The organism is Virgibacillus sp. M23, assembly GCF_034190895.1.
Classification (GTDB): domain Bacteria; phylum Bacillota; class Bacilli; order Bacillales; family Amphibacillaceae; genus Virgibacillus; species Virgibacillus salarius.
On the sequence record NZ_JAWDHA010000001.1, the window covers coordinates 1 to 185907 of the forward strand.

The following is a 185907-nucleotide window of genomic DNA, read 5'->3' on the forward strand; positions in this document are numbered from 1 at the left end:
CACTTCAACTCCTGTGGGAAATGTTTGACCTGAAGATCCACTTTTTTGAGCGGGTTTTGCTAAAAAAGTTAGCTGAAGGACAAACCCCACGGAAAGGGAAGTGGGTAGCCGGAGTGGTGGTCAAGCAGTTGATATTATTCCATAATAGCTACTAGAGGAAGCGTAAATCTGAGCATTTAGTGATAAGGACTGAGCGAATTTTGCTCCGTTTTATTTATTTAGCATTATCATATGTTCTTTTCGGACAGGGAATGGATCTTCTCCGTTTTATCTGGAAGAAGTAAGCTCACAGCTATTCCAAAAAATAATGCAATAAAAAATGTCGTGAATTTTGAAGTGATGATACTTTCTAAAGGTGTGCTTATCCATAATATAGTGGATACTAATCCAGCAAGAACTGTCGCTACCACACCAGCACTAGAATATCGCTCCCAAAAAAATGTAAGGAGGATGGCGGGGGAGAGTGTACAGCCTACTCCTGCCCAGGCCCAGCTGACAACTAGATACAATAGAGATTCTGATACAAGCGCGATCACCATGCCGATTAAACCGAAGAATACAATAGAAATACGAGAAATCCAGATAAGTTGTTTTTCTGTAAAATTCATTCCCAATGTTTTATGGATAATATCTTCACTAACTGAACTTGTCACAACCATTAATTGCGAATCGGCAGTTGTAATAATGGCAGCCAATACCCCAGCTAAAAGCAAGCCAGCTATCCAAGGCGGAAATAATTCAAGAATCATCGTTGGTAAAATAATTTCTGCATCATGAAATGAGCCTTGATCATAGATGGCTATAGCTGTTATTCCAATCATAAATGCTCCACCATACGCTAATAATGTCCAAATAATTGCAACAATACTTCCTTGTCTTGCTTCTTTATTATTTTTTAATGCCATAAATCGTGCACTTAATTGAGGCTGACCACCTAAGAAGCCAAAGAACCATGAAAAATTGTTAAAAAATAACACACCAATCGCAAAGCCAGTCAGACCACCAAACCAAGAGTTATACGAATCTCCAGCTTGTATCAGGGAAGCGTTTATCGATAAATCGTTTGCTTGTATATAAATTAATGATGCAATAGGAAGCGCAACTAATGTAATAACCATCATTATACTTTGGATCATATCTGTCCAAACTACAGATATAAACCCGCCAGCAAATGCAATAATGATGATAACAATTGTAGCTAATAGAATACCTGCTGTTGGAGGTAAGCCAAATGTTGTAAATAACATTTTTCCAGCTCCAGCCATCTGTGCTCCAACATAAAACATAAGAAACCCAGCAATTAAGATACTCGTTAACCAGCGAATTATTTTCGCCTTTTCCCCAAACCTTACCGCTAAATAATCTGGTAAAGTTAACACATTATACTTATCTGTTTCTGACATAAATGTTTTGGCTAAAAATAGCCAAGCAAATATTATTCCGATTGCTATACCAACTGCTACCCAAATTCCGGATAGGCCAGTCATAAAAACAAACCCTGTATAACCTAATAACAACCAAGCAGATTCACCTGTTGCCCTTTCAGAAAAGGCAAGTGTCCAACCAGGTAATTTTTTTCCTCCTAATAGAAAATCAGAGTGAGACTTACTTCGTTTGCTGAAATAATAGCCAATTGCTAAGATCAACAAACAATAAACGACAAATTCAACAATGATGATATTCATAATTCCTCCTATAGAGAGTTTTTTACTCTAGGTTAGCTGCTGACCAACTCCTTTCTTGAGAGCCTGCCGATAGACCAATTGCGATACAACTACGTCAAATAAAGCCATACCTGTAGATTTAAAAAGGATGCTTTTATCAGGGGAACGAGACACTTCTTCATTTGACATAACCAGCTTCGACATGGATATGATGGAGTCTTTTGGTAGGTAGCCTTTTTCTAGTGGATATTGTACATCCCCCGACTCGATAATAGCGTCTTCCGTATCAATATAAAGGCGGTCCGCTAATTGATACAATACTTCTGGAAATTCTCGCATGGTTGGTTGAAAGGAACCAATACCGATAATAAGCTTGTTTGTTAATAAGTCGGGGTCATTAGGAAGAACAGGTGAATTCGAAGTAGTTGAGCAAATAATGATATGAGCAAATGTAATTGCTTCTTCAATTGTAGAAGTCATATGGATATGGATGTTTGCAGGGATCCATGCTTTGAGCTTTTCACTAAAGGCTGGTAATTTATCCGTCGTTCGATTGTACAAATAAATATCCTTAATCGGCCGCTCCGTGCATGCTGCAATAGCTTGATACAGCCCTTGTACACCTGTTCCAATTATTGCCAGTTTGTTATCATCCACATTTGCCAGATGTCTAATGGCTGAGCCACCAATTGCACCTGTTCGAATTCCTGTTATAAACGACCCATCTAAAAGCGCTTGACATTCGCCAGTTTCACGACTAGTTAAAATTACAAGTCCTTGTAAGGTAGGATGGCTCGTGTTATTTGGAAAAGATGTAATCAACTTTGTACCTATTGATTCATTAGTTAGGCAAGGCATTAGCAATAAAGTATTTGTTTCATCCTGTAGTTGCATTCGAGTGGGCATGTGAAATGCTCCAGAGCCGTAGAGCTTGTATGCGTTATCAATTGCATGAATAACTTGCTTCATGGATACAGCTTCTTTTATAGCCGATTCATTTAAAAATAACATGTAATGACCTCCATTCGTTTACGTTGTTAAACTATAGCACCCTCAATAAGCAATTCCTTTTCTTGAAATCGTTCAAATCTTAATGGATGAAGGTTCAAGGACTCATATTTACCTAATCGGATCAACTCGGATAACCCTTTACCTACAGCAGGAGCCTGCTGCATTCCATGACCACTGAAGCCACATGCGGTATAATATCCATTTAATTTAGGGTGCTCACCGATAATCGCATTTTGGTCGATCGTATTAAAGCTGTACATCCCTGCCCATCCACTACGAATCTTTGCACATTCAAAATTAGAAATTCGATGACCTAGCACGGGCCATAATTGTTCTAAAAAGAAGGAGCGTCTCCACGAAAAATCAATACCTGGCTTTACTTGCTCTGAATAACCTGAAATCAATTGTTTTCCTTCGTGACGGAAATAAACGCCTGTTGGATCTACAGTTAGAGGAAGGTTATTATGTAAGGGTTCTTCGATATCGAACTGAATAATTTGACGTTTTAAAGGTACGATTGGTAAAGGTAGCGCTATTTTCTCACTTAGCGCAGCAGCCCATGGGCCAGCGCAATTAATAACAATTGGAGCATAGTAGCTTTCTCCATTCGCTAATTGTATTCCGGTGACACAATCATTGTCTTTTAGAATAGTGTCAACCTCTTCATATATATACGTAGCACCTAGATGCTTGGCCTTTTTAGCATAGCCTTGCATAACAGAGTATGGGTCAAGGTAGCCATCTTCCTCACAGTACAGCCCACCCTGTAAATCGGATATAGTTAATTCTGGAATGATAGTTAGCAGCTCTTGTGGTGTTAAAAAGTCGGAAGGAACACCAAATTGTCGCTGTCGTTCACATTGCTTTTTTAACTGGTTTACATTTTCGTCTTTGGCGAGAAACAAGTATCCTCGCTGTTTAAAATCGATCTCAGCAGTTTCTCCATGAATTGCCATGTCGGTTGGAAACGTTTTATATTTTTGTAAGCTATATCTGCTTATTTGAATATTAATAGACGTAGTAAATAATTGTCTGATACCACCAGCACTTCTAGGGGTAGAAGAAAATTCATACATCGGGTCTTTTTCTAATACAATAATTGCTCCATCGTAACCGTCATTTAATAAATTGTAGGCAACGCTTGAGCCAATTACACCGCCACCAATAATGATAATATCTGCTTTCTTACGCACGAAAATCACCTCAAGTTATATGTGGAATGATTATAACTAGTTATAACCTAAGCTAGACTGGAAAATCTATGTCAAAACTATACAAAATTTCTTAGAGAAATAATTATTTTAAATAATCAAAATTATGATAAAATATTAGAAAATACCCATATAAAAGGAAGAAAAGTAGATGGAACGTTTTGTACAATTTGCACAACGAACAGTGAAAGCGGTTTCAAAAATTTCGCCTTTTCCCATTAGCTTAAGTGATAAGAGAGGATATATTATTGGGGATACAAATGCTGAACGAATTGGAACATTACATACTCCCTCAATAGAAGTTATTAAAGAGAATCGAACCATCTTATTTGATAATGACAAAATTTCTAGTATGACGAATGTTTTACCTGGTGTAGCAGTTCCATTACATTTAGATTCTCAAACCATTGGAGTGCTAGGTATCATCGGAAATCCGTTGGAGGTTAAACCATATGCAGAGCTTATTAAGAAGTATGTGGAGATGATATGGCAAGAAACAATTCATACGCATATAGAGGACTTAGAAGCAAAAACGTTAGAGTCATTTGTGCAATATATCTTGTTAGATGGAAACCGACATAAAGAAAGAGTCGCCCACTATTGCAAGGTATTGCAGATAGAGGAAGGAATACAGCGCCTTTGTATTGTAATCAATATCGGAGATTCGTTACTTAAAAGTATACAGATGGATAAGCGACAGGCCTATTCCTTAGACTATTTGAAGAAAGAAATATTAGCGTGTATTCGAAAAACATATAATAACGACTTACATCATATTTGTACGTTTTTAAATCCAGAAAAAATTATTTTATTAAAACCGATTACGGATGACACCGTTTTTCATCAGTTTATGGCAGAATTTAAAAACAAAAGCGTACTGCTCATTAAAAGGTTGCATGATTATAATATTCATACTGTTTCCATTGCTGCTGGATATAAATATGATGCTCTTCACCTCTTGTATCAATCCTATCACGAGGCAGAGGTGCTTGTGGAATTTGCAAGTAGGCTATCTATAGAACCGGCCATCTATTCTTATTATGATTGGAATGTACTTATGCAACTTATTCCGTATCAGCTTAATTCTCAAATACAGTCGAAGTTAAACGGGCGAGTAGAACCGTTTTTTGCACATGACGATTTTATGGAGCTTAGTTATAACTTTATTGTATACTGTGATAGCAATTTAAATATAAGTAGGGCAGCAAAGTCTCTTTTTATACATCGTAATACCTTAATTTATCGTCTGAAAAAAATAGAATCAATAACCATGCTTGATTTAGGTTGTTTTGAACAGTGTATGTTACTTTATATAATTATAAAAATGAAGGAATAGCATGAGAATAAATCTGAATAATGCATTCATTTTTCAGGTTGACAATTTAATGCTATAATAAGTAGAAAGAAATGGCATAAAAATAAATAGAATTAATAAAATGTTAAATGAAATGGAAATGGATACGAACAAATTAACATGTAGACATGATGAGGTGATACTGTGAGTACGAATCGAGTACAATTAAGTAGTAAAGATATTTTAGAAAAAGATTTTAAGACAGCAATGCGGGGCTATAATCAAGAGGAAGTTGATGAATTTTTAGATTTAATTATTCAGGATTATGATGCTTTTAAGCAAGAGTTAGAAAGGCTTCAACAAGAGAATGATAGGTTGAAAAAATCATCAACCGTGGAACAGCCGCCCAAAACACGCTCTGCACAACCTAATCCTAATCCGCAAGTAAATTATGATGTTTTAAAACGATTGTCAAACTTGGAGAAGGCTGTTTTCGGAAAGAAATTCGCTGAGACAGAGAGTTAATAAGTTAAGGCAGTTGAAAAGCAAAAGCTAAATGAAAGTCATAGGGAAACTTGATTAAATCTAGTACTTATGGTATAGTAATTTGAGGAAATAAATTAAATACTCATGTGATCGCTGTATAATATATACAGAGGAAAGTCCATGCTCACACAAACTGCGATGTTTGTAGTGTTCGTGCTTGACGAATTCATAAGTCAAGGTAACCATTTGGTTAACGGCAGGATAGCTACCTACGTCTATTAGATATGGAAGCTAGCCTTGAAAGTGCCACAGTGACGTAGCTGATTTGGAAACATTTCAGGTGGAACGAGGTAAACCCCACGAGTGAGCAACCCAAATAATGGTAGGGGCACTCTTTAGTAGGGAAATGAACCGAAAAAGGGACAAGTATAAACTTGTAGATAGATGATTACAACCGGCGTACGAGGTTGACCACCGATGGCAGTACAATGGAACAGAACATGGCTTATCGAGTATTTAATTGGTCTATGACGAGGAAATAAACCTTTCTGATTCCCTTTTGGGTTATTGGAAAGGTTTTTTATTTTCATTAGCGTTCATAAACCGTATGTAGATATGATAAACTATGGAAAACATGATACTGATAGGAAAGGAATTAATTATATATGCAAACTGTAACATTAATTGCAACAGCAGCTATGGGATTAGAAGCAGTTGTGGCTAAAGAGGTAAATGCATTAGGCTATGAAACACACGTAGAGAACGGAAAGGTTATTTTTGAAGCGCCTATCTCTGCTATTCCTCGTTGTAATTTATGGCTACGCTCCGCTGATCGGGTTAAATTACAGGTAGGTACTTTTAAAGCTAGCTCCTTTGAGGAGTTATTTGAAGGTACCAAGTCATTGCCTTGGGAGAAATATATTGCAGAGGACGGACAAGTTCCAGTAATCGGAAAATCGGTTAAGTCTAAGCTGTATAGTGTTCCCGATTGTCAGGCCATAACAAAAAAAGCAATCGTTGAACGGTTAAAATTAAAGTATGGAATTGTTTCTAAATTACCTGAGTCTGGTGCTATGTTTAAAGTTGAGATTGCTCTTTTGAAGGATGAAGCTACTCTGACGATTGATACTTCTGGCACAGGATTACATAAAAGAGGATATCGAGTAGGGCAGGGGGATGCCCCTTTAAAGGAAACCCTTGCTGCATCTTTAATTATGCTAACTAACTGGCATGCAGATGAAACATTAATAGATCCCTTTTGTGGGTCAGGAACGATTGCTATTGAAGCTGCGTTAATTGGTCAGAATATTGCACCTGGCTTTAACCGTGAGTTTGCTTCAGAAGAATGGAGCTTCATAAAAAGAAAGCATTGGGAGGATGCTTTTCAAGAAGCAGAAGATAAAGCAAACTATGATCAAAAGTTAGAAATTATCGGCTCTGACATTGATCATAAAATGATAGACATTGCAAAGCAAAATGCGATGGAATCAGGATTAGGGGACTTGATAACATGGAAGCAGATGCAAGTAAAGGATTTAACGATTCGCAAGCATAATGGTTATCTTATTGGCAATCCTCCATATGGACAAAGGCTTGGTGATTATAAGCATGCTGCAAAAATTGCTAATGATTTAGGCTCTGTTATGAAACATCATGAAAGCTGGAGCATTTATATACTAACCGCTTACGAAAACTTTGAAAAAGCATTTGGTCAAAGAGCGACGAAGAAACGAAAGTTATTTAATGGATATATCCGAACAGATTATTATCAATATTTTGGTAAAAAGGTGAGGGAGGATTTGGAATGACAACTATAAATACCGTAGAGAAAGACTTTAGACATTACTTACGTGAAATAAGTGCTTATAATGAGTCATTGATGCTAATTCATTGGGATATGCGTACCAAAATACCTAATCATGGTGTCGAACAACGTTCTGAAGTTGCTGGTTTTCTGGGAGAAAAGATTCATAAGCTGGAAACTTCTGATAAAATGAAACATTTTATTGATGCTTTAAAAAATGATACGACTGATCCAATATTAAAAAGGACAGTTGAGGTTTGTGAGGAAAATTATGAAAGAAATCGTAAAATACCTCATGAACTGTATAGAGAATTTATTATGACGCAATCCAAATCTGAAGCCGTCTGGCAAGAAGCTAGGCAAAACGATGATTTCCAATTGTTTCAACCATATTTAGAGAAACTAGTCGATTATAATAAACAATTTGCTACTTATTGGGGATATGAGCATAATATCTATGATGCATTACTACATAACTTCGAGCCTGGGGTAACAACAACGATGTTAGATGAGGTTTTTCCTGCATTGCGCACATCGTTAGTATCTCTATTGGATCAAATCAAAGCAAGTCCTGTAAAGCCTGACACCGATGTTTTGCAAGCACATTTTCCTAAAAATGATCAGGAAGCCTTTACCAAAATAATTTTAAAGCAAATGGGCTATGATTTTCAATCTGGTCGATTAGACGAAACCATTCATCCCTTTGCAATTGCGCTCAATCGAAATGATGTACGAATTACTACAAGATACGATGAAAACGATTTTAGAATGGCGATCTTTGGGACTATTCATGAAGGCGGACATGCATTATACGAACAAAATATTGCAGAAAGCTTAATGAATACACCGCTTGCAACAGGAACGTCAATGGGAATTCATGAATCACAATCATTATTTTGGGAAAACTTTATAGCAAGGAGTCATACATTTTGGGAAGCTAATTATCAAGAGTTTCAATCATATGCCCCCCAGCACTTTAGGGATGTAGAGTTGGACCAATTCTTTCGTGCAGTAAATGAAGTGAAGCCCTCATTCATACGCATTGAAGCAGATGAATTAACCTATTCACTTCATATCATGGTACGTTACGAGCTTGAAAAAGCTTTGATTAATGGAGAGATTAACGTGCAAGATTTACCTAAGCTATGGAATGAGAAAATGGTGGCTTATTTAGGAATAAACCCTCCAACTAATAGAGAAGGAGTCCTTCAGGATATCCATTGGGCAGGAGGCGATTTTGGTTATTTTCCTTCGTATGCATTAGGGTATATGTATGCTGCACAGTTGAATCACACCTTAAGAAGTGAAGTAAACGTTGATGAAATTATTATGACCGGAGACTGTCGTAGAATTAAACAATGGTTATCCGAAGCTGTACATCAACATGGCAAGATGAAGAAACCACTTGAAATTATCAAGGATGTTACAAACGAAGGATTAAATCCTGATTACTTAGTAAGATACTTAAAGCAAAAGTATGCAGCTATTTATCAGTTTTAACTAAGTTGAGCTGTTTGCTTTCTAAAAGAAGGAGTATTCCATGACATATATTTGTTCAACAGGACTCGGTATTCCTAATCATCGTATGCCGCAAGAGGATGTAAAGCAAATTGTGCAAAAAGTATTTACGTATTCCCTTCGACAACGATCACGGCTGCTTCCGGTATTTGACAATGCGCAGGTCAATGAGCGCCAATTTGTTGTTGACTCAGAATGGTTTTTACGAGATCACTCCTTTAAGGAAAGAAACGAGCTTTATACGACCTATGCAAAAGAGTATGCCCTGCGCGCAATAGACGATTGTTTAACGAATCAACAATTTTTAGAAGAACCTGTTTTGTATGAGGAAATAGATATGATCATATTTGTGTCTAGTACAGGTATAGCAACGCCGTCTATGGATATTCATCTATTTAATGAACGACCTTTTCGATCAGATATAAAGCGAATGCCTTTATGGGGGTTAGGCTGTGCTGGTGGGGCAATTGGATTATCAAGAGCTCATGATTGGTTAACAGCTAATCCAGATAAATCTGCATTGATTGTTTGCTGTGAACTATGTAGTTTGACGTTTCAAAAAGGGGATATGAAAAAGAGTAATATCATTGGAACAGCGTTATTTGGTGATGGAATAAGTGCGGCATTAGCGGTTGGTGAGAAGTCTTTAATATTACGCAAGAAAAAAGGTTCTATTCCCAAGCTTCTGCAATCTCATTCATACACAAAAAAAGACAGTATATCCGTAATGGGGTGGGATATAACTGATGGTGGCTTTGAGGTTGTCTTTTCGAAAAGTATACCCGCTCTAGTAGAAACGTTTTGGCGAGAGCATTTACAAATCTTGCTGCAAGCAACACGAATAAATGAACAGGATATACATTCGTTTATTGCTCATCCAGGGGGTAAAAAAGTAATCGATTCCATGGAAAAAGTTCTACAAGCCAAGCCTGAAAAATTTAAGCATTCTATTAATGTGTTACGTGATCATGGTAATATGTCATCTGCCACCGTTCTCTATGTCCTAAGTGCCTGGATGAAGGAAGCAATTTCTAAGGAAGAAAAAAGTGTAATATCAGCACTTGGCCCAGGCTTTAGCTCTGAATTAATACTTATGGAGTGGGTAGACTAATGCCATTATTTATGTGGGTTATACTGTGCTTTATTATCATACAACGATTAGTTGAGCTGAACATTGCCAAACGAAATGAAGTCTGGATAAAAGAAAGAGGTGGGGTAGAAAGAGGGGAAGAGCATTATAAGTGGTTTATCCTTGTACACAGCTTATTCTTTCTCTCGCTAATTGTCGAGGTATTACTAAGGCATCCAGCTACGTTCCAATTTAACATTTATTTGTTTGTACTGTTTCTATTGCTCCAGTTCGTACGTTTTTGGTGTATTTCATCGTTAGGTAAGTTTTGGAACACGAAAATCATAATATCTCCACAGTTCCCTTTAGTGAGGAAAGGTCCATATAAATATGTAAAACATCCCAATTATATCGTAGTGGGAATTGAATTATTGGTCATCCCCTTGTTGTTTGAGGCATATATAACGGCAGTATTGTTTCCGTTGTTGCACATCCTGTTATTAACTGTTCGAATTCCAGCAGAGGAAAATGCGTTAAAAGATACAAAGTTAACAGAATAGGAAAGAGCTGTCCATAAAGACAGCTCTTTACCTATACAGCTGAAGTATACTATTGCCATGGGGCAACGACGGTTCATCCTTCTCATGAATAAAATACTTCAGGTTAGTGACACGATTGCTCCTTCTACAGGAGTTCTATATTCCCTTGTACCTTATGGGATACTCACTCCTAGTATATTATGAATTCCCGATTGGCCAAGCAAATGGTTCGCTACCCGTTGGAGCGTGCAGAATAATATCGATAAATGGAATGGTATATGCAAATAAGATTAACCCAATTGTAATGCCAATCCAGAGCTTCCAATTTTCTAAAAATAGCGGTGTCGGTTGAGCATTCACTTCTTCTTCAGCAATTGGGAATTCTTCCTGTCCCTTCGGTGCAAAGAAAGCTAATTGCAGAAAGATATATACCATTAGTAGAATACCGATAAATAAAATAGTGCCTCCAACCGCTTGAGCAATTTGATATCCTATCCAATCTGATGCTTGGGCAGTTCCACCATATTCAGAGAAGGCAGATCTTCGCGGTGCACCTAGCAGACCAGATATATGCATGGATCCAGACATGATAGTCATCCCTACTGCCCAAATAACGGTTTGTATTAACCCTAAATTATTGATCTTCTTTGTTAGCTTTCTACCTGTTAGGTGTGGGATCAACCAATAGCTAATTCCGAAAAAGGTAAGTAAAACAGTAGTTGCTACAGTTAAGTGGAAATGACCAGTAACCCACATCGTGTTGTGAATAACGTTGTTTAATTGATGGGATGCATTGATTATTCCTCCAGTTCCTGCTGGTATGAATGCAAGCATACCTACCATAGGAGCAAAGAAACGAACGTCCTTCCAAGGTAAATGTTTAAACCAACCAAATAATCCACGAAACCCCTTCCGTCTGCCAGTTATCTCAAACATGGCAAACATAGAAAATGCTGTCATAAGTGAAGGAATGATAACCATAAATGTAAGTACAACTTGTATAAACTTCCACGTTGGGTCAATTCCAGGTTCCGTCAGCTGATGATGAAAGCCGACTGGTATAGAGAATAATAAAAATAATACAAAAGACAATCGTGCTAATGAATCACTAAAAATTTTGCCGCCAATAATCTTCGGGATTATGGCATACCAAGCCATATATGCAGGTAGTAGCCAAAAATATACAAGTGGATGACCAAAATACCAAAACAAGGTCCTACTTACTAAAACATTAATCGTTTCCGCATATCCAAGGGACCACGGAATAAATTGAACAATGACTGCGGCTGCTACACCAAGCGTTGCAATAAACCATAATACCATATTGATAACTACCATAAAGGCAAGAAGCGGTGATTTTTCATCTTTATGAGTCTTTTTCCAAACATAGAGTTGTCGGAAGTTAACAAAACAGGCAATCCAACTACCGATAATAACCAATGCCAATCCAAAATAAAATATAGGATGTGCTTGCAATGGAGCGTAAAATGTATATAGTACACTTGCTTTACCTAATAACACCATAACGGCGGCCATGACCGTACCAATTAACATGACTATAAAACTTAACCAGGCATATAATCGCTGTTTTTTTGAAATACCAACTGTTTTGGCCATCAAAGCATATTGAAAACCGATAATAAAAAAAGTAGTTAAGACGAGTCCGAGTATTACTCCATGTACCGTTAATACTTGATAATAGGTGATTCCCCATGGAAGTGAAAGGGAACCTGATCTTACAAGTGTTTGTAACAGCCCCATTAGCCCACCAATAAATAGTGAAATAAACGCAACATAGATAAAGGCCATAGTAAGTTTGGAATCAGATTTTGAAATACCAAGTTTAGTCGCAATCATTATTCATACACCTCCACAGAAGCAAACATTTGGTGATGACCCAATCCACAGTATTCATTACATACAATTGTAAATTCACCTGTCTCATCCATAACCGTTTCGTAGCGGCTAATGTAACCAGGCTCCAGCATCATATTTACATTCGTCCCAGCAACTTGATATCCATGAATTACATCTTTTGTTGTTGCTTGAAATAAAACAGTTGATCCTTTAGGAATTCTAATCTTTTTTAGCGGTTTACCATTATCATCAACACCAAAATCATAGTTAAAGGCAGAGGCAACAAAATTAACGATATACTGATCCTCTTTTACCTGTGTTACGCCTAAATTATCTGGTTGAAAGGCCTCATGACTTTCAATATTCTTTAAGTCAATTGTTTCTAAATGACTGGAAGGATGGGTGCCTTTATAAAATGCACCAACCCCAATCACAAGCAAAAATAATAGAAGTGATCCAGTTCCAAATATTAACCATACCTTCTCAAACTTATGCAAATGCATGCTAACACTCCCCCCTAAATTCATTCCAATTACCTAGATAAAAATAAGGCAAATACACCAAACCAACTAACGATAATGAAGACTCCTAGTAATAACACAGATAGTAGTGTACCTTTCAGGTTTGGCGTTTCTACACGCTCTTCAGATTTCTGCTTTTCAGCATTTTCCATTCTACTCCCCCCTCATGACTAAAGTAGTGCTTCTATTTTCATCATACACAAAACACTGCCCGAATTAGCATTGTTCGTTAGTGTTTTCACAATTTGTTCAATTATGTTCGAACCGCTCTGTGTCAGTACTTTACTAACATTTAGGTTAGAAAAGTAATTGAAGGATTTGTGAAGAAAAAGTGGCAATTAAGTGAAAAACTACCTTGTAGGAAAGAAGTAGTAGCTGTTTGAAAACAAATGTTTAAAAAGTAAGGCACATAAACAAGCTTATCCTGCTGACTTAAGCATGGCTTAGAATACGATAATTAGGTAATTAGTAAGCCTAACAGAGCAGGGAGCATATTGATAAAAGGTAAACGGAACGAAGTCAGCATGTTTTAACTTAGCAAATTTGATTAGTGTTGAAGCATCATGCAAAAATGTCGTTTGAACTAAGTATGCAAACTGCCGCGAAACCGAAATTTAGATAGAGAGGAGGGAGAGGCATGTATGAATGAATAGTATCTTATCCTATTCCTCTAAGATGTTACAGAATAAATGTAAGTTATTTTTTAGTTGTCGAAATAAAAGAACCAGTGTGAAGGAAGCCAACGAATAAGAATTTCGTCAGGTTGGGGGTCTTTGAGTATATAGATTGAAAATCGTTTAATGAGTCTATTTATTCAGGAGATACTAATGGAAGATAAAATGACTCCAAGTTAATATACATATGTATGCATATAACAAGAGGTAACTATAATACAAGAATAAATGGGGACTTGATAAGAAAAAAAGGAAGCACAATAGTTAAATAGGTTATTGTGCTTCCTTTTGCATTAATTTGTGCTATTACTTTTTTCAACATGCATGTTCTTAGCAATATACATAAATGGTGTATCGATAATTGCCACCGCGAATTTGATAACATAGGTTGTTATAAATATTTCCAACCAAATATCGAATGGATATGTTCCATAGAATGCAATAGTACAGAAAACAATCGTATCTACAAATTGACTTATCACCGTACTCCCATTATTTCTAATCCATAACTGCCGATCACTTGGAAATAGATTACGTAATTTATCATAAATCCAAACATCAAAGTATTGACTAATCATATACGCTGCTAAGCTTCCGGCCACTATTCGTGGAATTAAACTAAATATAGTCGCCAGCGCATCATGAGCAATGTCTTCAGCACCTGGTTCAAATGCTAAGGCAATTTGCATGATGATTGTCATGGTAACTAATGTTGCAAATCCCAACCATACTGCTTTTTTCGCCTCTTTTTTACCATGTTTTTCATTAATTATATCGGTAGCTAAATAAGCAGTTCCATATAGGATATTCCCAAGAGTAGCTGTTAAGCCAATTAAATCCACTGTTTTTAACACCTGAATATTGGCTATCACTGTTGCCATTCCGATCCAAACATATAAGCCTGTTCTACCAAATAGTCGATAGAACAATAGCAATAACGAAAAATTGACCAACGCAAATAAAATCCATATAAGCTCGTTAGGCATTATTATTCCTCCTTAGTTTTGGTAACGCGGGAGTTCTCGAACCGCGAAAAACACAAAAGCTATTATACGAAGAACTAACTCGAAAAGCAAGGATATTCCTATTATAACCACCAAAAAAAGCGGTAACCATTAAGATTACCGCTTTATATATTTTGATCACTATTTATTTTTTAACAACATTAGCTGCTTGTGGACCACGCTCACCTTCAACGATTTCAAAAGAAACTTCTTGTCCTTCTTCAAGTGTTTTAAAGCCTTCTTCTTGAATTGCCGAATAATGTACAAATACGTCATTTCCTTCTTCTTGCTGAATGAAGCCATATCCTTTTTCAGCATTGAACCATTTAACTACACCATTTTCCATGAATAATCCTCCTAAAAACTTTCACGTTTCTTTAAGTACAAACGTGGTAATACAAAGCAGATAGACAGAACATAAAAATAGGCAGTTTCTATAGAAGTGTAGGATCACTATTACATCCACTTCTATAGAAGCTGCCTGCGTCATTAATGAATCCGTACATCTTCTTTGCTTGTGTCTAATATAGCTTATTTACATAAGTGAGTCAAGAAAATAAGCAAGGTTATGTCGACATTTTTTCGTTACTCGTCTATAATTTGATTAGGTGAAGCGGTATCAAGAGACATGCAAGGAGAGCATGAAGGCAAGCGGCAGAATTTGCTGTAATTACTGTATGAACGATCATGATTTACATCGAAATGTAGTAGATAGGATGAAGTTATTTCCCACCATATTTATCTAAATTTTAGGAAGGGGTACTATTACATGAAAACGGATATAGAAATAGCACAGGAAGCAAAGCTAGAACCGATACATAAAATTGCTGAGAACTTGAATTTAAGTAAAGATGAATGGGAGCCGTATGGACATACAAAAGCAAAGATATCCAATCATCTTTTACATACGTTAAAGGATAAGCCAGATGGCAAAGTTATTCTTGTTACCTCTATTAACCCAACCCCTGCAGGAGAAGGGAAATCCACAGTCACAGTAGGCTTAGGACAAGCCTTGAACCAAATAGGTAAGAGAGCAGTAATTGCATTGCGTGAACCATCATTAGGTCCAGTAATGGGAATAAAGGGTGGTGCAGCAGGAGGGGGTTATTCTCAAGTATTACCAATGGAAGATATAAACCTTCATTTTACCGGAGATTTACATGCTATTACGAGTGCAAATAATGCGCTATCGGCAATGATTGACAATCATATTCATCGAGGAAATGAACTCGATCTTGATCCGAGAAGAATAGAATGGAAACGTGTCATGGATATGAATGATCGAGCATTACGTCAAATCATCGTAGGGCTAGGAGGACCATCAAAGGGTGTTCCGAGAGAAGATGGCTTTACAATTACAGTTGCATCTGAAATCATGGCCATTTTATGTTTAGCAACCGATATAGTAGATTTAAAATCACGATTTGCAAGAATTGTGATCGGCTATACCTATAATGAGCAACCCGTTACTGTGAGTGATCTTAAAGCGGAGGGAGCATTAACGTTACTCTTAAAAGATGCATTAAAGCCGAACCTTGTTCAAACGATCGAAAATACTCCTGCGATTATACATGGCGGGCCATTTGCGAATATAGCGCATGGATGTAACAGTATTATCGCTACAAAAACTGCAGCTAAACTAGGTGATTATGTTGTAACAGAAGCGGGGTTTGGTGCAGATTTAGGTGCTGAGAAGTATTTTCATATAAAATCACGTGTTGGAAACATTGACACTGCCGCAGTTGTTATTGTTGCTACAGTTCGTGCATTAAAAATGCATGGTGGGTTGGCAAAGGATAAGCTTGCCGAAGAAAATCTAGAAGCACTTAAAGCAGGTATGAAAAATCTGAAAAAACATATGGAGACGATTGAAGCGTTTGATGTTCCATTTGTAGTTGCTATCAATAAGTTTCCAACCGATACAGAAAATGAGGTCCATTTTATTGAGAACTGGTGTGAGGAACAACATGTTGAAGTAGCATTGACTGACGTATGGGCAAGTGGTGGATCAGGCGGTATTCAATTAGCTAACAAAATTATCGCTAAGACCGAAAGCAGGAAGAAAAGCTTTAAACCACTATACGAATTAGAAGATTCTATTGAAGAAAAAATTAGAAAAATAGCTCAAACAGTTTATGGAGCGAAGGATATTGAGCTTTCAAAGCATGCATCGAAGCAAATAAAGCTATTTGAAAAGCAGGGATGGAATAACCTCCCAATTTGCATGGCTAAGACACAATATTCACTTTCAGATGACCCTGCACGTGTAGGGAGACCAGAAGGTTTTACGATCACTATTAGGGAACTACGAGCATCTATAGGTGCAGGCTTTATTGTTGTATTAACAGGTGATGTATTAACGATGCCTGGACTTCCTGAAAAACCGGCAGCGCTAAATATGGACGTAACAGCAGATGGAAAGGTGAAAGGGCTGTTTTAATGGAGGCAGCTTTACAGTTAGCAAAGATAAAAGCCTATGTTTTTACTTGTTTTACGGATGATCCTACTGGCCATGATTATTATCATATGGAGCGAGTAGCACGAATGGCTAGAATAATCGCCAATAAGGAGGGCGCAGAGCCATTTATTTGTGAAGCTGCTGCTTGGCTCCATGATATAGGTGATGAAAAATTATTTCATGATTCGATCAAATCATTGAACGAAATGGATGCTTTCCTTCATTCCATAGATTTTACAAAGAGCGATATCAAGGAAATTAGGCAAATTATGAGAAATGTTTCTTTCCGAAAAGGGAGGATTCCAACTACAATGGAAGGAAAAGTCGTGCAGGATGCTGATAGACTGGATGCGATTGGTGCGATTGGCATTGCTCGAACCTTTGCTTATGGAGGTGCAAAAGGGCAACCTATATTCCATGAAACATCGAAGCATACGTCCATCCAGCATTTCTATGATAAACTATTGAAACTGAAAGGGCTGCTTCACACAGAAACAGCCCAAGAAATTGCTAACGAACGTCATCAATTTATGGAAAGATATTTAGAACAATTTTATAACGAGTGGTAAAGGTATTGCTTTACTGTACATAAGCTAAAAAGATATCCATCGTTTGATGGGTATCTTTTTCAGTAAGACTCCCACTTTATGCTATTATTGATTAACTCGCTTTGCGCCAAGGTACCTAGCTTCCCAATAAGGATTAGTTAATTCGCTAATCTCCACGCCATTCGATTCACCTGCATGGATGAATTTTCCGTCACCGATATAAATTCCCATATGGGATGGTCCTGGTTTATATGTTTCAAAAAATACGAGGTCACCGACAGAGCGATTCGAGATGGGAGTGGAAAAATTCCAAATATCACTCACGGTTCTCGGAAGCTGCACGCCTTGTTGTTGATATACATATTGAATAAAACCACTACAATCAAATCCACTAGGTGAGGTTCCTCCCCAAGTATATGGCGTACCAATTTGTGAACGAGCTTCTTGAACTATAGTCGCTCCATCATTGCCTTCTATGCGAACTTTTTTAACTTCCTTTGCTGCTTCCTGCTTTTCTTCAACAGACTCCTCATTTCTTTGCTGCACATTTTCTGACTTCTTCTTTTTTTCTACTGGTGCATTTGAGGTAAGGTAGGTATCATCAATTAAATCCATTTTATGTTCGTCTTCAGCAATTTGTAATGCTTGCTTCGTTAATGGGCCATATATTCCGTCTAATTCACCCTCATAGTATCCAAAGTATTGTAATGACTTTTGAACGATCTTTACTTTTGCGTTGTACATTCCAGGCCGGATCTCATCTGAAAAATTTTCTAACTGATCTATATATTCTTGTTCTTCATCTTTGATTATTGCTTTTAATGTATCCTCGTTAACTTTCCCATTAATCGTTAAGCTATGTTCAGCTTGAAAGTTTTTAAGTGCGTGCTCGGTTAAGATTCCAAATTTACCATCTATATTATTATCAAAATAGGATAATGTATGAAGCTTTTGTTGTAGGATGCGAATAGCTTCGCCATGTTTGCCAAACTCTAGTTGTTCTGATTCGAATAAAAGCTTATTTTGTAGTTCAGGATATGCATCAACATAGGCTACAAGTGGTTGACTTAACACGTAGCCATAAAGTAAAGAACGTTTTACTACGTGCTCTACAGTACCATTTAGCATGCAAATACCCCTTTCTAATTTATGACTGTCTCTAACAGATTTATGAGTATTTAGCATGTTTATGAGTTACGATTGTGTTACAAACGTAAACTCTAAATCTTATTAAGACTGACAATACCTCAAAAATTGGAGTGCGCCTGTTCAAATACAGTATGTTAACGTGATGTGTAAACTGCTTAAAATTGTAGTTTGTGTTACAATTAGTTGGATAGTAGATAGTAAATGGAGGAATAGATATGGTTACAGGAGAAAGGGCATATTTAGATTTATGTAATCACATTTTACATAATGGTACTAATAAACAAGATCGTACAAATACTGGTACCTATTCTGTTTTTGGTCACCAAATGCGCTTCGATTTAGCAAAAGGATTCCCATTGTTAACTACCAAAAAGGTGCCTTTTCGTTTAGTTGCAAGTGAGCTCCTATGGTTTATAAAAGGGGATACGAATATACGATACCTGCTACAAAACAACAATAATATATGGAATGAATGGGCGTTTGAAAAATGGGTTACAAGTGATAGTTATCATGGACCAGATATGACGGATTTTGGTAACCGTTCACAGCTTGATAGCCGTTTCCATGAGCAATATAAAGAGCAAATGTCCATTTTTAAAGAGCGAATTCTCGCTGATGATGCGTTTGCTAAAAAGTTTGGCGATTTAGGAGCTGTTTATGGAAAACAGTGGCGTCAATGGAAGACATCACAAAATGAGGTAATCGATCAGCTTAAAGAAGTAATCGAGAACATTAAGTACAAGCCGGATTCAAGGAGGCACATTGTATCAGCATGGAACCCTGAAGATATACCATCAATGGCTTTACCTCCATGCCATACATTATTTCAGTTTTATGTAGCAGAAGGTAAGCTTTCTTGTCAACTATATCAACGGAGTGCGGATGTATTCCTTGGCGTACCGTTTAATATTGCAAGTTATGCTTTACTTACACACCTAATTGCGCATGAATGTAATCTACAACCAGGTGAATTTGTCCATACCTTGGGGGATGCACATATATATACGAATCATATAAATCAAGTAAAGACACAGCTAAATCGTGAAATAAGAAGCTTTCCAACATTACAATTAAATGCAGAAAAAACGTCTATATTTGATTTCGAACTTTCTGATTTTGAAATATTGGATTACAACCCACATCCAGCCATCAAGGCACCGATAGCTGTGTAAGCAACTGTTAGATATTAGGAGGACAAAGAATGATATCATTATTATTGGCAATGGATCGCAATCATGTCATCGGTGTAGATAATGATTTACCATGGCGATTACCAAAGGATCTACGCTTTTTTAAGGAAAAGACAGTCAATCAAACTATCATTATGGGGAGAAAAACGTATGATTCATTAGGACGTAGTTTACCCAACCGTACAAATGTTGTGCTTACGAGAGGGGATAATGATTTCCCTGACGATGTCCAAGTAATTGATAGCTTAGATCATATTAAACAGTGGAGTGAGAACCACCCTGATCAGGAATATTTTATCATTGGTGGTGGAAAAATATTTGAGCAGGCGATGATGATAGCTGACAGAATGTATATTACGTGGATTAATCATTCTTTTGATGGGGATACATATTTTCCTACATTCTCAGAAAAAGAATGGAGGCTTACTTCTAAGGTTAAAGGGGAAAGAAATGATACAAATCCTTACGAATATTACTTTTTACAGTATGATCGAATTTAAGTAGTAGGGAGGAACGAATGGATACTTGTGGGGTAATACTTGCTGGTGGTAAATCTCGGCGAATGGGAACAAATAAGTCTTTATTGAAAATTGGCAATCAAACGGTGATAAATCGTATCTTTCTTGAATTGATGAAGGTGACGAATTGCTTATCCATTGTTACACATCAGCCCCAGCTTTATAACGATTTACCAGCTCGATTTGTAACAGATAGGTATCAAGAAAGTGGACCATTAGCAGGCATAGAAGCAGCGCTTTATTATAATAAAGCGGATGTTTTTATCATCACTGCCTGTGATATGCCGTTTATCCAATATCCGATTTTACAATATATGATAGACAACCTGGAAGACTATGATGGTGTTGTACCCGTTTATCAAACACATATGCATCCTTTAGCAGCTGTTTATAAAAAATCAGTGCTTGAAGAGGTACAAAAGCAACTGGATAAGGGTGAACGAAAAGTTACTGGTTTTTTTGAGGAGATGAATATTCGCTTTATCCATGATTTTCATGGATTCCCACGTGATCAAGTAGAACGTCATTTTTTCAATATGAATACGCCAGAACAATATGAACACGCTAAGACAATGAGACTTGTTTAAGAGAAGAAAAACATGTTACACTAAAAGCGCTTTATACTTAATCATTGAACACGCTATGAATTTTTTTACAAAGGATATTTGTTTTTTGAAATTTTGATTATAATAAGATTAATTATGAAAAGAAGGTGTGAAGATGTTTTCTAGTATAGGTTTTCCTGGACTAATCTTGATTTTAATCATCGCATTAGTAATATTCGGTCCGAAAAAGTTGCCGGAGATTGGTAAAGCGGCAGGACAAACGTTAAAGGAATTTAAAACTTCTGCAAATGAATTAACTAGTGATGTTACAGATGAAATAAAGGAAACAAAAGATATTATTACTGATCAAAAAAGCAGTAAATAACATAAGGGAGTGAAGGGAATGTTCTCAAGTATTGGTGTTCCTGGGTTAATCTTAATTTTAATCATAGCGCTCGTTGTATTTGGTCCTTCTAAACTTCCAGAGATCGGTAAAGCATTTGGAAGTTCGTTAAAAGAATTTAAAAATGCTACGAAGGATATCGTCACCGATGATGATGCTAGTAAAACGGAAAAGCAAACATCTAGTAAAAGCTGATATGCGAAGGTGTAAGGTATAACCCTTGCATCTTCTTTTATGTAGGTACTATGTACAAGGTTTATGTAAGTAGGAGAGTGAAAGGATGCCTAACAACGTATCAATGGATGAAAAGGAAATGAACCTTACAGATCATCTATCGGAGTTAAGAAATAGGATAATAATTATTGCTGTTTTTTTCATTTTATTCTTTATTGGTGGATTTGTGTTCTCCAAAGATATATATTCTTTTTTTCAAAGTGATTTGGACTTTAAATTAACTGTAATAAGTCCGGGTGAAATTATCTGGATTCATTTTACGCTCGCGGGGATAGTGGCAATTGCTTGCACCATTCCAATTTTTGCATTACAGGTTTGGTTGTTTGTTAGACCAGGTTTAACACAGTCGGAAAGGAAAGCAACATTAGCATATATACCTGCCGTCTTTCTTTTATTTATTGCGGGATTAGTATTTGGGTATTATATGTTCATTGAGTTAATTCTTCCATTTCTTTTGTCCTTAAATGATGGAATGTTTAATGAAATGTTCACCGTTGATCGTTATTTTAAGTTTCTTATACGTGTTACGTTGCCATTTGCTGTGTTGTTTGAAATACCAGTAATTGCTATGTTCCTTACTGCTTTAGGAGTACTAACACCGGATTTTATGCGTAAAACGCGTAAATATGCTTATTTAATCCTTGTTATTATCGGAACAATAGTTACGCCACCGGATTTTATATTGCAGCTTGTTGTAGCAGTACCATTAATTATTTTGTATGAGATTAGTATTTATTTAGCTGCTGTTGTGTACCGGCGTAAGCTGAAAAAACATAAAGAATTCATGGAAAGTGATCGTTTAGATGGATGAGGTGAATCGGATTGCGTTCTTTTTATCATTTTTTAATGACATATCGGGGAAAGAAAAATCCAGATGAAAAAAGTCGTTTAGCAGATTGGGCCTTTGCGGATCATTATTTTCCAAAGCACGCGATGGAATATGATGAAATAAGTAGCTACCTTGAATATAATAGCCCATTTCCTACAGCAGTAACCGTGTTTGATGAGCTTTGGGATATATATAGGATACATGAACATGAGAGTCGTTAGAATTGTTTCTAGCGTCTTTTTTTGTGCAATATAAGCTAATTAATTCCTTCATGTCTTTTTTACTCTGCCTCTATATTTTCCTGCACAGTTACGAAATCTCAGTTCACATTCTAATTGGTTGATCTAAGCCATGACAGTCATTAATAAAAACTCCATATATGGTTGTCTCCAGATAAAGCTAACCAGGTATCTTTCATAGACGAGCAATCTAAATCCCCTTAGAAAAGTAATATTAGGAATTGTAACTATAATTATATTGGTAAAATAATATATAATTTACTAATTTTTTGAAAAAATGATTGACTAAACCCATTAACATCATTAGTATGTAATTTATTAAGTACTCTAAATTTTATATTTGAAAGAAAGGAGGAATATGTTAATAAATTAATTTACATAGTATTCATTCTTCGTAGAGTTCTAATTAACATTGAGTTTACTAGAGATTAAGAAGGAGGACTTGTTATGTACGCTGAATTATTGAAAAACAAAATTCAATTACTAAAAGAAAGTGGACAATATCGTGAATTCGTTACTATTAATCGAATACGCGGTCAATATCCCCTGGCTACGTTAAGTGGTAAAAAGAATGATCAATCCGTTGTTGTCTGGTGTAGTAACGACTATTTGGGTATGTCTCAGCATCCCCTAGTAACCGCAGCTGCTCAGGAAGCTATCCAGTTGTTCGGGGTAGGCTCAGGTGGTTCGAGGAACATAGGAGGAACCCATAAACATTATAATAGGTTAGAATCGTCACTTGCGGATTGGCACAACAAAGAGGCAGCGTTAGTTTTTCCAACAGGCTATGGATCAAATGATGCCACATTACAGTGCTTACTTCGTCTGTTGCCGGACTGCACCATATTTTCTGACGAACTTAATCATGCTTCAATCATTAATGGAATTCGTAGTACTAAGGCTGCCTGTGCAGTTTTCCGACATAATGATGTGAGTCATTTAGAAGAACTACTTGTAGAACAGCCAATTGATCAACCAAAAATTATTGTTTTTGAATCCGTTTATTCCATGGACGGAGATGTCTCTCCAATTAAAGAAATTTGCGACCTTGCAGAACAGTATAATGCTTTAACATTTATCGATGAGGTCCATGCTATCGGTATGTATGGTCCAAGAGGAGCGGGGAAAGCTGCGGAATTAGGAATAGAACATCGTCTTGATATAATTCAAGGAACTATGGCGAAAGGAATTGGTGTTATAGGTGGGTATATTGCTGCATCAAATGAGATAATTGACGTCATTCGATCTTTTGCATCCGGGTTCATTTTTACTACATCTTTGCCCCCATCTATTGTGGCAGCTTGTAATGCCAGTCTTGAGCATTTAAAAGCATCAAATCATGAGAGAGATGTTTTACATAGAAAGACGAAAATATTGAGAGAGGAACTCAATCGTGCGGGCATCCCTATAATGAAATCTAGTGAAACTCATATCCTCCCTGTCTTAATCGGTGAAGCTCAAAAGTGCAAGGATGCGGCAAAGCGCTTACTAGAAAGGCATCGTGTCTACTTACAGCCTATTAACTCACCAACCGTTCCTGTCGGAACAGAGCGCTTTCGTGTTAACGTTACTCCTAATCATACTGAGGAGCAAATCTTACAATTAAAAGATGCTTTGATTGAGGTTTTTAATCATTTTGATATTGTGTTTGTGGAACAGTCAGATGTGACTATGCAATGACTATTTTTATGTACATTTTCTGTCTCCTTGTATGGGGGTTAAACTTTATAGCTGTTAAAATTCAAGGTACACCTATCAGTCTTGAAGTGTCATTAACCTACCGTATTGCAGGGGCTGCGTTGTTATTTGTTATCCTGGCTTGTTTGTATCGGCCATCTGGCCGACCTTCACGCAGGGATACTTTACCCATTATTATATTTGGGGCTTGTAACTTTGCTTTGAGTTATCTTTTATTATATTATGGCACAATCTGGAGTTCTGCAGCGCTGGTGACTCTTATGTTTTCTATGAAAGCTATATTGACTCCTATTGCATTGCGCGTATTTCTAGGGGAGAGGTTACACCTTAGAATACTTATAGGTGGAATAATTGGTATGATTGCAGTATGTATTGTTATTTATCCTCTTTTATCCGAGCAATTTAATCTTGCTCAATTAAAAGGGGTAGGTGTCGCATTACTCGGTACCTTATTAACATCGGTAGGTGATGCAAGTTCAGCACGAAATGCCAACCGAGGAATTAATCCTGTCTACTCAAATAGTTTCGGTGGAGTAGTAGCAGCACTCCTATTATTTATTATTTGTACTTTCCAAGGTCAGGATTTCTACCTCCCAACATCAATTTCTTATCTTGGTGCATTGGTATGGTTAACAGTTTTTGCGTCCTTTGTTGCATGGATGTTCTACCTTAAACTTGTAGAACGAATCGGAGCGTCCTTAAGCAGCTACATGGTAGCTCTTTTTCCTGCTATCGGAGGGATTGCCTCCGTAATAATCGGGGACTCCCAACCAACTTTATACTTATTTTTTGGATGTCTATTCGGTTGTATTGGCGCTGCAATCGCAATGGGGCTTCGCTTTCCTTCTAATAGAAGTGATAAAAAAGTTAAACAGCATCAGTTATACTCTGATAAAAAAGTAAACTAATGAGCTGATTTTATAATTTCCTAAATTGTTAATAAACGAAAGATAATTATTTTAAAATAATTAGGTGGTTACCCCAAAAGTTAGAGTTTATACTGTGTAGCTGATTGGCTGGATTGAGTGCGATATTCATCTATATATAAGGAATAACTAAAGCTTTTTCGTTGTTAGATAATATAATGATAAGCGTATGTGGTTTTCTAGCTTCCTCCTATTTACGCTAATACTAGCATGGAACTGTATGGTTTTCCTCCAGTTCGGTATTTTAATCAAACGTTTGTTTAATATTTATTATTTCAGTAAATAAACCAGAATTCGGCAAAAATGGCACTGGATTTAGGGAAACATGTTAGTTTGTGCGGTTGCCCGGGAAATATTTCACTCATATGTATGATATACAGTTCTATAAGAACTACCGCCTACACCTTTTTTCTGGGTTTACGTACAATACTATAAATGATTTAGTTAGGTATAGGGGGTAATGATATGGTATTTCCATCTAATCAGCCAGGTAATTTTCCGTTTAATATGCAGCAAGTAAATCCAGGAAATATGATGTACGGTAATCAATTTCCGAGAGCTTTTCCAGGAAGGGGGTTTCCAGGGGCATCCATACCTGGAGCTCAACAAGCCGGAGGAGGCAATTTACGAAATCTGCTTAGCTTTTTACGACCGCAATCTGCTGCTGGAACAGGTGCTGGATTTTTAAGCAATGGGGTAGGTGGTCTGTCTGGAACATTAAATAATGTTCAACAAGTTTTAAAAACGGTGCAAAGTGCTGCACCGATCGTGCAAGAATATGGGCCTATGGTGAAAAATTTACCTGCTATGTATAGAATGATGAAAGCATTCAATTCAATGGAAAGTGGAGATGGTAATCAAAATGATTCTGATGAACAGTCTACCGAAGAGGATTCCCTTATCGAAAGTAGTGCAGAACTGTCAGAAGATGCATTACAACTGACATCAACGGATCGCGTTTCCGAGCGAAATTCACAGCCTGGTCAGTCTGTTCCGAAGCTGTTTATTTAATTTTTAAGGCTCCCAGCTTGATTTTTTCTTCTATAAAAGGAAAAATAGAAGAAAATGCTGAAAAGGGAATGATATATGTGCGTAATACAACGAAAGAGTTTGCGACTTTCGCTGGGGGTTGCTTTTGGTGCATGGTCGAGCCATTCGATGAACGTCCTGGTATTATCAGCGTAACATCGGGTTATACTGGTGGCACCGTAGAAAATCCTACTTATGAACAGGTTTGCTCCAATACAACTGGCCATGTGGAGGCTGTACAAATTGAGTTCGATTCATCTATAATGCCATATAAAAAGTTAGTTGAAACATTCTGGCAACAAATCGACCCTACAGATCCTTATGGTCAGTTTCATGATCGTGGAGAATCATATCAAACTGCTATATTCTATCATACTGATGAGCAAAAGCAGATAGCCGAAGCATCTAAACAAGAATTAGAAAATAGCGGAAGATTTTCAAAGCCAATCGTCACCAAAATACTTCCTGCAAAGCCATTTTATCCAGCTGAGGAAGAGCATCAAGATTATTATAAAAAGCAATCCTTTCATTATAGATTGTATAAAAAAGGATCGGGTAGGGAGGATTTCATAAAGAAAAACTGGCGAAATAAACTTGATAAAAGTAAGTTAAAAAAACAATTAACATCCATTCAATTCCATGTAACACAGGAAAATGGAACAGAGAGACCATTTCAAAATGAATACTGGAATAATGAAGAGGAAGGGATTTATGTAGATATTGTTTCTGGGGAACCCCTGTTTTCTTCTACGGATCAATATGATGCGGGATGTGGTTGGCCAAGCTTTACCAAGCCCATTGATTTGTATCAGTTGAAAAAGGAAATAGATTCGACGCATGGAATGGTAAGAACGGAAGTAAGAAGTAAAACCGCGGATTCCCATTTAGGTCATGTATTTGAGGATGGTCCAAAGGATAAAGGCGGACTTCGATATTGTATAAATTCCGCAGCCATGCGATTTATACCTAAGGACAGGCTAAGGGAAGAAGGGTATGAGGAATATCTACGTTTGTTCGAGTAAACGACAAGTTGACAATATAAATATTATGTAAACTTAAAAAGGGGAGTAACGATTATGATTCATCTAAATTGGGAAGAACGAGAGACAATCAAACGACTAAAATGCGTACATGCTGATGCAAAGAAATTTATTGTGGACAATAAGCTCACACCAGGAAAAGTATATGATGTAAAGAATGAGACGGATGAATTCTACTTTATCATTGACAACAGTGAACGAATTGCTGGATTTAGAAAAGAATACTTTGAAGAGGTAAAATAACAGGGGAATTTCCCTGTTATTTTTATACATGAATACTAATATTTCATAAAAAATGGTATACTAAAGATAATTGGTGTTATCATACTATTCTGTTTTAAATGGAGGGTAATGAATGGAACAAGCAAATTTAACAGAAAAAAAGATTTATTTGGTGCGACATTGTTCAGCTCATGGTCAACATAGAGACTCTCCATTAACAACGAATGGTTTACAACAAGCAAATCAGCTAGCTGAATTCTTTTCGAATTTAGATGAGGAAATTGATCATATTATTTCTAGCCCTTATCTACGAGCAGTCGATAGTATTAAGCCCTTTGCAAATAAAGCTCAACTTACAATACATGTTGACGAGCGGTTAAAAGAACGAATATTAAGTGAAGATCCAATAGACGATTGGCTAGATGTCCTGGAACATTCGTTTCAAGAGTTGGATTTTTCACTACCTGGTGGAGAGTCCTCCAATGATGCAATTGAGCGTGCGCATGAAGTGATTGATCAGATGAAATCGACAACTTTTCGTAATATTGTTATTGTTAGTCATGGAAATCTACTTTCTCTATTACTTCACCGATATGATCAAGCTTTTGGTTTTGATACATGGAAAGCAATGCAAAATCCTGATGTTTACACATTGCAATTAGGAAGACAAATAGTCCGACCAGTACAAGTGGATTGGAAATCAGATTTATAGGTAAAGATTTGCTAATAAAATTCCTAATGTCTCCTCGTATATCTCAGGGAATTGTTCAAACGGCAATGGATTAACACCCGTACCTAATTCAATTGTGAAACCAGGCTTTCTGAATTCTTGGATAAACCAATCCCTATAGCCTGCATAACTGTCAATATATTGCACAGGAAGGTATCCACTGACACGTGCATACTCATTAACAATTTGTTCAGATTCAGGAGGTTCAAGTCCTTCAAACCCCCAATAAATTTCTTCACCTTGTGTATGTAAAGCATTGACAATGGAGAAATTCCTTTCATTGGCCAAATCTGCCATTGTTATTGCTTCCGGCTCAGTCATGGGTGCATAACCTGGGAAATCTCGTGGTTGAGGTGAAGTTGGTTTTCTCTCTACTTCTGTTTCCCAACGTGCAGGATATTGTTTGTTTAAATCCACTCCTTTAATATTTGCTTTCCAATTTGAAAAATTAGTGTTTTGATGATTCATTTCTAATACTTTTGTTTCATAATCTCCTGCAGCTTTTGCTCCATTAATAACGAGATTAACTCCATCAGGATTTACCATTGGCACTACGGATAGTTGAGTCGTTTGGTATAAAGGTAGAGTGAATCTGCCACGAATGGGATTGTGATTGGTTAGCGATAGTGCATACTCATTAATGAATTTCATAATAACAGAAGTAGTTATCCATTCATTTCCATGGAAGGAGCCGTTTAAATGAACGTCGTTTGAACCTCTTCCAATTTGCAACTCTACAATTTCCTTTCCCATTACAGACTTCCCAATGGATTGTTGAAACATAAACGGATAAATAGCTTGTAAGTTATGTAAATCCTGTTGAAACTTTTCATACGTATACTTGTTTAAATCTGTAATAATCGCGGATCTAACTTTCTCTGGAAGTAGAATGGTTTTTCCGATTTGTAAATTCATCGGTTGGATCGTTGGGTTCAATAAAGCAATACTATCTACAGGTATATTATTGGTTATTGCTATTGTCCACAATGAATCATTTGGCTGAATAGAGTAAGTGATCGTACGGTATCCTGGTAGCAATACTTGCATGCCGGGTTGGAGCTGGTTTACATTTACCCCAGGATTTGAATCTTCGACTAGTGGTAGCGGAATACCAAACAGCTGGCTATAGTACCATAAAGTATCCCCTTGGCGAACAGTAATTTCCATCGTATTCTCTCCCTAATAGAACGAATACTAAATCATATGTTTATATTAGTGAAAAATGTGTAGAATGATGGAATAATCCATAGGAAATTCAACAATATTACTTTTATTTTTCAACTTATATGCGTTATAATAACAATTACATCATAAGCTATTTTGTAATGAGTTTACTGATCGGAAGAAGGAGGAGAGAAACTTGGCATTTATTATTACATCACCTTGTAAAGATGAAAAAGCAGGAGAATGCGTAGAAGTTTGTCCTGTTGATTGTATAGAAGAGGGAAAAGACATGTTCTTTATCGATCCAGATATTTGCATTGATTGTGGAGCTTGTGAAGCTGTTTGTCCTGTTGAGGCCATTTACATGGAAGATGAAGTACCAGAAGAAGAAAATGAATATATTGCATTAAATCGTAAGTTTTTTGAAGAACAATAATGAACAAGCCGTATCCTATGTATTTGTAGGACGGCTTGTTTTCAATTGACATATCATGAATCCTTGAAATACAAGCCTGCTTCCTCTAATGCACGTTTAAGTATAGGTATACTGCTTGGACCTATGCCATGTAGCTTTAGAATTTCGCGCTCCGTATAATCAGAAAGTGTTTCTAGTGTAGTAATGTGTTCATTTTCAAGTGCTCTCCTTGCTGGTGCTACAAGACGTGATAGAAATCCTGTACGTGGTGCTCGTTCTGCCTCGCAAATAGGACAGCTAGCACAATCTGAACTTTTATAGTATGTATGGCCATTGCTACATGTCCTAAGCGTTTCTTTAGAACGGGTCGTCATCTGTTAATCCCCCTTTTAACGGTAATTGCTTGTCAGGTAAATGTTATCGTATTCATTATTTGCTAAATGGATTATCTATATTAGTTTTTAATAGAAAAGTTTCTATAACCATAATTTTTATGAGTTGACGTCTGATCAATCTGCTCAACGCGAATAACAGGTGTTAATCCGTTTTTCAATGCTTGAATAAACTGATCTACTTGATCCATGTTACCTTCAGCATCTAATTCGACTGTACCATCCTCATTATTCCTTATCCAACCAGTTACTCCTAATTCATCAGCTTTTTGTTTAGCGGTATATCGAAAACCCACTCCTTGTACTCGTCCACTTATGATAGCATGTGTCCTCAATATCATCACCTCACGTAACATTTATCCTTACATGAAAATTATACACTTAATTATATCATCATTAACTGAATAGAGTTAAATAAAAAGGAGTAGGTAGGTTAATACTATAGATAACTAAGCAATAGGAGTGGGAATATTGACGAAAACACAGATGCCTCCTGAATCACATTCGTTTTGGAGAGAAACATCATTACCGAGCTTTCCAACGTTAGAATCATCTGTACATACAGATGTTGGAATTGTTGGTGGCGGCATTACCGGAATTACTGCTGCATATATTTTAGCAAAGCAAAACATCAACGTAACACTAATTGATGCAGATGTAATCGTAAATGGCACAACTGGTCATACTACTGCTAAAATTACTGCTCAACACGGATTAATTTATGATGAATTAATCAAGCATTTTGGTTTTGATAAGGCTAAATTGTATTATAAAGCTATGATGGAGGCTAAACAATTTATTGAAGATACGATAAAACAGCTGGATATTGATTGTGATTACAAAAAAGAAGATGCTTATATATATACAAATTCTGATCAATGGAAGTTGGATTTAGAGAAAGAAAAGCAGGCGTATGACCAGTTAAATATCGAACATGAATGGTCAAAGGAAATGCCACTAGACATTCCAATTAAGTTTGTTCTGCAAATGAAAAATCAGGCGCAATTTCATCCATTAAAATATTTAAATAAGATGGTTCATGCGTGTAAGGAGCTTGGCGTACAATTTTATGAACATACGACAGCTATCGATGTTGAATATAATAAATATCCATCTATCGTGACTAAAAGAGGACATCGGATCAAGTGTAAACAGGTTATTTGTGCATCTCATTTCCCTTTTTATGACCGAAATAGCTTTTATTTTGCTAGAATGTATACGGAACGAGCTTATATACTAGCTATACAATCAAATAAACCGTTTCCAGGTGGGATGTATATTAATGCGGAGTCACCAACAAGATCGGTACGATCAACCAAGTGGAATGGGGAAGACCTATGGCTAATTAGTGGCGAAAATCATAAAACTGGACAAGGGAAATCAACACGTAGTCATTTTAAAGCATTACAAACGTTTGCAGAAGAATATTTTCATGTGGATCAGATAAAATATCGATGGTCGGCACAGGATATAACTACCTTAGACAAAGTTCCTTATATAGGGCCTATTAAAAAATCAGAAGACGCGGTTTTTGTTGCAACCGGATTTCGTAAGTGGGGGATGACTAATGGTACGGTTGCTGCAAAAATAATTAGCGATTACATCTTGAAGCAGTCAAGTCCATATCACGAATTATTTACACCGTTAAGGTTTAAAGCAGATCCATCCATTCGAAAATTCGCACAAATGAATGCAGATGTAGCAAAGCATATGATTCAGGGAAAGCTTGATAATACTAGAAATAATTCGATTGAATTGGCTAGAGACCAAGCAACTGTAACACGAATTAATGGAAATCGTACGGGTGTATATAAAGATACTGAAAATAATTTGCACGCTGTTGATACAACATGCACGCATTTAGGCTGTGAGGTTGAATGGAATTCTGCTGAGCGCACGTGGGATTGTCCTTGCCATGGTTCCAGATTTTCCTATTCAGGAGAAGTGATCGATGGGCCAGCAAAACAGCCTTTAAAACAAATTGATCCATCTAAATTAAATTGAGTTAGAAACTGAATAAAATCGCTATTGGATCTCATAGCGATTTTATTTAATATCTCACTATCTTAACAATACTTAGTTTATGAGATGGAAAATAAATTTTATCACTAACTTCCTATAATATATATTATGTAAACTAGAATTTTCAAATGAACTAAATATAAAAAAGAAACTTCTCTTTCATTACAATTGGAGTTTGCTCATGCAAGTCGTTCATGTATAATTCCGTACTTCAAATTGTCACACATAATCTATTTGAACATCTTTTTTCTTTAATATATTTCCTATTGCACATCCTTTATTTACGGCCGTAGATCTTCGATTTACTAATTGTATTTGCTCCTCTGCATGAGGAGTTGATTGCTTTTGAATCCATCGTAAACTGTACAATTGGCATCTTTCTTGTATCAAAAATTACGTGTCTAACAAAATATTAAATTTATTTTTAAGTATTTGATGATATTGTTGCTATGTTATTTCTTTTTAGATTTCTTTCCATGCAAGATTTCTGTAAAACTTAGTGCAATATGACCGTGATCAATTAATTTGCAAATAATACTCCCCTTATTTACTGGCGATTCAGGATGCTCTATTACCATATTTTGTATATAATTCACTTTTTTGTCATTAATCGCGTTTAAATAAAAAGCATAACCAATAGACCAGGTGTCAGTAAGGTCTGAATCGAGAAAATGCGAGGTTTCCCCATTCTTCCCTTTTTTCATTTCTAATACATGCGTTCCTTTTTCTGTATTCACAAGGAAATAAATTCACTATTTGTAAAATAATGGTATGTAAATCTTCAAATTTCACATTTTCTTTTGGTGTAATTTGTAATTTTGAGAAAAACTTTTTTTGTAATTCAGTTAACACTATATCTCACCTTCCATTTACAGAAAAAATATGCGTTTAAATATATGACAAATAGTATGTACGGTATACAACTTGACATATGTCAGTGTCTGTGTCGCACTACTTATTAGAAGCCGATTTGAATAGAAATCGGCTTCCTACTTAATGAAGCTTAAAACAAAGATATCTTTACATCTTTATTAAGGGTACGTTTTAATCAGCAATTTTTTCAATAGTAGGCATAACAGCAATTGGTGGAATGGAGAAAGTCCAACCTGCTGAGAGTATATTTACCTTTTCACCTAATTGATAATGATCCTCAGCATAAATAGGAACTCTTAAAATTTTATTTTGAGAAGCCAATTCCCACCAATCATCTTGATACGAAAGTGCTTCTTCTTTTGTAGTTGTATTTGCAACAACTAGATAATTACCATCCACTGAAATAACATAACCTGTAAAGGGTATTTGTTCTTGTTTCTTGATCGTAGTATGTGTTGTATAATTCGCGGAAGCCTCATTAGAATCCGCAAAAGCGGGAGTAATGCCAACAGTTAATCCACAACCTAGTGCTACAGTAGTTGTTACGGTTACTAGTTTTTTTGTAAACATAATAAATAATGATCTCCTTTATAATATATTTTTTTCGTACGTTTATATATTTCTATTTAAATATGTTTAAACCTCTATATATTCAAAAATTTAACAGTTTTGTAACAAATATTATAATATGTGATATAATGCTAGATTATTTTTTCAGACTAGTAATTAAAAAAAGCCTCCGTGAGGAAGCTGAGTAGTTACTACTTTATAGAATATATCGACATTTATTATTTTATCGTATTTAATCTTTACTAAATTTATACGCAAATATACCAATAAACCTTTTCAAGAAATGAGAAAATAACACCAATGTCAATAAATTACGTTCATTATAAATAAATTTAGTAAATATTTGCCACATTTTTATCTGGTCTTAAAATGTACAACTTCTTTTTTTGGATATGGTAACCCCTATTTAAAGTTATATTCTGTTACGATTTTCTCTCTGCCTGTTACGAGATCATTAAAATATTCATATAAATTAATACCAAGATAGGAGCCGGATATATTAAATACGTTAGTAAAGCCTAAGTTTTGTAAGGCCATTACCATGTTATAACTACGTTGACCTGAGCGACAATGAACATAAACTGGTTTATCTTTTGGAATTTCATCAAGCCTATTTCTAAATTCACTTAATGGAATATTGATTGCATTTTTTAAATGGCCAGCATGATATTCATTTTTTTCACGAGCATCAATAATGAATGCACTATTCTCCACTAGTTCACGAACTTGAGAGACTTTTACTTCACGATATTTTCCGTTTAATTGATTTAGTGCCACTAGTGCCGCATGATTTACAACATCCTTAGCTGTGCCTAACATTGGAGAATAGGTCAATTCTAGATCTTTTAGATCATCTAATGTTCCATTTAAAGTAATCATCGTTGCAATAACATCGATTCGTTTATCAACGTTCCCTTTACCAATCGCTTGCGCCCCAAGAATTTTGCCTGTCGGTGTTTCATATACTAACTTAAAGTGCATAACATTGCTGTTGGGTATTAAACCTACTTTGTCGCCTGGCATGATATAAACAGAATCATAGCTAAACCCTGCATCTTCTGCTGTTCTTACGTTCAATCCCGTTGCTGCTGCATTTAGATCAAACAAATGAATGGAGGACGATCCTATCACACCTAAGTTTCGATTTATTATACCGCAAATATGATCTGCTACAGCTCTTGCTTGTTTTTGGGCAGGTCCTGCTAAAGCAAGACGTGTTGGTTTATGCAATAATCGATGATACACTTCAATAGCATCTCCAACTGCATAAATATTTGTATCACTTGTTAAATAATTATGGTCTACTTTTATAGCACCAGTTTCACCAATTGCAAGACCAGCATTTTCCGCTAGTTTTGTTTCAGGCCTCACGCCAATTGCTAATACCACTGCTTGTGCATCGATTTGTTTACCAGATTGCGTTTCGATAAAATTATTACCAATTTTAGCTAATCCATCATTGACTATTAAATTTATACCATGATCCACCATTTCCTTGTGAAGGATTTGTGCCATATCATAGTCATATGGTGTCATGATTTGATTAGCAAATTCTATTACGGAAACATGGATACCAGCTAAATGAAGATTTTCTGCTATTTCAACTCCAATAAAACCCCCACCTATTACGGCAACATCTTTTAGGTCATTTTCTTTCACATAAGCATTAAGCCGTTGGATATCTACTACATTTCGAACCGTAAATACGTTCAACTGGTTTCTTCCCTCTATTGTATTTGGCCGAATAGGTGCTGCACCTGGAGAAAGAACAAGCTTATCATAATGTTCTTCGTAGGTGTGATCAGTTGTTGTATCTTTGACTATAATCAATTTCTTATCGCGCTTAATCTCGACGACTTCATTATTAACTCTTGCTTCGATATTATAGCGGTCTTTAAAGGTTTTTGGACTTGATAATACCAATGATTCGCTATCTTCAATAATGCCACTTATATAATAAGGTAAAGAACAGTTAGAAAAGGATATATGTGGACCTTTCTCAAACATAATAATTTCTGCACGCTCGTCTAATCGTCTTAGTCTTGCAGCAACTGAGGCTCCTCCAGCTACTCCTCCTACTATTAAAATTTTCTTTGCCATAATACCACTCCTTATCTATTAAAGTACGGAACTGAGAAATTCTTGCAATACTATATGGGGTATTATTTTATCAAAAAAATTATAAGACGTCTTCTTCAATCATATCGATTACTTTAAGGTTTTTAACTAATTATGTAGCACGGGAACTACTCAATCCAGAAAGACTATTAAGAATGTAATACTATTCGCTCTTTTTTTATGTCTACCCAAGAGGGATAATACCAGTAGTTTATCTGTCTTTTAGAGATTTTTTTCTAAGGTTCCAGTGCTTTTACCAGTTTGTCAGCATCTTAAACACATTCAACTACATTGGAGATAATAATGAAACCATCTTAAGGGGAAATTTCTTGATGCAATAACTGCTTTGCAGCCTTTATTCCCTTAAAATTCTTCTTAACTTTCCTACAATACGTTTTATTCTAATTCTCCAATGATCGCTATCATTCAATCGTTCCCATGTTTCAATGAGTAATTATCATCTATTAAACTTATATTATACCCTTGTAGGTATGTTGTCAATTATAATATAACAAATAAACGGCCTTAACCCCCTTGGAATAAAGAGTAAAGGCCGCCTAAGCATAATTTTTATTTCCGCTGTCTATTTTGACAGAAGGAAGTTTATAATTCTGGATCGTGTTTAGATGAAAAGTGGGTTACCCAACGCTTTAAAGCTAGATAACTATTTAATAGAATTTATCGTTTTGAGATGCTTAATTTGGCTATGTCTCAGCTTCTTCCCTAACTTTTATTTAAAGGTTTTTTCCATAATCCAATCATTAATGCTGAGACAATAGATCCTATTGCAATTGCTACAAGATACAGTAGCCAGCTACCTTCTACTGTCGGAATAACGAATATACCACCATGAGGTGCTGGTAGACCGACTCCAAACAGTAAAGCTAAACCACCTGCGATCGAGGATCCTACCACAAGGGAAGGAATCACTCTTCCTGGATCTGCCGCAGCGAAAGGAATTGCACCTTCTGTAATAAAGAAAGCACCTAGGGCATAGTTTGTTTTCCCTGCATCTCGTTCTTCCTGTGTGAATTTATTGCGGAAGAAGGTTGTCGCAAGTGCTAACGCTAGAGGAGGAACCATACCTCCAGCCATTACTGCAGCATGTGGGCCGAAGTTTCCTGCTTCAATCATGGCGATTCCAAATGTAAAAGCTGTTTTGTTAATAGGGCCTCCCATATCAACGGCCATCATACCACCGAGAATAAGCCCTAATAGCATGGCGTTCACACCGGACATACTTCCTAGCCAGCCTTCTAACCCAGACATGATCCAAGCAATTGGCTCAATGATAACGAAATACATGAGTAAGCCTGTAACAAAAACACTGATAACAGGATAAAACAGAATCGTTTTTATACCATCAAAGGATTTCGGTAAACCCGCAAGCAGCTTCTTCACTAGAACAACCACATAACCACCTAAGAAACCGGCAATTAAGCCACCAAGAAAACCTGCACCACCCATGGAGGCCATGAAACCACCAATCATAGCTGGGGCAAAACCTGGTCTATCTGCAATACTCATTCCAATAAAACCTGCTAGTACTGCTACCATTAATCCAAAGGCATAATCGCCACCTATTGCTTTTAATGCAGCGGCAAACTCGTTATACGTAGCGTGGTCTGGTTCCGCAGAATGAATACCAAAAAAGAAGGAAATAGCGATTAATACCCCTCCACCAACAACGAATGGAAGCATGTTGGATACACCATTCATTAAATGTTTATAGAAGCCTTTTCCTGTTCCGCCAGAGCTAGTACTGGAGTTATTTCTATCACCTTGATAGACAGGTGCATCACCTTTCCGTGCCATGTTAATTAATTCTTCCGGTTTACGGATACCGTCCGTTACTCCTCGTTGTAACACTTGCTTACCGGCGAAACGCTCCAATTCTACCTTTGTATCTGCGGCAACGATAATTGCTTTCGCATTTGCAATATCTTCTTCTGTTAAACGATTTTGCACACCATCAGATCCATTCGTTTCCACCTTTATCGAAACGCCAAGCTCTTCCGCTTTATCCTTTAAAGCATCTGCTGCCATAAACGTATGAGCAATTCCTGTTGGACACCCCGTTACAGCAAGGATTTCAGGACCGCTTGTTGAAGTAGCCTCTTCTTCTTTCCCTAGCTTTTCTTTTTCCTTCGCATCAATAATGTTGATGATTTGTTCCTCCGTTTCCACTTCCATTAACCTTTTACGGAAATCTTCATCCATTAATAAAGTGGATAATCTGGATAATGTTTGCAGATGATCATTATTTGCTCCTTCACTTGCCGCAATCATAAAGAATAAGTGGGCAGGCTGAGCATCTAATGAATCAAATTCTACTCCTGCTCTCGAACGAGCAAAGGCAATAGCGGGTGTCCTCACGGCACTCGTTTTGGCATGAGGAATCGCAACACCCTCTCCAATCCCTGTACTACTTTGTTTTTCTCTATTCCATATTGCTTCGATATATGCTTCTTTGTCATTCAGTCTTCCTGCTTGACCTAAGCGATCAGCCATTGCTTGAATAACATCCTCTTTTGAGTTTGCTTTCACTTCCAAAATCATAATATCTTGCTTTAATAATTCTGTGATATTCATAGACCTCATCCCTTCTCGATGATGTTTCTTTCTATATTGCTGTTACATGAACCTCGGCTAATAGTTTCTCGACCTCATCCTTTGTACACAATGTCTTAGAAAATGCCGTGGCACTTCCTGAAGCAACAGCGTATCTAGCCGCTTCAACAGCATTAGTGGTTTGCTGCCATTTATAAAGGAAGCCTGCTACAGATGAGTCCCCTGCACCAACAGAGTGAATGGCTTGTCCTTTTGGAGCACTTAGCTTAAAGGTTCCAGCTTCCCCTACATAAATAGCCCCTTCTTTTGCCATCGATACGAATACATGATCAATTCGGTTTTCTTCATGTAATCTCTTCGCAAGTCTAACAATGTCCTGATCTGTTTCCGCTTTTTCTGAAAATAGCTCTGCAAGTTCATAGTTATTCGGCTTAATAAATGCTGGGCTTGCTTTGATAGCTTGCTCTAAAGCCAATCCACTTGTATCTAAAATGACCGAAACACCTTGTGCGTTCAGCATTGTTATGATGGAATGGTAGGTATCATCAGGAAGAAAGGTTGGCAAGCTACCTGCTAGCACAACAATATCTTCGGTTGTTAAGCCTCGTAGCTTGTTTACAAACGAGTTGTAGTTTTTTTCTGTGATGGTAGGTGATTTTCCGTTTATCTCTGTCTCTTCATTACCAGCTTTTAGCTTTATATTAATTCTTGTGTCTTCTTGTAAGGAGACAAAATCATGGACGATGTCAACTTCTTCCAAATAATCTGTAATGAATTTTCCAGTAAAACCGCCAACAAAGCCCAAAGCCGTGCTTGTTGTTCCTAAGCGATTTAATACACGGGATACGTTAATACCTTTTCCGCCTGCTTCTTTGTAATCATCCTGACTTCTATTAATTGTTCCTTGCTCCACTAATTCAAGTTTTACAACATAGTCAACGGCAGGGTTCAAGGTTATGGTATAAATCATTGTGACACCACCTCTAAAGTTGTTAATTTTGCAATCTTTTCATGTTGTTCTGTTGATATCCCATCTGTTGTGATGATGGTGGCGTTTTCAATATTTGCTACACTTGCAAAGGATACTTCTCCGAATTTTGTTGGATCTGCTAATATAAAGCTTGCTTGTGATTGCTTGATTGCGGCTTGTTTAACATTTGCTTCCTCAGGATCTGGTGTGGTGAATCCTTGACTTGCATGAATACCATTTATACCGAGAAAGCATTTGTCAAAACGAAATTCCTTGATGGCATCAACCGCTTTTGTTCCAATTAAGGCAGCCGTCCCTTTTTTTGCCTTTCCTGAAATGACATATGTTTCGATTCCATACTCAATAAGGAGCTGTACATGTGGGATTCCGTTTGTGACAACGACAACTGACTTACCTTGTAGCAAAGGAATCATTTGCATGGTGGAGGTGCCTGCATCTAGGTAAATAGAATCTCCATCCTCAATAAAAGTGGCAGCTTTACTCGCGATCGCCTCTTTTTCTATTTGAAATTGTGCTGTCTTTTCTAAAAGTGTTGGTTCTTCTAGCTTCTTCTTTAACAGAGAAGCACCGCCGTGCACCCTTTTGATCAATTGTTTATTTTCTAATTCAGTTAGATCACGACGTATGGTTGATTCAGATGCCCCTGTTGACTCGCAAATCTGACGAACAGACACGATCTCTTTCGCTTTCAACAGTCCAATGATTAGCTCTTGACGTTCGATCGTTAACATTATAAGTATCCCTCTATTCATGAATTAATCGCTTATATAAATAATACAATCATTTTCATTCATAGTCAATCATAAACGATCAAAACCAATCATAAAAATCCTCCTGCTTTTGTAATATAAGGTGAGACATTCGTCAGTAGAGGATTACAAACAGTGGCTATGATGACATTTAGCAATAAATTTTCTATTTTATTTTTAGTCCTAGTTATATAGCTTTATTCAAAAGCACAGATAAAACGGATATTTGAATTTCCTCTTTCTCTAACTGCACATCTAAATTTGGGTAATGATTCTCTGCATACCCAGCCCTTTACTTTGTTTGTATCTCCGTAAATGGATATGCGTATATAATGTTATAATTTCACTCTCCCTACTCCAAAATTTAGACACACCAAAAAAGCGACATTTTGGTAGAGTAACTCCTTCAAAAGTCGCTTAGGTGTTCTACATATTTTATTATTACAGCATTTTGCTTACCTATAGCTAATGTGCAAAAACGGAGACATCCGTAATCTAAAAACATTTGAGATAAATACGTATATATCACACGTGATCTATTGGGCCATCATATATTTTAACTCCGATGTTTCTGTTTTTCTCATAACCCGTTGCGTTGAGGCAAAACAAGCTACCTCTCTTATCAAGCCAAATCTATCGCTTCCTCTGTTAACTACTATTCATATACATAGATGAACTACATGGATTATAGATTTTTCTTTTTTGAAGGACAACAAGCATTCATTTCCAAAGAGTGTTCATATTCGTCATGACGACGAAGCCATGTCTTCCCATTGCCATCACTGCGTCCAGATGGATCTTCCCAATCCTCTTGCCTACCAAGAGCTGTTAAATCGAGGTAGTTGAAGGTTCCAATTAATATGTCAGTTCCACGGGCATAAGTGGTATACGTGTGAAAAATTCTATCACCATTGCGAAGAAAGGAACTGAAACCAGGAACTTCCATGGACTGTTCAGAATCGAGGGGTACGCCCTTTTCCATAAGCTCTTCTTTAGTCAAATAGTTGTATTCAATTGGAGTCACAGATTCGTCTAATGTAGCATCGAAATCATAATTAAAGTCACTATTAAAGGATGAGTACCAAGGAATGTCCCACCCCATACGCTTCTTATAATGTTGGATCTTTGAGAGTGGAGCACGGGATATCATAGCCAGTGACGTGTTTCGTGCATGTAGGTGAGACAGATGACCGACGTTGTCCGTAGCGAGAGAGCAAGCAGGACAACCTGCCTCCCAATCAGGGTCGAACATGAAGTGCTGCACAATCAGCTGCGGACGTCCTTCAAACAGATCAAGCAGACTTGTTTTACCATGCGGGCTATCAAAGACATAATCCTTGTTAATCTCTACCATTGGGAGTTGGCGACGCATAGCATTCAGTCTATCCCGCGCTATAGTGAACTCCTTCTCCTTTGCCAGCAATTCCTTACGAGCGATAAGCCATTCATCTCGTGAAACAATAGGTGGTAGTTGCAAATCCTTTTGCGTTTTTTTCATATAATCTGCTCCCTTTTTTGTTTTCTTCAGTTTAACGCAGATGATGACTACAGATTTCTTCTAATTTGCTAAAAATATAATCTTATTTCTTTTCCCTTTATTTAGCCAAATTACAGAACTTAAAAAGTCTAGCCTATACGAATATCATTTGATTTCGCTTCTTCCAAATCTATAGATGTACTTTTAAATATAGAAAAATATTGCCATTTACACAATATCATCAAGTCCTTATGAAAACGCTCATACTTGTTTGTTAGTTGCTTTGTTAAACATTGCGCACTTAATGCTATGCTTGCAAAAATAGTATTTTGCCCCCAGCATTAACTTATGACAATCTATTACCATGACTATTGAAAAAATAAATTGCAAAAATGTCTCATTATTCTTTTCAACATGAAATATGTTACCTCACAGATAATTGGCAATAATACCTCGTCTTCAAACTATTGGTAAGTGAGGGATCGACTGCAAGGAAATGTCTGATGGGTTCAAAGGCCTTTGAGTCATCCACTTTTGGTGCTACCAATCAGCGGGGGATAAATAAAACCCCCACTGATTGAATGTACACTTTATGAAATATATATTTTGTACATAACGATTAAATTTAATGATAGCCAAGCTGTTATAAATAAAGAGAATAACTGATATAGATTAACTTCCAAAAATAAGATTAGATGTATCTGTCTATACAATCATCCTCATTCTATAGGTTTTACTCAATAAAATGATAGATCTTCATAATCAATATCGTAGATAAGATGCTCAACAGCTTCGATCCGCTCACCATCCAACTGCTGCATAAATCCAATATAATGCATTTCCCACTCGCTCTCTGCTTCAACACCGTCAGCAACAACGAATCGAAAACCTCGAATATCCCCCCGTAATTTCTCGTAAAATACGATTTTGGCTAAAATAGCTAGTTCGACATCACCTAAGGTATCAAAAAGCGCATCATATTCATCAGCAAACAGACATCCTGAATTTAGTAAATCTAGGTAATCATGCAGTGAAACAAAATACCTTCGAATTAGTTGTACTTTTTTTTCTGTGTTGTCACTTCCAGTGATGCGATCTACTAAATTCCGCATTTGAATATCACTCATTCGATTATTCTCATTCAACATTAAGACCATTGGTTTTTTGTGCTCTTCGATTTCTCTAATAATCATTATCTCGAAACTACCGATTTTAGCTGCGTTATTTACCCTTTGAACCAATTCATTACGGTACAGATCAATATAATGGGTAAGTGCTTGATCCGTTTGTAGCTCTTTTTGTAACTGATTGATCGATTCATGAATCAACTTAGATCTTTGATCTGCACAACAGGCTATTAACATGCGGTTTAACTGTTTATATTGAGTTTCAGAGATTCTAACTTGACTGGCTTTCTTACCAGCTAGAAGTGAAAAAACAGCATTGTTTACCATTAATTCAAATATGTTAAATAGCTCTACGTGATAATTAAAGTGGTATATCTTCCCAAAATTCGTTAAGACATACATTAAATCCTGATGACTAAAAAATTGGCAGAACTTTGTCTCTATTCGTAGTCGTTCTAAATATTGTTTAATATAAATAACACCCTGAAGTCGCATATCATCAATGGCTAAAGGATAGTCGATACTAGCCATTGTATTTTGCGCCCCAAAAATAATATTATACTGTTTCATAAATACAGGTAATGATTCATCAATGGTCATATTATAGGCATCCACTGGCACAGCTAATCTTATCTTTTTCATTTCTTGATACAGTTGCTTTGCGTCCTCATAGTATTGGCGAAGTAATTCAACACCTTTAGCATGTATATCCTTTATGCTCTCAAAATTTAAATGAACAATAGCTTCTTCAGGGTTGTTAAAATGAAGGACATATACATCCATAGCGTATATCAGAGATACCATGATATCTTCCGCAGTTTCCGATGTCACCGACGTACTTTTCCCTTGAGTATACTTTCGTATCAATTGTTGCAGAACCTGCATAATCTCACCCTGTATCTGATAAGCCTTCTTACTGGTAATCGCTCCCACCCGCTGACCTTCCTGCAGAAGAGACAGTATATAGTTATTTCGTTTTAACCGAGATCGATCGATAATAATATTGGAAACTGAGCGAGAACAATCTTGTGTGTTATCTAATCCCACGCTGATTCATCACCTTCAAATAAAGAATCAAGACACATCATGTCCTTTTTGAAATTCTCTGCAAGTTCTTCCATTTTACTTCTTAATAGCTCTACAGATCCTGCGCAGGATCCATTAAAATAATCGTTCATCTTCATAATAAGTTTTATGTCCTCCACCTTATCTTCTGTTTCATTTCTAAGATAATAAAAAATCTCCTGGAGCTCATTAAGTGTATCAACATAATGATCCTTTTCCATATAAGGGGAAGAAGAAAATACCTTAATTAACTCCTGTAGCACTTCAATGCCCAGCTCAACTCTCGCATAGTCACGAAGTACTTTATTCCTGAACACAACTAATGTTTTTATATCATCTGGTGTGAGAACCAAGCCTTGTTCTTTAGTTTTTTCATTTAAACTGAGTAGTTCCATCACTGAGTTGGACTTGGGTAATAATTGGAAATTCAAAATATCAGATAAATTCATAGACGCTTCCCCCTATAGACCCGTTAAAAGGTTTGATTTTTTTACCTAAGTTGTTAAGAATTACCTTCAGGTTGTGTTTTAGTCATATAGTTTTTTTCTAGAGGCTAATATGGGATTTCGATAAAGAAGATATCCAGGTCTTAATAACGTCGTTGGTTTATAAGTACAGATGTGGCAGGAATAGCTTATATCTTATTATTTAATTCTTAACTCATTTTGTGTAATAAAAACAGGGTCAAAGCTTTACCTTTGCAACTATACCAAGGTGAAAATTCCTTTATTTAGGTAGCTCTCGAAAAAGCAAGGCAGGAAATATCCATTAACAGGAAATTTCCCAGGAAAAGCTTGCTTGAGAGGTATTTAGTCACTTTATAGGTACTTCCTTTTAACTGGTATTAAGTATCTTTTTATATGCTTTATTTTTTTATAGCATGCATGTAATGAATGGTTTCAAAGGCTGATAGATAGTCTTTTCGATCGTTAAAATAAAGTTCATTAATTGTATCGGGTGCTAAATGTTCATTAATAAGTAAACCGGATTTTTCTAACATCCCCACAATTTCATCATAAGAAAAACATGACTTCATTGGTTCACCACTTGCTGCAGCGATTTTCACCATATTTTCGACCCTATTAAAGATGCCTTTTTCTTCAAAGAGTTTTTCGTCAGCATAATCAAAAACTATGGAACTTCCTGACGGGACTTTGGCGAATAAATTATTTATTAAATTTGAAATTTGTTCTTTCGTTAAATAATAAGAAACACCTAAAAGACTAAAGAAAGTTTTTTTAGTATCAAATCCTTCCTTTCTTAGTTGTTGATCGGAGAATGCTTTGGTAAAATCCATAGAAACAAAATGTAGATTACTTGGAACTTTAAAACCAGCTTCATCCAGTCTTTTTTTCTTAAATTCCTGTGTAGTAGAAAAATCAACTTCAAATATCTCTAAGGTGTTTTCCAGTTCTGGATGTCGAAAACAAAACGTATCTAAACCTGCACCAAGTATCACGTATTGTTCTAACTCTAACATAGCTTCATTAAGTAATACCTTTTCACAATACCTGGCACGAGCCAGGGGTGTTGGAGATAGTTGAACCTGTGTAATCCATTTTAATATTTCTTCTGTATCCCCTTTAAACTTTTTTGCGATATCATGGCTGAAGAAGTCTATGCCTTGTACCATATTTTCTTTGATATTATTAAATTCTTCCTGCGAAATTAACTCTTTTGCTATATAATCGTTAAAGATTTTAGGGGTATCAAACTGACTATGATAGGATCTGCCAAACGCTGATATTAATGAAGTTAAACTTGACTCACCTTGCTTCACACAAATACACTCCTTTATTTTGAACAAAAAAATAGAGTTCCCTTGGCCAAGAGAACTCTATTATATAATTTTATTTCATAAAAGTAAATTATAGCACAATTAAATTTTTTTGTCAAGTTTTTTAACTCGATTGATACTTAAAGAACTAAGCTTTACATAAATAACAAGATGACCCAATAATTTATAGCGCTAGCATTTACACGTCTATCCATTCCATGGTCTTAAAAAATGTCTAAAATTAGTTGTTTTCACTACTTGATAGTTGCAGGCATACAATGAAAGGGAATATTTTAGATAAATGAGGAGGTATAACATTGAGCTTTCTAGCCCCTAGTAATACACAACAAATGCAAGTTCTGTATAGAGGTGACCCCAACATTGTCCCCCACCTACAATCGATTCGTGAGCAAATACACAATTTATGCAGGTTTCATGTTAATAAGATAGTTAGGGTGCAAACGATAGATGGAGAAGTTTATGAAGGGACTATTGTTAGCTGTGATAAGAGGCATTTATACCTTAGTATAGATAATTCAAATCGTCAATACGGATATGACCCTTACACCCCGATAATAATGTCACTAGTTCTTTATGAATTACTTTTAATTACATTATTGTCAATCTATTAAGTAGTTTAAATACATCTGATCTTTTCACCTCGTCTGACTGGAGTTAAGTCTTGATGTATAGGAGCTTGACTTTTTAGGTCAATATTATTGAAGTGTACCAAATTTCTAAGTAATATCGTTCGCATAATTTAGTATCCCGACATATATTACTATATTCGCTCTTCTTCTTTAAATAATGACTTTTATGACTAAAATCATGACTATAGTTATCTTCCACACCTCCTCCCTGTTCTTTAAACTAATAAACATCAGTAGGAACAACGGAGGAGGATAGTTGAAAAAATGAAACAGTTAAAGAAGCGAGAAAATCTTGATATAGAATGGCTTTGGCTGATTATCACTGCAAGGAATATCGGAATTACGAAAGATGAGATCAGACAGTTTCTACGCAAACATTCATTATCCAACAATATGAAGCACTAATTATAATTCTTTTAGTAATAAAATTGCTTCTGTCCGCGTACGTACATCTAACTTTTTATAAATTTGGCTAACATAATTTTTAACAGTACCTATGGATAAGTATAATTCTTGCGCAATCTCCTTATTCTTTTTGCCGGAGATTAGTAGTTTCAAAATGTGGTATTCTGTTTTAGTGAATTCTAAATTTTTGTCTGCTAATTGATAATATAGGTAGTCTGTTGATTGGTCATAATCATTATTATTTAAGTGATCGACTAAAACGGAATGTACAGATGAAGGAATAATCATTTGGCCAGATAAGCTATCACGAATGGATCTTATTATTTGATCAGTCTCTGAATCTTTAAGTAAATAACCATTCGCACCATTTTTAATTGCTTGTAAAATGTACGCATCATTAGAAAATGTTGTTAGCATTACGATAATTATATGTGGATAGGTTTGTTTGATTTCTTTTGTAGCAATAAGTCCGCCCTTATTTGGCATTCTAATATCCATTAGCACGATATCCGGCTGATATTCTTTTGCTTTTTCCACCGCTTCTTTTCCATTGTAAGCTTTTGCAATAACTCGGAAATTGTCATTAATTTCTAAAATAGCAGCAAGTCCATCACAAAAGATAGGTTGATCGTCAGCAATTAAAATATGAATAGGCTTCACTTTATCACCCCAATTTTTTGTTTTCATATTTTTGAGATTGAGATATGGATGGGAGACTAATCATTAATTCTGTACCACCATTATTAGGAAGTGATGTAATTAACCATTCACCTTTTAATTCTCGCACTCTTTCTTGCATAGAGATTAATCCAAAACCTAGGGTTGCTTGTTTTATATCAAAACCTCTTCCATTATCTATTAACTTAAAAATTGTGTTGGAATCTTCTTTATATAGCAAGAATTCAAAATGCGTACTTGGGCCATGACGAATACCATTCGTCAAACCTTCCTGGAGAGCACGATAAATTACTAGTTCTTGTTTAGGGCTGATGTGTAGGTTAGGGGCATCGATATGATAATCAATAGTAATACCAGTTTGATCAATAGTATCTTCTAGTAATGAAGTTATACTTGGTAGAAATTCAATGAAAGACTGCTGATTATTTAACAGTTTTACTGATTTTCGCACATCATTTAAACCATTTTGAAGTTGAATTTGAATGTCATTTAACAGTTGCTTTGCTTTTTTCTTGTCATGATCTATCAATTTGTTACTGGCCTTAACACCCATGATTGTTGTTGTTAATGTATGTCCAATTGTATCATGGATTTCTCTAGAAATTCTGGTCCTTTCTGCAAATAGCGTGTTTTCCTCTAATGACAAAGCAGCTTTTTTTATACTCTCGTACGCCTTTGCTAATTGCTGTTTTTGATTGACTATAATTTTTGCTAAGTAACTAAGTGCAAAAAATGAAACAAACTCTAAGCTTTTTGGGATAATAAAATGTAACGATTCAAACGATGGATAATTAATAAATCTACCTATAACAAAGAATGTGTACGCAAGAAAACTAAATGGTATGCTAAATTGCTTTGTTCGATGCATCGCTGCTTCACCAACTAGCACTAGTAAATATATTTCTGAAATGAAGGAATTGTCATAAATATTAATAGCTAAAGCGATGAATAATTGGATAAAAAGTATGATTCCTCCTTTAAGAGAATGTAAATCAACATGAAAAATAAAATTTCGGATAATGTATGTAATAATAAACAGAATGGTAAATAAATAAATTTGCAAGAAATGTTCTTGCTGATCCAATGAAAGCAATGGTAGAGTTATGATTAAACCAATGATAATAATAAGGTCTAGCTTTTTTTCAAATGATTGACTCATTATTCACTTCCCCTTTCTGACTTAGACTCTTACTAACATGTTATCAAACTTTCCACTCTCTTCATGACATTTGATTTTTTTTACTTCATAACTTTTATCCTTATTTGATATTGTAAAAAAGGAAGTTTCCCTTTATGATATCAGTTCGTTATTAAAATTAGATATCCAGACCTTTACTTCTTCTGACGAAAAAGAGGCTGTGACAAAACACAACTTCTTTACTCAAAATACGAATAATTATGTTATCAATAGGAGTATCATCGCCGCACCGTGAACATATACGCGCTTTCCGGGCACGGCCACAGCTAACTTGGTAAAGAAAAACACGTTACCAAGTGGATCTTCGGACTGGTGCTGTTCCCGCCGGAGTCTCGCTTATTTCAGGTGCTAATTTAATTTTTCTAAAAACGAGCGATAATTAATTTCAACTAATTATCGCTCGTTCTTCATTGTTTCTTCATTCTTTTGTCTCAGTCTCTTTTTAAATTTCTTGTTTTTTTGTTGGTGTTACATCGGCAACATCATCAAAGTAAAAAAGGCGCTTTCCCTTCTTTAAAACAACCATTAGAATATGGCAAAAGAGAACTAACCACAGTATTAACATGAAAAAGAAAGCAGCAAGGCTAATCCATACATGATAATAATAGAAAGCAGATTCCATATCTAAGTTAATCAGGGATACAGCCTTTAAACCCTGATAAATAACCCATGGTATATAGAGTGCTATAAATCGCTTGAGTAGTAGCGACCAAGCAGGATATCTCTTCTTCTTATCTATGAGTCGATATCGCATCACGGTTGTACCAATTGTTTTTCCTTTCCAAAAGACGGGTACAACAAAAAATACCACAAAAAAGACCAACGTTTTATAAATGACTTCTATGAGATGGTCTGTTAGAAAGAAACCAGTTAAAATTTCCCAACTAATATGGACTAATAGAAAATCAATAAATATAGCAAGTAACTGCGGAATAGGTAAGACGATGTCTTTACGAAGTATTTTATCTTTTTTGGCTAACACCTTTTTCTTTGACGGAAATAAAGCAAGAATTACAGGTCCGATAAGAAAACCAAAAAGCGCACCACTACTATTCAATAGAAGATCATCGACATCAAAAATGCGATAAGGGCATGTATACAGTCCGTAAATCCCCGTTAGTTGCGTAACTTCGAAAAATAATGATGTTGTAAAACCAATTAGGAGAGCACGTTTCCAATAGTACCTTTCTTGAAAATAATATCTTATATAGACACCAAGCGGAAGCAATAATAAAAAATTGAAAACAGCTTGTAAGAACGCACTTTCCTTGATAATTTGTATATAAGTTGCTGGCTGTGACCAAATTACCGCACTGCCATGTACGATATCCCAAACAAAATAAAAGGGAATAATGGAATAATAAACGGTATCCGGTGCTTGAAATGCACAGGTATCTCGAGTGCTTGGAAGTGGCAATAAAACTAGAAACAAGGCTGAGAGCATATAAAAAATAAAGGAATAAACGATAATAGATGTCCAAATGCTTAAATAGCCATATTTTCTATAGCAATAAATTAACCATGGAATGATAAGTAAAAAACCTAAAACTAAAAACATGATAAACGCTGTTTGTATTGGCATCGTATAAGAAAACAAGCTACCACCTCATTTTTGTTATGATTTAGTTTCTGAAGTTTTTTATTATCTAAACATGGTACAGAACAAAAGCGCAAGCGTCCGATTAGAAACGTAGCGACTGGAGCCAGTCAACGAATATTAAGAGCTCACGGTGAGCTTGCGAGCCGATCATGACTTATCGTAGGGCGATTTGTGAAGTCACCTAGTTTTCTGGGATTCAGGGCGCTAGAGCTGGACGCAGCTCAACACGCCTATATTTTATCCACTTGGGCAAATGTTATCATTTCCTTCATTTTCCTAGACTATAAAAAAGTGTGTACGCATCATACACACTTTTTAATGGTTATCTTATTACTTTGATCATTCAAGATATAGTAATAGCATGTTTTCCATTTAAAATCTCTATTTATTCTTAACCTGATAAAAAAGCTGTACATGTCCTGATTGAAGTGTTTGCGTGTGTATTTGCTTCATAGTGACTCTTTCTTGTACTTCTTTGAATAAAGGTTTACCTTTTCCAAGAACAACTGGTGCAACGGTAATGTGATATTCGTCAATTAATCCCGCATTTAACATATTAGATGAGAAGTCAGCACTTCCTAATATTGCTAAATCTTTAACAGCTTCTTGTTTTAACTTGCTGATTTCGTTTTCCGCATTTCGTTGTATAAGTCTCGTATTTTCCCAGGTCGCTTCCTGTAGTGTATTGGAAAATACAATCTTCGTATGAGCATTCATAAGGCGAGCGATATTTCCGGTAGCGCTAGGCCAGTAGCTTGCCATATGTTGATACGTTATTCTTCCAAATAAAAGCATATCTAACGATTCTAAAAAATTTTGAGCATACGCTTCGTATTCACTACCCACACGATGCCAATCCACTTCTCCATGTAAACCGGCAAAGAACCCATCAAGAGACATTAACTCTTGGGCGATTAATTTTCGCATCTGAACCACCCTTCTAGTATAGAATTTTAAGGAAAATTTTGGCTTCTATCCATTGATCAGCAACGTTGGCAGTGATACCTAGATGTTACCATCTTTCATTCACGCGATAGTAACGTCACCCAGCTTGGTTATGTGTACTTTGAATATACATGTACGTCCTGACCGTTCAATACGAGCTTTTTATCTAATGACATCCCTATTTTTTGTGCTACATGTTGAGAGGCAAAATTATCAGGTTGGATAAGAGCAATAAATCGTTCATGCTGTAGATGTTTAGTTCCATGTTCTAATAATGTATGTGCTGCCTCTGTTGCATATCCTTTCCCCCAGTGCTCACGAGATATCCAGTACCCTATTTCGATTTCCTCTTTACCATCAATCGTTTGTGGAACTAATCCCGCATGACCGATCAGCGTGTTATCTGCTTTATTCACTAATACCATTAAGCCCATGTTTTTATTAGACTCATACGTACGATAAATCCAACTTAAAAACTTCTTTCCCTCATTTTCATCTCTTGGCTTGCCATTCCCAATAAATTGGACAACCGCTGGATCGCTTAACAATGACATCAGAAATGGAAAATCATTATTATCATATCTTCGAAATAATAGTCTTTGAGATGATAGCAATTATATCACTCCCTTCCATTTATAATCTTATAATTGTATAATTATCTTCATTTATTTTAACATTTGGTATATAAAATCACTGAAAAATTTAGTTATTTCTATGTCGTGAAAACATGTTTCCTCTATTTCCTTCTCGGCCTCATAGATAGTCTTGGTGAATGAGATCTTAGCTTGGTCCTTTCCCCTTTACACAGGTTACGTGTTAAGTCTTTGCTTTTACTGGGATTTGTATTTCCGTTACATACTCTTCTTGGTTTCCGGTTACAGCTAAGTCAATGATCATTAACTCAATTCCATTACCTATGATTTCATAGCCGCGCTGTTGGATTTCTAATAGTAGGATCTCATAGCTCTCCGTAATATTGTCATATGGTCCAATATGATGTATGCATGCATAATTTTCAGCGCTTATTGTTGATAGATCCTCCATGTTATTAGGCACATGATGAAGTATAATGAACACATCATTGATTTGAGGTGTTTGTTGAATGCTTAATGAATCTTGTTTAATTGTTATACCTATGTCTCCTGAGAAAAGAGAAAAATCTTTCATTAATAGCTGGTTTTGCAATGAATTAATATAATAGTCGAACATTTCGTCTGATGCATCTGGAGCTACTGGCATTGAAATAATATGTCTTAAAGGAATGGTCGTAAACCAAACTGAGCGCGGAGAAGCTTGCAGTGATTGTTTAATCATCTCTGCTTTATCATTCATTTTTTCTAGCATAAATTCAATCTTATTTTTCTGTTCTTGTAAGCGTTGGGCCTGTTTTTCTAACATATGTAAAACCGTATTTGGCGTTCGATTGGCCATGAAATGCTTAATATCCTGTAGTGAAATATCTAAATTTCTTAAAAATTTTATTGTATCAAGCATGGAAAATTGGTCTAACGTATAATATCGATAATTTGTTTGCTGATCAACCATGTTAGGTTTAAAGATATCCTTTTCATCATAATAACGTAACGTAGATTCTGATATATGATGTAGTTTTGCCATCTCGCCAATCGTAAAATATTGTTTAGGCAACATGTATATACCCCCTTCTTCTCTTGTTGTTTTTTAAGTATTTTTCAGCCTAAATTCAAGTATGCCTGTATTAATAGGTATCCTTTTCATTTTTTTATTTCAAGTATGTATCGGTAATAAATAACTTTCCTTATTTCACGCTGCTGTAGTTGTATTCGGCTCTATAAAGAATAGCAAGCATTCTAAAAACTTCTTAATAATTCGATGTGATATTTTTTATATGGAATATAATCCCCTTGGAAAGTTAAGTATAGTAAATGAAAATGACAATTACATTGGGGCATCCTTATATATTCTAAAGAAGCTGTGAATAAGAAGAATACATCTAGTTGTTATTATAGTATACATTAGTCTATTCATCTTTTTCATTCATCAAATCGTAATCGTTTCTTATACTTCTATAGTACATAAAAAACGCGACCTATTACATTGTAAGCTCGCGTTTTTAACCGATATCGCAAATATATACGTTTTGTATCTTGGATCATGTTTATTATAGGGTTGAGTTCCTATCTATTTCATAACGAATAATCGATTCAAGTCGCTGTATTTCCAGCTATTTTTTTCCATCATTTAATCTTCTAGCTTCTTCGGGACTTGACATTTTTGTAGAGCCTTTATAACGTAGCCCTACATCACGATCTGATTCCACGCGTCCGCTCTCTCGTAGCTTCTTTTCTTGACGATCTTTTCCCATCGTTAACCACCTCCTAACATTTAACATGGTTGTTAGCTTCATTTTTATACATTTAGGGAAAAAGTAGTTAGAGATCGCTGTTAGCATATAGATTTCCTAAATAGCAGTGCGAAATGTACATAAACTAAAAGCATCTATTACTATTTTTGCTCGTTTAATCATAGCAATGATTAAAAGGAGGATGACACGGATGAAATCCAACTCTCTGTTGAAGGCGACTGGACTATGTTTGCTATTCGCATTGTTGCTGACCTCATATAATTGGAGCAAGGTTAAGGGCGTATCCCCTACTACTGTTTTCGAAAACAGTGGACATACCATTGATATAACCAAGAAGATAACCCCTCATTCACCCATTCAAGCAACTATTGACAAGATGTCTTTAAAAGAGAAGATCGGACAACTTGTAATGGTTGGCGTCGATAGTACCTCAATGGATAGGAGAATTAAGAAGTTAATTCAACAGCAACATGTTAGTGGCGCAATTTTATTTACGAAGAACCTTGAATCCGTTCAACAAGCTAAGCAACTAATTAATAACTTAAAAAAGAGTAATGCGAACAACCCTGCTTCTTTGTTTATCGGTATTGATGAAGAGGGCGGGCGTGTCTCGCGAATGCCAGAAGAGTTCCTATCAACACCTGCTAGTAGAGAGATTGGTGATTCTGCCGACTTGAATTGGGCTTATCATACTGGTCAAGTAATTGCTATGAAGGTTGCCTCACTTGGCTTTAATATCAACTTTGCTCCTGTACTGGACATCGATAGTAATTCAAATAATCCTGTGATTGGCGATCGTTCCTTTGGATCAAGTCCGGCTAAAGTAAGTGATTTTGGAATTACTCAAATGAAAGGTATGCAGTCGGAACAAGTCATTTCTGTTGTCAAGCACTTTCCCGGACATGGTGATACAACTAGCGATTCACATATTCAGTTGCCAACGATTGATCATCCTAAATCTCGATTAATGCAGGTAGAGTTACTGCCATTTCAACGAGCGATTACTAAAGGAGCAGATGCAGTTATGGTTGGTCATCTACTTGTAACAGCGTATGATAATGATTCCCCTGCTTCCATGTCAAAAACGATCATATCTGGTTTGTTACGAGAAGAGTTAGATTTTAATGGTGTAGTCGTTGCAGATGATATGACTATGGGAGCGATTCAAGATAATTACGATATAGGCGAAGCTGCAGTGCAATCGATTAAAGCAGGTAGTGATCTAATTCTTGTTTGCCACGACTATGATAATGCTGAGTCAGTGATTAATGGAATTAAGTACGCAGTACAAGCGGATGAGATCACTGAAATGCGTATTGATCAAAGCGTAGAGCGGATATTGAAGCTTAAACAAAAATATCAATTAACAGATGCGTCAATTGAACATGTAGCTATTGATGAAATAAATCAAGCTATAAAAACATGGTAACGTAACTATTTAAACGATCTTACAAGGCTTACGTTTCTTTCAATCACGTAAAATTATGTAATGAAACAAAATACATATTTTGTTTCATTATGAAAATCAATGAAAGCTTGTTACAATAGTTAATGAACCTTTTATATAATCTATGTATAAAAATGTAATTATACATATCGAGTGGAAACGTTCTTCAAATATATGGTAATTATTTGAGAGATCTATCTAAAAAAAGATATAAATAAAGGATTGCATGGAAGCGAATAAAGGGATTGGTCGCAAAGGTATATTTCGCTTCGTCTGAGAGTCCTTCAAATTACTTCTATTTAAGAGGAGGGGAATCACAATGGAGAAAATGAAGTTTGGAGATTATGTTTTTCTTACAAAAGGGGAACATATCTATCTTCTTGAAAAGTATGGCGAATATGAACTAAACCGAAAGATCGAGGATTTAAACAAATCAAAGCTCAGAGATCCAAGACGAATCTCTGAAATTAAATCAGATTTCCATGCTTTAATTAGTAAAGGCATGCAAACGGTTCAACCAATTCGAGATCGATTAAAAATTGAAGCGATGAAGCAAGAGTTAAAGAAGAAATCATATCGTAATTATTTTTTGTTCGTCATGGGTATCAACACAGGGTTACGTATTAGCGATATTTTACCATTACGTGTTTATGATGTTCGCGGAAAAACACACATTGTTTTGAAAGAAACTAAAACTAGGAATCGTAAAAGATTCCTATTACCAGCAGAACTACGGGGAATTATAGCAGATTATATAACAGGTAAGCACGACGAGGAATATCTATTCCCTTCTCATAAAACGGACTTACCTATTAAGCGGATACAAGCTTATAAGATCTTAAGTAGTGCAGCTAACAATGTTGGTATCAAGGATTTTGGCACGCACAGTTTAAGGAAGACTTTTGGTTATTGGCATTATACAGTAAATAAAGATGTAGCCTTATTGCAAGATATCTTTAATCATTCATCACCTGACATCACGCTACGGTACATTGGGATAAACCAAGATATTGTTGATAAAAGCTTAGAGCATTTTAGTTTATAAGAAGTATGAATAACCGACTTGTTATGAAAATCGATCGTTAATCGGAATATGTTACCTTAACGATCGATCTCATATTCCCAATGACTTGGTCGATGGAGAAAAGAAGGGATTTTTGTACTTGCATCGCCATTTGCTGCATTTAGCTGAGGTTGAGTGATAAATAAGCTTTCACTTAAATTAGTACCTTGTATATTTGCATCTCTTAAGTCCGCACCTATCAAATCAGATCCTCTTAAATCTGCTTCACGGAGGTCGGCAGCAATAAATAAAGCACCTCGCAAGTTTTCACCTCTTAGATCTGCTTTATAAAAATTAGCCCCTATGAAATCAGCCCTTTGCTTATCCTTTTTTTGTGCTATTCCAAAGTTACGTTGCGCATTGGAACGAATAATTGCACTTGTCTGTTGTAGTAAATCATTAACCTTATCACGATGAGCTTGTATATCTATTGTTAATATTTCATTCGCCTCATAAAATGTAAGTTGTTCCGTTTCTGTAAACATAGTTATTAGATCACTTTTAAATGGTAATGAAGGTTCTATATCGATTGCTTGTGACAAATACCATAGCATTTCCTGAAGCTGTTGCATAATGGGGAATACGGTGAACATTTGCGAAGCTAATACTTCAGAAGAATTCCAATCAATTCCTGAGAAAGTATGTTGTGAAACCTTTTGTCCCGCCCCAAAGCATTCAAAAACAGAACATCCGCGGAACCCTTCGTTTCGTAAGGTCTTATGTATAGCGCAATTAAAATTTGAATGCAAATTGGAACAAGGTGTCCCTGCATTTTTATTCCGTGCAAAGTCTGCTGACTTTGCAAACGGTAATGCTACACAACATAGTCCAAAACAATTTTCACAATCCGATTTTAAATTGTTCTTTATTTTATCTTGATAGGTATTAACATTTATTTTTGACAAATCTTATTCATCTCCTGTTTCTACTCATCTGTTTTCAATAGCGGGAAAGCTGTAGTTGTTAGCTATTTTTGGTTAATAACTGCTTCTTACATTTATTCCAGCTTGACTATGTATTGCAATCGATAGGTGCATAGTGATATACATTTTTTAATCATTGGCTCAAGATCAGAAGTTCACCACCTGGACGCAAACCAATTCCAGGAAGAATTTTTTCTGGAGTCATGTTTATATATGTATCCATTCCGATATTTGTCCATAATTCTGGTGATTTACGTTGCATAGCCTGAGCGATGCTTGTCTTCCCTGATCGAGGAGCACCGTTAAGGTTGACAATCTAACCTTTATGAAAGCTTGTCACATGTATACCGCCCTTCCTTTTAAAGGATTATATATCAACTCGTTTAGCCATATGGTGACCTGTCATATGATAGCCCATTTTCTTATAAAGAGAAATGGCGCGATGATTATGAGCAAAAACATGTAATCCGATTTGTTTAATGTTATACGAAATTGCATAAGCGTCTAGTGCCTCCATGGTAGCTTTACCTAGTCCTCTTCCTTGTTGATTATCATCCAAATGTATGTCATAAATAAAGGCTTGTTTCTCCTGCCCGTTTGTTCGAATATGAATCCATAAGATGCCGACATTTTGTTCATTATGCACGATAGAAAATAGTTTCTGATTATTTGTTTCTAAACCTGCTGGTAATAGATCTGTAAACTGATTTTCCGCTTTTTGTAAAGCATCTTCCTCTTTCCAATTTCCTGCTTGAACATGTTGATTGGCATATTCTTTCACTGAATTTTTATAGTAATGATCGAATGTTTCTTGATTCATTGGTGTTAACTGCACTTTCATGATGCTTGCCCCCTTTTCTTTATTTTGTTGTCCCGATGCGTTAATCCCCGGATAAACAGTACACCTGTGACTATACGTAGAGCTACATTTTTAGCTTGAATGAAAAACATATAAGCTAAAAGGGAACGCTCGAACCAAGCCAATAAATAGGTTGTATAAAGACGAGTAGAGTTAATAGAATACTTGAAGGTAAATGATATGTATTTCTTTTTTTAATAATTTTCCAAAGTTAGTAACAATAGCAATACTATCATTCCAAAAGTGATATAAAGCGATAATGCAGGTTGTTGAAAAACACATATCTCTCCTCCACATTATTATTTCGTTATACTCTCTCTGTTCTCCTGCTAGATTTAGTTATTTTCAATCAGAGTAAGATTCCGTTTTTTTCTGATATGGAGCACGTGAAATAAATTGCGTTTATTGAACCGATTATTTGCTTTTGGAAAGGGAAATAATTGCTTTTGCTTGGTGAATAATTTGATCACTGAGATCTACTGGCTCCACTACTTTTATTTTATCTGCAAAACTCAAAATATAGCCAACCGCTTCATCCTTTGTATCAAATGTAAGCTTTACTCGTATCCAGCCTCCTTTTTTATTGCTTTTCGTTTCGATTTTCTTCATAAACCGATTGGTGAATGCTAGTCTAGGTAGAATGGACGGATCTACATCAACACAAACCTCATATGTAGGAAGTGTGTCCATAAAAGCTTTTGTCGATGTTTCCCAATAGCTAGCGAGATGAAAGTCTTTTGGTCTACTAAATTGCACATCTAAGATTTCAGCAGAAGTTATTCGAGATACACGATAGTTACGAAACGCATCCTCATTTTTCAAGGCAACTAAGTACCATTTGCTCCCCTTTGCTACTAGTCCGAGCGGGTTGACTAGTTGATGACCAGAGGATCCATCCAGACGTTCATAACCTAATAATAATTGATTGCAATTCCATATCGCCTGTTTCAGCACATCAAAGTATGCATTTTTTTCTTGTCGGTTTCTCCACCCACTTGTATCAATGAATACAATTCCAGATTTCTTCTGCATTTTTATGATAAATAGACGGAATGGAGGCAATAAGTTTACTTCTTGCATTTTTAGAAGTCTTTGATAATCCTAAATCCTCTAGTAGATGTGGGGATGTTGAAATAAATAAAGCGCGCATTTCTTCTTCTGTTAAACCTGTCAATGTAGTACGATAATTTTCCAATAACGACCATCCGCCATTTTGTCCTCGTTCAGCTACTACTGGTATACCTGAACTGCTAAGTGCCTCCATATCTCGATAGATGGTTCGCTCAGATACTTCAAGTCTTTCCGCCAATTCCTTTGCAGTAATCTGCCCATATGCTTGTAGTTGTATAAGAATGGATAATAGTCGATCGCCTCGCATCATAATCCCCTTTTTACTTCAATGTATATCAGAAAAATAAAGTCATTCCTATGATAATGATCATAATATCAGCACAAATGTGAATAATCCATGAAAACCATATGGTTTTATTTTTTTCATTTACTTTATGAAAAATGATCGCAATCAACCAAAGACCAATGAAGCATGCTGCAATTAAGAACTTGTTGAACCATAAAGCAATCATGGGAATATGGTAGGATGCGAATAATAACGGGCTAATAATGTAACCGAGCTTTCGTGGAAGCTGAAAGAAAATAAACCCACGAAAAAAATATTCTTCTAATAATGAATTAATCAATGTAACGTAAATACCAACAAAAATAAACCCAGTTGCTGTGATACCTAATCGATTTGTTAAATCATGCTTTATTTCACGTATATCGAAGAATGGCTGTAGCATTAAATAAGCAAATAATACAATTCCTGCAGATAGTGTCCCTAATAAAAGTAAATGAAGCCAGTCCCGGCGACTTAGTTTCTTCATACTTAGAACGTCAGTAAAACGGAACCCTTGGAATAATTTACTATAGAGCCATATATTCAAGAAAAATAAGCTGATCTTACTAATTGTTTTTATAGTATAATTTATGGTTAAACCATGTTCGATAAAAGCGAGCGTTGCACATGTTACGAATGTACTGCTTATTAAAAAAATAATCTTCTTTGACACAAGTTTCCCCCATTAATGTATTTCGTGTTATTCTGGGATAAGTATTTATGTCAATAGATACGCAAGCAAAAATCCCAGTTCTCCTGATTTTATATTATCATATTAAAAACCAATCATCATAAACTGATGATTGGTTTTTATAAATATTTAATTAGTTAAAAAGGTTCATGCTCAAATATCGCTCACCTGAATCAGGTGCTATACAGACTACTTTCTTATTCTCTCCAAGCTTTTTAGCAACTTGGATTGCTGCATGTACGGCTGCAGCACCGGATAAACCAATAAATATTCCTTCTTGTTGAGCAATTTGCTTAAACATCGAAACGGCATCGTCATCGGCGATTTGTAAGATTTCATCATAGATATCTGTATTCAAGATATCTGGAATAAACCCAGGGCTTGTTCCGACTAATTTATGCTTACCTGGTTTCCCACCTGAAAGTACTGGTGAGCCTTTAGGTTCCACAACGGCAATGTGCAGATTAGAAATTTTTTCTTTTAATGCTTCCCCTGTTCCTGTTACCGTTCCCCCGGTTCCTGCTGTGCATACAAATGCATCTAATTCATCATTCATTTGTTCTAATACTTCGATTGCCGTAGTTGTTCGATGAATATCTGGATTAGCCTCGTTTTCAAATTGTTGAGGAATATAGCTCCCTGGATTTTCCTTTTGCAATTCTAATGCTTTTTTTATTGCACCAGGCATTTTTTCTTCACTTGGAGTCAAGACTATTTCTGCACCATAGGCACGTAAAATGTTTCTTCTTTCCTCGGTACTATTATCTGGCATTACAATGATCGCTTTATATCCTTTAGCGGCAGCATTCATAGCTAAACCAATTCCAGTGTTTCCGCTGGTTGGTTCAATTATTGTATCTCCTGGTTGAATCAATCCTTTTTCTTCGGCGATTTTTATCATATTATAGGCAGCACGATCCTTCACACTTCTACTTGGATTATATTGTTCCAATTTCACATACACATCTGCTGCACCTTTTGGTACGACCTTATTTAATTTCACCATAGGGGTATTACCTATAAGTTCACTAACGTTGTTAACGACTCGCATGTTATTAAAACCACCTTTGTATACATATACGTTTATTTGACGAAGTCTTTCTACTTCATTATGCGTAAGGCTAATAAAAGTTTTCTACAATAGGGTATTCCATTATATTATAATGGGATTGTAACCATTTTTCCAACTTTGCCTATCGGATAACATGAATAAAAGATAACCTTATATCTTTTATATTTATTATGCACGTCGTTTATATTATTTTGAGTTATGGATAAAAGATCATGCCAATACATAAAGGTATGATCTTTGTAGCTTGGATATTTATCCTTGTTTATCTGTTTCTTATAAGGTGGTTACTCTCTACTATCTATTTATTATAATTGCGGCTAACCTGTTAAATCGACTTCCCTTAAACGAAGCTGCATAATGAAAATAAGGTTCTAATTTCATTTCTTGTATTAATATAGCAAACGAAAAGAAATTAAAGCATCACTTTTATATTACAATGAAAGAATAAAAATAAAGGAGTTGCTTAATATGACAGTGAAACTTAGCCCTTATCTAAATATGGAAGGTAATGTAAAGGATGCAATACAGTTTTATGAGCAAGCAATCGATGCTGAGGTCTTGAGCATTATTACTTATGGAGATATGCCGGACATACCCAATACATTTACAGATGATCAAAAGGATCTGGTGGCACACGCAAATTTACAAGTAGGTGAGACGGAGCTTATGTTTTCAGATGTGCCTGATGGTTCCACTGTTGAAAAGGGCAAACAAGTAACAATTTGTATTACAACGAATGATGTGGCAAAATCAAAACGATTTTTTGAAAATCTACAGCAAGATGGTATAGTCAATATGCCTTTTGCAGCGCAACCTTTTAGCCCAGGCTTTGGTGATGTAACCGACAAATTTGGTGTGACCTTTCAAATTAATACTGAATTATAAACAAAAATAAAAGCTGGAGTTGTAAGCATAAATGCAGGCTCCGGCTTTTATTAATTTCTTTATTCAAAAATTGCTAAATGAAACTTGACTCATATAATGCTATATTATTTATTCATTAAATGGTTTTAGCTGTGCACGGTGATTAAAAAATGTCTTATAGGCTAAATGTAAAAAGATTACAACCGTAATAGAAACGGTACCCGCCACGCCCAGCATAATCGCAATCTGGTATTTTACTGCACTAACCGGAGATGCACCAGCAATAATTTGTCCAGTCATCATTCCAGGTAAAAAAACGATTCCCATACCTACCATCGAGTTAATGGTTGGAAGCATTGCTGAATCGAATGCTTGATTAATAATGGAAGCTGAAGCATCCTTTGGTGTAGCTCCTAACATTAAAGCACCTTCTACCTTCTCTCTTTGCTCTTTAATTCCAATAAGTAACTGATTGACACCTAATGTTATTCCTGTCATTGCGTTACCGATAATCATCCCACCAATTGGAATAAAGAATTGTGGATCATACCAAGGATCTAATTGTAATACGACAAATAAGAAGTAAATTAAGCTAATTACGATACCTAAAAACATCGCTAATCCTATTGTTTTCTTTATAGAAAGGCTAATGGTTACACTCGCACGTTTGTATACATTATAAATAGCAAATCCAAGCATGAATAAGACAATAATCAATGTTATGATCGGATGAGGCTGTTCAAAAACAACCATTAGTAAATATCCAACTAAAATTAATTGTACTGTCATGCGTAATGTTGAGATAATAATTATCTTCTCTCGAGGAATTCGTTTAACTCGCACAATAACCCATAATATAACAATAAATACATAGGCAAATAATAACTGCCACAGTGTTAAATCCATTGCACTGGACTCATTCATTTGGACACGCCTCCTGCAACGACAGACTTACTAAATCGATTCATATCAATCATTGTATCCGCTAGCTCTTGAGCAAGTGCTAAATCATGGGTTATCATGATTAAGGTTTTATTTGTGGCTTTAATGAAGTCAACAAAAGCGTGTATGACCTTGGAGGCTGTTGTGTGATCCAGCGCTGATGATGGCTCGTCCAATAAAAAAACTTCAGCATCTAATAGCATTGCTCGCGCTAAAGCAAGTCGCTGTTTTTCTCCCCCCGATAATTCACCTGCTTGTGCTGCCAATGTTTTATGTAAATCCAGCTGATGTAAGCACCTGTCTAATTCTTCATCAGTAGAAACACGTTGCCCGGATAACTTTTGACCGATTTGTAAATTATCTCGAACTGTTCCATCAAAGATAACAGGCGTTTGCGGTACCATTGTAATATATCGACGTAATTGTACGGGATCCATTTCTGAAAGGTTCTTCCCTTTAAAGTAAATATTACCTTCGTTTGGAGAAATTAAATGATTTACTAATCGAAGAAACGTTGATTTTCCACTACCACTTTTTCCTATAATACAGGTTACTTTATTTGCTTCAATGCTTAAATGATCTATTTCGATAATTCCATTTACTTTCACGTTTTCTATATGAAACAAGAGATGATTCCATCCTTTCCTTATATTACTCTTAGTATTTCAAATATAATCCGAATTATTTCTTTACATAAACGCTATTATAACTAAAATGGAATAAAAATAACCCACGTATTCGTGAGTTATCCTTAAGTAAACGTAACTGTAATAGTGCTTTCATGAAAAAGTTACTAGCCAGATTTCACATAAATACCGAAATGTCAATGATGCCAACGTGTCTTACATTAACTTTTCCAGATTTTTAAATTCTAATGACTGAAATTTAGTTGTAATTTTCTTTTTATCGTAATTCCATAAAGCGTCATCAAGTCCACAGCTAATCGGTACATCGCATTTGATTTCAGCAAGCTTCCTTGACAAATGGAGCATGTCCAGGTTTGCATTAATCTTCGTTTGTACCCCCTTTGGAAGCTTATCCATATTTGCTAATATATCATCGATTGAACCATGTTCTTGAATTAATTTTAATGCCGTTTTTTCACCAATCCCTTTAACTCCAGGGTAATTATCAGAAGCATCCCCCATCAATCCTTTTAGATCAATTATTTGCTTAGGTGAAATGCCTTTTTTAGCTATGAAATTACCATGATCAAAGATCTCGTAATTTCCTTGTCCTTTTTTCATGATAGCAACACGGATACCATGATCTACCAGCTGTAGAATATCTTGGTCTCCTGTCAAAATGGTTACCTCATCCTCTATGGCATATGCGCGTGCTAACGTACCAATACAATCATCAGCCTCAAAATTCTCCATTCCTATATTAGGCATATCGAAACTATCTACAACTTCCTTTACTAAATCAAATTGTGGAATCAGTTCTACGGGTGGTTCATCACGATTCGCTTTATAGCCTTCATACATTTCTGTGCGAAACGTTTTACTTCCCATATCCCAGCAGCAAATGACATGAGTTGGTTCAAAGGTATTAACTGCATCTAGGAAATAGCGTAAAAATTGATATACTCCATTTGTCGGAATTCCTTTACTCGTTTTCATATAGTTTCCTCTAAATGCTGTGGCAAAGAAGCCGCGAAATAATAGGGCCATACCATCAACAAGTAGAATCTTTTGTTTTACCATGTCATCCTTCCCTCGTTTCAAAAAGCTCTAGTATTGATGCTAGTTTTTGTTTCGTATTCTTAAGCTCCGCTAGTGATATGTTAGAAGTCATCATTTCTAGCGAACTATTCATATAATTATCCCACTGAAGGAAAAGCTCTTTTTTCATCAAATCAATAATCTCAGCCCATTGCTCAGAATAGGATGAAACCATAACCTGTTTACTTGCTTCAAGATATTGTTTTATAAACGGTTTAAAGACACGATAAATCTCATCTTTCATCAATTCTTTTTCATTCTTCTCGAAGAAGGACTTCGTATTTTTAAATGTCGCCAATGCACGCTCGAATTCTTGCACATCGATATCTGAAAACGCCTCTAAATAGGTTGGTGTAACTAGTTCCTTTATTTCTATATTCGGAAGAATAAAGCTGTCATCAATCTCTTTACCCGTTTTACGAATTGTTGCAAAAACTTCCTTCGCTAATTTTTCGACAAGTGATTCGATTCGTAATGAAACTGCTTGTAATTCACGAATAAGTTCCTGCCCACAATAGGTTATTAGATTTTGTAGGCTGTCCCATAATTGCATTTTAGCAAACTTGCCTGTTTCTGTAATCGTTGTCGGATTAAACATTTCTTTAAACATGTCGTGAAATCGAATTCCGATACGCTCGAGCACATAATAGAGCTGTTTTTCTATTTTTTGATTGATTTTATTGGTATCTGGGTTTATATTTATATGTTTCATTTCATGCTGTAATCGGTCTTTCTTTGCAAGCATAGACTGTTTCCATGCTGCCTTTTCACTTTGGTCCAGCTTCTGTGATTCTATATAGTGATTTAATTGCTGGTATGCTCGCTTCATATCCCATAGTGCTGATGCTACTGTTAAATGTGTCAAGTCATCATGAATAAAATGATAGAAAGCCGCTTCAAAATGATTCATTTTCTCATTTAGTTGGATATGCGCTTGCTTTTCTTGAAGTGATTGACGACTAGATGCTGGATATAGTCTAGGGAATCGTATTCCGAGCTTAAGTAATTGCTCTTTAACGTAAGAACAAACGACTTGGAGCTCTTGTTCATCCTTTGCTAGATCAGCTGCATTTACAATAAAAAACATTTTGTCAAGCTGAAATACCTCTTTTACTCTGCCGAGCTGCATCAGAAAATCCTTATCGGCACGGTTTAAAGCATGGTTATAATAGGTAACATAAAGAATCGCATCTGCATGCTTAATATAATCAAATGCTACATTAGTATGACGTGCATTGACAGAATCAGCACCAGGAGTATCCACTAGACTAATGCCCTGTCTCGTTAGTTCACAATCATAATAAAGATCAATGGATTCTAGATAACATGCCTTCGATTCATCGGTCACGTAAATCGGAAATTCGTCTATAGATAAAGTAAGCTTTTCTCCAATCGTTGATTGTATGTCGTTAAAGCCTGTTAGCATTGCCTTTAAATAGGATTGATACGTATTGCTTAAAAGTTCGTTATTAAACAGTTCTTCTGCTCTTATCCACTCAAGAAGTTCTTCCAGCTTGGTAGCTTTAGGTGAAAACTTTTTCGTGATAGAATGGATATCTTTAATTAATGACGCTTCATCCTTCACCTTCACTAATACTGTACCATGCTTATACGTATCCGTCACTGGATTAATTCGATTTACTGTTGCAGTTGTAGGATTTGGAGATACGGGTAGTACTTGTTCACCTATCAGGGCATTTGCAAAGGAAGATTTACCAGCACTAAATGCTCCAAATAAAGCAATTGTATAAGATCTATGTTGTAAACGCTGCTTTTTTTGCTGCAAGTCATTAACTAGGGAATCAAAGCCTGGTAATCCTTGAATTGCTGCCGATGATTGGGATAATGCCTGAATCATTGTATCCATAGAATCCATGGATTTATTCATTCCAGTATTTTCATTATCTGCCTTTTCTTCTTCTCTCTCAGGTTTTTGTTCACAAATTTCCAATAACGGCTTTTTCCCTCGCTTTATTCGTTGCTCTTTCATCAGAAGCCTATCTTCAATCTCTTTAACAGCACATTCCGATTTATGATCTGCTTTCAATAAATGATGTACTGCCATTTTTTTCTTTTCAAGATCTTCTTCGATTATTACATAGTTTGCCACTATGCTTTGGGTTTCTTTCAGTTCATTTAGTTGCTTATTACAAGCATTAATTGTCTCCGTATTATGCTGATGGAGATGTGTCTCCATTGTATTCCATAATTGATTTGCTTGTTGCTTGTATTTTCGCTTTATTTCTCCTGAAAGATCATTGGTATAATTAATGACATAATCTCCGTTTATTGTAGCTCCTTGTTTAATAAGATTAACGAGATCCTTATAAGTTAGAGAAATGGAGAAATGTTGCAATTGTTCCTGTAAATCCGTATCTTCGATCTGGTAACGCTGTAATAACTCGCTCCACTTGTCACGTAATTTCCACTGCAATGACGCACTTTCGACTTTTTCTAAATTGGACAGAAAATCTGTTGCTCGCTGTTGTCGTGCTTCTTCGGTTTTTTTCTTTGAGCCAATAAGGCCAATTTTAAAATGGCTTTGTTGTGATTCCAAAAATAATTTAGCAGAATCACGTAGATTCGCTGGCATGAGATATGCATTCTTCAGTGTTTGATGTAATTCATCAAAAAAATCACGTTTTACATGTTCAATATTTTGTTGGAGATTCGTAATTTTCTGCTCTATCTGTTTTATTTTTTTAACTTCTTGTTGATGCTCAGGTGGCACGCGGTACGGTGCTAGTTTTTCTTCATATTGCAATTCAAGAAACGTCTCATGTTCTTTGACGAGTACGTGAGCAGCATGATTATGCTGCAGTAATTCACCTTTCTTTATAGTCAATAAAGAATGGAGTGTATGCTTTATATCCTCAAACTGATTATTTTGTGCAGTTGATTCTACGAGAGAGGAATAGAATATAGCGATTGGTTGAATGTCCCATAAATCAAACGTTTGTTTAATGCTTGTTTCAAATGACTGAAATGATAATTCGTTTTCATCATGTTTATCTATCTGATTAATGATGACATAGAACGGTATAGATTTCTCATGTAATCCTGCTAAAAATTGAAGATTCACTTCAGATTGTACATGGTTATAATCCATCACATAAAATAGGACATCAATTAAATGAAGCGATGATTCTGTCATTAGTCTATCTGCATCATCTGCCGCGTCGATACCTGGCGTGTCAATTAAGGCGGTTCCGTTCGGCAAAAGCTGCTCAGATGTACTTATTTCAATTTTTTTAATCTTATCTTTATCCATGGAATATTGCTTGATTAATTCCATGTCAAAGGGCTCTTGATACTCCTCTGGTGCATCATGATGAAAATGTAGCCGTACTGTCCCATTACCGGATTCTATTTTTACAATATTTGCACTTGTTGGTATGGGGCTTTTGGGTAAAATATCCTGTTTTAATAACGCATTTATCATCGATGATTTTCCAGCAGAAAAGTGACCAGCAAAGCAGATCATTAATTCTTGTTTTTTGAATTTATCGTAGAGCTCTAAAATTTTCTCGGCATGGTGTACATCTTTATGTTCAATCATTTTTTGATATATAGCTGCTAGCTGATACAAACTACGTTGTGTCGCATCTATTGTCTTCAAACTACTCATTTCCTTTCACGCTTCCCTTATCCATATACTAGCGTCTATTATACGAGATAAGCATCTATATTTCTACTTCCTATAAGGAATTATCCTTTGTTTTCTCAACTAATCGTGACGCTATATATCGTATGACATCTCCCCGGCTAATGACTCCTATGACAATCTGTTCGTCTGTTACAACGGGAATTTTCTTAAATGCATGCGCAGAAAATATTTTAACAGCTTCTTCCAAGTCTGATTCAGGGTGTACCGTAATAATTTGTTTTTTACGCATAAGTTCGGTAACAGGTTTTGATAATGCAGCATCAATATTTTGCTGGAGATTTTGAATCTTGTCAATCATTACGTGGGCATATAAATCATATACTGTCCTCCCTCTTGGCTGCAGATATCGTATGACATCTCCGTCAGTAATCATACCTAAAAGCTTGCCAGCTGTATCTATTACAGGTGCACCACCTATTTTATTAACAGTCAATAGCTGTAATAATTCTTTCATAGTGGTATCTGGTGTAACATAGATCACATCTTTTATCATAAAGTCTTTTACCTGCATCGTAAGTACCTCCATTAAGTCGATAATCTCTTTACTGTTATTAACTTTTACAGAATAATTATACTTATTAAAAATAGCTACCCACTGTCGAGTCAGTAAGTAACTATTTTTAATAAGTATGTTAATATAGCTGGCGATAGTTACCACCATAAAAAATGACCGGTTCCCCCTCATTAGACTTTATTTCTGTTACCTCAGCTATAAAGATTAAGTGATCTCCAGTCTTAGCCGTTTCCTTTACATGACAAGCCATCGTTGCTAATGACCCTTCTATGACTGGAACATCTCCCTGCTGTATAAATGGTACTTCTCTGTCTTTTGCTTTTTGTCTGGCAAATATTTTTGATAAATCCTTTTGCTCATCAGTTAAAATACTAATTCCAAATTGCATCGTTTCCTGAAGCTTTTTATACATACTAGCTTTTTCATCAATCGAAACAGCTATTAATTTAGGATCTAAAGATACAGACATAAAAGCATTTACTGTCATGCCTACTATTTCTTCATGATAATTGGTGGATATAATTGTTATACCTGTTGCAAATTGCCCCATTACATCTCGAAAAAGTCGCTCATCCACTATACGTCCTCCCCCTTTTCTCGATTTCAGTTCCTTTTAGAATATCATCTAAACGGATAAAATTGAAAAAAGACGCTTTAAGTTTACATAATAATATTTTCATAAACTCATTTCCATGATTATGTTAGTATATGCTTGAGGTAAGTCATTTGACACAGATATTCGAAAACTAAGATTAGAAGTTTTGTTGGTTAACAAAAGCATGCTTGTTTCTCATGTTCCAAGAGATATAGCGAAAACATTCAAGCAATCTATAAAAATGACAGAGAGCATCAGTCTCTCTGTCTTGATAATCTATTATACTGGGTATACACCGTGTTTTCTCTCGGTAAACGTAACGTTCTTCGAATCATAGATAGAATAACGTTTAATCAATTCTTCTCTTAATTGCTCTGGTTCAATAACCGCATCAATTACCATCTCTGAAGCAAGTCGATATATATCAATATTTTCCTTATATTCTTCTTGTTTTTCTTTGATAAATTGAGGTCGTTCCGCTTCTGGTAGCTCTTGGATTTTATTTGCATAAACCGCATTAACTGCTGCTTCTGGACCCATAACAGCTATTTGCGCGGTAGGTAGTGCTAAACAACAGTCTGGTTCAAATCCAGGCCCAGCCATTGCATATAAACCCGCTCCATATGCTTTTCGAACAATAACGGATATTTTCGGGACGGTTGCTTCACTCATTGCTGCGAGCATCTTTGCTCCATGTCGTATAATTCCTGCTCGTTCTACTTTTGTTCCAATCATAAATCCAGGTACATCAACTAAGAATAATAATGGTATATTAAAAGCATCACAAAGCTGCATAAACTTAGCCGCCTTGTCCGCAGAATCAGGAAAGAGCACGCCACCTTTCATTCGTGGCTGATTCGCGATAATGCCAATCGATTTTCCTTGCATTCTAGCAAGACCAGTAATTATTTCTGGAGCAAACTTTTTCTTGATTTCACAGAAGCTATCCTCATCAATAATGTGCGTTATTAAATCATGCATATTGAAAGGAGCATTCTGATTTTCTGGAATCAAATCTGTAATACGCTTCTCTAACTTTTTGCTGTCTTTGGGAGTTTTGACATTTGGCTTTTTTCTAAAATTAGCAGGAAAATAATTCAAGTATTTTTGTGTGTATTCGATTGCCTCTTGCTCGCTTTTAACTAATACATCACCAACGCCAGAAACAGAGCAATGCATGTTTGCTCCACCCATTTCTTCAAGGGTTACCTTTTCTCCAATGACTTTTTCTGCCATTCGTGGCGACCCTAGGTACATGGAAGCATTCCCATCAACCATAATGACAATATCACAGAATGCGGGGATATACGCTCCTCCTGCAGCAGATGGTCCAAATAATAAACAGACCTGTGGTACACGGCCAGATAACTTTATTTGATTATGAAAAATCCTTCCAGCTCCTCTTCTGCCTGGAAACATTTCTACTTGATCTGTTATTCTCGCACCAGCAGAGTCAACTAGATAAATCATCGGAACCTCTAATTTTTCTGCCGTTTCTTGAATACGTAGTATTTTCTCAACCGTTCGCTTCCCCCATGAACCAGCTTTAACTGTAGAATCATTTGCCATCACACATACCGATTGACCATTAATCTTACCGATACCAGTAACAACGCCATCTGAAGGAAGTGATCCATCCATACAATTGGCGAAAAAAGCATCCTCGATGTCTATATCTTGATCAAATAATCGCTTTAGTCTTTCCCTAACAAACAATTTGCCATGTTGTTTATTTTTTTGATGATATTTTGCTTGACCACCTTTTTCAATTTTATTAACTCTTTCTTGAAACTCTTCCAAATACGACATTTTGTAGCCTCCTGGTTTTAGTTTCCTTTGTAATTTGGAGTTCGTTTTTCACGAAATGCTTGTAAACCTTCTAATCTATCATGCGTGGGTATGGTTTGCTGATAAGCAAGGTTTTCCAGCATTAATCCTGTTGTAATATCCGTTTGTACACCCTTATTGATCGCTGTTTTGGCTTGTTTTAGAGCAATTGGTCCGTTTTTAGAGATGGCCCTTGCCAGTTGAAGTGCAGAATTCATAAGTTCGCTTGATTTTACTACCTCTTCAACTAGTCCTATTGCTAATGCTTCGTTCGCGTTTATACGCTGAGCACTGTAGATTAATCGTTTTGCTTGTCCGATACCAATTAATCGAGGCAGTCGCTGTGTTCCGCCTGCCCCCGGGATAATCGCCAACGATGTTTCTGTGAGTCCCATATTTACATGGTTAGCGGCAATTCGAATATCCGATGCTAATGCCAGTTCTAAACCACCACCAAAGGCAACGCCATTAATCGCGGAAATAACAGGCATGGACATATTCTCAACCATTGTGACTGTTTTTCCTATATATTCCACAGCATGAATGACTTCCTGATTAGACATTCCTGATCTTTCCTTCAGATCTGCACCTGCACAGAAGGCTTTTTGACCAGCTCCGGTAATTACTGTACAAGTGACTGTTGGATCTTGTTCTATGGTATGGACGGTGGCTTGCAGTTCTTGCAATAACTTTTTCGACATTGCATTCGCTGCTTCTGGTCGATTTAGAGTCACCATAGCTACTCCGTTATTGATGTCTAAGTTGACTAGACTAGTACTCACTGAAATCCCCCCCTACGAATAATTTTTCAGATGCTATCACGGAATTATTATTCGATGATAGCAATAATATCCCCTTCATTAACAAAATCTCCTTCGGCTACTTTCATTTCCTTTATCGTGCCTGAAGACTCTGCAATAATAGGTATTTCCATTTTCATAGATTCTAGGATTACAACATCCTGTCCTTCTTCAACCGCTTCTCCGTGTGTCGCTGTAATTTTCCATACACTACCTGCCATTGATGCTTTTAATTCCATTATTTATTCCTCCTATTTTTTATTCAATTGAGTTAAATAGTTTGTTTCTACAAAATTTGTTGTTGTATTTCCTGATCTAAATGCTTGATGTTTCATTATTGAAAGAAGCATGGGGAGATTTGTTTTAATCCCTTCAATCTTATATTCTTGAAGAGCTGTTTGAAGTAATGAAATTGCTTCGTTTCTCGTTTGACCATGTACAATTAATTTTCCAATCATCGGGTCGTAAAATGGTGTGACATCATAATTGTTACAAACCGTGATTTCATTTCTTATTTTTTCTCCTTCTGGAGGTTCAAACCTATGAATATGCCCCGGTGAAGGGAAGAAAGTAATTGGATCTTCTGCATAGATGCGTGCCTCAATTGCATGCCCGTTTAAGTGGAGATCAGCTTGTTTTATATCTAACGCTTCTCCATTAGCAATTTGAATCTGTTTCTCTACAATATCAATACCGGTTATTTCTTCTGTTATTGGGTGTTCTACTTGAATACGTGTGTTCATTTCTAAAAAGTAGAAGTTTTCTTGTTCATCTACTAAAAATTCAATGGTCCCAGCATTTGTATAACCTAATGTCTTAACCGCTTGAATGGCTTTATCTCCCATGTTTTTTCTTGTCTTTTCGGAAATAAACGGGGAAGGGGCTTCTTCAATAACCTTTTGATTTCTTCGTTGAATCGAACATTCTCGCTCAAACAGATGAACAGCATTACCATAATGATCTGCCAGTACTTGAATTTCAATGTGTCTAGCATTTTCTACCTTTTTTTCTATAAACATAGAGCCATCCCCAAAAAAATTCAGAGCACGTTTAGAATTGTTTTCAATGGCCTTTGAAAGCTCTTCCTTCGAGTGAACCATCTGCATCCCGATACCACCACCACCAGCGGATGCTTTCAGCATGATTGGATAACCGATAGCTTCTGCAATGGATGTTGCTTCTTCCGCAGATGTTACCGCTCCTTCGGTGCCCGGTACTACAGGTACACCAGCTTGCTGCATCATGGTTCTTGCTGCTATTTTACTACCCATTTGACGAATAACCTTGCTCTTTGGGCCAATAAAGATGATATCCTCCGATTCGCATTTTTCAGCAAATATATCACTTTCACTCAAGAAACCGTAACCAGGGTGAATGGCATCTGCTTTGCATTCTTTTGCAACTGAAATAATTTTTTCGATATTTAAATAGCTCTCGTTAACTCTAGGTGGTCCTATTAAGTAGCTCTCATCAGCCATTTGTACATAAGGAGCATCTTTATCTGCTTCTGAATAGATACTAACAGCTTGTATATTTAGCTGTTTGCAAGTTCGGATTACTCTTGCCGCAATTTCCCCACGATTAGCAATAACTATTTTGTTTATCATACGGTTCCCCCTATCGTTGTAACTGTTGTAAAGCTAACTCTTTAAGCTTATATTTTTGAATCTTGCCACTTGCAGTCATCGGATACTCCTGGACAAACTCAATATATCTTGGGATTTTATGTTTCGATATTTTCCCATAACAAAATTTTTGTATGTCCTTTGCTGTGTGTACTTTACCTTCTTGCAAGATAATCCAAGCCATAATTTCTTCCCCATACTTTTGGTCTGGAACACCAACGACTTGTACATCAAGTACATCGGGATGCTGATATAAAAATTCTTCTATTTCTCTCGGATAAATGTTTTCACCACCACGAATAATCATATCCTTCATTCTTCCGGTGATTTCTAAATAACCGTTATGATGGATAACGGCTAAATCACCTGTATGTAACCATCCGTGTTCATCTATTACTTCATTTGTTGCAGCCGTATTATTATAATAGCCTTTCATGACATGATAGCCTCTTGTTAGTAACTCACCTGGTACGCCAATTTCTTGATCATCATCTGTTCCTGGTATAATTACCCTAACTTCTACATTTGGGTGTGGCTTTCCTACGGTACTTACGCGTAATTCAATAGGGTCGTCTGTTTTCGTTTGTGTAATTACTGGGGAGGACTCTGTCTGTCCATAAGCAATTGTTATTTCTTTTGCACCCATCTTTTCCATTACATTTGTCATCACTTCCATTGGACAGGTAGACCCTGCCATTATGCCAGTTCTTAGACTAGATAAATTATATTGCTTGAAGTTTGGGTGATTTAATTCAGAAATAAACATCGTTGGCACGCCATGAAGTGCCGTACATCTTTCGCTAGAAACAGCGGATAAGACTTTCTCAGGATGGAATTGTTCTAATAAAACCATTGTTGTTCCTTTTGATACAGCAGCTAATACTCCTAATACACAGCCAAAGCAGTGAAAAAAAGGAACAGGAATACAAAGTCTATCTTCAGACGTCAGTTCCATACAATCAGCAATCTGCTTTCCGTTATTGACAATATTATAATGTGTTAGCATGACACCTTTAGGGAATCCAGTTGTGCCAGATGTGTACTGCATATTAATAACATCATTAACTTGTAGACTTTCTTTCCGTTCAAGTAGCATTTGCTCACTAATGATGTTTCCATATTGCATTACTTCATTCCAGTTGTAGGCAAATGAATACGTGTTCTCACCAATAACGATTATATTTTTAAGATTTGGTAAGGTTTTTGATTGAAGCATACCTTTTTCAGCCATTTCTAGCTCTGGACAAATCTTTTTAAGTATATCGATATAAGATGTGCCTTTATAACTTTCCGCGAGAATTAGCGTTGTCGATTCTGACTGTTCTAGTAAATAGTGAAGCTCGGATGCTTGATAACTGGTATTTACAGTAACTAATACTGCACCCATCTTTCCGGTTGCAAATTGAGTTGTCAGCCACTCAGGCTTATTATCTGCCCAAATCGCTACATTTTCTCCTTTTTCAATACCTAATGCCATAAATCCCTTTGCTGCTTCATTCACCATTTCATTGAATGCTTTGTAGCTTTTTCTCAAGTGTAGTTCTGGATAAATAACGGCTTCATGATCAGGATATAATTCTACTTGCTTTTCTAAAAGCTCTCCAACAGTAAAATTTAAAAGTGTCATGGACGTTTTCCTCCCCCTACTAAACTAGCAACCTAATTGTCTAGCGATAACTAAACGTTGAATTTCTGAAGTACCTTCTCCAATTTCAAGTAGTTTTGCATCCCTTAGGTAGCGTTCTACTTCATACTCACGCATATATCCATACCCACCATGAATTTGAATGGCTTGATTCGCTGCACGAGATGCTGTTTCGGATGCAAAAAGCTTTGCATAGGCTGCTTCTTTACTAAATGGCTTATCATTATCCTTTAACCAAGCTGCTTTATGAACCATGTTTCGTGACAGCTCTACTTCCATTGCCATATCAGCTAATTTAAATTGGATAGATTGGAAATTAGAAATAGATTGGCCGAACTGTTTTCTTTCCTTTGCATAGTTTAATGCTTTTTCTAAAGAAGCTTGAGCAATACCTACTCCAAGTGCAGCTATTGAAATTCTTCCACCATCTAATGTATAGAGGAATTGCTTAAACCCTTTTTCCGGATCACCCAGTAGATTTTCCTTTGGAACACGTACTTGGTCAAGTACGATTTCCGCTGTATCGGATCCGCGTACACCCATCTTGTCATAATTGCTAGTAATTTTAACTCCTTTTGTATCTGTTGGAACGATAATCGCTGAGATAATATTTTTTCCTTTCTCATTTTTACCTGTGACAGCGGTTACAATTAATGTTTTAGCAAAACTAGCGTTAGTTATAAAGCACTTCTCTCCATTAATAATATATTCATCGCCCTCTAATTTAGCAGTTGTTTTTGTTCCACCTGCATCTGATCCGGCATTAGGCTCTGTTAATCCGAATGAACCAAGTGCTTTTCCTTGAGCTAAAGGAGTTAGGAACGCTTTCTTTTGTTTTTCTGTTCCGAAATAGTAAATGGGACTTGCTCCCAATGAAACTGCGGCAGCATAGCTTAATCCTGTACTACCACAAACACTGCCAATTTCTTCTACAGCTAAAGCGTACGATAATGTGTCACCACCGGAACCACCATACTCCTCAGGGAAAGGAATGCCGAGTATGCCAAGCTCTCCAAGCTGATCGAAGATATCAATAGGGAATTTTGCCTCCTTATCAATTTCGATTGCTCTAGGTTGAATCACATTTTCCGCAAAATCCTTTACCATTTTTTTAATCATTAATTGTTCCTTTGATAATTCAAAATTCATGTTTTCCTCCTATCCCATGCTGAAAGACCGACTGGTTGGTCTGTTCAAAGCATTATACATGTAATTATTACATATTATCGTCTATCAACGCTTCATATGCATCATCGTGTATATTTCCGTGATCTAAGACAGCATGTAAAATGAGATCTACGAAAATGTCACTGATTTCATTAATACTCTTCGCACCACCTTGCTTATACCATTTATATGTCCAGTTTACCATCCCTAATATTGCCATTCCTGTAATTTCAACCGGTAATGCCTGACGAAATTCACCAGTTTGCTTACCTTCATAAATGACTTGAAATATGAGCTGTTTAAACTGGTCACGCTTTGCTTTGATTAAAGACTCATACTCAGGTTTTAAATATACTGTTTCCTGATAAAACACGGAAATATGTGGCTTATAAATATCAAAAACCTTAACAAAATCCTTAATAATTACGCTTAGCTTCTCTGTCGGTGAATGATACATTTTATTGGCACGGATGGCTTTATCAAGTACATAAGATATAAACGTATCATGGATTAAGTATAGTAGCTCATCTTTAGAAGAGAAGTGATGATAAAACCCCCCCTTAGAAGTACCTACATCAGCGACAATTTGATTCACTGTTACTCCGTGATATCCATACTTTTCGAAATGTAGCAATGAAGATTGAATTATTTTTTCACGTAATTCCGTTCTAAATCCCTCCTCTTCATTAGATATTTTAACACTATCATATTTATCTGAAAATATAAAGTCTTGGCAAGAAATGCAAAGCGTTAGTTGAATAAAAAGGTATTTATAAATAAACCCAAACCACCAGTGGGAACTAGTAGCCTGCTCTGCGGCTAAAGGTTTTTATTACCGTTTTCAGCCTTCAATGTCCGCTGAAAGGGTTTCCTGTCTGCATCAAAGATCTCTTACTTTTCCTGTAAATGGATCAAAAGTCACTACATTATATACGCGTGTGCTATAAAAATACAATAGGAATTTAGAGAAAAGGTTCGTATCCGCTGCGGTTCAGAAACGATTATTTTAAAATTGCTTTATGAAGAATGGAATAGATGAGCGTATCTCCAGTAATACTTGCAGATTCCGTGTGTACTACGTACAATTCCATGCAAAATAGTGAGTCTAAGTACGGGTTGAATACTTAATTGTATGCTATTTTTGTTCTCAAAGTGAGGGATAATAATTTCGACCCTTTGTTTTAAAGTAGGCTAGCAGAGACAGGGAGACTTCTCAGCCATTAAAAAAATGACAGGCAACCTTCTTGGCTTACCTGTCATATGAATAGCTAGAAAATATTACTACATTATGCTTTATTTGTATCTTCAAATGGTTTCTGATAATGAGCCTGCTTCCATGCTTCTACTACCTCACCATGCGTGTCAGCATCAATAATAAATGAACCATTACTGTATCGATCACTATTGGAAAGTTCTAGTGGAAATATACTGTGTGTCGTACCGTCACTTGTTTGGAAGTCTAGTGTATCATCTTCATTAATAAGGAAAAATCCTCTAATTCGATGAGGTTTACTCTTCAGCTCACGAAGCATCAATAACCCACGCTTCGCACGTGTCGATTTTTCAAACTCTTGCAATCTCATACGTTTGCATGCCCCTCTTTGTGTTAGAACCACCAGAGATGGATCAGAGAGATCATCAAATACCTGTCCGTTAACAACGTATTCATCTTTTTTCAGTTGAATTGCTTTAACACCAGCGGCTCGTTGCCCCACTATCGATATATCTGCTTCATGATACCAGAGGCCGTAACCTTTATTAGATGCTATGAATACATCTGTATGACCATTTGTTTTGTGGACATTCACTACTTCATCATCAGCTTTTAGGTTTAGGGCAATTAAAGCCTTCGAGTATCGCTGAGCGTCATATAACTGTAATGGACTCCTTTTAACCATGCCGTTTTTTGTGAAAAACAATAGGAAGTTATCCTCTTTAAAATCACGGACAGGTATGCATTCAATAATACGTTCATCCTTATCGATGGAAACTATATTAGATATATGCTGTCCAATATCCTTCCAACGTATATCTGGAAGTTCGTGAACAGGTAAATATAAATACTTTCCTTTATTCGTAAAGACGAGAACTTTATCCGTCGTATTTAATTCGATTAAACCAACAATATGGTCATCTTCTTTCATTGCAAAATCTTCGCCATTTGATGCACTATACGAACGAAGGCTAGTTCGCTTTACATAACCATCTCTGGTAACAGATACAAGAACATCTTCACTAGCGACCATAACCTCGATATCAATCTTTAATTCCTCTATCTCATTTTCAACAATTGTTTTTCTAGGAGTTGCAAATGTTTTTTTGATTTTTCTCAAGTCTTTTTTGATCGTTTGAAGCAGCTTTTTCTCGCTCTGTAATATATGCTCTAGTTCCTTAATTTTTTCTCGAAGTGTTTCAGCTTCTTGCTGAAGTGTAGTGATGTCAGTGTTTGTTAAGCGATAGAGCTGAAGCATTACAATAGCTTCTGCTTGTGCTTCTGTAAATCCATAGTTTGCGATTAATCGTTGTTTAGCGTCTTGCTTATCCTTAGATGATCGAATAGTTGCGATAACTTGATCAAGGATGGATATAGCTTTCATTAGCCCCTCTACGATATGTGCACGGTCCTTGGCCTTCGTTAAATCAAATACTGTTTGTCTAGTTACAACTTCCTTTTGATGTCTAATGTAGGCATCAAGCATTTCATTTAATGAAAGGAGCTTAGGGGTTTTGTCTTGAATGGCAACCATATTAAAGTGATAAGTAACCTGTAAATCTGTATTTTTGAACAGATAATTAAGAACACCTTCACTATTTACATCCTTTTTTAGTTCGACGACTACCCTTAACCCGGTACGATCTGTCTCATCACGGACTTCGGCAATTCCCTCTACCTTCCGATCGATTCTCAATTCATCAATTTTTTTAACCATGTTGGCTTTATTTACTTCATACGGTATTTCATCAATGACTATTTGCTGACGATTGCCACGTACCTCTTCTACTTTTGTTTTACCACGAACTACTATTTTGCCGCGCCCTGTTTCATACGCCTTTTTTATGCCCTCCACACCTTGAATGATTCCTCCAGTAGGAAAATCGGGACCTTTAATAACTTCCATTAATTCTTCTGTAGTGACTGCAGGCTTATCAATTTTTAATATAACTGCATCAAGCACTTCTTCTAAATTATGTGGAGGTATATCCGTAGCGTAACCTGAGGATATTCCTGTTGAACCATTAACTAGTAAATTCGGGAACTTTGCAGGAAGGACCACAGGCTCCATAATGGTATCATCAAAGTTTGGAATAAAATCAACCGTATCCCTATCAATATCACGTAATAACTCAGAAGCGATACTTGATAATCTAGCTTCTGTATAACGCATTGCAGCAGGTGGATCGCCATCGATACTACCATTATTTCCGTGCATTTCTACTAAGACATTCCTTACCTTCCATTCTTGACTAAGACGAACCATCGCTTCGTATACAGAGGAATCACCATGTGGATGATAATTCCCAATTACGGTACCAACGGTTTTTGCTGATTTACGAAAATTTTTATCATGCGTGTTTTTCTCTTCATGCATAGCATAAAGAATTCTTCTTTGAACAGGTTTCAACCCATCTCTTGCATCAGGTAATGCTCTGTCTTGAATAATATATTTACTATACCTTCCAAATCTGTCTCCAATTACTTCTTCTAACGGAAGGTCTAAATACGTTTCTGGTTGTGACAAACCAACCCCCCCTTATGGTTATACTTTAATTATTGTTGTTGTTCTGTATGAATTTTATCATTTTCTAAAATATTTGATTCATCATCTAAGCCAAACTCTACATTGCCTTCAATCCATTTTCTCCGCGGCTCTACCTTGTCCCCCATTAATGTTGTTACACGTCGTTCTGCTCTAGCTAAGTCATCAATGGTTACACGGATAAGCGTTCTAGATTCAGGATTCATGGTTGTTTCCCATAGCTGATCTGCATTCATTTCACCAAGACCTTTATAGCGCTGCAGCGTATACCCATTCTTGAACGTAAGTGTCGCTTTTTTCATTTCTTCCTCATCCCATGCATATACAACCTTCTCTTTTTTTCCTTTTCCTTTAGAGATCTTATATAAAGGTGGGAGAGCGATATAAATCTTTCCTGCTTCCACTAGCTGGCGCATATAGCGGTAGAAAAACGTTAGTAATAATACTTGAATATGTGCCCCATCTGTATCAGCATCCGTCATAATAATGATTTTATCATATTGCACATCATCTAAATCAAAATCTCCGCCTACTCCCGCACCAATGGTGTGGATGATGGTTGAGATTTCTTCATTTTTAAATACATCTTGAAGCTTCGCTTTTTCGGTATTGATTACTTTACCACGTAGAGGTAATACAGCTTGGAATTTCCTATCTCTACCCTGCTTTGCAGACCCTCCAGCCGAATCACCCTCAACTAAATATAATTCGTTACGTTTTGGATTCTTTGATTGCGCAGGTGTTAATTTCCCGCTTAATATGGTATCTTTTCTTTTTCTTTTCTTACCAGTACGTGCCTCTTCTCTCGCTTTTCGGGCAGCTTCTCTTGCTTCTTTCGCTTTGATTGCTTTCTTTATTAACAGTCCCGAGACGTCCGGATTTTCTTCAAGGAAATAGGATAACTTCTCAGAAACAATGGCGTCAACAGCTGATCGTGCTTCAGGTGTACCTAATTTTCCTTTCGTTTGACCTTCAAATTGAAGTTTTTCCTCTGGCACACGAACAGAAACGATTGAAGTAAAGCCCTCTCGTATATCTGTTCCTTCCAGATTCTTATCTTTTTCTTTAAGTAATCCTGCCCGACGCGCATAATCATTAAACGTTCTAGTAATTGCTGTGCGAGCACCAGATTCATGTGTTCCACCGTCCTTTGTTCGGACGTGATTAACAAAAGACAGCATACTTTCGGCATAGCCATCGTTAAACTGAAATGCAAAATCAACTTCTATCCCTTGTTGCTCTCCTTCAAATGCAACTACAGGATGAAGCGTGTCCTTTTCCTCATTTAAATAATGTACAAAAGCCTTGAGACCATCTGGAAATTGATATTCTTCATGTTGATTATTACGAAGGTCAGATAGTTGAATTTTTAGCCCTTTTAACAAAAAGGCTGCCTCGCGTAACCGTTCCGACAAGGTTTCAAAATCATATACAATGGTTGTAAAAATACCAGGATCTGGTTTAAAGTGAATGGTCGATCCTTTCTTTTTCGTTGTCCCCTTTTTTTCAAGGGAACCAACCGGCTTACCACCGTTTTCGAATCGTTGAAAATAGGTGTGCCCCTCTCGATGAATAGTTACCTCTAACCATTCAGAGAGTGCATTGACAACAGAAGCGCCAACCCCATGTAGTCCACCACTTGTTTTATAGCCTCCCTGACCAAACTTTCCTCCTGCATGTAATACTGTAAAAATGACCTCAGGTGTGGACTTTCCAGTACGGTGCATTCCAGTTGGTATACCTCGACCCTTATCCACTACTGAAATACTATTATCTTTATGTATGGTTACTTTTATCGTTTCACCAAATCCTGCTAAAGCTTCATCTACAGCATTATCAACAATTTCAAATACGAGATGATGTAAACCACGGAGATCTGTACTTCCTATATACATTCCAGGTCTTTTTCTGACTGCTTCTAATCCTTCAAGTACCTGTATTGAGTCATCACTATATTGCATAGGTTGTTGAGCCAATTCAAAACTGCTCCCTTCTTACGTAGATTACTTTGTTCGAATCATTACCAGTGAGTAACGCTCTGCCCTTTGCTCATGCAAAACCTAACTTTCATTTATTTAAGTCGTAGTATCTTGCATCTGTTCTCAACTAAATTCATTATGTTGCGCACATTCATCTATTAATTCTTAGTATAATATAAAAAGTATATCCAGATTTTCTCTCACTATAATAGAACGAATGTTTGTTTCTGTAAAGACTAATTATATTTTGCGTATATACTATATCCTTAAGAAAGAAAAATGATAGGTATCCCTATCTGTCATGCCGCATCAATTTTAAATTTTTACCAACTTGTAAAGCCTAAGTCTCCTCTTTACGTAGCCAACATCGCTTACCGAGGTTTTGTGCTATCTATCATATGATGAGCTGATAATGCTTTGTACTTGCCAGTATTAACCATAAGCGGTGTACTTAAGTATACTACACTTCCTTTTATCTTGCATGGGTCAACTATAGTTAAGTAGCTTTGAGACACTATTTTAACTTACTACATCTCTTTAATGGCATTATAGCATTCCAAAAGGTGTATACCTTTTTGAAAAGGAAGAGGATGGCATGAATATGCCATCCTGTAAGCTTCGTTATTTTACTAATACGGCATGTACAACTTTAATGCATAAATCCATAATAACCGTGAAATCATGTTTCTTCAAATAATCATAGGCATCCTCATTACTTATCCCTTGCTGTGCCCAAAAAACACTACAATTGGTTTGTACAGCTTCTTTAGCGATATCAAGTAAATGCTCTGGCCTACGAAACACATTAATAATATCGATCTGCTCTTCAACATCTGTTAATGAAGGATACGATTTTTCTCCAAGCACCTCACTTATTGTAGGATTTACAGGAATAATTCGATACCCTTGCTTTTGCATAATTTGAGCAATTTGATATGAGGTTCTATCTGGGTTAGAAGATAAACCTACAACAGCAATTGTTTTTGCAGTAGTCAAAACTTGCTTTAGTCTGTCATTTGATGGATTTTCCCAACGCATAAATATCCCCTTTCTACTCCGTTACAATGAGGTCATGTTCTTCTAAGAACTGTTCAGCGACCTCTTCTGGAGATTTGTCTTCATAATCTACTTGATAATTCATTTTTCTCATTTGTTCATCTGTAATTTTCCCTGCGAGCTTGTTTAATATCGTTTCTAATTCTGGGTGTTTATCTAATGTTTCATTCTTCATTAGTGGTGCTCCTTGGTATGGGGGAAATAGATTCTTCGGATCTTCTAGAGTAACTAAATCTAATTCAATCATATAGCTATCTGTAGCATAGGCATCAATGATATCTACATCGCCTGTCGTTAATGCATCTTGTCTTAACCCAGGATCCATGGTGCGTACATCGTTTATATTTAAATTATATTTGTCCTGCATACCTACATACCCGTCATATCTGTCTTTAAACTCTAATGTAAATCCTGCAGTTATATTATCCTCTATTTGTTTAAGATCACTAATATTTTTTAGACTATATTGTTCAGCTAATTGCTTGGTAGTAGCTACAGCATACGTATTATTAAATTTCATCGGTTCTAAATATGCCATATCATATTGTTCGTTCATACCCTTTTTTGCCTGTTCATAGACTTGATTTGCTTCATTACTATTCGCTTGGTCGCCTAAATGGGTTACAATGGCTGTCCCTGTAAATTCAGGAAAAATATCGATGCTCCCTTCCTTTAGTGCATCAAATACCAATGAAGTTTTCCCCAAGCCTGCTTCTAATTCTACCGTAAGATCCGTGTCTTGCTCAATTAGTAATTTATACATATTGATTAAGATAGCAGGTTCTGCACCCAGTTTACCGCCAATTACTAAATCAGCTTGTCTGGAATTACTAAAAATAAATGGAGATACAACAATTAAAACAGCTATTAATAGCATGGAAAGAAAAGCTTTAAAGCCTGCCCTTCTGGAGATGCGCTCAAACCCACGTAGTATAAAATCCAATATGATTGCTAATAAAGCTGCGGGTATTGCACCAAGTAAAATGAGGTTAACATCTGCTCCGCGATCAAGACCGAGAAGAATTAACTCCCCTAATCCTCCTGCCCCTATAAGCGCTGCAAGTGTAGTAGTACCGACAATTAAAACCATTGAAGTACGAATTCCTGCCATGATAACGGGCATTGCTATCGGAAGCTCTACCTTTGTTAATCGCTTAAACGAATTCATCCCCATCCCAGTAGCAGCTTCTTTTAATGCAGGGTCTACTTCTTTAATCCCTGTATAACTATTTCGAAGTATCGGTAACAATCCATAAGCAGTCAATGCAATGATGGCTGGTAATGTTCCAATACCAAAAAAAGGAATTAAAAAAGCAAGCACAGCTAGGCTAGGGATCGTTTGCATGACTGCAGATATGCCAATAATTGGTTCAGCAATTTTAGGATACCTTGTTAAAGCTAAACCTAATGGTACAGCAATGACAATTGCAATTATTAATGATAGTAATGAGATTTGCAAATGTTCCCAAATGGTTTCCCAAAACATATCTTGTCTGTTTTGAAATACTGTAATGAAATCGTTCATGATTGAACCACTCCATTCGCTACTACGGCTTTACTTTTTAGATATGCCACGATATCGCGATAACTAATGACCCCTACCAGTTTATTTGCTTTGACTACTGGATAAATCGTTTGATTTGATGATTCAATAATTTCCACAGCTTTAATTAAGGGCAGGTCATTCTCTAACCGAATTCCATCTGTTAGAATGCCAGATTGTAACAAGCCCACATACATATTATTTTCATCACGCACAATATAAGTTTGTAACTTAGAGTAATTACAGTTATTATAGGATGATTGAGAAAGGACGTGTTTTTGTGATGGATCAGCTATAATATCTACCGCTGTTTGCCATGGAGATTTCCTTTCACCAATAAAGTCTTTAACAAATGGAGATTGTGGATGCAAAATAATATCTTGGGGCCTATCAAGTTGGACAACTTTTCCATCCTTCATCAAACAAACCCTATCCCCTAATGCCATCGCTTCATCAATATCATGGGTAACAAAAAGAATAGTTTTTTTTATTTCTTTTTGCAATGAACGAATATCTTTTTGCAATTGCTCTCTGCTAATAGGATCTAATGCACTAAAAGGCTCGTCCATTAGAATGATATCAGGATCTGCAGCTAATGCTCTAATGACACCTATCCGTTGCTGCTGACCACCAGATAGTTCTCGCGGCATTTTGTTTTGAAAAGTTGCAGGATCTAACCCAACCATATCTAACAATTCTCGATTTCGTTGTTTAATCGCTTTACGTTTCCATTTTTTCATTTCTGGAACAACTGCTATATTCTCATCGATCGTTAGGTGGGGAAATAATGCAATTTGTTGCAGTACATAGCCTATATTCCATCTTAGTTCATGGATATTATAGGAATCAATGGCTTTGTCATTTATGTATATTTCACCTGACGTAGGTTCAATTAAACGATTTACCATTTTCATTGTGGTTGTCTTGCCACAACCACTAGGTCCGATTAGAGTCATGATTTCCCCTTTTTCCACACGAAAGGAAATATCTTTTATCGCTTCCGTTCCATCTGGGTAGATTTTTTTAATATGTTTAAATTCAATCATGGCTTCCTCCTTAGCTATTCCTTCTCTAATTATTCCCTATGTTAAAGCAATATAGTTATTTCCCCTAATGAAACGATCTCAAACATAATAAACTTATCATGAAATATGGTTCTTAAAACGCTGTGTTCGTGCTAAAATAAGAAGCAGCTTATTTTTTATGATTGGAATCAATTTCATACGTGCTCACTTCCACCAATCCCCCTTACAATTCTATAAAATGAAAGGGAGGCATAAATTAGTGGAAAGTCTCTAATCTCTCCTTACCCTCTATGGTTTTACTCGTAAGGGCCTTGTAACCAGTTAATACTGGAGAAACTCTAATAATCCGTAAATGGAGGAGAGCGGTTTCATTTTATAATCAGAAAGTAACAACAGCTGCGGAGAAAAAGTGTGTCCAGATAATAGTCTGGGGTAACGAAGCTGCTCGGAACTTTCCGTTTATAGCGTGGAAAATCAACTGTATGTATTTTCCTTATATTCATGCAAATTGAATGATGAAATTGCAGCAACAGTTTTAAAAATAAGCCTCATCTATCGTATCTCCTGTTTGTTTGATACATACATAAATGAAGAAAGAAGGAATTTATATGGAGTACATTTTGTTTGCTATTATTGCTTATTTATTAGGTTCTATTCCTTCAGCATTAATTGTTGGCAAGCTGGGATATAATAAAGACATTCGCCAACATGGTAGTGGGAACTTAGGCGCGACAAATACGTTTCGTGTATTAGGAATTAAAGCAGGAATAATCGTAACACTTGCAGATATCTTAAAGGGAACAGCAGCAACATTAATTCCGCTTATATTCGATGCTGATGTTTATCGTCTCGTAGTTGGCTTATTTGCCGTAGCTGGGCATACGTATCCTATTTTTGCAAAGTTTAAAGGTGGGAAAGCAGTAGCAACATCAGGGGGAATTATTTTAGGAATTAATCCATTATTATTTATTATTATGATCACCACATTCTTGCTAAGTCTCTATCTGTCCAAATACGTCTCCTTGTCCTCGATGATAACAGGTATCGTTACAATTGTTTTGTCGATCCTTTTTAAGGATATTGGGCTTATCATTGTTACGACAATACTTACAATTTTCGTTTTTTATAGACATAGAGAGAATATTAAGCGGATAAAGAATAAAACAGAACCGAAAATTACTTGGATGTAATTCTTTCCTATCAAAACCTATACATTGAATCTTTATAACACCTACAGTATACTTTTATTAGCAAAGAGAAAGGGGACGATGTTATGGATAATACACAGACATTCCCAAAGAAGAAATTGCCTAACAAAGAACAACGTCATAAATTATTTGGTTCTGTAATGCCGGTCCCGAGAACAAAACCTGTCGATAAAGTGCATATGGCAGATTTGCAAAATACGAAAAAGGACTTCTTATTTGATTTGGATGCAGTTGGAATTACTAAGGTAAAACATCCAATAACCATATACAGTTCCTTAACTCCAGCCAAGCAAACTACAATTGGTGAATTTACCTTTACATCTAGCTTGAAGCAATCAAACAAAGGAACAAATATGAGTCGCTTTACGGAACAGTTAGCAAATTATCATGCTAATGGGTTTGCAATGGATCTTCATACATTAAAATCGTTTGCAAAAGAATTAGCGGAACGATTAGATCAACAGGATGCCTCCCTTAAGGTGAGCTTTCCTTGGTTTTATGAGAGACATGCCCCAGATACCAGACTTGCTGGAATGAATCATGCCAATGCTACCATTAGCATTAATTATGATAGACAGCTCGGTTATCAATTGGCTGTATCTTTAGCTGCGTCGATTACAACGCTATGTCCATGCTCGAAAGAGATTAGTGAGTATAGCGCACATAACCAACGAGGTAACGTCAAGATCGAAGTATCATTATCAGAAGACTATGATGAATCTTTATCAGATTGGAAAGCCATATTATTAGAGGCTGCTGAGAGCAATGCAAGTGCAAGATTACATCCAATCTTAAAAAGAACAGATGAAAAAATGGTTACGGAACAGGCATATGAGAATCCAAGATTTGTAGAAGATGTGGTAAGGCTAGTCGCAGCGGATTTGTATGAGCTTCCATTTATAACGAAATTTAAAGTTAGCTGTCGGAATGAAGAATCCATTCATATGCATGATGCTATTGCTACAGTCAGCTATGACAAAGAAAATGAAACTTATTAGAGAAGGTCATATCTATGAAATATCTCTTCATTGGATTAATAAAATTTTATCGATCAGCTATTAGTCCATTCACACCACCAACTTGCCGGTTCTACCCTACTTGTTCGGAGTATGGACTTGAAGCATATAGACGTTTTGGCGTATGGAAGGGAACGTATTTGACCGTGAAGCGAATTAGCAAATGCCACCCGTTTCACGCTGGTGGAGTAGATTTAGTACCGGAAAAGAGAAAAAAGCAAGATGATAATAGATAGAGAAACAAAGGAGTTGTCTTCATTGAATATACAAATTAGTAAAGAAGCTGCAAAATGGTATAAAAAAGAGTTAGATATAGACGAAGATACTTCCTATGTTCGATTTTTTGTAAGATATGGTGGCATTGGAGGAAATGTGCCCGGCTTTTCATTAGGTGTAAGCAATGAAAAGCCGGAAGATCTACATACCTCCATTGAGGTTGAAGGTGTCACCTTTTTTGTTGAAACAAAAGATGAATGGTATTTTGAAGATAAGGATCTTAAGATCAGCTACAGTAGAAAAAAACAGGAGCCCACTATGAAGTATATTACGAACTAAACATAGCGGTTATTAGCAAAAGGGAACTCTCTAGGAAGTTTCCCTTTTGCTTGTTTATCTATACAAGTAAGGATGGAATTATTTCTATGTTATAATCGAAATCTTTCTATTTGTTCCCATTGCTCCTCTTTACGTAATATTTCACTTTGCTTTTCACCAAATAAGTCAAAATGGGGGTAATTTAATTTACGATCAATCCATTGAGGCATTAGACCATATGGTTCACCCCAAGAAATCAACTGATCTACATTTTTGCAGCCCACCTTTGTAACTGTAGTACATCCTGGAAAACGATTATCTATCCAATAATGAGTTAGGAATGCTATTTTTCCAGCGTTAATCTCATTTTTCCACCTCAATATTTCCTTACGATCTATTCCAAAAGCCATGATTATTCCTCATTTAATTGTTTTGTATAAGCTTCATGCCAATCAGGAAAAGCTTTTCTTAAGGATAATGGTCTAAACGTATCTTTTTTCACTATAACATGCTCTGTTGTTCCGCTTACAGCTACTTCTTCTTTATGATTTAAAATCTGATAGCCATATACCGTTCGAATACCATCGTATGTTTCTAGCCATGTCTTCACAAATGCATCCTCACCATAACGAATTGGCTTTTTAAACTGAATCGTTGCGTTTGTAACGGGAGACACGATTTGATGCTCTTCCATATCTGTATAATGAAAACCAAGAGATTCGATAAATTTTGTTCTTCCAATCTCAAACCATACAAGATAATTAGCATGGTAAACAACACCCATCTGATCTGTTTCTTGATATCTGACTGCAATTGGTGTCCTGACTGATTGCACTGATTATTCCTCCCAGCTTCTTTTTCTCTCAACATATAGCTTAACATATTTCTTCTAAATATTAAGTGACAGCGACTTAAAATCCCCCGATTCACTTTAACCTAGTATCGGGGGAATTCACTTAATTCAACTCATTATGCTCATGTTCGTCCTTTATCTCTTTTCGCATACCTTCAATGGCTTGCTCTCTTCTTTTATTTTTTGCTTTTATAGCTTCTTTCTCTTCACCGGAAGAAAATTGCATCGTTTCATGTGCTTGTTCCATATTTTCAATTGTATCCTGAACCATATCCTGTAACTTTTCTACATTATCACTACGATCATCTGGCTTTGGCTGGTATTTATCTGTCGTCATGAATAAATCCCTCCTTTCTTTTGTCTGCACCTATTATTTCTTGTGAATGCATCTATATACTAGAAAATTTATCCAAAAAAACACTTCCCACGAATGGAAAGTGATTAAACTTCTATCTATTTTATTGAACTTCTTTTTGAATAGGTTTTCTTTTTAATTCCAATTGCTTTTCGATCTTGTCCATGAGTGATCTGTCTTTTAATATTTGCTGACGATTTTCACTCACTAATTCATCAAACGTACGTTTTTTCTTTAAAGAAATGGTAATTCACTCCTTTTTAGAAGAAGCTTTACCAGTTTAGCTTAAATATATACCTTAATTAGCAGAATTAATAGTATCTTTCATAAATTCATATGTCATTGGTCCGGGCTTCACTTGATGGATTTTTCCTTTTGTATCAATAAAATAAGTTGTTGGAACACTAAATACTTGGTACATATTACGTGCCTTCGATTTTCGATCCAATGGTATAGGATATGTATAGTCATACTTATTAATATATTTGTGAACATCCTTTTCCTTTTTTTCTGAGTCAGTTAAATTAACGGCTACAACCTCTACATTCTCTTTATGTTCATTATAGAAGTCTTGCATTGCTGGCATTTCTTTACGACAAGGTGGGCACCATGTTGCCCAGAAATTAAGAATAACCTTTTTACCTCGTAAATCAGACAGTTTTAGTGTATCTCCACTAAGTGTCTCAAGTTGAAAATCAGGTGCAGTATCACCAGGTTGAAGTACTTTGTCCTTTTCTACTGAAGAAATAGCACCACCTTCAGCATCTGTATCACCGCTTACATTATATTCATTATCTTCTTTTGAAACTTCGTTTCGTTGTTGAACATAGTTAAAAAGTACAATTCCAGCTAGCACGATGATCACAGTAATTCCAACTATTTTTTTTAACATACACGATGTCTCCTTGCTAATCATTATAAATGCGATTTTCTATTCTATTTTCCTATCCTTATTAAATGGTATGTAAAATAATTGGGTTTGTAAAGCTACATACGTTATCGTTCGTAAAAAATTCACCATTATCTCTTCATAATATTATAGAAAAAAGCCTCTACAATTATGATCGTTGTAGAGGCTTTTTAAGATATAGGTAAAAATTATACTTCTAACTTGTTACGTAATACCATCTGTAAGATGCCGCCATGACGATAGTAATCAATCTCTACATCACTATCAAATCGTGCAACAGCTTTAAATTCTGTTTTCGTACCATCTTCACTTACCGCTGTTACATTTACTAAATCATGTGGTTTTACATCTTCATTAACTTCAATACTAAAGCTTTCTTTACCAGTTAAACCTAATGAATCTGCACTTTCTCCATTTTCAAATTGTAATGGTAGCACACCCATCATAACTAGATTAGAACGATGAATTCGTTCGAAGCTTTCGGCAATTACGGTTTTAATTCCTAGTAAATTTGTTCCTTTAGCGGCCCAATCGCGAGAAGAACCCATTCCATAGTCCTTACCGCCAATAACGATAAGACCAGTGCCATCTTGCTGATACTTCATTGCTGCATCATAGATAGGCATAACTTCTTCTGTTGGCCAATACGTTGTAAAGCCGCCTTCTGTACCTGGAGCAAGTAAATTACGAATACGGATATTGGCAAATGTGCCACGCATCATAATTTCATGGTTTCCACGACGAGATCCATAAGAGTTAAAGTTACGAGGTGAAACGCCTTTATCTTGTAGAAATTTACCTGCTGGCATATCTTTTGCAATAGCACCTGCAGGTGAGATATGGTCTGTAGTTACAGAATCACCAAATTTACCAATAGCACGTAAGTTATTCAGTGGCTTGACTGAGTCAGCCTCTTTCGCTAGACCTTCAAAGAATGGTGGATTTTGAATATATGTCGATTCACTATCCCATTCAAATAATGGTTCATCTGTCGTATCAATTTCATTCCAGCGTTCATTCGAACTAAACACATCTTCGTATTCTTTACGGAAAATCTCAGGTTGAACAACTTTTTCTACCTGTAACTTGATTTCTTCCATGGATGGCCAAATATCATTCATGTATATTGGATTTCCATCTTTATCGGCCCCCAAAGCATCTTTCGTAAGATCAATGTCTACCGTACCTGCCAACGCGTAAGCTACTACTAAAGGTGGAGATGCAAGGTAGTTTGCTTTTACTAATGGATGGATACGTCCCTCAAAGTTACGATTACCAGAAAGAACAGACGATACTGTAAGGTCATTATCAATAATCGCTTGCTCAATTTCTTCGCGTAATGGTCCAGAGTTACCAATACATGTTGTGCATCCATATCCTACTAGGTTAAAGCCAAGTTTGTCTAAATAAGGCATTAGTCCAGCATCCTCTAAATATCTGGTTACTACTTTTGAACCTGGTGCTAATGAAGTTTTTACGTATTCAGGTACGAGGAGCCCTTTTTCTACTGCGTTTTTCGCCAATAGACCAGCACCTAACATTACGTAAGGATTGGACGTATTTGTACAAGAAGTGATTGCTGCGATAGCAAGTGCTCCTGTTTTCATAACGGATGATTTCCCATTTGGATGCTCGACAACTGCTTCTTTTTTGAATTCAGATTTATCAAGTCCAAAGCCTTGGTTTCCAGCGGGTGCTGTAATCGCCTTATTAAATTCTTTTTTCATATTTGATAGCGCGATTAAATCTTGAGGACGTTTCGGTCCTGAAAGGTTAGGTTCTAGTTCTGATAAATTAATCTCAACAAGATCCGTGTACTCTGGATCTTTCTGATCTGCAGAATACCATAGGTTATTTAGCTTACAGTATTTTTCTACAAGATCAATTTGCTCTTCGTCTCTACCAGTTAGACGTAAGTAGTTCAATGATTCCTCATCCACTGGGAAGAAACCACATGTTGCGCCATACTCTGGTGCCATATTAGAAATTGTAGCACGATCTGCTAATGGCATATCCTTTAAACCAGGGCCAAAATACTCAACAAATTTGCCGACTACATTTTTCTCACGTAATACCTGTGTTACTTTCAATGCTAAGTCAGTAGCTGTTGTTCCATTCGGAAAACTTCCAGTGAACTTAACTCCAATTACTTCAGGAGCAGGGAAATAAGAAGGTTGCCCAAGCATACCTGCTTCAGCTTCGATACCGCCAACACCCCAGCCAAGAACGCCTAATCCATTAATCATTGTCGTATGTGAATCCGTTCCCACAAGTGTGTCTGGGAATGCAACGTACTCACCATTTTCGTCTTCTAAGCCATGTACTACATTTGCGATATACTCTAGATTCACCTGATGCACAATTCCTGTAGCCGGTGGTACAGCACGATAATTATCGAAAGCTTTTTGCGCCCAATTAAGAAATTCATAACGCTCTGCATTTCGTTCAAATTCTAAATCCATATTGGCTTTTAGCGCATTTGCTGTACCATATTGATCTACTTGTACGGAGTGGTCAATAACTAGATCTACTGGTACTTCTGGATTAATTTTACTAGGTGTTCCACCCATATCTACCATTGCTTTGCGTAAAGAAGCAAGATCTACTACTGCTGGTACACCTGTGAAATCTTGTAAAATAACGCGCGAAGGCTTGAATGGAACATCTACACCCTTTCCTGCTTCTGTGCCCCATTTAGTTAGGCGTTCGACGTGCTCATCTTTGATTTGATGTCCATCATGTTGACGAACAAGTGATTCTAGGAGAACACGAACAGAAAATGGCAAGCGTGAAATTTCTCCTAATCCAGCTTCTTCTAAAGTTTTCAGTTGATAATAGTTGTAGGTTTTTCCATTGAGTTCAAATTGCTTTTTAGCATTAAATGAATTACTCTTCCCCATGTTTGTACCCCTTTCATCATGCATGTCATACAAATTACAACGTACGACATCTTTTTCACTTTCATTAACAATATAATATAAACCTTACCCACTTACTCTATATTAAAGGAAAATGTGACATAAAACAAACCATTGAAACAACACTTTATATAGTAAAAATTTATGTGAAGTGATAATTTTTTCTTATATAAAAATCAAGATACATCAACTACTAGTTATAAATTATAATGTAATAATGCAATTCAGTTTTATTTGTCACCAAGGCTCACCAAACTTCGCACTAATTTGTATAGTACGTATTCTTCAAAGAAAATCACTATCTGTTATTTGAACATTAAAAAACGATCGGGATTATTTATTGGATAATGGAAAAATAATGCGGAAAGTACTCCCCACTTGTTCTTTAGCTTCAATTTCTAAGAAAGCTTGATGCCTTTCGAGAATTTGTTTCGTTATCATAATACCTAGACCAGTCCCGCTTTGCTTTGTTGTAAAAAATGGTTCTCCGAGCTTATGTATGATTTCATCTGGAATACCTGGTCCTTCGTCAATTATACTGATTTCCACATGGGTATCACTAGATGTAGATGTTAAATAAATTTTACCACTCTCTTCCATTGCTTCAATTGCATTTTTCACCAAATTGATTAGTACTTGTTTAATTTGCGAGCGATCGCAAAATACGCTTTCATGCCTGGATACGGAATATTCAATATGAATATTTTTCATCTTTGCTTGAGGTTGTAGTAATACGACGACATCATGAACCATATCTAAGATGGATTCCATTTTCTTATTATCTGTCAGTGGTTTCGAGATAAAAAGTAACTCAGAAGTAATTGTCTCCATTTTTTCAATTTCATCAATCATGATATTATAATATTCTTCTTTTCTGTTTACACCTGCTTGAAGCAACTGCAAAAATCCCTTTAACGATGTTAGCGGATTTCTGATTTCATGCGCAATTCCAGCTGCTAGTTGTCCAGCAACTGACATTTTTTCTGAACGTATCATCATTTCTTCCGCTTCTTTTTTATCTCGTATATCAGCAATAGTAGATAAATAGAAAATTTCATCTTTCTGTGGATCTTGTAATTTTACTACAGAACATTCTGACCAAATATACTTGCCATCACTGTTTAGTATATTCATGGTATAAAGTTGGTTTTGTGAAAATCTTTGCTCAAAATTGTCTTTAATATAACTTGCGTCATCAGCAGAAATCATCTCATGCCAAAACTTTCCCGCTAATTCAGACGGGTGAAATCCTAGTAAATGCTCTGTTGACTTAGAACTAAATATGACTCTTCCTTCTTCATCTAAGACAGTTATGATATCATGACAATTGTTTTCTACCCATGCAAGCATAAATGAAGGCAGTGAGGATAATTGTGGGTAGCGCAATTGCACCGGCTTTGTTTCGGCAATGTGGATAGCTTCCTCATTATTTTGGGTTCCGTGATCATACCCCATCATTTTTCCCCCTTTTTTCGCAAATTTCAACAATTCCTTTCTTCTACAATTTATATTTATGATCTATTCTCTGATAGTATGACGCTTGTTTGTAAATCTGTTTCAGCTTATAATATAGTTGACTATGTATTTTCAAAAAAACATCCAATTATTGTTAATCTTACTATAAGTGATGGAAAAAATAAATTAAATAGTTAAAAATTTTGTCACATTCCTGCGAATTTTTGGTAAAAAAGAGGAGAATAAGGTGAAAATATGTCGGTTATTGTTGATTACTTAATAATCATTTGGGGATTCATTATGATTGGATTAATGGCCATTGGTGGTTTTTTTATGTTTCGTAAATTCCTCAAGCGGTTACCAAAAGAAGATGGCAAATCAATCATGGACTGGGAAGAATATTATGTTAATAAAACAAAAAATATGTGGAAAGAGGAAGAAAAGGAGCTACTTGATGAATTGGTTTCGCCAGTTCCTGAATTATTTAGAGATGTTGCAAAGCATAAGATCGCGAGCAAAGTAGGAGAAGTCGCTCTTATGAAAGATAAGACTACCATTACGCAGGATGTTTTAATAGAAGGCTACATTATTGCAACTCCGAAACGTGACCATAAGTTTTTGCGTAAAAAGTTAGCTCAAAAGAATATCGATACAAAGCCCTATGAAGAATTTTTTCAACTATCTCGAGATGACTATGAGCAAGATTGGAAACGGAAACACCAAAAATAAAAGCGTCAGACTGCTTGGTCTGACGCTTTTATGTATTCATTTTCATGTTCAACTGTTTCTCTAGCTGTAAGTACTTGTACAGCATCGATAATCGCCATGTAACAATCATGCCGAAGGCTAACAGAAAGAACATTCCGCTTGTTTCTCCAACAGATATCTGACTTCCTATCGCTAGCTTTATAATAATCCGAAAGATAAGTAAACCAAATAATATAAATACAAATGATTTCGACGGAACCAAGTATATATCCTGGTTACGAATTTCGAATTTCGATGTCTTTATCAAAAATATGGAGCAAAAAATTCCAACTCCTACAGCTTCAAGTACTTGATACCAGCTAATATGAAACATTGGAAATAGAAACATAAGTGCTCCTGTACTCATAAAAAATGGCGGTAGGATAATTTTCTTTACGGAAGCTGGTTTCTTTGATGCCTTTAACCGAATGAAAATCATTGTTATCGCCATGAATGCTGCAACTAACGTACTTGCTATGAACCAAAACATTATGTAGTCACACTCTCTCTTATCGTCTAATTACTCATTCTTTAGGTTCAACACTCTATTTACAGTGTCTAACACACGATCTTCATCAAATGGTTTTATGATAAAATCTTTGGCACCTGATTCAATCGCTTCAACCACTACCTTTTGCTGACCCATTGCTGAGCATACGATAATCATTGCATTTTTATTTATTCTACAAATTTCCTTAATTGCATCAATGCCGTTCATCACAGGCATTGTGATGTCCATTGTAACTAGATCAGGCTGCAATTCTTGATACAGCTTAATTGCCTCCTCGCCATTCTCAGCTTCCCCGACAACTTCATGCTGTTCACTTGTCAAAATGGTGGAAAGGGTTACGCGCATAAATTTAGCATCATCGACCACAAGTATTTTGGCCATAGCTTTTCCCCCTTTTAATCTTGGTCATTGGCAATTGTTAATATAATTGTCATCATTACACCAACAACTGTCAAGTAAACACCTATATCAAAGATCATTGCAGTTGCAAGTTCTATCTTCCCAAAGATCGGAAACGTATAATAATCATAGGTCTGTGATAAGAAAGGAGCTTTAAAAAGGAATGATCCAACTCCAGTACCTACAGCGATTGCAAGACCTATTGGAATTAACTTTGTAAAATCGATTGGCAACACTTTTTTTACAACATCTGCTCCATAAGACATATTCATTAATAAAATAGCGCCAGATGTCATGAGTCCACCAACGAATCCTCCACCTGGAGAATTATGTCCGGCTAATAATAAATAGACAGCGAAGCCTAAAAGAATAAAGGCAATCAATGATGAGGTAGTGCGTAATATAAGATCATTTGGTTTGTACATGGTTATTGCCCCTTTATAGCATATATACTACTTATTTTAATATAAAACATATAGAAAATCCATTAAAAGCCAGAAAATCCAAACAATCCTGCTAAATATGAGGTTAATGCCGTCATCCAATTAAAAAATAAAGCAACCCCCATAACGATCATGATGTAACCGCCTATTTTTACAAGTCTCGTACTGTACTTCTTTATCCAATTGAGCTTTCCGATAAAAAAAGATAAGACAAAAAACGGGACGGAAAAACCTAATATATAGCTTACCATCATAAGCACACCAATGTCCGGATTATTAGCTGCTAAAGTTAAGACGATACCTAGAATTGGACCAGTACAAGGTGTCCAACCTAAAGAAAATGCTAATCCAATTAAGAATGATCCAATAAAACCGGCAGGCCTATTTTTGAACGTTATTTTCTTATTTTTCATCAAAAAATCAAAATTTAATACACCGACAATAACAAGCCCGAAGAAAATAATAATAATGGCGCCTACTTGTCTTATGATATCTTGATACATAATTAAGAATTGCGAGATGCTTAAGCTTGCAAATCCCATCATAATAAAGACAGCAGAAAATCCTAATAAAAAGAATAAGGTATGTAAGATACTTTTCAGATTGAGCATTTTATTATCATCTTTTAGTTCACTTACACTCATTCCAGTAATATAAGATAAAAAAGCTGGATAAAGTGGTAACACACAAGGCGAGATAAACGAGAGAAAACCAGCCCCGAAAGCGATAAACACATTTATGTCAGACATGATATACCTCCTATTTGCATGAATGCATCTATTGTATCAAATCAAGCGATTACATAGGACTCCTATTTTTGACAATAAACCAAAAGTTTAAAGTTGTTATACGAAATTAGAATACCCCTTACCATTAGAGCAAGGGGTATGGTTGCAGCTATGAACGCTTCTAAGTATATCAATAAGTGCCTATTTTCCTGATTGATTGTTCATTGCACGCATCATTTGATTAATTTTCTTTTGTGATGGTTTTTGACCCATTTGCATCATTAATGTGCGAAGCATCTGTTCATTAATCGGTGGATTCTTTTTTAAGTAGCTCATCATATATTTTCTAGCAATGAAAAATCCAAGAGCAACACCAACAATTAACGCTGCTATAGCAATTAGTACGACCCAGATCGTGTCCATGTAAAGCTTTCCTCCTTCGTGTTGTCTCTTATACAGTATAGTAAATCAAAGAAAAGAATACAATACTTGTTCTTCCTGATTTTTGCTATGTGTAAGAATAGGAGCTAACCATCCAAAATTTTGAATATTATCTCCTATTACAAAAAGCAATCGCTGCATTTGTCTTAGAACAGGAAAAAGCAGCTCTTCTGCATCCTGTAGTGATTTACAACGAAATTTTAATTGATTTTCATTTATATGTAAAGAAATAAACGCATCCCTACTATAAATTTTCAATCCCTTCTCTTCATTTTGCTCCAAAATTCTTAAATGTCGATAGTTTGTTAAATGGTTGATAATTTCACTATAACTAAATGGATACGTAATATAATTAAACTGCATAGCTAAGTCTTTTCGATCTGAGTTCATTTGATAATCCTTTAAGAATCGATATAGAACTCCACTTTTATGGAAGTAATGGTTGGCGACCTCTTCTTTAATCCAATAGATAGAATACGTATACATAGGATCTCCCCCTCTATATAATCTATTATACGGATTCTATTTCAAAATTATGTCAGATTGTATTGTAAAAATGCACTTCTTTTGTCGATTCAGAAAAAATAAGATTGTTATATTTACTATGCGTAACGTCAAATATATTTCCTAAAAGAAATAGCAGCCAAATCGGTCGCTTTTCGTTGGACTAAAGAAGTTAGACTAGCTGGACGCGGCTTAACACGTCCATATTTACCCACATGGGCAAATTTTACAATTTCCTAGACGATAAAAAAGAGGCTCGGACAAAACACAACTTTTCTTTACTCATAATAAGCATAATCATGTTATCAATAGGAGGATCTTCGCCGCACCGTGAACATATACGCGTTTTCCGCTGGAACGCCCACAGCTAACTTGGTAAAGAGAAACACGTTACCACGTGGATCTTCGGACTCGTGCTGTTCCCGCTGGAGTCTCACTTATTTCAGGTGCTAATTTAATTTTTCTAATCAAAAAATGAGCGATAATTAATTTCAACTAATTATCGCTCGTTTTTAATTGTTTCTTCATTCTTTTGTCTCAGCCTCTTTGGCTATAAACGTGTTATATCTTATTTAAAGTTATTCCATCATTGATTCAACGTGTTTCACAACATTTTCCACAGTAAAACCATACTCTTCGATGACTTTTTCTCCTTTTGCGGATGCACCAAATGTATCAATTCCAATAACCTTACCGTGATCACCGATATATCGTTCCCAACCGAATGGGGAAGCCATTTCAATTGCAACCCGGCGTTTTACTTCAGATGGGATAATTTGTTGCTTATATGAGTCAGCTTGTACATTAAAACGATCCCATGACGGCATGCTGATAACCCGGACATCGATCCCCTTCTCTTTCAGTTCAGCTTGTGCTTGAATTGCCAATTGAACTTCAGATCCAGTTGCTAATAGCAAGGCATCAGGTGTTGCCTTCTCCGCATCACTTACAACATAAGCACCTTTTTTCACACCCTCGTAAGCATGCTCTTTTGTACCAGATAATGTCGGTAGATTTTGTCTCGTAAGAACAAGTGCTGTAGGTGTATCTGTCGATTCCAGAGCCAAGCGCCAAGCAGCTTGTGTTTCATTTCCATCAGCTGGACGAATAAGTGATAATCCAGGCATTGCGCGTAATGAAGCTAATTGTTCGATCGGTTCATGAGTTGGCCCATCTTCACCAACAGCAATCGAATCATGCGTGAAAACATACGTTACCGGTGTATTCATAATAGAAGATAGACGAACTGCCGGACGCAAGTAATCACTAAATACAAAAAATGTTCCAGCATACACATTTAATCCACCATGTAATGCCATACCATTCAATGCTGCTCCCATTGCATGTTCTCTTACGCCAAACCATATATTTCTCCCGGCATAATTGGTGCGTGAAAAATCATCTTCATCATTTATTGTAGTTTTATTCGAGCCAGCTAGATCCGCACTTCCACCAAAGAAGTTCGGTACAGCTTTTGCAATTGCATTCAGTACTTTACCTGAGGAAGCTCTTGTAGCTAGTGTATCCTTATCAGGCTCAAATACTGGAAGGTCTTTTTCCCAATCGACAGGTAATTCACCATTTAAAGCGAGTTCAAATTCGCTTGCTAATTTAGGATATCTTTCTTTATATACTTCTAGTAGTTGATTCCAATTATCTTCTACTTCAGCACCATGCTTAACAATTTTTTCGTTAAAATCTGCGTATACTTCCTGTGGTACATGAAAATCATCATGTCCCCAATTATAGAATTCTTTTGTTAATTTTACTTCATCTGTGCCGAGAGGAGCCCCATGGGAAGCAGCAGATGCTGATTTGTTGGGTGACCCATATCCAATTACTGTTTTTATCTCAATTAGTGTAGGTTGCTCACTATTCGTTTGCGCAGCTTTAATAGCATTTCGAATTGCGTTTACATCATTGCCATCCTCAACAGTTAACACTTGCCATCCATAAGCCTTGAAGCGTTGTTCTGTGTTGTCAGAGAATGAACGATTTAGATCACCATCAAGTGATATATCATTCGAATCGTATAAAGCAATTAGTTTACCTAAGCCTAAATGACCAGCAAGTGAAGCGGCTTCGTGTGAAATTCCTTCCATTAAGTCTCCATCACTTACAATGGCATACGTATAATGGTCGACAATATTTATATCTTCCGTATTAAATTTTGCAGCAAGATGAGCTTCTGCCATTGCCATTCCAACAGACATAGCGATACCTTGTCCGAGCGGTCCTGTGGTGGCTTCTACACCATCTGTATGATGAACTTCTGGATGTCCAGGTGTCTTAGAACCCCATTGACGGAATGATTTCAAGTCCTCAATGGTTACATTGTATCCTGATAAATGTAGTAAACTATAAAGCAGCATTGACCCATGCCCTGCCGATAGTACAAAGCGATCACGATTAAACCATGTTGAATGTTTAGGATTATGATTCATAAAGTCAGTCCATAATGTATATGCCATCGGTGCAGCTCCCATTGGTAATCCTGGATGTCCAGAATTTGCATGTTCAATGGCATCAATGGATAACGTACGAATGGTATTAATTGATTGTTGTTCCATATTCGACATAAGATTACTCCTTCCACTATTCCAAGCTTTTGTATACTCTTTTTATTCTATAACGAAACATAGTTTGCCACAAGCAAAACAATGTGTGTGTCAAGTACCATGACACTTACTCTTTATCTTTTTCTTGATTTTGCATGTCCTTTACCTTTTGTGGTGTTACATCATTGCCATTTGGGTCAACAACTGTCATCGATTTAAATTGATTTTTAAATGAGCTTCGAACGTTTTGCAAGTACTCTTGACGTAACTTTTCTTGCTCCTTCTTTTCAACTGCAGATAGACCTTCTTCTTTTGCTTTTTTTGCTAATACATTTATACGTTCTATTTTATCTTTAGATAGCATCTAATAACCTCCAGTTTCATATAGAAAGTTTTGAAATTGTAGTTGTACGAAAATAGAAAAGGCAAGAACATAATTAGTGTTCTTGCCTTTTTATCTTACCTCTACCATATCATATATTCAAGTATTTTGAAATTCCTGATACCTTCTATGGACCGTAGCCTTCGAAACGGAATAACCTAATCCATTTAATGTAGTGGCAATCTCTTCGAATGTCAGATTGTTTTCCCGCAGACGTACCACTTCTTCAATAGGAAAAGTCTTTCGCTCACGACCAGGTGCCTTATCTTGATTGGATAAATTGTTACTAGGATTATAGCCGTTTTTAATAGCTCTTTGAATACCTCTTTTTATTTTAGCATTATGTATTTTTCGCTGATATTCTTCCACAATGCCAACAATTTGAAGAACCATGGAATCTGCTTCAGATAGTTCTAACTTACCATCATGGTAAGAAGTATAGATGGGTATGTTTAATTTATGTAGTTGATGGAACAGCGCTATTTTTGTATTACCTCTACCTAGACGAGTTTCGTCCTGAATGAGTAAACAGTCTGCCTCTCCATCAGAAAACAGATCAAGCAACTGAAAAATGCCATCTCTATCAATCTTATAGCCACTCTCTTGTTCTTGGATGCAACAACTAACCGTTAAATGATTGTTTGTTGCTAATTCCATTAATTCATGCTTTTGTCTTGCAAGTGACGTTTCCTGTGTTTCCTTATCTGTACTAACTCTGCAATAAATAATTGCCCTCAACATACTATCTCCCTATGAAAATAATTAACTAGTGATAATAGAATAATATAAGAATCCGAGCGTTAGTGCAAAAGCAATGAGGTAGAATGCGTCTGTTTTTGTTATTTTTTGGAACATTGAAACAGGCCTCCTTATCAGTATAGGAACTTTTGTTCGCTTGTTGTTTTAAGTATTACACGAACATACGATCTTGTCAAGGTGTTTTTCGAACGAACGTTTGCATTTCCAACAACCCGATGGTAAACTAGTTATAATTAATCCTATGTGCGAGGTGATCAATACATGACTAAACTATCGAAAAGGCAGCAAATGATACTTGACTACATTAAAGATGAAGTAACAAAAAAAGGATACCCACCTTCTGTACGTGAAATTGCCGAAGCCGTTGGACTAGCATCTAGTTCAACTGTTCATGGTCATCTTTCCAGGCTAGAAAGTAAGGGTTTTATTCGCAGAGATCCTACTAAGCCTAGAGCTATAGAGGTATTAGATCTTTCTCAAGATAATAATATACCTAGAAATGAAGCGCGCTATGCACCAGTCATTGGAAAAGTTACTGCCGGTCTTCCAATAACAGCAGTAGAGAATATTGAGGAATTTATTCCATTGCCATCCAATAGTGCGAGTCCAGATGATAACTTATTTGTACTTGTCATTGAAGGTGAAAGTATGATAGAAGCCGGTATTTTGGATGGAGACATGGTAATAGTAAAGCAACAGAACACTGCTATCAACAGTGATATCGTTGTAGCGATGACAGATGAAAATGAGGCAACGGTTAAACGTTTCTTTAAAGAAAAGGATCATATTCGTTTACAGCCTGAAAATTCAACAATGGAACCACTTATTTACGATAACGTAACGATTCTAGGTAAGGTTATCGGTCTATATAGAAACATCCATTAAAAACTGCCAATTGGCAGTTTTTTTATAGTCTAGGAAATAAAATTTGTCTATGTGGATAAAGATGGGCGTGAGCCATGTCTAGCTCCTGCACCCAGAAACGAGGTGATTTCACGAATCGCCCTAAGACCGGAGAAGACCAGGGGCTAAAAAATTGCCAATCATGTGAAGTCAAATGTGACACCTGGGGATATTATTTTACTGGATGACTCTGGTGGAAATCGTAGTCAAACAGTTGAATCATTAGAGGACATATTGGCTTATTTTCAAAGATTGAATTACCAAATGGTAACGGTCTTTGAATTACTCCTCTATGGTAGTACTAATCAGTTTAATCCATTGCTCTTTTATCCATAAAATCAAGACTATTATACATAGCCTTCTGAGTAGAAGGCATATTTTTTCCTTCATAAACATGATTGTTACCGCATTTAATTGGCTATCAGACAAAATAAAACGTTTATCATAAGACACAAGCCATCTCAAATATATGAACATTGAATATATTAGCATTATATCAATGAAAAGAAGGAAATAATATGTGGAAAAATAGTAGATGTGGTGGAAGAAATGATGATGTAGCAGGTGTGACAGACGCAAACGGCGATGACTTCGGTGGTGACGTTATTATAAATGATAATGACAACGATCTAAAATCGAGGAATCGAAATGTACCTTTGCAAAAATCTCTAATAGTGGGAATCCTATGTAGATGTCAGCTCTGATGCTGATTCAAGGAGAAAGAAGAAGAAAAAGAAAAAATATAGTGGGATATATTCTTATGTATCCCACTTATCCTTTAAAAGGTGAGTGATTTTTAATGGAGAGACCTAATCTATTTTCGTTAAAACCATATGACGACGGTTTTCCAGATCAACACATTACAAATAAATCCGTTGTTAAACATAGCGGTAATTCAGATGTCGATGTAAATGTGCATGTCGACACCAAACCGATCGCCTACGCTATGCTATGTACACTATTAGCTTCTAAGCAAATATCCAATGAAGAATTTGAAGAGGCGGTTAGTAGACTAGATAAATTAACAAATCGAGAGAAACGAAAAATGAAAAATGTAGATGACTTTATCAGGCCAAAGTTAAATAAGCGATGAAATTAAGAAGACTTTCTTCTTGATTTCATCGCTAAATCTTTGACTAACTCTACAATACATATTTCATAAACTCAATTTGAATCCTTATATTATTTATCGGTTATTTTTTTATAGCTATCCATATTATAAAAAAGATACGCTATCATAATTAAAAATAAGTAGATAAAAAAGTCATAGAATGTTGACCAACCCTTTGGATTATAAAAATCAATTGCATTAAATAAATTCATTCCTCCAAATGCGGCGATTGCAGCAAAAATACTACCTTTTAATAACGGATTCCAGTTTGGCTTAATTTGTAGAACAAACATGACTGCAACGGGAGCCATTGCCAAGTGATATGGAAGAAATAATAAAGGTGATATTGGAGAGAATTTCATAGGATAAGACCATAAACCATATGATAAAGCAATAAGGTCAATTAACAATGAAAGAATGATGGTGATAAATCCCCCGATTAAAAGCCGCCCTGTACTTTTCTTATTCCTAAACAAGAACCAAATGAGCCAAGGTATGATAAATAATCCAATACCTAGCCACCATTGCCATGAAAACAAAAATGCGTTAAATACAGCATCTACCATTAAGCGATTCACTTCAACTAATTGATTATAAGCATTTTCTGTTTGTTGTAATCCTTCGTTAACTGTCACTATTATCCCTCCGTTATAAACATAGCTTGTGTAATTTATTACCATTTATGTATAGTCAAATGAACTTGATTAATTAAAAAATGCTCATAGTAATATATAAAGTAAATAAGCTCTCTTCAAATCCCCTTTTCAATTCGTCGACTCTATTCTTGCAAGATTGTAAGAATGATGTAAGGAAAATAAATACCATATTGTAAATAAAATAACTATACTTTCCTCAGAACCCTAAGGAGGAAAGTTTTATGAATCTTAATCAAATGAATATTGACTTGTTTCGAATGGTGAATAATCTAGGTAAGGAGTTTTCCATACTAAATCCAATTATGACGTTCATTGCTGAATATATGATATTTTTTTTAGTTCTAGGCATCGTCATTTTCTGGTTTAGAAGACAAAAAAACAATCAGCTTATGATTATTTGCGGCTCCATTACGTTTGTGTTAGCAGAAATAGTCGGAAAATTTGTAGGGAAATTCCATTCTAATCATCAACCTTTTGCTGAACTTGCTAATGTCCATAAGCTTGTAGAACATACGGTAGATAATTCTTTTCCAAGTGATCATACGATATTCTTCTTTTCTTTTTGTATGACTTTCTGGCTTTTCAAAAAGCAAGCGAAGGTGTTTTGGATGATGTTAGCCTTGATTTTAGGACTATCACGAATTTGGGTAGGTGTACATTATCCAGCAGATGTCTTTGTAGGAGCCATAATTAGTATTCTAGTTGCAATACTTGTGTATCAAATAGTACCGAAGCTTACTATTATAAGGAAATTGTTAGTTATTTACGAAAAAGGAGAGCGATTAATACTGCCAGCAAAAATGAAATCTAAAGAGCATTAACATATAAAAGGATAATAAAAATAAGCGATACTCCTCTTTCTTAACGTTTTTAATTTATACATAGAAATATAAGAAACAGAAGCTTACTCTCTTTATTGTGTCAGAGTTACAAGCTTCTGTTTTTCATTACTGTTTATTCTTCATATAACTGGCAGCAAGACCCCCACTTCAAGCAATAAAGTGAAAAACATTGGTAAGCGATGGATCCACTTCCAGTAAATGCAAAATTTTTTAAGTTATATCCTTGTGGTACTAACAATCAGTAGTGAAAAGAAAGTCCCCCCCACTGATTGAAGTTTCACCTTCTAAGAAGTTTGGTACATATTATCAGAATAACTAAATAGATCTATTGCTAGTTAACCGAGAAATTATGGAGTTTGCAAATCCCCTAAGATAAGGGTATTCATTAATAACACAGGCTGGTATAGAAAAAGTTTGAGCTTTATCCCTATTACCAGATGATAGAATCTAGTAATTTTTACATCTATAGACTTAAAAAGCCGATTTTCCTTACTACATTGATTACGTAATTTCTCCCCCTTGCCATTAACCTCATCAAGAATATAACTGGCTTGTTTGTACAAAACCAGCACAAAAGTTCTTTCTTCTATCATCCTGCTGATTCTTAAGAATTACTATTAGGAATATATACTATTGACATTTAAAAACTAAAGATATATAGTATAAATATATGCGATATGTGATCTACGTCTTAATTGACAGAAAATTACGTTAAACAAGAAAATTTCTTAGCACTTTAATAATCTACTATATGTCAACATAGCTTTCTAACTGACTATATTGACATATGTGAGATGTATGTAACGTAATTATTTTGGTTTTACCTTATTCATTCAAAAGGCTTCTAATATAACAACGCCTGCAATAATGAATAATAGACCTCTTAATTTACGAAAAGAAAATTCTTCTTTGTATACGATTATATTAAATAAATTATTAAAGACAATAGACAGTCCTGACCATATCGCAAAGGCTATACCCATATTCATGTATTTTATAGCAATGGATAATAGCGTTATAGCTGCCATAAACGAAACTAATGCTGACAATATGTACCTTATTTTTGTCATGCCATCTGTTTTTTTGACAAATATATGGCCAACAACAGCACAAATGGTTGATATCATTAAGAGAGATATTCCCATTTCTGCACCACTCCTTTTTGTTTAGGGTTTTTACTAAGGTTAACTACACCTATTAGGATCAAAATAATACCTATTAATTTAAGTGTGGAAATTTTTTCATCAAATGCAAAAAAACCTATTAAAAGGATTATAATCGTCCCAAGTCCAGCAAACAATGCCCCAACTACTCCTACTTCTTTTCCTCTAGTATTCCACATATATAATAAAATAGAGGATAAATAAAAAGTAATCGCAATGATCGTTGGGATAAGCTTGGTTAGTCCGTAGGAATAATTTAAAAAAATTACACCGATTACCTCAAAAATAACAGCTAGTCCTAAACCTATCCAAAATCTCAAATAATTACCCCCTTTATATAAAAATATATACATCTTCCAATATAACAATAGGTTTAATGAATATCAATAAACGAATAAAATGTCGGAATAGTAAGCATTACATGAAGATATTTACATCATGAATTCTATCATACGCAAAAAAACCGTAAATGAAAGATATTTACGGTTTTTACTATTCGCTACCAAATATCGTATTTTGATTTTCATTGCCTATCGTATCCAGCATTATCACAGGTAGTAACATTCCCACTTCAAGGAAAGCCAATATTAGTAAGTGAGGGATCGGCTGCCAGTAATTGTCCGATTGGTATAAGGGCCATTAGGTCATACCCTTGTGGTACTAACAATCAGTGGGGAATAAACAGAATCCCCACTGATGATAGTTTCATTTTATTTTTTACATATAGATCAATTTGTGTAACTTGTCTTTAGATCATTTTAGTGAGCAATCAAATTTACTTGTCAAGCTTACTTAGCTCCCATCAACATACCTGTGTATATTTAATAGAATGGAACTCACAGTTTTTCTTTCGCATCTTCTGGTATAGTATCATATGGAACTTCCTCCCATTCCTTTACATAACTACGTTTAGTTGTTAAGCGAATATAAGCTCCCTCCCGTAGTTTTTTACTAGCCGAAAATGTTACAGTTCGTACATCACCAGATTTTTCATACCCCGATAATGTATATTCATATCTTGGTCCTTCCATCTCTTTAGCAGTACCGTCAATTTTTACGTAAACACTCGTCTTAGGAATAAGAGGATTAAGCATATCTGCTACTTCATTTTTTACTAACGCAGTAAAGGCAAACAGAGCTATAACTATAATGGCTAGCAAAATGAATAGTATCCTCAACATATTCTTCATCTACATCACCCCACTTTTAATATCATATTTATTCATAGCTTAAAAGATCAGATAGCTACTAGCCATAGAATTACCTTTCATCTTGATGACATTATTGTAAGAATGAATGATCTACTGTCAATATTCACTCGAAATAGAACGCTTATGCTTTCCTCCTGTTCAATATACGTAAGCTCTTGTCCGTTATAGTTGGTATTTTATCCCGCATATAACTGGCAGTAACACCCCAACTGATTGAAGTTTCAATTTATCAGTATTTTGCTTTTCATTTTAGCTTTCACTTTTGCTCATGCGTACTCTTCATTGGAAAAATTGACATTTCATTCATACATGTTAAAATGTTGTTAACCGGTTAACAAAAATAAAGGAGGTACACATGAAAACTTCTGAGATAGAAAAAGCAATTGCTGCAATTGAAAATTTTATTGTACAACGTGAGAAAAAATTAAAGAGCTCTAACTATACTTCTTACAAAGATTCAATCGATGGAAATAAATGGACCTTAACACAAATGCATATTGTCTCTTTGATTAAGAATAATCCAACACGGGTTAACAATGCATTTTTAGCAAAAAGCTTAGGGATTTCTAGACCAGCTGTTTCTAAAGCGATTCACACCTTAATTGAGAAAAATATGATCATTGCAGAGAAGAAAATATCTAATCAGAAAGCCATTTATTACGCTTTAACTGATTCAGGACACAAGTTATCGATCATCCATGACAAACTACATCAAACAGCTAAAGAGCGGTATTCTAAATTACTTGATCAATTTTCTGAATCTGAATTAAAAGTTATCATAAGATTTTTGGACGCTTGGTCTGGTCAAATTATCCAAGGAGGAAAAGATGATGAATAAAAAACAAGCATATCAATTTTTTACGGAAGTTTATCAGGAAATTATTGTGAACTTAAATATTAATCAAATTCCTGAATATTTTAGTGAACAATACATTCAAGTAACCGATGGAGTGCGTACAAATATGATTGATTTCACAAATCATATCGTCACATTAAAAGAGCATGTAGCAGCCATGTCAGTTTCTCCTTTTTATGATTTTCTGTTTGACGAAGCCAAACAAACAGTAACTCTCAGATATATTGTTCATGTAAATAAGAAAAACGGAGAAACGGGCGATGTTGAAGTAATAGCGATTTTTGAATTAGCTAACAATAAAATCATACGTTGTAACGAAATGACTTGTCCTTTGAGCAACAATAAAGAACTTGAGAATATTGGAACTATAAATACTAATTAACGTTAATTTATTTTTCATACCGTTCAGAAAAGCCCCGTCCATTATTGAGACGGGGCTTTTCTAAACTAAAGTAAACGTAATTCATCATTATACATTTGCTAAAATCATACTGTTTTAGTGAATGTCAAAAACGATAATCAACTAGCATAATAACAGCATCCTATATTCGCAATTGAGATTTTGTTGCAATAATGATTGCAACATCAAGAATGGTATTCCTAGCTGCTAGACTGATACCAGTGAGTTGAAAAAAACATGATTTACTCCAACGTAACATTTACAATGCGAATCTACATTTGCTTGTAATAACCTTCTATATAAATTCTCACCTTTGCTTGCGCTAATAAGCTCGTTCATTGGATGTATGCCATATTAAAAAGCAAGAAAGTATTGTAGATATGTCATAGTTATTACTAAATATCTAAATTTTCAAACGAGTTTAATGCAGAAACAAACGACGATTTTTTACATGACGGTTTAGCCGCGGGAGAAACGGTTGTAGATTTTTACATAGAATCCATTCCTGCAGATGCAATGATCGATTATTCTGTACCCTTTTATAATCTAAGTGAAGAAGACAAACTTGTCGATAATTTTGACCAAGGTTCCATCGTTCACAAGGACAAAAAATGGTATGCTGTAAGTAAATCATATATTGGCCATAGTTACAGTGGTTGGAAATATGCTGCTGGTTCCACAATAAGTGGTGGTTTTTTAACTGCTTCCCATATTAAATCTGTTTCGAACACGTATTCTGGTTCTTTGACGGTAACTAAAAATGCGTAAACTTCATTTGTTGGTTTTAGTATTGGAAAATCTTATAGCAGAACCGTCAGTTATATATCTCCTTCTTATCCTTACGGAAGATACAGATTAGAATATAGACATGTATATAAAACCTATAAGGTGAAACAAGAGCAAAAATACGCTACAAAATATGTCTATGCGAAAAAATGGGTTGAACGTCAATATCGTGTAGTTAAGTTTTAATGTATATATTACTAAGGGAGAAATAAAAATTATGAACAAAATAAATGTGGGAATTTCGTTTCTATATATGGCTACCTTTCTTTATGGAGTACGTTATATTTCAGGCGCAATGGGGGTTATAAGTTCAACAGAATGGAGCGATGAAGTATTCGCAGAACATATGTTATTTATTCCAGACGGTTTAATGATTGCTACTGTAATTACTTTAATTTTAGGTATTGTTTTTTTTGTGTGGGGATTGGTAGATAATTTCAAAAAAAATTAAATCTATTCATTTTTATGTTCTGAATTATTGTATTAATCCCGTAGATTTTAAAGTTGAATAAAATGCATAGGCTGTCTCGAAAGTTTAAAGTACACTTTAGATAATAAATTCAATGTTACATAGACAACATCCCGCACTACTTTTTTAGTGATCCGGGATGTTTTTTCGGATCTAACCAACTCGGGCGAACCTTCTTGAGACAGTATCTTATAAAATAAAATGTCAGTTATGGATTCATAGAAGTGTAGATATACACTGCTGTCATTAGTGCCTGGTTGTTCTAATTTTGCATAAATTTTAATTATCCGTATCATCTCTCCTTGGTGGTACCCCATTTACTGTTTGTTTTTAAAGAAATGCCCCCTACTTAAAGGATTAGACCACAAAGCATGTATTCAAGCTGATACAATTAAACTTTAATCTTATTTCTGCACTTTTATTCGTAAAACTAAATCATATTTTTATGCTAAAATTAAGTAGCTCGATGATGCTAAATAGTAGTTTCTTTAAAGGACGACTTTTCGGTGCATCAATTGTCGGATATAGACATTCTTTTTTTTATATAGTAAGTATTGAAAGGGGAAAGAATACGTGGAATGGCTAGATAGAATGAATTATGCACTAGACTACATTGAAGATAACCTAGTTCAAGATATAGACTATAAAAAGATCGCACAAGCCGCTTGTTGTTCTGAGTATCATTTTTCTAGAATGTTTTCATCTATAGCAGGTATACCCTTATCAGAATATATAAGAAGGCGTCGTTTAACTCTCGCTGCATTTGAAATCCAACAAAGTGAGAGTCGCATCATCGATATTGCAATGAAATATGGTTATTCATCTGCTGATTCTTTTTCTCGTGCATTTCAAAAAATGCATGGAGTAAAACCTTCAGCGATAAGAAAAAAGAGCATACCATTAAAAGCCTATCCTAGAATCACCTTTCAAATAACGATTAAAGGAGATTCCGAAATGGATTATAGAATTGAAAATGTAGAATTTGATTTGAGAATTGTTGGTAGGAGTAATACTATAAAAACAAGTCGTGCGTTTAAAACAATACCATCACTCTGGAATGCCTCAAAAAAGAATGGTTTTACTAAAAAGTTAATCGATATGTCATGGGAAAATCCCAAATGTACATTAGAAGGTCTTCTAGGTATTTGTGGAAAAGAAGCTGCTATAACAGAGGAAAAGTTTAATTATTTTATGGGAGTAAGATATAATGAAGAGCCTCCCACTGAGATGGAAACGTTGATAATTCCTGCAAGTCTATGGGTGGTCTTTCCAAACATCGTAGATGCTTGGAAAAGGTTATATACAGAATGGGTCCCCAATTCAGGCTACGAACTTGCTAACCTGCCATGCATCGAGTGTTATTATGGACCAAAGCATAAACCAAGACACGAATTATGGGTTCCTATCTTAGCTAAACCACCTAAAAATTGAGTAACAGTTCTACCATAAGGAGGATAGGATCTAATAGAAGGATTAACGAAAGTATCTAATAAAAAATTCCCCGGTTTGCTAACATCACTATAGCGGTATTTATCTGAAAATAAGTAGCAACGTTTAAGGTAGAAGTCTTCTGTTTATGAAAGAACCTAAGCAAAAAGAACCCATTTTGAATAATATCCAAAATGGGTTCTTCAACTACTAGAACTATCTTTGTATGAATTATTTTTTTACAGCTTCAAAAGTAATTAATTTGGTTTGTTTCGAAGGTGGTTTTTGATAATTGTACTCTGCCGAACATGTTACTTGAGAGAATCCTATTTTCTCCAAAAGTAGTTTGAATTCTTCCACCCCATACCAACGTATGACAAACTTCTGTAATTCCGTGTCTTGTAATTCACCTTTTTTCCATTTTTCATACCTTAAGTGAGATAATGTATATTGTTCAACCCAATCAATTTCAATTGATTTGTTTTCCAATATGATACCTTCATTACTAGATAAAGAAAAAGTTGAAGTGAAAATTTCTCCTGTATTCCAATCACTTGGTATTAATAGATCAAGTATTAAGCGTCCATTTGGGATAAGATGATTATAGAAACACTTTAAAGCATTTTTAGCATCTTTTATATTCTCTATTAAACAAAAAGAACCAGTTGGAATCACAATTACCTCATATTTTAAAGGCAATGAAAAATCACATATATTAGCTTCATATAAATTTGGCTTTAATCCTCTTTTGTCACAACGTTTACGACAAGAGGCTAACATCTCGCTAGAATAATCAATACCATCAGCATGATAACCTTTTTCTAACAAAGGAATTAAGAATCGTCCTGATCCTGATGCCGCCTCTAGTATCCGTCCCTTTGTACCTTTTAGTCTCTCAAAATAGTACTCAATATCACCTTGTACGGAATGACCAACTGGTTTAGTGAAATCATAAAGCTCTGTACTTAACTTACCATAATAACTAAACAATTCAATTCCTCCGATTTTTTATGCGGAAGAATATTATTTGGTTTATTAACTCTTCCGCACCTTTATAGTATTGGTTATGTAAAAAGAGCAGACTTTCATAATGTTTCACTCACTTTCTATTAAAATATAAACTAAGTATATATTTTAATGGATGATATTACAAATATTTTCAAATAATTCGACATAGAAATAGCTTTACCAGACATGTTATCCCAACAAATATATAAACAAGTATCATTTAGTGCTTGTACCCTAAATATGCGTATAAATCGAACTTAAAGACTAAGCAAATAAATTGTTACAATAAAGCAATATATAAGAAATCAAAATAATTAATTTGTTTATAACAAAGAATATTAAAATATAAGGAGATTCCTGGATTAATCTAGTCTTGAATTGAGCATAATTACGTGCTATTTATTTTAATTTATAAATCATCTGTATAATTAATAGGCAGATGATTATCAGTAAAAGATTTTCAGCTATTTTTTGAGGGATTTTAGGTAGAAGTAGAAGACCTATCTGCGAACCAATAATAGAACCAATAGCCATTGAAATTGCATAAGACCATATGATAAATCCTGTTTGAAAAAATACAATAAATCCCCCTGCACAACTTCCTAGGATTAGAACCCTCGTCATTTGGACAGCCTTCATATAAGTATGGCTGTTTTTCATATAATAAATAATACTAAATGTAGAAGAACCTGGGCCAAATCCCCCATCATAGGCAGCCACAAACAAAGGAATATATAAATTCATCTTATATGTAAGAGGCTGTTGATCAAATTGGATATTAGCTGTCCATTTCTTATTTATCAATGTCACTATTAATGCAAGATTAAGTAATAAGAATGCTACAATATTCATCGTCTTTTCATGAATATGGGAAGTTAATAACGATCCACCCATTCCTCCTAAAAATGCTACTAATAAATTACTCATTATAGACCTTATTGAAAGCTCCTTATGACGAATGAGATAAAATACACTTGAAAATGCAGCTATGCCAGAGGAGAACTTGTTCGTAGCAATACTCGTTTGAATTGGAATACCAGTTAACATCATACCTGGTATAGTAATTAAACCAGCTCCTCCCGCTAAAGTCCCCAAAAAAGAGGCTCCTAATCCAATAAGAATTAAAACGAAGAAATGATAGCTGCCTCCTTTTATTTCCCATATCCATGTTCCAATGCCAATTATTGACATAACAGTAAGGAAGGAAATGACATATATTTTTCTATGCCTCTTTTGTTTTCTCTGGTGTGTGAATTCTTCTTCACCGATTGGTGTATTCAATATTTCTCCCCCCCCTTTACTACCCTTTATATAAATGGTATACATTATATAATGATAAATCTAATATATATTTTAAATTTTTTTATAAGATTTTTTTATGAAAGGGTTTTATCAATGAATCTTCACTCACTTCGAATATTTACTACTGTGGCATCTATAAGGAGTGTTACCGAGGCTGCAAGAGTTCTTTCTATTAGTCAACCTGCTGTAACCATTCAAATACGTAATTTAGAAAAAGAAACAGGATTGAAGTTAATTAAAGCAGAAGGAAGAGGAATAAAACTGACTAAAGAGGGGCAATTTTTATTTAAACACGCTGAACGTTTATTTGATATGGAAAAAGACATTGAATATAAACTGAGGCAATTAGAAAATGGAAAACAAGAAAATTTACGGATAGCATCAACTTATTTACCAGCTAATTTTTTATTACCCTTATGGCTAGCTAAACTAAAAAAAGACTCACCCCTAGTAAAAGTAGAACTATATAGTGGTAATTCAAATGAAGTAATTGAACAATTACTTCACTATAAGGCAGACATTGCTTTTGTAGTAAACGAAGATTGGAACCAATCAGACTTAAACCTCCACCACCTAGTGGATATCGATTTTTGGTTTATTGTCCCGATAGGTCACAAATACGATGGAAAAGAGATATTACTATCCGATTTAGTTCAAGAGCCATTTTTATTAAGAGAGGAAGGGAGCTCTACAAGAGAAATTCTTTTTTCATTATGTAGGGTTCACGGTGTTACACCTCCCCGTGTAGGTTTGCAGTTTCATGGTTTAAATGAATCTATTCGTTCAGTTATAGCCGGATATGGTGTAATGCTAGCACCCTCTCTCGCTATACAAGAACACTTGAATCGTAAAGAGGTGGGGAGAGTTAAAGTTAAAGGCGTTGATATTAAACGACCTGTATACCTTTGCAGTCGGAAAGAAGATAAGGAATTATCCCCCAATATAAAAAATTTTCTTGATTTAGTAAAAAAATACTATTAAAAAACTCAATTACTAAAATAACAAGCAAATAAAAGACAAAACGAAAGGGCATGCGTCCAATAAAATACGGTGTCCATCCCCTAACTATAACTAACTATTAGATTACTTCACTAAGTTTAGAGTTTCTAATCATCATCTTTCGTTTACACTTAAAACCTTTAAGTCAGTGTATTACACATTTAGGCTTTTCTCCTTATTTTTCTGTATTTTGTGTAATTTTTCATAACAAATCGTGCCATCGGCTGTGCAATCAAAACTTCAATCCAAAAAGCTATGAAAAAATTTCGGGCCAGGCATAAAAGAAGTTTTGAATCGGTTCTAGACTTATCTCTTTCATGCCAATCCAAGATCTGATCACTGTTAGTAAAGTAGATAAAATCGTTACACTAAACAATATATGGAATAAAACTCTAGCATTAAAATCGTCTGTTGGTTCAATAAATTTTTCTACTAGCTTATTAACAATCGGATTAAAGTATTTATCACATAATCACCTGAACAATTTCATTTGAAGAATCAGTTCAATGTATAGATTCTATCATCACTCCTTTAAAATAATACGTTTTCAGCGATGGCTTCAGTTCCTTTGGAAAGCAAGACCGCTTTTCTGCGGAATCTTCAGCTCAGCTGTTTCCGAAGGATAAGGAAGATTTCGCAGCGATACATCGCACGCAGAAAAAGCGTTCTTCTTTTTCAAGGAGTCACGTTTTTTGACTATGCTTTTTTATCGTTCAGCTTTGGGGTTAACTATGTTAGTTTCGCCCTAGACCCTACGACTATTAATTTTTAATTAATATTATTACATCATAGTCTACTTCATCTATAAAGTAGCTCCCGCTAAAACTAACTTCAAATCCGCCTGGTCCAGTTAACTTCAAATCTGTTACTATTACCATACTTCTGAATAATCTGCTAAATACTTTAAATATCGAATGATCAAAGTCAGTAATATGTAAGCTATTATCGTATTTAATATAATATCCTTCACCAAAATAACTATCACCATTTATAATAAATTCGCTAATTTGCTTAATAATATTCCCTCCCCTCATCTTCTACTATTCGACAAAAGGGAATATATTCCTGCGTAATTTTACCCAAAAATAAATTACATAACCAAATCTAACAAACTACAATGTAAAGAGAAACGGTGGTACAGGTTCTGATTAAACACATACCACCTTTTTATGGAACCATATATTTTTAAAGACTCCGATTCTAATTCTTATAAAGTAAAATCTAGTTTACTTTACACTTGTCACTGAACGGATTGGCAGTAAGCTTCCGATTAACGCAATAGCTGTAGCTGCTAGAAACATTTTTTCAAAACCAAATACTGCAATTCCCTCCCCACTGCTGAAACAGATTTAATAATAGATAGTAACGAAGTTATCGTCGCTTTTACATTTTGATGGAATGATAGCCGCAAATAACAATAGAAAGCCCTCACTGATTATAGTGAGAGCTTCAGCATAAAATGTGTTTTTCTAACTATTGCACGTAGCTTTTACCGAACATTAAACAATAAAATGAGTAAACCAAGCGATATATTTCGCCCCTGGTATAAACAACAATTGTGCAAGCAGCGTTCCTAATAGCCTCGAGATAATCATCAGCAAGGAAATGTTTTTAAGTGTTTGATAACTTCCTCTCCGGTTAACTACATCGTCAGCTACTACCGAAACCTTTGGATCTACGAAGATAACTAGCAGTATTGTTGCAATCCCATTTATTAAACCTGATGCCATAATTGCTGTGGACGAACGCTCAGGAGCCAGTAATGCTGCGTATAAGGCAGATAGCACGCCAATTGTATAAATTGCGGTTATTATCATATTTACAAAAAACAATCTAATTGGAATATCCTTGAGCGTAGTACCTTTCAAGTATGTAAATCTTGGTAAACTAACATGCTTTAATCCACGCTTCATATACTCTAAAGAAACAATTCTCTTAAATAAAGATGGAACAGAACCTCTCTCTTCAGATAGGTAAATGATTGCCCTTGAGAAGAGTGCTATAAAAGTAGGAAGTAATAGGATTCCAAATACTGTCCCAATTGTTGACGCACCTATGAGAATGCGAAATTGTGTTTCTACAAATTCTTGAGCATTATGAACTGGTGCGGTATCGATTAAACTACCTGTAAAAGGTTGCTGCATCATATTAGCTAATCTTGAAACCATTACCATTATATTAAAGAGAGATAACGCTGAAGCAATCATCTTTACTCTCGCCCCAGATAACCTAACAGCATAAGCGAGTGTTTCAATAGAATGAATGATAAAGATAAATAAAGCTATAACTATTAGTTTTTCAGTTAAAAATTCCAACTCCATACCTTCTTTTTATTCACTAGTGGTGGTTATTACATCTAGTAAAATTCTATAATATAGCATTATAACATCTTATATCACGATGTCTTTATTGATACGAAAAACATACTATGGCTAGATTTATTAACCATAAAATTAATCTTAGCACAAATATTGGTACAATCATAAATCCTTGTTTTTAAAGCGTATTTAAAGGGAAATTTAACGTATGATGATTTTATCCCACATATAACTGGCAGTAAGCCCCCCCACTGATTGAGGTTTCACTTTATAAAATATTATTTTCGAATTCTTGCAATTATCCCCTTATTAACTTCTATTAACGTTCTAACGTTTATCTTTACTAATGAATTAATGGAGCCTCCACCTGTATAAACATATTCTAATTCTGTTACTTTTGGATCGATTAAAAAGGTTGCAGCAAAACCAAAAGATGGAACTCCTCCTATTGGATAACCTGTTTGTCGTAATACCTCATCCTCATCCGCTAGACGTGGACGATCTATATGTAATGCCTTGCCTACCCTTGATGTACTTGCTCTGTCTTGACCATTGACAATTGCTACAATTAATTGACCTTCTTTACTAATCATGCAAATATTCTTAACAAACTCGCAGATTCTACCTCCTACAGCATTTGCAGCTTCCCGAACGGAGTGACAGGACTCGTTTACTTCCAGATATTCTACATCTAAATGATTATCATCAATATACTGTTTTATTTTTTGACCTGATTTCATCCGAATAGTCCCCCTTGTCATGTTAAGTTATTTTACTAATTACTAGCTATATTGTCTAGTTTCTTTACGAAGGTACAGTAAATACTGGAACATTAATCTTTATAAATGATAATTTTAATGTAGTTTTTTTCATACAATAAACTGAGGTGAAAAAATGGCAAGAGTAAATTATCGAAGTTCTGATGTTGACTTGATGGCAAGGATGATGAGAGCAGAGGCTGAAGGTGAAGGAAAACAAGGAATGTTATATGTTGGAAATGTTATCGTTAATCGTGCTAAAGCAGATTGTCTAGATTTTAGAGATGTTAAAACCATTTCACAAGTTATATTTCAAGTACAAGGAGGGAATTATTCTTTTGAAGCTGTTCAAAAAGGAAATCTCTTTTACAATAGGGCGAGATCTGTTGAAAAAAAACTAGCAAAAAAGAATTTGGATTATTGGAGGGAACATCCAGGGAAATATGCTCTTTGGTATTTTAATCCATATGCACCGTGCCCTCCAACATGGTATGATCAACCTTTTTCTGGTCAATATAAAAACCATTGTTATTATGAACCGGCAGCGGGAAGCTGTGAAAGTGTTTATATCGGAGGCTAAGTTACATTTTCTAACTAATTTTTAACATAATATAATCAAACAAAATATTGAAGCTTTGTAATATCCTCTTAACGTTCCTTTCTACTGTTCTTTCTCATACGGCTCACAACCTTTCGCATTATGAAAAAGCTGTTTTCCTAAAATGTACAGGAAAACAGCTTTAATGATTCCAAGCTGCTTTTTTAAACGTATTTCTTAAAGAATCTTGCCAAAAAACGCTGTTAACTTAGGTACAGCTTGATTTACATATTCAGGGATATCATACAAAGCAACATGTGTTGCACCTTCAACCCAGAATAATTCCTTTGGACCATTTGATAATTCGTAGAATTGTTCACTATAACTGCGTGTGTCAGCTTCTGTTCCATTTGTCTCTACAGTACGCTGCTTCGCAACGACTTCAAGTGTTTGCAATTGCCTTTCAGCACTATCTTCTCCACGTACCATTCACCGAAATCCACTGCACTAACAGTTGCAACTGCTTTGATACGATGTTCCGTTTGAACTGTAGCTAGGAATAACCTCTATGCCATAACAAATAGGCACTATATGCATTGTGAAAAGCCTAACAATTCCTTTTCTCTTCTTTTATAAAGCTAAAATAGAAATATTTTTGCACCTTTAACTTAGGAGAAACATACAATATAAATATAGTACTAGCAACAAGTAAAAGCCCCCACCATGGTGAGGGCTAGACCGTTTTAATAATTCCAACATTTAATAATATGAGTCACAAAAGCGACATTTCTTTTTAAATTTCTTTTCAAATTTCTTTCTACAATGATCACAGCAGTCATGGCTTTCATCATGGAAATAATAAAAACATTCTTTCTTTTTGCAATGGAAACAATCACAATGGAACTTCTTTTTACACCAGTCACAAAGATGATGGTGTTTTTTATTACAAGAATGACAATAACACATAACCATCCTCCTTTCTTTTATTTCATTTTATGAACATACAAAGGAAAATGATTGGACAGGTCTCATAGTATAAATTCCACTAATTTTTAATATATTCCTAAAGTTATATCTTACGGATGAATTACCAAACGTAATGAGGATGGTTTAAATAATCTGTGTTTTTATTCCATCCATAGTTTATTAGATAAGAATAAGACTATATGATACTAGACAACAAGCCAGTTTTCTGTACGTCCAGAGATAAAATGGCTTGTTGCAATTCGTTTGTTTTCTATATAGTTCTTTAGAATGACCTCAGAATCGTCACCCAGTTAACATGGGTGGCCTTTATTTAGTTAAGCTAGTTATAAATAATCTGCTTCACTTTATAAATGGTATAATATAGCAATCGAGAAGAAGTATCGTTTAAAATAATTTGATATAGTTGACAGGATTAAGAAAAATGGTAATAAAATCGCTTAAAAGAACAACTAAATAAAGGGGGATAAATCATGAAAACAACCCGATCAAAAGATGGTACAATGCTAGCTTATGATACCTATGGTAAAGGACCTGCTCTAATTTTTATAACAGGAGCCACTTGTTTCCGCTCATTTGCACCAGTCTTGCATGATGCCAAGGTGTTTGCAGAAGAATTTACAGTCTACAATTATGACAGACGTGGGCGGGGTAACAGTGGTAATACAATGCCATACGCAATGGAACGTGAACTAGAAGACATTGAAGCGATGATAGACGTAGCTGGAGGTAGAGCTAATATATACGGACATTCTTCTGGAGCTATTCTTGCGCTAGAAGCTACAATCCGACTTGGCCAGAAAGTAAAAAAGCTGGTTATGTATGACCCTGCCTATTCAAACGATGAGGCAAACCAAGAAGAATTCAAAGCGTTAAGTCAGGGATTATATAGATTGCTTGATAGTGGTAAGCATGACCAAGCAATCCGTATTTTCTTGGAAGGGATCGGTACACCTAAAGAAGTGATTATGGGTATGCAGCAATCACCACAATGGGAAACGATGGTAGCACTTGCCCCTACCCTTGCCTACGATACTACATTAGCTTTGGATTTACCACCTGTTACACGAGCTGCTCGTCTAACTACACCAACACAAATAATTGTTGGCGAAGAAAGCCCTACCTCTATACATGATACTGCCAACCAACTTAGCAAGGCGATTCCAAACTCAGCATATTTTCAACTAGAAGGACAGGACCATATGCCTAACCCTGAGATGTTGTTACCAGTACTATCAAGATTTTTAAAACCATAGGCTTTAAATAAATTTGCCTCAGGAATAAAAGGTGGAGGATAGTAAATAGTGTTGATCAGCTATAAAAAAATATGAAAAAGTGAGTAATTTATAACAAACATGCAATAAACGTATTACGTAAACTAATACACAAGATGATTTTAAATTATCTTCTATATGTTTACCTTCTCTTTTTCCTCCTTTTTACGGGGGACTTTTTATGTTTGAAAACATGTGTAGCTTAGTTAGAAAACGGGAAAAGATTTATGAGCAGCCCCTTTCCCAAGCCATATCCACTCTCGCTGCTCTCAATCTATAATGTAATAGAGTGGATAAACTTAAAGGGCATTTTCATTACAATGTCCTTTAAGTACTACTCATCTACTATAGCCTCAGTGTTAAAGACCATACATCTATTCGAATACGAACCAAAAAATTCCTCCCCTGTTAAATTGGATATTGATAACTACTCATGTATTTAGTACTCTGTTGACAATTTGCTCCTGATTTAAAACTGTGCTTCTTTTCAATATTACTGCAATCCATTTGTGTGTCATTAAGTATAAATCAGTATATGCAGCTTAAATTTAGGTATTTAGTAAATAAAAGATTGACCTTCAAGTAGCTTGAAGGTTTATACTTTCTTTTGTAAGTAGTTGTAGGAGGAATGACAGATGAGTGGAGCACATGCAAACTTGAAACAACAATCCGTTAAGAAAGTATTTTTTCAGTATTTCTTTCCTTCATTATTAGGAATGATGCTGATGTCGATAAATATCCTTATCGATGGAATATTTGTAGGTAACGGGGTCGGAGCTGAAGGGCTAGCTGGTGTCAACCTTGCCATGCCAGTTTTCTCGTTAATATTCTCGATCGCACTATGGATCGGTATTGGTGGGGGAACCATTTATTCGATCTATACCGGAGGCGAGCAGTTGACTAAAGCAAGAAGTGTATTTTCATTGGCTATTGTCAGTGCGTTATTGCTGCTATTAATCGTTGGCGTTTTCGGTTATGTTAATGTAGAGGCGATTGCAAAACTGCTAGGCGCAAATACAGATACCCTTACTCATACCGTCGAATATTTGAAGATTATGTTCTTGCTTGGTTGGCTAATTGCTTTACAACAGCTGCTCAGCATCTTTGTCCGAAATGATGGCAGCCCAACCTTGTCGATGGTTGCGCTTGGTGCGACTGCAATTATTAATATCGGGCTAAATTACTATATGATTTTCGTCTTGGAGTTAGGAGTCTTAGGCGCCGCGCTTGCAACTGCCCTTGCAAGCTTCGCTGGTTTACTCGTCCTATTGCTCCATTTCTTTAAAAAGCATTCGAATCTAAGAAGCCCTTCGTTCCAGTGGTCATGGAAAATGCTTGGAAGCATCTTCTCGATCGGCTTCCCAAGCTTTCTAGCTGAAGCGGGAACCCTTGTCTTCGTTGCTGGGTATAACTTAGCAGTCGTTGGTTTGCTTGGCACAGAAGGAGTCGCTGCTTTTTCAGTCGTCAATTATTTGCACGGCTTCATGTTCCTTTCATTTTTTGGAATAGAGTCAGCACTACAGCCATTAATTAGCTTTTACCATGGAGCAAAAGAGAAAGTGCGAATCAAAGAGAGTGTAAGGATTGGCGAGAAGGCATCGTTCACGCTGGGGGGAATCCTACTTCTCATCGGCTTGTTTGCTGCACCTTTACTCGTATCACTCTTCGGACTCGAATCTGATGAGGTACGTAAATTGGCTGTGCAGGGCATTCGATTGTTTTTCATAGGCTATATCTTCCTTGGATTTAATTTCGTTTACATGACTTATTTTCAGTCCATTGGAGAAATTCGCCCATCGATCATTATTATTTTGTTAAGAAGCTTTGTTTTTATCTTGGTTTTACTATGGTTATTACCAAAGTTCTTTGGTATTGCTGGTGTGTGGTTAGCACTTCCAATTGCTGAAATGCTCGTTGCATTGCTACTCTTTTTTATCACAAGAAAACATGTGTTAAAGCACCGGTAAAAGGCACATCTAAAATAGACGGATCAAACTAGAATTCGGCACCTTTTTAATTTTGATTCTCCTGCTTGATATTTACTACGTTACTCATCAAGCAGGAGTGAAAATTGAGTCAGTGAAATAACAGGACTTATGACTTCCTATATAGAATTATGGAGTTAAAGTAATTATATAAATAAACTTAATTATTCAGAGGTGTGAAAACAGGCAAAAAAACTGAAGAAATAAGAGACTAAGACAGCTTGCATGGAAAACACCTCACACTATAGTTACTTTAATAATGTACTAGAAAAAAAGGTACTAATAGAAGCCTAGTTGAGATAGTATGTGGTTTAGGCTGGATAGCTCAATCCATCAAGAATCACCCGTACTTTTTGCATATTTTATTCCAAAATAAACTAATGTAAGTACGAAAACCGATATCCAAATCCATTGATTTTCTACAATAAAAATAAGCATAGCAGCAATAACAATTACGGTTAAATCTAATTTCTTTTTTATATTTTTTTGAGTTAGTATAAAAATTATTATTAAAACAGCTATAACTGAAGCAATTATATGAAGTTTCATTATTCTAGATCCCCTCCCACCTTCTATTTTTATAGTAAGCCGATTAGTGGATATTATCAACAAAAAAGAGGAAGGAAAAAATTTTAAAAAGAGGTTTTATCATTTTGGCTTGCGGTAATTTTTCATCCCCCTTACATAAATTATTTCGTTTTTCTTTAATTGAATAGTAATTCCAGAATTGCAATTAATATAAAACGTTCTCATATTACCCCAACGAGTATAAATGAATTCTTATATTATTAATTAACAACTGAATTATCAATAACATATTCATATAATTCTACCTTCTTTTTAATCAGTTCTCCACATATTTTTCTGTATACGGCGGTTATATCTAAACTTCGTTAGCAAAATGCTCCTCAAATTCCTTTATTTTCCCCTCAACATTCTTAGTATATCCCTTTAGCCTCATAGACTTTTTCAATACTCATTGGCTTTTTGGAGTCAAATAAGCCATTATAAGCAAATACTGTTAAATCCACTTTGAAGGAACACTTATTAGAATTACAATGCTTTTCTTTTTTATTTTTATGGTAATCATCTCCTATATATCTTGTCTTCTTTTATAATTAATAATGTGAGAACTTTTATTCATTTATTTATGTTTTTTAGCAAAAGTAGATAACTATGAATTTTGTGGAATCGATATTTATGCAACTATGTTTGAAGTTTTGTGAACCAACTGAAAAGACCAATTAGGTTAGTACTAATTTTAAAAAGTAGGCTTATGTCTTAAACATAGGTAGATATCCATACATATCATAAAACTGTTATGAAATTAAAAAAACTCTGGAGGAATTTATATGTACGATACAATGTTTAATCAGAATCATTTGTCCTATCAAACGGATCAGAGTCATTTGCCTTATCATAAAATTATTAAAACAATCCAACATTGTGAAGCTGTTTGTGAATCTACCATATATACAATTCTACAAATGGATAGTTCTAGCCATAGAAATGAACAATTAAGACTACTGAGGGACTGCGCTGATACCTGTACGTTAACTGCTAAGAGTATTGCACGTAACAGTTATTTTGCAAAATCTATTGCATCGTTATGCGCACAGATTTGTGAGGTTTGTGGAAATCATTGCTTACAACACCCTGATCAGCAATCACAATATTGTGGTAAAACTTGCTTACATTGTGCTCAAGAGTGCCGTAATTTTGCAATAAACATGTAGTTTTGCACATATTCTAATCAGATATCTCCTGAAGAGGGAGAGTTAAGGGTTAAGGGAAGTTTAGATAAGGAAACTCTGAACTAGACTCTGAGTATACAAAGTTATATTGAAATCCACCCTGTCAAGTCAGTCAGTGTAAATAATAAAGGTTGTCTAGGCGGCCATTGCCCTATATTCCATAGGGCTTTTTCCATTTAGTCGTTTTTGTTGATATTTTTTCGTGATAACATTGGATATAAGCATAATAGTTTTAGTCAGTGTTTCATACGTGTGATAATCCTTTTGATGTAAATAACACTTTCTACACTTTAACACCCTAACCTGTTGACGAATAGATCTTGGATAAATGTCCGATTGGTTCAAAGGCCTTTAGGTCATACCCTTGTGGTAATAACAATCCGTGGTGGATAAACAAAACTCCCAACTGATTAAAGTTTCACTTTATCATAATTAATACATAAGACGCTTGGACACCAAAATAATTAAATCCAATTCTTAACTAACGGAGCATAATTGTTGAAAAGAATAATCATGGCGATTATAATTCAATTATTCAATTAAATAGTTGAATAGATAAGAAGGTGATTTAAATTGTTAAATGAAAGAAATCTAAAAAATTTATTGTATCAAGAATTTGCAAGAATAGGTAAAAGTCTTTCGAGCCCAAAGCGCTTAGAAATTCTTGACATACTATCTCAAGGTCCTAAGTCGGTGGAAGCATTATCAAAAGCAACTACTATGTCTGTGGCAAATGTATCTCAACATTTACAAACTCTTACTAATTCCAGGTTGGTAACGTTTCAGAAAAAGGGGAACTACGTAATCTACGAATTAGCAGATGTAGCCATTTCGAACTTTTTAACTTCTCTTCATAATTTGTCAGAAAAACAGTTTGTACAGGTACAACAAATAAAAGAAGAATTTTTAAATGCTCATCTTGGTATGGATGGGATTACTCTTTCAGAACTTAAAGAGCGACTGGAAAAAGGTGAAGTAGTATTATTAGATGTTCGACCAAAAGAAGAATATGAAAAAGCTCATATTCCAGGTGCTATTTCGATACCAATTGAAGAATTAAGGGAAAAACTCTCTTCTTTACCAACCAATTATGATGTTGTTGCTTATTGTAGGGGGCAGTACTGCCTGATGTCGGTCGAAGCAGTAGAAATTTTAAAGAATAACGGTATAAATGCCCATCGTTTAGAAAACAGCGTTCAAGATTGGCATCAATTCCAAGACAAATCAACTGGGGAATTAAAATGAAATTAGGAATCATTTTAGAAACAAAAGAATCAAAAAAATTCTGGAATGCTTTTAGGTTTGCCAATACTGAATAACAAAAGATCATAACGTTCTTTTTAATGGGTGAAGCCGTTGAATGTGAAAGCATGGAACATGGGAAATTTAATGTAAAAGAGCAAATGAATAAATTTGAAGAGTTAGATGGCGAATTATTGGCTTGTTGAACATGTTTGAAATTAAGATTTTTAGATGAAACAACTTCTTGCCCAATCTCTACGATGAATGATTGTGTAGAGCTTGTAGAATGGGCTGATAAGGTTGTGACTTTTTATGAGATAAAAATTGGAAAGAAGGTGTTTCATTTGTCTACTAAACTAAATGAATTGGCACAAGGTTGTTTAGATAATCCAGAGAACCAAAAAAAATTATATAAACGCACATTAATCATTGTAGTTATCTCTCAAATGTTTGGTGGAGCAGGATTAGCTGCTGGAATAACAGTTGGGGCGTTACTTGCAGAACAAATGCTTGGTACCAACTCATTTGCAGGGTTACCAGCTGCTTTATTTACGTTAGGATCGGCAGGAGCTGCATTAATAGTAGGAAGACTTTCAAATCGTTTTGGAAGACGTATGGGGCTTGCGTCAGGCTTTATAACGGGCGGACTTGGAGCATTAGGTGTTGTAATTGCAGCCATCATAAATAGTGTATTTTTATTATTCATTTCTCTACTCGTATATGGGGCAGGTACTGCAACTAATTTACAAGCCCGCTATGCTGGGACAGACTTAGCAACTAACAAGCAGCGCGCCACTGCTGTAAGTATAGCGATGGTTGCCACCACATTTGGTGCAGTTGCGGGACCGAATTTAGTTGATATTATGGGGGATGTTGCTGTTTTTCTTGGTATTCCAGAATTAGCTGGCCCGTTTATCTTATCCGCAGTCTCATTTATATTGGCAGGTCTTGTGCTTTTCGCTTTTTTACGTCCTGATCCATTTATTATAGCGTTACAAATAAATACGAATAAGCAAAATTCGGAACCTATTGAGAAGAAAAAAATAAATAAAAAAGGAATTACAGTTGGTGCTACCATTATGGTACTAAGTCAAATTGTAATGCTTGCAATTATGACAATGACTCCCGTTCATATGGGAAATCATGACCACAATTTAAGTGCCATCGGACTTGTGATTGGCTTTCATATCGGAGCTATGTACCTTCCTTCCCTCTTTACGGGAATTCTTGTTGATAAGATTGGTCGTCCTGCCATGGCGATTTCTGCTGGAGTTACATTACTCCTTTCGGGTGTTATAGCAGGGGTAGCACCAGGTAATTCTGTATTTCTTCTAATTGTTGCTCTTTCTTTACTTGGATTAGGATGGAATTTCGGATTAATTAGTGGAACAGCTCTGATTGTTGATTCAACAGAAGCTTCAACTCGTGCCAAGACTCAAGGCACAGTGGATGTTTTTATTGCTTTAGCTGGAGCTTCCGGTGGAGCCTTGTCAGGGATGGTTGTTGCTGGTTCAAGTTATGAAACGTTATCGTTTGCTGGAGGGATTTTCTCCTTAATACTCATTCCAATTGTGATCTTATCTCGTGAAAATAAAGAATAACCTTCCTATTTGTTTAGAAATTTAGGTGAGGAGTAGTTAGTGTCTAACCATCCTAACTAATAATGATAGACATTAACTACTTTCTAATAGTCTCGGAAATTATAAAATTAGCCCATATGGATAAATATGGGCGTGTTGAGCCACGTCCAGCTCTACCGCCTAGAAACGATGTGACTTCATGAATCACCTACTATAAGTCATCATCAGCTCGCAAGCTCACCGTGATTCCTTTATCTCCGTTGACTCGCTCCAGTCGCTACGTTTCTAATCGGGAGTTTGCGCTTTTGTTCATTATCAAAATATGCGAACCCATAATAAGTATGAGCTTTAATGTTAGTGTGAGTAATCTTATTTTTCATTTGTTGCGGAGACAATCAACATCATAGGTCTACGAAGTTCGTCTTTCATTCCTGGAACATTTATCATGTTTTCAGGAGGCATAGGCTCTACTATTCGATTAATATGAAATCCATTCTTCAGTAAACCATCTACATACGTGGTTAATGTTTTATGGTATTTAGTTACATTTTCTCCTAAAAAATTCGTCGCTCGCTTGCCTTCATAAAAATAGTTATCTACTGGAAAATGAGCAATGGAACCATCTTCACTATAAATCCAGTCTTGATTCCCATCAGAAGTAAAAATAGGATGTTCCACTGAATAAACAAAAACCCCATCACCTTTTAAGTAACGATGAACATTTTTAGCTATATCAGAAAAAGATTCAATATAATGTAAAGTTAGCGAACTTAGAACAATGTCGAAGGTATTTTCCGCAAAAGATATATCTTCAATGTCTGAATGGATATACTCTACTTTTTTGGATGTTGTTTGTTTTTTAGCAACCTCCAACATTTTTTCAGACAAATCTACCCCTACTACAGAACTTGCTCCTTGTTCTAAAGCATAGATGCAATGCCAACCATAACCACATCCTAAATCTAAGACTTTCTTTCCTTGAAAATCAGGAAGTAATTTCTTTAAGGTTTGCCACTCACCCGCTCCCTCTAGCCCTCTTTTGCTCCGATCCATTTGGCTGTATTTTTCAAAAATGTTTTCATTATCGTAGTCGCTCTCTTTCATTGTTCATACCTCCATGTAATTTTTAGCTGTTTTTGGAAATTACATGGAGTACTTCTCTTTTGTGTACAATCATTAATATCACCTACTTCCTTATTTTTATGTAGATTATACCAGTTTAATATTTCAAATCAAAAGTCAAATCGTAGTTTTTATACCTAAGTTACATCATCAGCATTAATAATTTGTATACCTTCTACTTATAGTGTTAATTAATTATGTTAGTGAGCTGATTTATAGAAAAGTTTATAAAAAATTTATGTAATCTACATCATAGTCTTACAAGGAGATGTATTAAAGGTACAATAATTAGATTAAGAAAAATTCCAGTTAAAACGTTTAAGAGAATTCCTGATTATACCAGGATTATCACTTTTATTCTGAAGGAACTAAGAGTGGAATACCATTATCAGCGAAACTTCACCCTATTAGGACGGCGCACATAGAAAAACTAACCCAAGCAAATTTCTGCCTGGGTTATGTTCAATCAACTATAATGTATTCCTTTCCCTAACCAAGCTGCTGCACTTTCGAATAGTGCTTCAGATACAGTTGGATGTGGGTGGATCATGGACTCCATTTCTTCCACAGTTCCTTCTAAATGTATGAACGATGTAGCTTGGCTAATCATTTCGGTTACATGTGCTCCAACCATAACTACCCCAAGAATTTCACCATACTTCTCATCAGCAATAATCTTCATAAATCCACTGTTTTCTCCTGCAGCAATCGCTTTTCCATTTGCAGCTAAATCAACTTTCTGAGTTTTAACCTTATATCCAGCCTTCTTTGCTTCTAGTTCGGTCATCCCTACGCTAGCAACTTCAGGAAATGTATAAATACATCGAGGCATCGGTAAGTCTTTTTTATGTGTAATTCCCAGAATATGATTAACAGCATATATTCCTTCTTGACTAGCTGCGTGAGCTAACTGATATCCGCCAATTAAGTCACCAACTGCATATATTCCACTAACAGAAGTTCTTAAGTTTTTATCGACTTTAACAAATCGGCCATCAAATTCAACGGACAATTCATCTAAACCGATTACATTCGGTACACGGCCAACTGATAGGAGTACACTATTCGTTTCAAGCCCAACCTTTTCTCCGTTTTTCTCCATTTCAACCACAGTAGGATGAACGTCTTTAAAACCTGTGATTTTAGTATTCGTATGGATTGTTATTCCCTTTGCAACCACCTGTTTTGTCAAGAATGCGGAAGCATCGGGGTCTTCAGTAGGTATTATTCTATCGGCCATTTCTACCAGATCAACCTTTGTGCCTAAACTATTAAACACACAAGCTAGCTCTAGGCCGATTACTCCTCCACCAACAATAACCATATGGGAAGGAACTTCTTCAATATCAAAAATAGTATCGCTCGTATAATAGTTTATTTTATCTAATCTTGGTATTTCAGGAACAAATGGTTGAGAACCAGTTGCCAAAATAACATTGCTTGCTTGGAGACTCTCCGTACCTTTACCTATATCTACCGAAATAGTTTTATCATCGCGTACCGTACCAAAACCTTGATAAAAGGTAATCTTATTCTGACTCAGTAGTCCTTTAATTCCACTGCATAATTGTTTTACAACTTTATTCTTACGGCTCACCATCTCTTCCATGGAGAAAGAAAAATCATTAACGGTAATACCGTAGCAACTAGCGTTTTTAATTTGATTGAATGCTTCTGCATGTTTTAAGAATGTCTTTGATGGGATACATCCACGGTTTAGGCACGTACCACCAAGGTATCTTCCCTCAATAAGAGCAACAGAAAGACCTGCGTTAGCTGCACGAATAGCAGCAACATAACCACCAGGACCACCACCGACAATAACCAAGTCAAATTTTTTCATGTCGTTTCCTCCTAAACCAATAGGCTATATGGATCTTCTAAAGATTCCTTTAGCTCCGTTAAGAATGCCGCAGCCGGAGCACCATCAATTGCCCGATGATCAAATGATAGACTTAGAACCATCATTGGAAGAATCACAACTGAACCATTAGCTACTACAGGCTTCTCTACAATTCTACCAACTCCTAAAATCGCTGTTTCTGGTGGGTTGATGATGGGGGTGAATCCATCAACTGCATACATTCCTAGATTACTAATCGTGAAGGTACTTCCTCTCATTTCATCAGGAGTTAACCTGTTATCTCTAGCTTTAGCTCCTAACGTCTTACTTGTTTCTGTAAGCTCAGTTAATCCTTTTTGGTTAGCTTGTTTCACAGAAGGAACAATCAATCCATTCTTTACAGCAACTGCTAAACCAATGTTCACTTCATTGTTCATCACGATTTCGTCACCAACTACTGAAGCATTTACTTTAGGATGATTTTCAAGAACATACGCAACCGTCTTCATGATAATTTCTGTATACGAGAGACGATATCCAGTTTGACGTTCGATTATTGGTAATAATGCCTTACGCAATTCCATAGCTTTTGTCATGTCAACGTCACTTGTAAGGGTTACATGCGGAATCGTACGAACACTATCCATCATCTTATCCGCAACCGCTTTACGTAAGCCTTTTAGTTTTACACGCTCACCTGTGGCATGAGTATTTGAGCTAGATCGTGCTTCTTGAGACTCAACAAACGCTAGGACATCCGCTTTTTCAATCTTGCCACGTGGGCCCGTTCCAGTAACCTGACGGAGATTCACACCATTTCCCTTAGCAATTTTCTCTGCAAGTGGTGTTACAAATATTTTATTTCCATTCACATATGTCATAACGTCTAATTCATGTACTCTTCCTTTAGGACCAGATCCTGAAACCATGCTTAACACTACATTATTTTCATGAGCTATGCGACGAGCTGCAGGTGTCGCACGCACTCTCCTATCATTATCCACCACTTCTTCAATTTCTTCCTTAGCAGTTACACCTGAATTTGAATCAGCATCATTCCTAGTTGGCGAAGAATCCATCGTTTCATCTTCTCCTGACTCCCTACCGACAACTTCCGGAGGTGTATCAGAAACTTCTTCTCCAGCTTCACCTATATATCCAACAACCGCATTAACTGGAGCTTCATCATCTACATCGTAGTATCGCTTCAACAAAATTCCTTCTTCATAGGATTCAACTTCTATATTAATCTTGTCTGTCATGATTTCAAAAAGTGGTTCACCGACTTCAACCGAATCCCCTTCTTCTTTGAACCATTGAAGTACGGTACCAACTGCCATCGTACTACTTAATTTTGGCATAAAAACCTCTTTCGCCATGATACCCCCCCTTAAACCTTGTTTAAAGTTTCTTTTGCAGCTTGAATAATATTCGATACTTGTGGAGCATGTGCTTTTTCAAGATCTGGATGATATGGCACAGGAGACGGTGCTCCACCCAGACGTTTAATCGGAGCATCAAGATAATCGAACGCTTCACTTTCTGCAATCATACTAGCGATTTCACCACCGTATCCACCTCGTTTAACCGCTTCGTGAACCACAACCACACGTCCTGTTTTCACTACCGATTTAATAATGGTTTCTTCATCTAACGGTACTAAAGTACAAGGGTCAATCACCTCTATACTGATTCCTTCTTTTTCAAGTTCTGCTGCTGCTTCTAGTGCACGGTGTACCATGATTGCTGTTGCGACAATAGTGACATCAGAACCTTCTCGTTTAACATCCGCTTTACCTAATGGCAGACTATATGCTTCTTCAGGCACATCTGAAGAAGTTTTGTATAATAATTTATGTTCATAAAAAATAACAGGATTGTCATCATCCATTGCGGCCTTCAGTAATCCTTTTGCATCATAGGCAGTAGAAGGTTGAACCACTTTAAGCCCTGGAATATGCGTTACCCATGCTTCTAAGCTTTGAGAATGCTGTGCAGCAGCACCTGTTCCAGAGCCACTTGGAGTCCTCACTACCATTGGGACCTTTCCTTTTCCACCATACATATAACGAATTTTCGCCGCTTGGTTAACAATTTGATCTAATGCTATCGTAATAAAATCTGAGAATTGTAATTCAAGAATTGGTCGCATACCAGTTAGTGCTGAACCTACTGCAGCACCAGCGATACCTGCTTCGCTAATTGGAGTGTTACGAACACGCTCTGGGCCAAATTCCTCTATCATGCCGCGTGTAACACCGAACGCTCCACCATAAACACCGATATCCTCCCCTAAAATAAATACATCCTTATTTTTACGCATTTCTAGACTCATTGCTTCACGTACTGCCTCTAAATAAGTTATCTCTCTCATTTGATTTTCCCTCCTATGCATAAACGTCTGTTAACAAGTCATCTAAAGTTGGCATCGGACTTTCTTCTGAAAACTTAACTGCATCTTCTATTTCTTTCTTCGCAGCTAAACGAAGTTCTTCTGCTGTTTCTTCCGTAAATAAACCAGCATCAATTAAAACTTGCTTGTATCGTTTGATTGGATCTTTCGCACGCCATTCTTTTTCCTCTTCACGTGTACGATATTTCTTCGCATCACTCTTCGAATGACCTTTCCAGCGATATGTTTTGGCTTCGATAAGAGTTGGACCATCACCACGACGAGCACGTTTGATCGCATCATCTGTAACATTCATTATTTCTATAATGTCATTTCCATCAGCAACAACACCAGGAATGCCATAAGCCTTTGCTCGTGTTGCAATGTCGTCCACATTGATCATTTCTTTAACAGACCCTGACATTCCATATTGATTATTTTCACAAACAAAAATAACGGGTAAATCCCAGATAGAAGCTAGATTTACTGCTTCATGGAAGCTTCCTTCGTTCGTGGCTCCATCACCAAAAAAGCAAACGGTTACATAATTCAGATTCTTCATTTTAGCAGTTAAAGCAGAACCTACAGCCAAAGGAATACCACCTGCAACAATTCCGTTTGCTCCTAAGTTCCCCATGTCAACATCCGCGATGTGCATGGATCCACCTTTACCTTTACAATAACCAGTTGTACGACCAAACAACTCTGCCATCATTTTGTCAGCTGTTGCACCTTTAGCAATACAATGCCCGTGTCCTCTGTGTGTGCTCGTGATTTTATCATCAATATCTAATAATGCACAGACTCCGGATGCACTTGCCTCCTGTCCCACAGCTAAATGGGTGGTACCATGAATCATGCCTTTGGCAAAAAACTCATCTACTTTTTCGTCAAAATAACGAATGAGCCACATTTGTTTATACAAACCTACTAACTTTTCGTTACTAATCTTTGGAGCTAATAACTTCTCTTCTGTCAATTTCAATTTCATTCACCCCTATTTTTTACAAATGTTCTTTATGATTACATTTGTAATAATCATAGTATGTTTAACTGCTTGCGTCAAGGGTTTTAATGCGATATCATTAATTTTTTAATTATTAGTAGTGAAAGCTTAGGTTTATCTGCTTTGTTTCTATTAATATAAAAAGAACAAATTTTGAAATGGTGGTTGGTATACTTCCCCACAAACAATGATGGAACAAAGCCACAATCGCTCGATTAGAAATGTAGCGACTGGAGCGAGTCAATAGAGATAAAGGAATCACGATGTGCTTACGAGCCAATAATGACTTATCTTAGAAAGATGCGTGAAGTCGTCTAGTTTAGGCGCTGGAATTGAACGTGGCTCAACACGCCCATATTTATTCACATGGTTAAAATTTATAATTTTCTTCATTTCCTAAATTAAAATAAAGCCTATTCCATAGGCTACACTGTAGCGGATCCCTCCTTGCTGTTAAGTGATATCTTTCTCCAGATTTATAAACAAAAATTACGGTACATTCTCTATCTACTACTAACTACGATTTAGCTAAACTACTAGTAAATACAAGACAATACTTGCTTAACACGAAATAAACTTCCGTTAAGGATTAACGAAAGTTTATTATTATCTTAACTATTTAATTTCTGAAGGACTTTATCATACATTTCGTCGATACCCATTCCCGTTAATAATGGTACTCCATCTATAACTTTTTCTTTAACGTTTTCTGGTACAAGTGTAGTGGAAATTATTACATCATAATCATCAATTCTTCCTAGTTCATCGCTTATTTTAGACTGATGTAGAGAAACTTTATCATCTAGATTATTGTCTTTAAGCCATTCTTTCACCTTTCCAGTTACGACAGTTGACGTTGCAATACCGGTACCACACATAATTAAAAGTTTTTTCATCATGAATACCTCCAGTTTATCTTTTATTATTGTCCATAAGATGTTAGATAAAAATCATTACATTGCTCTATGATTTCACTTGATAGAGGATCGATATTCGGTTCTTGTAATAATGCATAAAAAGCATATTCAGCAGTCTCTTCTAATATAACCGCAGCCTTTAATGCTTTGTCAATAGACTCACCAATAGTAAAAACCCCATGGTTCTTCAATAATATTGCTGGTGATTCTCCGATGTTTTGAACAATTTCTCTACCAATCTCTTCACCTCCTATAGAAGCAAACCCAGAACATGGAACACGATGTTTAAAAATGTTAGCAGCAGTTGTTGTATAACTAGGAAGGTCTCTTCCTCTTATAGCAAAGCTTGTTGCAAAAGGAGAATGCGTATGAATTACACTATGGATATTTTCCATATGTTTATAAACATATAAATGGCTTTCTGTATCTACGGATGGTTTAAGATCCCCTTCAATTACCTCTCCAGCTAAGTTGACTATAACCATACTTGCAGCAGTCAAGTCATCAAAATCTACACCACTAGGTTTTATAATTACTCGATTAATACCAGGAATACGATAACTAACATTCCCGCTCGTCCATCGTACTAAGCCATTATCCTTAAGCTTTTTGTTTGCCTGACAAATTTCTTCACGTAATTCAGAGTACACACTATGCCACTCCTTCATTAGAGGATTTTAGTTTTTGCTTCGGTTTGATTTTATTCACATAGATTAATCCTAAAAGAATAACTAAGCCTAATGCACCAATACCATACCAGCTAAATACTTTAGGTAACCAGACGAAAACAAATGTTGTCCAAACGGCACCATCTACAAGTGCAGAGATACTTGTGTTTCCTCCCATATCAAAGTTGGCAGCAACTGCTGAATTTGTAAATAGCGGTGCTACCCAAGTAGCAATATATAAACCAACAGCAATATAAACAGAACCAGCAATTACTGTACGAACGATGTTCCCTTTAAAAATAGGAACCATTAAACAGATTAAGAAAGGAATTGTTGCCAAGTCACCAAATGGCAATACGGTGTTACCTGGTAAAAATACTGCTAAGAACAGTGTAACTGGAACAATGATCAATGATGCAGATAATACAGCAGGATGACCTACAGATAACGCACTATCCATACCGATATATAAGTCTCTTCCTGGGAAACGTTTTTTAACAAAGTTCCCCGCAGCCTCAGACACTGGTGATAATCCCTCCATTAGTAATGCAACCATTCTTGGCATTAACATCATGACAGCTCCGGTTTGTACAGATAGCTGTAATACTTCCGAAACATTGTAACCTGCTAAAATACCGATAACTATACCGATTAAAACACCCATTACAGTTGAATCTCCGAAGATTCCCATTCTTTTTTGGATAGATTCTGGATTTGCTTCTAATTTATTAAATCCCGGAATTCTATCAAATAACCAGTTAAAAGGTAATGCAACTAAAAATGACGGTGCAGATGCCCCATGAGGGAAAGTAATATTTTTAAAACCATAAAATTTCTCAATATATTTTGCAAGTATATCTCCTAAGAAAAAGATCAATAGAATGTGAACGATAATCGTAAAGATACCTAATCCAAAATCTCCCGTAAGTGCATAAACTAAAGATCCAGTGAATGCACAATGCCAGTAATCCCAAACATCAACATTTAACGTTCTTGTTAAACCAATACCAAGTAGTATCACATTTGCTGCAATACCAAGTGGGATTGCTAAACTACCTAAAGCAGTACCATATGAAATAGCAGCAGCAGCAGGCCAACCAACATCAATGGTATTTAGTTGGAAGCCAAAGTTGTCAACCATGGACTGTGCAGCTGGTCCTAAACTATCCGTTAATAGTCCAATTACTAGGTTTAAACCAATAAAACCGATACCTACTGTTAATCCAGAGCGAAATGCTTTTCCTGGCTTAGAGCCTAGAACCAACGCAAAAACAAAGATAATGATTGGTAGCATAACGCTAGCTCCAAGATCCACAAACCATTGCAAGTAATCCATAATATTCCTCCTTATTCTAAAAAGAGATTAATTAACATGTACTTCTTTTGTAAAACGTTCTATCGTAGTAATTACTTGTTTCTTCGTAGAACAATTCATTAACATTTCTGAAAAACTATTATGTTGAATAAGACCTGTTATTTTCTGTAATACTTCTAGTTGATTCTCAGGTTTTTGTAGTGCAAGCATAAATACTACGTTGACTTGTACATTTGCATCAGCCATTCCCATCTGTCGAAAAGTGATTGGATTTTTCAGTATACCAATACCAATTGCTTCCTTTTTGACATGTTCAGCATCAGTATGTGGTAATGCTACACCTATGGTTTCCGTAGCTAGACCTGTCGGGTATTCAACCTCTCTTTGTTTTATTGCAGTTAAGAAGCTGCTTTTGACGAAATCTTTCTGATGCAACACCGTAAACATCCCTTCAAATAACTCATCGGTATGATTCACGTCTAGAAAGAAAACCAGGTCTTCACTAATTACGTTATTCATTTCCAATTTACTGCCTCCTTTTCCTAATTAATTGTAAACCCTTTCATAATAGAGGTAACGAAAATTACATTTGTTACAAATAGTTACATTTGTAAAAATGATACCCCTTCCTCTTTCAATTGTCAATACAATTTTCATTAGGTTTGCTAGACGATTTACAAACAAATAAACTCTTTAAAAATTAAAGAAACTTATGGTTTCGGTCTAGTTTTACCTGAGGAATTGGTTGATAACCAAGGTTTTCGGCTGTTGTGCTTAAAAGGGAATCAATAATAGCTTAAACTTTTCAAGGGATCACTAAGGGAGATGCGACACCGGTACAAGGGTCACGTCATTTTTGATTACGTCTATTAATATGTTTTGGAGAGTATCTACACTTTAGAAATATTCATTGGAAATGGCTAGGTGAGGCACACCTCATAATGAAAAACGTGTTTTTTGTTATTCTAAAATCAACAAAAAATAACATAGGAACTTTACTGTTTGAGTTATCTCATTCACATAATGCGTTCATTTGCCAGCGTCGCCAAGTTTCCTTCATGTAGGGATAGCGTCAGGAAGATGCGGATTTACAACGTTAAGCAATAGGTACTACCAGCTTTTTGACAAAAACTAACGTTAAGACACTTTTTGGAAAATAAAACCCTGATTTATCTACGCCAAGTAGAAGAATCAGGGTTTTATTTTAATTTTTTATTTTAATTTTTTATTTTCAAACTTTAGTTCCATACATTTTTCAACTTTAGATAAAAGATATAATGATCATTTAAAATTATCAAAAGTACAAAACAGATCACTTATTGGCAACGGAGACCATTAGTAATCTGTTTTATGATGTCTATTTTAAATCATCCTTTTAGTAAGTAGAGAGATTTCCATCCCGCCTTTTATCTCTTTATTTTCTAACAACAGGGATCCACATTTCACCATATACTAAGCCGTCTTGCTGTCCCATCACAACTGCTGCATTTGGACCACCAACATAGGATACATCCGTTACTTCCATCAGGACTTCACCAAAGGCAATACCAGTAAGCTTGTTACTCAACTCTTCATCTGTATTCGCTTCCCCTTTAACAACGATATATTCCCCTTTAGGAAATTGAATAAGTCTAGTTGCTTCTGGTAAGGATTCCTCCGTCATGACACCAGCATAATGCATCATCTTATTATTCACTGCTTCGTTTACAACAAAAATGTAGTCATTTGTTGCAACAGTTTTTAGTTTATCAAGCCTTCCATCTTGATTGACAGCTTGCCAAAAATCTGCCTTTTCCTTAGTAATACCAGCATAGTCTGTGTAATCACTCTTAAGCTCTGTTCCAATACCTAAAACAGTAAAACTGTCCTTTTCTTCTAAAGTATAATTTGCCATTTCAAAATTCCTCCTTTTTAATTAAACAAAAGATTTGTTTTTTTACTTGCTGAGTTTATAATAACATTGAATCATGTCAAAAAATGATACTGTTTAGGAGGTCACAATGAAAAAAGTTGAACGGATTAATACCATCATGCGGTATATTAACAACCGCTCCTACTTTACAATTTCTGAAATTATGCGGGAATTTAACATCTCTCGTTCAACTGCTATTAGGGATATCAGAGAAATTGAAGCTATGGGGATGCCACTTGAAGCAGAGGTTGGAAGAGCTGGAGGTTATTCTATCATTAACAACTCTGTTCTACCTTCTATTCACTTTACCGATAATGAAGTAAAAGCACTTTTTATTGCCTTTATGGCCTCAAGAAATCAACAACTTCCCTATTTAAAAAGTCGACAGTCTTTAGCTGAAAAATTGCTAGGCCTCATCCCAGAAAACCAACAAGAAACCCTAGTTTTATTAAATCAAATCTTGCTTTTCGAAGGTACCAATCCCAATAATCCTGATTTACTTGATCTGTCAGACCTCCCTCATCCTATGTTAGAAAAACTCATACAACTCCTTCTTTTGGATAGCCATTTATTGATTACCATCAAAGAAGGGAGGGTAATAAAGTCATATCCAATTTATCTCTTGCATCTTTATCGTGAAAAAAGCTTATGGCAAATTGAGGGATTTGACTTAAAAGAAGAAAGGAGGAGGGTTTTTCCTGTCGATCACCTCACCAATGTAAAACCATACCCCACAAAAAAAAGAGTAAATAAGAAAAAGGTTTTAGAAATACTAAGTAAGCAGGAAGAAGCAATCAACCTTGTCATCGAATTTGGTCCAAAGGCAATTGTCCAGTTCAAAAAATACCATCCTTTAAAGTTTTCAATTTCCTATACGAATCCCTACCAAGCCACAGCCGTTCTGAAGACTTTTATCGATGTTAATATGCCCGAAGAATTGAACGATATAACAAATTGGCTTCTTTTCCTAGGTGAGGATATTAAATTCAAGGAAGTTCCAGAAGAAGTCTTAGAAAGTTTACAAGAGAGATTATGCTTATACTGCCAATAAGCGTGGCCAGTTAAAAGCTCAGTAATTTTGAGTTTATCTAGTTCCACGTTATCTTCTATTTCAGAGCCCCTAAAGATAAGGGAGTGTAATATTAACTGTGTAAGTAAGAAATGCATACGTTTTCTTACTTACACAGCTTTTTATTTGGTAGAATACTAACTATAAAGCTAAAAGAGCGTTTTAAATGGGGAAATCTAAAAGTGATCTTAACTCCGTAGAATTAGCTAACAAGATTATTGAACAGTATCAACCTGAAACGATAAAAGATTTGCAAATGCATTCAAAGACATATTTGGTCTATGTTTGAGACGATATTAAAAGGCAAAATAGACCTCACTAAAAGCTCCTCTTATGAGGGGCTTTTTTAAAAGTTAAGAAAGTATAAAATCAGTGCAATGACTGCGTTAAGCCGAGTAGTTATTTTGAAATGTTTGATGTATATTGGCAACGCTCCGACTAATTACTTCGCTTTCCGCGGGCACGGCCTCAACTAACTTTGCAAAGAAGAACACGTTGCAAAGTGGATTTTCGGCTCGCGCAATTCCCGCAGGAGTCTACGTAATTAGCCTCCGCTATGAGAAGGTGCAACAATTCTTGTCATAAGTAATAGGTTGACTTTTTTTACAATGGGTAAAGTGAAAATCGCTATCCGTGAGTATAAAAGCAGCTGTGTTACTTTATGCTAGCATTGTAGAGCCTGATAATAGCGAAGGCCGCCCACTTCAACTCCTGTCGGAATTGTTTGACCTGAAGATCCACTTTTTTGAGCGGGTTTTGCTCAAAAAAGTTAGCTGAAGGACAAACCCCACGGAAAGGGAAGTGGGCAGCCGGAGTGGTGGTCAAGCAGTAGCTATTATTCCATAATAGCTACTAGAGGAAGCGTAAATCTGAGCATTTAGTGATACGGACTGAGCGAATTTTGCTCAGTTTTTCTAGTGTGTTGCGATCTTTTATCATGACAACCTGATATAAACGGAGGATTTTATGATGTAGTTGTTCTTAACTAATGATTATTTTCATAAATATGTATGAGAGAGGGGGCTGCATTGTGAAGAAATGGCATCAAGGTATCCTACCGTGGTTAACAAAATATTTTGCACTTCCTTCAGATGTAGTACTTGAACTACCTAGGATTACAGTTATTGGTCAACTACATGTATACATTGAGAACCATAAAGGATTGGCAACATATTCTGATACGGAACTTAAATTAAAGGCAAACAAAGGATATATTCAAATTACGGGATCATCATTCGTACTAAAAATGATGCTACCCGAGGAAATATTGCTAGAAGGAACTATTCGAGATATTAAATTCATTTCAGATCATTAAAGGAGGAGGACATGAAGCATATACAAGAATCCGTAGTAACTGGTTATGTTACCATCTCAGTTATTGGTAAAAGGCCTGAACTTTTCTTTCAACAATGTACAAGTTCTGGAATACGTGTCTGGAATGTAAGAAAGACTGAAAGTGATGTATGTGAGGGCAATATAAAGTTAAGCGATATTAAACAAGTAAAACAATTAAGAAGCAGAACAGTTTATAAAATTAGATTTACGAATAGAAAAGGTTACCCATTCTTCATTCGACGTTTCTTACGTAAAAAAGAATTATTACTAGGATTTATATGTAGTGTGTTACTTATTCTATTTCTCTCCAATATTCTCTGGGAGGTTAAGATAACTGGTGTTCCAAAAGATATTGAGGAAAAGATCAGTAAGCAATTAGAACAATATGGAATACATGCTGGTACGTGGATATTTTCATTGGATTCGCCAAAAGAAATACAACAACAATTATTAGATGACGTACCTGAGTTATTATGGGTAGGTATAAACCAAAAAGGGACAACCTTTTTCTTAGAAGGTGTCGAAAAAGTAGTAGTGAAAGAAGAAGAAAACCCAGGTCCTCGAAATCTAGTTGCTTCGAAAAAAGGAATTATAAAGAAAATGTATGTGTCAAGTGGTGTACCAAAAGTGCAGGTGAATGACTATGTCCATCCGGGGGATATTCTTGTTTCTGGGAAGATGAGTGACAAAAGTACAGAAGAGGATGATGCAAAGAAGGAAGAGAAAAAGGTCGATTATGTCGCAGCTGATGGAGAAATCACAGCAACTACTTGGTATGAAGTAAAAGTGACAGTTCCATTAAACGCAAGTTCAGAGCAGCTTACTGGAAATAAAGAGAAGAAGTTTTATTTAGGTTTTGGCAACTTTCAATTACCAATCTGGGGTTTTAAAACACCTGAATACACGTATGATCAACGTGAAATAACAGAAAATCCGATTCGTTTTTTAAAATGGGAGTTACCTGTTAAAATGATTGAAACTTTAATCAGCGAAAAAACGTATAAAAAAGAGGAAAGGACGAAAAACCAAGCCATTAAAACAGGGATTAAACAAGCTAAAGAAGAGTTAAGATTACAGTTGGGACCAGAGGCACAAATACTGTCAGAAAAAGTTTTGCATGAATCTGTAGAGCGTGGTAAAGTTAAACTAAACTTATATATGAGTGTAGAAGAGAATATTGTCGAAACACAACCTTTACGTCAAGGAGATTAAGTATGCCAGAAAACCTTACAGAAATTGATTTACAACTAACAAGTCCAAATGAAGCTTTAGGATTATTTGGCACTAACGATAAATTTCTTATTCAGTTGGAGGAACTTCTTAATATTTCTATCGTAACAAGGGGAGAGCAGGTTCTTGTTTCTGGAGATCAACAATCTGTTTCCCTTGCTCAAGACATTTTATTAACCATGTTATCGGTTATACGTAAAGGCTTAAAAATAGCCGAAAGAGATGTAGTCTATGCTGTAGATCTAGCACAAAAAGGGAAGTTGAATCAATTCGAAACGCTCTTTGAAGATGAGATTACTAAAAATGCGAAGGGCAAGGCTATTCGCGTGAAAACTTTGGGACAGAGAAGTTACATTTCAGCCATTAAAGCAAATGATCTTGTTTTCGGCATTGGGCCAGCAGGGACAGGAAAAACCTATTTAGCAGTAGTTATGGCAGTTCATGCTTTAAAAAATGGATTGGTGAAAAAGATTATTCTTACTAGACCTGCTGTTGAAGCAGGAGAGAGCTTAGGCTTCTTACCAGGTGATTTAAAAGAGAAGGTAGATCCATATTTAAGACCTTTATATGATGCCTTGCATGATGTATTGGGGGCTGAGCATACAATTAGACTGATTGAGCGCGAGACTATTGAAATAGCTCCATTAGCCTATATGAGGGGAAGAACATTGGATGATGCTTTTGTTATTTTAGACGAGGCTCAAAATACGACGCCTGAACAAATGAAAATGTTTTTAACCCGCTTAGGATTTGGTTCAAAAATGGTAATCACTGGAGATATTACACAAATTGACTTGCCCAAAGGTGTTCAATCTGGATTATTTACAGCTAGTAAGCTGCTAAATGGTGTAAAAGGAATAGGGTTTGTATATTTAGAACAGACAGATGTAGTAAGACACCCATTAGTTCAGCGAATTATCAATGCGTACGAAAAAGATAAGTAAATGATTGGATAGGTAAGACCCCTTTACTGGGTCTTATTTCTGTATTTTCCTAGTTAAAGGGGGGGAAGCACTTGTTTAAGAATCGTTTTAAGTTCGATGATAACTGGTTAATTAAACGATACAATAAATGGTTCATGATTATAATAGCAGCTATTTTATTAGGTTTATTTATTTTTGCGTTAACGATTAAAAACGTACATACAGAAACATATGATATTGAAAGATTTAGTAGAGCTAAAGAAACAATTCGTTCACCCGTAACTATTGAAAATGAACAAGAGACAGAACGTAAAACAAGAGAGACTGTTCAAGCGGTAGAAGATAGATATAATATTAATCAAGAAATTACGAAAGAGCGCATTGCTTATACAAATGAGATATTTGATGCAATTTCTAAGATTGAGGAAGAATCAAAAAAGGAAGATAGTAAAGATGATAGTCATAAGCAGCCACTGTCGAATCAGGAGAAAGTTCAACGCTTGAAACAGATATTATCTCCTGAAATTACAGAGCGAGTAAGTGATAATTCGCTTTCTCAATTAGTAGAAATTCCTAAGGAAGAACGTAATAAGGGAAGAAAGTTATTTGTTGAGTCATTAACAAAGGTAATGAATAACGGAGTTCGGACGGAGAATACGCAAAGCGCGATCACATCCATAAAACAGAATATAAAGTATACGGAGTTAGACGCGGATCTTAAAGACGTTTTAACAAAATTAAGTGAGTTCGCTGTTGTTGAGAACTCATTCTTTGATGTAGATAAAACATCTACTGCTAGAAAGGAAGCGGCAAGTAGCGTAGAGCCAGTAGTTATTAGGGCAGGGGAAATTATTGTTCGAGAGGAACAAATTATAACAAATGAAATATATGAGAAGTTAAAACTTGTTGGTGTGCTTGATAAAGAGAGGAATTTATTCCCTGGCATTGGATTGGCGTTATTAATTTTGTTACTTTGTACGATTGTCGTACATGAAATGAATTGGGTTGCGAAAAACTATCGTTTAGATCGAGGTAAAATCATCTCGATACTATTAATAAGTGTAATCGTCATCGCTTTAATGAAAATTGTTAGCATGTTTACGACGCAAGTGAACCAGCTGTTTTATGTAATGCCAATTGCAACAGGTTCATTACTACTCAAACAATTGATTCATGAACGTACTGCCATTGTTTTTAGTGGATTGTATGCGATATTAGGTAGTGTTATTTTTAATAGCCAAATACCTGGATCCTTAAATGTAGAGGCTGGTATATATTTCTTTCTATCTCAATTAGCAGCAGTTTTTTTTCTTATGAATGTCAAGGATCGTCTAGCTATATTAAAAGCTGGTATTGGGATGGGTATTGTAAATATAATGATTGTAGTACTATTTATATTTCTATCATTTGAAAAATATGTCTTAACAGATATATTTATTCAATCGTCTTTTGCTGCGGCATCTGCCTTTTTATCGGCAGTTCTTACGATGGGCTTATTACCATTTTTTGAGACATCATTGGGAATATTATCAGACATAAAGCTATTACAGCTTTCAAGTCCCAATCATCCGCTTTTGAAGAAGCTTTTAACGGAAGCACCGGGAACATATCATCATTCCATCATGGTTGCTAATCTAAGTGAAACAGCGTGCGAGGCAATTGGCGCTAATGGGTTACTAGCTAGAGTTGGAGCATATTATCATGATCTTGGGAAGACAGTACGCCCGCATTATTTTATTGAAAATCAATTGGCAATAAAAAATCCTCATGATGTTATCGCACCGGAGGAGAGCGCGGAGATCATCATTAGTCATCCATACGATGGTGCACAGATGTTAAAACAACATCGTTTACCAAAGGAGATTATAGATATAGCGAAACAACATCACGGTACATCCCTGTTAACATACTTTTATTATAAAGCAAAAGATGCAGGGAAGCAGGTAACAGAAGAGCAGTTTCGTTATCCAGGTCCAAAACCACAGACAAAAGAAGCTGCAATTATTAGTATTTGTGATTCAGTAGAAGCAGCAGTTCGCTCATTAAAAGAGCCAACAGAAGAAAAAATAGAAGAAATAGTAGCGTCTATAATAAATAATAAAATGACAGATGGTCAGCTTGATGAATGTCCACTTACGTTAAAGGAACTTCATACAATCCAACGTATAACGTGCAATACCTTGAAAGGAATTTTTCACTCTCGTATTCAATATCCGGTAAAGGAGGCAAAATAGATGTATATTGATTTTCATGATCAGACAAATTCTGTTCCAAGTGATTATATTGATATGATACAGCGGTTAATTACCTACGCAGCTAAAAAAGAAGGCGTTAGTCAAGAAGCGGAGCTTTCCATTAATTTTGTAAGTAATAAAGAAATTCAAGAAATAAATCGTAATTACCGGCAAAAAAATGTACCAACAGATGTAATATCTTTTGCCATGCAGGAGGCTGGAGAAGGCGAAATAGATATTATCGATGAGGACCTTCCGTTATTACTTGGTGATATTGTTATTTCGATCGACAAAGCAAGAGAGCAAGCTGATGAGTATAACCATTCCCTTGAAAGAGAATTAGGCTTCTTGTCCGTTCATGGCTTTCTTCACCTGTTAGGCTATGATCATATGACTAAACAGGATGAAAAAAACATGTTTGCCAAACAAGATCTCATACTAGGTGAGTTTGGAATTGAAAGATAATAAGAAATCGATAGGCTTCTCTTATGCCTGGAACGGAATAATGCATGTTATTAAGCATGAACGCAATTTTCGACTGCATCTCGTTTCTGCATCTCTTGTTATAGTAGCAGGCTTTATTTGTCGGCTTTCTTCGTTCGAATGGATGTTCATACTTTTAGCTATAGGCTTGGTGTTAACTGCTGAATTGATAAATAGTGCAATGGAAAGTATGATGGATTATCTGAAACCCGATATCCATCCAATTGCTAAGCAAATAAAGGATATGGCTGCTGGTGCCGTTCTTATTTCTGCTATTACAGCTGCAGGAATAGGATTGATTATTTTTGCACCAAAATTAGTATTATTTTAGAGAGTCGCGTGGCTCTCTTTTTTTTATTTGTTTCCATTCTCATAGCTCATCCAGACTTCCGTTTCTGTTAAGGTAAAAATTTTGTCTGGAGATATGCAGGATTATATAGAACAACCAAAAGTTTTTAAAGCTTTTGTCGATTACATGAAACTAGAGCCAATTTGTAGTATGATATGAATAAAACATATTGAATACGTCGCGGAGGCAACAGCATGGAGAATAAATTTAAATCTGGATTTATAGCAATTATTGGTAGACCAAATGTAGGGAAATCCACATTTATGAATAGGGTAATAGGCCAAAAAATCGCCATTATGAGTGATAAACCACAAACTACTAGAAACAAGATCCAAGGAGTTTTAACACAACAAGACGCACAAATGATATTTATTGATACACCAGGTATTCATAAACCAAAACATCGATTAGGAGATTTTATGGTTCAAACGGCAGAGAATACGTTAAATGAAGTGGATGCTGTCTTATTTATGATTAATGCGAGTGAAGGCTATGGAAAAGGTGATCAATACATCCTAGATCGTTTACAGAAAATAAAAAGGCCAGTATATTTGATCATAAATAAGATTGATCTTGTTCATCCAGATGACCTGTTTCCTTTAATTGATCAATATAAGGAGAAGCTTGATTTTTCTGAAATTATTCCGATCTCAGCATTGCAAGGAAACAATGTTGATCATATGCTAAACGTATTGAAAGAGCATTTACCTGAAGGTCCACAGTATTATCCAGAAGATCAAGTTACAGATCATCCTGAACGGTTTATCATTGGCGAATTAATTAGAGAGAAAGTATTACAATTGACCAGAGAAGAGGTTCCACATTCCATCGCCGTTATGTTAGAAAATATAGAGAAAAGAGATTCTGACTCCATATTTATACAGGCTACAATTGTGACTGAAAGAAAGACACAAAAGGGTATATTAATTGGCAAGCAAGGGAATATGTTAAAAAATATCGGAAAATCGGCTCGACAAGATATAGAAGCGTTATTAGGATCTAAGGTGTATTTAGAGCTGTGGGTAAAGGTTAAAAAAGATTGGCGAAACAAACAAAGTCAGCTTCATGAATACGGTTTTCGAAGTGATGAATATTAAACATGGTAAATTTTTATACTAATTGTTTTGAGTTTAGTGGTCATTCTAATTAATAAGTTACATTTTCAAACATTAAAGAAAGGTGGGGTTTCTTGTGATCGAATTTACGTGGAAAGTATTCAGTCAAACGGGAAACATTGAAACCTATTTATTAATGAAAGAGATGGAAAATGAACAGTATCCAGATGATCGAGCTCAGCATGATGAACAAACGGTTACTCCATTAGATACCAATTTATAAAGTAATTTTATGAAGAAAATCGTAGGGTCAAGCTATTCCCTTTGTTAGGTAAGAAAGGTGAAGCTACGTGTTGGAAAAAATAAAAGGACTTGTTTTAAAAACACAGGATTATGGGGAAACACATAAAATAGTTACGATATATAGTAAAAAGATAGGGAAGTTTTCTGCAATTGCGAGAGGTGCAAAGAAAACCAAAAGTAGAATGGCTGCAGTTACGCAGCCATTCATTTATGCGGAGTTTTTTGTTTATATTCAAACTGGGTTGAGCACGATTCAACAAGGAGAAATCATACACTCTTTTCGATCGATACGTGAGGATATTATAAAAACAGCATATGCTGCGTATATTGTGGAATTAACAGACAAATTATCAGACGACAAGGATCCTGATACATTTATCTTTGAACAGCTTTTTGAGACAATGAAATGGATAGAAAAGAATGATGATGTAAATATACCAACAATGATGTATGAATTAAAGCTTTACGGTAAAGGTGGTTTTGCGCCTACATTAGATCGTTGCAGTAATTGTGGTGGTAACACACCACCTTTTGTATTTTCGATTGCGGAGGGCGGGATATTATGTCACCATTGTAGAAGTATGGACCGCGAGGCAATTCAATTATCGGAATTGTTAGCAAAGCTATTACGTATATTCGCAACGGTTAATTTACAGCGAGTTGGAAATATTTCTGTAAAAAAGGAAAATCAACAATTATTGCGCCAACTATTAGATGCATATTATGATTATTATGGAGGGTATTATATCAAATCAAAGAAATTTTTGAAGCAGATTGATTTATTAAAATAAGTTGACATGAACCAGTAATGTAGCGTATTATTTGTACATAAATTATAATAAGTATTGCTGTGATGAAGAGGAGTACTTTTTGTATTTATGTAAAGCGAATCCAGAATAGTGAAAGCTGGATCATAAAGCAAATTGGAAGGGCGCTTCTGAGCGATTATAATAAAGTGGCTCATTTTCGTGATGAGCAAATAGGGTGGAACCGCGGCCTATCCCCGTCCCTATGTCTAATAAAAAAGACATAGGGACGGGGATTTTGTCTTTTACTTAACTAATATCAAGATGGAGGATATGTGAAGATGAATATTCAGGAAATGATATTAACATTACAAAAGCATTGGTCTGAACAAAACTGTATTATTATGCAAGCTTATGATGTTGAAAAAGGTGCAGGTACCATGTCGCCAATGACACTGCTGCGTAGTCTCGGTCCTGAACCATGGAATGTTGCTTATGTAGAACCGTCAAGAAGACCTGCGGACGGTCGTTATGGGGATAACCCAAATCGACTTTATCAGCATCATCAATTTCAAGTAATCATGAAGCCTTCTCCAAACAATGTTCAAGAGCTATATCTTGAATCTTTAAAGAAACTAGGAATTAATCCTCTAGAACATGATATTCGTTTCGTGGAGGATAATTGGGAGAATCCAACACTTGGAGCAGCTGGATTGGGTTGGGAAGTTTGGTTAGATGGCATGGAAATTACTCAATTCACTTATTTTCAACAGATCGGTGGTTTAGAAGCAAACCCAGTGGCTGTTGAGCTTACCTATGGTATAGAGCGGTTAGCATCCTATATTCAAGATGAAGAAAATGTGTTCGATTTAGAATGGACATCTGGTGTTACTGTAAGGGATATCTTTTATCAACCAGAATATGAGCATTCTAAATATACTTTTGAGGCATCTAATACGGAAATGTTATTTGATCTATTTACTAAGTATGAAAAGGAAGCAAAGGAGACAATGGAAAAAGGCTTAGTTTTTCCAGCATATGATTATGTATTAAAATGCTCGCATACATTTAATTTATTGGATGCAAAAGGTGTTATCTCTGTAACAGAGCGAACTGGCTATATAGGTAGAATCCGTAATCTAGCTAGAAATATTGCAAAAGCATATGTAGAAGAAAGAGAAAGACTTGGTTTTCCTATGCTGAAAAAGGAGGAACAGTAAATGGCAAAAAATGCTTTATTCGAAATAGGTGTGGAGGAACTTCCGGCTCGGTTTGTTGACGATGCAGAGTTACAGCTTAAAGAAAAAACCGAATCCTGGCTACAAGAATTACGCATTACATTTGAAAGTGTTGTTTCCTATTCTACTCCTAGACGTCTTGCTGTACTAATTAAAGGCATAGCGGAAGAGCAAACAACAATAGAAGAGGAAGTAAAAGGACCAGCTGAAAAGATTGCAAAAGCTGCAGACGGTAATTGGTCAAAAGCTGCAATTGGCTTTACAAAAGGTCAGGGGAAAACTGTAGACGACATTTATAGTAAAGAAATTAACGGTACAAACTATATTTTTGTAGAAAAGCATATTGAAGGTAAGCAAACCATTACACTATTACCTGAATTTCACAAAATTGTTGAATCCATTACATTCGGGAAAAACATGCGTTGGGGTACACAATCTATGAGATATGCGCGTCCCATTCGTTGGCTTGTGGCTTTACTTGGCGGCACGGTGATCCCTTTTGAGGTTGCTGGTGTGAAAAGTGGTAAAACAACTTACGGGCATCGGTTTCTTGGTGATAAAATTGATTTGAATAATCCTTTGAACTATGAGGATACGTTATTGGATCAATTTGTAATTGTTAATCCAAAACGGCGTGAAGATTTAATTTTAGAGGGGATTCATACGTTAGAGAAAAGTCATAGTATTCAAATACCGGTGGATAAACAATTACTTGATGAGGTGCGTAATTTAGTTGAATACCCACAAGCTTTTCTGGGCGCTTATGAAAAACAATTTTTGAAACTCCCAGAAGAAGTATTAATTACTTCCATGAAAGAGCATCAGCGTTATTTTCCAGTAAAATCAAATACAGGTGAGCTACTTCCTTACTTTGTCGGGATTAGAAATGGAAATGACGATGCATTAAATACCGTAATAAAAGGAAATGAGAAGGTACTACGTGCTCGTTTGTCCGATGCCGAGTTCTTCTATAATGAGGATTTAAAGCATTCTATAGATTTTTATAATGAAAAATTAAATCGAGTTGTCTTTCAGGAAAAACTAGGAACAATTACAGACAAAGTGAAACGTGTTGTCGTAATAGCAAACCATATTTCAGATCTACTGCACATAGAAGAAAAGGAAAATATTCTGCGAGCTGCATCGATCTGTAAATTTGACCTTTCAACAAATATGGTAAATGAGTTTACAGAATTACAAGGGGTAATTGGTGAAAAGTACGCTCAATATTTTGGTGAAACTAGGACTGTAGCACAAGCGGTGCGTGAACACTACTTACCTAAGCAGGCAAATGGTGAATTACCGAATACTATAGAGGGTTCGATTATTAGCATTGCCGATAAATTAGATACGGTGGCTGGTTGTATTGGTGTTGGACTAATTCCTTCTGGTTCACAGGATCCATATGGCTTACGTCGTCAAGCAACGGGCATTTTACGTATTATAGAAGCTAATAAGTGGAATATTCCTATGGAAACATTAATAAATCTTGCACTGGAAGTGATGGAACAATCACACATACAAATATTGGATAAGGATAAAGCATTTAGTAACCTTCATGATTTCTTGACGAATCGAGCAGCATATTTATTTAAAGAAGAATCTATTGAACAAGATATAATTCAAGCGATACTTCACAAAGAAATAGGTGTGTATACGTATGCATTAGCAAAGGCACATAACTTATCAAATAAAAGGTTAGACGCTTCGTTTAAGACGATTCAAGAAGCACTTGTACGCGTATTAAACTTAGCTCAAAAAGCTAATTCTAATCATATAGATACAAATTTATTTGATACGGAATCGGAAAAGGCATTGTATAAAGAATTTTGCTCGATAGAGCAGTCTTACCAACAATCAGAACGTGATGCAGAACGGGATTTATTGTTATTAGGTCAACTAGCAGAACCAATTCACAATTTCTTTGATCATAATATGGTAATGGATGATAATGAAAGGATTCGTAATAATCGCTTAGCACTATTAGCAAGTATCGCTTCACTTATACAGAAATATGCGGACTTAACTAAAGTAGAATGGAAACAAAGCTTTTAATCCATAAACGCGTGCGAGACAATTCTCTTTTCTCTATTTTTAGTCTATAATATGAAGAAATAGTATAAGTCACATGGTTTTTAGGTGGTGAAGGGATGGAATTATCGAGTAGGCAGGAAGAAATTATTGAAATTGTCAAGGAGAATGGTCCAATAACGGGTGAAAATATAGCTGAACGATTAAATTTAACTAGAGCAACGCTACGCCCAGACTTGGCCATTTTGACCATGGCAGGATTTCTTGATGCGCGTCCTCGTGTTGGGTACTTTTTCACAGGAAAGACCGGAAGTGAACTACTTACGGAACAAATTAAAAAATTTAAAGTATATGAGTATCAACATGTTCCGATTGTTGTGAAAGAAAGTGTATCGGTATACGATGCCATATCTACTATGTTTCTAGAGGATGTTGGAACACTCTTTGTAGTTGATGATAAAGCTTGCTTAACGGGAGTATTATCGCGAAAAGATTTATTACGTGCAAGTATTGGCAAACAGGATTTAAACGCCGTACCGGTTCATATAATTATGACAAGAATGCCAAACATTACGGTGTGCAGAAAAGAAGATTTACTTTTAGATGTAGCCCAAAATTTGATTAATAAGCAAATAGATGGTATTCCGGTTGTAAAAGATACGGCTTCCGGTTTAGAGGTGGTAGGAAGAATAACAAAGACGACTATTACGAAGGCTTTCGTAGAATTAATTACAGATGAACATATTTAGCTACGTTTGTGGGAAGGAGTAGATGAATGAGCATGCAGCCTATTGTCTATATTCTATCTGATTCGGTTGGTGAAACAGCTGAGTTAGTTATTAAAGCAGGTTTAAGTCAGTTTAATAATGGGGATTATAAGATACAACGGATTCCATATGTGGAAGATAAGGATACAATTGATGAAGTACTTCAAATTGCTAAAGAAAATAATGGGCTAATTGGCTTCACCCTTGTCGATCCAATTCTAAGAAACTATGTAAATGAACGATCAAAGCAACTAAATTTAGAAGCAATCGATATTATGGGACCGATGTTAAAAGCAATGGAAAGAGTATTTGAACGAACACCCCGGTTTGAAGCTGGATTAGTCCATAAATTAGATGAAGACTACTTTAAACGTGTAGAAGCCATTGAATTTGCTGTGAAATATGATGATGGTCGTGACACCAGGGGAATATCACGTGCAGATATCATACTAATCGGTGTTTCTCGGACATCGAAAACGCCACTTTCTCAATTTCTAGCCCACAAACGCTTGAAAGTGGCTAATGTTCCCATTGTTCCTGAGGTGGATCCGCCTGAAGAGTTGTTTGATGTCGATCCTGCTAAGTGTATTGGTTTGCGTATTAGTCCTGAGAAACTTAATGAAATCCGGAAAGAAAGATTAAAGGCATTAGGCCTTGGCGATCAAGCTACTTACGCAAATATGGAACGGATTTATAAAGAATTAGACTATTTTGATAAAGTGGTTAATAAGATTGGATGTAATGTAATTGATGTTTCTAACAAGGCCGTAGAAGAAACGGCTAATAGTATCATGCAGATTATTCAAAACTAGTAAGTGGCCAATCTAATCGAATAGAAAAACATTCTATATGAATATGTAGAATGTTTTTTCACGGTTAGGAAGAAAAACTACTGGGAATAATATAAAACTAGAGACGATTTGATAGCATTTTTTGTGAAAGTATATTATAATGTCTCTTTGTGTAATGATATAGCATACAGAAGATATATTTCTATCATTGTTATTTAATAAACCTTACATTTTAAGAAGGAATTTAAGTGACAAATGTAGAAGTATGTATACTGTGAGCTTGTGTTATTGAATGAATGTCTTTGCTTTTTGAATTTTTGTGACCTGCTTTTTATATAAATGAAGTAAATCAGCTTTTAGATATCCTTCACAGATTATTTTTATAAAAAGAAGGAATTTTTTTCGGTATTTCAAAAAAATATTGTCGAAAAATGAAGGATTTTTTTAATGAAAGACGAATATTAACTTAGCATGGTGATTTTATGTCCAATCAAATTCCTGAACATGTAATTGAAGAAATTCGTAAAGCAAATGATATTGTAGACATTATCGGGGAATATATTCAATTAAAAAAACAAGGTAGAAACTATTTTGGTCTTTGTCCGTTTCATGGAGAGAAAACACCTTCCTTTTCTGTTACACAGGAAAAGCAAATTTTCCACTGTTTTGGATGTGGAAAAGGTGGCAATGTGATAACATTTCTAATGGAAATGGAAAACTATTCATTTTATGAAGCATTACAATTTTTGGCGGATAGAAGTGGAATTCAATTACCAGAAACAAACAAATCAGTAAGCACTTTGTCACAAGAGACCCAAGATATACTATCTGCACACGAATGGTTAACTAAGCTTTATCATCATTTGTTGCGATTTACAAAAGATGGTAAGGAAGGCTATAGCTATTTAAAGAATCGGGGTGTCAATGATGAGGCTATTGATGAATTTCAACTTGGATTTGCTCCTAATGTAAAGAATTTTACAGCTGAATTCCTTCATAAAAAAGGATATCATCAGCAGTTACTGGTCAAAGCTGGTTTAATTACCCAACAGGATGACAATCAAGTAAGTGACCGTTTTAGAGGAAGAGTTATTTTTCCAATCCGGAATCATTTAGGGAAGACGGTTGCTTTTGGTGGTCGAGCTCTTGGAGATCAGAAGCCTAAGTATATGAATAGCCCTGAAAGTGAATTATTTCATAAAGGGAAGATTCTTTATAATTTTGACTTAGCCAAAAAGCATATTCGAAAAAAAAATGCAGCCATTTTATTTGAAGGGCAAATGGACATAATTGCTGCATATCAGGCGGGTATCAAAAATGTAATAGCTACACTTGGTACAGCATTGACGGAGTATCAAGCAAAACTTTTGAACCGCTATGTAGATACAGTTGTTATTTGTTATGATGGGGATCGTGCAGGGTTAGATGCTGCTTATAAAGCAGCCGTTTTATTACGCGATGTCGGTTGTGAAGTAAAAATAGCACATCTACAACATAATATGGACCCTGACAATTTTATTGAGAAGTATGGTGGAGAAAAATTTGAAAATGAGGTTATTAAAGCAAGTGATACCTTTATAAGCTTTTATATGCGGTATTTAATGAAAGATTATAATATGAATAATGAAGGAGATCGACTTCATTATATAGAAGAAGTATTAAAACAACTTGCTATGATTGATAGCTCAATTGAACGGGAATATTATCTAAAAGAGTTAAGTAATGAATATAATATATCGATGGATACCCTGTCAAATGAAATTTCAGGCTACCGAGAAAAGTTTGGGTCAAATAAGGATAATCGTCAGAAGAACAGATATACTACTAGTAGTAGAGAATGGAATGTTCGGAAATCCAAATTATTACCAGCTTTCCATAATGCAGAAAGACAGCTTCTATCATATATGCTCCAAGATGTCGTCATAACTGATAAGGTTCAAACAGAAATAGGAGCAGGCTTTAATATAGATTCCCATAAGATTATCGCTACTTATTTATATGCTTTTTACGAAGAAGGAAATGACCCAGATGTTAGCTTGTTTTTAGAGAAAATCACTGAACCAAAGCTTCAGCAAGAGATTACTGAAATAGCTATGATCCCGTTACAGGATGATATTAGTGATAAGGAAATAAATGATTACATTCGAATAATACAAACAAAAAAAAGTGATATGGATGCGATAAAAACGCTTAAAGATCAACAAAAGCGAGCAGAACAACAACAGGATCCAATAAAAGCTGCACAAATAGCAATGCAGATTATTGAAATAAATAAGCAGTCAAAAAATATGAATTGAATTTACGTAGTCTGGAAGGAGGGGGACTCATGGCCGATAACAAGCCTTCACAAACAAAAGAAAATGAACCTGAACTAACATTAGAACAAGCTAAAGATCAGCTGTTAGAAATGGGTAAAAAGCGCGGTGTACTTGCTTACGAAGAGATAGCTGATCGTCTATCTAATTTTGTTATAGAATCAGACCAAATGGATGAATTTTATGAGTACCTAGGAGAACAAGGTGTCGAGGTAATTGGAGAATCGGAAGAAGATCCTAATATGCAACAAATTGCAAAAGAAGAAGAATTTAATTTAAATGATCTAAGTGTCCCGCTTGGTATCAAAATAAATGACCCTGTTCGTATGTACCTTAAAGAAATAGGTCGAGTTGATTTATTATCTGCAGCAGAAGAAATCGATCTTGCTACTCGTATTGAGAAAGGTGATGAGGAGGCTAAGCGAAGACTTGCTGAAGCAAACCTTCGACTAGTCGTAAGTATTGCGAAACGGTATGTAGGAAGAGGAATGCTATTTCTCGATCTAATCCAAGAAGGTAACATGGGATTAATTAAAGCAGTCGAAAAATTTGATTACCGAAAAGGTTTTAAATTTAGTACGTATGCTACTTGGTGGATTCGTCAAGCAATAACTCGTGCAATTGCGGATCAAGCAAGAACAATTCGAATACCAGTTCATATGGTAGAGACAATTAATAAATTGATTCGCGTACAAAGACAATTGCTTCAAGATTTAGGTAGAGAGCCCACACCAGAAGAAATTGGAGAAGAAATGGAGCTTTCTCCTGACAAGGTACGTGATATATTAAAAATCGCGCAAGAGCCTGTTTCGTTGGAAACACCTATAGGTGAAGAAGATGATTCCCATTTAGGGGATTTCATTGAAGACCAAGAGGCTGTCTCTCCTTCAGATCATGCTGCATATGAACTTTTAAAGGAACAATTAGAGGATGTTTTAGATACACTGACAGATCGTGAAGAAAATGTGCTACGTTTGCGCTTCGGTCTAGATGATGGGCGAACAAGAACCTTAGAAGAAGTTGGAAAAGTGTTTGGTGTGACACGGGAAAGAATTCGTCAAATAGAAGCTAAGGCACTTCGTAAGTTAAGACATCCGAGTAGAAGCAAACGATTAAAGGACTTTCTTGATTAATAAATGTTTTGTCATTGGACAACAATGTTGTCCAATGACTTTTCCTATTCAAGTACTACAAGACTAATATAGTGATGTCGATATCGGAGTGACCGATTTTGGAAGAACGAAAACAAATTATTATGGATGAAATTCATTATTGGAAGCAGCATAAAATGCTGCCAGTCGTTTATTGCGACTTTCTGTTAGCACTATATTCAAATGGTGACGAGCAAATAGAGCCTTCAGTTATAGGCCAAAATCGATTTATCGATACCATTCAAACATTACTTCTGTCGATGATGATACCGTTTTCATTGCTTGTTATTTATTTTACGCAATTTCAAATTATTTTGCAACTGAGTATGTTAATTCTTTTTTTGGGTTATTCTATTTGGATGTACGTTTACTTGAAACCTAAATGGACGTTAAAGTATCATTTAGCCTTAATGAATAGTCTCTTGATAGCATTATTTATATCTGTTTTAGTTAGTAAAGCTTACCTGCATGATTTCGGATTGATAATTATCGTTTTTATAAATTTCCTGTTTTGGGTTGTAATAGGTTTCTATAAAAAGATAAATTATTTACTTATTACTGGTATTTTAGCTCTAGTATTTACATGTATTTATATAGTTTTATAAAATTTTCACACCTAAACTCTTTAAAGAAATCGCTTTTTCAAGTAAAATAAATATAGTCTTTTACAGCGAATAAGAATTATGGGGATTACATAAGGAGGAAACGCAATGAAAAGAAACCCGGTTATCCCATATGCACTAATTGCTCTTGTCGGGATACTTGCCGTAATAGTTATTGCATTTATTGGATTAGATCAACGTAAAGACATTCAACAAGCCGAAGAAGGCGGCGGAGAACAAGCTGAAGAGGCACAAGAGGGCGAAACTACTGATGATCCTGAAGCTATTTTTGAAACAAACTGTGCTAGCTGTCACGGTGCCGATTTATCAGGTGGAATGGGGCCTGATCTGACTAAAGTTGGAAGTGAATTGTCACAAGAGGAAATACAAAATGTGATAAAAAATGGTCAGGGACAAATGCCTCCTGGAATGGCTACAGATGCTGAAGCAGAGGTTTTAGCAAAGTGGCTGGCTGAGAAAAAGTAATAGAAAAACAATGATATACGTAAAAAGCGAAGCTTTCTGCTGTTAAACAGAAAGCTTTTCTTTTTAACCGATAAAACGAATGAAAGTGGCGATACGATGACGCAGTTTAATATATCGAAACGATTAAAACGAGTAGCCTCGTTTCTTCCAAAGCGTGCATACTTTGCAGATATCGGTTCAGATCACGCTTATTTACCGTGCTTTGTATGTCAAAAAGATAAAACAGCCAAAGCAATAGCTGGCGAGGTAAACGAAGGCCCCTTTCAAAGTGCGAAAGATACGGTTAGACACTTTGAACTTGGTGATAGGGTGGATGTACGTCTAGGCAATGGCTTGGAAGTATTAGAAGCAAAAGAAGCAAAGCAGATTGTAATAGCTGGGATGGGTGGAACATTAATAACAACTATTTTAAATGAAGGAAAAGCAAAACTTGAATATACTGAGCAAATCATTGCACAACCAAATGTGGATGCACGCTCAGTTAGAGAATGGCTAATAAACAATGGTTATGGTATAGCCGATGAGGATTTAATCGAGGAAAATGATCATTTCTATGAAATTATATCTGCTACCCGATCATCGAATGATACTTCGATACATGATAAACTGGATACAAAGCAGCTTTTATTTGGACCAATTCTTTTGCAGAAGAAACCGGAAGCATTTTATCGAAAATGGAGGTTTGAGGCAAATAAGCTAGAACGGATTATTAAACAAATGAAGTTAGCTAAAGATAGTAATAATCGTAAAAAAATTAGTTTGTTTGAAAAAGAAAAAGACTGGATGGAGGAGGTCACTAATGAAACAACAGATCATGATGAATGATGTTTTTAAAATAATAGAAGATCTAGCACCTAAGTCTTTAGCTTATGAGTGGGATAATGTTGGCCTACAGATAGGATCTGCGAATAAACCAGTAAAAAAAATAATGATAACATTAGACGTGCTAGAGCGCGTTGTAGATGAAGCGATAGAAAAGGATGTCAATTTAATTATTGCGCATCATCCTTTATTATTTAAGCCGTTAAAACAAGTTAACTACGATTCCCCTTCTGGACGTATCTTACAAAAACTAATTAAATATGATATTACCGTTTACGCTGCACATACAAATTTAGACGTTGCCAGCGGTGGAGTTAATGATACGTTATGCAGTGTGCTTGATTTACAATCGCGTAGGGTACTACTTGATGAAAAAGCCAAAAAATTACTTAAACTCGCTATTTATGTACCCAATACACATGAAGAACAAGTTAGAGAAGCTATTTCAGAAGCTGGTGCTGGACATATCGGCGAGTATAGCCACTGTACATTTAAAACACAAGGACAAGGAACGTTCAAGCCTTTAGACGGAACAAATCCATTCATTGGTACAAAAGGGAAACTAGAATATGTTGACGAAGTAAAACTAGAAACGATTGTTCCAGAAGGGATATTGTCAGCTGTTTTAAAAGAAATGGAAAAGGCACATCCTTATGAAGAAGTAGCCTATGATATTTTTCCATTAGAAAATGAGGGTGACAGGATTGGTATTGGTCGTATTGGGGAATTAGATCGTACGATGACGTTAGAGGAATTTTGTAAGATGATAAAAGTAAAATTAGAGGTATCTCAGCTCCGAGTAACTGGAGATTTATCAAAACCAGTAAAGACAGTGGCAGTGCTTGGAGGTAGTGGTGAAAAATACATTCATCAAGCCAAGAAAAAAGGAGCTGATGTTTATATCACTGGTGATATGACTTTTCATACTGCGCAGGATGCATGGCAAATGGGCTTAGCAGTGATTGATCCAGGACATTATATGGAAAAAGTCATGAAGCAATCTGTAAAAGCGTACCTAGAGGAAAAACTGCATGACGTTAATATTATTCTATCCAACACGAATACAGACCCATTTCAGTTTATCTAAATTTGGAATGGTTAAAGGAGTACGTTAGAAATGAGCAAACAATTTCAAGAATTTAAATTTAGTCCAATTATGGAACAGGTTATTAATAAATTAAAGTTTAAAGTCCCTACGGAAATTCAACAACAGGTTATTCCTAAAGTGCTTCAAGGAAATAGTGTGGTTGGACAATCGCGTACTGGCTCAGGAAAGTCGCACGCTTTTTTACTTCCATTACTAAATGGGTTGCAGGAAGAGAAAAAGGAGGTGCAGATGGTAATTACTGCGCCTACTAGAGAATTGGCTACACAGCTTTATGAAGAAGTAAGGAAGATAATTCATTATGCAGAGAAGGAAAATGTATGGACAGCTAAGCTGCTTGTAGGTGGTACGGATAAGCAAAAAATGATGGAAAAATTGAAAGAACCACCTCATATTGTAGTCGGGACACCTGGCCGAATTCTTGATCTGGTAAAAGAAGAGGCTCTTTCCATCTATTCAGCAACATCCTTTGTTATTGATGAAGCAGATCTGATGCTTGATTTAGGATTTATTCATGAAGTAGACCAGCTATTAATCCGATGCCATCCAAGGATCCAGTTACTGGTCTTTTCTGCGACTATTCCTCAACGATTACAGCATTTTTTCAAAAAGTATTTGGATAATCCAGTGTATGTGAAAATTGAGGATGATTTTTCCCCAGAAACCATGGAGCATCGATTAATTTATTTGAAGCATCGGGACGAAGCATCGATTATCCATGAAATTTCTAAAACCATCCATCCGTATTTGGCAATTATATTTACGAATGGAAAAGAAAAAGCAAATGACTTAGCTGCGGCACTACAAGAAAAAGGCTTGGCTGTCGGGCTTATTCATGGTGGTCTACCTCCAAGGGAGAGAAAGCGTGTATTAAAGGAAATTCAAAATCTAAGATATCAGTATATTGTCGCTACGGATCTGGCTTCAAGAGGGATTGACATAAAAGGAGTTAGTCATGTTATCAATGCACAGCTACCTAAAGAAGAAGAATTTTATGTTCATCGGGTTGGAAGAACAGCAAGAGCAGGATTGGAAGGAACTGCAATCAGTATTTATACAGAAGAAGATCTCAAACTTATCGATAAATTAGAACAGAAGGGCCTACCCTTTACGTACATGGATGTTCGAGATGGTGAATGGCATGAAGCGAAGTCTTGGAATCAACGTTCGTTACGAACCAAAAGTTCAACGGAAGTAGATAAGCAAGCATGGAGAAGAGTTAAAAAGTCGAAGAAAGTCAAACCGGGCTATAAGAAAAAAATGAAAAAGCAACAAGAAACCATTAAAAAACAATTGACTAAGAAGAAATATAAAAAGTAGGATTTTGTAAAGAGGTGTAAGGGATGTTGAAAATAGGATCACACGTATCGATGAGTGGTAAGAAAATGTTATTAGGCTCTTCTGAAGAAGCTGCCTCCTATGGTGCTAATACGTTTATGATTTATACCGGTGCTCCTCAAAATACGCGAAGGAAACCAATTGAGGAATTAAATATTGCTGCGGGTAAAGACCATATGGATCATCATGGTATGAAAGATATTGTAGTACATGCTCCATACATCATCAATATTGGAAATTCTGTCAAGAATGAAACGTTTGATTTAGGCGTGAATTTCCTTAGGAATGAAATGGAGCGAACAGAAGCGTTAGGAGCCAAACAGATAGTATTACATCCAGGTGCACATGTTGGTGCAGGTGCAGAGGTGGGAATTAAACAAATCATTAAAGGGTTGAACGAAGTACTTAACAACAATCAAGAGGTACAAATAGCTTTGGAAACTATGGCAGGAAAAGGTTCGGAAGTTGGGAGAACATTTGATGAATTAGCCAAAATAATTGATGGTGTTACCCATAATGAGAAGCTTTCAATATGCATGGATACATGTCATATTCATGATGGTGGTTACGATGTTGTTCATGATTTTGATGGTGTTCTAAACGAGTTTGATAAGATTATTGGAATTGACCGAATAAAGGTAGTACATGTAAATGACAGTAAAAATCCAGTAGGAGCTCATAAAGACCGTCATGAAAACATTGGCTTCGGACATATCGGTTTCGATGCATTGTTGCATGTCATTAAACACCCCCAATTAGAACAATTACCAAAAATTTTAGAGACTCCATATGTGGGTGAAGATAAAAAGAATAAGAAAGCACCATACAAATTTGAAATTGACATGATAAGAGCGGGTAAATTTGATGAAGGATTAAAAGACAAGCTCCTCCAATCTTGAAGTTGTTGTTATAAATGAAGCCATTAGCGTGTTTGCAGAAAAAGTAAAAGAGTAAGGAATAGTACGAAAGTATTATTCCTTACTCAAATAAATGACCGAGCCCGTAAGATTTAATTAATTCATTAAATAACTTTTGGGCTTTTTTTGCAGTTGCTTGATCCGTAATAAGAGCTAGATCTCGAAGCATCTTTTCTCTTCCATGTGAAGAAAATGGATCTACATTATTTTTCTTCAAATACGTAATAATTTGCTGAGCTTCATTATTTGATAATGAAAAACCATATTGATTACTATAATGAAGTAATTCCGGAGCTGTTAATTGTGCTAACTTCCTACGAATCATTTCTTTTATAAAATTGGACATTTTAAAAATACTCCCCTTTTTATATACTCTTTTACTGTATGCGCAAAAATAAAAAAATCAACTTGTCTCCCATAAATTCTCCCTTCCATTAAATAACACCATTAATTTATGTGAAATTCCATATCCTAAAGATGCACCTCATTATTTAGAAAAAGGAGGTCTCGGACTATGGATCAGTATCCAAATAATGGAATGAAGGATGTAGAAAGAGCTCCGAATTATGGTGAGCAGAGAAAAAATGAAGATTTCGTTGGAATTGAACCTGACAGTTCTAGAGACGAAGAATTTGCTGCAGAAATGACTGCAGATGATTACGATCCAGATGTTACAGATAATGATACGGATATAAATTCAACATTCGGTTGGGTTGGGATCGCATTATCCGTTATTTCGTTCTTTATTTGGCCGGTAATTTTTGGCGCTGCCGGTATCATTCTCGGGTTCATGTCGAGAAGTCGTGGAGCGGATACATTAGGGAATATTGCCATTGCAGGTGGGGCAATCTCTATCTTAATTACCCTTTTTGTATTACCGTTTGTGTAGACAAAGGGCTATCTCAGCCCTTTCAGGCTGTCGAGAAAGTATCTCGGCAGCCCATCTTTATTTAGAATATAGCTCTTCTTATCCGCTGTATGTATTTTATAGTAGGAGATTGGAGTAAATTGTTCGAAACGCAAGCAAGGGTGAGTTATTGTCGCTTATTCAGAAAAACGTACTAGTTGCATTCGTAATATTGACAGGAAAGACTTGCAAAAAAGCACAGGAGATTCTCTAGAAGAGAAAAGCGTTATTTCGGCTCCTTGACTTTTATTATGTTTTAATCGTAAATGGGAAAGTAATAAAAATTCCCAATTTCAAGTTGATATGGATCTGTCTTTGGATTAATAACTTGAAAATCAATTAAAACTTTTTCAATATTCAACCTATTTAACTGATGTTTATTTATTTCTTCAACTATACTTAGAACAGTATCCCCTGTTTGGACTTTTATCGGTGTGACATGGTAATCTGTATGTAACACTTCAGATTCTTTTTCTTGGAACGGTGTTGTCTGTACATTTGAAATATCCTTATAAACGCTTGAAAGAAACAAGAAAATAATAAACCAAATGGCTGCTTTTTTTAGGAAATTCATCAGATCTACTCCTTATTATGAAACAAATCATTGCTGTTTTACGTATATACGTACTATAGGAGAGAGGGGGAGTTTTTTTGAGTGTTTTTGATTTGGAATGGATTGGAATCATTATTACTGGTTTTGCTACCTTGTTTTTAATTGGCGAAGTGCTTGTTAATATGCGTGGAATTTTTGCGTTATTAGGTATAGGTTTTATTACGGTATATTTTGGTGCCTATGTTGAAACAGGCTCGTTCATTATTATGCTTATTATTTATTTTGTAGGATTATTACTTATCATTATTGATGGAAAATTATTAAATGATGGAACACTTGCTACGATTGGATTAGCTTGTATGTTAACAGCAGTAGCGTTGCCTGCGCCTAATTTAGCTTCTGGTTTATATGCTGTGCTTGGTGTACTGCTAGGTGGCGGAGCTTCATTCTTTTTCTTAAAGGTATTTAAAAGAAGAGATATGTGGAATAAATTAACCTTAACAGATCAACTTACGAAGGAAGCAGGCTATAATTCCATGAATCAAAGCTATGAACAACTTTTAAATAAAGTGGGAGTAACACTAAACGATTTACGACCGGTAGGAACGATTCGCATTGAACAAAAGGACTATAGTGCTGTGTCAAATGGTCAGTGGATTAGTAAAGATACAAAAGTAAAAGTAGTTCAAGTCGACGGAACGAAAATTTTAGTTGAAATAATAAATGGTTAGTTGCTGAACGTGAAGATAATCGACAAGATTTTAGATAATCTTAGAAAGATTATCTTTTTTATTTGTGCGCCAGGCATGGCGACTATCTAGGTGGTGAAAGTCCGCTGTGAGGGTACACATCAACCAACCACTAGAGAACCGCAAAGGTGTTTATCGTGAGGTGAAGGCTGAAGGAAGCGTGTATCAAAATCTTGGCTCGACGAACAGAAATCTGATACCAAGGCTCTGTAGACGGACAAGGCTCCCAAACAAGCCAAAGTCCAAAAGATGTGCGTGATGAGCCGCGTCGAGCTCCAGCGCCCAGAAACGAGGCGAATTCACGAATCGCCCTAAGCTAAGTCATCATCGACTCGCAAGCTCACCGTGATTTCTTTATCTCCATTAACTCGCTCCAGTCGCTACGTTTCTAATCGGGCGCTAGCGCTTGTGTTCTTTTTGTTTATTTGTTCATCGCATGGAAAGCATGAAGTAGTAAATACTAAAAAGATCTATTAAATGTAGCTGAATGTAAATTTAATGTTAAATATACCTTTTAAACCTTTACAAAAAGTTTATATATAATTAATATTGGTATGGTGTGACAAGATTCAACATGAATGGAAGGGTAGGTATAAATTTTGGAAATTGATGTTCAAAAACTGATATTTGAATTTATCGGCGGACTGGGTATTTTCCTTCTTGGTATAAAGTTTATGGGAGAAGGGTTACAAAAGTCAGCAGGGGATCGTCTTAGAGATATACTGGATCGCTTTACAAGTAACCCATTTATGGGGGTATTAGCTGGTATTATCGTTACGGTTTTAATTCAAAGTAGCTCTGGTACTACTGTCTTAACAGTCGGTCTAGTAAACGCAGGCTTTATGACGTTAAGACAAGCAATTGGTGTAATTATGGGTGCTAATATAGGTACAACAGTTACTGCATTTATAATAGGTATTGATATTGGTGCTTATGCGCTACCGATCATTGCTGTAGGGTGTTTTCTATTATTTTTCTTTAAAAGTCAGAAAGTTAATGCAGTTGGACAAGCAATCTTTGGATTTGGTGCATTATTCTTTGGATTAGAATTAATGAGTAGTGGTATGAAGCCATTGCGTACACTAGAAGCATTTCATGAATTAACCGTTAATATGAGTGAAAACCCAGTTCTTGGTGTAGTTATCGGTACTGTCTTTACCGTTGTTGTACAGAGTTCAAGTGCCACAATAGGTATTTTACAAGGTCTATTTGCTGAAGGAGCAATAGAACTAAAGGCAGCCATACCCGTTCTTTTTGGAGATAACTTAGGAACGACAATAACTGCAGTGCTAGCATCTCTAGGTGCAACTGTTGCTGCAAAACGAGCAGCGTATACTCATGTAATCTTTAATTTAGTTGGAGCTACCATCTTTTTACTCCTACTTGGAGTTTTTACGCAAATTGTTACGTTTTTACAAGGACAGTTTAACTTGAACCCGGAGATGACAATTGCGTTTGCTCATGGGACCTTTAATATTACAAATACGATCATTCAATTTCCATTTATAGGCGCTTTAGCTTGGTTAGTTACTAGGATTATTCCAGGTGAAGATACAATTGTAGAGTATAAACCACAACACTTAGATCCGATATTTATTCAGCAATCATCGACCTTGGCATTAGATCAGGCGAAAGCAGAAGTGATTCGCATGGGTGAATATGCTTATAAAGGCTTAGAAGAAACAAATAAATATTTAAATACACAACTTTCTAAGCATTCCGAAATGGCTATGCAAATAGAAGGGGCTTTAAATAATCTGGACCGAAAAATAACAGATTATCTTGTAGAACTATCGGCAGAATCACTTACGGAAATAGAAAGTGCGAAACATTCCGCACTCCTTGACTCCGTTCGAGATATCGAAAGAATAGGCGATCATTTTGAAAATATTGTCGAATTAATTGATTATAAAATGTCTAATAAAGTTCAATTAACCAATCATGCTCAGGAAGATCTAAATGAAATGTTTGAATTAACAACGTCAACAGTAAAACAAGCCGTTGAATCTCTCCAAAGTATGGACAGAGAAGAGGCACTAGCTGTGATTCAAAAAGAAGATAAAATTGATAAAATGGAAAGGAATTTCCGAAAGAAACATATCATTCGTATGAATGAAGGTAAATGTACTGGATCAGCTGGAATTGTTTTTGTTGATATCATTAGCAATTTAGAGCGAATTGGAGACCATGCGGTTAACATTGCTGAAGAAGTATTAGGTGAATAATAATAACGTATGTTTAGTTTAACAACTGTCGGAAATGCTTTCTGACAGTTGTTTTTTATACTAAGTAGAAGTTAGCTATCTCAAATTCAAATGAACTGCAAGAGCTACGTCATTGTCGTTTGCGGAAAAGAAAATCTGTGTGAACAAGCATTATTCAACCGGAACTTGAAGAAAGCCGTTCACTTATCCATGGTGAGTTAAGTGAAGGGGAGTTATTTCGTGAAGTTCTGTTAGGAAAATTCTGTAGAAAAACGGGTGACTTCCGGCCCCTGTAGTATGGTTTTCAAGAGGTGACTCAGCGTTACGTCTGCTCACACAAACACAGGAGTTACTTTACAAGTTATAAGGTAGTATTTACTAATTAATAAAGGAATTAAAATTAAAATTTTCTAACTTTAAATTTTGTATTGAAAAACCTTTGATAAGATGCTATAGTAAATATTGTCGTTTTAACAGCGATACATACATAAGAAATTGCGATTATGATTTTTTGAAAAAAATATTGACAGATGTTGTTGAACATGGTAAATTATATCTTGTCGCTATAATTCGTTGAAGGTAGTCACGATAACATTCCACAGTAGCTCAGTGGTAGAGCTATCGGCTGTTAACCGATCGGTCGTAGGTTCGAATCCTACCTGTGGAGCCAATTTGGCGGTGTAGCTCAGCTGGCGAGAGCGTACGGTTCATACCCGTGAGGTCGGGGGTTCGATCCCCTCCGCCGCCACCATAATATAACAATTAATCTGAAATCTGAAGCATGGCGGTCGTGGCGAAGTGGTTAACGCACCGGATTGTGGCTCCGGCATTCGTGGGTTCGATCCCCACCGGTCGCCCCATAAACAATTTTAAAATGAGAAGGACCCTTAGCTCAGTTGGTCAGAGCTATCGGCTCATAACCGATCGGTCGCAGGTTCGAGTCCTGCAGGGTCCACCATAAAATTATTTGGAGGTATACCCAAGTCTGGCTGAAGGGAGCGGTCTTGAAAACCGCCAGGGGTGTAACAGCCCGCGGGGGTTCGAATCCCTCTACCTCCTCCATACATATTTAGAGTAGATTTAGGCTCGGTAGCTCAGTCGGTAGAGCAAGGGACTGAAAATCCCTGTGTCGGCGGTTCGATTCCGTCCCGAGCCACCATTCAAACAAGCGGTGGCTTGTTTTTTTATTTTCTCAAGAAAATAACGCTTTTTATAATTTGGTAAAAAAATGCATGCATATAATTTGCATCAGTATAGTAGCTTTGATAATCTTGCTTTAAAAGGGTGAATATTCGATCCTTTTTAATAAAATAATTTTATTAGGAGGAAGTTATAATGGCAAAATTTGAATTACCTGAACTACCTTATGCTTACGATGCACTAGAACCTACTATTGATAAAGAAACCATGAACATTCACCATACAAAGCATCATAATACGTATGTAACGAAACTAAACGGTGCTTTAGAAGGACATGCTGATCTTCAGAATAAATCTGTTGAAGAGCTAATAAGTAATCTAGATGCTATTCCGGAAAGCGCGCGGACTGCCGTACGTAATAATGGTGGCGGCCATGCAAACCATAGTCTGTTCTGGAAAGTATTATCACCTAATGGTGGTGGCGAACCAACTGGTGAGCTTGCTGATAAAATTAATGAAAAGTTTGGCAGCTTTGATAAATTCAAAGAAGAATTTGCTAATGCTGCAGCAGGACGCTTCGGATCAGGTTGGGCATGGTTAGTTTTAAATAATGAAGAATTAGAAATAATGAGTACACCTAATCAAGACTCGCCGATAATGGAAGGGAAAAAACCTTTATTAGGTCTTGATGTTTGGGAGCACGCTTACTATCTTAAATATCAAAATAAACGCCCAGATTACATTTCAGCTTTCTGGAATGTTATTAATTGGGATCAAGTAACGAAAAACTATAATGAAGCGAAATAACAAAAATAATTCAATAGAAAAGGCATGTGGGGGATTCGATTCCTTCATATGCCTTTTTTTATCTATAATTGTCAAGAAATGATGAATGTAAGCTTATGAATAGATTGTTATATCCTTATCTTTAATTAAGGCTTCTTTGCATATCTGTTACTCATTTGTTCAAACTATTAATGACTTGAAAAGGAGTATGGAATATGCGAAAAAGCCTATCACTTTATCAGGGGAAATTAGACATTGATAAGGATTTATTGTTTTTACTTGTTATTGGTGGACTATATTCTTTAGGGATATTTTTATCCAATACATTTGTAAATATATACTTGTGGAAGCAATCAGGGGATTATATAACCATTGCTGTATATAATTTAGCCATTTATATTTTTCAACCATTGACGTTTATTGTGGCTGGAAAATTAGCTAAGAAAGTGGATCGAGTTATTGTATTACGTTTAGGGGTAATTTTTTTATCTCTCTTTTTTTTGAGTGTATTAATTATTGCTGAAAAAGCATCGTACTATAATTTTATGCTAGGTAGTCTTCTTGGTATTGGTTATGGTTTCTATTGGCTAGCATTTAATGTACTTACATTTGAGATTACTGAGCCAGAGACTAGGGACTTTTTTAATGGATTTTTAGGAGTGCTTCAATCCTTTGGTGGAATGATTGGACCGTTATTAGCTGGGACTATTATTGCTAATTTGGAAGCAAATATCGGATATACAACAATTTTTACGATTTCTTTTATTTTGTTCATTTGCGCAGTTATCTGTAGTTTCTTTTTGGCAAGGAGAAAGGCAGAAGGAAGCTTTTATTTTCGACGGGTATTAGCTGAACGATCACATAACAAAAATTGGAATCGTATATTGAATGCACATATTTTTCAAGGATTAAGAGAAGGGATATTTGCCTTTGTTATCTCCATATGGGTGTTTTTGATTACACAAAGTGAATTTTCATTAGGGATGTTCAATCTAGTGTTCTCTGGCTTATCCTTTGTTTTTTATTTTATTGGGACGAAAGTTATCAAGCCTTCCATGAGAAAAAAAGCTATCCTTATCGGGAGTCTTATCCTGTATTTCTCTATTACAATTATTATTTTTGAGATTAGCTATGCACAGCTAATTATATATGCAATTTGCATTGGGATCGCTTACCCAATCATTACCATACCATATGTCTCTTTAACCTATGATGTAATAGGAAAAGCATGGAAGGCAAAAGAGTTACGTGTGGAGTATATCGTTGTCAGAGAAATGTTTGTCAATATCGGAAGAATTACTTCCATTTCTGTTTTTTTAATTGCTGTTTCTATTTTTCCAGCTGAAAAGGCAATCCCATATATATTAGCCGTTTTTGGTGCTGGGCATATTTTTATCTATTTATCCGTCAAGAACATCTACTTAGGAAGTAAGCCAAAAAAAGAAGTATTAATTAAAGAGCAATTAACAGACGAAAAAAATAGATAAATGGATGAAAATAAAGAGGGATAAATGATATAATGAATAAGGTTTAAAATAAATCTAATTTCGTATGGGGGAGAGATAATGGGGAATAAGAAAAAAAAGAAAAAAACGCAACTTCCCTTCCGAATTAACATATTGTTTTTTGTTGTGTTTCTAATGTTTACAGTGCTTATTTTACAATTAGGAGTTGTACAGATTTTAAACGGTGAAGCTTTTCAGGAAGAAATTGATCGAACGGTAAAGGATACAACAAAGATACCCGTTCCCAGAGGTAAAATATATGATAGTAACCATAATGTTATTGTAGACAATAAACCATTGTATTCGATCACGTATACACCTGCAAAAGGAACGCAGGCAGAAGATCGATTAGAAGTTGCTGAAAAATTGTCGAAGTATATTTCCATGGATGATGAAAAAAAATACCTTGATAAATTAACAGAGCGCAATAAAAAAGAGTATTGGTACTTAAAAAATAAGGAAGAAGCTGACAATCGCTTATCTGAAAAAGAAGCAGCAGATTTAGATAATGCTGAACAGTATAATACGATTCTAGATCGAATTACAAAAGATGAAATCTCCGGTTTTTCGAAACAGGAGCTTGAAGTAATTGCAATTAAAAAAGAATTAGATAAAGCATATTCGCTTACGCCGCAAATAGTTAAAAATGACGATGTCACCGCAGAGGAATATGCTAAAGTTTCTGAGCACTTGGATGTTCTACCTGGAGTTAATGCAACGACTGACTGGAATAGGGACTATCCTTTCGGTGAGACGATCAACAGCTTACTAGGTACTATTACAACACAAGAGCAAGGGATCTTGGCAGAAAAAGAGCAATATTACCTAACAAGAGGTTACAGTCGTAATGATCGGGTTGGAAAGAGTGGACTGGAGGAATATTATGAGGACGTATTACGAGGAACAAAGGAGCAAATTCAGTACACGACTACTAAAACAGGTAAAGTTGTTGGAACGGAAACGGTCGTTGAGGGTAGCCGAGGTAAGGATTTAGTTCTATCTATCGATATGGAATTCCAGGAAGAAGTGGATAAAATAGTACGAGAGGAATTAAAAGCAGCCGTTCAGAGCCATCCCTATGACAATAAATATTTAAAGGATGCACTTGCCGTTGTTATGAATCCACAAACAGGTGAATTATTAGCGGTTAGTGGACAAACCAGAGATGGAAATGAATACAGTAACGCTGCATACAAGACGTTGTATGATGCGCATCGCCCTGGTTCCATTGTAAAGGGTGCAACTGTACTTGCAGGCTTAGAATCAGGCGTGATCTCACCTGGACAAAGATTTAATGACAGTCCGATAAAAATTTCAGGTACCCCGAAAAAAGGTTCCCACAGCAACTATATTGGGGTAGTCGATGATCAGGATGCGTTGAAACGCTCGTCCAACGTCTACATGTTTTATATCGCATTAAAAATGGGGGGAGAGAATCGCTATCCCTTCCCAAATGGAAGTAAAGCGTCGTTTAATACGGAAGCTTGGCAGAAAATGCGTAACTATTTCCAGCAATTTGGTTTAGGCGTGAAGACTGGTATTGATTTTCCTTATGAAAGTGTTGGCTTTGAAGGGGATTCGATGAATCGAGCAGGACTTTTAATGGACTTTGCTATTGGACAGTATGATACGTATACCACGATGCAATTAGCTCAATATGTGTCGACGATTGCCAATGATGGCTATCGAGTTCGTCCGCATTTTCTAAAGGAAATTCGTGAACCAAGTAAATCAGGTAAGGATCTTGGATCCATCTATCGTAGTGAGAACACGGATATCTTGAACCGTGTTCAAATGGATCAATCCTATATAGATCGTGTGCAGGAAGGTTTTCGGAGAGTGTTCCAGGAGCCAGGAGGAACTGGTTATGGGTACTACCATAGTAAAGATTATAACGCTGTAGGGAAGACTGGTACGGCGCAAAATGAAGTGTATAAAGATGGCAAAAAGTTAGCGGAGACAGAAAATCTATCTCTTGTCGGTTATGCACCATATGACGAGCCAGAGATGGCATTTGCGATTATAGCACCAGATACAGGCAAGGGTACCTCCTATAAGATTAATCATATGATTGGAACCCGGATTTTAGATGCATATTTTGATTTGAAGGAAGAGCGAGACAAAGAAAAGAATGAAGAAAAAGAATAAAGTATTACGTAAAGTGCAAGTCTACGAAGACTTGTACTTTTTTATACTCTAGGAAATTATAACAGTCCATATGTATAAATGTGGGCATGTTGTGCGGTGTCCAGCTCCAGCGCTGAGAAACGGTGGCGACTTCACGAATCGCCTTACGATATAAAGTCATCATCTGTTCGTAAGCTTACCGTGATTCCTTTATCTCCGTTGAATCGCTCCATTCGCTACGTTTTTAAATGGGCGCTTGCGTTTTGTTCTCCCGCATATAACTGTCAGTAAGCCCCTAGTTTAAGCAATAAAGTAAACCCAATATGGATAAGTCGTGGATCTATTGCTAGTACATGTCCGATTGGTTCAAAGGCCATTAGGTCAGACCCTTGTGGTACTAGCAATCAGTGGGGGATAAAACAAAAATCCCAAACTGATTGAAGTTTCACTTTATAAAATTTTACATGTAATTAACATTAAATCAATAGCCATTTCATACCTGTCTGTTAAAGTATAGATAAGCAATAGCTAGATTAGATAGGAGGGAAAAGCCAGATGAATACACGTGGACAATTTCATCATGAAATAGAGGAGATTAATCAAGATATCATACAAGTGGCTAAATTAACAGAAAAAGCGTTGAATAATGCCCTGAATTCCTTATATGAACAAGATATAACCTTAGCAAACCAAGTAATTGAAGATGATAAAGAAATAGATAAAAAGGAAATAGATATTAATGATAAAGTTATCTTACTTATCGCCAAACAACAGCCGGTAGCAACGGATCTCAGAAGATTAATTACCGCATTAAAAATTGTAACGGATTTAGAACGAATGGCTGATAACGCGAAAAATATTGCCCGTTCAGCAATTCGTTTAGGAGAAAACGGGGAGACATTATTACCACACGGTTTAGCAAACATGCAAACATATATCATAGAAATGTTGCAGATAGCAATGGAGTCATTTTCCAATGAAGATATCATCTTAGCGGCACAATTATCAGAAATGGATGATAGGGTAGATAAACAGAACAAATTAATCATTAGTGAGCTTCTAGGAGAAACTGCTACAAAACCAGATAAAATTCAATATATTATGCAAGTTGCCTTTTGTGCACGATATTTAGAAAGGTATGCTGATCATATTACGAACATTGGTGAAAGCATTTTATATTTAGTTAAAGGAGAGAATTTTAATTTAAATTAAAAGAGGCTGGTACAAAACATAACTTCTTTACTCAAAATACGAATAATCATATTATCAATAGGAGTATCATCGCCGCACTGTGAAACTATACTCGTTTTCCGCGGGCACGGCCTCAGCTAACTTGGTAAAGAAAAACACGTTACCAAGTGGATCTTCGGACTCGTGCTGTTCTCGCCGGAGTCTCGCTTATTTCAGGTGCTAAATGAATGATTCTGATCAATAAACGAACGATAATTAGTTTCAACCAATCATCGTTCGTTTTTAATTGCTTCTTCATTCTTTTGTCTCAGCCTCTTTTTAAATACGTTAGTGGCTAACCGAAAATGTTAGTTAGCCACTTTTTTAATCATGCATACCTTACTATTATTTAGTGATCGCCTCTGCTATTTGATATGGACCCATATCTGTATTTAATTTATACTTACCGATTTGCACGCGTTGACTATAGTCATTTTCTTCTAAGTAATCGCTAAATTCAGAAGCATCTTTAATTAATTTGTTCTCTTCTAATAAGGAACTTATTTCAGATGAGGCCATCCCTTCTTTTATATGTAAGGTATACGTTTTGGGACCTTCCTCTTTTTCCGGTGATTCCTTTGCTTGTTCTTTCTTCTGTTCTTGATTTTCTTCTTTGGTGTTTTCTTTTTCAGCTTTCTCCGTATGATTGGAATCTTGTTTTTTAGCTGCATCTTCTTGCTCTGTAGTCTTAGCAGATTGATCATTTTGTGTAGTAGTAGAAGTATTTTCATTCGGTGGAGTTTTCGCAGCTTTTTCTGGATTATCATTGACAGATAAAGCAACGTACTCTGAATTGGATAAGACATGATATCCTTTATCTTTGACTAGAGAAATCAATTCTTTCTCAGAAATACCTTCAACAGTCTTTGTATCGCCCTTAAATAATAGATAAGTGGCTAACATAATAATCCCTGCTGTAAGAAGACCAATTGCAAATACTCGTACAGGTTGTTTCATTGTTTTCTCCTTTAATCCCTTTATTTATTTTCCAAATCTTGTGCGAACTCTTCTGTAAGCAATTCCTCTTCCAGGATTTTTATTTTCTTTTTCATTTGATATGTATCCTGCATCGTAGTAATGGAGAACTGCTCTAATTGACTCTCTACTTCTTCCATACGATCATTTAAGAAATAGGACAATGTTAGTAGAACTAGTCCAATCACAATGATGGTAATGATTGCATAGACCATGTAAATACCTCCTTCTTATTCATTATTAGTTATAACATAAATGAGTAGTTAAAAGCCATTACCAATTAAATTTTTTCGACAAAATTAATAGAATAGTCCCGATTTTTGCTGAATTAAAGCAGATTAACAGGTCCTAAGAAATGAAAATAGAAATGGAAATGTGAGTAAAACGACCTGGTGTATAATTTGCTGTTTAAACGATTACACTACTTATTACGTGATAATAAAGAATTTTGGAAGGAGTTACAGCAATGGGTGAATTCAGTCATTTTCGATTTGGCCAAAAAGCACCAAATAATGGTGTATATATCGAAATCGGTGAAACGGGGAGCAGTGTCACCGATCCCAAAATAATAAAATTAAAAGCGGGAGAAAAATTCCCGCAAACAACAAATCATAATCGAGTTTGGACATATGATAAAAACTAGAAGAAATAAGTGAGATACCTCCTGATTTTGGATTTCGGGAGGTATTTTTACATGAATAAAAGCATTTCATTAAGTGCATCTATGAAAAAAGAAGAAAAAAATGAATTTTTAATATAAAGAAAATCCGAATATATAAAGTAATATTCGGGAAGTCATTCGAAATTTCTTCGTTCACTTTTTGGACAAATAGAATGGGACGGATTGCTCGTTTATCTTTGCAGTAAAGCCTGCGGAAACAGCTCAATTCGAAAATCTTCGCTTCTAAGCGTATTGTGGTTAGCAGCATTCGTTGAGGCTGTGTCCGCAGTAAGAGTCCATATGGAAAGATGAACTTATTATTAGTTGATTTTAGATATACTACGTTTAATAATCCAGTCGATAGCTAGATTAGCTTGCCATATTAAATAGCTCTAGCAATTGATTCGATGCCTCTGAGTAAGCTGAGTCCATAATGTTTTCTTTAATTCCTTCAATTAGCTTTACAGCTCCTGGTTGTGTAACGGTAAGAATTTTTACATCACCATTGAACATCTCATTCATCTTATTTTTGGCTTGCTGCAAGTTATCATTAGGATTCTTTTCATTATTATTTTCTACTTCTTCGGTTTCTCCTTTTGAGGATAAGCCTTCTGTACCACTTAAAAGGTCTTTTTGCATATCATCATATTGATGACTAGTCGTTTGTTCGTTATTTCTAGCTAGGATAACTGAATCATCAACAACAAATACCTTAATTCCAGTTATTCCTTCGCTCTTTAAAATAGATTCAAAAAATGAAGAAACACCACCTTCATGAATACCAGAGCTTCCGATCGAACTATATAAATTTTGCCCCATGCCGCTATAGGTAGTTCCTTTTTTATTCGTGGTCCGTGTTTTATCACTTGTCTCACTAGGTATTATATTTGGATTATTTAAGTTTTCCTGATTGGCATGATCGGATACGTTGGCCATATTCATGTCATTCGTATGTTCATCTTCCATCGCACTGTTATCGTTTGCAGTACAAGCAGTAAGTAATGCTGTGATTAGAACTGTGATCAGCAATATTGATAGTTTCCATTTTCTTAACATAAAAGCTTCCCTCCATAATAAATGATTTATAAGTATTATGTCCTGAAATTTTTTATGTATGAGTGGTTATTTTTGGTGACATAATAAGGTCAACTTATAAGGAGGTGAGTCTTTTGGCAGAAGATAATAATAAGGAAAAGATTGATCAAGAGAGTTTATCTCGTAGAAAGTTTCTTAGAAACTCAGGTTTTGCCGTCGGGGGTCTAGCTGTTGGTGGTGTATTAGGCAGTGTTATCCCATGGGGAACCGATGAAAAAGAGCCACAACAGGCTGCTAATGAAACAAAAAATTACAATCATGCGTTAATGAATTTTAATCAAGTAGAATTTCAAACTGTTGAAGCGGCAACAGAACGCATTTTTCCAGAAGATGAAAATGGCCCAGGAGCTCAAGCGTTAGGAGTGGCATTTTATATTGATCATCAATTGGCAGGCTCTTATGGCTTCAACGCAAGGGATTATATGAATCCTCCTTTCTTTCATGGTGAAAAAACCCAAGGTTATCAAGGTAGATTGAAAAGAAGAGAAATTTTCAAGATTGGTATTCGTGAAATGCAAAACTATAGTCATTCGAAATATAAAAAGGGCTTCACGGATTTAACTGCTGATGAACAGGATACGGTGCTAGCAGATTTTGCCGATGATAAGGTGAATATTACGACTGTTTCAGCAAGTGGGTTCTTCAATCTTCTAAGGAGTATGACGTTAGAAGGAGTGTATAGTGATCCTTTATATGGTGGAAATAAAGATATGCAAGGTTGGAAATTAAGAGATTATCCTGGCGATCAAATGAACTATACCCAGGTAATCGAGAGTGAAGAATTTCAGCAAATTGAACCTAGGAGTCTTCGAGACCATATGCAGTAATTAAAATGGTATGAGGTGATATGATGGCTAAAAAACTACCAAAGACAGATGTAGTAATTGTTGGTGTCGGTTGGGGTGGAGGTATTATTGCTTCAGAACTGACAAAACAAGGATTGAAAGTGGTTGGGTTGGAGAAAGGACAGGAAAGAGAAACCGAAGACTATTATATGGCTCATGATGAATTGCGCTATGCAGTTCGTTATGAGTTGATGCAGGATCTTTCTAAAGAAACGATAACATTTAGAGGTAATGAGAAAATGCGAGCATTACCAATGCGTCAGTATGGCTCATTTTTATTCGGAGATGGTGTTGGTGGTGCTGGTGTTCATTGGAATGGACAAACTTTTCGATTTTTGCCGTATGACTTCGAAATACGAAGTAAAACAATTGAACGATATGGGAAAGGTAAGATACCAGCTGATATGACGATTCAGGATTGGGGAATTACCTATGATGAAATCGAGCCATACTATGACAAGTTTGAAAAAATGGCTGGTATTTCAGGAGAGGAAAATCCGTTAGGGGGTAAACGCTCGGATAAGTATCCTACCGGGCCAATGCTACATTCTCCGCAAATGAAAATGTTTAAAGAAGCAACAGAAAAGCTAAAATATCATCCGTATACGATCCCTTCTGCCAATTTATCAGAACCGTATAAAAATCCAGATGGTATAAGTAGAGCCGCTTGTCAGTATTGCGCATTTTGTGAACGCTTTGGTTGTGAATATGGAGCAAAAGCTGATCCGGTTGTTACGGTTATACCGGTAGCTAAAAATACGGGTAAATTTGACTTAAGAACCCATTCTTGGGTGAGAAGAGTTTTACATAAGGATGGGAAGGCAACTGGTGTACTATATACAGATTTAACTACCGGTGAAGAAATAGAACAACCAGCTGATATGGTAGTATTAACAAGCTACGTATTTAATAATGTAAAACTCTTACTGAATTCAAAAATTGGTCGCCCGTATGATCCTGCTAGTGGTAAAGGAGTTATCGGAAAAAATTATGCTTATCAGATCATTAAAGGTGCAGCAACAGGGTTTTTCGAAAACAAGAAATTTAATAATTTCGCTGGAGCAGGCGCCTTAGGAATGGTTATCGACGACTTTAATGGGGATAATTTCGACCATTCAAATGTGAATTTTTTACATGGTGGTTATTTGTCTCTAACACAGACTGGAAAAAGACCGATTCAGACCAATCCAATTCCTTCTGATTCAGCAACATGGGGTAAGGAATTTAAGCAAAACTCATTAAAATATATTAATAGGACGTTGTCCATTGGTGCCATGGGTGCCAGCTTACCATATAAACAGCATTATTTGGACTTAGATCCAATGTATAAAGATGCTTTTGGTGACCCCTTAATTCGCATGACTTATGGATTTAGAGACCAAGATAAAGAACTTGCTAAGTTTACCGCAACAAAAGCAAAGGAAATTCTGCAAGAGATGGGTGCTGATAAAATCGATGCGATGGATGAATTGGGACCCTATGATATTACTACCTATCAGTCAACGCATAATACCGGAGGTGCAATTATGGGAGCAGATCCGGAAACATCAGCGGTTAATAATTATTCGCAGATGTGGGATATGGAGAATCTGTTCGTTGTAGGAGCTTCCTCTTTTCCACATAATAGCGGTTATAATCCTACTGATACCGTTGGTGCGTTAGCATATCGTGCTGCAGAAGGAGTGGTTAAATACAGTAAGGATGGTGGACTTCTTACATCTTAATGGGTTGGTTTGATTAGGAAAGAAGGTGCTGTAATTGCTTACAAATATAGGTATACCAGGTTTGATTATTATTCTAATCATTACATTAATTATATTTGGTCCAAGAAAGTTACCTGAGATTGGATCGGCATTAGGAAAGACGTTATCGGAATTTAAAAAGACTACCAGTGACATTATGAGTGATGATGAACAAGCTGAAACCACAAGGCCAAAAGATGTGACAGCAGCAAAAATGAAGAGATCTGACTAAATTGCAAAACGCCCAATAAACAACTATCTTGCTTGCATTTGAAAAAGGATATGAAATTTTTCAATAAGAAAAGGTTGGCTATTCAGAGTAATGGACAACCTTTTTCTTGTTGTCTAGGAAATTAGCCCATGTGATTAAATATGGGAGTGTTGAGCTAGCATCCAGCTCCAGCACCAAGAAGTTCCACTTCACGAATAGTCCTAATCTAAGTCATCATCGGCTCATAAGCTCACCGTGATTTCTATATCTCCGTTGACTCGCCCTAGGCAACGTTTCTAATCGGGGGCTTGCGCTCTTGTTTTATATATAATACCTCTTGTTATACTTCGTCTAGTTGTGGTCTATTATAGCTATTAGAATAGGCGAATTGATTTTCCAAAACTGATCAAATTCTTAAGGATTTCTAGCTTACTTCTTGATAGTTTCATCAACATCTGATATTATGAATAAGTCTGAAATGAATTAATCGCTCGTTTTGAAGCAATTAGGTAAAGTTTGGAGGGAAAATCATGCGCGTTAACATTACTTTAGCTTGTACTGAAACAGGAGATCGTAATTATATTACTACGAAAAACAAACGTACTAATCCTGAACGTATTGAGCTTATGAAATATTGTCCACGTCTTAAAAAACACACTCTACATCGTGAAACAAAATAAATGATTAAAAATAAAACCTTTATCAGCTGATAAGGGTTTTATTTTTAATCATTTGCTGTACTTATTAACTCAAACGGGGGTAATTGATTTGAATAAAACTCACATTCGGTCAGCAAAGCTTCAGATGCTTAAAGAAATAAATCCAGTAAAGAAACGCGAAATTGAGAATAGCTTATATGCACGACTTATAGCTTCATCGCTTTGGAAAAACGCCAGGGTAATTGGAATAACGGTATCGCAAGCGTTTGAATGGGATACGAGAAACATTATTGAAACAGCCTGGAGGCAGCAGAAACAAGTTTGTGTACCGAAGTGTTCTTCTGTTGATAAAACGTTAACTTTTTATCAAATTAGTTCCTTTGATCAGTTAGAGGTTGTCTATTATGGATTGTTTGAACCTAAGCCAGATGAAACGAAACAAATAGATATAACTGCAATTGAATTGCTATTTGTACCAGGGCTTGTCTTTGATAGGAAAGGTTACCGAATTGGTTTTGGCGGAGGTTACTATGATCGATTTTTAATGAACTATTCCAATCATACGGTTGCACTGTTACATAGTAGTCAATTAGTAGACGCTATACCTAAGGAATCATTTGATATTCCGGTAGACCACTTAATTACAGAAGATACATGGATAAGCAGTTATGACAGAAGAAGGATCGATGAATGAGAGCAGATACATTTGTCAACAATTATTTCGTCCAATACATGAAAATGGACAGAGGCGAATAGAGAATTATACCGTACTTGTTGCTGGATTAGGGGTGCTTGGTAGTAAACTTTGCAATCATTTGATAGGGTAGGTGCTATCTCACCTGCAGTAGAACAAGTAGCCGCTTTTTAGCTTATTGGTCTATGAAGTATGTTACTGGTAATCACAACTCATTACGAAAAATATCTGGGATAATCTACAACATGATGTGAAATTAGCTTTCAGATCAAATTGTCCAACCTGTCAAAAAAGATTATCCAGCTCTAAAATCAGAAGCGATTGTAAATGAAACGGTTCTCTGCGGTAGAAATATGATTCAAATTAGCTTCATGATTTCATACTGGAAGCTTTAGAAAAAAAGCTAGATCATTTTTTAGATAATGTTACAAGAACGCCTTTTTTTACGCGTAGCTATACAGGAGGATATTCTTTTCACTATTTTCCCAGATGCCCGTATTCTGATAAAAGGGAGTTGCAACAAGCGTCAGGAACATACGTGGTTTGAACAATATATAGTATCGTACATGCATAAAAATAATCAGGTAGATGAAAACTAGAAGTACCATGATAAAAAGAGGTGTATTTATGCGTATTCTGTTTTTATTTGCCGGAATGATAACTGCGGCGAGCTTGCTTTATAAATGGCGCTATCGGATTATGAATACATTATTGGCTATTGGATTTTTAAGAAAAGTTGTGGTAAGTTTATCCATGAACGTGCCAGCAGTTCGTTCGAAAATTATACCGACAATGTTCCAGAAAAATACATCAAATTCTTAATCGGTGAAGAAGTTGTGAATTTTGCAGCTTCTTTTATCATGATAAAAGAAAAATGATGAGGGATTTGGTATGATGGAAGTCTAAGGGGAGGTCGAGGATGTACATAGATAACCAATATAATATATATCAAATCGCTTATCATTACGTAAAGACTTATCAATATGACGTGCTATTTGTAAGTGATCAGGAAGATGAAATATGGCTAGAGAAAAAAGAAGGGAAAAAATCTACAGTCATTCGCTTCCTAGGTCGTGGGTTTGATTGGAAGAACTATTTAAAAAAGGATATTGCAGTTGTTTTTCAAAAAGTTAAAGCAATGAAACGATTGTTGCGAGGTAAAGTTATTCAAATTTATAATGTTTACATATCCGAGCACGAGCCTGTCGATGATTGGGAAATGCTAAAGAAGCCAATGCAGCTAAATGAGAAGCACCCTATTTCCATGAATGTTTATTATTTGTCAGATGAACAGTTTGTGGAAGAGAAAATACGTTTGGAAAAAGATACAGATATAACAATAAATACCGCTGATTCTCAAGAACCTATAGATAAGGAAAGTCAGCTACACAATTATAAAAAGTATTTAAAGAAAAATGTTTTGGATCAAAAAGAGCAAACTCAGGCGGTATTCTCCTTTGGTAAGCCGCTATTTACCTATCTTATTCTTGCAATTTGCATTGGGATGTTTGTATTAGTAGAACTGAACGGTGGAAGTAGTTCCATGCAGCCGTTAATTGATTTTGGTGCAAAGTACAATCCTGCTATCATAGAACAAGGAGAATGGTGGCGCATCATTAGCTCTATGTTTCTTCATATTGGGTTCCTTCATTTACTCATGAATATGCTTGCTGTTTATTATTTAGGAACTTTAGTTGAACGTATATATGGCTCATTTCGATTTTTATGTATCTACTTTCTTGCCGGTATTGGTGGTGGGATAGCGAGTTTTGCCTTTTCTCCAAGTATTGCGGCTGGTGCCTCAGGTGCATTGTTTGGATTGTTCGGAGCATTATTATTCTTTGGATTACATAATCGGAAAATTTTCTTTCAAACAATGGGAACGAATGTTTTAGTTTTAATCGGAATTAATATCGTATTTGGTCTCTTCGTACCGCAAATTGATAATGGGGCGCATTTGGGAGGTTTAGTAGCTGGATTTATTGCATCTGGAATAGTCCATTTACCAAAGCGTAAAGAAACGTTTAAACAAATGATAGCAATTGTGCTATATTGCATTATTGCATATGGTCTTATTCAATTCGGTTATTACAATAATATGAATAATCAAGTGTATCATGTAATGCAAATAGAAGAATTGCTAAAACAAGAAAAGTACGAGGCTATCATTTCCCAAGCTAATCAGGCCTTAGAAAGTGAAGGGAATCTAGAAGCTGCCATCCTGTTTCATAGGTCTTATGCGTATATTGAATTAAATCAAGATCAAAAAGCGATTGAAGATTTAGAGCGAAGTATAGAAATTGATCATAGTTTTCCGGAGGCATATTATAATTTAGCAATTTTATATAAGAATAACGGGAAAGTAGAAAAAGCTAAATCAGCTATTGAAAGCGCGTATCAATTAAACCCTGACAATGATGATTTTATAAGGTTATATGAACAACTTACTGGTAAATCAGCTAACTAACAATGTATGGGTGCTTTCGAGTAGAGGATTCCTTTTTTCAAGAGGGTCATTAACGAGTATCTAAAACTACATAAAGCCTACTCTCACCTCGTTTCTTACATTAGATAATAGGACCTTTGTGAAACTTCAATTCGTGGGGGGGAACAAAACCCCCACGAATTGAAGTTTCACTTTATTTTCATATTTTATTGAAAAGAATAGTTTTGTATCAGTTTTTCTTTTTTTCCGTTGATTTCATATAGTACAAGTAGATGCTTTTGTTCTTTATCAAATAAAATAATTGGTATATAGCTATTCAGCTCTTCATTGGTGGTATTTACTACGGGTATAACATAATTTTTATACAGTCCCTCCCAAAGTTGTCCAATAATTTTATTCGTTTGCGCTTGTGTCAATGATGGTAATGGCTTTGTGTTGTAATGGACTAAATCCGTAAGCGGTACGCTAAGATAGTTATCTGGATTAATATGGAAATAATGAAATAATTGATGCCAATGATAAAGAAGCTGTTGCTTCGTTGTTCGATCAAGTAAATCTTTCCATTCTTTTTCATAATTGTTATGAGGCTCTTTAAATGAATCAAGTGCTGTTGTCGGTGAATCTATGACATATAAGTAATCGCTAGACATGCGATGAATGCTTTTTATATCATTACTTGAGCGATGTATCTCACCATGATGAAATGAGATAGATTGAAATAAACTGCTATCTTCATGAAATAGTTTTTCCCGTAACTGAATGGTATCTGTATCCTGCGTCCATTTTGTCTTTGCCCCCTTTAATCTTCCGTTATCATATAGCAATGATACATCTTGTCGTAAATAGATCGGCATATTTGTGATAGAATCAGACTCCCATGTAATTTCATAATTATCCTTGCCTTTTTCCGAGAATAGTTGGAGCTGTGTCTCCGATTTAGAGAAGGTTGTATTATTATCAATTGGAAAGTATGTAATGGCAGGAGTAGAGTTCAGTCTGATTAGATATACAACTGCTATTACACATGCTGCTGTGATAATCGTAATAACTAAATGCCATTTGTTCATATGCTTCCCGCCTTTAAACTGCTTGTCTTAGTCCAATATATGAGTATAAGTTTTAATATATGATGGAATTGATGAACTCTTTAACTGGTTTATGCATAGTTATCCTTCCAGTGCTCAAACTATTAGTAATCTAACATGTTGGATAGGTGAGTTTATGGAGAAAGAAAAACAGCCATTATTTAAAGAGTTTAAAAAAAATCGAGCGTATTTAAACGAACGATTAGCGGTTGATAAAAGTTTTGATATGATTCAACGAGATTTAGAATATGTTGGCGTTGAAATGTCACTATTTTTAATTGATGGATTTGCTAAAGACGACATTTTACTATACATCATGAAGTTATTTGCTAAGTTAAGTCCTGAAGATTTGCAACCTGATACGCTTACAAAATTAATAAAAACGTATATCCCCTATGTGGAAGTTGACGAGGTACTTGATTTAAACGAAGCTGCGGATTTGGTTTTAGGTGGGCCAGCGGCGCTAATTGTTGAAGGAATCAATAAAGTAATCATGATTGACGCTAGAACCTATCCAGCACGCTCCCCGCAAGAACCAGATTTGGAGCGAGTTGTAAGAGGATCTAGAGATGGGTATGTTGAAACGATTGTCTTTAACACTGCTCTGACTCGTAGAAGAGTTCGTGATAGATCGCTACGGATGGAATATTTACAATTAGGAAGAAGATCAAAAACAGATATTTGTATTTGTTATCTGGAGGATATTGCTGATAATCGTCGTGTAGAAAATCTAAAGAAAAAGCTAATGAAGATTGATACGGATGGCTTGCCTATGGCTGAAAAGACGATTGAAGAATATATTAGTGGAAGGCATTGGAATCCATATCCTACGATTCGTTATACAGAGCGACCAGATACAGCAGCAGCACATCTATATGAAGGTCATGTCATGGTCATTATAGATGGATCGCCAAGTGTAATGATTACTCCCGCTACGTATTGGCATCATCTACAGCATGCAGAAGAATATAGACAAAAACCTTTAGTGGGCGCATATTTACGATTAGTTCGTTTTATTGCGGTCATAGCATCGATATTCATCTTACCATTATATTATTTGTTTGCGAAGAACTCTGAATTTCTACCAGAGACTCTCCAATATATTGGCCCTGATGAGATAGGCGTTGTACCATTATTAGTACAATTTCTGATAGCTGAGATCGGGATTGATATTTTAAGGATGGCAGCAATCCATACTCCATCCTCCTTAGCAACGGCACTTGGCTTAGTAGCTGCTATTATGATCGGAGAGGTTTCTGTAGAGGTTGGTTGGTTTTCGCACGAAGTCGTACTATATCTAGCTGTAGCTGCGATTGGAACATATGCCACTCCAAGCTATGAATTAAGCTTAGCTAATCGGTTGGTACGCATATTCCTGCTACTATCTTCTGCTTTATTAGGAGGTATTGGATATATTTTAGGAGTTACGTTATGGCTATTATATCTAACAAGGATGAAGGCTTTCCATGTGGCTTATTTTTGGCCATTTATCCCTTTCTCTTACCGTCCATTTCGTGATATATTTCTACGATCACCCATTCCGCTTAAAAATAGGCGACCTGCTTTTTTACACCCCAAAGATCCAGATCGTTAAACGTCTGGATCTTTTTTTATAAGTTAAGAAAGTATAAAATCAGTGCAATGACTGCGTTAAGCCAAGTAGTTATTTTGAAATGTTTGATGTATATTGGGCAATGCTCCGACTAATTACTTCGCTTTCCACGGGCACGGCCTCAACTAACTTTGCAAAGAAGAACACGTTGCAAAGTGGATTTTCGGCTCGCGCTAATCCCGCAGGAGTCTACGTAATTAGTCTC

184 protein-coding genes, 6 tRNA genes, 1 other RNA gene and 2 pseudogenes are annotated in these 185907 nt (G+C 35.9%); 96 read left to right on the forward strand and 97 right to left on the reverse strand.

Annotated features, from left to right (window positions below; genetic code table 11):
• Window positions 1-227 precede the first annotated feature (227 nt).
• Genes RVS70_RS00005 through RVS70_RS00015 form a run of 3 tightly spaced genes read right to left on the reverse strand, consistent with a single transcriptional unit; the run spans window position 228 to window position 3868 of the window.
• Window positions 228-1685, reverse strand: coding sequence for a sodium/proline symporter (locus tag RVS70_RS00005; RefSeq protein WP_321132364.1), 1458 nt, complete (start codon window positions 1683-1685; stop codon window positions 228-230).
• Window positions 1686-1712: 27 nt separating this feature from the next.
• On the reverse strand, window positions 1713-2675 hold the full coding sequence (locus RVS70_RS00010) for an ornithine cyclodeaminase family protein (protein WP_026681938.1): 963 nt from the start codon (window positions 2673-2675) through the stop codon (window positions 1713-1715).
• A 26-nt stretch (window positions 2676-2701) separates the two neighbouring features.
• Entirely contained in the window at window positions 2702-3868 is a 1167-nt protein-coding gene (locus tag RVS70_RS00015) for an NAD(P)/FAD-dependent oxidoreductase (RefSeq protein WP_026681939.1), read from the reverse strand.
• A gap of 169 nt (window positions 3869-4037) precedes the next feature.
• Between RVS70_RS00015 and RVS70_RS00020 the strand changes: the two genes are divergently transcribed.
• The 7 genes from RVS70_RS00020 to RVS70_RS00050 all read left to right on the forward strand — a co-directional run bounded on the left by RVS70_RS00020 (window position 4038) and on the right by RVS70_RS00050 (window position 10617).
• Complete coding sequence (locus tag RVS70_RS00020) at window positions 4038-5222, forward strand: CdaR family transcriptional regulator (RefSeq protein ID WP_026681940.1); 1185 nt, start codon at window positions 4038-4040, stop codon at window positions 5220-5222.
• Between the two features lie 162 nt (window positions 5223-5384).
• Window positions 5385-5705: a cell division regulator GpsB gene (gpsB, locus tag RVS70_RS00025; protein WP_026681941.1), complete on the forward strand. Its 321-nt coding sequence runs from the start codon at window positions 5385-5387 to the stop codon at window positions 5703-5705.
• A gap of 99 nt (window positions 5706-5804) precedes the next feature.
• Window positions 5805-6179: RNase P RNA component class B (gene rnpB / locus RVS70_RS00030), an RNA gene on the forward strand.
• Window positions 6180-6331: 152 nt separating this feature from the next.
• A complete protein-coding gene (locus RVS70_RS00035; protein WP_166530433.1) occupies window positions 6332-7474 on the forward strand; it encodes a THUMP domain-containing class I SAM-dependent RNA methyltransferase in 1143 nt (380 codons plus the stop codon).
• Window positions 7471-8970 (forward strand): carboxypeptidase M32, encoded by a 1500-nt coding sequence (locus RVS70_RS00040; protein ID WP_321132365.1) that lies wholly within the window; start codon window positions 7471-7473, stop codon window positions 8968-8970. Before RVS70_RS00035 ends, RVS70_RS00040 begins: the two co-directional genes overlap by 4 nt.
• Window positions 8971-9010: 40 nt before the next feature.
• On the forward strand, window positions 9011-10099 hold the full coding sequence (locus tag RVS70_RS00045; protein WP_321132366.1) for a type III polyketide synthase: 1089 nt from the start codon (window positions 9011-9013) through the stop codon (window positions 10097-10099).
• Entirely contained in the window at window positions 10099-10617 is a 519-nt protein-coding gene (locus RVS70_RS00050) for an isoprenylcysteine carboxyl methyltransferase family protein (RefSeq protein ID WP_166530432.1), read from the forward strand. The genes RVS70_RS00045 and RVS70_RS00050 overlap by 1 nt, the downstream gene beginning before the upstream one ends.
• Window positions 10618-10794: 177 nt before the next feature.
• On the opposite strand, the gene RVS70_RS00055 is transcribed toward RVS70_RS00050, so the two are convergent.
• The 5 genes from RVS70_RS00055 to RVS70_RS00075 form a co-directional block, all read right to left on the reverse strand.
• Window positions 10795-12453 (reverse strand): b(o/a)3-type cytochrome-c oxidase subunit 1, encoded by a 1659-nt coding sequence (locus RVS70_RS00055; RefSeq protein ID WP_321132367.1) that lies wholly within the window; start codon window positions 12451-12453, stop codon window positions 10795-10797.
• Entirely contained in the window at window positions 12453-12956 is a 504-nt protein-coding gene (locus RVS70_RS00060) for a cytochrome b5 (protein ID WP_026681947.1), read from the reverse strand. The genes RVS70_RS00055 and RVS70_RS00060 overlap by 1 nt, the downstream gene beginning before the upstream one ends.
• Window positions 12957-12985: 29 nt before the next feature.
• Window positions 12986-13126 (reverse strand): cytochrome c oxidase subunit 2A, encoded by a 141-nt coding sequence (locus RVS70_RS00065; RefSeq protein ID WP_080668710.1) that lies wholly within the window; start codon window positions 13124-13126, stop codon window positions 12986-12988.
• Between the two features lie 815 nt (window positions 13127-13941).
• Complete coding sequence (locus RVS70_RS00070; RefSeq protein WP_026681948.1) at window positions 13942-14634, reverse strand: queuosine precursor transporter; 693 nt, start codon at window positions 14632-14634, stop codon at window positions 13942-13944.
• A gap of 163 nt (window positions 14635-14797) precedes the next feature.
• Window positions 14798-14998, reverse strand: a complete 201-nt coding sequence (locus RVS70_RS00075; RefSeq protein WP_026681949.1) for a cold-shock protein — start codon at window positions 14996-14998, stop codon at window positions 14798-14800.
• Window positions 14999-15421: 423 nt separating this feature from the next.
• Here RVS70_RS00075 and RVS70_RS00080 point away from each other — a divergent pair, with 423 nt between their 5' ends.
• Both RVS70_RS00080 and RVS70_RS00085 read left to right on the forward strand, forming a co-directional pair.
• A complete protein-coding gene (locus RVS70_RS00080; RefSeq protein ID WP_121605109.1) occupies window positions 15422-17092 on the forward strand; it encodes a formate--tetrahydrofolate ligase in 1671 nt (556 codons plus the stop codon).
• Complete coding sequence (locus RVS70_RS00085) at window positions 17092-17679, forward strand: HD domain-containing protein (RefSeq protein WP_121605110.1); 588 nt, start codon at window positions 17092-17094, stop codon at window positions 17677-17679. Before RVS70_RS00080 ends, RVS70_RS00085 begins: the two co-directional genes overlap by 1 nt.
• An 84-nt stretch (window positions 17680-17763) precedes the next feature.
• Here the strand turns inward: RVS70_RS00085 and RVS70_RS00090 are convergent, their stop codons facing one another.
• Entirely contained in the window at window positions 17764-18786 is a 1023-nt protein-coding gene (locus tag RVS70_RS00090; RefSeq protein WP_026681952.1) for an NlpC/P60 family protein, read from the reverse strand.
• A gap of 236 nt (window positions 18787-19022) precedes the next feature.
• Between RVS70_RS00090 and RVS70_RS00095 the strand changes: the two genes are divergently transcribed.
• The 13 genes from RVS70_RS00095 to RVS70_RS00155 all read left to right on the forward strand — a co-directional run bounded on the left by RVS70_RS00095 (window position 19023) and on the right by RVS70_RS00155 (window position 28392).
• Window positions 19023-19979, forward strand: coding sequence for a thymidylate synthase (locus tag RVS70_RS00095; RefSeq protein ID WP_026681953.1), 957 nt, complete (start codon window positions 19023-19025; stop codon window positions 19977-19979).
• A gap of 29 nt (window positions 19980-20008) precedes the next feature.
• Entirely contained in the window at window positions 20009-20497 is a 489-nt protein-coding gene (locus RVS70_RS00100; protein ID WP_166530429.1) for a dihydrofolate reductase, read from the forward strand.
• A 17-nt stretch (window positions 20498-20514) separates the two neighbouring features.
• Window positions 20515-21102 (forward strand): molybdenum cofactor guanylyltransferase, encoded by a 588-nt coding sequence (locus RVS70_RS00105; protein WP_166530428.1) that lies wholly within the window; start codon window positions 20515-20517, stop codon window positions 21100-21102.
• Window positions 21103-21235: 133 nt separating this feature from the next.
• Window positions 21236-21445, forward strand: a complete 210-nt coding sequence (gene tatA / locus RVS70_RS00110; RefSeq protein ID WP_026681955.1) for a twin-arginine translocase TatA/TatE family subunit — start codon at window positions 21236-21238, stop codon at window positions 21443-21445.
• Window positions 21446-21463: 18 nt separating this feature from the next.
• On the forward strand, window positions 21464-21658 hold the full coding sequence (locus tag RVS70_RS00115; protein WP_026681956.1) for a twin-arginine translocase TatA/TatE family subunit: 195 nt from the start codon (window positions 21464-21466) through the stop codon (window positions 21656-21658).
• 85 nt (window positions 21659-21743) lie between these two features.
• Window positions 21744-22508 (forward strand): twin-arginine translocase subunit TatC, encoded by a 765-nt coding sequence (tatC, locus tag RVS70_RS00120; protein WP_026681957.1) that lies wholly within the window; start codon window positions 21744-21746, stop codon window positions 22506-22508.
• 11 nt (window positions 22509-22519) lie between these two features.
• Window positions 22520-22747: a YozE family protein gene (locus tag RVS70_RS00125; RefSeq protein ID WP_121605113.1), complete on the forward strand. Its 228-nt coding sequence runs from the start codon at window positions 22520-22522 to the stop codon at window positions 22745-22747.
• A 465-nt stretch (window positions 22748-23212) separates the two neighbouring features.
• Window positions 23213-24445, forward strand: a complete 1233-nt coding sequence (hemA, locus tag RVS70_RS00130) for a 5-aminolevulinate synthase (protein ID WP_121605114.1) — start codon at window positions 23213-23215, stop codon at window positions 24443-24445.
• A complete protein-coding gene (locus tag RVS70_RS00135; RefSeq protein WP_026681959.1) occupies window positions 24442-25371 on the forward strand; it encodes a DMT family transporter in 930 nt (309 codons plus the stop codon). The genes hemA and RVS70_RS00135 overlap by 4 nt, the downstream gene beginning before the upstream one ends.
• Window positions 25372-25854: 483 nt before the next feature.
• Window positions 25855-26400, forward strand: a complete 546-nt coding sequence (gene vrrA, locus RVS70_RS00140; protein WP_321132368.1) for a VrrA/YqfQ family protein — start codon at window positions 25855-25857, stop codon at window positions 26398-26400.
• A 68-nt stretch (window positions 26401-26468) separates the two neighbouring features.
• Complete coding sequence (gene msrB / locus RVS70_RS00145) at window positions 26469-27440, forward strand: peptide-methionine (R)-S-oxide reductase MsrB (RefSeq protein ID WP_026681960.1); 972 nt, start codon at window positions 26469-26471, stop codon at window positions 27438-27440.
• Window positions 27441-27494: 54 nt separating this feature from the next.
• Window positions 27495-27701: a DUF6501 family protein gene (locus RVS70_RS00150; protein WP_026681961.1), complete on the forward strand. Its 207-nt coding sequence runs from the start codon at window positions 27495-27497 to the stop codon at window positions 27699-27701.
• 112 nt (window positions 27702-27813) lie between these two features.
• Entirely contained in the window at window positions 27814-28392 is a 579-nt protein-coding gene (locus tag RVS70_RS00155; protein WP_026681962.1) for a histidine phosphatase family protein, read from the forward strand.
• On the opposite strand, the gene RVS70_RS00160 is transcribed toward RVS70_RS00155, so the two are convergent.
• Entirely contained in the window at window positions 28387-29577 is a 1191-nt protein-coding gene (locus RVS70_RS00160) for a M14 family metallopeptidase (protein WP_321132369.1), read from the reverse strand. The genes RVS70_RS00155 and RVS70_RS00160 overlap by 6 nt on opposite strands.
• Before the next feature lie 193 nt (window positions 29578-29770).
• On the opposite strand from RVS70_RS00160, the gene RVS70_RS00165 reads away from it, so the two are divergent.
• Window positions 29771-30010 carry an indolepyruvate ferredoxin oxidoreductase subunit alpha gene (locus RVS70_RS00165; protein ID WP_021291327.1) on the forward strand — a complete coding sequence of 80 codons (240 nt, stop codon included), beginning with the start codon at window positions 29771-29773 and terminating at the stop codon, window positions 30008-30010.
• A gap of 53 nt (window positions 30011-30063) precedes the next feature.
• Here the strand turns inward: RVS70_RS00165 and RVS70_RS00170 are convergent, their stop codons facing one another.
• Window positions 30064-30363, reverse strand: a complete 300-nt coding sequence (locus RVS70_RS00170; protein WP_026681964.1) for an RNA polymerase alpha subunit C-terminal domain-containing protein — start codon at window positions 30361-30363, stop codon at window positions 30064-30066.
• Window positions 30364-30443: 80 nt separating this feature from the next.
• Window positions 30444-30716, reverse strand: a complete 273-nt coding sequence (locus RVS70_RS00175; protein WP_414617160.1) for an acylphosphatase — start codon at window positions 30714-30716, stop codon at window positions 30444-30446.
• A gap of 136 nt (window positions 30717-30852) precedes the next feature.
• Between RVS70_RS00175 and RVS70_RS00180 the strand changes: the two genes are divergently transcribed.
• On the forward strand, window positions 30853-32385 hold the full coding sequence (locus RVS70_RS00180) for an FAD-dependent oxidoreductase (protein WP_414617161.1): 1533 nt from the start codon (window positions 30853-30855) through the stop codon (window positions 32383-32385).
• A 465-nt stretch (window positions 32386-32850) separates the two neighbouring features.
• Here RVS70_RS00180 and RVS70_RS23340 read toward each other — a convergent pair.
• The 10 genes and pseudogenes from RVS70_RS23340 to RVS70_RS00230 all read right to left on the reverse strand — a co-directional run.
• Window positions 32851-33137, reverse strand: a pseudogene (locus RVS70_RS23340) (arylamine N-acetyltransferase); the annotation flags it as partial.
• Window positions 33138-33447: 310 nt separating this feature from the next.
• On the reverse strand, window positions 33448-33846 hold the full coding sequence (locus RVS70_RS00190) for a DUF3221 domain-containing protein (RefSeq protein ID WP_026681967.1): 399 nt from the start codon (window positions 33844-33846) through the stop codon (window positions 33448-33450).
• Window positions 33847-34248: 402 nt separating this feature from the next.
• Window positions 34249-35946, reverse strand: a complete 1698-nt coding sequence (locus RVS70_RS00195; protein WP_321132371.1) for an FAD-dependent oxidoreductase — start codon at window positions 35944-35946, stop codon at window positions 34249-34251.
• 741 nt (window positions 35947-36687) lie between these two features.
• Complete coding sequence (locus RVS70_RS00200; RefSeq protein WP_321132372.1) at window positions 36688-38556, reverse strand: fructose-specific PTS transporter subunit EIIC; 1869 nt, start codon at window positions 38554-38556, stop codon at window positions 36688-36690.
• A gap of 31 nt (window positions 38557-38587) precedes the next feature.
• Complete coding sequence (gene pfkB, locus RVS70_RS00205) at window positions 38588-39505, reverse strand: 1-phosphofructokinase (protein WP_026681970.1); 918 nt, start codon at window positions 39503-39505, stop codon at window positions 38588-38590.
• Entirely contained in the window at window positions 39502-40257 is a 756-nt protein-coding gene (locus RVS70_RS00210; RefSeq protein ID WP_026681971.1) for a DeoR/GlpR family DNA-binding transcription regulator, read from the reverse strand. The genes pfkB and RVS70_RS00210 overlap by 4 nt, the downstream gene beginning before the upstream one ends.
• A 703-nt stretch (window positions 40258-40960) precedes the next feature.
• Window positions 40961-41773 (reverse strand): DUF899 domain-containing protein, encoded by an 813-nt coding sequence (locus RVS70_RS00215; RefSeq protein ID WP_321132373.1) that lies wholly within the window; start codon window positions 41771-41773, stop codon window positions 40961-40963.
• Window positions 41774-42489: 716 nt separating this feature from the next.
• Window positions 42490-43926, reverse strand: a complete 1437-nt coding sequence (locus RVS70_RS00220) for a DUF6179 domain-containing protein (protein WP_026681973.1) — start codon at window positions 43924-43926, stop codon at window positions 42490-42492.
• Window positions 43917-44393, reverse strand: coding sequence for a DUF6323 family protein (locus tag RVS70_RS00225; RefSeq protein ID WP_166530423.1), 477 nt, complete (start codon window positions 44391-44393; stop codon window positions 43917-43919). The genes RVS70_RS00220 and RVS70_RS00225 overlap by 10 nt, the downstream gene beginning before the upstream one ends.
• A gap of 416 nt (window positions 44394-44809) precedes the next feature.
• Complete coding sequence (locus RVS70_RS00230; protein ID WP_121605123.1) at window positions 44810-45724, reverse strand: class I SAM-dependent methyltransferase; 915 nt, start codon at window positions 45722-45724, stop codon at window positions 44810-44812.
• Window positions 45725-46635: 911 nt separating this feature from the next.
• Here RVS70_RS00230 and RVS70_RS00235 point away from each other — a divergent pair.
• Window positions 46636-46776: an anti-repressor SinI family protein gene (locus RVS70_RS00235; protein ID WP_080668711.1), complete on the forward strand. Its 141-nt coding sequence runs from the start codon at window positions 46636-46638 to the stop codon at window positions 46774-46776.
• On the opposite strand, the gene RVS70_RS00240 is transcribed toward RVS70_RS00235, so the two are convergent.
• From RVS70_RS00240 to RVS70_RS00270, 7 genes are all read right to left on the reverse strand, one after another.
• A complete protein-coding gene (locus tag RVS70_RS00240) occupies window positions 46777-47436 on the reverse strand; it encodes a response regulator transcription factor (protein ID WP_321132374.1) in 660 nt (219 codons plus the stop codon). It abuts the gene before it with no gap.
• A 4-nt stretch (window positions 47437-47440) separates the two neighbouring features.
• Window positions 47441-48613: a sensor histidine kinase gene (locus tag RVS70_RS00245; protein WP_281949012.1), complete on the reverse strand. Its 1173-nt coding sequence runs from the start codon at window positions 48611-48613 to the stop codon at window positions 47441-47443.
• 481 nt (window positions 48614-49094) lie between these two features.
• On the reverse strand, window positions 49095-50249 hold the full coding sequence (locus RVS70_RS00250) for a VanZ family protein (RefSeq protein ID WP_321132375.1): 1155 nt from the start codon (window positions 50247-50249) through the stop codon (window positions 49095-49097).
• A gap of 384 nt (window positions 50250-50633) precedes the next feature.
• A complete protein-coding gene (locus RVS70_RS00255) occupies window positions 50634-51179 on the reverse strand; it encodes a dihydrofolate reductase family protein (protein WP_321132376.1) in 546 nt (181 codons plus the stop codon).
• Between the two features lie 128 nt (window positions 51180-51307).
• Window positions 51308-51811 carry a GNAT family N-acetyltransferase gene (locus tag RVS70_RS00260; protein WP_121605127.1) on the reverse strand — a complete coding sequence of 168 codons (504 nt, stop codon included), beginning with the start codon at window positions 51809-51811 and terminating at the stop codon, window positions 51308-51310.
• Window positions 51812-52013: 202 nt separating this feature from the next.
• On the reverse strand, window positions 52014-52847 hold the full coding sequence (locus RVS70_RS00265; protein WP_026681980.1) for a MerR family transcriptional regulator: 834 nt from the start codon (window positions 52845-52847) through the stop codon (window positions 52014-52016).
• A gap of 553 nt (window positions 52848-53400) precedes the next feature.
• The gene (locus RVS70_RS00270) at window positions 53401-53541 is read right to left on the reverse strand and encodes a YpzI family protein (RefSeq protein ID WP_080668712.1); all 141 of its coding nucleotides are present in this window, start codon (window positions 53539-53541) and stop codon (window positions 53401-53403) included.
• 190 nt (window positions 53542-53731) lie between these two features.
• Between RVS70_RS00270 and nagZ the strand changes: the two genes are divergently transcribed.
• Entirely contained in the window at window positions 53732-54970 is a 1239-nt protein-coding gene (gene nagZ, locus RVS70_RS00275; RefSeq protein ID WP_321132377.1) for a beta-N-acetylhexosaminidase, read from the forward strand.
• Between the two features lie 520 nt (window positions 54971-55490).
• Window positions 55491-56033: a site-specific integrase gene (locus tag RVS70_RS00280; RefSeq protein WP_026681983.1), complete on the forward strand. Its 543-nt coding sequence runs from the start codon at window positions 55491-55493 to the stop codon at window positions 56031-56033.
• Between the two features lie 56 nt (window positions 56034-56089).
• Here the strand turns inward: RVS70_RS00280 and RVS70_RS00285 are convergent, their stop codons facing one another.
• From RVS70_RS00285 to cysK, 7 genes are all read right to left on the reverse strand, one after another.
• A complete protein-coding gene (locus RVS70_RS00285; RefSeq protein ID WP_121605130.1) occupies window positions 56090-56956 on the reverse strand; it encodes a pentapeptide repeat-containing protein in 867 nt (288 codons plus the stop codon).
• A 151-nt stretch (window positions 56957-57107) separates the two neighbouring features.
• Window positions 57108-57290, reverse strand: a complete 183-nt coding sequence (locus RVS70_RS23345) for a phosphotransferase-like protein (protein WP_414617162.1) — start codon at window positions 57288-57290, stop codon at window positions 57108-57110.
• A gap of 51 nt (window positions 57291-57341) precedes the next feature.
• Window positions 57342-57815 carry a GNAT family N-acetyltransferase gene (locus tag RVS70_RS00290; RefSeq protein WP_034679307.1) on the reverse strand — a complete coding sequence of 158 codons (474 nt, stop codon included), beginning with the start codon at window positions 57813-57815 and terminating at the stop codon, window positions 57342-57344.
• 432 nt (window positions 57816-58247) lie between these two features.
• Window positions 58248-58913, reverse strand: coding sequence for a WYL domain-containing protein (locus tag RVS70_RS00295; RefSeq protein ID WP_321132378.1), 666 nt, complete (start codon window positions 58911-58913; stop codon window positions 58248-58250).
• Window positions 58834-59211 (reverse strand): helix-turn-helix transcriptional regulator, encoded by a 378-nt coding sequence (locus RVS70_RS00300; RefSeq protein ID WP_321132379.1) that lies wholly within the window; start codon window positions 59209-59211, stop codon window positions 58834-58836. Before RVS70_RS00300 ends, RVS70_RS00295 begins: the two co-directional genes overlap by 80 nt.
• A gap of 28 nt (window positions 59212-59239) precedes the next feature.
• Entirely contained in the window at window positions 59240-59902 is a 663-nt protein-coding gene (locus tag RVS70_RS00305; RefSeq protein WP_121605131.1) for a CPBP family intramembrane glutamic endopeptidase, read from the reverse strand.
• Window positions 59903-60053: 151 nt separating this feature from the next.
• On the reverse strand, window positions 60054-60971 hold the full coding sequence (cysK, locus tag RVS70_RS00310) for a cysteine synthase A (RefSeq protein WP_321132380.1): 918 nt from the start codon (window positions 60969-60971) through the stop codon (window positions 60054-60056).
• 489 nt (window positions 60972-61460) lie between these two features.
• Here cysK and RVS70_RS00315 point away from each other — a divergent pair, with 489 nt between their 5' ends.
• On the forward strand, window positions 61461-61877 hold the full coding sequence (locus tag RVS70_RS00315; RefSeq protein ID WP_321132381.1) for a VOC family protein: 417 nt from the start codon (window positions 61461-61463) through the stop codon (window positions 61875-61877).
• A 108-nt stretch (window positions 61878-61985) separates the two neighbouring features.
• On the opposite strand, the gene RVS70_RS00320 is transcribed toward RVS70_RS00315, so the two are convergent.
• The 18 genes from RVS70_RS00320 to RVS70_RS00405 form a co-directional block, all read right to left on the reverse strand.
• The gene (locus RVS70_RS00320; RefSeq protein ID WP_321132382.1) at window positions 61986-62780 is read right to left on the reverse strand and encodes an ABC transporter permease; all 795 of its coding nucleotides are present in this window, start codon (window positions 62778-62780) and stop codon (window positions 61986-61988) included.
• Window positions 62777-63424 carry an ATP-binding cassette domain-containing protein gene (locus RVS70_RS00325; RefSeq protein WP_211911264.1) on the reverse strand — a complete coding sequence of 216 codons (648 nt, stop codon included), beginning with the start codon at window positions 63422-63424 and terminating at the stop codon, window positions 62777-62779. Before RVS70_RS00325 ends, RVS70_RS00320 begins: the two co-directional genes overlap by 4 nt.
• A gap of 216 nt (window positions 63425-63640) precedes the next feature.
• Window positions 63641-64504: a 5'-3' exonuclease gene (locus RVS70_RS00330; RefSeq protein ID WP_026683179.1), complete on the reverse strand. Its 864-nt coding sequence runs from the start codon at window positions 64502-64504 to the stop codon at window positions 63641-63643.
• A gap of 1 nt (window position 64505) precedes the next feature.
• Window positions 64506-68150 (reverse strand): dynamin family protein, encoded by a 3645-nt coding sequence (locus RVS70_RS00335; RefSeq protein ID WP_321132383.1) that lies wholly within the window; start codon window positions 68148-68150, stop codon window positions 64506-64508.
• 70 nt (window positions 68151-68220) lie between these two features.
• Window positions 68221-68700 (reverse strand): CBS domain-containing protein, encoded by a 480-nt coding sequence (locus RVS70_RS00340; RefSeq protein ID WP_321132384.1) that lies wholly within the window; start codon window positions 68698-68700, stop codon window positions 68221-68223.
• A gap of 121 nt (window positions 68701-68821) precedes the next feature.
• Window positions 68822-69280, reverse strand: a complete 459-nt coding sequence (locus RVS70_RS00345; protein ID WP_321132385.1) for a flavin reductase family protein — start codon at window positions 69278-69280, stop codon at window positions 68822-68824.
• A 297-nt stretch (window positions 69281-69577) separates the two neighbouring features.
• On the reverse strand, window positions 69578-71107 hold the full coding sequence (locus tag RVS70_RS00350) for an acyl-CoA carboxylase subunit beta (protein WP_321132386.1): 1530 nt from the start codon (window positions 71105-71107) through the stop codon (window positions 69578-69580).
• A gap of 17 nt (window positions 71108-71124) precedes the next feature.
• Window positions 71125-71907 carry an enoyl-CoA hydratase gene (locus RVS70_RS00355; protein WP_034679972.1) on the reverse strand — a complete coding sequence of 261 codons (783 nt, stop codon included), beginning with the start codon at window positions 71905-71907 and terminating at the stop codon, window positions 71125-71127.
• A 47-nt stretch (window positions 71908-71954) separates the two neighbouring features.
• Entirely contained in the window at window positions 71955-72164 is a 210-nt protein-coding gene (locus RVS70_RS00360) for an acetyl-CoA carboxylase biotin carboxyl carrier protein subunit (protein ID WP_034679970.1), read from the reverse strand.
• Window positions 72165-72176: 12 nt separating this feature from the next.
• Entirely contained in the window at window positions 72177-73532 is a 1356-nt protein-coding gene (locus tag RVS70_RS00365) for an acetyl-CoA carboxylase biotin carboxylase subunit (protein WP_321132387.1), read from the reverse strand.
• Between the two features lie 10 nt (window positions 73533-73542).
• A complete protein-coding gene (locus RVS70_RS00370) occupies window positions 73543-75177 on the reverse strand; it encodes an AMP-binding protein (RefSeq protein ID WP_166530305.1) in 1635 nt (544 codons plus the stop codon).
• Between the two features lie 24 nt (window positions 75178-75201).
• On the reverse strand, window positions 75202-76344 hold the full coding sequence (locus tag RVS70_RS00375; protein WP_166530306.1) for an acyl-CoA dehydrogenase family protein: 1143 nt from the start codon (window positions 76342-76344) through the stop codon (window positions 75202-75204).
• A 67-nt stretch (window positions 76345-76411) separates the two neighbouring features.
• Window positions 76412-77056: a TetR/AcrR family transcriptional regulator gene (locus RVS70_RS00380; RefSeq protein ID WP_205389767.1), complete on the reverse strand. Its 645-nt coding sequence runs from the start codon at window positions 77054-77056 to the stop codon at window positions 76412-76414.
• A 592-nt stretch (window positions 77057-77648) separates the two neighbouring features.
• Window positions 77649-80102 (reverse strand): DNA topoisomerase IV subunit A, encoded by a 2454-nt coding sequence (parC, locus tag RVS70_RS00385; RefSeq protein ID WP_205388560.1) that lies wholly within the window; start codon window positions 80100-80102, stop codon window positions 77649-77651.
• Between the two features lie 29 nt (window positions 80103-80131).
• Window positions 80132-82081, reverse strand: a complete 1950-nt coding sequence (gene parE / locus RVS70_RS00390; RefSeq protein WP_034679985.1) for a DNA topoisomerase IV subunit B — start codon at window positions 82079-82081, stop codon at window positions 80132-80134.
• 639 nt (window positions 82082-82720) lie between these two features.
• A complete protein-coding gene (locus RVS70_RS00395; protein WP_026683167.1) occupies window positions 82721-83137 on the reverse strand; it encodes a CoA-binding protein in 417 nt (138 codons plus the stop codon).
• Window positions 83138-83150: 13 nt separating this feature from the next.
• Window positions 83151-84680 (reverse strand): ABC transporter permease/substrate-binding protein, encoded by a 1530-nt coding sequence (locus RVS70_RS00400; RefSeq protein WP_026683166.1) that lies wholly within the window; start codon window positions 84678-84680, stop codon window positions 83151-83153.
• Window positions 84677-85744: an ABC transporter ATP-binding protein gene (locus RVS70_RS00405; RefSeq protein ID WP_121605140.1), complete on the reverse strand. Its 1068-nt coding sequence runs from the start codon at window positions 85742-85744 to the stop codon at window positions 84677-84679. The genes RVS70_RS00400 and RVS70_RS00405 overlap by 4 nt, the downstream gene beginning before the upstream one ends.
• A gap of 587 nt (window positions 85745-86331) precedes the next feature.
• On the opposite strand from RVS70_RS00405, the gene plsY reads away from it, so the two are divergent.
• From plsY to RVS70_RS00425, 4 genes are all read left to right on the forward strand, one after another.
• A complete protein-coding gene (plsY, locus tag RVS70_RS00410) occupies window positions 86332-86913 on the forward strand; it encodes a glycerol-3-phosphate 1-O-acyltransferase PlsY (RefSeq protein ID WP_026683165.1) in 582 nt (193 codons plus the stop codon).
• A gap of 83 nt (window positions 86914-86996) precedes the next feature.
• Complete coding sequence (gene folE2, locus RVS70_RS00415) at window positions 86997-87929, forward strand: GTP cyclohydrolase FolE2 (RefSeq protein WP_121605141.1); 933 nt, start codon at window positions 86997-86999, stop codon at window positions 87927-87929.
• 14 nt (window positions 87930-87943) lie between these two features.
• Entirely contained in the window at window positions 87944-88183 is a 240-nt protein-coding gene (gene yidD / locus RVS70_RS00420; protein ID WP_121605142.1) for a membrane protein insertion efficiency factor YidD, read from the forward strand.
• 22 nt (window positions 88184-88205) lie between these two features.
• Window positions 88206-88502 carry a HesB/YadR/YfhF family protein gene (locus RVS70_RS00425; RefSeq protein ID WP_026683184.1) on the forward strand — a complete coding sequence of 99 codons (297 nt, stop codon included), beginning with the start codon at window positions 88206-88208 and terminating at the stop codon, window positions 88500-88502.
• Between the two features lie 89 nt (window positions 88503-88591).
• Here RVS70_RS00425 and RVS70_RS00430 read toward each other — a convergent pair whose 3' ends face one another.
• The 7 genes from RVS70_RS00430 to RVS70_RS00460 all read right to left on the reverse strand — a co-directional run bounded on the left by RVS70_RS00430 (window position 88592) and on the right by RVS70_RS00460 (window position 94972).
• A complete protein-coding gene (locus RVS70_RS00430) occupies window positions 88592-88891 on the reverse strand; it encodes a hypothetical protein (protein WP_121605143.1) in 300 nt (99 codons plus the stop codon).
• Window positions 88892-88893: 2 nt separating this feature from the next.
• Window positions 88894-89316, reverse strand: coding sequence for an acyl-CoA thioesterase (locus RVS70_RS00435; RefSeq protein WP_026683162.1), 423 nt, complete (start codon window positions 89314-89316; stop codon window positions 88894-88896).
• A 121-nt stretch (window positions 89317-89437) separates the two neighbouring features.
• Window positions 89438-89671: a small acid-soluble spore protein Tlp gene (gene tlp / locus RVS70_RS00440; RefSeq protein WP_026683161.1), complete on the reverse strand. Its 234-nt coding sequence runs from the start codon at window positions 89669-89671 to the stop codon at window positions 89438-89440.
• A gap of 121 nt (window positions 89672-89792) precedes the next feature.
• The gene (locus RVS70_RS00445) at window positions 89793-89939 is read right to left on the reverse strand and encodes an FbpB family small basic protein (RefSeq protein ID WP_080668784.1); all 147 of its coding nucleotides are present in this window, start codon (window positions 89937-89939) and stop codon (window positions 89793-89795) included.
• A gap of 48 nt (window positions 89940-89987) precedes the next feature.
• Window positions 89988-90581, reverse strand: a complete 594-nt coding sequence (locus RVS70_RS00450; RefSeq protein ID WP_026683160.1) for a redoxin domain-containing protein — start codon at window positions 90579-90581, stop codon at window positions 89988-89990.
• 206 nt (window positions 90582-90787) lie between these two features.
• The gene (gene acnA, locus RVS70_RS00455) at window positions 90788-93499 is read right to left on the reverse strand and encodes an aconitate hydratase AcnA (protein WP_026683159.1); all 2712 of its coding nucleotides are present in this window, start codon (window positions 93497-93499) and stop codon (window positions 90788-90790) included.
• Between the two features lie 351 nt (window positions 93500-93850).
• Window positions 93851-94972 carry an ATP-binding protein gene (locus RVS70_RS00460; RefSeq protein WP_121605145.1) on the reverse strand — a complete coding sequence of 374 codons (1122 nt, stop codon included), beginning with the start codon at window positions 94970-94972 and terminating at the stop codon, window positions 93851-93853.
• 255 nt (window positions 94973-95227) lie between these two features.
• Here RVS70_RS00460 and RVS70_RS00465 point away from each other — a divergent pair, with 255 nt between their 5' ends.
• Window positions 95228-95701 (forward strand): DUF2621 family protein, encoded by a 474-nt coding sequence (locus RVS70_RS00465; protein WP_121605146.1) that lies wholly within the window; start codon window positions 95228-95230, stop codon window positions 95699-95701.
• A gap of 28 nt (window positions 95702-95729) precedes the next feature.
• Here RVS70_RS00465 and RVS70_RS00470 read toward each other — a convergent pair whose 3' ends face one another.
• From RVS70_RS00470 to RVS70_RS00510, 9 genes are all read right to left on the reverse strand, one after another.
• Window positions 95730-96209: a CcdC family protein gene (locus RVS70_RS00470; RefSeq protein ID WP_026683156.1), complete on the reverse strand. Its 480-nt coding sequence runs from the start codon at window positions 96207-96209 to the stop codon at window positions 95730-95732.
• Window positions 96210-96239: 30 nt separating this feature from the next.
• The gene (locus RVS70_RS00475; RefSeq protein ID WP_026683155.1) at window positions 96240-96611 is read right to left on the reverse strand and encodes a response regulator; all 372 of its coding nucleotides are present in this window, start codon (window positions 96609-96611) and stop codon (window positions 96240-96242) included.
• Between the two features lie 14 nt (window positions 96612-96625).
• The gene (locus RVS70_RS00480; RefSeq protein WP_026683154.1) at window positions 96626-97054 is read right to left on the reverse strand and encodes a Na(+)/H(+) antiporter subunit B; all 429 of its coding nucleotides are present in this window, start codon (window positions 97052-97054) and stop codon (window positions 96626-96628) included.
• Between the two features lie 62 nt (window positions 97055-97116).
• Entirely contained in the window at window positions 97117-97821 is a 705-nt protein-coding gene (locus tag RVS70_RS00485; RefSeq protein WP_026683153.1) for a cytochrome c biogenesis CcdA family protein, read from the reverse strand.
• A gap of 180 nt (window positions 97822-98001) precedes the next feature.
• Entirely contained in the window at window positions 98002-98223 is a 222-nt protein-coding gene (locus RVS70_RS00490; protein WP_026683152.1) for a YneF family protein, read from the reverse strand.
• Window positions 98224-98268: 45 nt separating this feature from the next.
• Window positions 98269-98727, reverse strand: coding sequence for a sporulation inhibitor of replication protein SirA (sirA, locus tag RVS70_RS00495; RefSeq protein ID WP_026683151.1), 459 nt, complete (start codon window positions 98725-98727; stop codon window positions 98269-98271).
• A gap of 596 nt (window positions 98728-99323) precedes the next feature.
• A complete protein-coding gene (gene tkt / locus RVS70_RS00500) occupies window positions 99324-101324 on the reverse strand; it encodes a transketolase (protein ID WP_026683150.1) in 2001 nt (666 codons plus the stop codon).
• A 106-nt stretch (window positions 101325-101430) separates the two neighbouring features.
• Window positions 101431-101667, reverse strand: coding sequence for a DUF896 domain-containing protein (locus tag RVS70_RS00505; RefSeq protein WP_026683149.1), 237 nt, complete (start codon window positions 101665-101667; stop codon window positions 101431-101433).
• A 117-nt stretch (window positions 101668-101784) separates the two neighbouring features.
• Window positions 101785-102423: a recombinase family protein gene (locus tag RVS70_RS00510; RefSeq protein ID WP_121605147.1), complete on the reverse strand. Its 639-nt coding sequence runs from the start codon at window positions 102421-102423 to the stop codon at window positions 101785-101787.
• A 282-nt stretch (window positions 102424-102705) separates the two neighbouring features.
• Here RVS70_RS00510 and lexA point away from each other — a divergent pair, with 282 nt between their 5' ends.
• The 4 genes from lexA to RVS70_RS00530 all read left to right on the forward strand — a co-directional run bounded on the left by lexA (window position 102706) and on the right by RVS70_RS00530 (window position 104440).
• Entirely contained in the window at window positions 102706-103329 is a 624-nt protein-coding gene (gene lexA / locus RVS70_RS00515; RefSeq protein ID WP_121605148.1) for a transcriptional repressor LexA, read from the forward strand.
• A 174-nt stretch (window positions 103330-103503) separates the two neighbouring features.
• The gene (locus RVS70_RS00520; RefSeq protein WP_034679961.1) at window positions 103504-103683 is read left to right on the forward strand and encodes a hypothetical protein; all 180 of its coding nucleotides are present in this window, start codon (window positions 103504-103506) and stop codon (window positions 103681-103683) included.
• A 182-nt stretch (window positions 103684-103865) separates the two neighbouring features.
• A complete protein-coding gene (locus RVS70_RS00525) occupies window positions 103866-104051 on the forward strand; it encodes a hypothetical protein (RefSeq protein WP_121605149.1) in 186 nt (61 codons plus the stop codon).
• A 95-nt stretch (window positions 104052-104146) separates the two neighbouring features.
• Window positions 104147-104440, forward strand: a complete 294-nt coding sequence (locus RVS70_RS00530) for a hypothetical protein (protein ID WP_226983517.1) — start codon at window positions 104147-104149, stop codon at window positions 104438-104440.
• A gap of 89 nt (window positions 104441-104529) precedes the next feature.
• On the opposite strand, the gene RVS70_RS00535 is transcribed toward RVS70_RS00530, so the two are convergent.
• Window positions 104530-105093: a CBO0543 family protein gene (locus RVS70_RS00535; protein ID WP_121605150.1), complete on the reverse strand. Its 564-nt coding sequence runs from the start codon at window positions 105091-105093 to the stop codon at window positions 104530-104532.
• Window positions 105094-105335: 242 nt separating this feature from the next.
• On the opposite strand from RVS70_RS00535, the gene RVS70_RS00540 reads away from it, so the two are divergent.
• The gene (locus RVS70_RS00540) at window positions 105336-105935 is read left to right on the forward strand and encodes an undecaprenyl-diphosphatase (protein ID WP_026683143.1); all 600 of its coding nucleotides are present in this window, start codon (window positions 105336-105338) and stop codon (window positions 105933-105935) included.
• 854 nt (window positions 105936-106789) lie between these two features.
• Here the strand turns inward: RVS70_RS00540 and RVS70_RS00545 are convergent.
• The 3 genes from RVS70_RS00545 to RVS70_RS00555 form a co-directional block, all read right to left on the reverse strand.
• Complete coding sequence (locus RVS70_RS00545; protein ID WP_026683141.1) at window positions 106790-107101, reverse strand: DMT family transporter; 312 nt, start codon at window positions 107099-107101, stop codon at window positions 106790-106792.
• Window positions 107083-107439, reverse strand: coding sequence for a DMT family transporter (locus RVS70_RS00550; RefSeq protein WP_166530310.1), 357 nt, complete (start codon window positions 107437-107439; stop codon window positions 107083-107085). The genes RVS70_RS00545 and RVS70_RS00550 overlap by 19 nt, the downstream gene beginning before the upstream one ends.
• Window positions 107440-107955: 516 nt before the next feature.
• Window positions 107956-108309: a YxeA family protein gene (locus tag RVS70_RS00555; protein WP_166530311.1), complete on the reverse strand. Its 354-nt coding sequence runs from the start codon at window positions 108307-108309 to the stop codon at window positions 107956-107958.
• A 376-nt stretch (window positions 108310-108685) separates the two neighbouring features.
• On the opposite strand from RVS70_RS00555, the gene RVS70_RS00560 reads away from it, so the two are divergent.
• The 5 genes from RVS70_RS00560 to RVS70_RS00580 all read left to right on the forward strand — a co-directional run bounded on the left by RVS70_RS00560 (window position 108686) and on the right by RVS70_RS00580 (window position 112272).
• Window positions 108686-109168: a MarR family transcriptional regulator gene (locus tag RVS70_RS00560; protein WP_121605152.1), complete on the forward strand. Its 483-nt coding sequence runs from the start codon at window positions 108686-108688 to the stop codon at window positions 109166-109168.
• On the forward strand, window positions 109161-109568 hold the full coding sequence (locus tag RVS70_RS00565) for a nuclear transport factor 2 family protein (RefSeq protein ID WP_166530312.1): 408 nt from the start codon (window positions 109161-109163) through the stop codon (window positions 109566-109568). Before RVS70_RS00560 ends, RVS70_RS00565 begins: the two co-directional genes overlap by 8 nt.
• A gap of 534 nt (window positions 109569-110102) precedes the next feature.
• Entirely contained in the window at window positions 110103-110354 is a 252-nt protein-coding gene (locus RVS70_RS00570) for a hypothetical protein (RefSeq protein WP_166530313.1), read from the forward strand.
• A gap of 235 nt (window positions 110355-110589) precedes the next feature.
• A complete protein-coding gene (locus RVS70_RS00575; RefSeq protein ID WP_121605154.1) occupies window positions 110590-110823 on the forward strand; it encodes a hypothetical protein in 234 nt (77 codons plus the stop codon).
• 591 nt (window positions 110824-111414) lie between these two features.
• Window positions 111415-112272 carry an AraC family transcriptional regulator gene (locus RVS70_RS00580; protein WP_121605156.1) on the forward strand — a complete coding sequence of 286 codons (858 nt, stop codon included), beginning with the start codon at window positions 111415-111417 and terminating at the stop codon, window positions 112270-112272.
• 228 nt (window positions 112273-112500) lie between these two features.
• On the opposite strand, the gene RVS70_RS00585 is transcribed toward RVS70_RS00580, so the two are convergent.
• Together RVS70_RS00585 and RVS70_RS00590 are read right to left on the reverse strand one after the other, a co-directional pair.
• Window positions 112501-113259 carry a class I SAM-dependent methyltransferase gene (locus tag RVS70_RS00585; protein WP_121605157.1) on the reverse strand — a complete coding sequence of 253 codons (759 nt, stop codon included), beginning with the start codon at window positions 113257-113259 and terminating at the stop codon, window positions 112501-112503.
• A 417-nt stretch (window positions 113260-113676) separates the two neighbouring features.
• Entirely contained in the window at window positions 113677-114558 is an 882-nt protein-coding gene (locus RVS70_RS00590) for a sulfite exporter TauE/SafE family protein (protein WP_240455745.1), read from the reverse strand.
• Window positions 114559-114672: 114 nt separating this feature from the next.
• Between RVS70_RS00590 and RVS70_RS00595 the strand changes: the two genes are divergently transcribed.
• Window positions 114673-115560 (forward strand): LysR family transcriptional regulator, encoded by an 888-nt coding sequence (locus tag RVS70_RS00595; protein ID WP_026683129.1) that lies wholly within the window; start codon window positions 114673-114675, stop codon window positions 115558-115560.
• A gap of 779 nt (window positions 115561-116339) precedes the next feature.
• On the opposite strand, the gene RVS70_RS00600 is transcribed toward RVS70_RS00595, so the two are convergent.
• The 3 genes from RVS70_RS00600 to RVS70_RS00610 form a co-directional block, all read right to left on the reverse strand.
• Window positions 116340-116612 carry a hypothetical protein gene (locus RVS70_RS00600; protein ID WP_026683128.1) on the reverse strand — a complete coding sequence of 91 codons (273 nt, stop codon included), beginning with the start codon at window positions 116610-116612 and terminating at the stop codon, window positions 116340-116342.
• Between the two features lie 465 nt (window positions 116613-117077).
• Complete coding sequence (locus tag RVS70_RS00605; protein ID WP_166530738.1) at window positions 117078-117893, reverse strand: lipid II flippase Amj family protein; 816 nt, start codon at window positions 117891-117893, stop codon at window positions 117078-117080.
• Window positions 117894-118174: 281 nt separating this feature from the next.
• Window positions 118175-118636, reverse strand: a complete 462-nt coding sequence (locus RVS70_RS00610; protein ID WP_026683126.1) for an aminoacyl-tRNA deacylase — start codon at window positions 118634-118636, stop codon at window positions 118175-118177.
• Window positions 118637-118790: 154 nt separating this feature from the next.
• Between RVS70_RS00610 and RVS70_RS00615 the strand changes: the two genes are divergently transcribed.
• Window positions 118791-119234: a cell wall hydrolase gene (locus RVS70_RS00615; RefSeq protein WP_026683125.1), complete on the forward strand. Its 444-nt coding sequence runs from the start codon at window positions 118791-118793 to the stop codon at window positions 119232-119234.
• Between the two features lie 195 nt (window positions 119235-119429).
• Here RVS70_RS00615 and RVS70_RS00620 read toward each other — a convergent pair whose 3' ends face one another.
• Complete coding sequence (locus RVS70_RS00620; RefSeq protein WP_205388566.1) at window positions 119430-119681, reverse strand: alpha/beta hydrolase; 252 nt, start codon at window positions 119679-119681, stop codon at window positions 119430-119432.
• Window positions 119682-120649: 968 nt separating this feature from the next.
• On the opposite strand from RVS70_RS00620, the gene RVS70_RS00625 reads away from it, so the two are divergent.
• Together RVS70_RS00625 and RVS70_RS00630 are read left to right on the forward strand one after the other, a co-directional pair.
• A complete protein-coding gene (locus RVS70_RS00625) occupies window positions 120650-121432 on the forward strand; it encodes an alpha/beta fold hydrolase (RefSeq protein WP_026683124.1) in 783 nt (260 codons plus the stop codon).
• Window positions 121433-122085: 653 nt separating this feature from the next.
• A complete protein-coding gene (locus RVS70_RS00630) occupies window positions 122086-123417 on the forward strand; it encodes an MATE family efflux transporter (protein WP_026683123.1) in 1332 nt (443 codons plus the stop codon).
• A gap of 351 nt (window positions 123418-123768) precedes the next feature.
• Here RVS70_RS00630 and RVS70_RS00635 read toward each other — a convergent pair whose 3' ends face one another.
• On the reverse strand, window positions 123769-123984 hold the full coding sequence (locus tag RVS70_RS00635) for a hypothetical protein (RefSeq protein ID WP_034679495.1): 216 nt from the start codon (window positions 123982-123984) through the stop codon (window positions 123769-123771).
• An 803-nt stretch (window positions 123985-124787) separates the two neighbouring features.
• Here RVS70_RS00635 and RVS70_RS00640 point away from each other — a divergent pair.
• From RVS70_RS00640 to RVS70_RS00650, 3 genes are all read left to right on the forward strand, one after another.
• Window positions 124788-125171, forward strand: coding sequence for a four-helix bundle copper-binding protein (locus tag RVS70_RS00640; RefSeq protein ID WP_321132388.1), 384 nt, complete (start codon window positions 124788-124790; stop codon window positions 125169-125171).
• Window positions 125172-125762: 591 nt separating this feature from the next.
• Window positions 125763-126434: an ArsR/SmtB family transcription factor gene (locus RVS70_RS00645; RefSeq protein ID WP_121605158.1), complete on the forward strand. Its 672-nt coding sequence runs from the start codon at window positions 125763-125765 to the stop codon at window positions 126432-126434.
• A 209-nt stretch (window positions 126435-126643) separates the two neighbouring features.
• Window positions 126644-128032 carry an MFS transporter gene (locus RVS70_RS00650; RefSeq protein WP_246484826.1) on the forward strand — a complete coding sequence of 463 codons (1389 nt, stop codon included), beginning with the start codon at window positions 126644-126646 and terminating at the stop codon, window positions 128030-128032.
• A gap of 348 nt (window positions 128033-128380) precedes the next feature.
• Here the strand turns inward: RVS70_RS00650 and RVS70_RS00655 are convergent, their stop codons facing one another.
• The 10 genes from RVS70_RS00655 to RVS70_RS00700 form a co-directional block, all read right to left on the reverse strand.
• Entirely contained in the window at window positions 128381-129115 is a 735-nt protein-coding gene (locus RVS70_RS00655; RefSeq protein ID WP_166530737.1) for a class I SAM-dependent methyltransferase, read from the reverse strand.
• A gap of 484 nt (window positions 129116-129599) precedes the next feature.
• Window positions 129600-130976, reverse strand: a complete 1377-nt coding sequence (gene lpdA, locus RVS70_RS00660; RefSeq protein ID WP_321132389.1) for a dihydrolipoyl dehydrogenase — start codon at window positions 130974-130976, stop codon at window positions 129600-129602.
• A gap of 11 nt (window positions 130977-130987) precedes the next feature.
• Window positions 130988-132355, reverse strand: a complete 1368-nt coding sequence (locus RVS70_RS00665; protein ID WP_026682504.1) for a 2-oxo acid dehydrogenase subunit E2 — start codon at window positions 132353-132355, stop codon at window positions 130988-130990.
• Window positions 132356-132366: 11 nt separating this feature from the next.
• Complete coding sequence (locus RVS70_RS00670; protein ID WP_026682503.1) at window positions 132367-133350, reverse strand: alpha-ketoacid dehydrogenase subunit beta; 984 nt, start codon at window positions 133348-133350, stop codon at window positions 132367-132369.
• Window positions 133351-133363: 13 nt separating this feature from the next.
• Entirely contained in the window at window positions 133364-134359 is a 996-nt protein-coding gene (locus RVS70_RS00675; RefSeq protein ID WP_051388427.1) for a thiamine pyrophosphate-dependent dehydrogenase E1 component subunit alpha, read from the reverse strand.
• A 626-nt stretch (window positions 134360-134985) separates the two neighbouring features.
• Complete coding sequence (locus RVS70_RS00680; RefSeq protein WP_026682501.1) at window positions 134986-135270, reverse strand: PTS sugar transporter subunit IIB; 285 nt, start codon at window positions 135268-135270, stop codon at window positions 134986-134988.
• A gap of 26 nt (window positions 135271-135296) precedes the next feature.
• Complete coding sequence (locus tag RVS70_RS00685; RefSeq protein ID WP_166530734.1) at window positions 135297-135941, reverse strand: L-ribulose-5-phosphate 4-epimerase; 645 nt, start codon at window positions 135939-135941, stop codon at window positions 135297-135299.
• A gap of 1 nt (window position 135942) precedes the next feature.
• Window positions 135943-137295 carry a PTS galactitol transporter subunit IIC gene (locus RVS70_RS00690; protein WP_200862580.1) on the reverse strand — a complete coding sequence of 451 codons (1353 nt, stop codon included), beginning with the start codon at window positions 137293-137295 and terminating at the stop codon, window positions 135943-135945.
• A gap of 27 nt (window positions 137296-137322) precedes the next feature.
• A complete protein-coding gene (locus RVS70_RS00695) occupies window positions 137323-137793 on the reverse strand; it encodes a PTS sugar transporter subunit IIA (RefSeq protein ID WP_226983657.1) in 471 nt (156 codons plus the stop codon).
• A gap of 895 nt (window positions 137794-138688) precedes the next feature.
• Window positions 138689-139168 (reverse strand): GyrI-like domain-containing protein, encoded by a 480-nt coding sequence (locus tag RVS70_RS00700; protein WP_026682497.1) that lies wholly within the window; start codon window positions 139166-139168, stop codon window positions 138689-138691.
• Window positions 139169-139274: 106 nt separating this feature from the next.
• Here RVS70_RS00700 and RVS70_RS00705 point away from each other — a divergent pair, with 106 nt between their 5' ends.
• The 24 genes and pseudogenes from RVS70_RS00705 to RVS70_RS00820 all read left to right on the forward strand — a co-directional run bounded on the left by RVS70_RS00705 (window position 139275) and on the right by RVS70_RS00820 (window position 162458).
• Window positions 139275-140237, forward strand: a complete 963-nt coding sequence (locus tag RVS70_RS00705) for a helix-turn-helix transcriptional regulator (RefSeq protein WP_281949032.1) — start codon at window positions 139275-139277, stop codon at window positions 140235-140237.
• Window positions 140238-140421: 184 nt separating this feature from the next.
• Window positions 140422-140569 (forward strand): annotated as a pseudogene (locus RVS70_RS00710) (IS256 family transposase); the annotation flags it as partial.
• Between the two features lie 319 nt (window positions 140570-140888).
• Window positions 140889-141032: a hypothetical protein gene (locus RVS70_RS00715; RefSeq protein WP_162986409.1), complete on the forward strand. Its 144-nt coding sequence runs from the start codon at window positions 140889-140891 to the stop codon at window positions 141030-141032.
• 253 nt (window positions 141033-141285) lie between these two features.
• Window positions 141286-141570, forward strand: coding sequence for a sporulation protein YqfC (gene yqfC, locus RVS70_RS00720; protein ID WP_026681184.1), 285 nt, complete (start codon window positions 141286-141288; stop codon window positions 141568-141570).
• Window positions 141571-141581: 11 nt separating this feature from the next.
• Window positions 141582-142802, forward strand: a complete 1221-nt coding sequence (gene yqfD / locus RVS70_RS00725) for a sporulation protein YqfD (RefSeq protein ID WP_121605271.1) — start codon at window positions 141582-141584, stop codon at window positions 142800-142802.
• Between the two features lie 2 nt (window positions 142803-142804).
• Window positions 142805-143764 (forward strand): PhoH family protein, encoded by a 960-nt coding sequence (locus RVS70_RS00730; protein ID WP_026681182.1) that lies wholly within the window; start codon window positions 142805-142807, stop codon window positions 143762-143764.
• A gap of 71 nt (window positions 143765-143835) precedes the next feature.
• Window positions 143836-145977, forward strand: coding sequence for an HDIG domain-containing metalloprotein (locus RVS70_RS00735; protein ID WP_318279869.1), 2142 nt, complete (start codon window positions 143836-143838; stop codon window positions 145975-145977).
• Window positions 145978-146442 (forward strand): rRNA maturation RNase YbeY, encoded by a 465-nt coding sequence (ybeY, locus tag RVS70_RS00740; protein ID WP_026681180.1) that lies wholly within the window; start codon window positions 145978-145980, stop codon window positions 146440-146442.
• Window positions 146432-146791, forward strand: coding sequence for a diacylglycerol kinase family protein (locus RVS70_RS00745; RefSeq protein ID WP_051388312.1), 360 nt, complete (start codon window positions 146432-146434; stop codon window positions 146789-146791). Before ybeY ends, RVS70_RS00745 begins: the two co-directional genes overlap by 11 nt.
• Window positions 146792-147003: 212 nt before the next feature.
• Entirely contained in the window at window positions 147004-147906 is a 903-nt protein-coding gene (gene era, locus RVS70_RS00750; protein WP_026681178.1) for a GTPase Era, read from the forward strand.
• Between the two features lie 94 nt (window positions 147907-148000).
• Window positions 148001-148147 carry a YqzL family protein gene (locus RVS70_RS00755; protein ID WP_080668672.1) on the forward strand — a complete coding sequence of 49 codons (147 nt, stop codon included), beginning with the start codon at window positions 148001-148003 and terminating at the stop codon, window positions 148145-148147.
• Window positions 148148-148214: 67 nt separating this feature from the next.
• A complete protein-coding gene (gene recO, locus RVS70_RS00760) occupies window positions 148215-148958 on the forward strand; it encodes a DNA repair protein RecO (RefSeq protein WP_026681177.1) in 744 nt (247 codons plus the stop codon).
• Window positions 148959-149254: 296 nt separating this feature from the next.
• Window positions 149255-150133, forward strand: coding sequence for a glycine--tRNA ligase subunit alpha (glyQ, locus tag RVS70_RS00765; protein ID WP_026681176.1), 879 nt, complete (start codon window positions 149255-149257; stop codon window positions 150131-150133).
• Window positions 150134-152206 carry a glycine--tRNA ligase subunit beta gene (gene glyS / locus RVS70_RS00770; protein ID WP_121605270.1) on the forward strand — a complete coding sequence of 691 codons (2073 nt, stop codon included), beginning with the start codon at window positions 150134-150136 and terminating at the stop codon, window positions 152204-152206.
• A gap of 95 nt (window positions 152207-152301) precedes the next feature.
• Window positions 152302-152931, forward strand: coding sequence for a helix-turn-helix transcriptional regulator (locus tag RVS70_RS00775; protein WP_026681174.1), 630 nt, complete (start codon window positions 152302-152304; stop codon window positions 152929-152931).
• A gap of 26 nt (window positions 152932-152957) precedes the next feature.
• Window positions 152958-153761, forward strand: coding sequence for a pyruvate, water dikinase regulatory protein (locus RVS70_RS00780; protein ID WP_321132390.1), 804 nt, complete (start codon window positions 152958-152960; stop codon window positions 153759-153761).
• 461 nt (window positions 153762-154222) lie between these two features.
• The gene (dnaG, locus tag RVS70_RS00785; RefSeq protein WP_026681172.1) at window positions 154223-156037 is read left to right on the forward strand and encodes a DNA primase; all 1815 of its coding nucleotides are present in this window, start codon (window positions 154223-154225) and stop codon (window positions 156035-156037) included.
• Window positions 156038-156066: 29 nt separating this feature from the next.
• On the forward strand, window positions 156067-157188 hold the full coding sequence (rpoD, locus tag RVS70_RS00790) for an RNA polymerase sigma factor RpoD (RefSeq protein ID WP_121605269.1): 1122 nt from the start codon (window positions 156067-156069) through the stop codon (window positions 157186-157188).
• 98 nt (window positions 157189-157286) lie between these two features.
• The gene (locus RVS70_RS00795) at window positions 157287-157811 is read left to right on the forward strand and encodes a hypothetical protein (RefSeq protein WP_026681171.1); all 525 of its coding nucleotides are present in this window, start codon (window positions 157287-157289) and stop codon (window positions 157809-157811) included.
• A gap of 105 nt (window positions 157812-157916) precedes the next feature.
• The gene (gene cccA / locus RVS70_RS00800; protein ID WP_026681170.1) at window positions 157917-158294 is read left to right on the forward strand and encodes a cytochrome c550; all 378 of its coding nucleotides are present in this window, start codon (window positions 157917-157919) and stop codon (window positions 158292-158294) included.
• 96 nt (window positions 158295-158390) lie between these two features.
• Window positions 158391-159119 (forward strand): tRNA (adenine(22)-N(1))-methyltransferase, encoded by a 729-nt coding sequence (locus tag RVS70_RS00805; RefSeq protein ID WP_026681169.1) that lies wholly within the window; start codon window positions 158391-158393, stop codon window positions 159117-159119.
• On the forward strand, window positions 159094-160203 hold the full coding sequence (locus tag RVS70_RS00810; RefSeq protein WP_026681168.1) for a Nif3-like dinuclear metal center hexameric protein: 1110 nt from the start codon (window positions 159094-159096) through the stop codon (window positions 160201-160203). The genes RVS70_RS00805 and RVS70_RS00810 overlap by 26 nt, the downstream gene beginning before the upstream one ends.
• Window positions 160204-160233: 30 nt before the next feature.
• Entirely contained in the window at window positions 160234-161541 is a 1308-nt protein-coding gene (locus RVS70_RS00815) for a DEAD/DEAH box helicase (RefSeq protein WP_026681167.1), read from the forward strand.
• 23 nt (window positions 161542-161564) lie between these two features.
• On the forward strand, window positions 161565-162458 hold the full coding sequence (locus RVS70_RS00820) for a deoxyribonuclease IV (RefSeq protein ID WP_026681166.1): 894 nt from the start codon (window positions 161565-161567) through the stop codon (window positions 162456-162458).
• A 79-nt stretch (window positions 162459-162537) separates the two neighbouring features.
• On the opposite strand, the gene RVS70_RS00825 is transcribed toward RVS70_RS00820, so the two are convergent.
• Window positions 162538-162822 carry a DUF2624 domain-containing protein gene (locus tag RVS70_RS00825; protein ID WP_026681165.1) on the reverse strand — a complete coding sequence of 95 codons (285 nt, stop codon included), beginning with the start codon at window positions 162820-162822 and terminating at the stop codon, window positions 162538-162540.
• A gap of 168 nt (window positions 162823-162990) precedes the next feature.
• Here RVS70_RS00825 and RVS70_RS00830 point away from each other — a divergent pair, with 168 nt between their 5' ends.
• A complete protein-coding gene (locus RVS70_RS00830; RefSeq protein WP_026681164.1) occupies window positions 162991-163365 on the forward strand; it encodes a hypothetical protein in 375 nt (124 codons plus the stop codon).
• Between the two features lie 274 nt (window positions 163366-163639).
• On the opposite strand, the gene RVS70_RS00835 is transcribed toward RVS70_RS00830, so the two are convergent.
• Complete coding sequence (locus RVS70_RS00835) at window positions 163640-163957, reverse strand: hypothetical protein (RefSeq protein ID WP_034678965.1); 318 nt, start codon at window positions 163955-163957, stop codon at window positions 163640-163642.
• Window positions 163958-164034: 77 nt separating this feature from the next.
• Between RVS70_RS00835 and RVS70_RS00840 the strand changes: the two genes are divergently transcribed.
• The 12 genes from RVS70_RS00840 to phoU all read left to right on the forward strand — a co-directional run bounded on the left by RVS70_RS00840 (window position 164035) and on the right by phoU (window position 173659).
• Complete coding sequence (locus RVS70_RS00840) at window positions 164035-164667, forward strand: NfeD family protein (RefSeq protein ID WP_026681163.1); 633 nt, start codon at window positions 164035-164037, stop codon at window positions 164665-164667.
• Window positions 164668-165284: 617 nt separating this feature from the next.
• Window positions 165285-166910, forward strand: coding sequence for a Na/Pi cotransporter family protein (locus tag RVS70_RS00845; RefSeq protein WP_026681162.1), 1626 nt, complete (start codon window positions 165285-165287; stop codon window positions 166908-166910).
• Between the two features lie 574 nt (window positions 166911-167484).
• Window positions 167485-167559, forward strand: a tRNA-Asn gene (locus RVS70_RS00850).
• A 4-nt stretch (window positions 167560-167563) separates the two neighbouring features.
• Window positions 167564-167640 (forward strand) — tRNA-Met (locus tag RVS70_RS00855).
• Window positions 167641-167673: 33 nt separating this feature from the next.
• Window positions 167674-167749 (forward strand) — tRNA-His (locus RVS70_RS00860).
• Window positions 167750-167770: 21 nt separating this feature from the next.
• A tRNA-Ile gene (locus RVS70_RS00865) sits at window positions 167771-167847 on the forward strand.
• Window positions 167848-167858: 11 nt separating this feature from the next.
• Window positions 167859-167951, forward strand: a tRNA-Ser gene (locus tag RVS70_RS00870).
• Window positions 167952-167972: 21 nt separating this feature from the next.
• A tRNA-Phe gene (locus tag RVS70_RS00875) sits at window positions 167973-168048 on the forward strand.
• 176 nt (window positions 168049-168224) lie between these two features.
• Window positions 168225-168836 (forward strand): superoxide dismutase, encoded by a 612-nt coding sequence (locus RVS70_RS00880; RefSeq protein ID WP_321132391.1) that lies wholly within the window; start codon window positions 168225-168227, stop codon window positions 168834-168836.
• A gap of 194 nt (window positions 168837-169030) precedes the next feature.
• A complete protein-coding gene (locus RVS70_RS00885) occupies window positions 169031-170302 on the forward strand; it encodes an MFS transporter (protein ID WP_026681160.1) in 1272 nt (423 codons plus the stop codon).
• Between the two features lie 78 nt (window positions 170303-170380).
• Entirely contained in the window at window positions 170381-172468 is a 2088-nt protein-coding gene (locus RVS70_RS00890; protein WP_121605267.1) for a peptidoglycan D,D-transpeptidase FtsI family protein, read from the forward strand.
• Window positions 172469-173002: 534 nt separating this feature from the next.
• Window positions 173003-173659, forward strand: coding sequence for a phosphate signaling complex protein PhoU (phoU, locus tag RVS70_RS00895; RefSeq protein WP_026681158.1), 657 nt, complete (start codon window positions 173003-173005; stop codon window positions 173657-173659).
• Between the two features lie 363 nt (window positions 173660-174022).
• Here phoU and RVS70_RS00900 read toward each other — a convergent pair whose 3' ends face one another.
• The gene (locus tag RVS70_RS00900; RefSeq protein WP_321132392.1) at window positions 174023-174634 is read right to left on the reverse strand and encodes a hypothetical protein; all 612 of its coding nucleotides are present in this window, start codon (window positions 174632-174634) and stop codon (window positions 174023-174025) included.
• 20 nt (window positions 174635-174654) lie between these two features.
• Window positions 174655-174867, reverse strand: a complete 213-nt coding sequence (locus RVS70_RS00905; protein WP_034678959.1) for a hypothetical protein — start codon at window positions 174865-174867, stop codon at window positions 174655-174657.
• Between the two features lie 251 nt (window positions 174868-175118).
• Here RVS70_RS00905 and RVS70_RS00910 point away from each other — a divergent pair, with 251 nt between their 5' ends.
• Window positions 175119-175295, forward strand: coding sequence for a YjzC family protein (locus RVS70_RS00910; RefSeq protein WP_080668671.1), 177 nt, complete (start codon window positions 175119-175121; stop codon window positions 175293-175295).
• Window positions 175296-175682: 387 nt separating this feature from the next.
• On the opposite strand, the gene RVS70_RS00915 is transcribed toward RVS70_RS00910, so the two are convergent.
• Window positions 175683-176369: a hypothetical protein gene (locus RVS70_RS00915; protein ID WP_321132393.1), complete on the reverse strand. Its 687-nt coding sequence runs from the start codon at window positions 176367-176369 to the stop codon at window positions 175683-175685.
• Window positions 176370-176482: 113 nt separating this feature from the next.
• On the opposite strand from RVS70_RS00915, the gene RVS70_RS00920 reads away from it, so the two are divergent.
• The 7 genes from RVS70_RS00920 to RVS70_RS00950 all read left to right on the forward strand — a co-directional run bounded on the left by RVS70_RS00920 (window position 176483) and on the right by RVS70_RS00950 (window position 183026).
• Window positions 176483-177235, forward strand: coding sequence for a gluconate 2-dehydrogenase subunit 3 family protein (locus RVS70_RS00920; RefSeq protein WP_026681155.1), 753 nt, complete (start codon window positions 176483-176485; stop codon window positions 177233-177235).
• Between the two features lie 23 nt (window positions 177236-177258).
• Window positions 177259-178977 (forward strand): GMC family oxidoreductase, encoded by a 1719-nt coding sequence (locus tag RVS70_RS00925; protein ID WP_205388622.1) that lies wholly within the window; start codon window positions 177259-177261, stop codon window positions 178975-178977.
• Window positions 178978-179011: 34 nt separating this feature from the next.
• A complete protein-coding gene (gene tatA, locus RVS70_RS00930; protein ID WP_205388621.1) occupies window positions 179012-179227 on the forward strand; it encodes a twin-arginine translocase TatA/TatE family subunit in 216 nt (71 codons plus the stop codon).
• A gap of 509 nt (window positions 179228-179736) precedes the next feature.
• Window positions 179737-179886, forward strand: coding sequence for a 50S ribosomal protein L33 (gene rpmG / locus RVS70_RS00935; RefSeq protein WP_026681152.1), 150 nt, complete (start codon window positions 179737-179739; stop codon window positions 179884-179886).
• Between the two features lie 88 nt (window positions 179887-179974).
• On the forward strand, window positions 179975-180559 hold the full coding sequence (locus tag RVS70_RS00940; RefSeq protein ID WP_321132394.1) for a 5-formyltetrahydrofolate cyclo-ligase: 585 nt from the start codon (window positions 179975-179977) through the stop codon (window positions 180557-180559).
• Window positions 180560-181186: 627 nt separating this feature from the next.
• Complete coding sequence (locus tag RVS70_RS00945) at window positions 181187-181381, forward strand: hypothetical protein (RefSeq protein ID WP_026681150.1); 195 nt, start codon at window positions 181187-181189, stop codon at window positions 181379-181381.
• Between the two features lie 97 nt (window positions 181382-181478).
• Window positions 181479-183026 carry a rhomboid family intramembrane serine protease gene (locus RVS70_RS00950; RefSeq protein ID WP_026681149.1) on the forward strand — a complete coding sequence of 516 codons (1548 nt, stop codon included), beginning with the start codon at window positions 181479-181481 and terminating at the stop codon, window positions 183024-183026.
• 185 nt (window positions 183027-183211) lie between these two features.
• Here the strand turns inward: RVS70_RS00950 and RVS70_RS00955 are convergent, their stop codons facing one another.
• A complete protein-coding gene (locus RVS70_RS00955; protein ID WP_121605259.1) occupies window positions 183212-184072 on the reverse strand; it encodes a hypothetical protein in 861 nt (286 codons plus the stop codon).
• A 154-nt stretch (window positions 184073-184226) separates the two neighbouring features.
• Between RVS70_RS00955 and RVS70_RS00960 the strand changes: the two genes are divergently transcribed.
• Window positions 184227-185684, forward strand: coding sequence for a spore germination protein (locus RVS70_RS00960; protein WP_026681147.1), 1458 nt, complete (start codon window positions 184227-184229; stop codon window positions 185682-185684).
• Window positions 185685-185907 lie beyond the last annotated feature (223 nt).

Coding starts and splice junctions, on each gene's coding strand:
- RVS70_RS00005 (WP_321132364.1), bottom strand. CDS start 1,685: ATGAATATCATCATTGTTGAATTTGTCGTTTATTGTTTGTTGATCTTA.
- RVS70_RS00010 (WP_026681938.1), bottom strand. CDS start 2,675: ATGTTATTTTTAAATGAATCGGCTATAAAAGAAGCTGTATCCATGAAG.
- RVS70_RS00020 (WP_026681940.1), top strand. CDS start 4,038: ATGGAACGTTTTGTACAATTTGCACAACGAACAGTGAAAGCGGTTTCA.
- RVS70_RS00035 (WP_166530433.1), top strand. CDS start 6,332: ATGCAAACTGTAACATTAATTGCAACAGCAGCTATGGGATTAGAAGCA.
- RVS70_RS00040 (WP_321132365.1), top strand. CDS start 7,471: ATGACAACTATAAATACCGTAGAGAAAGACTTTAGACATTACTTACGT.
- RVS70_RS00045 (WP_321132366.1), top strand. CDS start 9,011: ATGACATATATTTGTTCAACAGGACTCGGTATTCCTAATCATCGTATG.
- RVS70_RS00050 (WP_166530432.1), top strand. CDS start 10,099: ATGCCATTATTTATGTGGGTTATACTGTGCTTTATTATCATACAACGA.
- RVS70_RS00055 (WP_321132367.1), bottom strand. CDS start 12,453: ATGATTGCGACTAAACTTGGTATTTCAAAATCTGATTCCAAACTTACT.
- RVS70_RS00060 (WP_026681947.1), bottom strand. CDS start 12,956: ATGCATTTGCATAAGTTTGAGAAGGTATGGTTAATATTTGGAACTGGA.
- RVS70_RS00065 (WP_080668710.1), bottom strand. CDS start 13,126: ATGGAAAATGCTGAAAAGCAGAAATCTGAAGAGCGTGTAGAAACGCCA.
- RVS70_RS00070 (WP_026681948.1), bottom strand. CDS start 14,634: ATGCCTAACGAGCTTATATGGATTTTATTTGCGTTGGTCAATTTTTCG.
- RVS70_RS00075 (WP_026681949.1), bottom strand. CDS start 14,998: ATGGAAAATGGTGTAGTTAAATGGTTCAATGCTGAAAAAGGATATGGC.
- RVS70_RS00080 (WP_121605109.1), top strand. CDS start 15,422: ATGAAAACGGATATAGAAATAGCACAGGAAGCAAAGCTAGAACCGATA.
- RVS70_RS00085 (WP_121605110.1), top strand. CDS start 17,092: ATGGAGGCAGCTTTACAGTTAGCAAAGATAAAAGCCTATGTTTTTACT.
- RVS70_RS00090 (WP_026681952.1), bottom strand. CDS start 18,786: ATGCTAAATGGTACTGTAGAGCACGTAGTAAAACGTTCTTTACTTTAT.
- RVS70_RS00095 (WP_026681953.1), top strand. CDS start 19,023: ATGGTTACAGGAGAAAGGGCATATTTAGATTTATGTAATCACATTTTA.
- RVS70_RS00100 (WP_166530429.1), top strand. CDS start 20,009: ATGATATCATTATTATTGGCAATGGATCGCAATCATGTCATCGGTGTA.
- RVS70_RS00105 (WP_166530428.1), top strand. CDS start 20,515: ATGGATACTTGTGGGGTAATACTTGCTGGTGGTAAATCTCGGCGAATG.
- tatA (WP_026681955.1), top strand. CDS start 21,236: ATGTTTTCTAGTATAGGTTTTCCTGGACTAATCTTGATTTTAATCATC.
- RVS70_RS00115 (WP_026681956.1), top strand. CDS start 21,464: ATGTTCTCAAGTATTGGTGTTCCTGGGTTAATCTTAATTTTAATCATA.
- tatC (WP_026681957.1), top strand. CDS start 21,744: ATGCCTAACAACGTATCAATGGATGAAAAGGAAATGAACCTTACAGAT.
- hemA (WP_121605114.1), top strand. CDS start 23,213: ATGTACGCTGAATTATTGAAAAACAAAATTCAATTACTAAAAGAAAGT.
- RVS70_RS00135 (WP_026681959.1), top strand. CDS start 24,442: ATGACTATTTTTATGTACATTTTCTGTCTCCTTGTATGGGGGTTAAAC.
- vrrA (WP_321132368.1), top strand. CDS start 25,855: ATGGTATTTCCATCTAATCAGCCAGGTAATTTTCCGTTTAATATGCAG.
- msrB (WP_026681960.1), top strand. CDS start 26,469: ATGATATATGTGCGTAATACAACGAAAGAGTTTGCGACTTTCGCTGGG.
- RVS70_RS00150 (WP_026681961.1), top strand. CDS start 27,495: ATGATTCATCTAAATTGGGAAGAACGAGAGACAATCAAACGACTAAAA.
- RVS70_RS00155 (WP_026681962.1), top strand. CDS start 27,814: ATGGAACAAGCAAATTTAACAGAAAAAAAGATTTATTTGGTGCGACAT.
- RVS70_RS00160 (WP_321132369.1), bottom strand. CDS start 29,577: ATGGAAATTACTGTTCGCCAAGGGGATACTTTATGGTACTATAGCCAG.
- RVS70_RS00170 (WP_026681964.1), bottom strand. CDS start 30,363: ATGACGACCCGTTCTAAAGAAACGCTTAGGACATGTAGCAATGGCCAT.
- RVS70_RS00190 (WP_026681967.1), bottom strand. CDS start 33,846: ATGTTTACAAAAAAACTAGTAACCGTAACAACTACTGTAGCACTAGGT.
- RVS70_RS00195 (WP_321132371.1), bottom strand. CDS start 35,946: ATGGCAAAGAAAATTTTAATAGTAGGAGGAGTAGCTGGAGGAGCCTCA.
- RVS70_RS00200 (WP_321132372.1), bottom strand. CDS start 38,556: ATGAATATCACAGAATTATTAAAGCAAGATATTATGATTTTGGAAGTG.
- pfkB (WP_026681970.1), bottom strand. CDS start 39,505: ATGATTTATACCATAACCTTGAACCCTGCCGTTGACTATGTTGTAAAA.
- RVS70_RS00210 (WP_026681971.1), bottom strand. CDS start 40,257: ATGTTAACGATCGAACGTCAAGAGCTAATCATTGGACTGTTGAAAGCG.
- RVS70_RS00215 (WP_321132373.1), bottom strand. CDS start 41,773: ATGAAAAAAACGCAAAAGGATTTGCAACTACCACCTATTGTTTCACGA.
- RVS70_RS00225 (WP_166530423.1), bottom strand. CDS start 44,393: ATGAATTTATCTGATATTTTGAATTTCCAATTATTACCCAAGTCCAAC.
- RVS70_RS00235 (WP_080668711.1), top strand. CDS start 46,636: ATGAAACAGTTAAAGAAGCGAGAAAATCTTGATATAGAATGGCTTTGG.
- RVS70_RS00245 (WP_281949012.1), bottom strand. CDS start 48,613: ATGAGTCAATCATTTGAAAAAAAGCTAGACCTTATTATTATCATTGGT.
- RVS70_RS00255 (WP_321132376.1), bottom strand. CDS start 51,179: ATGCGAAAATTAATCGCCCAAGAGTTAATGTCTCTTGATGGGTTCTTT.
- RVS70_RS00265 (WP_026681980.1), bottom strand. CDS start 52,847: ATGTTGCCTAAACAATATTTTACGATTGGCGAGATGGCAAAACTACAT.
- RVS70_RS00270 (WP_080668712.1), bottom strand. CDS start 53,541: ATGGGAAAAGATCGTCAAGAAAAGAAGCTACGAGAGAGCGGACGCGTG.
- nagZ (WP_321132377.1), top strand. CDS start 53,732: ATGAAATCCAACTCTCTGTTGAAGGCGACTGGACTATGTTTGCTATTC.
- RVS70_RS00280 (WP_026681983.1), top strand. CDS start 55,491: ATGCAAACGGTTCAACCAATTCGAGATCGATTAAAAATTGAAGCGATG.
- RVS70_RS00290 (WP_034679307.1), bottom strand. CDS start 57,815: ATGAAAGTGCAGTTAACACCAATGAATCAAGAAACATTCGATCATTAC.
- RVS70_RS00295 (WP_321132378.1), bottom strand. CDS start 58,913: ATGCAAGAAGTAAACTTATTGCCTCCATTCCGTCTATTTATCATAAAA.
- RVS70_RS00300 (WP_321132379.1), bottom strand. CDS start 59,211: ATGCGAGGCGATCGACTATTATCCATTCTTATACAACTACAAGCATAT.
- cysK (WP_321132380.1), bottom strand. CDS start 60,971: ATGCGAGTCGTTAACAACGTTAGTGAACTTATAGGTAATACCCCTATG.
- RVS70_RS00315 (WP_321132381.1), top strand. CDS start 61,461: ATGACAGTGAAACTTAGCCCTTATCTAAATATGGAAGGTAATGTAAAG.
- RVS70_RS00320 (WP_321132382.1), bottom strand. CDS start 62,780: ATGAATGAGTCCAGTGCAATGGATTTAACACTGTGGCAGTTATTATTT.
- RVS70_RS00330 (WP_026683179.1), bottom strand. CDS start 64,504: ATGGTAAAACAAAAGATTCTACTTGTTGATGGTATGGCCCTATTATTT.
- RVS70_RS00335 (WP_321132383.1), bottom strand. CDS start 68,150: ATGAGTAGTTTGAAGACAATAGATGCGACACAACGTAGTTTGTATCAG.
- RVS70_RS00340 (WP_321132384.1), bottom strand. CDS start 68,700: ATGCAGGTAAAAGACTTTATGATAAAAGATGTGATCTATGTTACACCA.
- RVS70_RS00350 (WP_321132386.1), bottom strand. CDS start 71,107: ATGTCGTATTTGGAAGAGTTTCAAGAAAGAGTTAATAAAATTGAAAAA.
- RVS70_RS00360 (WP_034679970.1), bottom strand. CDS start 72,164: ATGGAATTAAAAGCATCAATGGCAGGTAGTGTATGGAAAATTACAGCG.
- RVS70_RS00365 (WP_321132387.1), bottom strand. CDS start 73,532: ATGATAAACAAAATAGTTATTGCTAATCGTGGGGAAATTGCGGCAAGA.
- RVS70_RS00370 (WP_166530305.1), bottom strand. CDS start 75,177: ATGACACTTTTAAATTTTACTGTTGGAGAGCTTTTAGAAAAGCAAGTA.
- RVS70_RS00375 (WP_166530306.1), bottom strand. CDS start 76,344: ATGAATTTTGAATTATCAAAGGAACAATTAATGATTAAAAAAATGGTA.
- parE (WP_034679985.1), bottom strand. CDS start 82,081: ATGCAATATAGTGATGACTCAATACAGGTACTTGAAGGATTAGAAGCA.
- RVS70_RS00395 (WP_026683167.1), bottom strand. CDS start 83,137: ATGCGTTGGGAAAATCCATCAAATGACAGACTAAAGCAAGTTTTGACT.
- RVS70_RS00400 (WP_026683166.1), bottom strand. CDS start 84,680: ATGAACGATTTCATTACAGTATTTCAAAACAGACAAGATATGTTTTGG.
- RVS70_RS00405 (WP_121605140.1), bottom strand. CDS start 85,744: ATGATTGAATTTAAACATATTAAAAAAATCTACCCAGATGGAACGGAA.
- plsY (WP_026683165.1), top strand. CDS start 86,332: ATGGAGTACATTTTGTTTGCTATTATTGCTTATTTATTAGGTTCTATT.
- folE2 (WP_121605141.1), top strand. CDS start 86,997: ATGGATAATACACAGACATTCCCAAAGAAGAAATTGCCTAACAAAGAA.
- yidD (WP_121605142.1), top strand. CDS start 87,944: ATGAAATATCTCTTCATTGGATTAATAAAATTTTATCGATCAGCTATT.
- RVS70_RS00430 (WP_121605143.1), bottom strand. CDS start 88,891: ATGGCTTTTGGAATAGATCGTAAGGAAATATTGAGGTGGAAAAATGAG.
- tlp (WP_026683161.1), bottom strand. CDS start 89,671: ATGACGACAGATAAATACCAGCCAAAGCCAGATGATCGTAGTGATAAT.
- RVS70_RS00450 (WP_026683160.1), bottom strand. CDS start 90,581: ATGTTAAAAAAAATAGTTGGAATTACTGTGATCATCGTGCTAGCTGGA.
- acnA (WP_026683159.1), bottom strand. CDS start 93,499: ATGGGGAAGAGTAATTCATTTAATGCTAAAAAGCAATTTGAACTCAAT.
- RVS70_RS00460 (WP_121605145.1), bottom strand. CDS start 94,972: ATGGGGTATGATCACGGAACCCAAAATAATGAGGAAGCTATCCACATT.
- RVS70_RS00465 (WP_121605146.1), top strand. CDS start 95,228: ATGTCGGTTATTGTTGATTACTTAATAATCATTTGGGGATTCATTATG.
- RVS70_RS00470 (WP_026683156.1), bottom strand. CDS start 96,209: ATGTTTTGGTTCATAGCAAGTACGTTAGTTGCAGCATTCATGGCGATA.
- RVS70_RS00475 (WP_026683155.1), bottom strand. CDS start 96,611: ATGGCCAAAATACTTGTGGTCGATGATGCTAAATTTATGCGCGTAACC.
- RVS70_RS00480 (WP_026683154.1), bottom strand. CDS start 97,054: ATGTACAAACCAAATGATCTTATATTACGCACTACCTCATCATTGATT.
- RVS70_RS00485 (WP_026683153.1), bottom strand. CDS start 97,821: ATGTCTGACATAAATGTGTTTATCGCTTTCGGGGCTGGTTTTCTCTCG.
- RVS70_RS00490 (WP_026683152.1), bottom strand. CDS start 98,223: ATGGACACGATCTGGGTCGTACTAATTGCTATAGCAGCGTTAATTGTT.
- sirA (WP_026683151.1), bottom strand. CDS start 98,727: ATGTATACGTATTCTATCTATTGGATTAAAGAAGAGGTCGCCAACCAT.
- tkt (WP_026683150.1), bottom strand. CDS start 101,324: ATGTCGAATATGGAACAACAATCAATTAATACCATTCGTACGTTATCC.
- RVS70_RS00505 (WP_026683149.1), bottom strand. CDS start 101,667: ATGCTATCTAAAGATAAAATAGAACGTATAAATGTATTAGCAAAAAAA.
- lexA (WP_121605148.1), top strand. CDS start 102,706: ATGACTAAACTATCGAAAAGGCAGCAAATGATACTTGACTACATTAAA.
- RVS70_RS00525 (WP_121605149.1), top strand. CDS start 103,866: ATGTGGAAAAATAGTAGATGTGGTGGAAGAAATGATGATGTAGCAGGT.
- RVS70_RS00530 (WP_226983517.1), top strand. CDS start 104,147: ATGGAGAGACCTAATCTATTTTCGTTAAAACCATATGACGACGGTTTT.
- RVS70_RS00540 (WP_026683143.1), top strand. CDS start 105,336: ATGAATCTTAATCAAATGAATATTGACTTGTTTCGAATGGTGAATAAT.
- RVS70_RS00545 (WP_026683141.1), bottom strand. CDS start 107,101: ATGGGAATATCTCTCTTAATGATATCAACCATTTGTGCTGTTGTTGGC.
- RVS70_RS00555 (WP_166530311.1), bottom strand. CDS start 108,309: ATGAAGAATATGTTGAGGATACTATTCATTTTGCTAGCCATTATAGTT.
- RVS70_RS00560 (WP_121605152.1), top strand. CDS start 108,686: ATGAAAACTTCTGAGATAGAAAAAGCAATTGCTGCAATTGAAAATTTT.
- RVS70_RS00565 (WP_166530312.1), top strand. CDS start 109,161: ATGAATAAAAAACAAGCATATCAATTTTTTACGGAAGTTTATCAGGAA.
- RVS70_RS00570 (WP_166530313.1), top strand. CDS start 110,103: ATGATCGATTATTCTGTACCCTTTTATAATCTAAGTGAAGAAGACAAA.
- RVS70_RS00575 (WP_121605154.1), top strand. CDS start 110,590: ATGAACAAAATAAATGTGGGAATTTCGTTTCTATATATGGCTACCTTT.
- RVS70_RS00595 (WP_026683129.1), top strand. CDS start 114,673: ATGAATCTTCACTCACTTCGAATATTTACTACTGTGGCATCTATAAGG.
- RVS70_RS00600 (WP_026683128.1), bottom strand. CDS start 116,612: ATGAGGGGAGGGAATATTATTAAGCAAATTAGCGAATTTATTATAAAT.
- RVS70_RS00610 (WP_026683126.1), bottom strand. CDS start 118,636: ATGAAATCAGGTCAAAAAATAAAACAGTATATTGATGATAATCATTTA.
- RVS70_RS00615 (WP_026683125.1), top strand. CDS start 118,791: ATGGCAAGAGTAAATTATCGAAGTTCTGATGTTGACTTGATGGCAAGG.
- RVS70_RS00620 (WP_205388566.1), bottom strand. CDS start 119,681: ATGGTACGTGGAGAAGATAGTGCTGAAAGGCAATTGCAAACACTTGAA.
- RVS70_RS00625 (WP_026683124.1), top strand. CDS start 120,650: ATGAAAACAACCCGATCAAAAGATGGTACAATGCTAGCTTATGATACC.
- RVS70_RS00630 (WP_026683123.1), top strand. CDS start 122,086: ATGAGTGGAGCACATGCAAACTTGAAACAACAATCCGTTAAGAAAGTA.
- RVS70_RS00635 (WP_034679495.1), bottom strand. CDS start 123,984: ATGAAACTTCATATAATTGCTTCAGTTATAGCTGTTTTAATAATAATT.
- RVS70_RS00640 (WP_321132388.1), top strand. CDS start 124,788: ATGTACGATACAATGTTTAATCAGAATCATTTGTCCTATCAAACGGAT.
- RVS70_RS00655 (WP_166530737.1), bottom strand. CDS start 129,115: ATGAAAGAGAGCGACTACGATAATGAAAACATTTTTGAAAAATACAGC.
- lpdA (WP_321132389.1), bottom strand. CDS start 130,976: ATGAAAAAATTTGACTTGGTTATTGTCGGTGGTGGTCCTGGTGGTTAT.
- RVS70_RS00665 (WP_026682504.1), bottom strand. CDS start 132,355: ATGGCGAAAGAGGTTTTTATGCCAAAATTAAGTAGTACGATGGCAGTT.
- RVS70_RS00670 (WP_026682503.1), bottom strand. CDS start 133,350: ATGAGAGAGATAACTTATTTAGAGGCAGTACGTGAAGCAATGAGTCTA.
- RVS70_RS00675 (WP_051388427.1), bottom strand. CDS start 134,359: ATGAAATTGAAATTGACAGAAGAGAAGTTATTAGCTCCAAAGATTAGT.
- RVS70_RS00680 (WP_026682501.1), bottom strand. CDS start 135,270: ATGAAAAAACTTTTAATTATGTGTGGTACCGGTATTGCAACGTCAACT.
- RVS70_RS00690 (WP_200862580.1), bottom strand. CDS start 137,295: ATGGATTACTTGCAATGGTTTGTGGATCTTGGAGCTAGCGTTATGCTA.
- RVS70_RS00695 (WP_226983657.1), bottom strand. CDS start 137,793: ATGAATAACGTAATTAGTGAAGACCTGGTTTTCTTTCTAGACGTGAAT.
- RVS70_RS00700 (WP_026682497.1), bottom strand. CDS start 139,168: ATGGCAAATTATACTTTAGAAGAAAAGGACAGTTTTACTGTTTTAGGT.
- RVS70_RS00705 (WP_281949032.1), top strand. CDS start 139,275: ATGAAAAAAGTTGAACGGATTAATACCATCATGCGGTATATTAACAAC.
- yqfD (WP_121605271.1), top strand. CDS start 141,582: ATGAAGCATATACAAGAATCCGTAGTAACTGGTTATGTTACCATCTCA.
- RVS70_RS00730 (WP_026681182.1), top strand. CDS start 142,805: ATGCCAGAAAACCTTACAGAAATTGATTTACAACTAACAAGTCCAAAT.
- ybeY (WP_026681180.1), top strand. CDS start 145,978: ATGTATATTGATTTTCATGATCAGACAAATTCTGTTCCAAGTGATTAT.
- era (WP_026681178.1), top strand. CDS start 147,004: ATGGAGAATAAATTTAAATCTGGATTTATAGCAATTATTGGTAGACCA.
- glyQ (WP_026681176.1), top strand. CDS start 149,255: ATGAATATTCAGGAAATGATATTAACATTACAAAAGCATTGGTCTGAA.
- glyS (WP_121605270.1), top strand. CDS start 150,134: ATGGCAAAAAATGCTTTATTCGAAATAGGTGTGGAGGAACTTCCGGCT.
- RVS70_RS00775 (WP_026681174.1), top strand. CDS start 152,302: ATGGAATTATCGAGTAGGCAGGAAGAAATTATTGAAATTGTCAAGGAG.
- RVS70_RS00780 (WP_321132390.1), top strand. CDS start 152,958: ATGAGCATGCAGCCTATTGTCTATATTCTATCTGATTCGGTTGGTGAA.
- dnaG (WP_026681172.1), top strand. CDS start 154,223: ATGTCCAATCAAATTCCTGAACATGTAATTGAAGAAATTCGTAAAGCA.
- rpoD (WP_121605269.1), top strand. CDS start 156,067: ATGGCCGATAACAAGCCTTCACAAACAAAAGAAAATGAACCTGAACTA.
- cccA (WP_026681170.1), top strand. CDS start 157,917: ATGAAAAGAAACCCGGTTATCCCATATGCACTAATTGCTCTTGTCGGG.
- RVS70_RS00805 (WP_026681169.1), top strand. CDS start 158,391: ATGACGCAGTTTAATATATCGAAACGATTAAAACGAGTAGCCTCGTTT.
- RVS70_RS00810 (WP_026681168.1), top strand. CDS start 159,094: ATGAAACAACAGATCATGATGAATGATGTTTTTAAAATAATAGAAGAT.
- RVS70_RS00815 (WP_026681167.1), top strand. CDS start 160,234: ATGAGCAAACAATTTCAAGAATTTAAATTTAGTCCAATTATGGAACAG.
- RVS70_RS00820 (WP_026681166.1), top strand. CDS start 161,565: ATGTTGAAAATAGGATCACACGTATCGATGAGTGGTAAGAAAATGTTA.
- RVS70_RS00825 (WP_026681165.1), bottom strand. CDS start 162,822: ATGTCCAATTTTATAAAAGAAATGATTCGTAGGAAGTTAGCACAATTA.
- RVS70_RS00830 (WP_026681164.1), top strand. CDS start 162,991: ATGGATCAGTATCCAAATAATGGAATGAAGGATGTAGAAAGAGCTCCG.
- RVS70_RS00835 (WP_034678965.1), bottom strand. CDS start 163,957: ATGAATTTCCTAAAAAAAGCAGCCATTTGGTTTATTATTTTCTTGTTT.
- RVS70_RS00880 (WP_321132391.1), top strand. CDS start 168,225: ATGGCAAAATTTGAATTACCTGAACTACCTTATGCTTACGATGCACTA.
- RVS70_RS00885 (WP_026681160.1), top strand. CDS start 169,031: ATGCGAAAAAGCCTATCACTTTATCAGGGGAAATTAGACATTGATAAG.
- RVS70_RS00890 (WP_121605267.1), top strand. CDS start 170,381: ATGGGGAATAAGAAAAAAAAGAAAAAAACGCAACTTCCCTTCCGAATT.
- phoU (WP_026681158.1), top strand. CDS start 173,003: ATGAATACACGTGGACAATTTCATCATGAAATAGAGGAGATTAATCAA.
- RVS70_RS00900 (WP_321132392.1), bottom strand. CDS start 174,634: ATGAAACAACCTGTACGAGTATTTGCAATTGGTCTTCTTACAGCAGGG.
- RVS70_RS00905 (WP_034678959.1), bottom strand. CDS start 174,867: ATGGTCTATGCAATCATTACCATCATTGTGATTGGACTAGTTCTACTA.
- RVS70_RS00910 (WP_080668671.1), top strand. CDS start 175,119: ATGGGTGAATTCAGTCATTTTCGATTTGGCCAAAAAGCACCAAATAAT.
- RVS70_RS00915 (WP_321132393.1), bottom strand. CDS start 176,369: ATGTTAAGAAAATGGAAACTATCAATATTGCTGATCACAGTTCTAATC.
- RVS70_RS00925 (WP_205388622.1), top strand. CDS start 177,259: ATGGCTAAAAAACTACCAAAGACAGATGTAGTAATTGTTGGTGTCGGT.
- rpmG (WP_026681152.1), top strand. CDS start 179,737: ATGCGCGTTAACATTACTTTAGCTTGTACTGAAACAGGAGATCGTAAT.
- RVS70_RS00945 (WP_026681150.1), top strand. CDS start 181,187: ATGCGTATTCTGTTTTTATTTGCCGGAATGATAACTGCGGCGAGCTTG.
- RVS70_RS00950 (WP_026681149.1), top strand. CDS start 181,479: ATGTACATAGATAACCAATATAATATATATCAAATCGCTTATCATTAC.
- RVS70_RS00955 (WP_121605259.1), bottom strand. CDS start 184,072: ATGAACAAATGGCATTTAGTTATTACGATTATCACAGCAGCATGTGTA.
- RVS70_RS00960 (WP_026681147.1), top strand. CDS start 184,227: ATGGAGAAAGAAAAACAGCCATTATTTAAAGAGTTTAAAAAAAATCGA.